At 38.4% G+C, this 230,686-nt stretch carries 184 protein-coding genes, 6 tRNA genes and 3 pseudogenes; 115 read left to right on the plus strand and 78 right to left on the minus strand.

Going from position 1 to position 230,686, the window contains the following annotated elements:
• Window positions 1-153 precede the first annotated feature (153 nt).
• From ABJD71_RS07435 to ABJD71_RS07475, 9 genes are all read left to right on the plus strand, one after another.
• On the plus strand, window positions 154-396 hold the full coding sequence (locus ABJD71_RS07435; RefSeq protein WP_348166846.1) for a hypothetical protein: 243 nt from the start codon (window positions 154-156) through the stop codon (window positions 394-396).
• 36 nt (window positions 397-432) lie between these two features.
• Complete coding sequence (locus ABJD71_RS07440; protein WP_348166849.1) at window positions 433-699, plus strand: hypothetical protein; 267 nt, start codon at window positions 433-435, stop codon at window positions 697-699.
• A gap of 61 nt (window positions 700-760) precedes the next feature.
• Complete coding sequence (locus tag ABJD71_RS07445) at window positions 761-1,054, plus strand: hypothetical protein (RefSeq protein ID WP_348166852.1); 294 nt, start codon at window positions 761-763, stop codon at window positions 1,052-1,054.
• 134 nt (window positions 1,055-1,188) lie between these two features.
• On the plus strand, window positions 1,189-1,440 hold the full coding sequence (locus tag ABJD71_RS07450; RefSeq protein ID WP_348166855.1) for a hypothetical protein: 252 nt from the start codon (window positions 1,189-1,191) through the stop codon (window positions 1,438-1,440).
• 120 nt (window positions 1,441-1,560) lie between these two features.
• Window positions 1,561-3,378, plus strand: a complete 1,818-nt coding sequence (locus ABJD71_RS07455; protein ID WP_348166858.1) for a serine hydrolase domain-containing protein — start codon at window positions 1,561-1,563, stop codon at window positions 3,376-3,378.
• 1,189 nt (window positions 3,379-4,567) lie between these two features.
• The gene (locus ABJD71_RS07460; RefSeq protein WP_348166861.1) at window positions 4,568-8,263 is read left to right on the plus strand and encodes an ATP-binding protein; all 3,696 of its coding nucleotides are present in this window, start codon (window positions 4,568-4,570) and stop codon (window positions 8,261-8,263) included.
• Window positions 8,260-8,880, plus strand: a complete 621-nt coding sequence (locus ABJD71_RS07465; RefSeq protein ID WP_348166864.1) for a hypothetical protein — start codon at window positions 8,260-8,262, stop codon at window positions 8,878-8,880. Before ABJD71_RS07460 ends, ABJD71_RS07465 begins: the two co-directional genes overlap by 4 nt.
• Window positions 8,877-10,151 (plus strand): hypothetical protein, encoded by a 1,275-nt coding sequence (locus ABJD71_RS07470; protein WP_348166867.1) that lies wholly within the window; start codon window positions 8,877-8,879, stop codon window positions 10,149-10,151. Before ABJD71_RS07465 ends, ABJD71_RS07470 begins: the two co-directional genes overlap by 4 nt.
• Window positions 10,152-10,156: 5 nt before the next feature.
• A complete protein-coding gene (locus ABJD71_RS07475; protein WP_348166870.1) occupies window positions 10,157-10,894 on the plus strand; it encodes a hypothetical protein in 738 nt (245 codons plus the stop codon).
• A gap of 155 nt (window positions 10,895-11,049) precedes the next feature.
• Here the strand turns inward: ABJD71_RS07475 and ABJD71_RS07480 are convergent, their stop codons facing one another.
• Genes ABJD71_RS07480 through ABJD71_RS07495 form a run of 4 tightly spaced genes read right to left on the minus strand, consistent with a single transcriptional unit; the run spans window position 11,050 to window position 15,788 of the window.
• On the minus strand, window positions 11,050-12,684 hold the full coding sequence (locus tag ABJD71_RS07480; protein ID WP_348166873.1) for a TIGR03016 family PEP-CTERM system-associated outer membrane protein: 1,635 nt from the start codon (window positions 12,682-12,684) through the stop codon (window positions 11,050-11,052).
• Entirely contained in the window at window positions 12,656-13,549 is an 894-nt protein-coding gene (locus ABJD71_RS07485) for an XrtA-associated tyrosine autokinase (RefSeq protein ID WP_348166876.1), read from the minus strand. Before ABJD71_RS07485 ends, ABJD71_RS07480 begins: the two co-directional genes overlap by 29 nt.
• A complete protein-coding gene (locus ABJD71_RS07490) occupies window positions 13,546-15,123 on the minus strand; it encodes an XrtA system polysaccharide chain length determinant (protein WP_348166879.1) in 1,578 nt (525 codons plus the stop codon). Before ABJD71_RS07490 ends, ABJD71_RS07485 begins: the two co-directional genes overlap by 4 nt.
• A 29-nt stretch (window positions 15,124-15,152) precedes the next feature.
• Window positions 15,153-15,788 carry an XrtA/PEP-CTERM system exopolysaccharide export protein gene (locus ABJD71_RS07495; protein WP_348166882.1) on the minus strand — a complete coding sequence of 212 codons (636 nt, stop codon included), beginning with the start codon at window positions 15,786-15,788 and terminating at the stop codon, window positions 15,153-15,155.
• A gap of 172 nt (window positions 15,789-15,960) precedes the next feature.
• Between ABJD71_RS07495 and ABJD71_RS07500 the strand changes: the two genes are divergently transcribed.
• From ABJD71_RS07500 to ABJD71_RS07520, 5 genes are read left to right on the plus strand one after another with little or no spacing between them, the layout of a single operon-like run.
• Window positions 15,961-17,379 carry a TIGR03013 family XrtA/PEP-CTERM system glycosyltransferase gene (locus ABJD71_RS07500; RefSeq protein ID WP_348166884.1) on the plus strand — a complete coding sequence of 473 codons (1,419 nt, stop codon included), beginning with the start codon at window positions 15,961-15,963 and terminating at the stop codon, window positions 17,377-17,379.
• 2 nt (window positions 17,380-17,381) lie between these two features.
• Window positions 17,382-18,224, plus strand: a complete 843-nt coding sequence (locus ABJD71_RS07505; RefSeq protein WP_348166887.1) for an XrtA system polysaccharide deacetylase — start codon at window positions 17,382-17,384, stop codon at window positions 18,222-18,224.
• A 12-nt stretch (window positions 18,225-18,236) separates the two neighbouring features.
• A complete protein-coding gene (gene xrtA, locus ABJD71_RS07510) occupies window positions 18,237-19,751 on the plus strand; it encodes an exosortase A (protein ID WP_348166889.1) in 1,515 nt (504 codons plus the stop codon).
• A gap of 16 nt (window positions 19,752-19,767) precedes the next feature.
• Window positions 19,768-20,649: an FkbM family methyltransferase gene (locus tag ABJD71_RS07515; protein ID WP_348166892.1), complete on the plus strand. Its 882-nt coding sequence runs from the start codon at window positions 19,768-19,770 to the stop codon at window positions 20,647-20,649.
• A complete protein-coding gene (locus tag ABJD71_RS07520) occupies window positions 20,646-22,076 on the plus strand; it encodes an oligosaccharide flippase family protein (protein ID WP_348166895.1) in 1,431 nt (476 codons plus the stop codon). Before ABJD71_RS07515 ends, ABJD71_RS07520 begins: the two co-directional genes overlap by 4 nt.
• Before the next feature lie 132 nt (window positions 22,077-22,208).
• Here the strand turns inward: ABJD71_RS07520 and ABJD71_RS07525 are convergent, their stop codons facing one another.
• Genes ABJD71_RS07525 through ABJD71_RS07535 form a run of 3 tightly spaced genes read right to left on the minus strand, consistent with a single transcriptional unit; the run spans window position 22,209 to window position 26,339 of the window.
• Window positions 22,209-22,793, minus strand: a complete 585-nt coding sequence (locus tag ABJD71_RS07525) for an acyltransferase (protein ID WP_348166898.1) — start codon at window positions 22,791-22,793, stop codon at window positions 22,209-22,211.
• Window positions 22,793-24,022, minus strand: coding sequence for a TIGR03087 family PEP-CTERM/XrtA system glycosyltransferase (locus ABJD71_RS07530; RefSeq protein WP_348166900.1), 1,230 nt, complete (start codon window positions 24,020-24,022; stop codon window positions 22,793-22,795). Before ABJD71_RS07530 ends, ABJD71_RS07525 begins: the two co-directional genes overlap by 1 nt.
• A 49-nt stretch (window positions 24,023-24,071) precedes the next feature.
• Window positions 24,072-26,339, minus strand: coding sequence for a hypothetical protein (locus ABJD71_RS07535; protein WP_348166903.1), 2,268 nt, complete (start codon window positions 26,337-26,339; stop codon window positions 24,072-24,074).
• A 655-nt stretch (window positions 26,340-26,994) separates the two neighbouring features.
• Between ABJD71_RS07535 and ABJD71_RS07540 the strand changes: the two genes are divergently transcribed.
• Window positions 26,995-28,311, plus strand: a complete 1,317-nt coding sequence (locus tag ABJD71_RS07540) for an O-antigen ligase family protein (protein ID WP_348166906.1) — start codon at window positions 26,995-26,997, stop codon at window positions 28,309-28,311.
• A gap of 63 nt (window positions 28,312-28,374) precedes the next feature.
• A complete protein-coding gene (locus ABJD71_RS07545) occupies window positions 28,375-29,223 on the plus strand; it encodes a hypothetical protein (RefSeq protein WP_348166909.1) in 849 nt (282 codons plus the stop codon).
• On the opposite strand, the gene ABJD71_RS07550 is transcribed toward ABJD71_RS07545, so the two are convergent.
• Entirely contained in the window at window positions 29,201-30,019 is an 819-nt protein-coding gene (locus ABJD71_RS07550; protein WP_348166912.1) for a sulfotransferase, read from the minus strand. The two genes, ABJD71_RS07545 and ABJD71_RS07550, sit on opposite strands and share 23 nt — an antisense overlap.
• A gap of 576 nt (window positions 30,020-30,595) precedes the next feature.
• On the opposite strand from ABJD71_RS07550, the gene ABJD71_RS07555 reads away from it, so the two are divergent.
• Both ABJD71_RS07555 and ABJD71_RS07560 read left to right on the plus strand, forming a co-directional pair.
• Window positions 30,596-32,263 carry an AMP-binding protein gene (locus tag ABJD71_RS07555; RefSeq protein ID WP_348166915.1) on the plus strand — a complete coding sequence of 556 codons (1,668 nt, stop codon included), beginning with the start codon at window positions 30,596-30,598 and terminating at the stop codon, window positions 32,261-32,263.
• Window positions 32,253-33,242, plus strand: a complete 990-nt coding sequence (locus tag ABJD71_RS07560) for an acyltransferase family protein (protein WP_348166917.1) — start codon at window positions 32,253-32,255, stop codon at window positions 33,240-33,242. Before ABJD71_RS07555 ends, ABJD71_RS07560 begins: the two co-directional genes overlap by 11 nt.
• Window positions 33,243-33,334: 92 nt before the next feature.
• Here the strand turns inward: ABJD71_RS07560 and ABJD71_RS07565 are convergent, their stop codons facing one another.
• From ABJD71_RS07565 to ABJD71_RS07670, 22 genes are all read right to left on the minus strand, one after another.
• Entirely contained in the window at window positions 33,335-34,219 is an 885-nt protein-coding gene (locus tag ABJD71_RS07565) for a glycosyltransferase (RefSeq protein WP_348166920.1), read from the minus strand.
• An 86-nt stretch (window positions 34,220-34,305) separates the two neighbouring features.
• On the minus strand, window positions 34,306-35,478 hold the full coding sequence (locus ABJD71_RS07570; RefSeq protein WP_348166923.1) for a hypothetical protein: 1,173 nt from the start codon (window positions 35,476-35,478) through the stop codon (window positions 34,306-34,308).
• A gap of 11 nt (window positions 35,479-35,489) precedes the next feature.
• Complete coding sequence (locus ABJD71_RS07575) at window positions 35,490-36,470, minus strand: polysaccharide pyruvyl transferase family protein (protein WP_348166926.1); 981 nt, start codon at window positions 36,468-36,470, stop codon at window positions 35,490-35,492.
• Window positions 36,471-36,583: 113 nt separating this feature from the next.
• A complete protein-coding gene (locus ABJD71_RS07580) occupies window positions 36,584-37,567 on the minus strand; it encodes a polysaccharide pyruvyl transferase family protein (protein WP_348166929.1) in 984 nt (327 codons plus the stop codon).
• Window positions 37,564-39,048 carry a lipopolysaccharide biosynthesis protein gene (locus tag ABJD71_RS07585; protein ID WP_348166932.1) on the minus strand — a complete coding sequence of 495 codons (1,485 nt, stop codon included), beginning with the start codon at window positions 39,046-39,048 and terminating at the stop codon, window positions 37,564-37,566. The genes ABJD71_RS07580 and ABJD71_RS07585 overlap by 4 nt, the downstream gene beginning before the upstream one ends.
• 26 nt (window positions 39,049-39,074) lie before the next feature.
• On the minus strand, window positions 39,075-40,151 hold the full coding sequence (locus ABJD71_RS07590) for a glycosyltransferase (RefSeq protein ID WP_348166935.1): 1,077 nt from the start codon (window positions 40,149-40,151) through the stop codon (window positions 39,075-39,077).
• The gene (locus ABJD71_RS07595) at window positions 40,148-41,164 is read right to left on the minus strand and encodes a glycosyltransferase (protein WP_348166938.1); all 1,017 of its coding nucleotides are present in this window, start codon (window positions 41,162-41,164) and stop codon (window positions 40,148-40,150) included. The genes ABJD71_RS07590 and ABJD71_RS07595 overlap by 4 nt, the downstream gene beginning before the upstream one ends.
• Window positions 41,157-42,314, minus strand: a complete 1,158-nt coding sequence (locus ABJD71_RS07600) for a glycosyltransferase family 4 protein (protein WP_348166941.1) — start codon at window positions 42,312-42,314, stop codon at window positions 41,157-41,159. Before ABJD71_RS07600 ends, ABJD71_RS07595 begins: the two co-directional genes overlap by 8 nt.
• Window positions 42,315-42,324: 10 nt before the next feature.
• A complete protein-coding gene (locus ABJD71_RS07605) occupies window positions 42,325-43,359 on the minus strand; it encodes a sulfotransferase (RefSeq protein ID WP_348166944.1) in 1,035 nt (344 codons plus the stop codon).
• A 3-nt stretch (window positions 43,360-43,362) separates the two neighbouring features.
• On the minus strand, window positions 43,363-44,508 hold the full coding sequence (locus ABJD71_RS07610; RefSeq protein WP_348166947.1) for a glycosyltransferase: 1,146 nt from the start codon (window positions 44,506-44,508) through the stop codon (window positions 43,363-43,365).
• Between the two features lie 65 nt (window positions 44,509-44,573).
• Complete coding sequence (asnB, locus tag ABJD71_RS07615) at window positions 44,574-46,478, minus strand: asparagine synthase (glutamine-hydrolyzing) (RefSeq protein WP_348166950.1); 1,905 nt, start codon at window positions 46,476-46,478, stop codon at window positions 44,574-44,576.
• A gap of 47 nt (window positions 46,479-46,525) precedes the next feature.
• Complete coding sequence (locus ABJD71_RS07620; RefSeq protein ID WP_348166953.1) at window positions 46,526-47,566, minus strand: FemAB family XrtA/PEP-CTERM system-associated protein; 1,041 nt, start codon at window positions 47,564-47,566, stop codon at window positions 46,526-46,528.
• Window positions 47,563-48,585 carry a polysaccharide deacetylase family protein gene (locus ABJD71_RS07625; RefSeq protein ID WP_348166956.1) on the minus strand — a complete coding sequence of 341 codons (1,023 nt, stop codon included), beginning with the start codon at window positions 48,583-48,585 and terminating at the stop codon, window positions 47,563-47,565. Before ABJD71_RS07625 ends, ABJD71_RS07620 begins: the two co-directional genes overlap by 4 nt.
• The gene (locus ABJD71_RS07630; RefSeq protein ID WP_348166959.1) at window positions 48,585-49,700 is read right to left on the minus strand and encodes a glycosyltransferase; all 1,116 of its coding nucleotides are present in this window, start codon (window positions 49,698-49,700) and stop codon (window positions 48,585-48,587) included. Before ABJD71_RS07630 ends, ABJD71_RS07625 begins: the two co-directional genes overlap by 1 nt.
• Window positions 49,701-49,712: 12 nt before the next feature.
• Complete coding sequence (locus tag ABJD71_RS07635; protein ID WP_348166962.1) at window positions 49,713-50,669, minus strand: glycosyltransferase family A protein; 957 nt, start codon at window positions 50,667-50,669, stop codon at window positions 49,713-49,715.
• 29 nt (window positions 50,670-50,698) lie between these two features.
• The gene (locus ABJD71_RS07640) at window positions 50,699-53,290 is read right to left on the minus strand and encodes a hypothetical protein (protein ID WP_348166965.1); all 2,592 of its coding nucleotides are present in this window, start codon (window positions 53,288-53,290) and stop codon (window positions 50,699-50,701) included.
• Between the two features lies 1 nt (window position 53,291).
• Window positions 53,292-54,419 (minus strand): GNAT family N-acetyltransferase, encoded by a 1,128-nt coding sequence (locus ABJD71_RS07645; RefSeq protein WP_348166968.1) that lies wholly within the window; start codon window positions 54,417-54,419, stop codon window positions 53,292-53,294.
• A 76-nt stretch (window positions 54,420-54,495) separates the two neighbouring features.
• Window positions 54,496-57,249 carry an XrtA/PEP-CTERM system TPR-repeat protein PrsT gene (prsT, locus tag ABJD71_RS07650; protein ID WP_348166971.1) on the minus strand — a complete coding sequence of 918 codons (2,754 nt, stop codon included), beginning with the start codon at window positions 57,247-57,249 and terminating at the stop codon, window positions 54,496-54,498.
• Between the two features lie 444 nt (window positions 57,250-57,693).
• The gene (locus tag ABJD71_RS07655; RefSeq protein ID WP_348166974.1) at window positions 57,694-58,653 is read right to left on the minus strand and encodes a THxN family PEP-CTERM protein; all 960 of its coding nucleotides are present in this window, start codon (window positions 58,651-58,653) and stop codon (window positions 57,694-57,696) included.
• Between the two features lie 157 nt (window positions 58,654-58,810).
• Complete coding sequence (locus tag ABJD71_RS07660; protein ID WP_348166977.1) at window positions 58,811-59,662, minus strand: ThiF family adenylyltransferase; 852 nt, start codon at window positions 59,660-59,662, stop codon at window positions 58,811-58,813.
• Window positions 59,663-59,725: 63 nt separating this feature from the next.
• Entirely contained in the window at window positions 59,726-60,541 is an 816-nt protein-coding gene (locus ABJD71_RS07665; RefSeq protein ID WP_348166980.1) for a PEP-CTERM/exosortase system-associated acyltransferase, read from the minus strand.
• A 125-nt stretch (window positions 60,542-60,666) separates the two neighbouring features.
• Complete coding sequence (locus ABJD71_RS07670) at window positions 60,667-61,416, minus strand: YdcF family protein (protein ID WP_348166983.1); 750 nt, start codon at window positions 61,414-61,416, stop codon at window positions 60,667-60,669.
• Window positions 61,417-62,063: 647 nt separating this feature from the next.
• Here ABJD71_RS07670 and ABJD71_RS07675 point away from each other — a divergent pair.
• The 4 genes from ABJD71_RS07675 to ABJD71_RS07690 all read left to right on the plus strand — a co-directional run bounded on the left by ABJD71_RS07675 (window position 62,064) and on the right by ABJD71_RS07690 (window position 65,888).
• Window positions 62,064-62,747, plus strand: a complete 684-nt coding sequence (locus ABJD71_RS07675) for a serine protease (RefSeq protein ID WP_348166986.1) — start codon at window positions 62,064-62,066, stop codon at window positions 62,745-62,747.
• A 305-nt stretch (window positions 62,748-63,052) separates the two neighbouring features.
• Window positions 63,053-63,679, plus strand: a complete 627-nt coding sequence (locus ABJD71_RS07680; protein ID WP_348166989.1) for a hypothetical protein — start codon at window positions 63,053-63,055, stop codon at window positions 63,677-63,679.
• Between the two features lie 257 nt (window positions 63,680-63,936).
• On the plus strand, window positions 63,937-64,791 hold the full coding sequence (locus ABJD71_RS07685) for an HprK-related kinase A (protein WP_348166992.1): 855 nt from the start codon (window positions 63,937-63,939) through the stop codon (window positions 64,789-64,791).
• Window positions 64,791-65,888: a nucleotidyltransferase family protein gene (locus ABJD71_RS07690; protein WP_348166995.1), complete on the plus strand. Its 1,098-nt coding sequence runs from the start codon at window positions 64,791-64,793 to the stop codon at window positions 65,886-65,888. Before ABJD71_RS07685 ends, ABJD71_RS07690 begins: the two co-directional genes overlap by 1 nt.
• A gap of 19 nt (window positions 65,889-65,907) precedes the next feature.
• On the opposite strand, the gene ABJD71_RS07695 is transcribed toward ABJD71_RS07690, so the two are convergent.
• Complete coding sequence (locus ABJD71_RS07695) at window positions 65,908-66,849, minus strand: LysR family transcriptional regulator (protein WP_348166998.1); 942 nt, start codon at window positions 66,847-66,849, stop codon at window positions 65,908-65,910.
• Between the two features lie 107 nt (window positions 66,850-66,956).
• Window positions 66,957-67,141, minus strand: a pseudogene (locus tag ABJD71_RS07700) (isocitrate lyase); the annotation flags it as partial.
• Between the two features lie 620 nt (window positions 67,142-67,761).
• On the opposite strand from ABJD71_RS07700, the gene ABJD71_RS07705 reads away from it, so the two are divergent.
• Window positions 67,762-68,709, plus strand: coding sequence for a chemotaxis protein CheV (locus tag ABJD71_RS07705; RefSeq protein WP_348167001.1), 948 nt, complete (start codon window positions 67,762-67,764; stop codon window positions 68,707-68,709).
• Window positions 68,710-68,819: 110 nt separating this feature from the next.
• Window positions 68,820-70,112 carry an alkaline phosphatase gene (locus ABJD71_RS07710; protein ID WP_348167004.1) on the plus strand — a complete coding sequence of 431 codons (1,293 nt, stop codon included), beginning with the start codon at window positions 68,820-68,822 and terminating at the stop codon, window positions 70,110-70,112.
• A gap of 84 nt (window positions 70,113-70,196) precedes the next feature.
• On the opposite strand, the gene ABJD71_RS07715 is transcribed toward ABJD71_RS07710, so the two are convergent.
• From ABJD71_RS07715 to ABJD71_RS07755, 9 genes are all read right to left on the minus strand, one after another.
• The gene (locus ABJD71_RS07715) at window positions 70,197-70,895 is read right to left on the minus strand and encodes a VC0807 family protein (RefSeq protein WP_348167007.1); all 699 of its coding nucleotides are present in this window, start codon (window positions 70,893-70,895) and stop codon (window positions 70,197-70,199) included.
• Window positions 70,896-70,996: 101 nt separating this feature from the next.
• Window positions 70,997-71,551, minus strand: a complete 555-nt coding sequence (locus tag ABJD71_RS07720) for a rhomboid family intramembrane serine protease (protein ID WP_348167010.1) — start codon at window positions 71,549-71,551, stop codon at window positions 70,997-70,999.
• Window positions 71,552-71,621: 70 nt separating this feature from the next.
• Complete coding sequence (locus ABJD71_RS07725) at window positions 71,622-72,785, minus strand: glutathionylspermidine synthase family protein (protein ID WP_348167013.1); 1,164 nt, start codon at window positions 72,783-72,785, stop codon at window positions 71,622-71,624.
• 47 nt (window positions 72,786-72,832) lie between these two features.
• Window positions 72,833-73,447 carry a DUF1190 family protein gene (locus tag ABJD71_RS07730; RefSeq protein WP_348167016.1) on the minus strand — a complete coding sequence of 205 codons (615 nt, stop codon included), beginning with the start codon at window positions 73,445-73,447 and terminating at the stop codon, window positions 72,833-72,835.
• A gap of 9 nt (window positions 73,448-73,456) precedes the next feature.
• The gene (locus ABJD71_RS07735) at window positions 73,457-73,873 is read right to left on the minus strand and encodes a DUF350 domain-containing protein (protein ID WP_348167019.1); all 417 of its coding nucleotides are present in this window, start codon (window positions 73,871-73,873) and stop codon (window positions 73,457-73,459) included.
• 68 nt (window positions 73,874-73,941) lie between these two features.
• Window positions 73,942-74,589, minus strand: coding sequence for a YjfK family protein (locus ABJD71_RS07740; RefSeq protein ID WP_348167022.1), 648 nt, complete (start codon window positions 74,587-74,589; stop codon window positions 73,942-73,944).
• Window positions 74,582-75,640: a potassium channel family protein gene (locus ABJD71_RS07745; protein ID WP_348167025.1), complete on the minus strand. Its 1,059-nt coding sequence runs from the start codon at window positions 75,638-75,640 to the stop codon at window positions 74,582-74,584. The genes ABJD71_RS07740 and ABJD71_RS07745 overlap by 8 nt, the downstream gene beginning before the upstream one ends.
• A gap of 33 nt (window positions 75,641-75,673) precedes the next feature.
• Window positions 75,674-76,354, minus strand: coding sequence for a PspA/IM30 family protein (locus ABJD71_RS07750; RefSeq protein WP_348167028.1), 681 nt, complete (start codon window positions 76,352-76,354; stop codon window positions 75,674-75,676).
• Window positions 76,355-76,380: 26 nt separating this feature from the next.
• On the minus strand, window positions 76,381-76,770 hold the full coding sequence (locus ABJD71_RS07755; RefSeq protein WP_348167031.1) for a YjfI family protein: 390 nt from the start codon (window positions 76,768-76,770) through the stop codon (window positions 76,381-76,383).
• 202 nt (window positions 76,771-76,972) lie between these two features.
• Between ABJD71_RS07755 and ABJD71_RS07760 the strand changes: the two genes are divergently transcribed.
• Entirely contained in the window at window positions 76,973-77,278 is a 306-nt protein-coding gene (locus tag ABJD71_RS07760) for a DUF6471 domain-containing protein (protein WP_348167034.1), read from the plus strand.
• Between the two features lie 788 nt (window positions 77,279-78,066).
• On the opposite strand, the gene ABJD71_RS07765 is transcribed toward ABJD71_RS07760, so the two are convergent.
• On the minus strand, window positions 78,067-79,236 hold the full coding sequence (locus ABJD71_RS07765; protein WP_348167037.1) for a DcaP family trimeric outer membrane transporter: 1,170 nt from the start codon (window positions 79,234-79,236) through the stop codon (window positions 78,067-78,069).
• 151 nt (window positions 79,237-79,387) lie between these two features.
• Here ABJD71_RS07765 and acs point away from each other — a divergent pair, with 151 nt between their 5' ends.
• Complete coding sequence (gene acs, locus ABJD71_RS07770; RefSeq protein WP_348167040.1) at window positions 79,388-81,328, plus strand: acetate--CoA ligase; 1,941 nt, start codon at window positions 79,388-79,390, stop codon at window positions 81,326-81,328.
• 124 nt (window positions 81,329-81,452) lie between these two features.
• Window positions 81,453-82,112: a response regulator transcription factor gene (locus ABJD71_RS07775; protein WP_348167043.1), complete on the plus strand. Its 660-nt coding sequence runs from the start codon at window positions 81,453-81,455 to the stop codon at window positions 82,110-82,112.
• 32 nt (window positions 82,113-82,144) lie between these two features.
• On the opposite strand, the gene ABJD71_RS07780 is transcribed toward ABJD71_RS07775, so the two are convergent.
• Window positions 82,145-85,585: a PAS domain-containing hybrid sensor histidine kinase/response regulator gene (locus tag ABJD71_RS07780; RefSeq protein WP_348167046.1), complete on the minus strand. Its 3,441-nt coding sequence runs from the start codon at window positions 85,583-85,585 to the stop codon at window positions 82,145-82,147.
• Window positions 85,586-85,861: 276 nt separating this feature from the next.
• Here ABJD71_RS07780 and queA point away from each other — a divergent pair, with 276 nt between their 5' ends.
• The 6 genes from queA to ABJD71_RS07810 all read left to right on the plus strand — a co-directional run bounded on the left by queA (window position 85,862) and on the right by ABJD71_RS07810 (window position 95,028).
• Window positions 85,862-86,914 carry a tRNA preQ1(34) S-adenosylmethionine ribosyltransferase-isomerase QueA gene (queA, locus tag ABJD71_RS07785; RefSeq protein ID WP_348167049.1) on the plus strand — a complete coding sequence of 351 codons (1,053 nt, stop codon included), beginning with the start codon at window positions 85,862-85,864 and terminating at the stop codon, window positions 86,912-86,914.
• 684 nt (window positions 86,915-87,598) lie between these two features.
• Complete coding sequence (tgt, locus tag ABJD71_RS07790; protein WP_348167052.1) at window positions 87,599-88,717, plus strand: tRNA guanosine(34) transglycosylase Tgt; 1,119 nt, start codon at window positions 87,599-87,601, stop codon at window positions 88,715-88,717.
• A gap of 44 nt (window positions 88,718-88,761) precedes the next feature.
• Complete coding sequence (gene yajC / locus ABJD71_RS07795; protein WP_348167055.1) at window positions 88,762-89,097, plus strand: preprotein translocase subunit YajC; 336 nt, start codon at window positions 88,762-88,764, stop codon at window positions 89,095-89,097.
• A gap of 55 nt (window positions 89,098-89,152) precedes the next feature.
• On the plus strand, window positions 89,153-90,997 hold the full coding sequence (gene secD / locus ABJD71_RS07800) for a protein translocase subunit SecD (RefSeq protein WP_348167058.1): 1,845 nt from the start codon (window positions 89,153-89,155) through the stop codon (window positions 90,995-90,997).
• A gap of 10 nt (window positions 90,998-91,007) precedes the next feature.
• Window positions 91,008-91,949 (plus strand): protein translocase subunit SecF, encoded by a 942-nt coding sequence (gene secF, locus ABJD71_RS07805; RefSeq protein ID WP_348167061.1) that lies wholly within the window; start codon window positions 91,008-91,010, stop codon window positions 91,947-91,949.
• Between the two features lie 163 nt (window positions 91,950-92,112).
• Window positions 92,113-95,028, plus strand: coding sequence for an insulinase family protein (locus ABJD71_RS07810; protein WP_348167064.1), 2,916 nt, complete (start codon window positions 92,113-92,115; stop codon window positions 95,026-95,028).
• Between the two features lie 70 nt (window positions 95,029-95,098).
• Here ABJD71_RS07810 and suhB read toward each other — a convergent pair whose 3' ends face one another.
• Window positions 95,099-95,872 carry an inositol-1-monophosphatase gene (gene suhB / locus ABJD71_RS07815; RefSeq protein ID WP_348167067.1) on the minus strand — a complete coding sequence of 258 codons (774 nt, stop codon included), beginning with the start codon at window positions 95,870-95,872 and terminating at the stop codon, window positions 95,099-95,101.
• Window positions 95,873-96,225: 353 nt separating this feature from the next.
• On the opposite strand from suhB, the gene ABJD71_RS07820 reads away from it, so the two are divergent.
• The 13 genes from ABJD71_RS07820 to ABJD71_RS07880 all read left to right on the plus strand — a co-directional run bounded on the left by ABJD71_RS07820 (window position 96,226) and on the right by ABJD71_RS07880 (window position 108,771).
• Window positions 96,226-97,467: a hypothetical protein gene (locus tag ABJD71_RS07820; protein ID WP_348167070.1), complete on the plus strand. Its 1,242-nt coding sequence runs from the start codon at window positions 96,226-96,228 to the stop codon at window positions 97,465-97,467.
• 3 nt (window positions 97,468-97,470) lie between these two features.
• Entirely contained in the window at window positions 97,471-97,902 is a 432-nt protein-coding gene (locus tag ABJD71_RS07825) for a hypothetical protein (RefSeq protein WP_348167073.1), read from the plus strand.
• Between the two features lie 4 nt (window positions 97,903-97,906).
• Window positions 97,907-100,999, plus strand: coding sequence for an EAL domain-containing protein (locus ABJD71_RS07830; RefSeq protein ID WP_348167076.1), 3,093 nt, complete (start codon window positions 97,907-97,909; stop codon window positions 100,997-100,999).
• Between the two features lie 315 nt (window positions 101,000-101,314).
• The gene (gene trmJ, locus ABJD71_RS07835; protein ID WP_348167079.1) at window positions 101,315-102,052 is read left to right on the plus strand and encodes a tRNA (cytosine(32)/uridine(32)-2'-O)-methyltransferase TrmJ; all 738 of its coding nucleotides are present in this window, start codon (window positions 101,315-101,317) and stop codon (window positions 102,050-102,052) included.
• A gap of 2 nt (window positions 102,053-102,054) precedes the next feature.
• On the plus strand, window positions 102,055-102,864 hold the full coding sequence (gene cysE, locus ABJD71_RS07840; protein ID WP_348167082.1) for a serine O-acetyltransferase: 810 nt from the start codon (window positions 102,055-102,057) through the stop codon (window positions 102,862-102,864).
• 106 nt (window positions 102,865-102,970) lie between these two features.
• On the plus strand, window positions 102,971-103,459 hold the full coding sequence (gene iscR, locus ABJD71_RS07845; protein ID WP_348167085.1) for a Fe-S cluster assembly transcriptional regulator IscR: 489 nt from the start codon (window positions 102,971-102,973) through the stop codon (window positions 103,457-103,459).
• A gap of 12 nt (window positions 103,460-103,471) precedes the next feature.
• Entirely contained in the window at window positions 103,472-104,695 is a 1,224-nt protein-coding gene (locus ABJD71_RS07850; RefSeq protein ID WP_348167088.1) for an IscS subfamily cysteine desulfurase, read from the plus strand.
• Window positions 104,696-104,763: 68 nt separating this feature from the next.
• Window positions 104,764-105,144, plus strand: coding sequence for a Fe-S cluster assembly scaffold IscU (gene iscU, locus ABJD71_RS07855; RefSeq protein WP_133470593.1), 381 nt, complete (start codon window positions 104,764-104,766; stop codon window positions 105,142-105,144).
• Between the two features lie 30 nt (window positions 105,145-105,174).
• Window positions 105,175-105,498: an iron-sulfur cluster assembly protein IscA gene (gene iscA / locus ABJD71_RS07860; protein WP_348167091.1), complete on the plus strand. Its 324-nt coding sequence runs from the start codon at window positions 105,175-105,177 to the stop codon at window positions 105,496-105,498.
• 47 nt (window positions 105,499-105,545) lie between these two features.
• Window positions 105,546-106,073 carry a co-chaperone HscB gene (gene hscB, locus ABJD71_RS07865; RefSeq protein ID WP_348167093.1) on the plus strand — a complete coding sequence of 176 codons (528 nt, stop codon included), beginning with the start codon at window positions 105,546-105,548 and terminating at the stop codon, window positions 106,071-106,073.
• A gap of 36 nt (window positions 106,074-106,109) precedes the next feature.
• Window positions 106,110-107,972, plus strand: a complete 1,863-nt coding sequence (gene hscA / locus ABJD71_RS07870) for a Fe-S protein assembly chaperone HscA (RefSeq protein WP_348167096.1) — start codon at window positions 106,110-106,112, stop codon at window positions 107,970-107,972.
• 30 nt (window positions 107,973-108,002) lie between these two features.
• Complete coding sequence (gene fdx / locus ABJD71_RS07875) at window positions 108,003-108,341, plus strand: ISC system 2Fe-2S type ferredoxin (protein WP_348111218.1); 339 nt, start codon at window positions 108,003-108,005, stop codon at window positions 108,339-108,341.
• Between the two features lie 139 nt (window positions 108,342-108,480).
• Complete coding sequence (locus ABJD71_RS07880) at window positions 108,481-108,771, plus strand: YebG family protein (protein WP_348111217.1); 291 nt, start codon at window positions 108,481-108,483, stop codon at window positions 108,769-108,771.
• A 40-nt stretch (window positions 108,772-108,811) separates the two neighbouring features.
• Here ABJD71_RS07880 and ABJD71_RS07885 read toward each other — a convergent pair whose 3' ends face one another.
• Window positions 108,812-109,657 carry a LytTR family DNA-binding domain-containing protein gene (locus ABJD71_RS07885; RefSeq protein ID WP_348167099.1) on the minus strand — a complete coding sequence of 282 codons (846 nt, stop codon included), beginning with the start codon at window positions 109,655-109,657 and terminating at the stop codon, window positions 108,812-108,814.
• Between the two features lie 120 nt (window positions 109,658-109,777).
• On the opposite strand from ABJD71_RS07885, the gene ABJD71_RS07890 reads away from it, so the two are divergent.
• A complete protein-coding gene (locus tag ABJD71_RS07890) occupies window positions 109,778-110,932 on the plus strand; it encodes an acyltransferase family protein (protein ID WP_348167102.1) in 1,155 nt (384 codons plus the stop codon).
• Window position 110,933: 1 nt separating this feature from the next.
• Here the strand turns inward: ABJD71_RS07890 and ABJD71_RS07895 are convergent, their stop codons facing one another.
• From ABJD71_RS07895 to map, 3 genes are all read right to left on the minus strand, one after another.
• Window positions 110,934-112,646, minus strand: a complete 1,713-nt coding sequence (locus tag ABJD71_RS07895; RefSeq protein WP_348167104.1) for a lysophospholipid acyltransferase family protein — start codon at window positions 112,644-112,646, stop codon at window positions 110,934-110,936.
• 141 nt (window positions 112,647-112,787) lie between these two features.
• Window positions 112,788-115,406, minus strand: coding sequence for a [protein-PII] uridylyltransferase (gene glnD / locus ABJD71_RS07900; protein ID WP_348167107.1), 2,619 nt, complete (start codon window positions 115,404-115,406; stop codon window positions 112,788-112,790).
• Window positions 115,407-115,459: 53 nt separating this feature from the next.
• The gene (map, locus tag ABJD71_RS07905; RefSeq protein ID WP_348167110.1) at window positions 115,460-116,251 is read right to left on the minus strand and encodes a type I methionyl aminopeptidase; all 792 of its coding nucleotides are present in this window, start codon (window positions 116,249-116,251) and stop codon (window positions 115,460-115,462) included.
• A 329-nt stretch (window positions 116,252-116,580) separates the two neighbouring features.
• Here map and rpsB point away from each other — a divergent pair, with 329 nt between their 5' ends.
• The 18 genes from rpsB (at window position 116,581) to tilS (ending at window position 137,152) form a co-directional block, all read left to right on the plus strand.
• Window positions 116,581-117,312, plus strand: coding sequence for a 30S ribosomal protein S2 (rpsB, locus tag ABJD71_RS07910; protein ID WP_348167113.1), 732 nt, complete (start codon window positions 116,581-116,583; stop codon window positions 117,310-117,312).
• Between the two features lie 127 nt (window positions 117,313-117,439).
• Window positions 117,440-118,312 carry a translation elongation factor Ts gene (gene tsf, locus ABJD71_RS07915; RefSeq protein WP_348167115.1) on the plus strand — a complete coding sequence of 291 codons (873 nt, stop codon included), beginning with the start codon at window positions 117,440-117,442 and terminating at the stop codon, window positions 118,310-118,312.
• A gap of 164 nt (window positions 118,313-118,476) precedes the next feature.
• Window positions 118,477-119,205, plus strand: a complete 729-nt coding sequence (gene pyrH, locus ABJD71_RS07920; protein WP_348167118.1) for a UMP kinase — start codon at window positions 118,477-118,479, stop codon at window positions 119,203-119,205.
• A 27-nt stretch (window positions 119,206-119,232) separates the two neighbouring features.
• Window positions 119,233-119,790 (plus strand): ribosome recycling factor, encoded by a 558-nt coding sequence (gene frr / locus ABJD71_RS07925; protein WP_348167121.1) that lies wholly within the window; start codon window positions 119,233-119,235, stop codon window positions 119,788-119,790.
• Between the two features lie 19 nt (window positions 119,791-119,809).
• Entirely contained in the window at window positions 119,810-120,553 is a 744-nt protein-coding gene (gene uppS, locus ABJD71_RS07930; RefSeq protein WP_348167124.1) for a polyprenyl diphosphate synthase, read from the plus strand.
• A 34-nt stretch (window positions 120,554-120,587) separates the two neighbouring features.
• The gene (locus ABJD71_RS07935) at window positions 120,588-121,451 is read left to right on the plus strand and encodes a phosphatidate cytidylyltransferase (RefSeq protein WP_348167127.1); all 864 of its coding nucleotides are present in this window, start codon (window positions 120,588-120,590) and stop codon (window positions 121,449-121,451) included.
• Between the two features lie 11 nt (window positions 121,452-121,462).
• Window positions 121,463-122,674 carry a 1-deoxy-D-xylulose-5-phosphate reductoisomerase gene (ispC, locus tag ABJD71_RS07940; RefSeq protein ID WP_348167568.1) on the plus strand — a complete coding sequence of 404 codons (1,212 nt, stop codon included), beginning with the start codon at window positions 121,463-121,465 and terminating at the stop codon, window positions 122,672-122,674.
• Window positions 122,667-124,019 (plus strand): sigma E protease regulator RseP, encoded by a 1,353-nt coding sequence (gene rseP / locus ABJD71_RS07945; protein WP_348167130.1) that lies wholly within the window; start codon window positions 122,667-122,669, stop codon window positions 124,017-124,019. The genes ispC and rseP overlap by 8 nt, the downstream gene beginning before the upstream one ends.
• A 63-nt stretch (window positions 124,020-124,082) precedes the next feature.
• On the plus strand, window positions 124,083-126,560 hold the full coding sequence (gene bamA / locus ABJD71_RS07950; protein ID WP_348167133.1) for an outer membrane protein assembly factor BamA: 2,478 nt from the start codon (window positions 124,083-124,085) through the stop codon (window positions 126,558-126,560).
• Window positions 126,561-126,603: 43 nt separating this feature from the next.
• Window positions 126,604-127,119 (plus strand): OmpH family outer membrane protein, encoded by a 516-nt coding sequence (locus tag ABJD71_RS07955; protein WP_348167136.1) that lies wholly within the window; start codon window positions 126,604-126,606, stop codon window positions 127,117-127,119.
• Window positions 127,120-127,161: 42 nt separating this feature from the next.
• Window positions 127,162-128,199 (plus strand): UDP-3-O-(3-hydroxymyristoyl)glucosamine N-acyltransferase, encoded by a 1,038-nt coding sequence (gene lpxD, locus ABJD71_RS07960; RefSeq protein WP_348167139.1) that lies wholly within the window; start codon window positions 127,162-127,164, stop codon window positions 128,197-128,199.
• A gap of 35 nt (window positions 128,200-128,234) precedes the next feature.
• Window positions 128,235-128,681: a 3-hydroxyacyl-ACP dehydratase FabZ gene (fabZ, locus tag ABJD71_RS07965; protein ID WP_133470616.1), complete on the plus strand. Its 447-nt coding sequence runs from the start codon at window positions 128,235-128,237 to the stop codon at window positions 128,679-128,681.
• A gap of 3 nt (window positions 128,682-128,684) precedes the next feature.
• Window positions 128,685-129,452, plus strand: coding sequence for an acyl-ACP--UDP-N-acetylglucosamine O-acyltransferase (gene lpxA, locus ABJD71_RS07970; protein ID WP_348167142.1), 768 nt, complete (start codon window positions 128,685-128,687; stop codon window positions 129,450-129,452).
• A gap of 3 nt (window positions 129,453-129,455) precedes the next feature.
• Window positions 129,456-130,616: a lipid-A-disaccharide synthase gene (gene lpxB / locus ABJD71_RS07975; protein WP_348167145.1), complete on the plus strand. Its 1,161-nt coding sequence runs from the start codon at window positions 129,456-129,458 to the stop codon at window positions 130,614-130,616.
• On the plus strand, window positions 130,613-131,206 hold the full coding sequence (gene rnhB / locus ABJD71_RS07980) for a ribonuclease HII (protein ID WP_348167148.1): 594 nt from the start codon (window positions 130,613-130,615) through the stop codon (window positions 131,204-131,206). Before lpxB ends, rnhB begins: the two co-directional genes overlap by 4 nt.
• Window positions 131,207-134,698, plus strand: coding sequence for a DNA polymerase III subunit alpha (gene dnaE, locus ABJD71_RS07985; RefSeq protein WP_348167150.1), 3,492 nt, complete (start codon window positions 131,207-131,209; stop codon window positions 134,696-134,698).
• 53 nt (window positions 134,699-134,751) lie between these two features.
• Window positions 134,752-135,708, plus strand: a complete 957-nt coding sequence (accA, locus tag ABJD71_RS07990; RefSeq protein ID WP_348167153.1) for an acetyl-CoA carboxylase carboxyl transferase subunit alpha — start codon at window positions 134,752-134,754, stop codon at window positions 135,706-135,708.
• Window positions 135,709-135,781: 73 nt separating this feature from the next.
• Window positions 135,782-137,152, plus strand: a complete 1,371-nt coding sequence (gene tilS, locus ABJD71_RS07995; protein WP_348167156.1) for a tRNA lysidine(34) synthetase TilS — start codon at window positions 135,782-135,784, stop codon at window positions 137,150-137,152.
• A gap of 1 nt (window position 137,153) precedes the next feature.
• Here tilS and ABJD71_RS08000 read toward each other — a convergent pair whose 3' ends face one another.
• Window positions 137,154-138,821, minus strand: a complete 1,668-nt coding sequence (locus ABJD71_RS08000) for a response regulator (protein ID WP_348167159.1) — start codon at window positions 138,819-138,821, stop codon at window positions 137,154-137,156.
• Window positions 138,822-139,218: 397 nt separating this feature from the next.
• A complete protein-coding gene (locus ABJD71_RS08005) occupies window positions 139,219-141,249 on the minus strand; it encodes a methyl-accepting chemotaxis protein (protein WP_348167162.1) in 2,031 nt (676 codons plus the stop codon).
• Window positions 141,250-141,852: 603 nt separating this feature from the next.
• On the opposite strand from ABJD71_RS08005, the gene ABJD71_RS08010 reads away from it, so the two are divergent.
• The 17 genes from ABJD71_RS08010 (at window position 141,853) to ABJD71_RS08090 (ending at window position 157,888) form a co-directional block, all read left to right on the plus strand.
• Window positions 141,853-143,169, plus strand: a complete 1,317-nt coding sequence (locus tag ABJD71_RS08010; protein WP_348167164.1) for a sugar ABC transporter substrate-binding protein — start codon at window positions 141,853-141,855, stop codon at window positions 143,167-143,169.
• A 339-nt stretch (window positions 143,170-143,508) separates the two neighbouring features.
• Window positions 143,509-144,534 carry a cytochrome c peroxidase gene (locus ABJD71_RS08015; RefSeq protein WP_348167167.1) on the plus strand — a complete coding sequence of 342 codons (1,026 nt, stop codon included), beginning with the start codon at window positions 143,509-143,511 and terminating at the stop codon, window positions 144,532-144,534.
• Window positions 144,521-146,851, plus strand: coding sequence for a response regulator (locus tag ABJD71_RS08020; protein ID WP_348167170.1), 2,331 nt, complete (start codon window positions 144,521-144,523; stop codon window positions 146,849-146,851). Before ABJD71_RS08015 ends, ABJD71_RS08020 begins: the two co-directional genes overlap by 14 nt.
• A 384-nt stretch (window positions 146,852-147,235) precedes the next feature.
• The gene (aspS, locus tag ABJD71_RS08025; RefSeq protein ID WP_348167173.1) at window positions 147,236-149,017 is read left to right on the plus strand and encodes an aspartate--tRNA ligase; all 1,782 of its coding nucleotides are present in this window, start codon (window positions 147,236-147,238) and stop codon (window positions 149,015-149,017) included.
• A 12-nt stretch (window positions 149,018-149,029) separates the two neighbouring features.
• Entirely contained in the window at window positions 149,030-149,476 is a 447-nt protein-coding gene (gene nudB / locus ABJD71_RS08030; RefSeq protein WP_348167176.1) for a dihydroneopterin triphosphate diphosphatase, read from the plus strand.
• A gap of 54 nt (window positions 149,477-149,530) precedes the next feature.
• Window positions 149,531-150,052: a crossover junction endodeoxyribonuclease RuvC gene (gene ruvC, locus ABJD71_RS08035; protein WP_348111189.1), complete on the plus strand. Its 522-nt coding sequence runs from the start codon at window positions 149,531-149,533 to the stop codon at window positions 150,050-150,052.
• Window positions 150,053-150,077: 25 nt separating this feature from the next.
• Window positions 150,078-150,704, plus strand: coding sequence for a Holliday junction branch migration protein RuvA (gene ruvA / locus ABJD71_RS08040; protein ID WP_348167179.1), 627 nt, complete (start codon window positions 150,078-150,080; stop codon window positions 150,702-150,704).
• A gap of 64 nt (window positions 150,705-150,768) precedes the next feature.
• Window positions 150,769-151,776, plus strand: coding sequence for a Holliday junction branch migration DNA helicase RuvB (gene ruvB, locus ABJD71_RS08045; protein WP_348167182.1), 1,008 nt, complete (start codon window positions 150,769-150,771; stop codon window positions 151,774-151,776).
• A gap of 601 nt (window positions 151,777-152,377) precedes the next feature.
• The gene (gene ybgC / locus ABJD71_RS08050) at window positions 152,378-152,779 is read left to right on the plus strand and encodes a tol-pal system-associated acyl-CoA thioesterase (protein WP_348167185.1); all 402 of its coding nucleotides are present in this window, start codon (window positions 152,378-152,380) and stop codon (window positions 152,777-152,779) included.
• The gene (gene tolQ / locus ABJD71_RS08055) at window positions 152,769-153,470 is read left to right on the plus strand and encodes a protein TolQ (RefSeq protein WP_348167188.1); all 702 of its coding nucleotides are present in this window, start codon (window positions 152,769-152,771) and stop codon (window positions 153,468-153,470) included. Before ybgC ends, tolQ begins: the two co-directional genes overlap by 11 nt.
• A gap of 7 nt (window positions 153,471-153,477) precedes the next feature.
• Complete coding sequence (gene tolR / locus ABJD71_RS08060; RefSeq protein WP_348167191.1) at window positions 153,478-153,900, plus strand: protein TolR; 423 nt, start codon at window positions 153,478-153,480, stop codon at window positions 153,898-153,900.
• Window positions 153,901-153,907: 7 nt separating this feature from the next.
• Entirely contained in the window at window positions 153,908-154,798 is an 891-nt protein-coding gene (gene tolA / locus ABJD71_RS08065; RefSeq protein ID WP_348167194.1) for a cell envelope integrity protein TolA, read from the plus strand.
• Window positions 154,798-156,156 carry a Tol-Pal system beta propeller repeat protein TolB gene (gene tolB, locus ABJD71_RS08070; protein WP_348167197.1) on the plus strand — a complete coding sequence of 453 codons (1,359 nt, stop codon included), beginning with the start codon at window positions 154,798-154,800 and terminating at the stop codon, window positions 156,154-156,156. Before tolA ends, tolB begins: the two co-directional genes overlap by 1 nt.
• Before the next feature lie 46 nt (window positions 156,157-156,202).
• On the plus strand, window positions 156,203-156,763 hold the full coding sequence (gene pal, locus ABJD71_RS08075; protein ID WP_348167200.1) for a peptidoglycan-associated lipoprotein Pal: 561 nt from the start codon (window positions 156,203-156,205) through the stop codon (window positions 156,761-156,763).
• Window positions 156,764-156,775: 12 nt separating this feature from the next.
• Window positions 156,776-157,525 (plus strand): tol-pal system protein YbgF, encoded by a 750-nt coding sequence (gene ybgF, locus ABJD71_RS08080; RefSeq protein WP_348167203.1) that lies wholly within the window; start codon window positions 156,776-156,778, stop codon window positions 157,523-157,525.
• A gap of 168 nt (window positions 157,526-157,693) precedes the next feature.
• Window positions 157,694-157,769: transfer RNA gene (locus tag ABJD71_RS08085), tRNA-Lys, on the plus strand.
• Window positions 157,770-157,812: 43 nt separating this feature from the next.
• Window positions 157,813-157,888: transfer RNA gene (locus tag ABJD71_RS08090), tRNA-Lys, on the plus strand.
• A 303-nt stretch (window positions 157,889-158,191) separates the two neighbouring features.
• Here ABJD71_RS08090 and ABJD71_RS08095 read toward each other — a convergent pair.
• A complete protein-coding gene (locus ABJD71_RS08095; protein WP_348167206.1) occupies window positions 158,192-158,782 on the minus strand; it encodes a glutathione S-transferase family protein in 591 nt (196 codons plus the stop codon).
• Window positions 158,783-158,877: 95 nt separating this feature from the next.
• Between ABJD71_RS08095 and ABJD71_RS08100 the strand changes: the two genes are divergently transcribed.
• Window positions 158,878-159,612, plus strand: a complete 735-nt coding sequence (locus ABJD71_RS08100; RefSeq protein ID WP_348167209.1) for a WYL domain-containing protein — start codon at window positions 158,878-158,880, stop codon at window positions 159,610-159,612.
• 228 nt (window positions 159,613-159,840) lie between these two features.
• On the opposite strand, the gene ABJD71_RS08105 is transcribed toward ABJD71_RS08100, so the two are convergent.
• Complete coding sequence (locus tag ABJD71_RS08105; RefSeq protein ID WP_348167212.1) at window positions 159,841-163,065, minus strand: S41 family peptidase; 3,225 nt, start codon at window positions 163,063-163,065, stop codon at window positions 159,841-159,843.
• Window positions 163,066-163,228: 163 nt separating this feature from the next.
• Window positions 163,229-164,125 (minus strand): aspartoacylase, encoded by an 897-nt coding sequence (locus ABJD71_RS08110; RefSeq protein WP_348167215.1) that lies wholly within the window; start codon window positions 164,123-164,125, stop codon window positions 163,229-163,231.
• Between the two features lie 479 nt (window positions 164,126-164,604).
• Here ABJD71_RS08110 and ABJD71_RS08115 point away from each other — a divergent pair, with 479 nt between their 5' ends.
• Complete coding sequence (locus tag ABJD71_RS08115) at window positions 164,605-165,447, plus strand: HDOD domain-containing protein (RefSeq protein WP_348167218.1); 843 nt, start codon at window positions 164,605-164,607, stop codon at window positions 165,445-165,447.
• 6 nt (window positions 165,448-165,453) lie between these two features.
• On the opposite strand, the gene ABJD71_RS08120 is transcribed toward ABJD71_RS08115, so the two are convergent.
• Entirely contained in the window at window positions 165,454-166,263 is an 810-nt protein-coding gene (locus tag ABJD71_RS08120; RefSeq protein ID WP_348167221.1) for a thioesterase family protein, read from the minus strand.
• A 306-nt stretch (window positions 166,264-166,569) separates the two neighbouring features.
• Between ABJD71_RS08120 and ABJD71_RS08125 the strand changes: the two genes are divergently transcribed.
• On the plus strand, window positions 166,570-167,397 hold the full coding sequence (locus tag ABJD71_RS08125) for an alpha/beta hydrolase (RefSeq protein ID WP_348167224.1): 828 nt from the start codon (window positions 166,570-166,572) through the stop codon (window positions 167,395-167,397).
• 25 nt (window positions 167,398-167,422) lie between these two features.
• Here ABJD71_RS08125 and glgC read toward each other — a convergent pair whose 3' ends face one another.
• Entirely contained in the window at window positions 167,423-168,685 is a 1,263-nt protein-coding gene (glgC, locus tag ABJD71_RS08130) for a glucose-1-phosphate adenylyltransferase (protein ID WP_348167227.1), read from the minus strand.
• 209 nt (window positions 168,686-168,894) lie between these two features.
• On the opposite strand from glgC, the gene ABJD71_RS08135 reads away from it, so the two are divergent.
• Entirely contained in the window at window positions 168,895-169,830 is a 936-nt protein-coding gene (locus tag ABJD71_RS08135; RefSeq protein WP_348167230.1) for a helix-turn-helix domain-containing protein, read from the plus strand.
• A gap of 145 nt (window positions 169,831-169,975) precedes the next feature.
• Here ABJD71_RS08135 and lgt read toward each other — a convergent pair whose 3' ends face one another.
• Window positions 169,976-170,770, minus strand: coding sequence for a prolipoprotein diacylglyceryl transferase (gene lgt / locus ABJD71_RS08140; protein WP_348167233.1), 795 nt, complete (start codon window positions 170,768-170,770; stop codon window positions 169,976-169,978).
• A 195-nt stretch (window positions 170,771-170,965) separates the two neighbouring features.
• Here lgt and ABJD71_RS08145 point away from each other — a divergent pair, with 195 nt between their 5' ends.
• On the plus strand, window positions 170,966-171,190 hold the full coding sequence (locus ABJD71_RS08145) for a hypothetical protein (protein WP_348167236.1): 225 nt from the start codon (window positions 170,966-170,968) through the stop codon (window positions 171,188-171,190).
• A gap of 4 nt (window positions 171,191-171,194) precedes the next feature.
• Here ABJD71_RS08145 and ABJD71_RS08150 read toward each other — a convergent pair.
• A pseudogene (locus ABJD71_RS08150) lies at window positions 171,195-171,618 on the minus strand (MerR family DNA-binding transcriptional regulator).
• A gap of 193 nt (window positions 171,619-171,811) precedes the next feature.
• Here ABJD71_RS08150 and ABJD71_RS08155 point away from each other — a divergent pair.
• On the plus strand, window positions 171,812-172,987 hold the full coding sequence (locus ABJD71_RS08155; protein ID WP_348167239.1) for an acetyl-CoA C-acyltransferase: 1,176 nt from the start codon (window positions 171,812-171,814) through the stop codon (window positions 172,985-172,987).
• A gap of 294 nt (window positions 172,988-173,281) precedes the next feature.
• Here ABJD71_RS08155 and ABJD71_RS08160 read toward each other — a convergent pair whose 3' ends face one another.
• Window positions 173,282-174,904 carry a response regulator gene (locus tag ABJD71_RS08160; RefSeq protein WP_348167242.1) on the minus strand — a complete coding sequence of 541 codons (1,623 nt, stop codon included), beginning with the start codon at window positions 174,902-174,904 and terminating at the stop codon, window positions 173,282-173,284.
• A 518-nt stretch (window positions 174,905-175,422) separates the two neighbouring features.
• Here ABJD71_RS08160 and ABJD71_RS08165 point away from each other — a divergent pair.
• Both ABJD71_RS08165 and ABJD71_RS08170 read left to right on the plus strand, forming a co-directional pair.
• A complete protein-coding gene (locus ABJD71_RS08165) occupies window positions 175,423-176,736 on the plus strand; it encodes a HAMP domain-containing sensor histidine kinase (RefSeq protein ID WP_348167245.1) in 1,314 nt (437 codons plus the stop codon).
• Window positions 176,737-176,842: 106 nt separating this feature from the next.
• Window positions 176,843-179,152 carry an EAL domain-containing protein gene (locus ABJD71_RS08170; protein WP_348167248.1) on the plus strand — a complete coding sequence of 770 codons (2,310 nt, stop codon included), beginning with the start codon at window positions 176,843-176,845 and terminating at the stop codon, window positions 179,150-179,152.
• A gap of 610 nt (window positions 179,153-179,762) precedes the next feature.
• Here ABJD71_RS08170 and ABJD71_RS08175 read toward each other — a convergent pair.
• Window positions 179,763-179,838 (minus strand) — tRNA-Val (locus ABJD71_RS08175).
• Between the two features lie 271 nt (window positions 179,839-180,109).
• On the opposite strand from ABJD71_RS08175, the gene gltX reads away from it, so the two are divergent.
• The 4 genes from gltX (at window position 180,110) to ABJD71_RS08195 (ending at window position 182,219) form a co-directional block, all read left to right on the plus strand.
• The gene (gltX, locus tag ABJD71_RS08180; protein ID WP_348167251.1) at window positions 180,110-181,519 is read left to right on the plus strand and encodes a glutamate--tRNA ligase; all 1,410 of its coding nucleotides are present in this window, start codon (window positions 180,110-180,112) and stop codon (window positions 181,517-181,519) included.
• Window positions 181,520-181,619: 100 nt separating this feature from the next.
• Window positions 181,620-181,695 (plus strand) — tRNA-Ala (locus tag ABJD71_RS08185).
• Between the two features lie 157 nt (window positions 181,696-181,852).
• A tRNA-Glu gene (locus ABJD71_RS08190) sits at window positions 181,853-181,928 on the plus strand.
• A 215-nt stretch (window positions 181,929-182,143) separates the two neighbouring features.
• Window positions 182,144-182,219 (plus strand) — tRNA-Glu (locus ABJD71_RS08195).
• A 506-nt stretch (window positions 182,220-182,725) separates the two neighbouring features.
• Here ABJD71_RS08195 and ABJD71_RS08200 read toward each other — a convergent pair.
• Both ABJD71_RS08200 and ABJD71_RS08205 read right to left on the minus strand, forming a co-directional pair.
• A complete protein-coding gene (locus ABJD71_RS08200) occupies window positions 182,726-183,400 on the minus strand; it encodes a hypothetical protein (RefSeq protein WP_348167254.1) in 675 nt (224 codons plus the stop codon).
• A gap of 449 nt (window positions 183,401-183,849) precedes the next feature.
• The gene (locus ABJD71_RS08205; RefSeq protein WP_348167257.1) at window positions 183,850-184,758 is read right to left on the minus strand and encodes a hydrogen peroxide-inducible genes activator; all 909 of its coding nucleotides are present in this window, start codon (window positions 184,756-184,758) and stop codon (window positions 183,850-183,852) included.
• 251 nt (window positions 184,759-185,009) lie between these two features.
• Here ABJD71_RS08205 and ahpC point away from each other — a divergent pair, with 251 nt between their 5' ends.
• The 5 genes from ahpC to ABJD71_RS08230 all read left to right on the plus strand — a co-directional run bounded on the left by ahpC (window position 185,010) and on the right by ABJD71_RS08230 (window position 190,522).
• Window positions 185,010-185,573, plus strand: a complete 564-nt coding sequence (ahpC, locus tag ABJD71_RS08210; protein WP_133468597.1) for an alkyl hydroperoxide reductase subunit C — start codon at window positions 185,010-185,012, stop codon at window positions 185,571-185,573.
• Window positions 185,574-185,846: 273 nt separating this feature from the next.
• Entirely contained in the window at window positions 185,847-187,412 is a 1,566-nt protein-coding gene (gene ahpF, locus ABJD71_RS08215) for an alkyl hydroperoxide reductase subunit F (protein ID WP_348167260.1), read from the plus strand.
• A 164-nt stretch (window positions 187,413-187,576) separates the two neighbouring features.
• Window positions 187,577-188,404, plus strand: coding sequence for a phytanoyl-CoA dioxygenase family protein (locus tag ABJD71_RS08220; RefSeq protein WP_348167263.1), 828 nt, complete (start codon window positions 187,577-187,579; stop codon window positions 188,402-188,404).
• 123 nt (window positions 188,405-188,527) lie between these two features.
• Window positions 188,528-189,295: a class II aldolase/adducin family protein gene (locus ABJD71_RS08225; protein WP_348167266.1), complete on the plus strand. Its 768-nt coding sequence runs from the start codon at window positions 188,528-188,530 to the stop codon at window positions 189,293-189,295.
• A gap of 51 nt (window positions 189,296-189,346) precedes the next feature.
• Window positions 189,347-190,522, plus strand: a complete 1,176-nt coding sequence (locus ABJD71_RS08230; RefSeq protein ID WP_348167269.1) for a mandelate racemase/muconate lactonizing enzyme family protein — start codon at window positions 189,347-189,349, stop codon at window positions 190,520-190,522.
• 44 nt (window positions 190,523-190,566) lie between these two features.
• Here the strand turns inward: ABJD71_RS08230 and ABJD71_RS08235 are convergent, their stop codons facing one another.
• The 3 genes and pseudogenes from ABJD71_RS08235 to ABJD71_RS08245 form a co-directional block, all read right to left on the minus strand.
• Window positions 190,567-191,622 carry an ABC transporter substrate-binding protein gene (locus ABJD71_RS08235; protein WP_348167272.1) on the minus strand — a complete coding sequence of 352 codons (1,056 nt, stop codon included), beginning with the start codon at window positions 191,620-191,622 and terminating at the stop codon, window positions 190,567-190,569.
• Window positions 191,623-191,721: 99 nt separating this feature from the next.
• Window positions 191,722-193,084, minus strand: a pseudogene (locus tag ABJD71_RS08240) (M28 family metallopeptidase).
• A gap of 134 nt (window positions 193,085-193,218) precedes the next feature.
• A complete protein-coding gene (locus ABJD71_RS08245; protein WP_348167275.1) occupies window positions 193,219-194,760 on the minus strand; it encodes a Na+/H+ antiporter NhaC family protein in 1,542 nt (513 codons plus the stop codon).
• 455 nt (window positions 194,761-195,215) lie between these two features.
• Between ABJD71_RS08245 and ABJD71_RS08250 the strand changes: the two genes are divergently transcribed.
• Together ABJD71_RS08250 and ABJD71_RS08255 are read left to right on the plus strand one after the other, a co-directional pair.
• The gene (locus ABJD71_RS08250) at window positions 195,216-195,779 is read left to right on the plus strand and encodes a DUF2239 family protein (protein WP_348167278.1); all 564 of its coding nucleotides are present in this window, start codon (window positions 195,216-195,218) and stop codon (window positions 195,777-195,779) included.
• Window positions 195,776-197,152 (plus strand): MATE family efflux transporter, encoded by a 1,377-nt coding sequence (locus ABJD71_RS08255; RefSeq protein WP_348167281.1) that lies wholly within the window; start codon window positions 195,776-195,778, stop codon window positions 197,150-197,152. The genes ABJD71_RS08250 and ABJD71_RS08255 overlap by 4 nt, the downstream gene beginning before the upstream one ends.
• Before the next feature lie 71 nt (window positions 197,153-197,223).
• Here the strand turns inward: ABJD71_RS08255 and ABJD71_RS08260 are convergent, their stop codons facing one another.
• Window positions 197,224-199,479, minus strand: coding sequence for an acyl-CoA dehydrogenase (locus ABJD71_RS08260; protein ID WP_348167284.1), 2,256 nt, complete (start codon window positions 199,477-199,479; stop codon window positions 197,224-197,226).
• Between the two features lie 316 nt (window positions 199,480-199,795).
• Between ABJD71_RS08260 and ABJD71_RS08265 the strand changes: the two genes are divergently transcribed.
• Genes ABJD71_RS08265 through ABJD71_RS08275 form a run of 3 tightly spaced genes read left to right on the plus strand, consistent with a single transcriptional unit; the run spans window position 199,796 to window position 204,131 of the window.
• Window positions 199,796-202,099, plus strand: a complete 2,304-nt coding sequence (locus tag ABJD71_RS08265) for an MMPL family transporter (protein WP_348167287.1) — start codon at window positions 199,796-199,798, stop codon at window positions 202,097-202,099.
• A 16-nt stretch (window positions 202,100-202,115) separates the two neighbouring features.
• The gene (locus tag ABJD71_RS08270; protein ID WP_348167571.1) at window positions 202,116-202,919 is read left to right on the plus strand and encodes an outer membrane lipoprotein-sorting protein; all 804 of its coding nucleotides are present in this window, start codon (window positions 202,116-202,118) and stop codon (window positions 202,917-202,919) included.
• A gap of 30 nt (window positions 202,920-202,949) precedes the next feature.
• Window positions 202,950-204,131, plus strand: a complete 1,182-nt coding sequence (locus tag ABJD71_RS08275; RefSeq protein WP_348167290.1) for a hypothetical protein — start codon at window positions 202,950-202,952, stop codon at window positions 204,129-204,131.
• A 250-nt stretch (window positions 204,132-204,381) separates the two neighbouring features.
• On the opposite strand, the gene fghA is transcribed toward ABJD71_RS08275, so the two are convergent.
• From fghA to ABJD71_RS08290, 3 genes are read right to left on the minus strand one after another with little or no spacing between them, the layout of a single operon-like run.
• Entirely contained in the window at window positions 204,382-205,251 is an 870-nt protein-coding gene (fghA, locus tag ABJD71_RS08280) for an S-formylglutathione hydrolase (protein ID WP_348167293.1), read from the minus strand.
• Complete coding sequence (locus ABJD71_RS08285; protein WP_348167296.1) at window positions 205,251-206,369, minus strand: S-(hydroxymethyl)glutathione dehydrogenase/class III alcohol dehydrogenase; 1,119 nt, start codon at window positions 206,367-206,369, stop codon at window positions 205,251-205,253. Before ABJD71_RS08285 ends, fghA begins: the two co-directional genes overlap by 1 nt.
• A 38-nt stretch (window positions 206,370-206,407) precedes the next feature.
• Window positions 206,408-206,740 carry a hypothetical protein gene (locus ABJD71_RS08290; RefSeq protein WP_348167299.1) on the minus strand — a complete coding sequence of 111 codons (333 nt, stop codon included), beginning with the start codon at window positions 206,738-206,740 and terminating at the stop codon, window positions 206,408-206,410.
• A gap of 292 nt (window positions 206,741-207,032) precedes the next feature.
• On the opposite strand from ABJD71_RS08290, the gene ABJD71_RS08295 reads away from it, so the two are divergent.
• Complete coding sequence (locus ABJD71_RS08295; RefSeq protein ID WP_348167302.1) at window positions 207,033-207,650, plus strand: hypothetical protein; 618 nt, start codon at window positions 207,033-207,035, stop codon at window positions 207,648-207,650.
• On the opposite strand, the gene ABJD71_RS08300 is transcribed toward ABJD71_RS08295, so the two are convergent.
• Together ABJD71_RS08300 and ABJD71_RS08305 are read right to left on the minus strand one after the other, a co-directional pair.
• On the minus strand, window positions 207,647-208,519 hold the full coding sequence (locus ABJD71_RS08300) for an amidohydrolase family protein (protein WP_348167305.1): 873 nt from the start codon (window positions 208,517-208,519) through the stop codon (window positions 207,647-207,649). The genes ABJD71_RS08295 and ABJD71_RS08300 overlap by 4 nt on opposite strands.
• An 11-nt stretch (window positions 208,520-208,530) precedes the next feature.
• A complete protein-coding gene (locus tag ABJD71_RS08305; protein WP_348167308.1) occupies window positions 208,531-209,286 on the minus strand; it encodes an SDR family oxidoreductase in 756 nt (251 codons plus the stop codon).
• 491 nt (window positions 209,287-209,777) lie between these two features.
• Between ABJD71_RS08305 and ABJD71_RS08310 the strand changes: the two genes are divergently transcribed.
• Window positions 209,778-210,713, plus strand: a complete 936-nt coding sequence (locus tag ABJD71_RS08310) for an AEC family transporter (protein ID WP_348167311.1) — start codon at window positions 209,778-209,780, stop codon at window positions 210,711-210,713.
• Window positions 210,714-210,733: 20 nt separating this feature from the next.
• Here ABJD71_RS08310 and ABJD71_RS08315 read toward each other — a convergent pair whose 3' ends face one another.
• Together ABJD71_RS08315 and rimO are read right to left on the minus strand one after the other, a co-directional pair.
• Complete coding sequence (locus ABJD71_RS08315; RefSeq protein ID WP_348167314.1) at window positions 210,734-211,183, minus strand: DUF2721 domain-containing protein; 450 nt, start codon at window positions 211,181-211,183, stop codon at window positions 210,734-210,736.
• Window positions 211,184-211,221: 38 nt separating this feature from the next.
• The gene (gene rimO / locus ABJD71_RS08320; protein WP_348167317.1) at window positions 211,222-212,634 is read right to left on the minus strand and encodes a 30S ribosomal protein S12 methylthiotransferase RimO; all 1,413 of its coding nucleotides are present in this window, start codon (window positions 212,632-212,634) and stop codon (window positions 211,222-211,224) included.
• 150 nt (window positions 212,635-212,784) lie between these two features.
• Between rimO and ABJD71_RS08325 the strand changes: the two genes are divergently transcribed.
• The gene (locus tag ABJD71_RS08325) at window positions 212,785-213,066 is read left to right on the plus strand and encodes a hypothetical protein (RefSeq protein WP_348167319.1); all 282 of its coding nucleotides are present in this window, start codon (window positions 212,785-212,787) and stop codon (window positions 213,064-213,066) included.
• Window positions 213,067-213,149: 83 nt separating this feature from the next.
• On the opposite strand, the gene ABJD71_RS08330 is transcribed toward ABJD71_RS08325, so the two are convergent.
• The 5 genes from ABJD71_RS08330 to ettA form a co-directional block, all read right to left on the minus strand.
• A complete protein-coding gene (locus ABJD71_RS08330; protein ID WP_348167322.1) occupies window positions 213,150-213,518 on the minus strand; it encodes a nuclear transport factor 2 family protein in 369 nt (122 codons plus the stop codon).
• Window positions 213,519-213,669: 151 nt separating this feature from the next.
• A complete protein-coding gene (locus ABJD71_RS08335; protein ID WP_348167325.1) occupies window positions 213,670-215,763 on the minus strand; it encodes an ATP-binding protein in 2,094 nt (697 codons plus the stop codon).
• 188 nt (window positions 215,764-215,951) lie between these two features.
• Window positions 215,952-218,480 (minus strand): TonB-dependent receptor plug domain-containing protein, encoded by a 2,529-nt coding sequence (locus tag ABJD71_RS08340; protein WP_348167328.1) that lies wholly within the window; start codon window positions 218,478-218,480, stop codon window positions 215,952-215,954.
• Window positions 218,481-218,835: 355 nt separating this feature from the next.
• Window positions 218,836-220,176: a Na+/H+ antiporter NhaC family protein gene (locus tag ABJD71_RS08345; RefSeq protein WP_348167331.1), complete on the minus strand. Its 1,341-nt coding sequence runs from the start codon at window positions 220,174-220,176 to the stop codon at window positions 218,836-218,838.
• 155 nt (window positions 220,177-220,331) lie between these two features.
• Window positions 220,332-221,999 (minus strand): energy-dependent translational throttle protein EttA, encoded by a 1,668-nt coding sequence (gene ettA / locus ABJD71_RS08350; protein WP_348111129.1) that lies wholly within the window; start codon window positions 221,997-221,999, stop codon window positions 220,332-220,334.
• A gap of 144 nt (window positions 222,000-222,143) precedes the next feature.
• Between ettA and ABJD71_RS08355 the strand changes: the two genes are divergently transcribed.
• Both ABJD71_RS08355 and glyA read left to right on the plus strand, forming a co-directional pair.
• Entirely contained in the window at window positions 222,144-223,148 is a 1,005-nt protein-coding gene (locus ABJD71_RS08355; protein ID WP_348167334.1) for a Gfo/Idh/MocA family oxidoreductase, read from the plus strand.
• Window positions 223,149-223,286: 138 nt separating this feature from the next.
• The gene (gene glyA, locus ABJD71_RS08360) at window positions 223,287-224,543 is read left to right on the plus strand and encodes a serine hydroxymethyltransferase (protein ID WP_348167337.1); all 1,257 of its coding nucleotides are present in this window, start codon (window positions 223,287-223,289) and stop codon (window positions 224,541-224,543) included.
• Between the two features lie 72 nt (window positions 224,544-224,615).
• Here the strand turns inward: glyA and ABJD71_RS08365 are convergent, their stop codons facing one another.
• Window positions 224,616-225,038 carry an Lrp/AsnC family transcriptional regulator gene (locus ABJD71_RS08365; RefSeq protein WP_348167574.1) on the minus strand — a complete coding sequence of 141 codons (423 nt, stop codon included), beginning with the start codon at window positions 225,036-225,038 and terminating at the stop codon, window positions 224,616-224,618.
• A 168-nt stretch (window positions 225,039-225,206) separates the two neighbouring features.
• On the opposite strand from ABJD71_RS08365, the gene lysA reads away from it, so the two are divergent.
• The 6 genes from lysA to ribBA all read left to right on the plus strand — a co-directional run bounded on the left by lysA (window position 225,207) and on the right by ribBA (window position 230,649).
• The gene (gene lysA / locus ABJD71_RS08370; protein WP_348167340.1) at window positions 225,207-226,466 is read left to right on the plus strand and encodes a diaminopimelate decarboxylase; all 1,260 of its coding nucleotides are present in this window, start codon (window positions 225,207-225,209) and stop codon (window positions 226,464-226,466) included.
• 135 nt (window positions 226,467-226,601) lie between these two features.
• Window positions 226,602-227,063, plus strand: a complete 462-nt coding sequence (locus ABJD71_RS08375) for a hypothetical protein (RefSeq protein ID WP_348167343.1) — start codon at window positions 226,602-226,604, stop codon at window positions 227,061-227,063.
• An 85-nt stretch (window positions 227,064-227,148) separates the two neighbouring features.
• Complete coding sequence (nrdR, locus tag ABJD71_RS08380) at window positions 227,149-227,598, plus strand: transcriptional regulator NrdR (RefSeq protein ID WP_133468634.1); 450 nt, start codon at window positions 227,149-227,151, stop codon at window positions 227,596-227,598.
• A gap of 46 nt (window positions 227,599-227,644) precedes the next feature.
• On the plus strand, window positions 227,645-228,784 hold the full coding sequence (gene ribD / locus ABJD71_RS08385) for a bifunctional diaminohydroxyphosphoribosylaminopyrimidine deaminase/5-amino-6-(5-phosphoribosylamino)uracil reductase RibD (protein WP_348167347.1): 1,140 nt from the start codon (window positions 227,645-227,647) through the stop codon (window positions 228,782-228,784).
• Window positions 228,785-228,820: 36 nt separating this feature from the next.
• Window positions 228,821-229,492 (plus strand): riboflavin synthase, encoded by a 672-nt coding sequence (locus tag ABJD71_RS08390; protein WP_348167350.1) that lies wholly within the window; start codon window positions 228,821-228,823, stop codon window positions 229,490-229,492.
• Between the two features lie 50 nt (window positions 229,493-229,542).
• A complete protein-coding gene (ribBA, locus tag ABJD71_RS08395; protein WP_348167353.1) occupies window positions 229,543-230,649 on the plus strand; it encodes a bifunctional 3,4-dihydroxy-2-butanone-4-phosphate synthase/GTP cyclohydrolase II in 1,107 nt (368 codons plus the stop codon).
• Window positions 230,650-230,686 lie beyond the last annotated feature (37 nt).

Raw genomic sequence — 230,686 nt, forward strand, 5'->3', positions numbered from 1 at the left:
CATCCTTCAAAACAATATTTAATCACCACTTCTTTATCTTGAAGGTAAACTGAGTAATAGATTGAATCAGAATATGAACTCAGATATCGTTTGTGGATGAATTAAATAAATTTAAAACGGGTTAATCTACAGCCTCGTTAGGTGTTTTCGTAAATGGGTGTCACTAGTTTTCTAATTAAAATCACCCTTACGCTAATTGGCGTTGGATTGGGAGGTTTGATAGGATTTTGGGGATTATTTGTAGTCTCATGGATGTTAGCCCAGTTTGTAGAGGATCAAACAAGTCTAGGATGGCTTTGGGTCTTCGCCTTAATAACGACTCCATTGGGCGCCATAGTTGGTGGGGGATATGGTTTTAGGCTATACCGTGGATCTACCAATCAAAAAAACACCTAACAAACAAAGTCAGCGGGACTTTTACTCGCTGCAACGTTGAAAAGTGTTCACTATAACTGGGATGATAGTACGGTCAGCTTAACGTTTTCTGTTTATACGCTCGAATTAAAAAGCACTACCTCTTACCAGTTGATATTTGAAGGTTGCTCGGATTTACATATTCCACATTTAAGTGAATGGGGTGAATCAAGCTCAGTTAATACACTTTCAATGGACAATGAGTTGTACAAAATAGAAATGCAAAGTGGTGATGTTATCGCTCTAAAATCAAAAGGCTTTAACTTTGTACCAATTGCCTTATAACAAACAAATTAGGGCCGACGCGCAAACAGCGCACGCCGCCTATTCGAAGCGTTAGGTGCTTATGCGTACAGTCATACTTTTATTCACGTTGTTGTTAGCAAGTTGCACCAATTCCGAGGTGAATGAGCTTTACGCAACATGTATGGACTTTAAAAAGCCATTGGACGTTAAAACCCTATATCAGACTTATCGGAACGGTGAATTATTGGAAGTTACGAATGAAGGAAATCAAATTCACTTTTTCTCTCCTCATCAAGATTACAACTTGATATATAGCTCTTTTATTGTTGCAGAGATAAATAAAGATAAACTAGTGCTAAGCTTGAAGTGTGCGGAAAATAAGTATGCGTTTTGACAATCAGCACCTAACAAATTGCCTAAGATCGCCGCAAAAAGCGCGGCTGGGACAAATACTCACTGGGCTCTGCCCAACAACGTTCGCATTTGCCCCTTGGCAAAGCGTTAGCTATACAGAGAAGGAATTTAGATATGCAACTAATCATAAATACTAAAAAAGTTGATAATCCGTTAGCTGTTGTAGCACTCTCACTTTTCGCAATGTGTGTCATAGCTGCAGTTCTATCCCTGATAATATTTGTTGTGCTACCGCTGATTGGTTTGTTTGTATCAGGTATGTTAGCGGTACTTTTTATTGTAATTACACCAATAATTTTCTGGCTCGTTTTACCTGCTCTTAAGATTTCAATAATTGCTTGGTGCTTTGGTAGATTTTCAAAGTAAATGCTAGTTTTGTATAGTAAAGCTAACAAACCAAATCAGCGGGAATTTTACTCGCTGAAAAACGCTCATAAAATCCCCATATGTTAAGCGTTAAAGCGCTAGTCGTATTCTGAGAAGTTGATGCACCCAAAGTTCTTATCATTATTTTTAGTTTTGTTTTCATTAAATATTGCTTATGCCGAAAGCGATACTCATATTGAAACCGAAATCCAAAATACTATCGACACTGAAGATATTGTAGGACTATCTTGGTCAACAATTTCAAAGGGGCATGTTGAGGTTGGTAGTGTTGGATATGCAAATATTTCAAAACTTGAACATATGATGCCTGCACAAAAAATGCATGTAGGCTCAGTTACCAAATCGGTTCTGGCAATGGGCGTTCTCCATTTAATATTTGAAGGAAGACTCTCATTAGATAGTAATATTGAAGCACTATTGCCAGGATTGAACTTCGACAATGTTTGGGATCATCGTTCACCTATTAAGGTCAAAAACTTACTCGATCATACTGCTGGATTAGACAATATCAGGATGTGGCAGTTACTAAGCACTAAACCTTTACCAAATACGCCACTTGGAAAAGCTTTTGAATCAAGCAGACAAAACTTATTAAAGATTAGAACTGAACCAGGAACGCAATACTCATATTCCAATATGGGATATACATTACTTGCAATGGTTATAGAAGCTGTAACCAACCAGCGTTATGAAGAGTTCCTCGATGACAACCTTTTAGCCCCTTTAGAAATGTATGACAGTAGCTTTGAGTTTATCAGCCAACAAGGACAGTACGCCGATCCTTTATTAGCGATGGGCTATCATGAAAATAATGTTACTCAAATTGCTGTGTCTAGCTATCTTAGACCTTCGGGACAATTCACAACTACCGCCATTGACATGGCTAAGTTTATGAATTTTATTTTGAATGAAGGCAAAGTAAATGGTCAAAATTTTGTAAAACCTGAGCATATGAAAATGCTTACTAATCCTTCAAACACTAAAGCACATATAGAAGGTCTGAATATTGGGCATGGCCTTGCGTTTGCTAATAGAGATCGGCATAACGTGCTTGGCATGTGTCATCCGGGTACAACATTCGGATTTAGAGCCTATATTTGCCTTTTTCCAGATGAAAAAAAGGGATTTTTTTACGCCGCTAACACGGATAACGAAACTGCCGACTATGAAAAGTTTAATGAATTATTTATCAATAAACTAAGCGTGGTGTCAGCGTCTATTGCAGAGAGCACGGGAAAGGGAATTGGGTTGTCAAAGTTGGAGGGCATTTATCTACCATCTCCAAATAACATGGCAGAATTTGAATTCATTGATATGCTTTTCAATTTTATTTGGTTAGAACAATCAAACGAGCACCTTCTAATGAAGTCATTGCAAAATGCCGATAGGCGCTTAATTCAAGTCGGCGATCACTTATTTAGAGATGTTAACAGGACACAAGCTTCTCATGTTTTCTATTGGGATAGTCAGAGAAGATTGTTTCTTAGTGATGGTCTTAAAACGTTTAAGCAAGCATCAATTATAGCATTGGTACTTTATTGGTTAAGCTTAATCTTTGGTCTAATAGGACTGTTTTATATATTTTTAGTCGGGTTAATTAGGGTCATTAAACGAGACAAAGAAAGTTTCGTTCGAATAAAATGGGGATTTATAAACCTACTATTGTTCAGCTTTCCTGTATACCTCTATGTTCAGCAATCCTTTCTACAATTTGGTGATATTACAGCGGCAAGTGTTTCCTTGGCTTTTCTTTCAGGAGTTTTGCCACTAACACTGTTATTTTCTTTATGGATTTCTCTAAGAGTAAAATTACAAAGTAAACTAATTAAATTGGATGTTGCGGCAATTTTGATATCGGTACAATTAGTTTTAGTAATGGTTTTCTGGGGGCAGCTCCCCGTTATATTTTGGCAATAAAGAGTAGCGCTTTAACAAGGCCATCAAACGGACACGTGCAGTTTGCTCGCGCTTTGCGCAGTTTAGCAAAGTGTACTTAGCCGCTTATAGCGGCGTTAGCCACTACACACTACAGAGGAGCCTTCCAAATTGTTTGGTTTATTAAAGAAAAGATATTCTAAATTCATCATAATAGAATTGAATGCACGACTTAATCCAGAGGACAGAGTAGATTTTTATGAACAGAATTTGAAAGCTGCGATATAGAATTAGAAGTAAGAGATACAAATCCTGAAGTCATTGAGCTGTTAAAACAAACACTAGACTATATCGGTACACCTAAGGGTTCTAAAATTACCATAGAAGATTCTCAAGAAACTATTTCGGTTGGCGACCTAGAAGGGCTAGCGGTTTATCTAGATGGCGTCAATCTGCACCAAGATGTTTACGAAGAATGCGACATTGAGTATGTATATGATGAACTAGAAAGGTTATCAGCAGGCGCTGGAAATCTAGCTAGTTATTGGGAAGGGGAGTCTGAGACCGCTTTTTACATATATGGCGAGTCATTTAACAAAATTAATGAGCAGATTGAGCCATTAATTAAATCTTACCCACTTTGCAAAAATTGTCGGATCGAGAGAATTGCTTGAACGTCGCTAACAAGTGCATATGGGGATTTTACTCGCTGCCTTCGGCAAAAACACTCGTAAAAGCCGCTGCTTTGAGGCGGTAGAAAAACCTATTTTTGTTCAAAAAAACACACATTAATTACTTGCCACAGAGCATGCTTACCCAGGCATTGCTTTAGAAACCTATCAGGTACTAGAAGCCAATAGGGAGGCTGCCTTTTACGAAGAGCTTGTAATAATCTGGATGGTTTTCTTTCCACAGCTTAATATTATGTTTTTAGTCCTAGAATGCATGGCGGTGTAATGGCTGCTGATATTGAGTCAGAGAACGGGCTAGCACAGATGAAAGAGCCGATGGTTTTAGCTCTTTTAAGTCAGCCGAAATAGCTCAAAACTGATCGATTCAACTTACCAGTTTAAATGTGAGCTACTCAGGTAAAGTGCCCATCAAATCTTGAATAATAGATTTTTAACAAAGTCTTAGTTAGCTATTGTTTAACTGTGTAATGCCCATATTAATATTGGTTATTCGTCATCCTATACAATCATTGTATTTTTACCCTTTATAAAGGAAGTCTATGCCAGGATTACACCGCATTATTCTTATTAATTGTCACCTTCCTGGTTTTGTTGAACTTGATGTGTCTGGCCACAGTAATATTTGTGGTACTAACGCGTCTGGGAAAACCACATTACAACGCCTTATTCCTGTGTTTTATGGTGAGTTGCCTAGTAAAGTGGTACCTAAAACTCGTAAGAAATTTGATGACTTCTATTTACCCCACGCCAACAGTTACCTGATTTACGAATATCAAAGAGAAGACGGGCAAGATTGCCAAGTGGTACTGACTCGAAAAGGCACCGATGGTGTGCAATATCGTCTGGTTGCTGCTCCATATCATCAAGAGCAATTATTGGTAGATACTGAACAGGGCAATGTACAAGCTATGTTACCAGAGCAGTGGATTAAGCAGCTGCGTCAGCTGAGTATTGAGTTTTCTCACAAAATACAATCCACTAGCGAGTTTCGTAGCATCATTCAAAATGATGCTAGTGTGGGTAGAGCTGTGGGGCGTGAAAACACTAAGCTTAGGCAGTTGGCTAGTCGTTATAGTTTGGTATCTAGTCAGCATCGTATTCGGCATATGGAAAAGCTAGTCAGTGCGGTTCATGCTAAAGAAGGTAAAATGGATACCTTACGTACTATGTTAGCTGCAATTTTTGAAGAAGATGGTTTGGTTCAACCCACAACTACTGTCAAAAATACTAAGGCCCGAGAATGGATCACGCAAATGCGTCAGACCATGCGGTTACAGTCTATGCAAAGTGAATATCAAAATATTCAAGTACAGACCGACAAACTGAATGCCATTGAAAGCCAGTTGTTGCAACTCAAACCTGTTTTAGACAAAGACTTACAAGCTCTTAGTACTCAAAAAGCAGATGGCCAAGAACAGCGCAATAAAATTAAAAGTCAGCAGAGTAGTGAAAAAAGTGCCTTTGAGTTAGCTGAAGGTGCACTAAATAGTCGTGTCAGCGAAACCGTTGAAAACCTCAAAGCAAAATCCTCACGGCTCGATCATATCCAACAGCAATATGAGAAATATCAAGATTCAGATATTGATCAACTGCAAAAAGATACTGACGCATTACCTCTCAAGCGAGAGGAGTACGAGCAAAAGTTAGAGCAATATAATTTACTGATTGAACAACATAAGGATTTACAGAGTCAACTTGAACAGCAGAAACTTAAACTGTCTGAGTCGTTAGAGCGGTTATCTCGTAAAAATCAGGCTCAAGTTAAAACTATTGGACAACAAAGAGAAGCTAAGCGTCAATCCCACAATGAGAAAGAGCTAGAGTTACGAGGCCAATTTGAGCTACGAAAAGAGCAGCAGTCCACAGAGTTTGATTCTGAACTATTAGAGCTTGAGCGCAGTATTGTGCGCCAAGAGCACCAAGCTAAGCTCGCCACACCCACAGAGTTAGAAATAGAAAATGGCACCTTAGCGGATAAACGTTTAGAACTAGCGCAGCGTGTTTGGCAGCAAACATCTAGCGCCAAACAGCAAGCAGAGAATGCTTATCAACAGCAAAGAGCTATACGTGATAATGCTGATAAAGCCCTGCAGCACGCCAGACAAACAACTAGGCAAGCCAAAGAGCGCTTAAGTCAAATAAATAAGCAAGTATCACCTGAACAAGATAGTTTAAGACAATATCTGCGAGACAATAAGCCAGGTTGGGAGCAAGATATTGGTCGCTTGATCAATGAGCCTTTGCTTGATCGTAAAGATCTGTCGCCCCAGCTTTTAGCATCAAGTAAGAGTAATGAAGCTGAACTAAATAGTTTATTAGGTGTGCAGTTAAATCTAAGTGTTATCGACGCGCCTGATTATGCTCAAGATGAAGCTGCATTGAGTTTAGCTTTAGAGCAAGCTCTAAAACAGTTGTTGGCTGCCGAAAAACAGCAAAAACAGAATGAGTCTGAATTAGACCAGTGTCATCAAGAAGCTGAACTTAAGCGAGAAGCAGTGGCTGAACAAAATCGCTTGTTTGAGCAAGCTGAGCAGGAAGTTGCTTATGCGCAAAGCGCCAAACAACGTTTTGCCGATGAATTAAAAGCAGCGTTAGCCAAACGTAAACAACACGCGCAACAAGCCTTGCAGAAGTTATTAGACGACAAACAACAAGTATTGGCGCAAAAACAACGTGCCATTGATGAATTAAAATCTGATTATGAAGAACAACTATTAGAATTTAAAAGTGGTTGGCAAGATGAGTTAGCTATTTTAGATGAGCAAATTGAAGAATTAGACTCTCAGGTTGAGACCAAAAGGCAGCAAAACCGTGAACAAATTAAACAGCTAGAACATGCATTTAATCAAGAGCTGGCAGACCAAGATATTGATCCCAATACATTGCGAGATCTTAAACAACAAATCGAAGCATTAAAAAATCATATTCAAGGCGTAGTGGTAAGGCGTGATGAGTTAAATGAATATAAAACCTTTGTGCAAACTGATTGGTTAAAGCAGCGACCAGAATTATTAGAGCAAGAAGCAGAATTAAAGTCTTTAAATCAACAATTACAACAGCAGCAATCAAGCTTAGTCAGTCAGTATCAAGCTAAACGAGCTGAGTTATCAACTGCTCTTGCTGCAACAGATAAAGCCTTAGCAAGTTGTAGTTCTTTGATAACCGAAATCGAGCCTATGGTGCGGCAGCTGAGTCATATTGTATTTTCTTTTGAGCCATCAGATCAGGTAAGCATTAACCTTGGTGATCAGGCTGAGCGAATAAGCCGTGCGAATGAAGCGTTGGAAAGCCGCAGTCGTGGTGAGAAAAAATTAAAAGAATCCTTAACTGAATTTGAGGCGGTACTTGGGAAAGATGCAGGTAAAGACTTTCTTGATACCATGCATCAAGCTTTTGCGGTTTTAGATGAAGACGCTAATGTTCGTGATCGTTTACCTATTTTACAACGACTATTGAGTATTTTAGAGTCTCGTCAGCGACAAATTGTGGAGCAGGGTGAAACCATAGGGGGGGACTTAAATCGCTTCTTTACTGTGTTTAGTGATATTAATCGAAAAATTGCTCAACAAAGTAAACGCATCACCGAAGAAGTGTCTGATGATTTAAGTTTAGACGGTATTGCCCGTTCAGAGGTGAAAATCATTTCTACTGTGGATGAGCTGAACTTCTGGGCTCCATTGAAACGCTTTGCACAGCAATATGAAAGTTGGAACAAATCTGATGATTACCTGCCAAGTGAAGCGTACTTAGATAATTTGGCAGATGTTGTTGAAGTGCTGCCCAATGATGCTAATTACAGTATTGAGTCTTTGCTACGTTTGGAATTACACCTTAATGAAGGTGGCTCAGATTTAGTGATTAAAAATGACAGACAATTACTCGAGTCTTCGAGTCATGGTATGGCGTATCTCATACTATGTAAGTTTTTATTAGCTTTTACCCGTTTACTACGTAACCAAGCTGATATTCATATTCATTGGCCCATTGATGAAATTGGTACCTTGGCATATCACAATGTGGAAAAACTGTTTAAGGCTTGCGACACCAATCATATCCATATTCTAGGGGCATTTCCGAACCCTGAATCAGATGTATTGATGTTATTTAAACATAGATATTTGATTGATAAACAAAAACAACAATTAGAAAAAATTGAGCCTAAACTCAGCCGTATTGCACAGCGTTTACAACAAAACAGTGCATCAACCACAGAGATAGAGCAGGTGAATGCATGATAGAACATGGCCCTTTATTAGAACGTTTACTTGAAGGCGAGTTTATTTGCGCAGTGACTGATGAGCATAGTTTTCACAAATTACAAAACGAAGCGCTGGTGGAAGAGTTTAATCACTTTTTACGACCCTTAAATAGGCGAGTGGCAAAAAGTGATGATGCCTCAGTTTATTTTTTGGCGTATTGTGATTTAAGTCAAAATGCACGGCACCACTTAAGCCAGCAGTTCTCAACTACAGTACAATCTTTGTTACCTATGCTTGAATGGATGCAGTTGGTTCAAGAGGCCTTAGGTCGAGATGGAGCCTTAAGTGCTGGTGATACCATTAAATTACAAGACTTTGAGTCTAAAGTGGTTGATAACCAATCTTTGATGCAGCGCCTAGCCCATCTTGCTGGAGACAAGGTATTTAAGTCCACTAGTGATAAAGTGGATATGCAAATTAAACAAGTGTTTAAACGTATAAAAGAACTGGGTTACTTACATCAACCTCACAAAGATAGGCTGTTCTATATTGTGACGGGGAAAATAGAGCACCTTATTGAGTTAGTGCGTTTTATCAAAGATGAAGAAAATCTGCCCATTGATGATGTGCCCGAGCAAGAGGCAATGTTTTGAATCAGCCCTCAAAGTCAAATAATGCCCTACAAAGTAATCCCCTTTTTGATTTAGGAAAAGAGCGCTTAGAGCTTATTGGCAAACATTCAGAAGCGTTAATGCAAGGATATTTACAAGGCCATGTGGACGAAACTGCCTTTACTGTACAGGCATTAGATAAGTTGATTAATGGTCGCATTTTATGGCGCCCTGATGAACAGCAGCCTTTAGCATTGCGGCCAAATGTAAATGATTTGATTGCTAGCTTGACCCAAGATGAGCGTAAGCGACAAATCAACTCCGATGTAGGTGAGCACCTAGATCAAATTCACACTCGAGTACAATCACTACAAGCGGCCCGTCAGAAAGGTGATTACGCTGCCACTGAGCATCATATGCAACTGTTAACTGAGCGTGTGTATGACATGACAGGGCAATTTGGTGATGCCATTGAAAGTTTGTGGCACAGGTTAAATACTGAGTTTGGTTTTGTCAGTAGTCTAGATGATAAAATTTTAGAAATTGAACTCGCCCAGCGCCAGTTAAGGCGCATACTTGATGGGTTTAGCATCATTAATTTTGATGATTTGATTCAGCTGGCGGGCAGTGACGGCGCCTTGCGAAAGTTACTGGTTAGTCAATTACAAGCTCGTATTTCAGAACACTCTGGCTCCTTACTAGAGGTTCAAAAGCGCCTAGTATTGCTAATGGCGCGTTTTCGTCATCAACAAGACAGAGCCTTGCTAATTAATCGAATGAGTGCTTTTTTGCGGCAACACCCGAATTTTCAAGTGGGGGACTATCCAAACCGTAGCGAGGTGCCCGCAGTCGTTAATCAAGCTCACGGTATAAAAGCTCACGCCTTTGTTGCTTTAGACAGGGCTCAAGATGGCTATGCTTTAGCAGAGCTCGCCAGAGCAGTACCCAGAGCGCCTGAACAAGGCTCACAATCAGAAACCCAAACCGAAGGGTTTGCTGTCGCTGTGCAAAATTTAGTAGCAACAGAGCAAAAGCAACTCGCTAAAGACGTAGAAGATTTCTTCATTCGAGTGATAGAAAGCCCAGAAGCGCTGAGTGGGGTTGATTATCTAGCGGAGCAGGAATTGCCTTGGGAGCCAGAAATTTGGCTGTTCCAAATTGTGGCTGAATACGAAGGCTTGCCGCAACAGAATAAACAGAGTTTTATGCTTGAAAAAGACGCCGCACCTCAAAGTCGTTTTAATCAGCTGCATATCATTAAAGATGTAAGGGTAGGGATGCGCTTTTTTGGTGATTTTCAGGCGGTTGGTTAACCTGTATGTCAGCCTCGATCTCCTCTAAAGCTAAGGCCTTGTTGTTAGAGCAAAGCACCAAGCTTATGGTTGATGATAGGGCTTCCACCACTGCTGTTGCAGCGATTAAAGAGATACTTAGATGGTGTGACAATGAAAATATTGTTCCTGGAAAATGGCTCGTTGATGGGAAAAAATATCGTTTTAATCGACAGGGCATAGATAAAATACAACAGGCTTACCAGAGTGCTATGTCTGAAGATATATTTACCGATTTTAGCCAAGATGATCATCAAACTGCATCAACAAAAAGTACTAATGAAAAACAAGGTAAGTTAAAGCCAACCGCGCACCTTATTCTTGCGGCAGTGACAAAAGGAGCCAGTTATGATGGCTTTCACAGTGAGTTTTACCCATGTCATCAAGTTAACGTTGAAATTAATATAAACGAGATTAAGTTATCTAGGTATGACGCTTTAATCATGGTTGAAAATCGCGATAGTTTTAATGATTGGTTTATGTTTCAGACACACATTTCCCATAACTTAGGCAAAGTATTCGTTATTTATCGTGGTGACAGTGATTACTCTGAAGCTGCCTCATCGTTCTTAAAATTATGGCGAGTTCATGACTCTAATAAACCAGTAGTATATTTTGGTGACTTTGACTTGTCGGGTTTGAGGTTAGCACTATCGGCGAAGTGTTCTCATCTTTTATTGCCCAGCTATGAGTTTTTAAGAAGTAATGTAATCTCTCAGCATTAACCTGATGAGCAGCAAAAATATTTAGTGGGTTTAGAGCGTGATTGCACTCAAGGTTGGCAAGCATTATTGAGTTTAATGTTTACAAAGGGGGCGGGCTTAAGGCAGCAACGAATGTACAATACTGCCTTACTTTTTTACCACTGCTGATAGCCTACTTAAAAGGTGTAAGTCAGGCCCAGCGTTATACGCTTGTCGGCAATATCGCGGTCTGCAGAGTCAGAACTCCTGTCTAATAATTGTGCACCTAAATTAAGCTTTAAGTGTTGAGCTACTATACGTGATACGTCTAAACTAGAAGTTAAAGTATTATCTGTATCATTTGAGCCTCTAGGTTTCGTTCTCGCGTAGCGAGTACTAAAGTTAACATCAGTTTTCTTACCGAGTTCATAAGCAATGACTACTCTTGCACTTCGCGTGCTCTGTAGTTGCCCTGACTCTAAGTATTCAGTTTCACCATAGGAAAGGGTTAATGCTGTTTTTAATCTGCGTTTGTCATAACCAATATTAAAACTGCCAGCTTTACGTAGAATTATTTCTTCACTAATATCGGTTTCGATATCCGTTGAAGCTCTAAATTCTTCACCTGCTTGTAATTCATAGCTGAGTGAATCAGGTTGAAAGCACTCTCCTAAGTCAACGCTGCCAATGGGGCACACAAATAAACTGGTTCCCCCCTCACCAAAGGATAAGCGAGAAAAGGAGGTAACTTGTTCAGAGTAATTTACTGAGCTTCTATAAAATTTTAAGTTATGGCTAAAATCCATTGTATAGGCATCACCATAGAATCTTTTACCATAGTTGAAATTCAATGCGGTTCTACTTGATAGTGCCCAAGCTATATCTAACCCGATGTAATTGGTGGTATTTTCACCTTCATCTAGTTGATTGTAGGTAACGGAGATGCTTCGTTCATTCATAGGTTGCCACATAACGCCAGCACCATAACTAGTGCTATCTAAATTGGTTCTAGTTGCAAAGCCAGTGGTATCTACATCATATTTGGAAGAGTACCCTTGAGCGAGAAAACTAACGTTCTGATTGAATGGTAGCCCTACTTCAGCACTGACCTCAGTAGAAGAGAAGTTCTGAAAACTAGCTCGAGTAGTGTCATTATAGCTAGCAGACAAGTTGAAACTTAAACTATCTACTTTTCTTCCTTCAGATATTGCTGCAGATAATCCAATGTTGGAGCCATCTACACCAAAATCACCTTCAATAGATTCTTCAGTTGTTGTTTCTGAATAGCTTGTTTGAATGGATAAGCCAACGTACTCCGGGTTGGGTGTTACAAAGTTTAAAGCAGCTGCCACATTGTTAAATTTCGTCAAATCTCCAGCTGCTAATATTTTATCGCTGACATAATCTTGCTCTTGATTAATTACTCGGTAGTTTTCTTTTCCGCTAATGGATAGTGTTAAAGCGTTATCTATTAATGTGGTTAGGCCATCAACTGCAAATTCTGTGTACGTTTTGTCGGCATCTACATTTCCGGAAATTTGCTCTACTTTGATATGTTCAGCATATGCAGACATATTCATACGTCTGCTTGAATATGTAGCTGTCACGGTTGGAGTAATTGTTGCAACTTTATTCGTTTCAGGCTCTTCAGAGCCTGTTTTAGTTTGGTATACATATCCAGTTGTTGTTACTTTACCTTCAACATCTAGATCGTTAGCCTTTAGCTGACTAGAGGTGGCCACTATTGTAATAAGGGACAATTTAAATACCTTATTAAATGAGTGTAAACGCCTAGTCGACACTTTAATTAGCTCCTGCGTAATAGTATCCATACCCAGAACCATCAGAGTTAGCTTTTTCGGCTTTATTGACAACAAAGCCTATAGCCATGTCTGGGTTAAGTTGCTTAACGGCATTAGATACATCCGCTAACTTAGTTTTTGTCTCTTCAACTACAACTAAAGCTTGCCCTGCCAAGTTCGCTAAGATTGCTGTTTCGTTAATGCCTAAAAGTGGGGGAGTATCAACAATAACGACACGATCTGGATATCTATTGGCAAACTCTTCAACGGCTTCTTGCATTTTTTCACTGGCAAGTAATTCTGTTGACAGGTGGTGTGATTTACCTGCTGGAATAATTCTTAAGTTATCTAAGTTAGTGGTACACATAACCTCCGATATATTATCTTTTTCACCTAATAAGAACTCCATTAAACCTACGGTATTGTTTAACTCTAAAGTTCTCATTACATTAGGTTTTAATACATCAGCATCAACTAGTAGCACCGTTTTATCTTGTTCGAGGGCGATGCTTAGCGCTAGGTTTACCGCTGTAAACGTCTTTCCTTCACCTGGCCTGGAGCTACTCACCATAATAATATTGCTATTGTTTAATGACTTAGATAACGGACCAAAGGCATTGTCCAAAAGCTTACGTTTTATAGCTCTATATTCTTCATTAATAATTTGACGTTGCGAATTGGTTGAAACAAACCCTTTTTTATCTAACGCTTCAAAATCAATTTCTATGTCAACCTTATTTGTTGTGCTTTTGCTAGGTTGAACCCTCGGTGATTGGGTACCAACTGCTTTTTCTATAGAGCTACTTGCAGGTTCTGCGTTAACTGTCGTGTCTCTATCAGGCTGTTCAGACGCTTTTTGATTCTGTTTCTGTAACGCTTTTTCAATTGAGTTCAAGAGAAAACCCTCCCGTAAATGTCAATTTGCATGACTTCTGCTGCTATTAGTGCACTGTACAAGCCAAAAATTATTAGAGAAGAGAGTAGGAATACTAACAACCTAGAACGATTGACTTTGTTAATATGTTTCTTATTCAGGTGGCTAACTGTTCCTAATACAGGGTAGGAAGTCATAGTGGTCAACTGACTTGCTCTGATCACTACAGGTGTAATCTGACTCACTAAAAAGGCTACTCCCAATCCAGCAGCAAAGCCTAAGAACAGAACAGCTGTATAATTTATTATTCTATTAGGGCCTGAAGCATTTTTAGGGGCTAAGGGAGGATCAATGACGCGAAATTGTACGTTCTCGTTTGATACGTCCGCCTTTTGCGCTAATTCTGCTGACTCTTTTCTTCCTAAAAGCTCTTCATATTTTCTTTTGGTAATTTCATAGTCTCTGTTCAATGCGGTTCTTTCAGCTTCTACTTGAGGAACCAAGTCAATTTTTTGTTTAAGAGTTTCAATCTTGTTGGAGTAATCTGACTCTCTGACCTTCATTGAGGCGATTTGGCTTTGTAATCTGCTCATCTCTAGCTTTAACTCACTAGCTATTGAGCCTATTTGATCTGAGTTGTCACCTTCACTACCGGATAAGTAATCTGCAATCTCTTTTTCGCGAGCTTTTCTAAGAGAATCTAATAAGTTATTCGCTTCAATTACATCGGGGTGAAGATCTGTATATCTAAGTGATAACTGATCTAGGTTTTCTTCAAGGTTTTTTATTCTGTCATCATATCTAGTGGTTAGCTGAGATTGCTCATCTGATGGGCGAACCGAAAACTCATCAGACTTATCGTTGTTACCATTAATTTGAGTCGATAAAGAAGCGATTTGTTGTTCGGTTTCTTTAATTTTTAATTGAATTTCTTCTAACTGAGACTCTAATTGTGCATAGTTTTGATAGAAGGTACCTTGATTTGGTAATAGGGCTGTATATTTTCGTTTGAAATTCGCAAGCCTCTGTTCTGCTGAAGCTAATCGGCTTTCGTATTCATCAATTTGTTCATCTATGAATTGGCTGGCAGAGTCTGAGTCTTTTCTGCTATTTCCTTTAGTACCCTCAACAAATAAATCTAAGGTTTCTTGTACCACTGTTCGTGCCATTTCTGGGTTTTTATGATTATAAGAAATGGAATAGAGGTTATCTCTACCCGTTGATTTTAGTTTTATGTTGTTAGATAAGGAGTTAATTAGGTTTTCATATTGAGTAGGGTTAGTAGTGGTTATGTCTAGGTCCGACTCCCTTGCAATGACTTCTAAGTTAGGTCTGCTTAGTAAGGTCTTTACCATCATGGCGATTTCTTGCTGAGGGTTAGTTTGTATTGCTAAACCTCTCAACAACGGTTGCAAAACCGAACGTGTATCTACATATACTCTAGCTTGTGACTCATAAACATCAGGCATTGATGCAACGTAAAAAAAGCCTATTGGGCAAATTAACCATGAACAAATAATTATGTAACGCTTTTTTACCCACACACCCTTAATATAGCCGATTAAGAGCTCGAGAGTTTTTTGAATATCCTGCATCTATTTATAAATCCATCTGTAATTAAGGTCTAAAACCAAGCTTCTGGAATAATGATGATATCGCCGGGAAGCATATCAATATTTTCTTCAATATCTCCATTTTTAATTAGATCATCAATACGTATTCCATAACTTTTTTGTTCTCCGGCTACCATTCTCACGAGCTTCGCATCATTACCGTCAGCAAACTCAGTTAAGCCTCCTACAGCAATCATTAAATCCAATAATGTCATTCTTTCAGTATAGCTGACTGCACTAGGGTTAGTTGCTTCACCAATTACTCTGACTTGCTCACTTAATGGGCCTGTGAAATTAGTTACACTCACCGTAACTCTTGGATTATTAATATATTTGCCTAATTGCTCTTCAATTTCTCTTGCGAGCATCGTAGCGGTTTTACCTGATACCTCTATATCTTCTACTAGTGAGGTAGTGACCTTACCATCGGGACGTACGATAAATGAGCCTGATATATCAGGATTTCGCCATACAAAAATAGATAAGTTATCGCCAGGGCCGATCAGATACTGATAATCATCAACCGAGGTGGTGATGGATGTGTACTTAGTCGCGCTTGGCAATTTACTTAGGTTACTTGCGCATCCAGTTGTTAATAAAATTAGAAAAAATATTAATTTTGACAATGCTATTTTGTTAGTCTTCATGTAGATTACTATCCCGTAAGTTTGAAGTCGCTCACTCTCAATGTAGCAAGTTTTGCTCTTGCTAGACAACCTTAATATGGTGATTATATTGAAAAAAGAATTTGATATAATTTTATTGGTTATCAATTGATATACAAGAGTTCGGATCCTAATACATGGTTGGAAAAGATAAATGAGTTTTGGAAGTAAAAAAGAAATTAGACGCTCAAATGTATTGATGGCGTTAGAAGTTTTAATGGTGGCTTATGTCGGGTATTTAGCTTCCTTGCTTGTAAAACATTATTTGAATGATTCTTATAACATTATTGCAACAATTGATTTTTTTGTGCAAATTGGCTTTTTTACTATTTTAGTCATTGTTTCAGCATTATCAGTGGGATTATATGAATCTAAGCTTCGTGAGACTTTCCGAGGGATCATAAGGCGTATTTTTGTTAGCGTGGCGATCGGATACTTTGTAACCGAAGTAATAAGTAGTAGTTTCTTTCAAAGCGTTGAGGTTAGCGAATATTACCTACCTATATACGCAGGTCTAACAATCGTTGCCATGGTTTTTCTTCGCTATTTTGTAAATAGACTCGGCATTCTTGGTCTTGGTCAAGCGAAAATTATAGTAATTGGTGCAGGTGAGAGAGCCTCAATTATTGAAAAAAGAATGCGGCGTGAAGTGGATAGATTTGGTTTTGAACTGGTTGGTTTTATTCCTATTCCGGGTGATAACAGGGAAGAAGGGATTCAAAACGAAAAGCTTATTCACGTAAGAATAGACGAAAACTTTAGAAATTTTATTACTGATAATGATATTGATGAAGTGATTATTGCCTGTGACCAAAGACGAGGTACCTTGCCGGTTGAGATTTTATTTGACTGTCGCTTGAGAGGAGTCGAAGTCACTGATCTGTTAGACTTTATGGAACGTGAAACGGGGCAAATTGTTGTGAATCTAATGTACCCAAGTTGGGTGATTTATTCCAATGGATTTAACTCTCAAAACTATTTAAGGGATGCCCTGGATTACTCTGTAAATTGTGTTTTAGCTACTATAGTCTTATTAATGACTTGGCCGTTTATGTTGATTACAGCTTTAATTATCTTTTTCGAAGATATAAGAGTAAAAGGTGCTTCTGTTTTTTATAAACAAGAAAGAGTGGGCCTCAATGGTCGTCTTTTCAAAATTATTAAGTTTAGAAGTATGCGACCGGATGCGGAAAAAGACGGTGCAAAGTGGGCTACAACCAATGATTCAAGAGTTACTAAAACTGGGGCGTTCATTCGCAAATATCGAATTGATGAGTTACCTCAATTATTAAATGTATATCGCGGTGAAATGTCTTTTATTGGCCCCAGACCAGAACGTCCTCAATTTGTAGAACAGTTGATAAGAGAAATACCTTACTATAATCAAAGGCATAATGTTAAACCGGGGTTAGCTGGTTGGGCACAACTTAATTACCCTTACGGAGCTAGTGTTGAAGACTCCATGGAAAAATTGAAATTTGATCTTTATTACGTCAAACATCAAAGTGTGATGTTAGATATTTTGATTTTGATCAGAACGGTTGAAGTCGTACTCTTTGGCAAAGGAAGATAACAGTGGCTACCCCGATTCTTAATGCTATGACGGTCGACGTAGAAGATTTTTTTCATGTCTCTGCCTTTGAATCAGTTATCGACCCTTCACAATGGAAAGAATACCAACCTAGGGTTGATGCTAATACTCGCAGATTATTAGATTTGTTCGCTAAGTATAATGTGAAGTCTACGTTTTTTGTTTTGGGGTGGGTGGCAGAGCGTTTTCCTGAACTTGTTACAGAAATTCATCGTCAGGGTCACGAAATCGCGAGTCATGGTTATGCTCATCGAAGAGCCACTTCCCAAGATCGTAAGGAATTCAAAGAGGATGTTACACGCTCCAAAGATCATCTCGAAGGGCTTATCGGAGAGAGAATAACAGGCTATCGAGCGCCTAGCTTTTCAATTGGATATGATAATGAATGGGCCTTTGAAGTTTTAACAGAACTAGACTTTGGCTACAGTTCTAGTACTTATCCAGTTAAACATGACCTTTACGGTACACCTGACTGGCCAAGGTTTACCTACAAACGTAAAGAGGGAATTGTTGAAATTCCCATCCCTACCTTAAAGCTCATGGGTAAACAAACTCCAATCGGCGGTGGTGGATATTTTAGACTCTACCCTTATGCATTATCTAAATTTTTAGTTTCTAGTTATTTGAAAAAAGAAAGACAACCTTACTCATTTTATTTTCACCCTTGGGAGATCGATAGTGAGCAACCACGGTTAAATAATGCGCCCCTTAAATCTAAATTTAGGCACTATGTTAATTTAGACAAAACATATGGCAAGTTGGAAAAGTTGTTGCAGGACTTCTCATGGGGAACCATGAAAGACGTGTATAACATACCATCAAAATAAGGAAGACGTATTTTGAAAGGAAGCTTAGTAGTAAATATGGAGCAACCTCAACTTAAACCTGTATTCCTTAGTTTAATAGCCATCTTAGTTAGTTGGGTCTTTGTTTTTTGGCAGGGACTATCAACTGCTATTGATATCTGGCTTATATCTGAAATATTTAATCATTGCTTATTTGTTTTACCCGGCAGCGCCTATCTGATTTATTTGAAAAAAGACGAGTTGAACGTCAATCAAATTAAGCCTAATTATTTTGTTTTAATTTTATGCCTTGGTAGCTTGTTACTTTATGCAGTCGGCATTGCAGGTGATGTTAAATTATTTATGCATGTGGCAACTTTTACTTTTTTACCATTGGCTTTGTGGGCTTACTTAGGTAATAAAGTCGCTTTTCAAATCATGTTCCCATTAGTCTTCATCTTATTTTGTATTCCTGTCGGTGAGGAGCTCATTCCAACACTCCAAGAAGTCACAGCTGATTTATCTATGATAATGTTGAACTGGACAGGTATTCCAATTTATAGAACTGGTTTATATATAGAGATACCTCAAGGGAAGTTCTTAGTTGCTGAAGCTTGTTCTGGGATTAGTTTTTTTATCGCTTCTGTCGTAATCGGTTCTTTGTATTCTTATTTAAACTTAATTAATACAAAACGACGAATTATTTTTATGTCGATATCTATTTTGTTTCCTATTGTTGCGAATGCAATTCGAGTTTTTGGAATAATTCTAACGGGTTATTTAACCGATATGGAGCATGCTGTAGGCGCTGATCATCTTATCTACGGGTGGATATTCTTTTCTTTAGTTATAGTCTGTTTATTGGGCCTTGGTGAATTAGTTCGAGAAAAGCATCGTAAACCCGTAATTAATACAGAAAAAACAGATCCTTCCTCCAAGATCAATGTGAAAGGGTGTTATCAAGTATCAGCCATTACCATAATTATTATGTTCTCTTTCTTTATTTGGTTTAATTCAATTAATACTCAATTAAGTTTACGTGAGACAAGTCAAAACCTGAAAGTCTTGTTAATGACAGAGCAATCTATACCTTCAACTGATTATGAAAGTACATGGAAGCCAGAATTTAACCAGCCTTATCAAGAGTTTCAGTTTTTGAAAAAATTGAATGGTATACCTGTAGAGATATATATAGTGTGGTATCCAAAAGGGCATGGAGAGTTAATTAGCTCTCTTAATAGGTTATACCCTCAAAAAGTATGGACGTTAGAAAGCAAAAGCTCTTATCAACTTGATGACAATCTCAATATCGATTTATCCATGATTGTTAACCCTCATGGAAAGCGATTATTAAGTTATTGGTATGTTGTCGATGGTAAGGTGTTTACCAATAACCGAATGGCTAAACTCTATGAAATTTATAAAATATTAATGGGTAGCTATACGGGAAGTGGTTTAATCGCAATCTCTCAAATTACTGATTCTGTATCTATAAAACAAGATAAGCTTTATTTCAAAGGTTTAACTCAAGATAATTTTGTAGAGTTAAGTCAATATTTTGATTTTTAAAAAGTCAGGTTTACCGATGCAACCATTTCAACTTTTCCCCTCTGGAGTCAATTATGTTTTGACTACTCTGCAAAAAACAGAGTGGCGAGGAAAGTATAAGGTGTTTGTTTGGTTATCTAAATTTTTTCCTAATAAAGTAATTATACATAACATAGATAATAGACGATTTTGTGTGCCCGTGAGTGAATGGTGTTTTTGGCTAGAAAAGGGGCCAGAAAATTACTATCTAGATGAATTTTTGCCTTTTTGTGATGTATTGAACAATCTAAAGACTCCTTTTACCTTTTTTGATTTAGGGGCTGACATAGGTGTAGTGTCATCGTTAATCGTTTCTCATTGCTCTAAAGTTAAGAATATAATTGCTATTGAACCAAACCCACATTCATTTCCAATATTGAAAGCCAACTTAAAAGAAATGGGTAAACCATATGAATGTAAACAGGCTGCAGTCTCTAATTTTGTTGGGAATGCTAAGTTCTACTTTAATGAGAATCGCTCGAATGATCATGAAGGTTATATCGATGAAACTAGAGAAGGTGCAACCGACGTTCTTACATTAGATGCATGGCATGCGGGAAATAACGCTGTTTTTTTGGAAAATACATTAGTATTCAAGGTCGACGTGGAAGGGCAAGAGCTAGCTGTATTCGAAGGAGCTAAACGTTTAATTTCACAGGCTAAATCTTGTATTGTTTTATTAGAGATACATCCTGATGTGCTAGAGAGAATTGGGCAGACTCCTGAAGATATTTTTATTGCGGCTGAAAATACTGCGTGCTTTAAATGGTTTGTACCTGAATTAGGAAATAAGCCAATAGCCCGAAATTCTAGCTTTTATGAACAATTTGAATTAAAGCAGTATGATGTAATTGGTGTATCTCAAAATGGTGATATTTGAAACATAAGTTGATAACAAGTGCGGCTTTTTCTAGTGGAGCTAAATTTTTAAGTCGCATCATCGGATTAATTAGCACGCTTATCCTAGCGCGTATTCTCACACCAACAGATTTTGCAATGATAGCTATTATTGCAATTGTCATACATCTCTTCGATATATTGTCCCATACAGGGGCTGAGCAATATATAGTCCAAAAATCTAACGTATATGATGAAGACTTAAATACCGCGTGGACCTTGGATCTTTTGTTAAAGGTGTTGGTATGTTTCTCATTAATTATTTTGGCTCCATTCATCACCACTTTCTTTGATAAACCTGAGCTTACCATTGTTATACAAGTCGCATCGACAACACTCATTTTTAATGCCTTAAAAACCCCCGGGTTGTTACTACTAAAGAGAGGGTTAGAGTATAAAAAAATATTTTACCTATCCTTAGTGCAAAGAGTTATCAGTTTTATCATTGTTATTTTTGTTGCTTTTTACTGGCGTAATTACTGGGCTTTTGTGGTAGCTGACATAGTTGGCGCAATTGTTTTTACTATAGGCAGTTATAGGATCCACTCTTATCGTCCTTCTTTTAGTTTAATTAAAGTGAGTGAACAGTGGCTGTTTTCTAAATGGCTTTTAGGTAAATATATTGTCGGTTATTTAGGCTCTCAGGTTGATACTGTGCTTGTTGCTAAGTTTTTTGGAAATATCCAATTAGGTAATTACCATATGGCAAGAGATGTCGCTATGTTGCCTGGACATAATATTATAGGACCTGCCATTGAGCCTCTTTTAGCCGACTTTAAAGATCATAAAAATACTCCCAATAAACTGGGTAGAAGAGTAAGTAAGGTATTGTGTTTGGTAGCTTTTATTGTCGTTCCTATCACTTCTTTTATGCTTTTTTACCCTAGATTGATTATAGATGTATTGCTAGGTAAGCAGTGGGTAATAGCAGGTGAATTGCTTGGTGTTATGTCATTATTATTCTTTTACTATTGTTTTCTGCTGGTTATTGAAAGTGCCTTGACGGCTATAGGTCGAGTGAGAGTTCTTTTTTACTTTGATATCTTTAGTTTAATTTTGGTTGTAGTTACCCTACTGACTTATTTACAAATGTTTAATGATTTAAATCAAACCGTGTGGTTGCGAGTGTTGATTGGTCTTACATTAACACTTTTGATTGCAATGATATTGCATTCTTTCGTACCGCTTAAATTTATACAAGTTGGCATCACGCTAGTAGTATCCGGTGGGATATCTGGTATCTCTTTAGCCTTAAGTCATTGGGTAACAATGCAGATAGAGATAGGTCAAGTGATGATGCTTTTAGTCTCGGGATCAATATTTTGCGCTACATATACAGTGGTAACTGTTATCTTTTTGCCCAGATTAATGGGGACTACTTTAGGTAGCCTTATAGAAGAGTATCGTTAAGCTGAATTGGATAATGTTTCTAAGGCTCTTTTCCAGAAATGCTTCCTTGCTTTTGGCATCTTAGTTTTGTGACGTCATTGCTTTGTAATAATGTCATATTCTCTTTAAAATCAGTCGCTTACGGACTATTTTTTAAACTTTTCTACTTTTGATTACTTTAGCTGGGTTACCAGCAACGATTGCATAGTCTGGCACTTCGTTCACCACTACAGAGCCGGCCGCTACCACACATTTTTTTCCGACACTAGCCATAATTATCGAGCCGTTTCCTAGCCAGCTATCTTCTCCAATAGTCACTTTTTCAAACTTGCCTCCTTGATCCTTTAATGGGATGTCAATATCGTCAAAGTTATGTTGGCCCTTTCCACTTAGTATGTGCACCCCGCTGCCTATTAAGCAGTTTCTGTTAATTTTCGATTTTCCGATGTTGCATTGAGGGCCAATATAAGTGCCTGAGTATATTTCGGTGTCTTGTTGAGAAAATAAAGTGCCAAATCCTATTACTACGTCGTTATCGCAATAGGTCATTGTATATCTATAAAATGCGGCTCTTAGATATACACCAAACATTCCAGGAAAAAGACTGAAGAATTGTACAAAACTGGAAAACAAACCATCTGCAGAGCCAATTAAAGATAATAGCCAAAACAAACAATATATAGGTAACGCTAACAATTTGAATAAGATATGGGCTGCGGATTTTAATATGTTTTTCATTAGCTATTTTTGACCTTAACGCTTGTAACTTCGCTTAAAACGCTATCAAAAGGAGCAAGCACTCCCTCCCAAGCGTAATGTTGTTGTATTATTGCTAATGCATTGCCTGCAATTTCTTGGCTTAGTGCTTTATCTAACGTTAGGGTTTCAATTTCATTTATGAAGTCTTCGGGCGTAGCTGCAAGTAATATGTTTTCTTTGTCTTTACACCTGATGCCTTCTGCTCCCATCTGGGTAGATATTACGGGTATGCCGCAAGCGAATGCCTGTAACACTTTATTTTGTACGCCACGTGCGATCCTAAAGGGCCCTATAAATATGGTAGCTTGGTGAAAATATGGCAAAATATCATCAACAAAACCAGTGACAATAATTCCCTTCTGTTTACTTAAATTATTAACCTTATCAGATGGCGACATTCCGACAATATAAAATTTTGCTTCAGGCCATTTCGCTAATACTTGAGACCAAGCGTTTTCAACAAACCATACAACAGCATCGACGTTTGGTGCGTAATTCATTACACCTGTAAAAAGTAATACCGGTTGTTCTGAATGGATAGGTAGGAGAGCCGGTTTAAAAGTCTGAGTATCCATCCCGTTTTCAACAGCAAAAATGTTATCTGCGTTAGGCGCCCCTTTGCTAAATAGCTCTTTCTCAGTATTTGTAATAAAAAAGCAGGCATCAAAACGTTCAGCAATGTTAATTTCGAACTTGCTGATTAGTCTAGTTTCACGTTGATAGACCCATTTCATTGGTAAGGTTGAACGTTCGGAGTATTGTCGCCATTTGTCTGAATCTAAATCCATAAAATCCATCAAAAGGGCGGGGCATGGGTTTTCTGCAAGCCAATGACTTTTAAATACGTATTCAGCCATACTAGAAGCAGTACATACTATGGCATCGAACTTTTTGTTTTTGACTAGTTTATCAAACGTCTGTTGTAAATTTTTGCTATAAAAATTAGCCACACTAAGGGCTTTGCCTTTTACTAAACCAGTACTTAGCCTAAGTAGTTTGTTAGATAGCTTAACACCATCGGCTACCTGGCAATATTGTTGCTCAAGTGTATAAAAAAAATCGAGTTCTTGTTCTTCTTCAAACGGAGCCAGTACATGAATATTATGCCCATTATCACCAAGAAATTTAAGTTGATTAAAGGTTCGTATTTTTTCCCCTTTATTAGGTGGAAAAGGCACTCTGTGAGATAAAAATAAGATATTCATCATCGTGGATTCACTTGTTTTGATTGGTTAAGAACGACTGAAGTCGTTAATGTTAAGTCTTGACCGTTTTATTGCTGACAAGAAAAAACAATAACATAAAAAACAGACTACTCACTCGGCTAGAATCCAGTGGGTCGCCAAACATCCCAAACGCTAGATAAGCTAATATTATACTTGCGATTGCCCCATTTAAAGGTTGGCTCTCTACGGGGCTAGCAATCACTTTTTTGGTTGCAATTCCTAACATAATTACAAACAGTAGACTACCTATTGCACCTAACTGATAGAATACGGATAAATATATGTTTTTTATGTGCCATGGTAAATGTTCAAAATCATGGTAGAAGAACCAATGATCCGTTCCTTTAGAAAAGTGACTATTAGTAACAGTTGAATCTAAGCTATTATCTAATAACTCAATACTCTTTATCGCTAGTGGGGCTGGCCCTTTCTTGTACCTTAGTAGCATGACTGTAGGTAGGCGCTTAATGCCGATATTGGAGCCAACTGTTTTACTGTTGATGATTGTTGAAATTGATAGTGTATCTTCGCTAGAGGGAATTTTAATTCTCTGAGCTTCGCAGTTGACCGCCCAATATTCGAAGATGATTAAATTTCGTTCGCATAAAGAGGCGACTAATTCAGTTTTAGTAGTAATGGAATGCGAATCGAGTTCAATGTTCAATCTGTATTGAGTGTTGGGTGTTAATTCAAGTCGTTGTCCAAAAGCTAAATCTTCGCCTGGGCCAAGTAGTAGAATGTTCTCTTTTCCATTTGTTGTTAAAGTGTAGCTTCCAATACGACGAACCAAGTCAGGTTGATTGGTGACATAATTTGACGGAAAACTGCCTAAGCCATTGCCCATAACTATATCTTTGAAAGACCACTGAGAAGAGTCAATAACAGTGTTCCAATGGGCAACCCTAGTATCTAAATCTCTTGATGTGGTATCCATTCTCATTTGAATTCGTGTGCCACCAATAGCAACAGTCAATATTGCTGAAATTATAATAATGGTTAAGTGATGGTAAAAAGGACTTTTACCTTTTTGTAATGAGGGATAATTAGCAATAAATATAGTGATAATGATGCCGCTTAAGGCAACAAATAACAAAAACATATTATCATTTGTTTTTTCTACCCATTTACTATCGTAAAAGCTATCAATGCATATATAAATAATTAGAATATTTATCATTAAAATTATAGGCCAATAGGCCTGGTTTAGTTTAGCTCTATATTGATTCACAAACATGGTTAGAATTAGGCCGAGGGCTGCAGCGCCAATGACGTAATAACCTGTTTGTGCATAAGCAAACCAAACACTGATGATATAAATTCCATAAGTGCATAACTTGAAAACAGGGAATGAGTTCATTTGATTTTTTTTTGCTTTTAATTCCCAAGCAAAATGCATAGTGGCAAAAGCTAGTAGACCAATTGTAGTGGCTACATATGTTGCGCGAGTGAAACCTACCAAAACACAATATAGAATACTAAGTAGTCCAACTAGAGCGAACACTTTGGCCTTATGAGACTTATACACATAAACGCCTAATAAATTAAGCGGGGCAAGTAGTAAGAATATACCATCTAAACTCTCGCCTCCTGTATGCATATCAGCCATGACTCCTGTCATGCGATAGGCACCAGAAAAATTTAGAAATGAATGAGCCACTTTCATCCAAGGGGTGTTATCAAGCAATACTCCAAAAGTCTTTCTTTCCCACAGTGCAATAATAAAAAGCAATATAGAGGTTAATACTGCGGCAAAAATCAGATAGGACACAACTAATTTTCTATCTTGTTGGCATTGCTTTATTAGTATCCAACAAAGGCTTAACCCATAGGCTATACCTTTTGTCACGGATAAGGGGTAAGCCTCTGAAAAATAAAAGTTTTGAGTTGTGGGGCCAAACAACGTAGCAAGTGGGACATGGGTGATGGATATCAAACAAAAAGCAGTAACAATAAAAGGGATTAACATATTATATGTTTGTCCCATGTTTGGTGATCTAAGTGTATTCAATAGTCCTACTGCAACGGTAATCAACACGAACATGTCGTGTTCGTTAAAGATAAACCTACCGCTCCACGGAGATAAGCTTAAACCAACTGTAATTAACGGTAGAACAATTATCCAGCTCAGTGGCTTGTAAAATAATAAACCCACATAAAGTATGATTGCAATTAGTAGAGATAGTTGAGCAATGGGAAAATACCATAGGGCGCACAATGACAAAGCTGCAAGAAGGATACTGGGTGTAATAACACAGATTTTCATGCTGGTAGATATCGAAGTAGGAGCACTGATAGTCAAACTTATTCCTTCTTTTTTAAATAAATTTCAATACTGATTAAACGACAATATGCGCGTTCTTCCAACTCTAGCCTGCACAATCTATCATTGATCGCATTATTGCATAAGGACATTATGCCAGACAGCGAAAAAGTTATTTTAATACCGTTCTTTGTTGCTAGTGTTCCCAGTGGCAATTCGGATGAGTTTATTTAAAGGGCGTATATTGTATATACATATTGTCGAGCTATGAGATGAAAGTCGTTTTATAAGCTTAGCGACTTTTAGGTCTATGCATACTCGAAAGTTGGCATAATGACTGACATTTTGGAGTAGAGTGAATGGAAGGGTAAGATAATTGTTTATTTTGAGTCATATTGAATGAATTAAACAGAATCTTATATTTTAAATTGTGGTGTTAAGTCTATTTAGGTTATTACCTTCTCATGGGGTATCGAGACTTTAGTATCGAATAATATAATGAAACTTTAAGTTACACTGCTATGATTTATCATGAGGTTTATGACAGTAGCAGCGAAGTTCATGTTGTCAATTTATTATGAATGAAAGCCATTTTTAGTTGAGTTATCGAATATTGACATCACTCAGAAGTATTTAAAATTAATTTTTAGACAATGCAAAGTGTTTAAGTTCACAAAAGTAAGATGATTACAAAATGATTAGTGTTTTAATGTTTTATGGAACGTTCATAGCATGCATTGCTCTAGCTTTCCGAAAGTCTGCCGTGTTTATTTTTGTATTGTATCAAGGCGTTTATTTTTTTAATCCTGCCACAAAGTGGTGGGGGAAAAGTATTCCAGATCTTAGTTATTCTTTCTATATCGTTCTTTTATTGATATTAATCGTAATGATGAATTTTTCTAAAATAATTGAAAATAACCCGTTGAAAGTCCCTCAGTTACGTTGGTTATATATAGTTGTATTGTTATATGTTGGCGCTTCAGTCTACGCGGTGTTGCCTGTACCACATTCAATTGCAGTAGAGGCTTTCGTCACCTTAGCAGTAATAGTTTCATTGGGGTACATTCTTTGTGACACTGAGAAAAAGTTAGATTATTTAATCTATGGCTATCTGTATGGAGCGTTTTATCTATCATTTTATGTATTTCAGTTTGGTCGCAATTCAGGCAGCCGGGTTGAAGGCGTGGGAATGGTTGATGCCCCAGATTCCAATGGTGTTTCTGCTGCATTAGCCCCCGCGGTGGTTTTGTGTCTTTATTATTTCTGGGTTAACTCTAACGTGAAAATAAAAGCCCTATTTGCGATTATCGGAGTGTTTGTAGCGAATGCGCTAATACTAATAAATAGTAGAGGCGCTTTCCTTGGTGTGTCAGTAGGGCTTAGTGTATTTATTTGGAGTATGTATTTCTCCTCTTTTCAGAGAAAAAATCAGAAACTTACCGTGATTGCTATCGTTATTTTAGGCCTAGCCGGTTCAACAGTTATTATTGATGATGGATTTATCAAACGAATGCAAACATTAATGGTCGAAACAGAAGTAGACGAAGAAAAAGAATCGGGTGCTACTCGAACTGCTTATTGGGTAGCCGCTATTGAAATGTCTAAAGATTATCCCTTTGGCGCAGGTCGAGCTGGTTTTAATTACTACGCACCAGTATATATTCCCGAAAATATCAATACTGGGGGCAGTAAACATCGTTCTGTTCATTCCACTTGGTTCGAAACATTGAGCGAAATTGGTTACCCTGGAATAATCGCATTTATGATGATGTTATGGGGGGCTTATAAAACGACACAGGCAGCTAAGAAAAAATTAAAGGGTGTTGGGAATGTTGATGCGTATTTTAAAATACTTGCGATACAGTGTGCTCTTATTACCTTTATTGTAACAATGACATTTCTAAATAGGTTAAGAGCAGAAGTTTTATATTGGATTATTTTGTACACAGCGTGTGTGTACAATGTGTATATTTTAAAACCTCAAGAAACAAAAAATGTGAATCCTGATTAGGTTGTGAGTAAGCATTGGTGTCGATAAATAACGGTTTTCGGTGTTAAAGGTGTAGTTGTTGTAATGAAGAATAAAAGTATGTATCTAACGTATAGGTTTATTAGCGTCTCCCTCATTATTGTTGGAGCAACTTTGCTGACAATTAATTTTATTGGCTTAACTAAAAATATCCGAAGCGAGTTTGTCCACAAGACAGATACAAGGTTTGATAATGAGAAGCTGATAACATTTGAAGAAGCAATGGAAACATTACCTAAAGGGGATAAAGAGCAGTCAGATGATTACTTATTAAGGCTAACAAAACTCATATCGGAAAGCCTTTTGCATATTAACTGGCATGCAGAAGAAGATACAGATAGGTTTCATCAACTCATCCCTATATGGGAAAATTATTTTCTTTATTTCATGGGTAAGTTCTCTAACATTCCTGAGTATCAAAAATATCACTATGCTGATTATGAGCGAAGTATTAGAAGAGGAGTAGGTATCTGTGGTGATGCATCTATGGTTATGTCCCAATTACTTACTCAGTCTAATATAAAAAATAAAATAATTTCATTTCCTGGTCATGTTGTAGTCATGGCTCAAACCAGTGACAATAGTGAAATAGTGTTGGATCCTGATTATGGCGTTGTATTGCCTTATACTCTCAGTGAAATAAACCAAAAGCCTGCCCTAATAGGAGATTTTTATACACAAGCAGGATATAAAGCTTCTGATGTAAGAGTATTGCAGCGCATTTATGGTAACTCTTATCAAAAATGGAGTGGAGTTGAACACTTTATTACTAATAAATATTACTTTGAAAAATTAGCTTACGCGTTGAAGTGGCCTTTCCCTATTTTACTCGTTGTATTTGGACTATTTTTAATGAGATGGAATATGCGGGTTACTTCCAATGTTCAAGGTTGACGTCTAACAAGCTTTCCAGGTTCTCGATATCTTGTGTGAAATCTTTTTTGTATTCAGCTAGATCATTTTTGTTATTGGTTTTTGTATTGCCTTGAAATTTTTTCTTTATCAACTCAGAAAAAGGAGACTTTTTCACAAGTTCGATGATAAAACTTAAGCCTAGGCGGTTAAGTTTGTCTTGTAAATCAGGCAGCACTATACGATTAATTCTCTGATTAATTTTCTCAGGAACGAAGTCAGCGTTAACATCAATAAATTTATAAACGCTAGAAACAAAGTTCTCAGGTTGCTTGCTGATATCGTCGTAAAACTTAACTAATACATGTTTGTTACCAAAAATTTCAAATACATTTTGTAAATGTTGTGATTGATTGCTTAGATATTTAATCACATTAAACTGCTGGTAAGCATCCTTGAAACTCAGACCTTGAAAAGGCCCCATAGAACTAAGTTGATAGTGAGAAAAGGCTCTAGAGACGGGTTCACGTAAAATAAAAATAATTTTCACGTTAGGGTAATGCTCTTTTATCCTTAATAATGCAGTTTTGTCGTGATAATAGTTTGGGGTAACTTCACCTACAACTAGGTTTTTATTGTTTTCATCGGCTTCTAAAAAATGAGATTGGTAGTACTCCAAACCTTTTTCATAATGGGTATTAAAAAAGTGTAATTCTTTTTGTTCAGGTACGAATACGTCGGGGTGTTCTGATAAACATTCATGTAGCCAAGTTGTTCCTGCTCTCTGTGAACCGATACAAATAAAATGGGGTTTTTCAATTGGCGAGTTCTTCTTCATAATTCAAAAATCTATCATTATTACACTTTTTATTAGTCTACTTCGTCGGCAAGAACAGTACAAATAGATATTTAAATGACGTAATTAGAGTGATTTTTTAAGATATTTTTCAAGTGATACATCACAAGTAATAGGGCTATGGTGGGACTTACAACAAAGTTTAGAATAGTTCTGTTACTGGTTCGGCTCTCAATTGATGATTAGGTTCTTTAATAGACTGCTGATCTAGTATTTTTTCACGTCTCTTTGTTATCTATCAGAACCAAGTGTGTAGACATAATTATACTGTAATAGCTTGACTATAAAGCGCTTTAAGTAAGCTTTTAATTTGCTGATACGGGTCGGTTCTAGTTTATCTTACATAACTGTAAGATATCAGGTTAGCTGGCAAAACAGTTTGTAGTTAATAATGAAGTGTTCATTTTGTGGATAAGTTTCATTTTAAATGTTTATTGTACATCGGGTTAAATAACCGAGTATGTTTCTATCGTGCTTTGATTGGCATGGTAAAAAAAGGAGAAACCTCTAGAATATAATAAGCTGATACACTTAATGACAACTGAGGCAATTCGCTCAATGCCGACATTATTTAGCCATATTTATACTTTTAGGCATAATACAGCCGTAATCAATGATAGCGGAGAGGATTATAGTTATGCGAAATTATATGCTGATGCAATAGTATGTACTGAACAGTTAGGGCAAGAGTCAAAGCTTGTTTTTATTAACGCTCGAAACAATTATTCGACAATTGTTGCCTATGTCGCCTGTATGTTAGGGGGGCATCCTGTTTTATTAGTCGCTGCAGATAATCATCAACAACTTGAAGAGCTCGCTTATTCATACCAGCCTAATTTTATTGTTAATACTCATACAGACACACCTGAATTTAAAGTTTATAACCCGAAAACAATTCAATTGCATGACGAGCTTTGTTTACTCTTGAGCACATCGGGATCGACAGGCTCCCCCAAATTAGTCAAGATATCGCATAGTAATATTATATCGAATAGTGACGCTATCATTCGTTACTTAAAGGTCACCAATACTGACCGTGCTATTACCTCACTGCCTATTCATTATTCTTATGGGTTATCAATCGTAAATATTCATCTTCGAGTAGGGGCTTCAATTGTCCTCACGGGTTTGTCTGTGACGAATGAAAATTTTTGGAATATTTACAAACAATTCAGCGTGACGAGTTTTTCTGGTGTGCCTTATAGTTTCCAAGCATTATTTTCGGTAAATTTTGATTTCTCATCAGCTCCATCTACTCGTTATGTGACTCAAGCAGGAGGGAAGTTATCTCAAAATGTAATATTGCATTTTGCTAATCAATTAAAACTCACCAACAAACTATTTTTTATAATGTACGGTCAAACTGAAGCATCTCCGCGGATTAGTTATTTACCTCCAGAACAGGTGTTTGAGCATTCAGATTGTATTGGTGTTGCAATCCATGGCGGTAATTTAACGTTACATGACGATAAGGAAAAAGAGATTACGGACTCAGGAGTTGCTGGTGAGCTAATTTATCGCGGCCCTAATATAATGATGGGGTACGCACTTAGTCAGAATGATTTCGCTTCAATGGAGTATATGGAAGCCTTGCATACTGGGGATATCGCATTAAGAAAAAGCAATGGGCTGTTTAAAATTATTGGTCGCGTGTCTCGTTTTGTTAAACCTTTTGGAATACGAGTAAACTTAGATGATATTCAAAATAAGTTATCAAATACCGACGCTATCGTTGCTGTAACCGGAAATGACGAGAAAATATTAGTTGTAATTCAAACAGAGGACAAAACTTTAATCTCATCAATTTCTCATCAAATATCATTAAGTTATACATTGCCCCCTGAGATTTTTCAAATCGAGATGGTAAGTACGATACCTAGGTTGTCAAACGACAAGTTTGACTATAAATATCTTCTAAAGCTTTTTGTAGAAGGTGTTAAGCAAAAATCAAGTACACGGTTATTTTTAGGTGAATTTAAAAAAGAAGTCCTTATTTTGTTAGGATTAGCTGAAAAGCCTTGGGACAGTGTTGCAGATATATACAGCTCTATTCTAAATAACCCTACATGCGATGATTTAAGTACGTTTAGGTCTCTCTCCGGTGATTCCTTGTCATACGTTGCTGTTTCAAGTGCACTTGAGCAATACCTTGGTAATTTACCTGACAACTGGCACAACATGAGTATTCAATCATTACAAGATTCTAGGTATGGCAATGAGTTTTAATTATTTTACTTCGTTTCGCACAATTGAAGTCACAGATTTCCTGAAAGCGTTAGGAATTTGTTTAGTGGTACTTAATCACTCTAGTTGGCATAATCTAGAAGGTGGCCTTAATATCCTGATACTCATATCTGGCCTAAATTTTGCGCGTTTTTCCCTAAAGAAAGATAACACTGAACTAGCTGTAGATATTGCAAGGTTACTTAAAAAGTTATTGATACCCAGTTTATTACTAATGGGGTTTTATAGTTTACTTTTCAATAAGTTTGATTGGAAAGAGATTCTGTTAATTAGTAACTTTTTCTATACTCAAAAAATAGCTGCTTTCCCTGTTTGGTATGTACAAGTGATTACTCAACTAATGTTAGTCATCGCCTTAATCGCATTTGTGTTCAATTTTGCTAAGTGGACTCGCATATCGCTTTTGGGTTTTAGTCTTGTAATGTTATTTTTTTCAATATTGATTCCACCATTTATAGATCAATATTTAAGTAGTGCAGAGCTTTTTTGGAAGTTACCTCACTATATTGCTTGGAATTTTATTTTGGGTTGGGTTGTGTGGGCAAGTATTGAGGACGAAAATCAATCACCACTAAAATTATGTATATGCTGGTTACTGATTGTTATTAGTGCATTTATTGTGTTTCAACTATACCAAGAAATCTCAATAAATCGATTTTTAATATTCTCTAGCTTCGCGACAGTGCTTTTATTGTTTAAAAAAATACAAGTACCAACAATTTTTTATCGACCAATTGTAATTTTAGCTAGTGCTGTGTTTTACATTTTCTTATTACACGGCGGTATCATGTATTTCATTCAAATTTTGATGATAGATCATTTTAGTTATGCCACAGTCGCTGTGTGTAAATTCTTTATATCAATATCATTATGCTGTGTGCTTTTTATACTAGTTACTGCGACTTTAAATGCTTTGAAGACCGTTAGAGAAAGTTCGAGTAAAGTGAGTAACAACAGCTAGCAAAATGGTTTAGTCAAGTTTGATGACATCAGGTATTATAGGGGCATATCGGAGTTTTAAATTTAGAGGATGATTATATCAATTCTATAATTTTACTTTTTTCGCCTTTTTAAATAATTATATCCGCCATATATACGTTTCTTCCACTTATAGAGACTCCCATCAGTCGGCGCTTTATTATTGCCTTTATTAAAATATGATTTAACATCATGTGATAAATCCCAATAAATCATTTTCATGGCATTAAACTCAAAAGATAGTAAGTATTTGACTAAAAATGCTCCTTGGCCAATTAAGTAGTTTCTTTTTAAAGTAATCCTAGCGTCATCTGTTCGACGGCCATGGTTATGGTAAACAAACCAATCAGGACAATAGATTATATCTTTTCCACTCAACCAAATGCGGTAATAATAATCTGTATCTTCCGCCGAGCCACATTTACTTCCTGCGCCAAGGTAGGTGTCAAATTTTCCTACTTTATCCATGACATCTTTTGAAAATAACATACAGCAACCATGCACGAATCCAAATAAATTCAAACCACCCGTATATTTTTCGTGCTGTTTACTTGTTTTGATTGTTATTGGTAAATCTTTATCGTTAAATAACTCAACTCGGCCACCAATCATCCCAGCATTTGGATATTGTTGAATACTTGTGAGTAGATTAATTAAAAAGCTCTCTGGTAAAACCAGATCATCGTCAATTGTGCAAATATAATCAGTGTTAACTTCAATTGCATCTATGGCCGCATTTCTGGCGTTACTCAGCCCTTTTTTCTTTTGATTTATATAAAATAATTCAAAAGGGCATTCAATCGTATCGACCAAGTTTTTGAGATTTCCATCTCCACTATTATCTACTAATAAAATACTGAAACTAATTTCGGTTGAAGGCGTTATTTGGGCTATTGAGTCGAAAAGGCGACGAATATCATTGTGCCTATTTAAGGTGGGGATGATGCCAACCAATTTCATTTATTGCCTACTCTTTTAATACTATGATGCTAACTTACCTAGTTTATCTGAATATTTAAATGGAATCTTATTACTAGAGAAATATTTTAATCTCTGCCAAGTAAGGTTCTCAGGTATCTTCTAACTCTATGATGTATAGGTGGGCTAGGAGGTTTTCTATTTAACGCATAGGTTAGTGCTTCACTTAATAGTATTTTTTCTGGAAATGGCTCTAGTGCTTTTAGGTTTTCTAACACAAACTCTCTGGCACTGTGGCTATTAATAGGTATCGCTCTAACTTTTTCTTGAGTGAGTTTATCGGGAAACGCTGGACTGTGCTCTAATGCATCATATATTTCTAAATTAATCATTGTGCGAATACATTTCTCACACTTGCAACAATTATATGCACTGTTAGGGTTACGCCAACACACTCTGAGGCTTTCAAGGGCTAAACTGTTTGTAGCAATTAGCTTAGCTTTATCTATACGTTTTGCTTCACAACCGTCATGAATAAACTTTAAGTTAGAGGAGCTCCATTGAGGATCTAGTAATGGATGGGTGCCCCAAGGAAACAGGTTACCATAGTGATAAGATGAAGGAATGGTAATAGATTCAAACTCGTGGCTTAACAAGTGACCTATGCTTATTAATGCGGCACCATGTCCTAATTCCCCCCAAGTCACATATTTATCTAAGTAATCTCGTAGATTAGTTTCGATTTCAATGAGGTTGACATTATTTTGTTCCGCAATCTTGTGGAGTTGAGCGGACGTTTTTGTTCTTAATTCATGATCTGAGAGTTTAATGTCATAACCATGTACAAATATCAGATCTGTAATTTTGTTTTGATGCTTTAGAAAACTGTAAAACGAGTCCATTCCACCAGAGAAAAACATGCCGTGTCTTTTAAAGTTATGAGGGTTAACCTTAGTTTCAGAGGAATTAAATACAGGGAGAGAGGTAGCCTGGTTGTGCTCAAAGTCTACTTGAGCAAAGTTTTCATGCCAGCTTTTGTAAATATTTTGAACGGTGTACTGACCAGCTTTAAAGTATGTATCCAATTCTGCTTCTAAAAATACTTTGGGTATTCCTTGTTGCATGGCTGGTAGTAATGTAATCGTAGCTTCCACTTCTGCAGACATAACTAATGGGTGTTTACTTTTAAAATATATTTCTTTGGGGGCAGATTTGTTCTGAATGTTCACAACAAAACCAGCTCCATCAGGCAGTAAGCTTGATGAAACATAGAGCTGAGAACTCTTAACGTTGTTAGACATACTCTGTTCCATTATAGGTGATCTTTTAAGTCATCAACTTCGTTAAGTAGGAAAGTTAAATCGGACTCTGTCATCCAGGTATGATGAAAGTTTGAAATCTTCCCTCCTAAAGAATCAAAGGTGCAATTTTTTATACCGAGCAGGGTACTCATTATAAAAGCATGCAGACGGTCGGTTACTACTTGTTCACCTTGACTAAGCAATGCTATTCCTCGGGTGAGATTGGTGTGAGCATAATGTAGGCGTAGTTTTTCATAAAATGGTTGTATTAACTTGGTTTGGCTAGGGTAGCGTTTGATTAAATAGCATAACCAAAGGTTTAGTTTGCTCTGTAATGGGGCTTTTTCGACAACCCAATCAGAATAAGAGTAGGTTAGCGCCTTGGCTTTTAATAATTGGTTAATTGCCTCAGTTTTATTCACTAAAAGTTCTTTGTCTTCACGAAGTAAGCAGAACACATCAGACTTTGCTGGCAGACGCACTATCGTTGGTAAATAGAAAGCCATATCGGGTATTAACTCAGTTGTACAACTGAAGTTATGTCGCGCAAACTCCAAACTTTTTTTATCTCTTACAAACAATGAATAGTGAGCACATTTTGCTATAGCATCTGCCGTTTCTTTGATTGAGTCTTGGGTTTCAAAGTGAATACTTTGTGGAAATTGTATTAACCTTTTATGTGAAAATTCATTCATTATAGCAAGTCGAAGTTTTTGGTGACGTTTCCAAAGATCACCAAAATTTCCTCCACCTTGAAAAAATATACAATCAGCTTGTTCTAAAAGATATTTTTGCCCTTTAGCGTAACTTCTATGGTCAATAAAGTGTACTTTAGCTTGTGGAAAATGAATGTTTAGAAAATTCAATTGTCCCAGGAAAATTGCACTATCACCTATGTTTGGATAATCTGGCGGATCAACTAATACAATACTTAAAATGTTCTCAGGTACGCATGGCATTAATGTCTGTTTAATGATGTTTTTTAAAAACATATTGCATTTCCAATTAACATTCTATGAGTTCCTTAAAGGGCTTTTACGCAAGTCTTGCTAGACATTACCCGTATCTGTTTTGCCTTAATGTTTTTAATTCACTTGTATTCGCATTATTTTAGAGTTTTTCTTAAGTCTTCCACATCGTCAATTAGATGGGTAATTGGTGCGTCACTTAACCAAGCCTGATAAAAAGACGCTACCTTGCTTCCTAGCGAATCAAAAGTGTAATTAGTGATGCCTAATAAATGACTCATTATCATGGCATGCAACCTGTCGGTTACAACTATTTTTCCTGAGCTTAACAGTTTAACGCCCCTTTTTACATTATCTCGCATATAAAGGATACGGATATATTCGTAAATAGGTTGGAGTATTGGCGTTATGCTAGGGTGTAATTTAAACCAGCAACATAATAAGTCATTCAGTTTGGCTTTTAGTGGCGCTTCTTCAATAACCCAGTCTTCATGCTTATGAGTAAGGGCAAGCTCGTCAAGAATCGAAACTATCGCTTCAGTTTTGTCTACTAATAGCTCTTTATCTTCTCTTAGTAGGCAAAATGTATCTAGGTGCGATTTCAAGCGCGTTAACTTAGGCATGTAAAATGCCATATCTGGACTTAAGTTAGTTTTACATGAGAAATGTTTTTCAGCGAAAGCTAGGCTATTTTTATCTCTGACAACAAGTGTGTAATCACTACAGACAGAAATAACTTCAGCCATTTCGACTATATTATCAGGCTCTTTAAAGTGAATACTTTGCGGAAATTGCAACATAGGCTTCTGAGGGAATTCGCGCATTATTTTGAGACGGGTATTTTGATGGCGCTTCCATAAATCCCCAAAATTGCCACCACCATGAAATAAAATGCAGTCTGCACGCTCTAATAAATATTTTTGACCATTTGCATAACTTTTGTAGTCAACGAAGTTTATTTTCGCATCTGGAAAGTGCACAGACAGAAACGTCATTTCACCGTATAATATGGCACTGTCCCCCACATTAGGGTGATCAGGTGGATCAACTAAAACAATATTCGCTGCGTTTGGTGGTATCGCTGATAAAACTTGTTGTCTTATAATTTCTTGTAAAATCATATTCTATCTCTTTTCAATTTTTTTTTGATTACGCCGCTGAGTTTTAGCTCTATACCTTGTGGCTTTCCTTGTATTATCCAAATTAGAAAATGACAACTGCAATAGGAAAGTGATCCTCCAATACAAAGTAAGGTTAGTTCTATTATCAGGCCTAATGTGGTGCTCTCAAAGGTAAACTGATTCTTTAATAACAGCATAGTGAAATACATAAAACAGACGCTTAAAATAGGGCGACATAACACCGTTAATTGCTGAACTATGCCTACATTAAGTAAGTAGCGTACCAAGAAAAAGTTGTATATTAGTAGAAATATTAAATTAACTAATTTGGAGTATAAAAGTCCCAAAAAACCGTATAAATAAAGGCCACTTAAACTTAGCACGACTTTGACAATAAAGAATAATACATCCCGTTTAAATATAATTTTAGTCTTGCCCGTAGCCATTGCTATGGCTTTGGTTACTGAAGTAATACACGCTACAGCATAAATACCCGCCAATATTTCAATGACGAGAATTGCCCCTTGCCATTTCTCACCTAGGGCCAAAAGTACCATTGGCTCTGCTACTATCACCAGACCAAACCCTATGGGTAATAGAATTGAGTAGAAAATGGAAATGCTGGTTAGGTAAGCTTTGATAAAACGCTCTGGTTTATGGATGAGTTGAGAAAATGCTGGGAACAGCGCTCTATTTAAAGGTGTTGTCGTTTCTCGCGTTGGCATACTTGCTAACTCATTGCCAATATTATAAACACCTAGAGTTACCGTACCAAAGAATTTACCAATCAATAGTTGATCAAGCTTCCAATTAATATTGTTAATAATATGGCTTAATGAAACCCAAACTGAAAAAGATAAAATTTCTTTATTTTTTTTCAAAGAAAACCTTGGAAGGTAAGGTAAGAAGTAATAGGTAAAAATAACATTGAGAAATTGGGTAATAACACTACCAATCACTAGTGCCCAATAAGACTGAGTGTAATATGCAATAGTTAAAGAGGCTCCTGTGGCCAGTAATTTTGATAAAACACTCGTAAAAAAGATGTAGGAAAAATTCAGGGACTTCTCAAAAATCACAAACTTTGGGTTGATAAAGCCATCAGCAAAAGCAGCTACTGAGAAAACAATCAGTATTTGTGTAACCTTAGGTTCATTGTAAAAATTAGCAATGGGTATTGCTGACACAAGTAACACTAAGCAAATTAATGTGGTTCGGATAATATTTATGGTAAATGCAGTATCGAAATGTGCTTTAGTGGGGGTCTTTATGGCAATTAGTGCCTGACTTACCGGAATCTGCACCATTGATTGCAATAAGGTGGCCACCACACTAGCAATGGCAACTAATCCAAAGTCTTCTGGCGTCAATAATCTTGCCAATATAAAAATGCTAGCCATGCTCAAAACAGTAATGACAACCCGAGTGAACATGAGCCAGCTGGACGCTTTAAATACTTGAGGTACGAGTGATTTAGGCACTGAAATCCTTAAATAATCTAATCATGTTATGAATAGCACTGTTTGGTAAGTCCGCCAACTTTTTCCCAAGTCAAGTTAAGAGCTGCTGCTCTATTAGTTTTTGCCATTGCCTGTAGTGGAAGTGTGTGAATATTTTGTAGTACTGATGTGAGTTCTGCTGTGTTTGCAAAATACTTTACCCCTTCTTCGGGGACACACCCAAATACTCTTGCTTTTTCTGGCAATATTAATGGCTTCCCTTGGGTCATGGCTAGGATGGTTGAACCTGAAGTTAAAGTGTCGGCAAAAGGGATTACAACAATATCTGCAGCAGATATTTGGTCAACTAATTGCTGCTCTGGTAAAAAATCGAAGACGGCCGTTATGTGTTTATTCAATTTTATCTTTTCTAAAAGCTGGTTTCTATAGTTTGGATCAGATACCCCTCCCGCTAATGTTAAGCGTGAGCTGTTAATAGTAAAATTGAGTTGATTAAAAGAGTCAATTAAGTTGTCCACACCTTTATATGGCCTGATAGAACCAAAATATAGAATATTGGTAACGTCAGGCTCAAAATTAAACTTTTTTCTTAAATTAATCTTACTGGCAGATGGTTTAGGGTAGCTATATTCATAGTTACCATGGGATATTACGTTTGCTTTTTCTGATAGCGGGTATTCATACAGCTTACTTACAAGATCAGTGGCTTGAGTGCTATGTAGGATTATTTCATCGACAAAACGGCAAAATTGGCGCCTTATCAATAGCTCTTTTTTCTTATTTAAACCTTGATGAGAAAGCTTGTTATGTACGGTCCAGATTACCTTAATACCACTTTTTTTTAGCCTCCATAAGTCATATAACATCAAGCCTAATTTGATATAAAAAAACAGTGATGACTTTGACCAACTTAAACGGTGAACAAGATCAGCAACCCAATGTAAGTGCAAAACTGTCATGGTGGGATTCTGTTTATGCAAACTCGTAAATGGTCTAAATCCCGCTGGATAATTTTGCATTTTCACTTCATATTTATCAGAAATACTATCAGCTAATAAATTTTGATAGGGATTATTCTTAGACCAGTTAGGCGCAAATATCACTAAGTCTTTCTTCTTGCTCATGGTTTTATGCCTAAACGAGCTAGGCACAACCTCAGTAAACTCACTAGATAAGATTTTGCAAACCTCCAATTGCTAGGGTCTAACTTCCATGCTTGCAACATGGCACTAGAGGATGCTTTAAGTTTTCCAAGGTCTTTTAATGCAATAGATAACTCCCAAGCGTTAACCTTTGCCAATTGTTTTTTTATGGTTAATTTTTCTTGTTTTGTATGGGCTAAATCTAATAATGAGGAATAACCCCGAAGCATGGTTTTTGCGCTGCGTTCAGCTTTTTCGGGAGATGCTCCAGCGACAAGTGAGATGTGGGCATCATGTATATGGTAAATTTGGTGTGTGGTATCTACAAAGGCAAACTTGTGTCCCCGTAGTACTGATTTTATTGCATAAAACCTGTCATAGGCTGTTCTATAACTTCCGTCAAAAACGTTTTTTTCAAATATACTTTTTCTAATAATCGCACATTGAGTACTTCCTGGTACACAGTGTTCAATGGCAACAGTTTTTATATTTTCGTCAACAATGACTGATATAGCGTTTCTTTTTTCAGTGAGTAGGCTTACGAAAGGGTGGCGACTGCCATCGGCCATAATGAAGTTACTTGATTCTTTAATTTCTCTAGTATCATGGTCAATTCTTTGTAAAGAGCCAAAAAGCCAATCAATATCTGGGTTTTCATTTAGTGCTTTTACGAAGTTGTTTAAATGGTAATTAGGCCATTCATCATCACTATCTTGAAAGGCTATATATTGACCTTTAGCTAAACTGAGTCCCAAGTTTCTAGCGATGTAGGGGCCTGCATTCTCTTGATATCTATATGTGACATATTGACCGTATGCTAATGAGTGTTCCTGCAACCATTGCTGGGTATTGTCGGTACTCCCATCATCAATTAAAATAACCTCAAAATCTTTGAAAGTTTGCGTGTTTAGGGTGTCAAACAACTGAGGTAAAAATTTCTCTCTGTTATATAAAGGAACGATAACACTTACTGTTGGGGGTATTTGCTCATTCATTAAATTTGCTTTCCAGTTGTTGAGACAATATTCCCCAATCATAATTTATTGAGTGCGCGCGGGCATTTAATTTCATCTCACGAAGTTCGTTGGGATTAGCAAGCATAAATTGGACTTTATTACTTAATGGTTTAGGTGTATTACAATCAACAATGTAGCCAGTTTTACCTTCGATTAGGGTTTCAGGAGTACCGCCCGAGTTTCCGCCAATGACAGGAACTCCACAAGCTTGAGCTTCTATCATAACTATCCCAAAGCCTTCTATGTTCCGTCCAATATCTCTGTTAGGTAGAACAAAAATATCGCTTTGTTGATAACACTCTATCATTTGTCTATCTGATAATTCGGACATAAACATTACATTATCTTCGAGGCTGAGTTCCGAAACCAATTTTTCAAGCTCTGGTTTTTGAGGTCCACCTCCGATTATGGCGTAGAGAACGTCAGGAATTTTGGCTTTTATATCGACTAAAGCTTCAATTAGAGTGGCATGACCTTTTCGTAACTCTAATCGCGATACAGTGAGTAAAACTGGGCGTTCATTCCAACCAAACTTAGCTCGTAATTCTAGGCTTTTTGGAGCTGGTTTGAATGTATTTGTATCAACCCCGGGAGTTATTACCGTTGTTAACTCAGGGTTTACATCCCAATGAGCCAGTAGTACTCGTTTAGAGTTTTGACTATTACAAATTAATAGGTCTGCACCTTTTAGGGCTCGACGAACTATCCAGCTAAATGCGCGACTGGTTGCTGCATTTTCAACATCTTCGCCGTGAATATAGCAGTAGTAAGGTATTTTTAAGGTTGCCTTAATAAGGTATGCAATAAAGCCCTCAGGAATACATCTACCACAGTGAATTACGTCAATTTCGTGTTTTTTTATCGCTTTCCATGTGTCGATAAACAAATTAATATAGAAAACTATTCCAGAGATTGACAGAAGTCCCCAGTCAGACCATTTTTTATATTTAAACGTGATTCGTTCTATTGTTAAATTTGCCTCATCGTCAAATTCCTTCTGCTCTGGTGTTGTGCCTGCCAGAATAACGTACTTATTAGGATCAAGTCGGCTGTATACTTCCCAAAACCACCGGCCGCTTCCACCATGTTTTGGAGGAAAAATTTCACTAAATAATAATGTTTTTTTCATTGCATAGTTCTTAAGTTGGAGTGCCGTTGAGCAGTAAGGTTAGATTGTTTTCGCAAATTTCTTCATGTTGCTCAAACCATTCATTGCTTGCATACTTTTGCCATTGATTCTTGGGGGGGGCTTGAATTACCCCACACAGTTCACTTATGCCGTTTTTAGAGATATTTAAAACATCATAGAGCTCTTTAATTTGCTTTTCGGGGTCTTCAGTTAATTGCTCAAAGCTTAAATTATGATTGCTGTGAGCTACGCCATGTAAGTATGAGAGTTTCCATAAATAATAGAATCTCTGATAGGGATGAGGTGTGTTAATTTTAGATAATATAGGATAATGCTGTGATAAATCTTTACACCAAACATCTAAATAAAATGCATCTTGATAGGTATGTTCTACATCATTTTTATTCATGATATTTTTATTTGTCAAAAAGGAACACCATTGGTCTCTTGGATGACGATATAAGTGAATGATTTTGGCATTTGGAAAATGCTTTTTGAGCCAAGGTAATCTGAAGTCAATTCTATTAAACTGTAATATGGGACGTCCAGTAGCAGCATCGATCAAGGATTCAATATAAGCTTTCATATTTGGATTCCAGCTACTTTCTGTCATCAACAATTGTTGTCTGATCCAATTTTCATTATAGAGTTTGGATAGGCCTGTTAAATTATTATATTCCGCTGAATAATCGGCTACTCCTCTATGGGTATTATCAACATTATTGCCTCTTAACTCAGGGTTAAACCATTGCCTTTCGTTGAAAGGCTCATAATATGAAGTGCAGTCTTGAGTTTGTCTGAACAAGTTCCAAAGTAGAGTCGAACCACTACGAAAACGACTTGTTATAAATACAATATCATCTCGCAATGAAGGATGCGAAAGTTCACTAATAGTATCAGGGGTGTAGGGGGACTGGGTGTTTTCTATTACCGGCAATATACAAGACGCTTGGTTTATTTGCTCTCGCAATTCATTTTGAATTTCTTCTCGGCCAAGAAATTTTAAGAAAATATCGATGACTTGTTGTTTTATTTTTGAAGTCATTTTTTATCCGTTCAGCTTAGCAGAGGGCTGTTTGTTTTTAGGTAAACATTTTAAATAAATGGCTTTGTAAGCATTTGCCATAATGGGGATACTAAACTCTGAATTAAATCGTTCTTTACCAGCTTTTCCAAAATCCTTCTGTAATTCTGAGTCAGTTAATAAACGTATAATTGCTTTTGCGTAAGCGGCTTCATCGTCATTTGGTGTGACTAAACCTGTGATGTCATTTAATACTATTTCTGGGTTGCCTCCCGCATGGGTAACTATGCAAGGTTTACCCATAGACATTGCTTCTAGTAAGGTCATAGACGTCCCTTCACTTAAGGAAGGTAATAAGTATATATCCATTAAAGCTAAATGGTTTTGTGGTTTAGATTCGTAGCCAGTTAAAACTACATCATCTTGAAGGTTTAGTTGCTCAACCAATTTGACAATGTTTGACATTTCTTCTCCGTCACCAACCAATATCAATTTACAACTTATTCCTTCATCTAAAACTCGCCTGAAAGCACTTAACATCATGCTGTGGTTTTTAATCGGATCTAACCTCGCGATAGTTCCTATACAAGGAATATGCTCAGAAAAAGCTAACTCTTGTGCTAATAAAGTAGTTTTGTTTTCATCTTTTTTTAATCCAAATATACCGTTATAGACAACTTGTATTTTACTGATTGGGATATTTTCAAACTCAGACAATGCTTGCTTCGTAGCCGCAGATATCGCCGTTGTAGCTGCTGTAAAAGTATTGAGTACTGGATTAAGTAATTTCCGTTTCCAGCTACTTGAGTCTGGGTAAAAGCGCCCGTGTTCTGTAAAAACGACCTTAGAGTCGGTGAAGAAACTTCCAAACAACCCATATACATAAGGTGTGTATTGATGACAATGTACGATATCAATTTTGTTTTCTTTTATATGATTGCGTATGTGCTTAATAAGCTTTGTGTCGAAGCCAGGCTGTCTAGATAAGGCTTGAATTACTATACCTTGTTCAAGTAATTCATTTGCAAAAGGGCCCAGTGGAGACTCTATACATAGAATCGACATCTCAAAAATGTTTTTGTCAGATCCTTGAATTAAGTTTTTTATGACTTGTTCGGTACCACCAATTCTCATGTCATACGTCACATGTAGAACTTTTATTTTAGCCATGAATATGTCTCACAATCGCTTGGTGGTAAATTAATATAATCAAGAGTTTAGACGTTAAGATTCTCTTAAGCTTCATCTGAGTGTTGCTCAACTTGTATATATTTAAACCACCACATCTGGAACATCAGCATGCTCCATAAAACATTGCTGTGGTCAGCTTTATTTTGTTGGTGCTGGCTCCATAAGTCTTTTACAGTCTCCATATTGAAAAATTGCTGTATACCTGAGGACTTAGTGAACAAATAATCTTCGGTTAAATCTTTAATTTCACCTCGTAACCAAGCAGCAAGTGGTACGGAAAAACCCATTTTTTTGCGATACAAAATGTCGTCTGATAAAACTGGTTTAAATGCTTCTTTTAGAATATGTTTTTTCTCTCCACTATTGAATTTTAATGAAGAGGGGAGGGTGGCTGCAAATTCTATGATGTCTTTGTCTAAAATTGGGGCTCTTACTTCTAAAGAGTTGGCCATACTCATCCTATCGACTTTGACTAAAATACCTCCTGGTAAATATGTTTTCATATCGGTATACAAAATCTTGGACACATGGTCTGGACCATCAGCTTTATTGTATGCGTCTATGGTAATTTTCGAAGGATGGTAACTACCTAGTCGTTGAAGTGTTTTATTTGATGCTAACTTTTTCCACAATCTATCTTCAATTTGAGAGTTTGTAACATAAAACCCCATTGCAGGTTCCAAGCTTAAACTATAAAAAAGTGACTTCGCTTTACGGCATATAGGAGATTCACTTTTAGCAAACATATTAGACAGCATAGGAAATAAGTTTTTGCGCAGTACTTTTGGGAATTTATTACGAAGACGGTTTTCGATGTCGTCAGTGGTGTATTTTTCATAACCTGCAAAGACTTCGTCTCCGCCATCACCCGCAATCGCAACTGTCACCTGAGAGCGAGCCAATTCAGAAACAAAGTAAGTAGGCACTAACGAAGGGTCCGCAAAGGGTTCATCAAAGTAGGCGACGATTTCTTCTAAGCTATCGGTTACATTTTGATGTACTGTAAATTCATGGTGTTCGGTTTGGTATTGCTCTGCTACTGCTTTAGCAAACTCAGTTTCGTTATATTTTTTATCATCAAAACCAATGGAGCATGTTTTAACAGGAGTCTCAGAGTTTTGAGCCATCATGGCTACTACGCCACTTGAATCAATACCTCCACTTAGAAATGCGCCAAGAGGGACATCACTCATCATTCTGTCTTTAGTGCGCTCAGTGGCTAATTCAAATAATTCTTTAGTGAGCTCTTGTTCGGTTTTTGTGGTGGTTTTGCTAAAGGTTACATCCCAATATTGTTCTATTTCTATCCCGTCATTAGATACTGTCATTAAGTGGCCTGGAGGTAACTTATGTATATCGTTGAATATGGTTTTAGGGTCAGGAATGTATTGATAGGCAAAAAAGTCGTGTACAGCATCTAAGCGGATTTCTTTAGAGATATTAGGTAAGGTTAATATCGCTTTAATTTCTGAAGCAAAGGCAAATTGAGTATCTGTTTTAAGGTAATAAAGTGGCTTTTTCCCGACTCTATCTCTAGCAATTAAGAGCTCTTTGGTTGTCGTGTCCCAAAGCGCAAAAGCAAACATACCGTTAAGTTTACTTAACATTTCCTTCCCCTCTAGAGCGTATAGGGCAAGTATTACTTCTGTGTCTGTGTGGGTTTTAAAAGGGTAACCTGCGGCACTCAGTTCATCTCTGATGGCAAGGTAATTATAGATTTCACCATTGAATACAATAATATATTGACCGTCATGTGAGGTCATGGGCTGTACACCCGCTTCTGACAAATCAATGATTGCTAAACGGCGGTGTGCAAGCCCTACATTGTCATTAATGTATTCACCGCCAGCGTCAGGTCCGCGATGATAGATACTATTCCCCATTTCTTTTAGGGTTTCTTTATCCCCCATGTTTCCAAAAAAATGGCTAAAACCTGCAATTCCACACATTAACTCAATTCCTGTGTTCTAATTTTTAAACCAATTATAGCTATGTTTTATAAGCTGATATGTCTACGTATTTTCGGGCCAATAACGGTTGTCATTTTTAAAGGCAATTTTGACCATATATTTTCTACTAACACTCTGGTTTTATTTGTCCTAGTTGCTACTTCATCATCGTTTTCTAAATTAGAAGCTAGGTTTGACCATTTTAAGGGGGTGGGTACTGCTCCCCATTGACGTTTAAATTTAAAAGTACCTTCGTTATAAGTAGAACGACCAAAATCGAACTCAGTAATTCCTGCATCTGATACGTGTTGTAATAGAGACCAGTACAACATCATGTTAGGTGCTAACTTATTGTATTCAGAAACAGTTGAGGCCCATGGTATGCAGGCTCTATTGCCATTAGTTAGCACTATGCCTGCACCTACTGGTGTATTCTCACTGTATACAACAGATAAAACGATATTATCTCCATAGTTTTTAAATAAGGTTTCAAACCATTTTTTGCTATGTACTGGTGAGCCTAGTTTTCGCATGTTAACTGAGAATATTTGATAAAAGTCGTCAATCTTTTTCTGATTAGAAGCAAGTTTATAGCTCAAACCATTTTTTTCTGATTTGCGAATTTGGCTACGTAATTTTGACTTGAAACCTGACATTAAAGCTTCAGAATTCTCTGGCAAAGAAAGTAGCATACGTACTTTTTTCCCTTCTAGCGTAGCTTCATCTGTTTCTTTTGAGCAGGTATCTCGATACTCAAATGTCTTTCCTCTAAGAGAGTTTAAGTACTCAATAGCTTTCGCAGTTAAGGCCTTTCGGATGGGTTCGTTATCAGCAATACAAAACCCTAAGTCGCAATAAGGGAGAGAGCAAAACATAGTATTCGTAAACGGCTTTTTCATGCTGATACAAGGAAAAATTCCAACGACAGAATCACCTTCTAAGGCAATAAAGCTGACATTTTTATGATGATATGCTTGTTCAATACTTTTAACCCAAGCGAAGCGGTGATAAGGCGTAGCATCTGGATGAATACTTACGTATTGGTCCCAAACCTGTTTGTCTGTTACTACACTCAGCCTGATATTCATTTAATAGCGCTACCTTTGTGAGAAGCACGTGCCTGCATTTTTTTTGCGGCTTCAGATATAGTACAAAACTCAATATTGTATTGAGATGATAACTCATTAATAACTGTTTTTATGGCGTTAGTTATAAAGGTAAACGCGTCTTTATTACCAAGTAAACTATTTTTATTATCCACTAAACTGGAGCTATGCATATACATATGTAGAATGGGATAACCTTTATTAATAACAGATTTACATAATGAAATCATATCACTAGGTGTAGATAATTCTGGACATAAGTAGTTTTTTCTTAAGATATTAGTATGCCAGGCTATACCATTAAACCTAGTCCACCTTAATGGCGGCTTAGTAAATGCTGTGTGGATCTTATTCGCTAATTCAAAATTGTTTCGATTAAAGCCAACGGTAACAGGAAGCTCATATATCTTATTCTGAGAAGATTTTTTAAGGGGGTTGTTTAAGTCAGGCCAGTAGGGCAAGGGCGGGGAGCCATTACAGTTAAAGTATTCATTTTCATAGAAAGGATAAACACTAGAGTCTACATTGAAGCCTTGCTCTACAAGCAAATTCATCACTTTTTTGTCAATTCCCCAACGCCCTGTTCTAAATGATTTTGGTTTAATGGAAAAGCTATGTTCTATTTTTTTTACTAAGGTATCTAACTTCTGTGAAACTTGGTCTTTTGGTAAATTGATTACATGCGATTCAAACTCACCTACCGGATCAAAGTATGGTGGATTACACCATGGATGAAGGTGTGCTCCTATTTCACAGTTTCCTTGATGTGCCAAAGGGAGAATCTTTTCAATGGCTTGTGCGTTGTCTGCTACCGCATAGTCTACAAAATAAGTGGGTCGTAGATTTAAGCCTTCACATATTTTTTGGAAGGCAGGAATACTATTAATATTGGAAACATTAGCATTCTGTTGTGGAAATGCCTCACCCCATTCCCACTCTTCTTCTGTATCAATAGACAATACAAATAGTATAGGCTCTGTGGTGTTTACCTTTGAGGTCATTAGTTTTCCTTAACCAGCTCATTAAACAATTTAGTATACTCTTTCGCCATTCGGTGTGCGGAGTAATGTTCATATACATACTCCTTGGCATTAGTAGATAGTTCATCAGCATATTCTTGATTAAATAATAGTTCTTCCCAATAACTTTGTAAGGTTTCTTTTTCTCCTAATGGTGCTAATAGACCTGTCTTTTGGTGTTCTATTAATTGATCAATGCCCGGAATATTATAGGCTGCCACAGGTATTCCAGCTGCAGTTGCTTCCATCAGGCACCTAGGTATACCTTCTAGTGTTGAGGTCATGACAAATAGATCAAAGGACTTTAATAGCAACAGACGGTCGTCCCTGAATCCTAAAAACTCAATTTTACTCTGGCAGGACAGTGTCTTTGAGTAACTTTCTAATTCGGAACGTGCGTCTCCGTCTCCTAATAACACTAATTTTGTGTTGGGGTACTTCTTATGCAGTTGTTCGAATATATCTAAGATATCGAAAATGTTTTTACGACTTATCATTTGGCCTACAAAACCGATACGTTTCTCTTCTGAATCATCTCGCTTTGGCGCGATAGTGGCTTCTACTTCAGATAAATCTACACCATTTTGGATATATAAACTTTTACTTCTGGCTACTCCCATTGACAACACATCGTCTAATAACTGTTGGGATAATGGAACTACCTTAGTTGCAAACTTCATTGCTTGGCAGCCTAACCAAATGAAGAGTCTTAGCTTAAAGTCTTTTGCATTTTCAAAACCATGGGGCGTAACAACACTGGGAATACCTGCTTTTTTTGCTGCCCAAACGCCAATAATGTCTGACTTATAACCGTGAGTATGCACAATATGAATATTTTCTTTTTTAATCAGTTCTACCATTTTGTCGACTGCAGATAAGTCAAACTTACTTTTCATATTTATGGTGTGACAAGGTAAGTTTAGTTTCTTGTATTCTTTTGCTAGCTCTAGTGGTTTTTGACCTGGCTCCATGGTCACTGCTAAGTCACTTCGAACAACGTTGGCATCTAAATGTTTTGATAATGCCAATACCCATCGTTCTGCACCATAAAAACCTGTTGGGCATATAAACTGCAACACATTTATAGTTTTTGTCATTTGTGTTAATCCTTAAAGTGTTTTTACGCCAATAGATTTAAACAAGCCTAAAAGTGTTCCTATTGCCCTAGCTGGGAAATAAAATACATAAAAGAGCACAATATACCAAAGATGAATTTTTTTGTTAGCTAAGGAGTAAAGTCGAATACTGTAGATAAAAATCGGAATTACAGCAAAAATAAAAACTGATATTGCAATTAGGGGCTGGCGACAAAGAATAAGTATTATTGAAGTAATTAACATCAAAACTATAGCTGGGGGGACCGCGAAACTCGGCCATTCTCGGATTGGAATACGACGGCCAGAGATTGATTGGAGGTTAGACTGTCCTCTCCAGATTTCTTTATCAAACATAGCTTTATATTCTTTATCTTCGCCTAGATGAATATAGTTGGAATTTGAGGTGTAAAATAAAGTTCCCAATTTGGCGGCTTGATCTGTGAAATAATAATCCTCGCATGTAATGAGATGCTCCGGAAAACCACCTATGTTTTCAAATGAGGTTTTTTTTAAGCACAAATTCCGTCCTGGAAGAAAAGCTACGTCAGTATCAAGTTCTGCATTACTTAGAGCCGTGCGGATTTTCTCTAATGGTGGGGCACTCTCTTCACAAATTTGCATGGCACTGCAGATTATTCGATTACTATCATGGTCGAGTGCCGTTAGCATTTGCTCAACCCAATTATGAGATAGGTAGACATCCGCATCTAGAAATGCCAAATATTCTCCACTAGCCTCTGTTACTCCGTAATTTCTCAATGCTGATATTGTGTCTGATGTGGGCCGAATATGTACACTCAGTGATAAGGTAGTATTTGTTGATAACACTTGTTGCTGAATTTCTGGTGTTTGACTAACCACAATGACTTCAATGTCATTCTGATTGCAAGTTTGTAGACTGATAGATTCTAAGGTCTGGATCAGCATTTCAAATCGCCCTTTATGGGGAATAATAAATGATACTTGCATATGAAATTATTTTTCCTGTAAGTGCTGGCTTAAGATAGCCGTTTTTTTAGCCATTCGAACTCTCGCTTTAATGAGAGCTTGAGTAATCGCCTAAAAACTGTTGTTATCACGGCTGTTGCCAATGAAAGTTTTTGATAACTAGCTTTCGGCCACTCCTCTTTTAGGTTATCAAACTCTACTTTTGGGGCATTTTGATAAAATGCTACAGCACCGTAATTTTGCATAGTTAACACTAAAATTCGAGTATAGGTTTTGGTTTCTGAATCGTTAAGTCTTTTGGCTACATAGTCTTCAAAGTATTTAGCTTTTGTTAAATACTCTTTATTTTTCTCAGGGGAAAAGTAATAAGCGCTCGCTAATACATGCGCTTTTCTTAAATCTTGAGCTGTCCATGTGTCATTGGGGTATTCCAATATATCGGGCTTTTCTAAGTAAGGATATTCATTAGCTAACATCCATTGAGCATAATTTAAAAGACTGTCCCTACAATAATAAAAGCAATCATCTAATTGGCCTTGATTCAGTTTTAAATGTAAGTAACGACTCATTGCCTGTAGTAGCACAGTATAGAACCAAGTGTTTTCAACATCATCTAGTGATCTTTGGCCGACTGATTCGGTTGGGTGCACTGTATGGGAAATGATATCTTCGACTTTAGTCAAAAATGTTTGATCTTGTGTTAATTCATAACTATCTAGCAAAGCAACTAGGTAATTTGCAGTACCTCTATCTAATGGGTATTGCCCTGTGAAATGATTTTTACTACCTGCAAGATGCCTATTCCTGAAGGCTAATAATAACTCTAGGATAGTCCCTGAGCCTTCATAAACATTTGTTATCCACTCGGTTAATGTGAGTACTACAGTCTTGGAACTTTCATTCGCGGTTAAAAAGTAATGTAGCATTAACCCTGTTGTGTAGCAGTGTTGTCCACCTGGACCACCGCCCCCCGCATGATCTTGATAGGCATTGCTAGCTTGGTGTTTTGAGTATGAACGATGGCTTGATGTATGTGCTTCAAGGTAATGATCCGTATGCCAAAATAAGCCACCGTTATATTCGTTTTTGTCTTCTTGGGTATTATAGATGTCTATGTCTTTAATATGTTTGGCTAGGTCATCAGCTAACTCAAACCATTTGGCGTTACCTGTCGCTAAAAATTGTTTTATAAAACCCATTAACGGATCATATTGATTGTTGTAATGTGACACAAAAATATGTTTACCTTCATACCCTGCTGTTTCATGATCTGCATAGATGTCTCCAAAGTTTCGCCATCCATACTCGTCTAATATTTCTCTTTTAATAAAGAAACTATTGTCTCCGTCAACGGCAGTTTTTATCAGTTTACTCAGTATTTCATTTTCGTGAAACGACGCTAATGGGTATAGTACTTTCGCTGATTGAAGCCAACTAAGCGGAACATTAACCTGGCGAGTGTGATGTACCCACTCTAAGTTATCTGATCTGTCCTCTAGACTTACCCACAAAATGTGGGATTTTTTTTCTCCTGCTTGTAGTTCATGTAACCTACCTTCTTGTTTAGGAAATATACTGACATCAATAGTGTTTGCGGATAATTCGATTGCTTTAGGGAAGTTTTGCCAAAATCGTTCGAGTGTAATTGTGAATTGTTGGCCAACTTGGATTTTTGGCGTCGCTCTTTGCCCATGGTATGAAATTTGGCCATTTTCAGTGGTGTGGTATCCACATATTGAGTATGGGATTTTGTTGGAGCTATTTAAATGCACTGGGCTGTCCCAGTTTTCGCCACCGCTGGTAAATTGTTCAATTTTTACTACTTTTTTATCAGTGGTATGCCACGTTGACATCAACTCTGTTTGGTAATTTGTTGTAGGCGTTTCAAAATTTTTAAACTTTAAAGCCAATGATTCAAAATGATATGAATTTGGATCACCTAGATCCCAACGCCCATTTGGATGAAGTGCGGCTTTGGGGTTATGTAAAACATACTCTAACTTTACATAAGAGGTATGTTTGAAAAAAGTGAGGTTAAATTCGAAATTTACACAGTTTTTGAGTGATGGTGACCCATAATAACCGCATATCTTTATTCTTATTGAGCTTGTTGAACCATCATTTAAGTTGAGTAGTTTTTCAAAATCGGTGCTAGTCACTTTATAGCCGATTGAAACGAGTTTATTATCTTTAAGGTTTATATTTGAAAGTTCAAGAATAGGATGAGTAGGTGTTCCATTAACCGAATGAATTAACAGTGAAAGTTCGTATGTATTGATAGTGAATTTATGTTTATAGTTAACTAACTCTAACCTATTAGCCTTTTCAATGACCTTGAAATCATCTACAACATCTAAAAGTAATTGTTGTGTTTGATAAATAACAATTGAGTAATCTCTTGACTCTTCTGGTTCAATAAAGAAGCTTACAAACAGCCATTTGACACTACCATCAGACCAATAAGCACATATTTTAACTGAGCTATCAATTGTATGTTCATTGGAAAATAACCGAACCTGTTTTATATTTTTGACTAAGGTGATGGGGAAGGGTACTGCAAGCTCATATAATCCATGTTCATTAACCGCGGTAGTGGTAATTTTGAGTGGAATGACATGTTTATCGGAATGTTCGAGCTTCATATTACTTGCTACTTTTTATTAAGTCTGAATAAAGAGTCAATATTTGATATTTTATAGTTCTTAGCTTTTCAATACATAGGATTAAGGTTGTAGGGCGATAGAAGCATACCAATTGTTGTAAAGATTCAGATGTATTACTCATTGAACGTTTGTACCTAGCATCTCCAGCTAAGAAACTATAACATTTAGCTCCATGAGTAATGGCTTCGTTAATTAGTAAGGTATGAATTACCAGTCCTATTTTGACTTTATTATCTTGGCTTTTTTTGATAGCGGACAAATAAAAGTACCATTTTTCGTTGTTTTTAATGATGTAAACATATGCGTTTGGTTTATTATCTAAATTCAAACTATAGAGCCTACAATGTTTTCCTTCTGTGTCAGCATGTAAGACATTACAGTGAAATTTTTTGAATATTGGGTTGTTAAAGCCACTGCCAAATGGAGTACTTTCCCATTTTTCAATATGAATTTTTGCGATCTCTGTTAAAAATAAGTTCTTTTCATGTGTTGTCCTAGCTTGTTTTAGTTCGATAGAGCCTCGCTGTGACAATAATTTGAGAGATCTGTTTATTTGTGAACGTGTATTTTTTGACAAATCCTTAAGATAGTCTTCCGAACTTTGTTTATTTATTAAGTTAACAACAAAATCTGGGGAGCATATATCTATCCGTTTAAAGTTGAATACTTCACTAAACTTACTGACAGTATTTTCAGTTGCCATACCTAAATAAAGCTCATCCCATAGAGTTTTATTATTTTTTAAATATATAAGCATAGCTTTTCGAATGAAATGTGTATTTTTACCAGCTAACAAAAAGTCATTGTGCTCAATCCAGACTTGGTCGTAATCCACTTCTCCAAACCTGTGTAACCAAAGTTGTTTGAGTTTTGTACCAAAAATAGTTCTTTTTTGTCTTTCACAAAATAGGGCTAGTCCTACAACTTGACCAGCCTCCCTAGCTTCCATTAAGTGAGGAATGACGGGTAAGGATTTTAACCAAGAGTTGATCCAGTAAATATTGTGGAAAGGTGATGCAGAAGAGATATCAAATAATGTTGACCACTTTTCTTGAATTTCTTCAAGGTTATCTGGTTGATAATATTTTATTTTAATATCTGAAAGCACAACCGAACTCAAATGCTGCGTGGTTTATTTTAATTGGCAAGTTGAGCTTGCTACTTGAAATAGAAGTAAACACTTTTTAGATTTTGCTTTGCTTGCGTAGAGCATCCATTTGGAGTTTTTGCTCGTCATTCTTAGGCGAAATATTTTCTAGTATCGCTAAGGCAGCCTCTTTATCTCCTATTTTAGTGAGTAGTTGCGAATAATGAATAGCAACACCTGAGTGCGTGTTATCGATTTTATATGCTTTTTCTAATAGACTTAAAGCACTTTCAGTATCATCTAGCGCTATTTTAACCGCAGCAACAGTATCTAAAATATCTGGCATGTTGGAAGCAATAGCTAGCGCCTTTTCAGCATACTCTTCTGCTTTGAATAGTTGATTTTTTTGTAATGCATGCCAAGCTAAGTTGTTTAAAGCTATAACATTTTCTGGGGCGTATTCGAGGATTTTAGCATACTGTTCGTACGCACGCTCATCATTGGCTTCTATCATAATATTAGCTAATTGGGTTCTAGCAATTACATCATTTTGGGATGACGCTAAGTGAACTTGCAAGAACTCAATTGCTTCTGCTCTTCCATCTATAGTTCTAATTTGCTCTGACAACCAAATTGCTGTTCTAGATTTAGGTAATATTTGATAACTTTTAAAAAGTAGTTCTTTCGCATCATTGTTAGCTTTTTTTGCGGCTGCAATGCGGCCCTGAGCATAGAGTCCTGTTGCAGTTTGAAGTAGGTTGTGGTTCGTGACTTTTTGTATCGAGCGCTCAGCTAATAATATATTGTTAACTTTTAATTGCAATAAAGCTTCAGCAATATACATTTGGTTATTCTGATTTTTACTATTCCACAAGCTTAACGCTTCTATTGCTTGAGTAGTTTTTCCTGACTTTTCTAAAGTAATGGCTTTAAAATATATGGCTGAAACACTATTTGGAAAGCTTTTTAACCAAGAGTCTAGTGTTTTTATAGTTGACTCAAAGTCAAGAAGGTTCATTTCTGCAAGGGCTAAAGTACGCCAATAAAACTCTGGAAGTTGATCTGGTTTTACATTTGTTTGCAATAGATCTGCGGCCTGTTTATACATGCGCTCTGAGTTATAGATTCTTGCTAGGGCAATTTTGAACTCTTTTGTTGAGTAAGTTTCAAATTGCTTTTTAAAGTAGCTTACGAATTCAGTTCCTTTGCCTTGCTCTTTATTGATTAAATATAAATGTAGGTATGGCCTTACATCATTTGGTTGTATTTCAATAAACTCTTCCATTAAGTTGGCTGCTAGCTCATATTTACCTTCAGATATCAGCTTACCTTTTAAAAAAAGATAAGCTCGAAAATTATTTTTGTTAAGTATCAACGACTCCCTGTATGCTTTCTCAGCAAGCTCCAATCTACCTTGTTTATAATAGATATAAGCTTCTAAGTTTTTAGCTTCAACATTTTGAGGCTCCTGAGCTTGCCAATCTAAAGCTAAAGTAATTGCCTTAGTGAACTCATTAATTTGTATATAAGCTGTTGCTAGCATGAGTTTTGCTTGAAGTTGATTTGAGTTTTTTTCTAATGACTCTTTTAAGTCATCAATTCCTGAAAAGTCATTAACAGATAATTTTAATTGTCCTAAACGGGTAAGCATTTCAAAGGAGCCATCTAGTGTTGATTCTGTTTTTGTTATCAAGTCCTTAGCTTTATCGAGTCGACCACTTTTCATTAATCCATAACTTATTGAAGTATAAAGTTCGAAATCTTCTTGAGTTGATGTGCTAACTTGCTCCAAGGTTGTAGCCGCCTCTTCAAAATTTCCAACTTTTAACTGAGCTATCGAAAAAAGTTTATGAATTGGGTGGTTGATTGGTGCTTTTTTTACTAATGACTCTAGATAACTATACGCTTGCTCATAGTTCTCTAATTGCATAGCACTAACTCCAGCAATAAATTTGGTAGTGTCTTGTTTATCACCCAATTGCAAAGCCTTCTCAGAATGTTCTTTTGCAAGTAAGAAGTGTTTTCTTTCAAATTCAACAACAGCCTTTAACTGGTTGATTAGGGGTTGATTAGGAAATAGAGTTAGCAACTTTTCTAATTCAATATCTGCCTCTTCATAGTTTTCAGCTCGAACTAAAGCTTGTGCAAAATAGATTCTGGACCAGTGAGCATTTGGGTAATAATGTAGGTAAATATCTAAGGTAGAAGCTGAATCGGTAAATTTTTGTTGTAAATAATGTATACGGCTTTTTAAAACCAAAGCTTCTGCGAAATCTGGTTCGGATAAGAGTACATTGTTTAGTAGGTTTATACTGCTATTGAAATCTTGGTCAAGAAAGGCAATGTATGCTTTGGCAAGGCTTTGAAATTTATTATATTTTGTATCGGCTTCTATTGCTGATGTAAACCATACCCTAGCTCTGATTATGTTATTTAGTTCTAAATAGGAAATACCTTTATAGGCATTGCTAGCTATTTTAAGGCTATCATTAGTTGTGGTCAGCGATTCTAAATAATTTAAAGTGTCTTCTACTTTATGTTGCATCACTAGAGATTTTAAGTATTTTAAGACTGTTTTGTCATCTTGAAAGCCGAGTTCTAAAGCTCGTCGAAGCTCTTTTTCAGATAAGGTAGCTAAACCTTGATTAAGGTACAGTGTACCTAATTGAGCCCGTAAATTTTTATCTTGAGGATATTTTTTTATGGCGGATTTTAATGTTACCTCCGCATCATTAAGTTTTTCCTCCAAAATATAAATATTTGCTTGTTGTATAAGTTCAACAGAACTTTTTTGTTCGCAGCTCGAAAGTATTAATAAAATAAATGCAATTTTAACAGCGCTTTTTATCATCCCGCTTTCCTTTAGTAGGCGTTCACTTTAGATGTATACCACAACATTACCAATATTAAGAGTGTATCGATTCATTAACATAATGACTACCAAAATAAGATTGTTACGCACAACAGTATAAAAAATAGTAAAAATCACTTGTTTTGCCTTAGCTTGCAGAGCATATAGAATCTGCGCTTATATCAGATGTGAATTTTTGGACCTGAATTTTGCATCTAATTTTATTAAGATATATAAGCTTAAGGCCTTCACACTAGTTTTGATTATCTGGAGTCAAGTAGGGCTTAAAAGGCTAATATGTGGTTAGGGTGTGGTCTAGCTGCTTTATTACACTCATTTCAATAATAAATACAAGCTGTTTTTGACGTGTCGAAGGAAAGGGAAAAGTATAGTAATTAGAAAGAAAAAAGGCTCGAAAGAGCCTTTTTTAGTAACCAATATGGGCTATTTTTTTCTTCTAGCTAATCCACCAAGACCTATTAAACCCAATCCCAGTAAAGCAATTGATGCAGGGGCTGATACTTCAACAGGAACTAGCTCTGAATCAATTCTAAACTCAGCAACTAATTGATTCGACATTTCTTCAGTTGTTAAGAAGCCAATGCAGCCTTCATCTAGACCAATTGTTACACAAGCGGTATCTGTAATTAATTGAAGACCCGACAACACAGTGGTTATTGTATACTCATACTCATCTAGGATGAAGCTTCCCGAAAATTCTACATTGCCACCAACGATGTCAAAGTCTGTGCTACCAGAAGTAATTGCAAAAATATCTGCACATCCATTTAGGTTTACACCTGTGCCGTTTAAAGTTCCATCTGGGCAGATTAACGTATCATCTAAAACCGCTTCATCAACAGTGAAGCCCCCACTTAGGTCATAATCCACACCGTTAACAGTCTCTAAAAAACTAATTTCAAATCCTAAAGTAGGTGCATCGATTACTAAGGCAGGCCCAACATAAGGAATACCATCCAATTCAGTAGCAGTAAGTTGCAATGCGTCTAAAAAGCTAGCACCAATTAACAAACCATCACCTGTTCCTACAACCCAGTTGTTATGGAATAAATCAGTACCTTGCTCTAGCCCTCCGTTTGTATCAACGGTACCTAAAACGGGACTTGCAGATTGAAAAGAACTTTGGATACCATCAACGCCACCGTTTATGACAACGTCTCCACTTGTAAGGCCTTCACCCCAAGTCAGGTCAGTTGACGCTGGAACACCAAGTAAACCATTCGGTGTCGCATCACCTGATGCTGTAACGCTTCCGCCAAGTGTTTGAGTGAAGTCAGTAAAGCCTGCTTCGTTTATATAATTCCAAGACGTAATTTGTGCTGCATTAGCAGTACCTACTACAGCTAACGTCATTGCTGCGAATACCGTATTTAACTTTTTCATTGTTAGTTCCTCATTTTAGCTAGTTAGCTGAAGTAAATATCAATGTCGATAAAGCATGTAGTGTGCCATAAAAATATAATCCTTTTAAAACAATGAAATACGGTTTTTTATGGCTATTTAATTTAGTGCTCTGTAAAAAAAACGGACATAAACATATTTAGTTTTTGATAAGGTTTGTGGCTAGTTTTATTTTTAATCTTTGTAATAATCCATTATTACCGAAGGGCAGGTAAGTCTTCTTCAGTTTGTTTTTATAGGCATCAAAGTGAAGCCCTTTTGGTGCGTATAAAACCTCTCCCCGTTTTAACAATATTTTTAAGGCATAAGTACCTGCGACGCCTGCGCACATTTTTACAGCCATTGGCATCGAAGGTCCTATTTCTTTTTGAAAATTCGCACTTTCGGGAATGACTAGATAATCTCTTTGTAGTAACGAAGGTGATAGGCCCACTAAAAAACGTATAAGTTGTTCATTTCTGCTGTGCTGCTCAAATCTGAAGTATTCTTCAAAGGACATTTTTCCAGGCATAAAGCATAGAAAAGCAACCCCCATCCCTATTGGAGCTGCAGTTAAATATGGAATCTTATATTCTTCACATTTTTTGAATACTAGTTTTCTAGCATCTAAAGCAAAGAAATCTAAACTATCGATATATAAATCTACATCAAATAGAAAATCATCCACATTATATTTGTTGATCCCTTCATTAAATGATTTAATTTTAGAGTCGGGGTTTATATCTTTAGCAATGCTCTCCATTACCGCAGATTTGGGTTGATTAACTGTAGATAGAAATGCACCAGCTTGGCGGTTAAAGTTATGAACTTCAAACTTGTCAAAATCTGAAATGTTAAAATTTTCAATACCCAGTCGGGCCATTGTGATTAGATGCTCTCCACCTACTCCTCCAGCCCCTGCTATTGCAATCCGTTTTGAACGTAATATTTGCTGTTCATCTGGTGTTATCCATCCAATGTTTCGAGAGAATGCACGGGTATAGTCAAACATCTTTTTAGTTCCTTGAGGGCTACTAGCAGTTCAAGTTTATAGTCGAGCTGCCATTACCTACCATTACTTAGTGTTAAATTGGTTACTGACTTCTTGTTCAATTACACTAAGTATACTTTTGAAGCCTGGAGTCAGGCCAGAAAGCAGTAATTCTCGATTGATATAGTAAGGTGCTCTTTTACCATGATACTCGACCACGGGCCCAACTTTTGTAAAAACTATACCAACAAACTTTAAACTTCTAGCAAGTCTTGGCTCCATCATTACGAAGCAATGTTTTATTCCTATGTTTAAACAAACTGAAGCAGCACAAAGATATAAGCCTATCGCTATAAGTGGAAAGCACCTAAGTTCTTTTTCGGAATAATTGTATTCATTAATTGAACCAGTGGCTGAGCCATTAAATTTATCCGTCGCTCTCTTTCTAAACTTTTTTGGGATCGCGAGTCGAGATATTTCACACACTTCCTCTCTTGGGAAGTCTGAAGGGTGGACACTTTTTTCGTGAATTACACCGAGGCAGAACTTCTCGATGGGGAGCATTTGTTTTGGATTTTGACTGGTTACAACTCTGACTGTTCCCGCAAAGTCCCCAGTTGGTTTATGCTTTATTAAGCAGTGAACTGCTCTTGTGTCAAATTCATCGAACTCTTCATTTGTGGGTTGAAGCTTTTCAAACTTTAGTTCTTCACAATAGACTTTGTGTCTTATTTTAAATGATTCAGATTTGTAGTTTTGGTTAGTCGCAACGGTTGCTGAAAGGTATTCGGTAAAATGTTTGGATATTTGATTCGCTTGCCTGTTTATCGCAATGTTTATGAATATTTTAACAAGCGGGCCAATTATTGGCTTCTCAGTGTATTTTCTTAATTTTTTCACTAGTTTTTGAATTCCTACCTAGGCTCTAGCCCAATCATCTGTTAACAGTGAAATTTGTATTAAGCCAAAGATAAATGTTAACTCAGTTCTAGATATTTATCATAAAACTTTTATCAGGCACCCGTTTAGCGCAGGTAACGTTGGTATATCAATCCTAGGTATTCATGTAAAGCTCTTTCACTTCGGTATAAGCTAGATGCATTGGGTAAGCCTAATAAAGGCTCGACGTTTTTGCGACTCAGATGCTCAACAGGTATGGGTAATACTTTAATATTATAGTCCTCGAAGTAAGATATGGCGCGGGTTAGGTGGCTTGCAGAGGTAACTAAAGATATATACTTACCATCAACCATTTCGGCTAGGGCTGCTACTTCAGTTTCAGTGTCATTTCCTTTAGAGTTGACGAAAATGTCATGAGAGTTTACACCCATAGTCATTAAGAATTCGCGATTATGTGCAGCTTGTGAATAGGCGTCTTTTGAACCTAAAATGCCACCGGCTAGGTAAATAGGTTTGTTTGTAGATTGGTACATTTGTGCTGCATAAAGATTTCTTTGCATAGAGCAATTTGGCCATCTAGAAATAAATGGTAAGTCATTATCTTCCACGTAGTTACAGGCTAAAACAACGATTGCATCGGTTTGTAGCCAAGTTTCAGACTCAACTTTTATTGTAGGGTAGGGATCTTCTAACTGCTTTATTAATAGAACACTTGGGTAAGTCATTGAGCAAAGTAATAACCAACCCAAAGGCAAAAATGAGAAGAAAGACAACAATTTACTGCTAGAGATTAAATAGGCAAGCCTAAGTAATACAAACATCAGTGCTGAATGAACCAGCGGAGAACTAAGTGCCGTTGCTATACCTGCTAACATGATATTTGCAATTTGTTTGATTTACTGTATTTCATAAAATGTTTTAGATCAGCTTACAAACTCTCCGATCTTTTTATCAACGTTACTTTTAGATGGGTAACTTATATCATAAATTATCCTTGATACATCCACATAATTATTAGCTACATCACCAGTTCGTTGAGGTGATGTACTTTTAAAAGCAATTTTGTTTAAAGCGTATTCTATAGTTTCAATAATAGCTTTTAGGTTACGTGCATCAACTTCATAGGTTTTCCGGGGTGCTGTACTGAGCTTGATGATATATTTTTTGTTAGTTGGTTTAGGCGCCCTTCATCGAAAGTAACGCCACAATTATCATTCATGTTAACTATTGCTACAATAGTATCACCGAGGCTTAGCAGAGATTTAATAACCTGAAATTTAATAAATCCAGCGCCCCGTAGCGAGAACTCTCATAAAAACACCTTCAAAACTTGTTTCAATGCTAGAACTACTTATAAAAATATAAATGGAATGAGAAGCCAATATTTGTGATTATAACGAGATGCTTGCGACTAACTGTATTGATCATGATGGTAAATAAAATAATTTTATTTAGTTTTAAAATTTTCCTTTCTGGATGGTTATTATCGAATCTGGCTTTTAGTTCTGGATTAAGTGATCTTGTGTCCGAAATTAAGCCATCAATTGTCGGTGTTGGTTTGTATGATCCCTTAGGTGTCCAAACCCATCAATTAATGGGGAGTGGCTTTGTGTTTGGGGATGGTTCTTTAGTTGCTACTAACCATCATGTTGTTTCTTTGGATTTAGATCCTGCAAAAGTGCAACACCTTATTATATTCTCTGGTGTAGGCCGAAGCCCAAAAATCCAAAAGGTTCAAGTGATAGCCATAGACCCTTCACACGATTTAGCAATTCTCAAATTAGAGAAAGCCTTACCTCCTATTACATTGGCTGATGATGAATACGCGCCAGATGGGACAGAAATTTTACTGACGGGATTCCCTATTGGGGCTGTTTTAGGCTTATTCCCAGCCACTCATAGAGGAATAATTGCGGCTACTTCACCTGATGTGATTCCAAGTGCCAATTCTAGGGGGTTATCTACTAAAATCCTTAGAAGGTTGGATGAGCAGTTTTTAATATATCAACTTGATATAACTGCTTATCCTGGCAACAGTGGTAGTCCAGTTTATGACTCAGAAACTGGGGATGTAATAGGCGTGTTAAATAAAGTATTTGTTAAAGAGTCAAAAGAGTCTGCACTAGAAAAACCTTCTGGCATTAGTTATGCCATACCAATAAAATATTTAAAAGCACTCGCTAAGAGTAAAGGTATTATGCTTTAGAAATGTGTGCTTCTGTGCAGTATAAAGGTCTATACATTATTATGAATGTAGCAGTTATGTAAAAGTGAATTTTAGGTAAACTATTAATGCAAAGTGAAATTTCACAAAAGTAAATATGATAAGCGGCATTGAAATTGTTTAAATATACATGAACATTGTCAAAGTATTTTACATTTTTCAATTGGAATAAGAAGATTTACCTATTAAATCAACTGCTTATTTTTATGGAATAGTTATTGCTAAGTTGTTAGTTACTATATTTAAAATTTGATAATGAATCACAACACATCGAGAGGAATACACCCTTGAATTCACAAATTGAAACAAAAAATCAACGTAGAAGCTTTATTAAAAAGTCAGCTGCTGGTGTTGTGGTTACGTCTTTACCAGCAAAATCTGTTTGGGGAGCGTGTAATGCGTCTGGAATTTCAGGGGGATCCGGTTCTACCGCTACATGTGAGTTACCTATTTTGTCGAATGGTCGTTCCCCTGGTTCTTGGAGTAAGTTTCTTTCTAATAACCCAACTAAGGTTGGACGTAATAAAATTAAGACAATGTTCAGTACTTATCAGCGTGGAAGCAATTCTGCTTTAGACAATGTTTATTGCCAGCTACACAGTTATATTATGAACACTACCATAACCTTATCTAATGGTGGGGCGATTCCCGCTGCCACATTAAATCTTGGGGCGGCGTTAGGAAGCCCCGGAGGTATTTGGAATTTGGCAGCATTTTATCTAAATGCAAAACTCGGATTTTATACAATACCAATGCAATTCTCTGATGCTGATGAGTTGATTGAACATGTTTGGAGTGTTCTTTATATTTCAAATAATGGTTATACGCCGACAAATTTTGACAGCTTAAATTCATCATTTACTGACGGGGTTAGTAGCATATCTTTATCTAATTTGGCCACTGCTTGTAGTTAACTGCTTATGTTGTGTAAGTATGGGTTATCAGGTAATCATATTCTTTATATACCTTCGGACATGACAGGGATAGTTGTTTTTAGTTGTATCGATTACTCTACATTTTTTTTACAGGTGGACATGACAAAATTTGCCGGTTTAATTACCTTAGAGGGATCGTTAAATTGTGACTTTATTTCAGAAACACATATTCTCAGTTCGGAATTTGAGATTTTGAAGCGTCAGTTACTTGATAATCAAATCATTATGGAAATAACTTGAACCCTGTCGTTGATGTAGGACAGTATCGGTTTTGTTTTGAAAACTGCCCTCCAAAAATCGTTAAGTATTTTGAACAAATGTATGACGAAAGTCTTTCTTTTGAGAAGAGAGACGATATAGATTATTTCCTTAGCGTTAATTATACCTCTGTTTTAAGGCGTTTTGTAAAGCCACAAGTTTGTTTGTATATTGATAACCAGCGGCCTTTCAATCCCGTTCACCCTGATTTGTTAATGCCATCTGTTGAATGGGGAATGAATTGGTGTATAGCGTCTTTAGACTATTCAAAGCTTTTGATTCACTCTTCTGTTTTAGTCAAAAATGGCAAAGCAATTATTTTTCCAGCAACCCCTGGCTCAGGTAAAAGTACACTCTCGGCGTATTTTGCATTACATGGTTGGCATTTGTATTCAGATGAAATGGCTATCATTAATTTAAATTCTAATACTGTCAAACCCATGCATAGGCCTGCTTCAATGAAAAATAAGTCAATAGAAGTAATTAAACGCTATTGTGATGAAGCTAGCTTGTCTGAAACCACATTTAATACTCACAAGGGAGATATTGCTCACGTTAAACTGAAAACAAGACAACAGTTTGATTTGTTGGAAGACGCTAAAATTGTCGCTGTTGTCTTTCCAAAGTTTAAAGTTGGTAGTGAGTTATTAATTCAGGAAATTACTAAAGTTGAAGGATTTGCCAAACTTGTTCATCACTCATTCAATTATAGTGTCTTGGGTGAAACGGGTTTTTCCACTTTGAAAGCAGTGGTAGAAAATTGTACATTCTTTACATCTCATTTTTCTTCATATGATGGTATGGGTATGTTTCTACAAGAACTAGTCGATTGATGTCTTCTGAAATTACAATTTATTCAGTCTACGAAGTATTTACCCGGCCCAGCTTAGTTAAATATTTCAACAACACTCAATGGCAAAGTTTTATTAGAGTAGTCAGAGGAGCAGATCTACTAGCATCGTTTTATTATTTGTTGGAACGTTCAAATCTAATTCAATATGTTCCTAACTTTTGGTTGAAACACTTAACATCAGCGAAAACGTATGCAGATAGACAAGCTCATCAAGTAGTAAACGAATGTAAATTATTAGAGTCAGTGTTATCTCAGATTCAAGTAAAGCCAATCTTTTTGAAAGGTGCAGCATATGTATTGCGACAGGATACCAATCATTATGGCAGAGTCATGTCAGATATTGATATTTTGGTCAATAAATCTGAACTTCAAATGGTTGAAGAGTGCTTAAAACGTAATGACTGGGTTGAGAAAGAGCTAGATATTTACGACCAACAATACTATCGTAAATGGGCACATGAATTGCCTCCTTTTATTCATAAATTCAAGGGGACGACCTTAGATATTCATTTTACGTTAATTCCGCCTATTACGGGAATTGTACTTGAAGAAAAGGCGTTGTTTGAAAACGCTCAACTGACTTCAAGTAATCTCTATGTTCTTCATCATAACTTGCTCGTTTTACACTGCATGATTCACTTATTTTATAATGAAGATTTTTCAAAAAGTTTTAGAGATATATTAGATATACATGTATTGGTTGAAGAACTAGATACTCAAAGTGGGCTGGAAGAACTTAGTTGCCTTGCTAAAACAATGGGGTTTTATAGAGAGTTCTTTTACGCGTTAAGTGTAAAGGATAAAATTTTTAACACAAATAAAGTATCTATGTATAACTTTAAGCCACCGTCATTTACCTATTCTAACCGCTATTTTGTTAATAATATTTTATATCGAGGGATGATGCCTTCCCATGAGTTAATTTTTAACCGATGGAATAGCTTTGCTCAATTTATTTTATTCATTCGTGGGCATATATTAAAAATGCCCTTAAAAGTTTTGATACCTCACTTATTTACAAAAGCGAAGCGTCGTTTAATTACTTCAATAATGGGCGCACATCATTATGAAAAATAAAGTGGTTAAATCGTTGAGGCTATTGAGTTAGTTCTGCTCCAACATTTACTATTAGCCTTCTAAGCCATATATGGCCTGCGTCATGATGTAGCAATGGGCTCCATGCTATTTTAAGTGCTATTGGAGGAATATCAAATGGTGGAGGTAAGATTTTTACTTCCGAATCATCGAGGTACAAACTAGCTGCTTTACTAGGCAATGTTGCAATTATATTTTGTGCTTTAGCTAACTGCAACGCAACATGATAATGCCTAGTGAATACTCTTATATTTCTTTTTTTACCTATCTTGGTTAATTCAGCGTCTACCCAACCTAACTTTTGTACTTCTTTCGGATCTATTCCTACGCCTACACCAAATCCTGTTTTGCTTACCCAAATATGTTTCGCTCCTAGATAGTTTTCTAAACTAAAATCTTCAATTAATGGGTTTCTTCTATTAGTCACACAAGAGAAAGTGTCATACCAGACGACTTTTTGGTGGAAGGATAAAGGTAGTTCTTCAAAACGATTAATTGCCATATCTACTTTGCCATGTTCGACATCATGAAAGGTAACATCACTTGGGGTAATTAAATCTAAACTTACGTTTGGAGCTTCTGTAGTTAGCCTTCTAATAACTTCCATCAGTAAAGTTGATTCGGCATAGTCACTTGCCATTATCCTGAAGGTCCTACTAGTGTTCAGAGGGCTAAACTCTATTTCCGGTTTAATAGTCGTTTCTAATTTAGAAAGTACATCCCGAATGATAGGTTGAAGTTCTATTGCGCGTTTTGTTGGCGTCATGCCTCTGCTCGTTCTTACAAGTAAAGGGTCTTTAAATAAATCCCTAAGCCTTCGAAGACCATTGCTCATAGCTGGTTGAGTAATGCTTAGTTGGTTTGCTGCTTTAGTTACGCTACCTTCTCTTAGTAGTACATCTAGATAAACTAGTAGGTTTAAATCTACTTTTGATATATTCATTGTTTTTATCTCGAGGATTAAATTCATTTATTATTTAAATTTTACTCAAATTGAAATCTATTTTCATGGATTAAATGAAAATATAGATAAAATGTTAAAGATGTACTGGCTATAATGTTTTGATGAGGAGCTGTAACTTTCTGACTTGGTGAGCACATTTTTTTGCATCTGACACTTGGTTTTCAATTTGAATACAGCATGTGCCAGCTTCTATCATTTTCTTGGCTAAAAGGTGAGTGGCCTCTTCTTTCGTAAAACCTGCATCAATATCGGCAATGATTGGAAATATATGGGGTTATAATAGTAGCCTAGACTTCTCATGCGTCTAACCCTACCTCTATGGCTTTGTGTAAGTGTAAAAAAAATGCCTCCTAACTCACGAAAACAAGGTATAAAGCTTTCCAATTATTAAGGAGAACAGTTGTTTTTTCATCCATTGATTAGTCGTGTAATGGTCCTAATTCAAACCTTCTTCATGACCTTGCATGTCTTTGCGCAAGAGACTGGCGTTATACTTGGCAGTATCAAGACCGGTTTGTAATCGGTTTTGGGCTTTCATACAAGTAACGTATTCAGATGATACTGCATTCCATATGGCATTTAGGGCTGACATTTAAGTATTGAATTTAGTTATATTTTGTTGATATATGAAACATGTGTCTGTTCCTTAGTTGATGATATTTTGCAACAAACTAGAATGATTTAAAGGAATTGCTCTAAACTTGTTACTAAGAACATCCTATATAGGCTTCATTAATAAATAAAGTCTATATAAAGGGGGCTTATTATTCATTGTATGAATTTTTTTGGTCCGTCATCAACGTTCTAAACGTGTTTAAGTAAAGTTTAAGGCTTTTTTTAGTTAGAGGTCTTGGTTATAGTTTGTTTTATAAAGTTAATTAGAGAGTACCTATGTCAGAGCTAATGTCATCAATTGACCAGCGCACACAATTAGTGGGTGAGAACAGGTTAGAGTTACTCATGTTTAAATTAGGTACCAGGCATACGTTTGCATTAAACGTATTTAAAGTTAGAGAGGTGATTACAATCCCTCCAATGAATCAAATACCTGGTGCGCATAAAAATTTGAAAGGAATCACAAATTATAGAGGAGCGTCTATTCCTGTCATAGATTTGCGCGCAGCTATTGGGATCAATCTAAACGAAGATAAATATGACCCAGAAAACGTGATAATAACTGAATATAATAGAAGCGTTCAAGGATTTTTGATTGGCAAGATAATGCATATTATCAATACTTCTTGGAGTACCATTCAACCCCCTCCTTCCAGTTCCGGTAAAAATAATTATCTAACTGCTATTACTCATGTTGATATAGATAAAGATACTGAATTAGTTGAAATTATTGATGTGGAGAAAGTACTTGCGGAAATTGTAGAATATGACACGTCTATCTCTGAGGATGTACTCGATACAAACGTTTCAGAACACCTTAAAGGTAAAAAAATATTAGTTGTGGACGACTCTGCTACTGCTCGATGGCAAATCAGAGAAACACTTGGTCAACTTGGCCTTGAAATTATTGAAGAAAAGGATGGGTTAAAGGCTTTAAATCGGCTCAAACATTGGGCTGATGATGGTAAAACAGTGACTGATGAAATTTTAATGATGTTTACGGATGCTGAAATGCCCGAAATGGATGGCTATCGATTAACCTCAGAAGTGCGCAAAGATCCTCGAATGAGTGATCTGTTTATTGCGTTAAATACATCTTTGAGTGGCAGTTTTAATGAAGCTATGGTCAAAAAAGTGGGTTGCAATCGATTCATTTCTAAGTTTCAACCTGATTTGTTAGTTGATGTAGTACAACAAAGAATGAGAGAGGCGCTAAATCTTTGACTACAACCACTAAGTTAATGGTTTGTCACTATAGTTTCATATAATTTTATCTAACTAATCTAGATGACTCACGTATAATCTTACGCTTTAATTTCATCGTTGGAGAGAAGATGATTCGAATATTGAGTGTTTTAGTTGCTGGCTTCTGTAGTTCTTTAGTGGCAACAGAAGCACCTAAAAATGTCATCATGGTAATTGGTGATGGAATGGGACCTGCTTATACAACTGCTTATCGTATGTATGCAGATGATCCTGTTACTGCTGAGGTCGAGGAAACTGTTTTTGATCGTTTGTTAGTTGGAATGGCAAGTACTCACCCTGATCTTAATACAGGGTATGTGACTGATTCTGCTGCAAGCGCTACAGCCTTGTCATCTGGTGTAAAAACATACAATGGAGCAATTGGAGTAGATGTAGATAAAAAGTCAGTTCAAACCGTTCTAGAGTTAGCCAAAAAACAGGGACGTAAAACAGGTGTGGCGGTTACTTCGCAAATAAACCATGCAACGCCAGCGGGGTTTAGTTCTCATAATGAAAGCCGCCAAAATTACGATGCTATAGCTGACAGTTATTTTGATGATAAAATTGACGACCACTTTGTTCTAGACGTTATGTTAGGTGGCGGGTGGAAGTATTTTATTCGTGAAGATCGTAACCTTGTAGAGCAGTTTCAAAAAGCAGGCTATCAATATGTAGATAACTATGAACAACTCAGTATTGTAAAACCAAATGTTCCGTTACTAGGTCTTTTTGCTGATGTTGGTTTGCCTTGGGCCTTAGATAGTGAAGGAAAACAGCGCTTACCTGCTTTAGCTAAAGCAGCGATTAAACAATTAGAGAATGAAAAAGGTTTCTTTTTATTAGTAGAGGGTAGCCAAGTAGATTGGGCTGGGCATGCAAATGACGTAGCGGCCGCTATGGCAGAAATGCATGATTTAGCCTTAACGTTAGAATGGCTAGAGGATTACGTCCAAAGCCATGATAATACTCTTATGGTGATTACAGCAGACCACAGTACCGGAGGACTCACTATTGGTGCTAATCGTATATACAATTGGGAGCCTTCAGTTCTTAAAGATTTAAAAGCTTCTCCCGAAGAAATAGCCAAAATGTTAGTGAGTGCGAAGGATAGAGCTAGATTAGCTTCTAGTTTTTTGGGTTTCGAGCTTACTAGTGAGGAGGAAAAACAACTCGCCAATCTAGAGTCAGATAATGCTAGGGTATTCCACCAAGCAATTACTAGAATACTTGATAATCATTCTATAACTGGCTGGACTACAGGGGGGCATACGGGAGTAGATGTTCCGGTAATGGCAATTGGTACTGGAAGTGAACGGTTCAGAGGGTATTTGGATAACACCCAAATTGCTGAAAATATTTTCGATCTATTAAAAGCGAAATGATGAGCATTAAAACATAGTTATCGTATTTTTATAAAAGAAGAATATGTAAGCCAGCACTAAGCTGGCTTTTTTCTATCTTAATTATTATTGCTCAACCAAAAAATGCTCTAAGTCTTCACCGGTTAGTTTTTTAATTTGAGCAAATATATACCACAAGGCGGCGATTAACATGATCATGCTGGGTATGACGATCACAGGATAACTTAAAGCCGTCATTCTCCCTAGCTCTTCGGTATATGCAGTTGTTCCGGGTGGGCTGACTAAAATTACTTTGGCCAATATATAGTTTAAAGCTGATGATAAGAAGAAAGAACCTGCTACGATAAAAGAGCTAGTGGCCATTTTTTTCTCGAAGGCTGCTGTCGTCCCGGTTCTCTCTAGAGATTCGGAAAGATTCTTCCAGTTTACAATTTGTTCATTTAGAACAAATACTTTTAATAAAGGTTTACTCGTTTTCTGAGTGATTAATACTGCAAGTCCAATAAGGGCTGGTATGCTAGCTTCTTTAATTGCGATATATTCTGCAGGTAACTCTAATAGGCTGATACCGCCAGTTAGAAAGACACTTACGATCCCTAGAATAGAAAAAGGGTTTATTTTCCCTGATTGTTTTAGATCCCAAACCCCAAAAGCAATTGGAAATACAAGTGCTACGACAATACTCCAAGCAGGCCCTAAGTACTCGTCTCCACTAAGTTTAGTTAAAATAAGAACAGGAAAAACGATATTGAAGGCTAAGTTCCCTAGCATTCCTGACTGTTTTTGGGGTTTTGATTCGGTCATAAGTTACCTAAATGATTCAGAAAATTGCTTTGTAGAGTATATTAAAGTTCATAACTTAGGGCTAGAATTTTGAAATTTAATCGTAGTTATTGTGATCGTTGTTAAGTCGCTTTTGAAGCCCATAACTTTGCTGCTACCAGTCCAGATATAAAGCCAAATAAGTGTGACTCCCAAGATATATAAGGGCTTGATGGTAAAATTCCCCAAATTAACCCTCCATAGAAAAATGCCACTATAACCGATATCAACATGAGTTTGGCTTTACCACTTAAAAAGCCAGCTAAAACTAAGTAACCAAAATACCCATAAATTATACCACTAGCCCCGATATGGCTTGAGGACCGACCAAACAACCAAACTAAAATCCCAGTTCCTAATACCACCAATAGGGTCACCATTAGATAACGTTTTAAACCGTATTGCAGTAATAAATAACTGAAGATACATATGGGAATAATGTTTGAAAAGTAATGTTGTAGACTGCCATGAATAAAGGGGCCAAGTAAGATCCCTTTCAAGCCAGGTATAAATCGAGGGAAGTTACCTAGCTGATTTAGCATGCGGCCTGTGAACAGGTTTATAACTTCAACAATTGTTAGTATTACAAAAATCCAAAATACAATTTTAACTTGTTGTGAGGTGTTACTAAGTTTCATTTGGCAATCAATTACAATAAATAGAACGGTTATTATTACTGATAAATCTGAGAAAATTCATGTCAAATTGTCACAAAATAATATGTGGTAAATAGCGGGACATATCTTGAGTGATGGTTGACTTATCTTCACGTACTGAAATTCCAGCGGCTTTATCATCCACTAACCAAGAACCAATTAAGGTGTGATTGTCTGAAAACTGTGGCAAGGCAGAGTATGCCTGATAAATATAGCCCTCCTCGCCATATGGGCCTGTCGCTTGTAACACAGTTTCACCATTTTCAATGATGCTAACATTGGCCCCTTCTCTTGAGTAGATAGGTTTTTTAACGAGTTTACTTTCTGTAGCTAAAGATAACTCGTCCTCAAAGTAGGAAGGTAAGAGGTTAGGGTGGTTGGGGAACATTTTCCATAACATAGGCATAAGTGCCTTATTAGATAACACTGTTTTCCAAATTGGCTCGAGCCAATTTACATTCGCTGTTTCAATGGCACTTCCAAACTCTTCTCTTTGAATAAATTCCCAGGGGTAAAGTTTGAAAAGTGTTTGAATTTTATTATCTGATAAATCGGTAAAGCTTCCACATTCACTTAATCCAATGTCTTCGATAAAAACGAAGTCATTATGTAGTCCTGATTCTCTAGCACAATCTTGTAAGTATTGGACTGTGCCTCTGTCTTCGTCGGTATCTTGGCAGCATGCAAAATGCATATGGGTTACATCATAATGTTTAGTGATAGCCGCTAATCTATGGACTAATTTTTCTTGTAAAGAATTAAATTGATCTGCCTGCTTAGCTATCTTGCCTGCATCAACTTGATCCTGTAGCCATAACCATTGCCAAAATCCAGACTCATAAAGTGAAGTTGGAGTATCTGCATTATTTTCGTATAACTTAGCTGGACCATTGCCGTGATAACTAAAATCTAAACGAGAATACAGAGAGGGTTTTTTTTGTTGCCAAGAGTCTCGGATTTGTTCCCAAAATGCCTCAGGAATTTGAAACTTTTCAAGGAGTGCTTGATCATTCACAACTTTATCTACGACATGTAAACACATCTGGTGAATGTCTTCGGTGGGCGTTTCTATATCTTGTTCTATCTGTTTGAGAGTAAATTGATAGTAAGCAGACTCATCCCAATAGGGTTTTCCGTGCATGGTGTGAAATTTAAATCCAAACTCTTCTGCTTTCCGTCGCCAATTCACACGTTCATTAATATTGATTCTTAACATTTCAAAACGAACGTTGTGTTAAAACGTTGAAATCGCATAAGTTGGAGTTATCCACCCCACCCCCCTTTTTTAGAGCTGCTGCCCCAGCTAGATTTTGCTCTGACGCTGCTACCAAACCCACCTCGCTTAATAGTTCTACTTACAGTTGGTTTGGGTTTTAAGGCACTCTCACTGACATTCATCGAGCGACGACGGTAGTCGCCAAAGTCATAACCGTCAGCACCTATCCATCTATTTCTATAAGGTGAATACCTAGAATAAGAGGTATACATGGGTTGAGAATAGTAACCTCTGGGTGACATTAGATTACTTAGCATGTATCCAGCCATAAATGGCATAAAAAATGACCCAGAACTGTTTTGGACTTGGTTACATTGGTTGTAGCCAAACTCTGCTTCACAATCACTTTGAGAGTTATATTTAGGACCTGTTCGTTGAGCTTCTTGCAAAGCTTGTTGATAGGCTGCTTCACATTGTGCACCAGCGTCGGGATTGTTATTAGTACAGTCATCAACATCGGTATAAACCGTTGCTTTTTCTTGATTTCCACAGGCGGTTAAGAAAATAGCTGCAATACCGAGTGCCAACGGCTTAACACTAAAGCTTTTGCGCATTCCTTTTAAGTTTATATTGTGTGTGCGTTTACTATTATTGGATGGCATTGGGCTCTCCTAATAACTCATACATGCGGCGTTTAATAGCCCCACAGAAATAGAAACCGCAGCTAAAATTGTTCCAGCAGAGACTTCATTTTTATCAATTCTGTCGGCTATTTTGGGCATAAAGGTAAAGCGCAGTAACGCAAAGGCTAAGGATTGCGCAATAATCGCCACTATGCCCCAAATTACAAAATCTACCAAAAACTCTGAATTGGCAACTGCGCCAGCCAAAGCAATACTAAAGCCAATCATTGCTCCACCAAACCCAATGGCTGCTGCCTGATTTTTGTGTATTTTAACTAACGCCCACTCATCATGAGGTGTGACAAATGCATAAATTATTTTAAATACAAATAACAATAAAATTGAAACTGCAAAATACAATGCAAAGTTGCTTAACCCTGCTAATGAGTTTAAAACTGCGTTCATTTTTCATCCTTTTTGATAGAGTGCGCTCCCAGTATATATGGGGCGATCTTAAATTTAAATAGTACTTGCTAACCGTTAATCGTAATGTCTGCTTGTCCGACATTAAAACCTGTACTGATGACTAAACAACGGTCTAAATTACTGTTTACTACTTTTTCTTCAGCACTAACTAATAAACTCTCAGTATCATCATCTGAAGCAGTTCTTTCATAGAGCATTACAAATTGATCGGTCTCGCTAGTATCGCCGTCTTCTTCATAGGTTTTTTCAGTCATTGCCACCGGGGGAGACTCTTCGCCTACAGCATCCCATACTCTACTAAAGCTTTCAGTTGCTAGCTTGTAAGATGATTTGGATACACCTGTGGCTAATGTCTCTTTCCACTGTCGTTCAGAACCAATGGTTTTCGTTTCGTAAAAGTACCAAAGCTTCACATCCGTTATGTGGTTTTCTGTGTCACCACCATCAAGTATCACTTGTAAGTATGCGTCATCATCTGTGTAAAATCGGAGAATTTTACCGCCTGTATCTAGGTTGACTTCACCTACCGCTTGAATGAAATGATATGTGGCAGCTTTCTCAATGGTTAGACTTGGCTCTAACAATTTTAACCTTAAGGGGTCTAATTCAAAAGAGCCCCCTAAATATAAGCCCATTATTTCAGGTGCCTTTGGCTTTACCTTTTTCTCTTTTTTACCAAATAATTTACTAAACATTATCTGCCTCAACAAATTGTTGCCATCTCACTTTATTAATACGTTGATGTGCTATGTAATATATTTTGTCACCCGAATAAAGCGTGGTATCCAAGTTAGGGTTGACTTGAACCTTCAATTTCTCTTCACTTCTGGCCATGCCAATCAAGGTTGCCTGATAGTTGCTCTTTAAGGATTGAAAAATATTAACAACTTTTAGAGGTGGGGCATCTTCAGGGATCTGCAGTGAATATTGGGCTTGTCCTAAGTTCACATCGAGCAAATCGTGATGCAATACACTGGATCCAGGATCAAAAGCAGATTTAGCTAACATCTCAACTGCGACACTAGGTGTGCATTCGACGTTTGGACAATGTTTTTGTAAGAGGCCAACTAAGCTTTCGTCGTTAAAATAAGCGATCATTTGAGCTTCTGAGTTACGTTGGCTACAGTACAATGCAGTTGTCATAGTTAAATCGTCTTCTGGATTGTCCATGATAACTACGCTCGCTTTAGCAATACATGCTTTGTCCATATCAGAATCGTTGCTAAAGGTTGTTACTTTCACAAACTCAACCTGTTCAGGTAGAGGGTTGGTTATATCAGCTCGAACGCACAATACAATGTCAGGATTTTCTTCTATTGAAGAACGTTCGCGAATTAAAAGTTCTAGTAGGCGAATTGTGCGAGGTCCGTTCCAACCTAAAACCAATATGTGATTTTCAACGTCAAGACTTTTCAATCCTCTTGCTCCTTTTTGCCATTGCTCTGATACCCAGGCGGCAATACGCCCTAATACCAAACCAAATATGCTTAACCCTAAAGGTATGATGTAAATCGAGACAATATATTTGCCAAAAGTAGTGGTTGGAGACATGTCTCCATACCCAACCGTAGAGCCGGTGACTACCAACCAATATACAAAATCAACAGGTTTAGTTAGGGCTTGCTCTCCAGCTAAAATTAGCAACAACCAGCTAGTTACACCATAAAAAACAAGCGCCAGTACAATTGTGTACCAGCGCATCTCAGCGAAGACTTTGACCAATAACTTACTTAACTTTGGAAACATATTCGCCTTTTAATATATCTAGTCAGTTAGCTATTACTTACCCAATATGCGGCTAAGTTCATCATCAGCTGAAGTTGTTCCGCCAGCTATGCCAGCCTCTGCTAACCGTTTCGATAAGTCATCGCTAGATTCTTCACTTGCCAACTCTTCAGCTGCTTGTAATTCAGCATTACGTAAGTTCTGCTTTTCCTGAATTCTAGATAAAGATTCAGTAGCGGTTTTCATTTTACTATTAGCACCTAAATGCCTAGATGATACTGCCACTTGTGCTTTTTGAACTGACTCAGTCGCCTTTACCATATCAACTTGTTGCTCCAACCTTTTGAGATTAGACTTTGCTTGGCTAATATTGGTCGCTAATTGTTTTTCAGATAATTTAAATTGATCTAAATACTTTTGTTCCCCATCTTGCTCTGTACGTAAATCACTAACTTTCTGTGCACAATCTAGTGCTAATTGACGGTCGCTGTCTATTGCTTTGCGAGCGTGTGCTTCATATTGCTCAATTGAGCCTTGCAGATTATCAACTTTTTGTTGAGCAAGCTTACATTTTGCTAGAATCTGGGTTCTTGCGTGGTCTGACTTACGTAATTCATCTTTAGCATCACGGATTTCTTGTTCAAGAATTCGAATAGCTTGACTATCAACGACCGATTGAGCTGCTTCAGTTGCACCGCCTTTTACTGCTGTGACTAATTTTCTCCAAACTGACATATTATTTCTCCTAATTTTTACAAGACTTATTGCAAATGGCCTTCATAAGCATCAATAAATGCTTCGACATTTTGAAATAATGTTGTTAACTCAATAATGACACTTTCTGCTTTTGACTGAGAGCTTAGTGAGCCAAAAGCGGTGTAATATTCATCACCTGCTACCTGTGAAATACCGACTGTAGTTAATGGAAATATCATGTGAGTCTTCAATATTTCTTCGTTTAAACTAGTAGTATCTTTGACCTCAGATTTTGCAAATAATAATGATTCTATTAATATTTGTTCGCCACTAATGGCTACCCAAGCGTCAATGCCATCACTGTTGGCAATCAATAAACAGTTTTCTTCTCTAGTAACAACCAAATCTTGATTGTCGGCTAAAAGGGTCTCAAGTTGGTTAAGATCCCAAGTCATGGATATTCTCCTATCAGGCTAATGACTGTTATGTGTTGATTTTTATACGCAGATGAAGTTTTTTCACTGATGCATCATTCCTCAACACGCACATAGTGTAGTCATTATAAAGTTAATTAGTCAAATTATATTTATCAACATTTGATATTTATTTGTTTTAAATGTAAATTATAACTCACGTTTGTTCTATTTGGTGTTTGGTATGTCTAGTCAAAACAATACAGGAAATTCTAATGTCACTGCATCTCACTCTGGAGACTGGAGGCAGCTTGTACAGCGTATCCTAAAAGCTGAAATGTCGAAACGTGGTACGAAGTACCAAGATCTCAGCGATAGATTGTCTACTATAGGGGTACATCAAAGCGCAGACAACCTTAGAAATAAAGTTAATAAGGGCATTATGGGAGCAGATTTGTTGTTACAAATCATGTACGTGCTTAATATGAGAAGGATAGAACGAGATGATATTTTGGATATTTTTGCAGATTTAGGCAGTCCTCTTGAATAAATTTAATGTTTGTAGTGTTTTGTAAACTTTACTTTTGAGGGGAATTTTTTAGCTCTGATGGAATGTGTGAAAGCTTACTTAAAAAAAAGTCCGAGCATGGCTCGGACAAGAACAGTTCAGGGAGAAACATATTTAAAAACTGTACGATAATAATAAGTCTTGTTGTTAAAACTGCAATTAAATTTGGGTATACTGGATTAACTATAGGTATATTAAAAAATACCTAATTATGCAGGTCAAACCTTTGATTTCTAAATTATACAATTGGGATTTGCTGACTTCACCTATCATTGATTAGAAGTTCAACATTTAGAATTTCACAGACTAGTAAAACAGCACGCAGTGACAATGATATCACTGCGTGCAAAAAGCAGTTTTAGAAGAAACGTTAATAAAACTGTGACTTAATAATAATTAAGGACGGTAAAAGTGCAATTTCATTTGGGTATACTATTTTAGTTATGGGTATACCATTGTATACAAGCTTATTAATTTTGATTTATGCAACTTAAATACTCTAATAATCCAAATTGATGGTTATTTTAGGTGTGTAAACAGAGTGTCTTATTGAATATTTTTTAATGCAAAAAAAAGCCCGAATAGATAAAAATTATCATTCGGGCGAAGAGCAGTTTTGGGAGAAACGTCAATAAAACTGTCTGCTAATAGTAAGTCAGATGAACCAAACTACAATCGGATTAGGGTATGTAAGTTAGGCTATAGGTATAAAAAATAATAAATATATTGAGTGTTCCGTATAGATGCTATCCTCTTTATTACTTATGATATTAAAAAGCGTATTTTGCTGTTAGCTGTAGTCGCCCCAATGTTCCGTCAGCCTCTGATTCAAGTTCTTTTTTAGCGTATGCGTATTCACCTCCTAATGTGAGCTCTTTCGTTGGAGAGTACATTAAGTTTACTCGAGCACTAGAGGTAGACTTTATTGGATTAATAGGGCCGTTTAAGCTCATGTCGTTATCTGCGTTAAATGCTGAATACATAAAATTACTTCGAAGTTTTTCATTCCAAACATGGCGATAAGCGATGGTGTAACCAATAGAGTCAATGATTTGTAACTCATTGTCTTCGTTAAGAATTGCGCCGTTGGCAACGTTGAGGCCTAGGTACCTTCCTAATCCCTTCCCTGTGTTTGCCATCAGCCTGATGTCATCTTGACCAAGTTTAAACTTTGCGGTGAGGCTTAAACCTATCGATGTTTCAGATGTGTCGATATTTGCTCCTCCTTGTTTGTTCTCATAAGATAGTTGGCGAACCAATCCTGCAACTGCAAAGTGGCCCCAATCGCCTTTAACTGTATACCTTGCAGTGATGTCAGGAAAAGCGGAGTCATCAGCAACAATCCTACCACCTGCTTGGTAGTTAGATATGGTGCTTTCTGGGTTTTCTGCCGCAATTTCAAAGTTACCAGATGTATACCTAACCATCATTTGGCGGACGAAGATAGTACCGTCGGTTACACCAATAAAGTCGACACTTTCGGGTAGGGCCCTAACGTCTTGAAAGGTTGACCATGTTTGGCCAATAAGCCAATTATCGTATTTTATAAATGCATGTCTTACTCTAGGCGTATATGAGTTACTTATACGTTCATCTCCGCCAGACGTTACGTGAAAATCAAACTCTAATACACCTGTTAGTTTTTTGCCGTTGGCAAGAGAAGTGTCAGTCGTAAACCTAAAGCGACTTTGCTTTATATGTGCGTCGAATTGCGTTGATTCTTCATTTCCTCCAGTTGGCGTTAGACTGGGGATGTAAAAGTCTCTGCCCACCGATCCTGAAGATAAAGTACCATCGCTATAAGAGCTAAACATAGCATCAGCTTTAAGGTAACCGCTAAACTTCACATTGGTTTCTTCAATTACATTAGCCAGTGCTGTATTGGCTAAACTTGATATCGCTACTATTGCTGGTAATACTAGTGTTCTTTTTATTTCCATTACGTTTTCCTCGTGACGTATCTTGAGTGAACTTTGGACGATTTAAAAAATTTTGCATATAAGCTGATGGTCTATAAGACCAAAGTCTCATGTTGTATTTGCTTGGTGGAGTTAAAGTATTGGCAACTCAAATTAATTACGGAAAAAAACTATGACTGAATCACGTTTCCCAGTGCCAGAAAAGGCAAAAGTTGGCGCTCTTCTTACGCCAGAAAGATATCAAGAAATGTATAAAGAATCAGTCGAGTCGCCAGATATCTTTTGGGGTAAGCAAGCGGCTACACTAGATTGGTTTAAAGTTCCAACGATAGTTAAGAATACTTCTTTTGACAAAAACAACCTAAGTATTAAGTGGTTCGAAGATGGTGAATTAAATCTTAGTTATAATTGTATAGATAGGCATTTGCAAACAAAGGCTAATACTACTGCCATCATATGGGAAGGTGACACGCCTGACCAAGATAAGCATATAAGTTATCAAATGCTGCATAATGAAGTGTGTAAATTAGCTAATGGTTTAAAAAAATTAGGGGTCGCTAAAGGTGATAGGGTGGCGATTTATATGCCTATGATCCCTGAAGCCAGTTATGCCATGTTAGCTTGCGCTCGCATAGGCGCTATCCACTCAATCATTTTTGGAGGGTTTTCACCTAACGCTATTGCTGACCGAATTAATGATTGTGATGCAAAAGTTGTGATTACTTCTGATGAGGGGCGACGAGGTGCTGGCGTTGTACCTTTAAAGGTGAACGTAGATGAAGCTTTGCAAGATGGTAAGTGTCCCAGTATCCAACATGTTGTTGTGTTTCAAAATACAGGTGGTGATGTTGAAAAACAGACTAGAGATATTGACTGGAAGACTCTAACTGATAGTTGTAGTTTCAATTGTGAACCCACTGTAATGAATGCTGAAGATCCACTATTTATTTTATATACATCGGGTTCAACAGGGACGCCCAAAGGTGTAGTACATACCACTGGAGGCTACTTAGTTTATGCTTCTATGACCCATAAATATGTATTCGATTACAGAGAAGGCGAAATCTACTGGTGTGCTGCTGACGTTGGCTGGATTACTGGGCATACTTATATGGTTTACGGACCGTTAGCTAATGGCGCAACGACTTTGTTATTTGAAGGAGTTCCAACTTATCCGGATGTTAGGCGTATTTGCCAAGTCGTTGATAAACATAAAGTTAATATTTTATACACCGCCCCAACCGCTATACGAGCATTAATGGCTCATGGTGACTTTCCGGCAGAAGGTACCCATTGTGATTCATTGCGGTTACTTGGCTCTGTAGGTGAGCCAATTAACCCAGAAGCTTGGCATTGGTATTATGAGACTATTGGAAAAAGCCGTTGCCCAATAGTAGATACGTGGTGGCAAACAGAAACCGGTGGCATAATGATGACACCATTACCCAGTGTCACTGACTTAAAACCTGGCGCTGCAAGTACTCCTTTTTTTGGTATTCAACCAGCACTAGTAGATAGTGAAGGTAGCGAACTTCACGGTGAAGCTGAAGGTAATTTAATTATTAAGGAAAGTTGGCCAGCGCAAGCTCGCACCGTTTATGGAGACCACGAACGTTTCATTCAAACCTATTTTAGTACGTTTGATAATGCGTACTTTACCGGTGATGGATCTCGCAGAGAAGAAGATGGCACATATTGGATAACAGGCAGAGTAGATGACGTACTAAATGTGTCTGGACACCGTTTAGGAACCGCTGAAATAGAAAGTGCTTTAGTATCACATCCTGCCGTTGCTGAAGCGGCCGTTGTAGGGTATCCCCATGATATTAAAGGGCAGGGAATTTACGTTTATGTGAGTCCTGTAGAAGGAGTTGAGCCCTCTCAAACGTTAACGAAAGAGTTGATAAAATGGGTTCGGAAAGAGCTAAGCCCAATAGCATCTCCAGACTTAGTACAGTGGACATCAGGTTTACCTAAAACTCGTTCAGGTAAAATTATGCGCCGTATTTTACGTAAAATAGCAGCGAATGAGTACGCGCAATTAGGTGACACTTCGACTTTAGCTGATCCAAGTGTGGTTGATAATTTAATAGAAAATAGGTTAGTGCGTTAATCACGCTATGATATTGATAGTTTTTACTAGTTAGGTCGATATAGGTCAATAATAGGTGATGTTATTGATTTGTATCGGTTATACTATTTAAATAACTAATTATTAACAAAATGCCCGCGATAACATGTATACATTGCTCATTGCAGATGACCACCCACTCTACAGAGATGCTCTAAAAGGAGCATTAAATGGCTCTTTACAATCATTGTCACTATTAGAGTCAGGCTCACTCGCAGATACACTGAAAATTATCGAAACCACCGAAATCGATTTATTACTTCTAGATTTGCATATGCCTGGAAGCCAAGACTTATTTGGTTTGATTCATGTGCGGAAGTTGTTCCCAGATTTGCCTGTTATGATCATTTCAGGTTTAGAAAATAAAGATATTGTGTCCAAAGTATTAAATACCGGGGCAATGGGATTTATACCTAAAACCACAAGTTCTGATAATATTGCTCTGGCTGTAAAGACCGTGCTTGAAGGCGATATTTGGGTGCCAGATAAATTAGTCAGTGAGCTTGATTCACCAGATGACGCTTTTGCTGAGCTAGCGGCTAAAATTTCCACGCTAACACCTGCTCAATACAAGGTCTTATGTTTGATGCGTGATGGCTTGTTAAATAAACAAATTGCTTATGAACTAGGGATTGCAGTTGCCACTGTAAAAGCCCATGTAACAGAGGTGTTCAAAAAGTTGTCCATTAATAATCGTACTCAAGGTGTGTTGATTGCCTCCCAATTGCAATTAGAGCCGCCAAGTACAGCGAACTGCCAACACTGAGTTTAGTTCGCCAAGAGCAAAAGAATGCTTTATCAAATTTTTGTCTTAAAGCTATTTAATAAAGCGCGTAATTTAGCTGGTTTAACAGGTTTACTAAGATACTCAACACCTTGCTTTTTGCATTGTTCTAATAAAATTTGTTCTCGATTTGCTGTAACTAAAATGGCTGGCAAAGGTTTACCCACTTTGTCCCTTAGGTTCTCGATTAGCTGCAAACCATTTTCTGAGTTTGATAAATGATAATCCACAAATAACGCATTAGGTGTAAATTCACTTGTGACAGCTAATGCTTGTTGCGTAGTCTGCACGCAATGATTTTGAATATTCCACTTATCAAATAGGGTGGAAATTGCATCTAAATTTTCTGCTATATCATCAACACAAAGTACTTTTAACTTAGCTAAGTCCGTTTTAATTGTTGGTAATGTGATTGGTGAAAAAGGTTGCGGTGTTGCAATGGGTAAAATTATTGAAAAACAGCTTCCTTTCCCTAATTTAGAACGAAGCGTAATTGGTATATTAAGTTTATCTTTTAACCTTGAGACCACACCTAATCCTAACCCTACACCTTGTACTAGATGCTCAGTAACGCGATAAAAGTCATCGAATACTTTTTGCTGTTCAGATTCAGCCATGCCTATTCCCGTATCCCATACTTGCAGTAACACCGAAGAGCCACCATTTTCAGATGTTCGAACTCTTGCAGTGATTAGTATTTTTCCTCTGTTAGTGTACTTAATCGCGTTAGACAGCAGGTTCTGTACAATTCGATATAATGATGTTTTGTCTGATGTGACCCAACAATCTGCAAGTCGAGTCCGAAAGTCTAATCCTCGCTCCTTTGCTTTCATTAGAAACTCATCGACTAATGGATTAAGTAACATACTTAAAGACAAGGGCTCTTTATTAATTAGCACCTCATCCTGATCTAGTCTGGCAATATCCAATAGAGTTGCGATTAAGGTCTCACTTGAAACTACACTGTCATTTAGTTTGTTCAATACTGCCCGCATATCTAGTGTCACATCTGCTTCATCTAAAACAGATAAATAGAGTTTTGCTGCATTCAAAGGTTGCAAAACATCGTGGCTAGCGAAGGCTAAGAACCGTGTTTTACTGGCATTGGCTTCCTCAGCGGCTTGTTTCGCTTTTAACAAGTCATATTCCAATTGAGCTCGGCGGTCAATTTCCAATCTAAGCTCTGCGTTAATCGCCTGTACTTCTTGGCCTCTTTTTTCAATTCTTTTTTCTAAGTTTATATTGGCTTCTTTTAGTGCTTTTTGAATTTCGATATGTGAAGTAATGTCAGCAAAACTAGTCACAAATCCGCCACCAGGGAGGGGGTTACCAACCATCTCAATCATTTTCCCATCACTACGCTGACGGACAAATTTATGGGGGTGGCCCGCTTTTAAATGGTCAATACGCTTTTTCACTAGAGTATCTACTTCGCCAATACCACATTCTCCTCTTAAGGCATTAAAATAAACCATTTTCTCTATAGGTGTCCCCACACTTATTAAGTCGTCAGGGTAGTCGAATAATTCTAAATAGCGTTTATTCCAAGCCACTAAATTAAGATTTTTATCAATTACACTTATCCCTTGCTCTAGACTTTCAATCGATGTGAAAAGTGCTGAAGCATTAAATTGAATGGCCTGAGTAGTATCATCAAAAAATGTCACCACTTCTTCAAAATTGAGCTTTTTACCAATTAGTACACTATCAATTAACCGTTTAGCGCTAGAGCTTCCTAAAACCCCTCCAAGGGCTTTTTCACAAAACATTAGAAAGTCAGGTTGAGGTGGCTTCTGCCAATCTAGTTTTGAATCACAGCGACGCTCAAAGTCAAGCAATAGACTTTGTGTTCTAGGTTCACCTAAAAAGGTAGAAAGCAATGTTGATAAATCACTAACTGTCGCTAACGTTTGTCTTTTTTTCGATTCGTCAACTTGCCCCTCTCTAGGAGAGACAAATGCTTGAGATTGTAAGCGGTCAATAAGTCTATCTTGAGCAAAATACGAGAATAAAATATAAGCAAAGGTATTTATGCCCAGGCTCAGTAACGCAACCATACTGATAGCATCGGAATGCAGAGTATCATTAGCTAACTCGTTACTTAAAGGTAGGATAATCCATAATACCCAAGTAAAGAGACCACTCATTAAGCCTGCGTACACACCATGCGCATGACCCTTTTTCCAATACAAGCCTCCTACAATAGCGGGAAGGAGTTGAATAACCAAAGAAAACGCGATTAATCCGATGGAAGCTAAAGAGCGACTTCCTGTCATTTGTTGTTGGTAGATATATGCCAGCAACAATAAGGACCCGATGACTAGGCGTCTTACCATTAGAATCACGCTGGCATAATTTTTATGGGTGTTAGTAGACGAGTTCTTACGATGTAATTTGGTTAATATTTTGGGCATTATGACGTCATTTGTAATCATAGTGCTCAAAGTGAGGGTTGCGATAATAATCATAGCCGTGGCAGCGGATAAACCTCCTAAAAATACCAATACTTGGATAAGTAAAGTGTCTGATGCCATTGCTAAGCTAAGTACATATGTATCAGGGTCTTGATGACCTAAAATGATTTTCCCAGAAACTGCAATAATAGGAATAACTGCCGCAGTAATTGCTAAATACAAAGGAAATAACCAACGGGCTGTTCTAACATGCTTCAGCTTTAGGTTATCGATAACGGCAATATGATACTGACGTGGCAAGCAAACCACTGCAGACGCTGCCATAATAGTTTGAGCTATAAATGAAAATGAGCCGAAGCTACTTACATCGTTGAAGGTTTTTAGTGTTTCTTTAAAGGCTTGTTGATCAACGGACATAGACCAACGATAGCCAATGAAACAAACCCCCAGTAAGGCGACTAACTTTAAAGATGATTCGAGCGCTATTGCTAAGATTAAACCATGCCTGTGCTCTGTGACATCTGTTCTTTGGGTACCAAAGTAAATAGAAAATAAAGCAATAAATCCAGTGGCTAACAGTACGATTAGCTCACTACTTTCTTGTTGGGTTACTATCTGGAAGGCCGCCCCAATTGCTTTTAATTGTAATGCGACATAGGGAATGGTTGCCAACAAAGCAATAATAGTCACAAGCAGAGCAACTAACTGTCTTTTGCCATACCTTGAGGAAATAAAGTCAGCAATAGTGGTAATATGTTGTTTTTTGCTCACTAAGGTAAGCTTGAATATAAACTGGTAACCAAATAGGTAAACTATTGTTGGTCCAAGGAGTATTGGCAGGTATTGCCAGGTATTGCGTGCAGCTTCACCCACCGCGCCGAAAAAAGTCCAAGCCGTGCAGTAAATCGCGAGTGCCAAAGAATAAATAACTGGGTGTGAAGTAAGTTTTATCGCTAGGGGCGATCCTTTTTCCCCCCATTTAGCCACAAAAAACAACCCAACCAAATAGGTTAACGCTAATAAAATCCAACCAAATGCCATTTAATTTTCTCTATGAAAACGATTGTTTACCAAGGGCTTAGGGAAACTTTATCATACCTTTATTGAGATTTTGGAAACTATACGACTATGGTCTTATTACTAAATAGTCAATGGCATGAACTGGCACTTTCTGTATTGAATCAGGAAACTTAACGTTTCTTACCCTAAATGAAAAAGAGCTTAAAATACTCAGCTTTTTTACACCTGTGCTAGAGACATCTTGAGCTAAACGACACATCACCGTAAGATGCACAGCGATTTAATGGCGAGAACCTTATGAAACTATCTGATTTTCAATTTGATTTACCTGAAGCACTTATAGCTCGGTACCCAACAAAGCAGCGTACTGCAAGTCGTTTGATGCACCTAGATGGTGATAATGGAGTGGTATCCCATAAAAAATTTAGCGACATAGTCAGCCTAGTTAACGAAGGGGACCTATTAATTTTTAATAATACTAGGGTGATACCTGCTCGTTTAATTGGTCAAAAGCAGTCTGGTGGAAAAGTTGAAGTATTAGTTGAAAGGGTGCTTGATGATCATCGAGTATTAGCACATGTAAGAGCGAGTAAATCCCCTAAAGCCGGAACTGTACTTATTCTTGAAAATTACGTAAAAGCTGAAATGTTGCAACGCCATGATGCATTATTTGAGTTGAAATTTCTTGGTGAGGAAACGGTTTTAACTTTGCTAGAAAGATACGGGCACATGCCACTTCCTCCTTATATCGACAGGCCTGATGAAGACTCTGATAAAGAACGATATCAAACTGTATACAACCAGGTGCCTGGTGCTGTTGCAGCGCCTACTGCAGGCTTACATTTTGATGATGAGATATTGCAAAAACTCAAAGAAAAAGGTGTAAATTCGGAATTTGTAACCTTGCATGTTGGAGCTGGAACTTTTCAGCCCGTGAGAGTCGAAAATATTTTAGAACATCAAATGCATTCAGAATACGCCGAAGTATCACAACAAGTTGTTGATGCCATACTCGCGACTAAAGCTTCGGGTAAGAGAGTGATCGCTGTAGGTACGACTTCAGTGCGCTCTTTAGAGTCTGCTGCCAAAGCATCCTTAAAATCAGGGGCATTACTACAACCTTTCTTTAGTGATACCGATATATTTATCTACCCTGGCTATGATTTTCAGATAGTTGACGCAATGTTAACTAACTTCCATTTATCTGAATCAACACTGCTCATGTTAGTGAGTGCATTTTGTGGTAAAGAAAATATTGATAATGCGTATCAACAAGCTATCGAGAATAAATACCGATTCTTTAGTTACGGTGATGCTATGTTTTTAAAACAAAACACTAAACAAAACTAAACTTTGGGGAACGTTTTTCTTTAAAAAAAGTTAAAACTTAAAATGAGCAACAATTTTGCCTAACTCAATTGTGTTCTAACTCAATTTGCTAGATGTTTTATTATTTTGCTCGATGATATTGGTTAAGCCTGACGTTTGAGCAGAGATTTTTACATCCTGTTTTCAAAGATAATTACCAACTTGGTATTGTTCTTCAGAAACGTTTGCTATCTCTTGTTGAATTTTTCTGAATTGCTTTTTGTTGCATGTCAATTAATCCCGATACTTTCAACATCAATACTTACACTTGCCACAATACCGAGTTTTATAAGTTGTAGTTATAAGTTGCTTTATCAAAGCCTGACCTGTTTCTATTCGGTTAGTTGAGATAGATAAGACTGCTATAGCGTTCCCTTAAGAGTATCGTATCTCGTATTATCTCAAATCTTTATGAAAGCAAGGTCAATTGCATAATATAAGTTAGAGTAGCTAGCTATTTTATTATCTATACCCGTCATTGCGTGTTTATTATTGGAGTTTTAGCTAAATCGAAAATGGATTAAAATTTAGTGGTGATATGTTTTCAAACCAGAGCTTGATTCGTATATAATCTCGCAAATTTTTTAGCCGGTCTGAATGCAAGTTATTGGATTCTGAAAAAGCTGGTCTTCGTGAGACTGTTTTACGGTAAACAGAGAGAGATAAATGAAATTCGAATTAGACAATACAGACGGTAAAGCACGCCGAGGCCGATTGGTATTTGATCGTGGTGTGGTAGAGACCCCTGCTTTCATGCCTGTAGGTACATACGGTACCGTTAAAGGGATGACACCTGAAGAATTAGATGAAACTGGGGCACATATATGTTTAGGAAATACCTTTCATTTGATGTTGCGCCCAGGAACAGAAATTATCAAGCAACACGGTGATTTACATGACTTTATGCATTGGGATAAGCCAATTTTGACTGACTCTGGTGGTTTCCAAGTTTTCAGTTTGGGTGACCTGCGCAAGATTACCGAAGAGGGGGTGACCTTTCGCTCTCCTATTAATGGTGAAAAAATATTACTAACGCCAGAAAAGTCTATGCAAGTTCAACGTGATCTTGGATCTGACATAGTCATGATTTTTGATGAATGCACTCCTTATCCTGCCACAGAAAGTGAAGCCAGAGTTTCAATGGAAATGTCATTGCGCTGGGCTAAACGAAGTAAAGCTGAACATGGTGATAGCTCTTCCGCTTTGTTTGGGATTATTCAAGGGGGAATGTATGAAGATTTGCGAGACGTCTCTTTACAAGGGTTAGAAGATATCGGTTTTGATGGCTATGCCATAGGTGGTTTATCCGTAGGCGAACCAAAAGACGAAATGATTAAAATTCTTGACCATACTACAGAGCAAATCCCTGCGGATAAACCTCGTTATTTGATGGGAGTTGGTAAGCCTGAAGATATAGTTGAAGCGGTGCGCCGTGGTATTGATATGTTTGATTGTGTAATGCCAACACGAAATGCTCGGAACGGGCACTTGTTTGTTACTGATGGAGTTGTAAAAATTCGCAACGCCGTTCACAAGACAGATACAGGACCTTTAGACGATAAATGTGACTGTTACACTTGTAAAAACTATTCTCGGTCATATCTACATCACTTGGATAAGTGTAACGAGATATTGGGCTCGCGCCTGAATACTATACACAATTTACGCTATTACCAACGAGTAATGCAGGGGTTACGAGATGCTATTGCAGCTAACGACTTAGATAGCTTTGTTAGTGAATTTTACGCGCAAAAAGGATTACCGGTACCCGAATTGAAAGAGTAACGGGTATCTATTATTTTAATAATTAACAAAGGTTAGGGGAATTTATGAGTTTATTTATATCAAATGCTTACGCACAAGATGCTGGCGGTGCTGCTGGTGGCGGTTTTGAAATGTTGATCATGCTTGGTGTGTTCGGGTTGATCTTTTACTTTATGTTATATCGTCCTCAAGCGAAGCGGGTAAAAGAGCATAAAAACTTAGTGGGCTCATTAAGTAAAGGTGACGAAGTGTTAACTCAAGGCGGGATGGTAGGTAAGATTACTAAGGTTTCAGAAGACAAAGATTTCATAGAGATTGGCTTGAACGATAGCACTAACATTGTTGTACAAAAATCAGCCATATCGGCTGTGCTACCTAAGGGTACTATGAAAGCTATATAAGCTTTAGTTATTGGGGCTTTTGCCCCTTTTTTTTGAAAAACGGAAGGAATGTCTTGTGTTAAATCAAACTCCGCTGTGGAAATACTTTGCGGTCTTCATAGTTGTTGGTATATGTGCCTTGTATGCATCCCCTAATTTATATGGTGAAGATCATGCGGTACAAATTTCTGCTAGTAGTAGTGCGGTAATTGACGGGTCTACTTTAGAAAAAGTTACAGCTGAACTAGCGTCAGCTAATATTCCAAGTAAAAGCATTGTGTTGCAAAACGAGCAAATTTTGGTTCGTGTCCCAGATTCAGATACTCAGTTAATCGCACGTGAGACAATTGAAAAAGCGTTAGGTGACGATTATTCCGTTGCCATGAATTTAGCTCCAGATACACCAAAATGGTTAGACTCATTAGGCGGTACGCCAATGAAGTTAGGGCTAGATTTGCGTGGTGGCGTACATTTTTTGATGGAGGTAGATATGAAATCTGCATTGTCAAAATCTTATGAAGATATGGTAGGTGACTTCAAATCTGCGTTGAGAGAAGAAGGTATTCGTTACCGTGCAGTGAAGCAGATTGATGATGGAGTTGAAATTTATTTTCGTGATGAAGAGAAATTAGATAAAGCGGAGTTTTTCTTAAAAAACCGTAATCGAGATTTTGTTTTCAGCAATAAAAATGACCTAGTCCTGTTAGTCAAAATGTCAGAGCAAAAATTACTAGAAACTCGTGACTACGCAGTCAAACAAAACATTACAATCATACGTAACAGGGTTAATCAACTCGGTGTCGCAGAGCCAACAGTTCAAAAGCAAGGCCCTGATAGAATTGTTGTGCAGTTACCAGGCATTCAAGACACCGCCAAAGCGAAAGAAATCTTAAATGCTACTGCAACGTTAGAATATAGAGAAGTTGACCTTGATCATGACGTCCGTGATGCCATTGATGGCCGGGTTCCCGCAGGTTCAGAATTGTTACCTTATGAAAAAGGTGGCCCTCAATTATTGAAGAAAAAGATCATAGTTAAAGGTAGCTCTATCATTGATGCCAACAGTGGTGTTGATCAAAATGGCATGCCAAAAGTATCTATTTCCCTTGATTCTAAAGGAGGGGCTCAAATGCTTAAGTTCACTAAGCGAGCAGTAGGTAAACCTATGGCTGTGGTATTTATTGAATATAAAGCTACTGATGAACGTGATGAAAATGACAAGCTTATTTTTGAAGAAAAGCGTCGTGTTATTAGTGTTGCTACTATTAATGGTGTGTTTAGTAATAAGTTTGAAACCACCGGATTAGACTCTCCCAGAGAGGCGCATGATTTAGCATTGTTACTAAGAGCTGGTGCGTTGATTGCGCCTATTCAGATTATTGAAGAACGTACAGTTGGCCCAAGTTTAGGTCAAGAAAATATCAACTTAGGTATGCAAGCTATTATATGGGGATTTGTAGCAGTACTTGTTTTCATGTTGGCTTATTATAAAAAATTCGGCATCGTTGCAAATGTTGCATTAACCCTCAACTTAGTCATGATAGTAGGAATTATGTCTATGATCCCGGGTGCTGCACTAAGCTTACCTGGAATGGCTGGTATTGTATTAACCGTAGGTATGGCGGTTGATGCTAACGTTCTCATATTTGAAAGAATACGAGAAGAAATTAAGGAAGGAAGAAGTCCCCAGCAAGCTATACATCATGGTTACGATAGTGCGTTTTCAACTATTCTTGACGCCAACATCACAACTTTCCTTGTTGGATTGATATTGTTTGCTGTTGGTACAGGCCCTATAAAAGGTTTCTCTATTACCCTAATGATTGGTATTGCTACTTCGATGTTCACTGCCATTATTGTAACTCGAGTTATTGTTAATGCATGGTGGGGCGGTAAACGTCTAACCAAGTTGTCAATCTAGGAGCAAAATTGTGCAATTATTAAATATGAAAGACACCGTTGCCTTTATGGCTTTGAAAAAGCCAGCGGCAGCATTGTCTATTTTACTTATACTGGGGTCGATTGCCTCTCTGGTTATCAATCAACTTAATTGGGGGCTTGATTTTACCGGGGGAACCCAGATAGAAGTTGGGTATAAAAATACCGCTAATTTGGAAGAAATTCGTCAAGTTTTAGAGAACTCAGATTTTAATGATGCGGTAGTTCAAAACTTTGGCAGTAGCACTGATGTATTGATTCGCTTAGCATCTCGTGAAGGAATTAAGCCAGCTGAGTTAGGGGATGCAGCGTTAAAAATATTAAAAGAAGCGGATGAAACGGCTGAAATGCGTGGTAGCTCTTATGTTAGCTCAAGTGTAGGAGAAGAGTTAACAGAGCAGGGTGGTTTAGCCATGTTGGTCGCTTTGATTTGTATTTTAATCTATGTCGCTATGCGCTTCGAGTGGCGTTTTGCGTTAGGTTCAGTGGCTGCTTTAACTCACGATGTCATTATCACGCTCGGCTTATTTTCTGTGTTTCAATTAGAGTTCGACCTCACTGTTTTAGCTGCTGTGTTAGCGGTTATTGGGTATTCGCTAAACGATACTATTGTGGTTTGTGACAGGATCCGTGAGAACTTCCGTAAAATGCGTAAGGGTGAGTCAGAAGACATTATTAATACATCTCTTACTCAAACCTTGAATCGAACTATCATTACCTCTCTAACCACAATCTTGGTTTTACTAGCTCTATTCTTTTTAGGAGGAGCGACCATTCATGGCTTCGCGACTGCATTATTGTTTGGCGTGTTAATTGGTACCTATTCATCTATTTATGTTGCCAGTTTAGTCGCATTAACACTAGGTATTAGCAAAGAAGACCTAATGCCAACCGAAGTAGAAAAAGAAGGAGCAGATCAAGACGCTGTGGTGTAATCTTTCTTTAGAAAGTACAAAACTAAAAACCAGCACTCTTTGCTGGTTTTTTAGTATTTATATAAGTGATAACCCATAGTTTTTAACTCTATAAATAACGCTTATTTTCATTAAATCAGGTATATTTTGATGCCGAAATTACCAATGCTCTGTTAGGAAAAATATGATAGTAACCGAAAAATACAAGTTTGGCTTGGTAATAGCTTTGAGTATAAATTTGTTGATTTCAGCTTGTGGCTCTACTCAAGAAAATGAAAGTCAACAGGTTTCAAGCGAGCCAGAGGTTCAACATCATATAGTCAAAAGTCCTAATGATAATCGTGAATATGACTCAATTGTTTTAGACAACGAATTGCAAATTCTATTGGTATCTGACCCTGATATTGAAAAGTCTGCAGTTGCTTTAAGTGTAGCAGTAGGTTCATTTCAAGAACCCAAAGAATTTGGCGGGTTGGCTCATTATTTAGAGCATATGTTGTTTATGGGAACAAAATCTTACCCTGAAGTGGGAGGGTATGGCGAATTTGTTACGTTAAATGGAGGCATTCAAAATGCCTACACAGAACTCGATCATACTAATTTTATGGTTGCGGTAAACAATGATGCTTACGAACAGGCTTTATCACGATTTAGTGGTTTTTTTTATGAGGCATTATTAAATGAAGAGTATGCAGATAAAGAGCGTAATGCGGTGCACTCTGAATGGAGCATGAAAAGCCCAAACGACTGGGTGATCCTAGCTCAGGTAGAAGGAAAGACACTAAATCCAGAGCATCCTATATCTCAGTTTAATTGGGGTAATTTAGAATCTTTGGCTGATAATGGTGACGAAAAACTTCAAGGTGCACTAGTAGACTTTTATCATCGCTATTACTCGGCAAACCTAATGAAAAGTGCCATGATTAGCCATTTGCCAATTGCTGAGATGAGGCTACTAGCAAAACGTTATTTTTCTAAAATTCCAAATAAACACACCCCTAAACCAACTATCAATGTAGCAGCAGCTACAGAGAAGCAGCTAAAAAAGATAGTTCATTATGTGCCTCAAGCTGATATGAAACAGTTAAGTCTCCATTTTGTAATTGAAAACAATGCACATGAATTTGCAGTAAAACCAAATGGATATGTCAATTACCTAATTGCGAATGAGATGCCAGGTACGTTAGCGTCGGAGTTACGTGACACTGGATTAGCTGAAGCTGTATATTCTACCTACGAGGCCGATGAATATGGTAATTCAGGTAGTTTTATTTTGTACATTGACCTTACAGAAACAGGAGTTCAAAACAGGGACAGGGTAATGGGGGCTGTAGTCAAATATTTAAGTTTACTGCGGGAGCATGGAGTGAACCCACTATATTTCAATGAAATAAAACAGTCGTTAAGTAACGATTTTCGTTTCAAAGAGAAAACTAACGACTATAACTACGCTATGCAGATTGCCGCTAACCTTCAGCATTTACCCACTGAGTATGTATTGAGCAGTGAATATGAATATCAACGTTTCAACGCCGCGGCAATCCAAAAGGTGTTAAATCAATTAACTATCGAGAACGCTCGTATCTTTTATATAGATAAAGCCCAACCTGCAGACATTAAAATGAAGTTTTTTGCAGGTAAGTATAGTGTGCAAGATATTACTGACGAAAATATTAAAACATGGAGAAAATATGGGACACAATTCAACTTAAGTTTACCTAGGGCAAACACCCTAATGCCTGAAAACTTTGATCTTGTTAAAACAGCCTATATAGAAAAACCTGAATTGTTAGTTAGCGAAAAGGGTTACACTGTTCATTTGGGACATTCTGCACTTTTTAAACAGCCTAAAGGGCGGATTTCTTTGGAACTTAATAGCGGCATTACCAAAGTAAGTGCAAGAGCTCATGTTTTAGCAAGTTTATTAAGTAGAGCCTTAAACCAACAGTTAATTGAGTTGCAGTCTGAAGCAGGAGCAGCTGGTATGGGGCTGAACACCAGCTTACATAATGGTTTATCACTTACTGTTAGTGGCTTTACTGATAGGCAAGGTGACCTGTTATCGCAAACACTGCAACAGATAGTTTCCTTTGATATTAGCGACGTCGATTTAAACAATATCAAAGGGAGTTTTGTATCAGATATTGAAAGTAGTAAAAAACAGATTTTACTCAACCAACTCTTCCCCAAATTCAGCGAAATGGTTAATTTAGATGGAGTCAGTGACCATGCATTATTGGCTCAAGTAGAAGGTATTCAGCCTTCCGATCTTAAACTCTTTCGAGACCAGCTGTTGAAAAGAGCCAATTTGCGTGTCTTCGCCTTTGGAAACTATACCGTCGAGCAAGTTAACACCCTTTCTGAATTAGTATTAGCCGAGTTACCCGCTGAACGTGAAGTGTCTAAAGTCTATCAAACGCCCACGTTACATCCTAGTCCCGGCAGCATCTATAGTTGGCAAGAAGATATTGATATATCAGACGTAGGCTTAATTGATGCTTATCTTACGTCGTTAAATCCTACTGATTTGGCTGCGGCACGCGTATTGTCTCAGCTAATAAGACCTGCATTGTTTAAACAAATCAGGACAGAAGAGCAGTTAGCTTATGCTGTGGGTTTCTTTGGTGAGACCTGGCGAGACCAAATACTATTTGGTTTTTATATTCAGTCTCCTGTAAAAGGCCTCGATGAGGTACATAAGCGCATCGAGTTATTCCGTCACAATTTTGTAAAAAAATTGGCTGCGGTAACAGCAGAGAGCTTTAATATCACTAAGAATGGTATTTTAACTAACCTGAATCAGCCCGCTAAAAACCTTTCGCAGGAAATGGGAGAATTCATCGAAGAATGGCGTGATCAAGAGTGGGCTTTTGACAGTAAGCCAAAGTTAATTGAAGCGCTTGAAAAACTCACTCTAGACGATGTAATTGCTTTTTACAAAGATCTACAAGAAGGCGCTAAGTTTGGTCGAGTGTTAATACAAATGCGTGGTAATAATTTTGCAGATAAGGATTTTATTGAATTGAAAGGAGCAGTAAAAATTACAGATGTTGACGTATTTCATCAAAGGTTAATCCAAAAACCTTTGATAAGTCACTGAACATATTTTTTATTGATGAACTAATATTCAAAGTGCGGAGAAAAGGCGAGTCTTACTCGCCTTTTGGTTTTTATTTTAAGTGCTTTACTAAGGTTTGTACGATTTTGGGGCTACCTGCTACTATTTCACCTTTATGCATTGGGTCATTACCCCCAGAGAAATCAGTAATTAAACCACCAGACTCTCGAACTAGTAACTCACCAGCAGCAATATCCCAAGGTTTAATACCACGCTCCCAGTATCCGTCATATCGCCCAGCAGCGACATAGGCTAAATCTAGTGCCGCAGAACCTGAACGACGGATATCGCCAGCTTGCATAAATATCTTATTAAAGCTTTGCTGGTAATTAGGTAAGGAGTCTTTAGCTTTGAATGGAAAAGCAGTAGCTAAAATAGTTTGGCTTAATTCTTTAGCTTTACTTGCTCTAATACGAAAGCCGTTCAGTTGTGCGCCTGCACCTTTGCTGGCAGTAAACAGTTCACCACGTAGTGGGTCAAACACTACCGCTTGATCAAGTCGTCCTTTGTGCATAAGGGCAATCGATACGGCAAAATGAGGAATGCCTTTTATAAAATTGGTGGTGCCATCTAACGGGTCAATAATCCATTTAAAGTCTTTGTCACCTTCAACTACACCACCTTCTTCACCCACAAAGCTGTGCTCGGGATAAGACTGCTTAATTTTATGAATAATTGCTTGTTCGGCTTCTTTGTCAATACGCGTAACATAATCGTTATCGCCTTTTGCTTCTGTCATTAAGTCTGTTTGATTCTCAAACCCTTTAACAATAATGTTGCCCGCCGTCCGCGCAGCACGGATCGCTATATTCAGCATAGGATGCATAGTTAACCACCAATTTTAAAAGAACAGTAAAAAGACAACCGTTAGGTAATAGATACATAAACAGCCGCACAAAAATCGCCGCGGAGTTTACCAGAGAGATAAGCCTTTTACTAGCAAGATTACAACTGATATTGTGGCGCGTTTATTGTAATATTTTAATTCGGTTTTTTGTGAAAAGGAGTTTAATTGGCGTTAAATAGGGCCTTCATTCTGATTAGATGAGTCAGTCATAAACCTAAAGTCTAATGGTAAGTAATATTTTATCGATTAACATAAGAACAGGTTTTTATTAGGAATTATATAGTTTTGGCGGTATGGTTTATATAAGCAAAATTTTTAAGCTAAGTTACGACATGATCAGATTAAAATCTGCTGTAAGTTCCTACCTATTTATATTATTAATTTTAAGTTCCTTTACAGTCAAAGCTGATACTGTGGTTGAGCTTGAAAAGCGTATACAACAACTTGAAGCTTTGGTCGAAAAGTTGATGTCTAACACCGCTAACGAAGCTTCCCTGGGTAAAGAGAAACATGAATCTGATGATAAGGCTAATACCAGCTCACTTAATGATTTGACTTTAGAGGTTGAAGAACAACAATATTTGATCGAGGAATTAAGCAAGAAAGACGAAAACCAAATGCAAGTTTCAGGTTATGCAGATGTTGAATACAAAGGGTCTGATAGTCCAGGAGCGAGTGAAGAGTTTAGAATGCATCATTTGTCTCTTTTTTTTACAAAGAAGTTTGATAATAAATTCAAATTTTTCTCTGAGATTGAATATGAAGATGCGCCCAAATTTGATGGCGTAAATGATGGTTCGGGAGATTTGGAAGAAGCGGCAGGAACTATTTTTGTTGAAGCTGTAAATTTTGATTGGAATTATAGTCAAGCCTTTAATATTAGAGCTGGGCGCTTTTTCTCACCAGCAGGAATTTGGTCGGAAGACCACTATCCGCCTTTTGTTGCGACCCAAGAACGACCAATGCATATATTCCGTATTTTTCCTCAGTTTGTTGACGGGGTTTCGGGATACGGACGACAATATTTAAGTGACTCAATTAGTGTTGATTATAATGTTTTCTTAGGAAACGGCGAGTCTTCGGTTTCAGGTAAAAAAGACCTAAATAGTAATAAGGCGACAGGTTTTAGAGGGCGAATACAATTGCCAATTTGGGACGAGTTTAGTTTTGGGTTTACCTTTTACAATGATAATGAAGACAGTGCAAATGGTAATGCTGATAAGTTTGCCCATGGATACCACTTAGAAGCTCGCTACCATAATTTTTCTCTTCAAGGAGAATATGCATTTGCTAATCTAACGTTCTCAGATGACTCTTTAGATTACGATAGAGAAGGGTTTTATGCTCAGGTTAAGTACCACTTAAACGACTGGGACATCGGCTATCGTTATGATTTTTATGATGCTAACAGCATTGGAGTGAACACAATAAAAAGAAACTCAGTGTTTGTTAATTTTCATGTTAACGAAGCAATGACACTGAAAGGGGAGTATCACAAAAACCAATATCAAGACTCTTTGGTTGATGATGTAGGTTTTTATACCTTTTCAATTTCCACGTATTTGGGGAATTAAACAATGAGAAAATCTCAATTAATCATGATTGTAATGTTTTTATTTTTGTTTTCTAGAAATGTTATGTCAGAGACTGTATACGTCGTAGTCAATGAAAAAAACACTGATATAATAAGCCCTGAATTGGTTAAATTGATTTACTTAGATAAAAGCTCTGTTTGGTCTGATGGCACTAATATTTTAGTATTTGAGTTACCTGTGAAGTCTGATGCTAGAGTAAAGTTTTGCCAAGAAGTGTTGAATATGTCGCCAGTATCAAGTCAAAGATATTGGTCTAACCGTTTTGTGAACAATACAATTCAAAATGAAGTTAAAATTAAGCCACACCGTCTAGTCACCCGATTTGTGAGTGCTAAGGAATCCGCTATTGGATATGTTCCAGAGTCAGAAATTCATAATATGAAAGGTGTTAGAATTGTAATGACAATCAATTAACACTATGTCCTTTGAATTGTTCAGAAAGTCTATAGCCACCAAATTAATTTTGTATGTTGGCAGTGCAATAACAGTTGTGCTGTTGCTTCAGGCCTATATAAATATTAAGAGGTTTGAACATTTAGTTACTCCATTAATTTTCCGTGATTTAGATAATGCTTTAGCTCGCAGCCACATGGTGTTTCAGAGTTTAGCTGAACAGATTACTGAAGATGCTCAGGTTATTACATCTCATAATGCACTCAGTAATTATATAGATTACGAACAACTCGATGACTCCAAGGGAATGAATGAAGAGTTAGTCAACTTAGAACAGTTCTTAATTTCTTTAAATGCATCTAAAAGTCACTATCTGAATATCGAAGTGTTTACTAAGCTCGGTTCTATAATAAGAATTGACAATGGTGAGGTAGTTGACTCCGTTTATAGATTATCGCCAAATTTTATTTTTAGTGAGCAAGCGAAACTAGACTCCTACTACACCATAGGCGTAAATAAAGAAGTCCTTTATACCCTGAAATACAAATTCTCAATGTCTGGAGCATTTACAGAAGATGAGGTAGCTGGGGCTATTTATATTGTTCGAGATGCAAGTTCAGTGTTGCAAGAATTAGTAGAAGAATTACAAGGCTTGAATATGCACCTTACTGTGATGGACGGTGAGGTGCTAATTGGAGGGGAGCCTATAGATAATAATTGGTTAAGTAGAGAGCTTTACTGTCCTGACTCGAATTTGACAATCTCTGTGGGTATTAGTGAAGATAATGCATTTTTGTTTGTCCATGAAATGCAACGAAGCATCATTATTCTAACTATTTCTCTTATTTTAGTGCTTGGGCTATCTCAATTTTTTACTATCACACAGGTTATAGCTAAACCTCTTAAGAGCTTAATTGACTTTATGAATAAGCAAGCAGTTGGTGATACGCCTGCTTCGATTCAATACCAATCTACTCGGACTGATGAAATTGGACTTTTTGCTCAAGGTCTAAATAACATGCTTGACCAAATAAATACTAGACAAACGGCCTTGTCTGCAAGTGAAGAGAGGTTGGCATTAGCATTATGGGGAAGTGGTGAAGGAATGTGGGAGTTTTCAGTTAGTGAATCCACAATACTGTTAGTGGAAGAAAGCTGTGAAATTTTATCAATAGAAACGAGTCCCATCAAGCTTTCACAAGAACAGTTCATTTCTAAGATCCATGAAGACGATCGAGAAGGTGTTAATGTCTATTTCAAATCCTTTAAGCAAGTGACATCTGACTTGTTTGAAATTGAGTTTAGAATCTTAGTTGGTGACAAGTTCAAATGGTTAAAAATGAAAGGAAGAGTCACTGAACAAGGGAGTGTTGCTAGCTCTGATGCCATGATTGTTGGTACTCTAATGGATGTTAGTGACCAAAGAGAGGCTGAAAAAGAAATAAGGCTATATGCAAAAGCTTTCGATAGCAGTGCTAGCGCAATTGTGATTCTAGATAAAACGTTAGTGGTGCTTGCCGTTAATGAGGCTTTTGAGGAGACGACTGGTTACAATTTGAGTGATGTGGTGGGGCGTGTACCTGACTTTATAATTCATCACACACATTCATCTTTTGATTTAAAAGAGTTCACCCATGAAATACAAAATAATGGGAAATGGCAAAATGAATTAATTGGAATGAAGAAAAATGGAGAGCGCTTTGTTAAAGACATAAGCATTAACGCTATCCTAGATAATAACGGTTCTCCTACTCATTATGTCTGTGCATTTAACGATATTACCCATAAGAAAAAATCCGAAAAAGATCTTTGGACTATGGCTAACCATGACATCTTAACTGGGTTACCTAATCGAGGTTATTTCAGGAAAAGCCTGGACTCAGCAATCAGTAAAGCTAAGAATGAAGGCGCATCTTTAGCGTTACTTTTTATAGATTTAGATAGATTTAAACAAGTGAATGATACGTTAGGGCATGAGTCCGGTGATCGTTTATTGAAGAAAGTCGGCGCAACACTCGTGAAGCTAGCACGAAAGACAGATTACGCAGCTCGGCTTGGAGGTGATGAATTCGCTATTATAATTGAAAACGTCACAAGTAAAGTCAATGTAGAGAGAATTGCAGTCGAGCTAGTTAAGCAATTTGATAAGGGTTTAATAGTTAATGAAAAGGACTCAGGGGTAGGCGTTAGTATCGGTATTAGTCTTTACCCTGACAATGCCAATAATGCTGATGAATTGGTGCATTATGCTGACACAGCAATGTATTTTTCAAAGACAACAGGAAGCAACTTGTTTCATTTTTTTGAACCAAGTATGAGTGACCATGTTAATCGCCGAAATTTAATTGAAAAAGAACTGAGAGAGGCCCTCCGAGAAGATAAGCTGTCGCTTTATTTTCAACCTCAAATTAACATCATAACAGGGGCTGTAGTATCTTTTGAGGCACTTTCAAGATGGTTTCATCCAACACTGGGAACGATTTCCCCTGAAGAATTTATTCCCATAGCTGAAGATGCAGGCTTAATTGTTGATTTAGGTAAGCAGGTATTGAAAAAAGCCTGTCAACAAGTAAAACGTTGGCATGAGCACGGTTTCAGTTCCATTAAAATTGCCATTAACGTATCTATAAAACAGTTTATGTTATCGGATGTTACGTATGATCTTTCTAATATTTTAAACCAAGTAGACCTCAGTGCACGGTATATTGAACTAGAGCTTACTGAGAGCCTTTTTGTAGATGAAGCTGAAAATGTTATTAATACTCTCAAGAAGCTAAAACAATTAGGGGTCAGTTTATCTATTGATGACTTTGGTACTGGATATTCTTCTTTGAGTTATTTGAATAAATTTCCTCTCGATGTGTTAAAAATTGATAAAAGTTTTGTAAGCCAGTTAAGTTCAGATAAAACAAGTATGGCGATAACTCAATCTATAGTAGCAATTGCACATGCATTAGATCTCGAAATTGTCGCTGAAGGAGTAGAGACAGATGAACAGTTGTCGTTATTAGGAAAAATGGGTTGTCAGTATGTTCAAGGGTATTTATATGGCCCTCCAATTTCTGCCGAAGAGTCCTTTAATTATCTAGAGAAAAGTAATTTATTTGAACATTGTTAATCGTTACCAAAAAATGCGTTACCGAGTAACGTTGGTTGAATATTTATCCTACGCTTTCCAACGTTAAGTATTGTTGCAGAATAGGATATATGTATTTATTACTGTTGGTAAGTCGCGTTATTTTTGCAAAAGTCAGCATCCTCGACTGACACCCATACTCACTTAATCTTCTTTTAATTATCAGCTTTTATCCACTGGAGCCTTTGCTTGCAAGGTACATAGCTTGTTTTAATTATTCGCATGCTTTTAGCTGTGGGTTGGCTATGATATTATCCGCGCCCAGAAATTTGCCAGCTCAGGAAGCATATACCCGCCATGTTAGAAAATATTCGCGTAGTACTAGTTAATACTTCTCATACAGGAAACATAGGCTCTGCTGCACGGGCTATGAAAACCATGGGGTTAAGTCAGCTAGTCTTGGTTGATCCTGTTTCTCCTCCAGATGGAAAGTCGAGTGCATTAGCCGCTGGAGCTGGTGATGTATTGGCAAACGCTCTAGTAGTAGATACATTGGCCGAAGCCGTAGCTGATTGTGGACTAGTTGTTGGTACAAGTGCGCGGTCACGCACATTGTCTTGGCCCATGCTTGAGCCTAGAGGGTGTGGTGAAAAACTCATTTCTGAAGTTCCACAATACCCAGTAGCTTTAGTGTTTGGGCGAGAAAATAACGGTTTAAGTAACGAAGAACTGCAGCAATGTCATTTTCATGTGTGTATTCCTGCAAATCCAGAGTATAGCTCTTTAAATCTAGCCGCCGCTGTACAAACATTATGTTACGAAGTCCGTATGGCCTATCTAAATCTTACCAGAAGCCAGCATCCGGAAAATCACCCTGATAACACCGAATACCCATTATCTGAGGATTTAGAGGGCTTTTATAGTCATTTGGAACAAACCCTAATTAAAACGAATTTCATCATTGCAAAACATCCCGGTATGGTGATGACTAAATTACGTAGGATGTTTAACCGTGCCCGCCCTGAATCACAAGAACTTAATATTTTACGTGGCATATTAGCATCAATTAGTAAAATTACTTCACACAAAGAATGACTATGTTTAGCAGAATGAAAGAAGATGTGCAGAGTGTTTTCCATCGGGACCCTGCAGCTCGAACAACTTTTGAAGTGTTAACTAATTACCCGGGATTGCATGCTATTTGGTTACATCGTTTGGGGCATAGACTTTGGAAAGCAAATTGGAAGTGGTTAGCGCGCTCTGTTTCTACATTTTCACGTTGGTTGACCGGGATTGAAATTCACCCAGGTGCCACTTTGGGCCGTCGATTCTTTATCGATCATGGAATGGGAGTTGTAATAGGCGAAACTGCAGAAATAGGCAACGATGTTACCCTTTACCATGGCGTTACTTTAGGGGGGACCAGCTGGAATGCCGGCAAGCGTCATCCAACACTAGAAGATAATGTAGTGGTAGGCGCAGGTGCGAAAGTATTAGGGCCCATTACCATGCATAAAGGTGCCAAAGTAGGATCTAATTCTGTTGTGGTTCGTGATGTACCTGAAAATGCCACTGTTATAGGTATTCCAGGCCGAGTTGTTGTCTCACAAAAAAAGCCAGCACCACCTAATCAAGATGAGAGGGAAAAAATTGCACAAAAGTATGGGTTCGATGCCTATGCTGTTGCTACCGACAACCCTGATCCTGTTGCTCAAGCAATTGGCGTGATGGTTGACCACGTTCACCTAATCGATACAAAAGTAGAAGAAATGTGTAAAGCCATAAATAAAATGGGAGGGGATGTGTGTGGGAAATCCTTACCTAGCCTAGAAATAGACAGCTTTTCTGATGATGAAATGGCAAAAGATATAAAAAAAGCATGTGATGCTTTCGACCCACAGATTTGATTTAGACGACACAGTAAATACTTGAGTAAAACACTAGGTTAAATACTTGACTAAAATAGTAGGGTATGTGAAGATCCTGCGCACATTTGTTGCTGGATAGAATTGTATGAAATTGACTTCTAAAGGACGTTATGCGGTAACCGCGATGCTTGATGTATCGTTACATTCTCAGCGTGGTCCAGTGTCTTTGGCTGAAATATCTGAACGCCAAGAAATTTCATTATCATATCTAGAGCAACTTTTTTCTCGTCTTCGTCGAGAAGAGCTTGTTGAAAGTGTACGCGGCCCAGGTGGCGGATATCGATTAGGGCGTAAGGCTAGCGATATATCTATCGGCGAAGTGATCAGTGCTGTAAATGAATCCGTAGACGCTACTAAGTGTCAAGGGCAGGGCGGTTGCCAAGGTGGTGAACGTTGTTTGACTCACAATTTGTGGGAAGGGTTGAGTGACCGCATTAGCGTATTTTTAAACGGCATTACTTTAGGCGAATTAATGGAGCAACATGAGGTCAAACAAGTTGCTCAGCGCCAAGACAAAAATAAACATCTTAATAATATAGCGTCAAACGACATTACGATCAGTTTGCAGCTTTAAGCGGAGTAAAAAATGAGCGAATTAAAGCTTCCAATCTACTTGGATTATTCTTCAACCACACCAGTAGACCCTCGCGTTGCCACAAAAATGGCTGAGTGTCTTACCACTGAAGGTGTGTTTGGTAACCCTGCTTCTCGTTCTCACAAATTTGGTTGGGTAGCGGAAGAGGCGGTAGATGTTGGCCGTAATCAAATTGCAGATTTAGTCAATGCCGACCCTAGAGAGATTGTCTTTACTTCGGGAGCAACCGAATCAAATAACCTGGGTATTAAGGGCGCAGCTAATTTCTATGGTAAAAAAGGTAAGCACCTTATTACCGTAAAAACAGAGCATAAAGCCGTTTTAGATACTATGCGTCAGTTAGAGCGTGAAGGTTTTGAAGTGACTTATTTAGATCCAGAGCCAAATGGTTTGCTTGATTTGGATAAATTAGTGGCAGCTATTCGCCCTGACACAATTTTAGTGAGTGTCATGCATGTAAATAACGAAATTGGTGTAATCCAAGATATTACAGCCATTGGCGAAATATGCCGAGAACGTAAGGTTTTGTTTCACGTAGATGCTGCGCAAAGTACAGGTAAGGTGCCCGTCGATTTACAAACAATGAAAGTTGATTTGATGTCATTCTCTGCCCACAAAACTTATGGTCCTAAAGGAATTGGTGCTTTGTACGTACGTCGTAAACCTCGTATTCGTTTAGAAGCCCAAATGCATGGTGGTGGGCACGAACGAGGTATGCGTTCTGGCACTATGGCTACGCACCAGATTGTGGGAATGGGTGAAGCATTCAGAATTGCTAAAGAAGAAATGGGGGCAGAGAACGATCGCTTAATCATGTTACGTAATAAATTATGGAATGGCATCAAAGATATGGAAGCCGTTTACCTAAACGGTGATATGGATAGCCGTATAGCAGGTAACCTTAATGTGAGTTTCGCTTACGTTGAAGGTGAGTCATTAATCATGGCTCTTAAAGACATGGCTGTTTCGTCAGGTTCAGCATGCACTTCTGCTAGTCTAGAGCCATCTTATGTGCTTCGTGCCCTAGGGTTAAATGATGAGTTAGCACACAGCTCTATTCGTTTCACTATGGGACGTTTCACCACAGAAGCTGAAATTGACTATGTGGTTGGCGTAATTCGTAACGCTATCGATAAGCTTCGTGAAATGTCACCGTTATGGGATATGTACAAAGAAGGAATCGATTTGGATTCTGTAGAGTGGGCTCACCACTAAGTTAACGTATTTTAAAATTAATGAGTTGTTACGACGTACGGAGCAACTCATAAACAAAGGTAAAAATAATGGCTTACAGCGAAAAAGTAATTGATCACTACGAAAACCCTCGTAACGTAGGTGGGTTTGATAAGAACGATCCAAAAATCGCAACGGGAATGGTGGGAGCACCAGCGTGCGGTGATGTAATGAAGTTACAATTGAAAATTGATGATAATGGTATTATTGAAGACGCAAAATTCAAAACATATGGTTGTGGTTCAGCTATCGCATCAAGTTCTTTAGTAACAGAATGGGTAAAAGGTAAATCTATTGATGAAGCAGTAGAAATTAAAAATACTGACATTGCAGAAGAGCTTGCTTTACCACCTGTTAAAATTCACTGCTCAATTTTAGCTGAAGATGCTATCAAAGCGGCAGTAGAAGATTATAAAAGTCGCCAAAACTAAGTCAAAAAATTAAAGTAATAGGAGTAACCAGTGGCAATTACCGTATCCGATAGCGCAGCACAACGTGCTAAAACATTTCTTGAAAATAGAGGGAAAGGTTTAGGGTTGCGTCTTGGAGTGAAGACAACTGGCTGCTCTGGTTTAGCTTATGTTCTTGAATTTGTTGACGATTTAAACTCGGATGATCAACTTTTTGAGGATAATGGCGTGAAAATTATCATTGATGGTAAAAGTCTTGTGTATCTAGATGGGACTCATTTAGACTTTGCCAAAGATGGTTTAAATGAAGGATTTGAGTTTACTAACCCTAACGCTAACGGCGAATGTGGTTGTGGCGAAAGCTTTAACGTTTAATTTTGTCCTTTTCCTGCCTTCTAAAACAGTAAGCCTATTTAAATCAGATGAACTACTTCGAACTTTTTAATATTCCAGTCTCTTTTGATGTGGATTTGTCTGCATTATCTCTAACCTATCAGCAACTTCAGCGTCTTACCCATCCGGATAAGTTCGCAAGTGGTAGTGAGCAAGATAAACTCATAGCCATTCAAAAAAATGCACAAGTTAACGACGCCTACACTACGCTTAAAGCACCTTTATCAAGGGCTGAACATATCCTCTTGTTGAGGGGAGTTGAGTTGCAACATGAACAGCAAACCATTAAAGATACTGCTTTTCTAATGCAGCAGATGGAATGGCGCGAAATATTGGCAGAACTCGATCAAAATAGTGATCCGTTAGATGCATTAGAATCACTCGAAGACGAAATTAAACAGAGTATAAAAAGTGATTTAAATAAGCTGCAAAGCTTGTTAGTTAGTGAGCAAGAAAACGCAGTGGAACAGGCTGCTGATGGTATCCGAAAACTTAAATTTTTATATAAAATGTTAGCGGAAATTGAGATTAAAGAAGAAGCGTTAAACGACTTCTAATTTCATTTAATTAAATCAAAAGAAACGAATTAAATCATGGCATTACTGCAAATATCTGAACCTGGACTAAGCGCCGCTCCCCATCAACGCAAACTTGCAGTTGGTATTGATTTAGGCACAACTAATTCATTAGTGGCTTCTGTTAGAAGTGGCGAAGCATTAACGCTACCCGATGAACAGGGCAGTCATTTAATGCCATCTGTAGTTAGATATCTACAGCAGGGTGTGACGGTAGGCTTAGACGCTAAATTACAGGCAAGTATAGACCCGTCAAACACTATAGTGTCAGTGAAACGTTTTTTAGGCCGTTCAGTCACTGACATTGAAAAAGCTTACCCTCATTTACCTTATCAATTTACCGATGCTCAATCTCCAGTAATCAACGTTGCGTCAGGTGATGTAAATCCAGTACAAGTTTCTTCAGAAATATTGTCAGTATTAAAACAGCGTGCTGAAAAAACGTTAGGTGATGAATTACAGGGTGCTGTTATAACTGTTCCAGCTTATTTTGATGATGCACAACGTCAAGGCACCAAAGACGCCGCCACATTATCAGGGTTAAAGGTATTACGATTACTGAACGAGCCTACCGCCGCTGCCATTGCTTATGGCCTAGACTCTGGCCAAGAAGGTGTAATTGCCGTTTATGACTTAGGGGGGGGAACCTTTGATATTTCAATATTGCGACTGAGTAAAGGCGTATTTGAAGTATTAGCCACAGGTGGCGACTCTACGTTAGGTGGTGATGACTTTGATGCAGTATTGGTTGAGTTTATCCGTGAACAAACAGGTTTGACAGGTGAGTTGTCAAAAGAGTTACACCGAACCTTATTAGACAAAGCTAAGCAGGCAAAAGAGTCCCTAAGCAAAAAGTCTACTGTAACCATAGAGTTAACTGATGATGAAAATAAAGCCCATGTGGTACAGGTAAATGTTAAACAATTCGAAAGTCTAATTTCATCTTTAATCAAAACTACGTTAAGAGCCTGTCGCCGAGCTTTAAAAGATGCTTCCCTTGAAAAAGAAGATGTCTTAGAAGTTGTGATGGTGGGTGGTTCAACCCGTGTGCCCGCCGTTTGTCAAAAAGTAGGGGAGTTCTTTGAGCGCACCCCATTAACATCTATTAATCCAGATAAAGTTGTAGCAGTGGGTGCAGCCATACAAGCTGACATTTTGGTTGGCAATAAGCCTGATAGTGACATGTTACTTCTGGATGTGTTGCCTTTATCTCTAGGGATAGAAACTATGGGCGGCTTAACTGAGAAAGTGATTAGCAGGAATACCACCATTCCCGTAGCAAAAGCTCAAGAGTTTACCACGTTTAAAGATGGTCAAACGGCTATGATGATCCATGTATTACAGGGTGAGCGAGAACTTGTTAGTGATTGTAGATCGCTGGCTAAATTTACGTTAAAAGGTATTCCTCCCATGGCTGCCGGTGCAGCACACATCCGCGTGACGTTTCAAGTTGATGCTGATGGATTGTTAAATGTGACAGCCATGGAAAAATCAAGTGGGGTCAAAGCTGATATTCAAGTTAAGCCATCTTATGGATTAGATGATACTGAAATAGCAGATATGCTTAAGGCATCAATGGAGCATGCCCAAGATGACATGCAAGCCAGAATGTTAAAAGAGCAGCAAGTTGAAGCTGCAAGAGTATACGAAACCTTAACGGCAGCATTACATGCTGACGGTGCAGCGTTACTCAATACCAGTGAAAAACAAGTTGTAGAGCAAGGCCTAGCAGAGCTACAGACATTGGCCGAAGGTTCCGATAAAGACGCTATTAAGGCCGGTATTGAACATGTTGATAAATTGAGTCAAGTTTTTGCTGAACGCAGAATGGACCAATCGATTAAAAATGCATTTTCTGGTCAGTCAGTCGACCAAATATAATTTAATTTACAGAATGTTAGGAAGCAAGTTATGCCACAAGTAATCTTTTTACCACATGATGAATTGTGCCCAGATGGCGCAGTATTAGAAGGCGAGAAAGGCACTTCTGTTTTAGATTTGGCCCTAAAAAACGGTATTGGTATTGAGCATGCGTGCGAAAAAGTATGTGCTTGTACTACTTGTCACGTGGTGATCCGTGAAGGCTTTGACTCTTTAGAAGAAGGTGATGAGCTAGAAGAAGACATGCTTGATAAAGCCTGGGGGTTAGAGCCTGAATCTAGATTAGGCTGCCAAGCTATTATTAAAGACGAAGATTTAGTCGTTGAGATCCCTAAATATACAGTGAATCAGGTGAGTGAAGGCCACTAAGGCTTTTAATCTTTTAAAAACTTGTATTAAATACAACCAGCATTTTGCTGGTTTTTTTATGGGTAATTTAAATTAAACTGTTTTTATATACAGTTGTTATGTTAAGCTTATTTCATTGATTGCATAGGAGATAAAAGTTATGGCCGTTATTACACGTTATGTAGTAGAACACAAAGGGGTGGAGAAGTTTGTGAGCACAGATAAAAAAGCAGCTGATCAATACGACAAGATGTTAGACGTTGCCGATAACTTAAGTGAGTACATTGAAGGCAAAGGTTTCAAAATTGAGGCCAAGGTATTAGAAGAATTATCTATTATGTTATCAAAAAATAAAGACTCTCTCGGCAAGCTGTTAAAAGGCACTGCTGCAGATACATTGTTGACTGAAGAAAAAGCTGAAGTAGTAGAGATTGATAAGAAGAAAGCCTAGTTTTTTAATTAAGTTTGAATATGAGTAGTAATATTGAGGGTTATTCAAATTGTTGTTTGAACTCGTCTTTGTAGCGCCTTGATAATGTGATGGTATGACCATTTTTTAATTGAATTTTTCCATCGCCACTTGGTTGGTAACTTATGTTGTCTATAGCATTTATGTTAACGGCATAGCTGCGGTGGGTTCGGTAAAAGCCTTTATCTTTGAGGCGTTTTGTTAGGTCTGCAAAGGTTGTGCGAATTGGGTAAATGCGTCCGGTGCTATGTAAGTTTACGTAGTTTCCCGCCGCCTCTAACCACTCTATGTCTGCTACTTTCACAAGAAATTCTCTGTCTAATTTTTTAACTAACAGGTGCGCAGGGGTCTCAACAGTTTGTTCAGATTCAGCACCGATTAAGTTGGCTTCACCCTTTAGACGGCTATAAACAAATCTATAAACTTGATACAAACCAAAGAAAAACACATACCCCCACACGTCTTTACGGTATTCATATAAAAACTCTCTAAATATAGGGCCAAAGTCATAGTTGCTATTCATTAGCCAATATGAGAATTCACGTAGCCAAACCATAATGCATACGTGGAGTGCCGAAAAGCTTGACGCTACCAATATATGTTTAACAAGTTGCGTTTTTAGATGGGTGAACAACAAGGGGGTTCGTTGCCAAAATATCACCACTAAAGGCAGTAACATCAGGGTACTAATGGCGCTAGAGTACTCCCAAATAAAGGGTTCAATAATGCTGAATTCTGGACTGCCGTCTCGGGTAGTTTCCATCCAGTCTGAGCTAGCATTTATGGTGTTGTTGATTAACTGATAAGTGGCAACGAATAAAAATAAATACTTATTTTTATGTTTATCAAAACGTTCAAATATTGTCACTAATGTTTACCCCAGTTATCCACCACTTGTCCCTAGTACCAGTCAGACAAGCATTTTGTGGTGTTTTACTTTTTATTGATGATCCAAGATGAGTAGGTTCATTTAACCTCAGAGATTATCATGACTCAAGAAATACATGTAAGACGATATGACATTGACTGGCTTCGGTGCTTAGTCTTTTTGCTTCTTATTTTTTATCACGTAGGCATGTACTACGTGTTTGATTGGGGCTGGCATATTAAAAGTGCTGAACAAAGTGTTTGGCTACAAGATGTGATGGTGTGGAGTAACCAGTGGCGAATGTCACTGTTGTTTTTTATATCGGGGCTAGTCACCTCTTTGGTTGCCAATAAACTAAGTCGTTGGGCGATATTTAAAGAGCGCAGTTCTCGACTGCTTCTACCGTTAATTTTTGGCATGTTTGTGATTGTTGCGCCTCAAGTTTACTACGAAGGGTTAACCCAAGATTTGTTAGAGCCAGGTTACTGGGATTTTTGGTTGCATTATATTAATCCAAATAGTGAGTTTCTGTCTGACCACCATGGCCCTATAGGTTTATTAACCTGGAATCATTTGTGGTTTCTACCCTACCTATGGTGTTACAGCCTGATTTTATTAGCCATATCTCCTTGGATAACTCAGGTGTTAAGTTATCGCTTGTTACAATCTATAAATGGTAAGTGTGCGTTGGCAGTTTTGATATTGGTGATGTTAGGGATTTGGTCTTATTTACGACCTAATTATCCGGTAACCCATGATTTATTTAACGACTGGTATAGCCATGGTAAGTACTTTTGGGTGTTTGTAGTGGGGTTTGCTTTAGATAAGTTCCCTGTATTGTGGCAGAGGCTTATTGAGTGTCGCAGAGGGTTACTAATTGTTGCCTTTATGTGTTACGTATTCATCATCATGGATAGGCATCAAATGTTTCAACCTTTGGCTGATTTATATACCAGTTCGAACTGGGTGAGATTATTTTATGGAAGTGTATTCGTGACAAACCATTGGTTATGGATTTTAGCCATTGTGGGCTATGCAGGGCGGTACTTACAATTTTCTAACCGCTTTCTGAAAAAAATAAACCGAGCCATTCTACCTTGTTACATTCTGCATCAAAGTGTGATCATCGTTTTTGCAGCAAACCTAGCGTTTTGGGCTATACCTGCGTGGGTTGAAGCACCATTACTTATTGTATCAACTGCCTTATGTTGTTATTTAGGTTATGAGTTGATAAATCGCAGCAAAGTATTAAAGCCTTTTTTTGGTTTGAAGTAATTTAATGATGTGATTGCTCGGGCATATATCTGGCCCGTTTTTTAGGTTTCAAAGTATCTAGATCGGCAATGACCAAACCATCTACACAGTGGTTAAAGTCTGGGTCTATATTGAAGTCGATAAAATGTACGCCACCGTTTTGATAGGTTTCAGTATATTGTTTGTAAAGGGTAGGGACGGCCATGCCCATGTTAGCCAGTAAATGTTTAAGTCGAGTAAAGTCTGCTTTGTAGTCTTCACCGCTAAAGCTATGTTGCAAGTCTTGTGGCAGTAGGTAGGGAATTTGGGCGTGGGCTACTTTTGTTTCTGAGCCAAAATATAAGCTGTAAAACTTTACCAATAAGTCCTTTGATGCTTTAGGATAATTATCACTTAAACTCACGGCTCCAAATAAATACCGAAACTCTGGGTGATGTTGTATGAAGGCCCCTAAGCCAAACCATAAATAGTCTAAGCTACGTTTTCCCCAATATTTGGGTTGTACAAAACTTCTACCTAGCTCCAATCCTTGCTCGAAGTATTGTCCCATTTCTGGGGTATAATTAAATAAACTAGCTGAGTACAAACCTTTAATACCTTGGTTATCTATAATTTTTTTGGCTGGTCCAAAACGATAAGCTCCTGCAATTTCTAAATCTTCTTGGTCCCAGAGTATTAGGTGATAATAGTGTGAGTCGAACATGTCTATGTCTCGACGCTTGTCTGTGCCTTCTCCTACTGCCCTAAAGGATACTTCCCGTAACCGGCCAATTTCTCGCATAATAGGAGAGCTACCTTTGTGCTGATACAAAAATATTATTTTGCCATCTTTGGTGACTCCCAAGCGCTGGCAATCTTGCTTTAAGCTAAGGTACAACTTGGCTCGGTTTTCAGCGGGAGCGATCGCCCTCTGTGTTTTAAAGACCCCTGTTTTACCCTGCCCAATTTTGTATAAGTGCTTTTTAAATAGAGATATATGTTGGTTACGGCTTATCTTACTGTTGTTATAAGATTCAAAGGGTATTAACTCACCAATACGCATGGGTAAATGATGGCGTTTATGTTTAAACATTTCTTTGACTAGCAACATGCTAGCTAACGGTTTGTAAATCATGGATAAACCGTAAAATAGACGTGAATTTTTAGCGTCTATAAACACGGGGAGTATATGAGATTTAGCTTGTTTAGCCATGCGTAAAAAGCCACTTTGCCAACGGGTATCGCGAATTCCTTGGGGCCTTAATCGTGATACTTCACCGGCGGGAAACACAATTACGACGCCTTCGGTTTGTAAGTGAGCTTGAATGTTTTGAATGTGCTCTCTCGCTGTGCCGCCACTCATATTATTTACAGGTAATAGCATGGAGTGCAGAGGCTCAAGTGCCATTAACATTTGGTTGGCCACAACTTTTATATCTTGTCTAATTTCACTCACTAATTTAATTAGAGCTAACGCATCTAATGAGCCTATGGGGTGATTGGCAATAATAACAAGTTTACCTTGGTTGGGAATGCGCTCTTTTTCTACGTCCCGCGTGGAGTAACTAATATTAAAATACTCCAACACCTGTTCAACGAAATCTAAACCTTGATAGTGGGGGTAGGCTTGCCCAAACTCCTGCATTTCACGTTCATGAAGTAAGCGTCTAAGCACAAACGTTAGGGTTTTTGATAGGATAGGTTTATTGGCTACTTGTGGGTAGTGCTTTTCAAGCACATCAGAAACAGAAAACATGGGTCACGTGTCAACTTAATTACTAACTTGAACAAAGGGTATTCATTAAATGTGACAGTTTAGCGCTAGAGTAATGGACATTTTGTGACATAAATTACTATTTTCGCCCTGATTCATTACTGGGCGAAGGTCAGTTTGTTGTTAGTCTAGAGCTTCTCTTAAGGCATTTTTCAGCTGAACTTGTTCAGCATGGGTTAATGGCTGGTTATGCTCATTGCTAATAATAAATAAGTCTTCAGCCCTTTCACCAATGGTGGTTATTTTAGCTTGATGCAATTTATACTTTAATTCTATAAATTGCTCTGTAATGGTAGCTAGAAGTCCGGGGGCATCAAGAGCTTCAAGCTCTACAATAGATGTATTCGTTTTACTCGTGTAAAAGCGAACTTTAGTCGGTACATCTAGTTGCTTCATTTGTCTAGACATTTTGCGTTTATTAGTATGCTGAACCCCAGGTTTGTTAAGCTGTGTTTCAACCGCTTCTTTAAGACTTGTTAGACGAGAAGTCGATGTGATGCGGTCACCATTTTGTTCTTGAATAATGAAACTATCAAATATGTACCCATCATGAGTACGCATAATTTGTGCGTCTCGAATAGAGCAATTTCTGCTGTCTAACACTGAAGCGATTTGTGCAAACATTCTTGCTCGGTCTTTTCCATATACTATTAACTCTGCTCCGGCTTTGGAGGTTCCTGCGCTGGTGCCTACTAATAAAAAGTCGTCTGTCATAGGATGGGACGCTAGAATAACATTAGCATGCCAAGCAATTTGCTCTGGTTTAAAGCGAGCAAAATAATCATCGCTTAATCTTTGCCAGAATTGGGATATTTGCGTGCTGTTCATGCCGTTTGATAGCAATGATTCGAGGGCTATAGCTTGGTGCTCGTTGATCCTGTCTTGCAACGCGACTTTACACTCAAGCCCATTGTCTAACGCTTTTTGAGTTAGTAAATAAAGCTCTCTTAGTAGTGATGCTTTCCAATCATTCCAGAGGTTATCATTTGTCGCTCTAATATCTGCTAAGGTTAAAACATATAAGTGATTCAAATTGTTATGGGTGCGTACTGCTTGTGCAAACTCATTAATCACTTGTGGGTCATATATATCTCTTCTTTGAGCAACAACAGACATAAGCAAGTGGCTTTCTACTAACCAACGAATTAACTCTGAATCTTTCTCACTTAAGCCATGAGTGCTACAGAATTTTTTAACATCTACCGCGCCTAGTTTCGAGTGATCACCATTACGGCCTTTACCTATATCATGAAAGATAGCAGCGATAAAAAGTAAATCTGGTTTACTGAGGTTCTTCACTATATTGCCACACCGAGGAAAGTCTTTATTTCCGGGTGCACTGTAATCATGAATGTTCTTTACTAATCTGTGGGTGTGTTCATCTACCGTATAAGCATGGAATAAATCAAACTGCATCATACCTACAATGTTATCCCACTCAGGAATATAGGCTTGCAGTATGCCGTGCTTATGCATGATATCCCAGCCAAGCCCAAAGAAATTAGGGTGTCTTACCAATTCTAAGAAGAGTGTCCTACATGTATCTTTTTCCACATAGTATTGTTTGCTAAAGGTTCTCCTTGCTTGCCTTATTTGCTGTAAACAACTTGAATGTAATCCTTTTATTTCAGGGGTACTGGCGACCAGTAACAAAAATCGTAGGATATCTTCTGGCGAGGCAAAAACATTCTCATGTTCAGGGGCAATTAAGCCATCTAGTAATTCAAAATCTCGATTTACGTTAACACCTTGCTTTACTTTTAAAGCGAGTACGTCTTGCCCAAACCGTTGAAGCAACATCTCGTTTAATTCACTAATGCGTCTGACAGTCCTAAAAAAAGACTTCATCATACGTTCTACAGAGGCTTTACCTTCGTTTCCATACCCTAAACGCGTAGCAACGTCGGTTTGGTAGTCAAATAATAACCGGTTTTCACTTCTCCCAGCTACAAGATGAAGGGCAAAGCGAATCCTCCATAAGTTTTCACGGCATTCAATTAATTCAGAAAATTCTTCAGGGGTAAAATAACCATGCTTGACTAACTCTTTACCATCAATGGCATTAAAGTGCTTTTTTGCTACCCACCCAATAGATTGAATATCTCGTAAGCAGCCAGGGCTTTCTTTAACATTAGGTTCAAGATTATAAGATGAATCTTTAAACTTGGCGTGTCGTTGTTTTTGCTCTTGGTACTTGGCTAAGAAAAAATCCTTGCTGCTCCAATAACTTCTACTCTGAAGTTTTTGTAGTAGAGCTTCAAAGGTTTCTCCACTGCCTGTTAATAAACGTGCCTCAACTAAATTAGTGGCAATGGTGACATCTTGTTTTGCTTGTAGAACCGTTTCTTTGATGGTTCGAACAGATTGACCTATATCTAAACCAATATCCCACAGAAAAGTAATAAACGAGCCGATTTTTTCTTGCTGACTTACTGACAGTGTTTTTTTACTTAATATGAGTAGGTCGATATCCGAATAGGGTTGCAACTGGCCACGACCATATCCCCCAACGGCCACAAGACTTATATGTTTTTGTGAGGATAGATCCATTAACTGCCAAATATGATCTAATAGAGCATCAATAAATGTTGCTCTACCCAGCACTAGACCGTTAACTTTAGCAGTGCTTATTTCCTCGCTGCTAAGCCACTCATAGCTCTTACTGATTAACCCTTTGCAGGAGGCAATATTATCAATGTTATTGATTGATTTTATTTCGTCTAACAAATTTTGTAGTGACAATTCCGACCCCTTGCAAAGGACTGTTTTTATTTAACTAATCTTTTTTTAAATTATTAATTACTAATGACTCGGTCTATTTCTTCGTCATCACGAAGAGTTAGTATTTCTACGCCATTTTCAGTCACTAACAAAGTGTGTTCCCACTGGGCGCTTAGGCTTCGGTCTTTTGTCACTACTGTCCATTGGTCAGGTAAAATTTTGGAGAAACGTTTGCCCGCATTTACCATTGGTTCAATGGTAAAGCACATGCCTGCTTCAAGGGTTTCCCCGGTATTAGGTTTACCGTAATGAACTACTTGAGGGTCTTCATGAAAGTTAGCACCAATTCCATGACCACAATATTCCCGTACAATCGAATAATCATGGCTTTCGGCATATTGTTGAATCGCATGGCCAATATCACCCAGGCGTGCGCCTGGTTTAACCATTTTAATACCAATATACAATGACTCTTGGGTCACCCTAATTAAGCGTTCTGTTAGTATCGACGGCTTACCTACAACAAACATCTTAGATGTATCACCATGGTAACCATCTTTTATAACGGTAACATCAATATTAACTGAATCACCTTCTTTGAGCTTTTTATCCGCTGGAATGCCATGGCAAATTACATGGTTAACAGAAGTACAAATAGATTTAGGAAACGGTGGCTGACCATAGTTCAAGGGCGCTGGAATACATTTTTGTTCGTTCACAATATAATCGTGGCAGATCTGATTTAACTCGTTTGTAGTCACGCCTTTTTTAACATGTGGCCCAATCATTTGCAGCACGTCAGCAGCAAGGCGACCTGCTACTCGCATTTTTTCAATTTCTTCAGCGGTTTTAATAGTACCTGACAAAACGTAGACCCTAATTCATTCAAATTATTCTGAGGGCTATTGTAACTTTTTGGATTGATTCTAGCTAGAGCATAATTTTAAGGTTTTTGCACTTAAATTGAGGCTTTTTAACCTAAAGCTTGAATCCATGAAAAAGTCATGATATAAAGCGCACCGCTGAAATTAATGAAGACAATTATATCTTCAAATTATCGCGAAGTAGCTAGGTTTTCTAGCGTAAATAACACACATACATCGACACATATTTCGGGGTGTCTTTCTAGGGTAAACCTAGGAGATCGAAATCTGGGATGTATGGAGGCCTAACCCCATATTGAGGAATCTATATAATGGCAAATGTATCTATGCGCGACATGCTTCAAGCAGGCGTACACTTCGGACACCAAACTCGTTACTGGAACCCAAAAATGAAGCCTTTCATCTTTGGTGCACGTAATAAAGTTCATATCATCAACTTAGAAAAAACAGTACCTTTATTCAATGAAGCTCTAAGCTTTGTTGGTGGCGTTGCAGCTAAGAAAGGTAAAATTCTTTTTGTTGGTACTAAACGTGCCGCAAGTGATGCAGTTAAAGAAGCTGCAGACAAATGCGATCAATTTTATGTTAACAAACGCTGGTTAGGCGGTATGTTAACTAACTGGAAGACAGTTCGTCAGTCAATCAAACGTTTAAAAGATCTTGAGCAACAAAGCCAAGACGGAACGTTCGAAAAATTGACTAAAAAAGAAGTATTAATGCTTCAACGTGAAATGACTAAGCTTGAAACAAGTCTTGGTGGAATTAAAAACATGGGTGGCTTACCTGATGTTTTATTCGTAGTTGATGCTGATCACGAGCATATCGCTATCACTGAAGCAAAAAACTTAGGTATTCCTGTTGTTTCAATCGTTGATACTAACTCAAATCCAGATGGTGTTGATTACATCGTTCCTGGTAATGATGATGCGATTCGTGCTGTTCAACTTTATTTGAACGCTGCTGCTGACGCTGTAATTGAAGGTCGTGAGCAAACAGTTGAAGCGCAAGCTGAAAAAGGTGAATTCGTAGAAGCGGCTGAGTAATTAGTCGATTAAATGAATGCACTGTGGTAACCATAAATGGTTGCCTAATGGAATAAAAACAAACGGGGGCGGACGCCCCTGTTTTCATAGATGTTTAAAGTTAAATTATATTGCTGAGGAAACAAAAATGGCAGTTACTGCAGCCCTAGTTAAAGAATTGCGTGAGCGTACAGCCGCTGGCATGCTTGATTGTAAAAAAGCATTGGTTGAAACCGATGGTGATATCGAGCTAGCAATCGAGAACATGCGTAAAAATGGTCAAGCTAAAGCAGCTAAAAAAGCAGGTCGTATTGCTGCTGAAGGTGTTATTTTGACTAAAGTTGCTCCTGGTGTAGCGACTATGATCGAATTAAATAGTGAAACTGATTTCGTTGCTCGTGATGATGGTTTTGTAGCCTTTGGACAAAAACTAATCGATGTCGCGTCAGCAAATAAGATTAGTGACATGGACACATTAAACAATGCTGAAATTGACGGCGTTAAAGTAAGCGAAGCCCGTGACACTCTAGTTGCTAAAATTGGTGAGAACATCAGCCCACGTCGTGTGATTACTGTTGAAGGCGACAACCTTGGTGCATACGTACACGGTGCACGTATTGGTGTTATAGCTATCTTACAAGGTGGTGATGAAGAATTGGCAAAAGATATTGCAATGCATGTTGCAGCATCTAACCCTCAATTTGTTAAGCCTGAAGATGTTGCAGCAGAAGTTGTTGCAAAAGAGAAAGAAATTCAGTTAGATATAGCCATGAAATCTGGTAAGCCTGCTGAAATTGCAGAAAAAATGGTTCTTGGCCGTATGAAGAAGTTCACTGGCGAAATCAGCTTAACAGGTCAACCGTTTGTTAAAGATCCTTCAACTTCTGTTGGTGATTTACTTAAATCTAAAGGTGCTGATGTAATCAACTTCGTACGTTTTGAAGTAGGTGAAGGTATCGAGAAGAAAGAAGAAGACTTCGCCGCTGAAGTAGCCGCACAAATGGCAGCAGCTAAAAAGTAAGCAGATAATCTTCAAAACAATTTTTATTTATGCTGAAACATGCATTTTAAAGTTGTTTGGGTATAATACTGGCACCTCACTTTGAGGTGCTTTTTTATATGTAGTAAAAAGGGTTCGCAACCCAAAGAGATCTCCGTCTTTTTCATATTAAGGAAATACCATCTATGAGTGTCGCACCTAAATCTACTTATCGCAGAATATTATTAAAATTGAGTGGTGAAGCCCTAATGGGGGACGAAGGCTTTGGTATTGACCCCAAAGTACTAGAGCGCATGGCGCTAGAAATTAAAGAAATTGTAGAGTTGGGAATTGAGGTTGGTTTAGTTATTGGTGGCGGAAACTTATTCCGTGGCGAAGGTTTGGCTAAAGCAGGAATGAATCGAGTTGTTGGCGACCATATGGGAATGCTTGCAACCGTTATGAATGGTTTAGCGATGCGTGATGCATTACATAGAGCATTCGTAAATGCTCGTTTGATGTCAGCATTTCCTTTAAATGGGGTATGTGACTCATATAACTGGGCAGAAGCTATTAGCTTGCTAAAGTCTGGCCGTGTTGTGATTTTCTCAGCAGGTACCGGTAACCCATTCTTTACCACTGACTCTGCTGCTTGTTTGCGAGGTATTGAAATTGAAGCCGACGCAGTTCTTAAAGGAACTAAAGTAGATGGTGTCTATGATTCTGATCCAGCCACTAATCCAGATGCGCAATTATATAAAACTCTTTCTTACGATGAGGTTTTAGATAAAGAATTGAAAGTAATGGATTTGGCTGCATTTACCCTTGCCAGAGACCACAATGTCCCTATTCGCGTATTTAATATGAATACCCCAGGCTGTTTGAAAGCCGTAGTGATGGGCGAAGATGTAGGCACAGTGATCTGTCATTCATAAAACAATAGCAACAATAGGAATACTACCGTGATTGATGAAATTAACGATGATGCGCGTCAGCGTATGGAAAAAAGTATTGTCTCTTTAAAAGGACAACTGTCTAAGATTAGAACTGGCCGTGCTCATCCTAGTCTACTTGATAGCATTATGGTGCCTTATTATGGCGCACCGACTCCGCTAAAACAGTTAGCTAATATTGTTGCAGAAGATGCTCGTACCTTAGCATTAACCGTGTTTGATCAAAGTGCAGCACAAGCTGTAGAAAAAGCGATTATGCAGTCAGATTTGGGACTTAACCCTATGAGTGCCGGAGCGGTTATGCGCATACCTATGCCTGCACTTACAGAGGAGCGTCGTAAAGACCTAATTCGAGTGGTTCGCGGTGAAGCTGAGCAAGGTAAAGTAGCGATCCGTAATATCCGCCGTGATGCTAACGGTGATATCAAAGAGCTATTAAAAGAGAAAGAAATCGGTGAAGATGACAGTCGTCGTGGTGAAGAGGCTATTCAAAAACTGACAGATATGTTTGTTAAACAAGTTGATGAAATCTTATCAGCTAAAGAAAAAGACCTAATGGAAGTTTAACTGGGCCTTTTTCTATTTCATGAATACATCTAATTTATCAAATTCAATTATTATCCCTAAGCATGTTGCCATTATTATGGACGGCAATGGTCGTTGGGCAAAAAGTAAAGGAAAAATCCGCACCTTTGGCCATAAAGCCGGCGTAAAAGCGGTAAGAGCATCGGTTTCTTATTCTCTTAAAAATGGCATTAATTTCCTTACTTTATTTGCGTTTAGTAGTGAAAACTGGAACCGACCTGAGGAAGAGGTTGGGGTGCTCATGGAACTTTTTAAAATGGTTCTCGGTAGCGAGGTTAAAAAACTACATAAGAATAACGTGAGATTAAGGGTAATTGGCGATACCAGTCGTTTCGATAGCAAACTTGTTGAAAAAATTCGACAGGCTGAAGAATTAACTGCCAAAAATGATGCCTTAACTTTAAATATTGCTGCAAATTATGGCGGTCGTTGGGATGTCGTTAATGCTGCCAAATGTCTTGTTCAAAGTGTCCAAGCAGGCGAGCTGAGTTTGGATGATATTAATGAAAGCGCTTTTAATCAATTTACTAGTACTAGTAGTATACCCGAAGTTGATTTATTGATCCGTACTGGCGGTGAGCAAAGAATAAGCAATTTTCTATTGTGGCAAATTGCTTATGCGGAATTATATTTTTCCGAGGATTTTTGGCCTGATTTTAATGAAGATGCTTTCCAATCTGCTGTTAATACGTTCAACGAACGTCAAAGACGCTTCGGTAAAACTGGCGAGCAGGTTAGTGAATGACAAGTCTTTCAATATTAAGGCTTAAGGCGGGGAAATGTTAAAACAACGAATTATTACTGCACTTATTTTAGCGCCCTTGGCACTGTGTGCCATTCTATTTTTGCCTGTATTTAGTTTCCAACTAGTTATTGCTGCAATTATAGGTCTTGGTGCGTGGGAATGGTCAAGTATGTCAGGCATTACCCGAACTATGTCTAAGTATGCATATGGAATATTAGTTGCGTCTGTATGTGTTGTATTGTCTATACTTTTGCCTGCGGATCTTATTTGGTATCAAGGGCAACTTAACGATTTATACATTTACATTTTGGGTGCTGCCGCAATTTGGTGGGCTATTTCATTTTTCATGATACTGGCCTATCCAAAGTTCAGTTCGCTATGGTATTGCAGTAAGGTTTTAAGAGGAATTTTTGGTTTCTTTACACTAATTCCAACTTGGGTTGCAGTGGTTTCTTTAAGAACTAGCTTATATGACGTTGATCCATTTTATGGTGCTTCTTTAATTTTTTACGTGTTAGGTATTGTATGGGCTGCTGATATTGGTGCTTTCTTTGTTGGCGTTAAATTTGGAAAGCATAAACTACGTCCAAGAGTCTCTCCTGGTAAAACCTACGAAGGTTTGATGGGGGGCGTTTTTGCATCAACTGCGATCATTGCCTTTGCAGCATTGCATTATCAAGTCGATCCTTCTCGTATTTGGTTACATGTGGTTATTGGTGCATTAACAGTCGGTGTTTCTGCATTAGGCGACTTAAATGAAAGTATGTTTAAACGGTGTGCTGGTATTAAAGACAGTGGCACTTTGTTGCCGGGGCACGGTGGAATAATGGATAGAATTGATAGCTTAACCGCTGCTTTTCCTATTTTTGCTTTTTGTTACGTAGTATGGATGGCTTAATGGCTCAAGCTATTCAAAAGGTTACTATTTTAGGTGCTACGGGCTCGATAGGACAAAGCACTATCGACGTTATTTTAAGACACCCTGACATGTTTAAAGTATTTGCGTTAACTGCAAATAGAAATATTGATCTTTTGTTACAACAAGCTCAACTATGTCAACCTGAATACGTTGTAGTTAGCGACCCTAAGTTATTGCTACATGTTAAAGACGTATTTTCAAAAAACGCATTAAATTGTGAAGTGCTCGCAGGTTGCGATGCCTTAGAGCAAGTATCCAGTGATGCTGAGGTCGATGTGGTCATGGCTGCTATTGTAGGCGCTGCAGGCTTATTGCCCACTCTAGCTGCTGCAAAGGCTGGAAAAAAGGTTCTACTAGCCAATAAAGAATCGTTAGTCATGTCTGGTGACTTATTCATTCAAACTGCAAACAAAAATAATGCCCAACTGTTACCGATTGATAGTGAGCATAATGCAATATTTCAATGCTTACCGACTGATTTTACTTATGGAGATCTAGAAGGCTCTGGTATTAGTAACATCATATTGACCGGCTCTGGCGGCCCTTTTTTATCTACACCTTTAGATGAACTTCAACATATGGGACCTGAGCAAGCTTGTGCTCACCCTAATTGGAACATGGGGCGTAAAATATCTGTTGACTCAGCGACTATGATGAATAAAGGGTTAGAGTTTATAGAGGCTCGTTGGTTGTTCGGGTTGCAGTCAAAAGATATTCAGGTGGTTTTACACCCTCAAAGTATTATCCATTCTATGGTGCAATATGTTGATGGTTCTGTACTGGCTCAGATGGGTAACCCAGATATGCGAACCCCTATTGCTCATGCTTTGGCATACCCTCAAAGAATTCAATCTGGTGTGGCAGCCCTAGACTTTAAGAAGCTTGCTGACTTCAGTTTTACCGAACCAAGCCAAGCACGTTATCCGAATTTGGAGCTTGCTATACAAGCTAGCAATGCTGGTCAGTATGCAACGACTAGCCTCAATGCCGCAAATGAAGTATCTGTCGCTAAGTTTCTTAACGGAGAAATAGGTTTTACGCAAATAGCCGAAGCAAATGACGAGTGTTTGCAACAAATTTCTTCACACAAACTTACAAGTGTCGATGATGTTATTGCATGCGATCAGCAGGCTAGGGCAGTGACCTGCAACATTATAAAAAGAATTAAAACTACTGGAATGGTAGGCGCTAAAAATGTTTGATTTTTTATGGACAGTAGCAAGCTTTGTTATTGCATTAGGTATTCTTGTCGCGGTACACGAGTGGGGACATTTTTGGGTCGCTCGGCGTTGTGGTGTTAAAGTTGAAAGGTTTTCTATTGGGTTTGGCAAAGCGCTTTGGAAAAGAACGGATAAGCTAGGTACAGAGTACGTTGTTGCTGCAATTCCCCTTGGTGGCTATGTTAAAATGCTGGATGAGAGAGTTGATGTAGTCGCAGAAGAAGACTTGCCTCATGCCTTTAATCAGAAGCATGTTTTAAAGCGAATTGCCATTGTTGCTGCAGGTCCAATAGTGAACTTTTTGTTTGCAATATTGGCTTTATTTATCATGTATCTGATCGGCTTAGAAACAGTTAAACCTGTGGTTGCAGATATTAAGACGGAAAGCATTTTCAGTCAAAGTAACATGTCTAAAAACGCAATTATTACTCAAGTCGGGGATCGTAAAGTAGCCGACTGGGAAGATGTGAATTATGAATTGATTTCACATATCGGTAAAGATGTAATGAATATCAAGTGGACAGAAGCTAATCATGTGATTGAACGCTCAGCAGTTATTAATATTCAAGCCTGGCAGTTTGATCCAGATAAAGGATCTCCGGTTGCGAGTTTAGGCCTAGTTCCATTTCGTCCTGAGGTGTCAAGAATAATAGGTTTAGTTCAGCCAGACTCTGCCGCCGATGCTATTGGTTTGCGTCCAAATGATAAAATTATACGTTTAGATGGAACTACTATGGATAATTGGGAACAAATAGTGGGATATGTTTCATCTAGAGCAAATCAATTTGTTAAGGTTGATGTTCTGAGAAACGAGAAAATTGTTCGGCTAGATGGCTCAATAGGTCAAATAAAAGTTGAAGGAACAGTCAAAGGGTATATGGGGCTTACCCCTACATTTGAAGCTTGGCCGGAAGGAATGTTGTTTACACATCAATATGGTGTTGTTGAGGCCTTAGCCAAAGCTATGGACAAAACTTGGCGTATGATGACTCTAAGTGTCGAAATGTTAGGTAAATTGCTTACGGGGGATGTTTCAGTAAAGAACTTAAGCGGTCCTATTGCTATTGCACAAGGTGCTGGGATGAGCGCAAGTTCCGGGTTGGTATACTTTTTAGGATTTTTAGCGCTAATTAGTGTGAATTTAGGCATAATTAACCTTTTGCCTTTACCTGTTCTAGACGGGGGACATCTACTGTATTTCGTTATCGAACTTTTTAGTGGTCGTCCTGTTCCGGAGTCAGTACAAGAAATAGGGTTTAAAGTGGGTGGCATATTGCTACTGCTATTAATGAGCATCGCAATCTTTAATGATATTGCGCGTTTATAATTTTTATCGGTCAGTTAGGCCAAGCACGTTTTGTTATTGTGCGTTTAGGAAGAATACTAATAAATGAAGTTTATACAGTTAGTTGTTGCCGGATTAATATTATCCATTACTAGCGTTGCAAAAGCTGCCCCTGGTAGTGAATTTGTAGTCGAAGACATTAAAATAGAAGGATTACAACGTGTTGCTTTAGGTGCTGCACTCACCTACTTACCCATTAATGTGGGCGATGAAATGAATAGCTTTAGGGTTTCACAGCTTATTCGGTCTATGTACTCTTCAACGCATTTCGAAAATATTGAAATTTTACGAGATGGTAATTCATTGATTGTACGCGTTAAAGAGCGCCCTACTATTAGCAATATTGTGTTTGAAGATAATGACGATATTAAAGATGAGCAACTTCAAGAAAGCTTAAATGATGCCAATATCTTAATTGGTGAGCCATTAGACAGAACAGTATTAACCTCTATAGAAAATGGCTTAAAGGACTTTTTCTATAGTATTGGTAAATATAATGCTGATGTAACGGCTATTATCACTCCTTTACCTCGAAATCGCGTTGACCTAAAACTGTTGTTTGAAGAAGGTGATTCGGCAAAAATTCAACAGATTAATGTTGTGGGTAATGAAACATTTACTGATAGTGAGCTACTTGAGCCGATAGAGCTAAAATTTGATACGGCTTGGTGGGACTTCTTATCCGAGACTCGTTACCAGAAACAAACCCTTACCGGTGATATGGAAACCATTACTAGTTACTATAAGGATAGGGGGTATATACGTTTTAATATTGATTCAACTCAAGTAACTATGACGCCAGATAAAACTGGTATTTATGTCACTCTAAATGTGGAAGAGGGTGAACAATACACTATTTCTGATATTGAATTAATTGGTGATTTACTGGGGCACGAAGATTATATAAACGCTGTTTTACCATTGAGAAAAGGTGAAATGTATAATCAAGCAGAAGTGACTTATACTGAAGAGTTTATTAGTAAGTATTTAGGGAGATATGGCTATGCTTACCCTACTGTTACCACTATCCCTGATATTAATGATGAAGACAAAACTGTAAAGTTGGTGTTATCTGTTGACCCGGGTAAACGTATTTACGTTCGCCGTATTAACTTTGCCGGTAATACCAGTACCGCAGATGAGGTGTTACGCCAATCTGTTTCTCAAATGGAAGGTGCATGGTTGTCAAACGCGACTTTAGAGTCATCAAAAAATAGTTTGTCACGTTTGACTTATATGGAAACCGTAGATTTTGAGACCGTGCGTTTACCAGGTGAAGAAGACAAAGTTGACGTAAACTTTGCTGTAAAAGAACAACCATCTGGCGCTTTCAATGCAGGCATAGGTTACGGCGACCGTACAAAATTGAGTTTAAATGCCGGCATTCAACAAGACAATTTTTTAGGCACAGGTAAGCGTATAGCGTTTAACATAAGTACAGTGTCTTACCAGAAAAGCATTCAGCTTTCATACACAGACCCTTTCTTTACTATTGATGGTATTAGTTTAGGAGGTTCAGTGTCTTATAGTGAATTTGATGGTAGTTCAGCAAACCTAATTCAATATAATAGTAAACAGTACTCTTTAGGTGCTAATGTCGGTTACCCAATTGATCAATTTAACCGTATAAATTTTGGACTGACCTATAGCAATGTAGAGTTATTTCAACGCCAATCTTATGTTCAGACCACGCGTTTTAATGACCAGTTTGTTGATGACGAAAATCCAGACTCTGCAATTAATTATGATAGCTTTTTAGCTTCCGTAGCGTGGTCACGTTCAACCTTAAACCGAGGTGTATTCCCAACTGCTGGTTCATCACAACGTGCATCTTTTGGTGTTACTACACCTAATTCAGATGTAAATTATTTTAAAACTGAGATTGATGGTAAGTGGTATTTCCCTCTTTCACGTAATCAACGTTGGTCTGTATTAGCAAGATTAAAAGCGGGCTATGGTAATGGTTATGGTGACGCTGGAGGTGTAGACCAAATATTACCTTTTACACAACATTTCACAGCGGGTGGTTCAGATTCTCTAAGAGGGTTTGAAAATAACACAGTTGGCCCTCGCGGGTTACAAGTTACACCATCAGTAGCGGTTGTGGATCCTAACGGTAATGACATATTAGGGGATAGCTCAAGTGATACCGTTGCTATTTCTTCTCGTTCTTTAGGTGGTAATGCCATGGTATTGGGGGGGATCGAACTAATTGTACCTACACCATTTGTTGAGGTTGACTTCGATAACTCCGTACGTACCAGTTTATTTGTTGATGTCGGTAACGTATGGGACACAGAATTTGATTACGATGCATACAGAGACTTAACGCTGGACACTCGCTTTAGTGATGACCCATTATTAGATTATAGTGACCCATTCCTTTATAGAGCTTCAAGCGGGATCTCTGTACAATGGTTATCACCTATGGGGCCTATGGTGTTTAGCTTTTCCAAAGCTATTAAAGAACGTGAAGGTGATGATTCAAAATTCTTTACCTTTAATATTGGTCAAACATTTTAATTTTTTGGTTGCTTAGTCAATCACTATAAGACAGGAGTTTCTTTTGAAAACATTTACTAAGAGTTTAATAGCGGGTGCTTTATTAACAACAGTCATGACAAGTTCAGCTGTTTTTGCAGAGCAAAAAATTGGAGCGGTTAATGTTCAAGGTATCTTTCAGAACATGCCTCAAGCTGCAAATATTCAAGAAGCTATTGCTGTTGAATTTAAAGATAAAACTGAAGAAGTAAGTCGTTTAGAAAAAGATATTAAATACTATCTTGAAAAAAATCAGCGTGATGCAGCTACTATGAGTGCGGCTGAGAAGAAAGAGCTCGAAGAAAAAATTATCGCACTTCGTGGCGAATATACGGCTAAAGCTCAACCTCTTCAGCAAGAAATTCAGCAACGTCTTCAAGAAGAACAAAACAAGTTACTTGGTCTTATTAAGCAAGGTGTTGATGCCGTTGCAGCAAAAGAAAAGTATGATGTTATCTTGAATGCTAACTCAGTTGCTTTTATTAATCCTGACCACGATATTTCTAAGTTAGTATTAGAACAGGTCAGTAAAGTTAACTAAGGTAATTAGTTAATTATTGTATTTAATGAAAAGGGAGGTGTTTTGAGCCATTCAGTTAGTTTAATAGAGTTAGCCAATCACATTGGTGCAGAACTGCATCTAGCGAATAACGATACTCAAAATACTCCAATTACCGGCCTGTCTACATTAGTCAGCGCAGGTAATGGTCAGATTTCATTTTTATCGAATAGCAAGTATCGTAGTCAGCTTCAGGATTCGATGGCTCAGGCTATTATATTGCATCCCGATGAACTTTCTCATTGTTCACGTTCAGCGCTTGTTATGAATAATCCTTACATAGGGTTTGCAAAAGCAGCGCAATTGTTAGATACCACACCCGCAGCAGCCCATGAAATATCACCTCATGCAGTTATTGCAGCTGATGTTGCACTTGGTGAAAATGTGAAAGTTGCGGCGAATGCTGTCATAGAAGCTGGGGCTGAACTAGGCGACAACGTTCAAGTTGGTCCTGGATGCTTTATTGGTAAAAACGCTCAATTAGGTGCGAACACAAAATTATGGGCTAACGTCAGTATTTATCATAATGTTGTGATTGGTACAGATTGCTTGGTTCAAGCAAATACAGTCATTGGCAGCGATGGGTTTGGTTATGCTAATGAAAATGGTAAGTGGATCAAAATCCCTCAATTAGGCAGTGTTATAATTGGTGATAGAGTTGAAATTGGTGCGAGCACTACTATTGACCGTGGCGCCATAGATAATACAATTTTAGCTGATGGAGTAATTATTGATAATCAATGTCAAATTGCCCATAACGTTGAAATAGGTGAAAACACGGCAATGGCAGCTTGTTCTGTTATTGCAGGTAGTACTGTAATAGGAAAAAATTGTAGCATGGCTGGATTAGTAGGAATAAACGGCCACATTAATATATGTGATGGCGTTGTTTTTACTGGCATGAGTATGGTCACTAAAAGTATTTCAGAACCTGGTGTTTATTCTTCAGGTATACCAGCCGCCGCAAATAAAGAATGGCGTAAAAATATGGTTGCACTTAGAAATATTACCACTCTCAATCAGCGTGTTAAAACGTTAGAAAAATCCCAACAAGGTAGTTAGAAAACTACCCAATAGTGAGTTTAGGAGAAACCCCTTTGGCTAATAGTTTAAACACTCTTGCAGTAGAAGAGATCATGGAGTTGTTACCCCACCGTTATCCTTTTCTATTAGTAGATAGAGTGACAGATTATACAATCAATGAATCCATTGATGCCTATAAAAACATTACGTTTAATGAACCTTGTTTTACTGGACACTTTCCAGGTAAACCTATTTTCCCCGGCGTGATGATACTTGAAGCCTTAGCGCAAGTTGCTGGTGTACTAGGGTTTAAAACTCAAGGTAACAGTGATGACCTATATTTATACGCAGGTGTGGATAAGGCCCGTTTTAAAACCCCCGTTGTTCCAGGTGACCGTTTAGATATGCGCGTTGAGCTAATTAAGGAACGTCGTGGTATTTGGAAATTCCGTGGTATTGCAAGTGTAGACGGAGTGGCAGCGTGTGAAGCTGAATTTATGTGTGCTATGAGGAAACTGTAAAAAGTGATTCATTCAACGGCTATTATTCATCCTTCTGTAGAACTGGGCAATAATGTCAGTATCGGACCTTATTGTTTTATCGATGAAAATGTCTGCATAGGTGACAATACTGTGCTTGAATCACATGTGGTGGTTAAGGGTAAGACGACTATCGGTAAAGGTAACCACTTTTATCAATTTTCCTCCATAGGTGAAGATTGCCAAGATAAAAAATATGCTGGTGAGCTAACTGAACTAATCATAGGTGACAACAACATTATACGTGAGTCGGTGACAATTCACCGGGGTACAGTACAAGACAATAGTGTGACTACAATAGGCTCTAATAATTTACTGATGTGCTACGTTCATGTAGCGCACGACTGCTCAATTGGTAGTAATAGTATTTTGGCAACTAGCGCTATTTTAGCAGGGCATGTGCATATTGGAGACTGGGTGATAATGGGAGGGGCTACGGCTTCTCATCAGTTTTGCAGAATTGGCGACCATAGCTTTGTAGGTGGTGGAGCCATAATACTAGCTGATGTACCACCTTTTGTAATGTTAGGTAATGACAGTACTCCAAGAACCATAAATGCAGAAGGGTTAAAGCGCAGGGGCTTCGATAGCAAAACTATCATGCAAATTAAACGTGCCTATAAAATTATATATCGCCAAGGGCATAGAGCTGAAGACGCGGTAAAGTTATTACAAGAAATGCCTGGAGAGTTACCTGAAATCAAGCAGATGGCTGACTTTGTTGCTAGCTCCACTCGAGGTATTGCGCGCTAAGCCATGAGCGACAATATACTTAGGATAGGCATAGTCGCGGGTGAAACATCTGGAGACATACTTGCAGCTGGTTTGGTTAAACAGTTAAAACTTCAATATCCAAATGCTACTTTTGAAGGTATTGCTGGGCCAAAAATGTTAGCCCAAGGCTGCCACTCATTATTTGAAATGGAAGAGTTATCAGTAATGGGGCTCATCGAAGTTATTCCTAAACTGCGCCGATTAATGTTCATACGTAAAGCATTATTACACCACTTCTTAGAAAACCCACCGGATGTATTTATTGGTGTTGATGCGCCTGATTTTAATTTGGGGCTTGAGACTAAATTGAAAGCGCAGAACATCAAAACTGTTCATTACGTTAGCCCAACCGTTTGGGCATGGCGAGAAAAGCGGATTTTTAAAATAGCGAAAGCTACCAACTTAGTGTTAAGTATTTTTCCCTTTGAGAAACAAGTTTACGATAAACACAATATTCCCTGTGAATATGTTGGGCATACCATGGCTGACGATATTGACTTAAAGCCTGATAAACTAAAGGCTAGACAATCGCTGCAGATTAAAGAAAAACAATTAGTTTTAGCTGTATTGCCAGGTAGCCGTAAACGAGAAGTTGACACTCTTTTAGATATATTTATTAAAGCGTCACTGTTGTTAGAGACTCAACTTGAAAGCTTTAAAGTGGTGATACCCGTTGTTAATAGGCAGCGTAAAGCACAAGTTGATGACTATATCCGCCAGCATCTTCCTGAATTAGATATCCAAATTGTAATAGGCCATGCCAGAGAAGTAATGATAGCGGCAGATGCCGTATTGTTAGCCTCTGGTACGGCAACGTTAGAGACTATGTTTTGTAAGAAGAATATGGTGGCAGCTTATAAGCTGAGTGGGCTAACCTATCAAATGATGAAGTGGCTTTACAAGGCTAAGTATTTTACCTTACCTAATGTATTAGCTGATGAACAGCTTATCCCAGAGTTATTGCAAGATGACGTGAATCCACAAACTATAGCGGATCTACTGCTACCCATGCTGAAAGAGAAAGACTCTGAATCACAGCTAGCGCTTATAGAAAAGTTCGAAATATTGCATCAATCCCTCAGAAAAGGAGCTGATCATCAAGCAGCGTTAGCTGTTTCTAACTTGGTTGAGGTAAAGGTATGAGTCGTTTATTAGCTGGGGTCGATGAAGTGGGGCGCGGTCCTTTGGTAGGAGACGTCGTTACCGCTGCGGTAATACTTGACCCTACTCGGCCCATAGTAGGTTTGGCTGATTCTAAAAAATTGTCAGAAAAGAAGCGCATGGTTCTAGCTGAAGAAATTAAACAAAAATCGTTAGTCTGGTCAATTGGCCGAGCCAGCCCTAAAGAGATAGATGAACTAAACATTCTTCATGCCACTATGCTAGCAATGACAAGGGCAGTTGAAGGCTTAACAATACAACCAGAGCACGTTATGGTTGACGGAAATCGTTGCCCCCCTTGGGGATACTCTAGCGAAGCCATTGTAAAAGGAGATGGACTTATAGCCGAAATCTCCGCAGCATCTATAATCGCTAAAGTAACTCGTGATCAAGAAATGCTCGACTTAGACGCCCAATATCCAGAATATGGCTTTGCTAAACATAAAGGGTATCCAACCGCTTTTCATCTCGCTAAACTATTGGAATTAGGTCCGTTACCCGAATATCGAATGAGTTTTAAGCCTGTGCAGCGGTCTCTTGCGGCGCGCCATGGCCAATTAGCAGGCGAATAAATGACAGAACAACTACCTTCCCCTTCCCCTTCCCCTAGCTTTGTGCACTTACGTGTGCATAGTGATTTTTCTATGGTAGACGGGCTGAACAAAGTGAAGCCTATAATGGCCCGGGTTAAAGAGTTAAACATGCCTGCGGTAGCCGTAACCGATCAAATGAATATGTGTGGCTTAGTCAAGTTTTACGGCCAAGCACATAGCAACGGTATTAAACCTATTATCGGCACCGACTTTTGGGTGCAAAGTGACGAAATGGAAGGGCGAATTTTTCGCCTCACGTTACTCGCCTTAGATAATCATGGTTATAAAAACATTACTTTACTTATTTCAAAAGCTTACTTACGAGGCAACCTTCAAGATAAATCAGTAATTGACAAACAATGGTTAGAAGAGCATAACCAAGGTGTGTTGATTATCTCTGGTGGGAAAGCTGGCGACTTAGGTATTGCCTTAACTAAAGGAAATCATACTACAGCATCGTCGATTACACAGTTTTACCAAGAGCATTTCGCAGACCGCTATTATGTCGAGTTAACGCGAACCGCAAGGCTGGGTGAAGAAGATTATATTCACCGAGCGGTCGAGTGGGCCGGACAACATGATTTACCTGTAGTGGCCACCAACGAAGTATGCTTTATTGATAAAGAAGGGTTTGAGGCTCACGAAATTCGAGTGGCTATTCATGATGGTTTTACCTTAGCTGACCCTCGCAGACCTAAAGAATACAGCGAACAACAATTTTTACGTTCTCCAGACGAAATGGCAGAGCTATTTTCAGATATCCCTGAGGCATTACAAAATACAGTAGAAATTGCTAAACGATGTAACGTTACCGTACAGCTAGGAACCTACTTTTTACCGGACTTTCCCACTGAAGGTATGGATATCAAAGACTTTTTAGTTAAGGTATCTAGAGAAGGCTTAGAAAGGCGTTTAGCTTTTTTGTTTCCAGATGAGCAAGAGCGAGTTGAAAAACGTCCAGAATACGATGAAAGGCTAGAAATTGAACTGGGCGTGATAAACCAAATGGGGTTCCCCGGTTATTTCTTGATAGTAATGGAGTTTATTCAATGGAGTAAAGATAACAATATTCCAGTTGGTCCCGGTCGAGGGTCTGGTGCTGGATCATTGGTTGCTTACGCCTTAGACATTACCGATCTTGATCCACTTGAATACGATTTGCTATTTGAACGCTTCTTGAATCCAGAGCGGGTATCTATGCCCGATTTTGATGTTGACTTTTGCATGGACAGGCGTGATGAAGTAATCGATCATGTTGCAGAAATGTATGGACGTGATGCGGTGTCACAAATCATTACGTTTGGAACTATGGCGGCAAAAGCCGTGGTACGTGATGTGGGAAGGGTACTTGGGCATCCTTATGGTTTTGTTGACCGTCTTTCTAAACTGATACCACCTACACCGGGTATGACCCTAGAGAAGGCCTTTGTAGAAGAGCCTAGATTACAAGAAGCTTACGACGAAGATGAAGACGTAAAAGAACTCATCGATATGTGCCGTATCTTAGAAGGCGTCACTCGTAATGCAGGTAAGCATGCGGGGGGGGTGGTTATCGCACCAACAGTCATTACCGACTTTGCCCCTTTGTATTGTGATGACGAAGGTAAAAACCCGGTCACACAATTTGATAAAAATGACGTAGAAACAGCTGGGCTAGTTAAATTCGATTTCCTCGGTTTACGTACTTTGACCATTATTCAATGGGCCATTGATATGATTAAGCTTGGTAAGAATATCGATGTTGATATCGCGTCTATCCCGTTAGAAGATCCCCGCTCATTTAAAATATTACAAAATGCTGAAACCACCGCAGTGTTTCAGCTTGAATCTCGAGGTATGAAGGAGCTAATCAAGCGCCTTAAACCTGATTCTTTTGAAGATATCATCGCACTGGTAGCTCTATTTAGACCCGGGCCTTTGCAGTCGGGCATGGTTGACAACTTTATTGATCGTAAACATGGCCGCGAAGAAGTCTCTTACCCTGATGCCGAATATCAGCATGAATGCTTGAAAGAAATCTTGCAACCTACCTACGGTATTATCTTGTACCAAGAACAAGTTATGCAGATAGCCCAAGAAATGTCGGGTTATAGCCTAGGTGGCGCCGATTTATTACGTCGGGCTATGGGGAAGAAAAAAGCCGAAGAAATGGAAAAGCAGCGAGGCTCCTTTGAAGCTGGTGCTGAAGACAATGGTATAGACCCAAATCTAGCTGGTAAAATTTTCGATTTGGTTGAAAAATTTGCTGGCTACGGTTTTAACAAATCTCATTCTGCTGCGTATGCCTTAGTTTCATATCAAACCTTGTGGCTTAAGACTCATTATCCTGCCGAGTTTATGGCGGCGGTAATGTCTGCTGATATGGATAACTCAGATAAAATTGTGACACTAGTAGATGAATGTGACCGTATGGGGTTAACCATATTACCCCCAGATGTGAACGCTGGGAGTCATAAGTTCACAGTGGATGAAGAAGGCCGCATTGTTTATGGCATAGGCGCCGTGAAAGGGGTCGGTGAAGGTCCAATTGAAGCCATTATCGAAGCGAGAGAAGAGCAAGGCAAGTTTAGCGACTTGTTTGACTTTTGTGCCAAAATTGATATCAAACGCATTAATAAACGCATATTAGAAAAATTGGTATTAGCCGGAGCATTAGATAATTTAGGGCCTCATCGTGCATCTTTAATGGCTTCTTTACCCGATGCCTTAGCCGCAGCAGGGCAACATGCTAAAGATCAAACATCAGGCCAGTCAGATATGTTTGGTTTACTCACCACAGAGCCTGAACAAGTACAACAAGCCTTTGCTAATGTTCCTGAGTGGCCAGAGAAGGTATGGTTAGAAGGTGAAAAAAACACCTTAGGTTTATACCTAACAGGCCACCCAATAAATCAATATGTGAATGAAATTAAGCATTATGCACCCACACGTTTAGTTGACTTAAAACCCACCCATAGAGACCAAACTGCCTACGCGGTTGGACTAGTACTAGGTGTGAGAGTCATGACTAACAAACGGGGTAGACGTTGGGCATTAGTGACCCTAGATGATAAAAGTGCCAGAATAGACGTTAGGTTTTTCCCCGATATGCTAGAGCAGTACGAAGAATTGCTGCAAGCTGATAAAATACTGGTCATAAGTGGACAGGTCAGCTTTGATGAATTCTCTGGTGGCAATACAATGTCGGCCCGCGATGCTATGGACTTAGTGCAGGCTCGAGAGAAAAATGCAAAATGTTTGCAGTTACAAATGCAATCTAGCTGGTGCAATGCATCAACGGTGGGTAAACTACAGACCATATTTAAACCATATCAAGGTGGAAGTTGCCCGGTTCAGGTACATTATGTACACCCGGATGCAAAAGTAGACCTAACCTTGGGTGCTCAGTGGTATGTTACGCCACAAGATGAGTTATTATATGACCTACAACAGTTATTAGGTAAGCCGCAGGTTAATTTAGAATTTCATTAATCTAAGCAGTACATGACAAATGAAATGCGCAACAAATTATTATTAGGTGTTCAATGAGTGTAAATTTTTTGGAATTCGAAAAGCCCATCGCCGATTTAGAAGCGAAGATTGAAGAATTAAGATTGGTCAATCAAGGGGGAGAGTTCGACGTTAGTCTCGAAGAAGAAATCACTAAACTTCGAGAGAAAAGTGCAGAATTAAGTCGTAAAATCTTTGCAGATTTAGGAGCGTGGCAGGTACAGCAAATAGCCCGCCACCCAATGCGTCCTTATACCTATGACTACATTGAGTTTATGTGTACAGACTTTGATGAGTTAGCTGGAGATCGTGCCTTCGCTGACGACAAAGCGATAGTGGGTGGTTTGGCTAAAATTGATGAGCAACCAGTCATGATCATTGGCCACCAAAAGGGCCGAGATACTAAAGAAAAAATTAAACGTAACTTTGGTATGCCTAAACCAGAAGGCTACCGGAAGGCCCTTCGCTTGATGGAAATGGCAGAACGTTTTAATTTACCTATCATTACCTTCATCGACACTCCTGGTGCGTACCCAGGTGTAGGTGCAGAAGAGCGTGGCCAAAGTGAAGCCATTGCCAAAAATTTAAAAGTCATGGCGGGTTTAAAAGTCCCTGTTATTTGTACCGTAATTGGTGAAGGTGGTTCTGGTGGCGCACTTGCTATTGGAGTGGGAGACAGAGTTAATATGCTGCAATACAGTACCTACTCAGTTATTTCTCCAGAAGGTTGTGCCTCTATCTTGTGGAAAAGTGCGGAAAAAGCCCCGCAAGCAGCTGAAGCCATGGGCGTAAGTGCCGGTCAAATTAAAGAGTTAGGTTTGATTAATCACATAGTTGACGAGCCATTAGGTGGTGCCCATCGTGACCACGAGAGCATGGCGGCAAACCTAAAAGCGACGATTAAACAGCAGTTAGCACAGTTAGGTAGTTTATCTACAGAAGAGTTGCTAGACGAGCGTTACAAACGTTTAATGTCTTTTGGCTACTGCTAAGCTATAAACTCACGTTATACTACAAAGCCATTTGCTGGTTTAAGGCAGATGGCTTTTTGGTTTTTGGGATCTAATGTCACCACTTAGCGCATTAAACATACATTTATCAGCCTCACCCCTATGTGAGGCGAATGACGTTGTGGTCGCCTATAGTGGTGGGGTTGACTCTCACGTGTTGCTACATGCTTTAAGCGAGCTTAGGCAAAGCCAAGAGTACACATTTAAGTTACACGCTATACATATTCACCATGGTCTCAGCCAAAATGCTGATATTTGGCAAGCTCACTGTCAACAAGTTTGCGCTGACCTTAATGTTGCTTTTCAAACTGCCAATGTAGCTGTTGAAGCACAAGCAAGGCAAAGCCTAGAAGCCCAAGCCCGAGATGCTCGCTATCAAAAACTTGTGGAGCTGGCCCCCGCTGATAGCCATATTTTACTGGGGCAACACCAAGACGATCAGCTAGAAACCTTTTTGCTACAGCTAAAAAGAGGGGCAGGCCCTAAAGGCTTAGGTGCCATGAATCCGCAATGGGCTGTCACAATTGCAGTGGGGAAAGAGTCTAAAACAGTCAACTTTTATCGCCCGCTTTTAAACGTTAGCCAAAAGCACATCTTAGAATATGCAGAGCAACAACATCTTAAGTGGGTTGAAGATGAATCAAATCAAGACGCCAAATTTGATAGAAATTTTTTACGACTAGATGTCTTACCCATTTTGCAAAGTAGGTGGCCAGAACTGGCAAGCTCGGTATCACGTAGCGCCCTGTTATGCGCTCAACAGCAAGATATGTTAGATGAAATCAGTGCTGAAAAATTAAACAATATGCGAACCTCTGAAAATAGCTTGCCTGTTAGTGAACTAAGTAAACTAAATGAAAATTGGTTACATCAAGTGGTGCGCTATTGGCTTTCACAGCAAGGTATTTCGAACCCATCATTAGCAGTGCTACAGCAACTATTACCACAAGTTTTGTTGGCAGCAGCAGATGCCAGCCCTATTTTGCAGTGGCAAAGTTGGCAATTTAGACGTTTTAATCAGCAACTTTACGTGATCCCCGAGCCCGTTGATTTACCTGAGTTTGAAACCCTATGGCAAGGTGAAAGCACTATGAACTTGCCAGGCGGCTTAAATGGCTTATGTTTTAGCCAAAGTAATAACGAATTAGATAGCTCCCAAGCATACCTAACCATTAACCCAAATTTAGGGCCAATAACCGTGAGGTTAGGTGGTTATTCAGCAAAGTTCAAACCCCAAGGCAGCCAATATAGTAAACCCATAAAACAATGGTTTAAACTATGGAAGGTACCACCATGGGTACGTGATAACACCTTGATTATTGTTCAGAACAAAGAAGTTGTAGGGTTAATAAATGAAGCCCAAAGCTACCAAGCCCCATTAACGCTCGACAACGTTCATCGCCTATTTATTTCTATGAAAAAGTAGTTTAAATACCTAAACTTGCTTTTGTTAGGGCTTTCGAAATACGACTTTTATATTCTTCAAAATCCGTTTGTTGAGTTTCTGTTAGTTGTGCGGACTCTAAGGATTCTATACATCCTTTTGCGTGCTCTGTTTCTTGCTCTGCCAGGCCATCTTCTTCAGCGATAATCGCCAGTACTTTTAAAATACTCACCATAATACTTTTGTTATTTGGCGATAGCTGTGTGGCTTGGCACAATAAATTATAGGCTGGTTGGTAACGCTGATTTTTGTAATAAGAGGAAGCCATTTCGGCAATTTCTCTTGGGTTGTAACGAATATCTTTACGCTCTTTAGACTCTTGCTCAATATAAGCGGTTAACACTTTACCTGTGAAAGAATCTTGTGACATAAACTCTTTCATTTGTTCAAGTAAAAGCATTGACTGTTCCCACATGCCTACTTCGTGATAAGCCTTAACTTTATCTAGGTTATCTTCAAAATACTTTTGGGCCTTAACCGGTAAGTTCTTTTGAAAATGTCTTTGTAAGGCTTTTTCTGCTTCCCTTTTATTTTGCCTAGAATTCATTATTCGAATTTCAATGATATTTATCTGTTCGCCTAATTCATTAGCAGCACCAAAATCTGACTTTAATTCTTTTATGTTTCTTTCTGTTCTGGCGATTAACTTATTGGCTTCTGCATAAGAAAGAGTTGGTGCAAGATCAATTGCTGAACGTATCACGTTGAGCTGCAGTAAAGGCGTATCATGAATTGAGTTTTTGGCATGCTTCAGCATGTTTCTAGTGGCAGCATATTGGCCTAATCTATCGTGATTTAACCTAGCTAAATTCCAAGAGTTTTTGTTACGTTCAATACTACGAGGGGCCAATTTAGTTGCTTCTTGAATAATTTGGTAACCCATCTGAAAGTTTTCTTTAGAAATATAATACTCAGCCAGTAAGTCGTAGGTGGCAAACTTAGTGTCTTCACGTTCAAGCAGTGCATCTGTTAAATCAGACGCTTCTGTAATCATATCTTGCTTTAAAAATGAATTGGCCAAACCTACATGAACCCATGCATAATCATAGGTTTCTGTTAATTTTTCATAAAAACGCTGTGCTTCTCTATACTCACGTAAATTGATTAAACTGCGCCCAATTATGCGGTTTATATGAGGATGATATAAAACTAAGGTTTCATCTTTTAATTGTCTTTCAGCGTAATAGATAGCCGTGGCATATTCTTCTTTTTCGAAGCAATAACGCAATGCATAGAGTTTTTTCTCTATCATTAACAGCTGTTGAATGCGGTGTTCAACCTTAGACTGATCTAATGGCTTTACCCAAAAATCTGTGGGCTCCATTTCTACAACACAATTAACTAAGCCTTCACTGGTATCGGCACTGAGAAAAATGACACAGGTGGTTTTTTTTATATACCCTTTAAACTTCATCTCTTCTAAAAGATTAAAACCGTCTTTATCACTTTTTACATCAAACGCAATTAATACCATGTCAAACTTAGTTGAACTACATAAACGCAAAGCTGTATAGGCGTTATGGGCACTTTGAATTTTTTTAATTCCAGCATCAATTAGAGCTGCTTTTACGACCGTGTGTACCAACGCTTGCCCATCAATAATCAGCACATTTAACTCATTCCAAGGCTTTTCATCAGGGATTTCTATCAAGCTTTCATTCCTTTACAAATCATATGTTTATACAGACTAACGGTAATCTATTATTACCCAAGCTAATTGTCTAGCATTTCAACATAATCAGGCATGTTATAGGGTATAAATTAATTTAAAGCTTAGTTTAAAAAACTAACATTATTGACAGTTCAGAGAATTAGTTGAATAGTAAGCTAACTTCTTAAGGCAAAAGAAGTAGATAAAAAGGAAGCAGGTAAACGGACATACATCATCACATCATAGAGTTACTAGCCTATTGGCAAGGTTATGTTAATAACTCTCACCTAACGCGCTACTTTGGTCGCAGTAGAACGCAAACTAATAAATATATAAAGTCTTACCAAAAGCTATATCCAAGCAACTTATATTATTTAGAGTGATGTAATTCAATTTCTTATCGTTCAAAAATAAACTTGGATACATTATTTTCCAAGTTCGCTGCAATCTCTACTTGGGAGGTTGCTACGTTTTTGGCTGACTCTGCTTTGGTGCTCGTTTCATCTGCTAATGTCATAATTCTATTAATGTTTCTATCAAGCTCAGTGACAGTAACTGCTTGTTCTTCAGCAGCAGTAGAAATAAGGTAACTTAAACTTTGGATAGCTGACATTTTGTCTTCAAAGTTAACAATAATTTCATCTGCACGTTTTGCCTGTAGTAAGCTTTCATTCACTAATGTTTCACTTTGAATAGTTACCTCTACCGCGAGTTTTGAGTCAACAATCATAGAGGATATTTTTTGATGGATCTCCAAAGTTGATTGTTGAGTTCTAGTGGCCAGTGTGCGTACTTCATCGGCTACAACGGCAAACCCTCGGCCTTGTTCTCCTGCCCGCGCAGCTTCGATAGCTGCGTTTAGAGCTAAAAGGTTTGTTTGGTCAGCAATATCAGTAATAGTATCTATTATGCTTTCTATACTTTTTACACCCGTATCTAAATTAGTGATGGCAGATAACGTTTTATCTATCTGAGAAGCTACTTGTTCTATTTTTTGATGGTTTTGCTGAACTTTTTGTCTACCGTTTTTAGCAAGTTCTACTGCACCAATTACGGCTTCGTGGGTTTTTTCGGTGTGTTGAGCTACACCATCTGAAGTTGTTCCCATTTGGACTAACGCGGTGGCAACCATATCTAATTCATCTTTTTGTTTTCGCACTATGGTAAGCGTATCTTTTGAGCCATTGACGACAGAATCTACTGAGTTTTCTACTTTCTTCGAAGAGTCTTCAATCTCTAATATTGTTTGTTTAAGGTTACTCACAACGTCAATTAGGTAGCCATTTAAACGTCCAAATTCATCATCAGACTTCATTGCAGGAATAGTGCGCAAAATACCCTTAGATAAATAGCTTAATTCATCCATAACTAGCTGCATTGCTTTGCGTATAAAACGCGTCATCCATATTGATAAAAGAACAATGCCGAGTAATATTGAAATACCAACGATAATACTTACGTTATTCTGGTGCTTAGTGTCATCACTTATACTTGTAGAAAGTTGCATGTTTTGTGCGAAGGCATTTGTAAGCAGTCGTTCTGTTAAGTTGGTTGTGTTGCTTATTTTTGAATAGAGCTCTGCAGAATCTATTTTTTGTTGGGAAATTAATTCTAACTTTCTTGTTTGAATAGCCAATAACCCTTGTTTTCCCTCAACCGCATCTAGTAAAGATAACGTTAGCTTCGATAGTTCACGAACAAAGTTTTGAAATTGAGGTTCTGTGGAAGCAAATATCAAAGAAGGTAGAAGGTTTGAGTGCTGATTTTGCCAGTTAACAAATTGGCTACTATTTTCGTAAAGTTTGTCTAGTGACGTTGTATTAGCGATTCTTTCAATAACTAACATACCAGAAACCACAGAAACGTTAATTTCATGCAATATTGAAATAACAGATTCATTTTCGATTTCAATTAGTGTGTCTGCAAGTAAAGGTGATATTTCTTCTCGTAAATTATCGAGGGTCGCTATAATTTGATTCGACTTCTGAATAGAGTCAATTATGTCTGACTGTTCGTTGATAAGTGAAAGAGAGTCTGATTCTACTTGCTGCATGTTTACTTTTAATTGTTTGAGTGACTCGTCAACTAGGGCCGAAAAATCACCACCTAATTCAAGTTTATCAAAATCACTTAGTGTTGATGCAATTAGCGTATTGTTTGCGTTAAGTTGATTTGCAGTGCCATTATATTCTAGCGCGTTGTTACTTGATAACAGCTTTAGAACCAAAGGCTCTTTAGCTTTCATTAGTTCATTGATTTTTGACGAAAAGACGATAACGGGAGATGATTCTTCATTGATTAAAGTTAGTCCTGAGATTACTTTCTTGCCGTTTATAAACCCCAACAGCATCATGACTATAAACAGCAAGCCGATAAAAGAAAAACTTACAGTAATTTTGGTAGACAAGTTAACGTTCGATATATGCATAAATTTCACTGAGCCCAAGGTTATGTCATTTAATTAAAATTAGGTGCCATTGATGGCCATCTATAACAGTCGAGTTTTAATTTTACCGCGTAGGGTAAGTTTAGGAGGGCTTGCTACCAGACATGCTATCCAGCTTTTGGTGCGTTGAGTACCTGTGAATTATTGCACTGCTATGGTGTTTTTAGTTTTTAAACTCAGCTTTTTTCAGCCGATTCACCCATATTTCAAAGATACGATACTTTTCTATCAGTATTGTCTAGTTAATCTATCTAGATTAAGCCCTTACAAACACATGTTTATATTGTCTAATAAAAATATTGTTTTGATTATGCAATCCAAATGTGTGAGCATTTGCCCTGCTCTTGGGTTTTTTCTCATGAGTTCGCTGTTAAGTCAATGATTTTCACTATTTTGTGTTTCTATTTGATAAATATTCTGAAGTATTTCAGTAACTAGTGAACTATTGCTCATTACGAAATGAATTTGGTTTATTTGAATATTAGTTAGATCATTGGAGGGGGGTGATGAATGACAGAGTGCTTTTTAAGTTCTGAAATAATCACGGTTTTGTATTAAATGTAAGACAATTAAGATGAAATACAGATGAAATTTTTTTCTATTTACATCCTTATGTTATGTTCGAGTACGCTCAGCGCTCGGGTCTTTTCTGTAGAGCTAAATATCGCGACAGTTAACAATGCGCATATGATAGAAATGCAAAAGTTAACTCCTGAATTCGAACGCGATTATCCCAGTATCACTTTAAAATGGCATGTTTATAACGAAGGTAGTCTGCGCATGCGCACTATCGCTGATATTGCATCTGGCGGCGGTCTCTATGATGTGGTGACAATTGGTTTATATGAGACTCCAATCTGGGCAAAGCGCAATTGGCTTATCCCTTTAGAACCTGATAATGAATACCAGATAAATGATGTCCTTCCAACTATTAGAAGTGGATTATCTTACCAAGGAGAGCTCTTTGCAGCACCATTCTATGGTGAAAGCTCCATACTCATGTACCGTAAAGATTTGTTGAAAAAAGCTGGTCTATCCTTCGAGAATAGACCTACTTGGGATGAGATACTGAATGCTGCGAAAAGCATTCATGATCCTAATAATGGTATTTATGGTATCTGTCTCCGCGGAAAACCGGGCTGGGGAGACAACATGGCTCTGATATCCACTATAGTGAATAGCTTTGGTGGCCGCTGGTTTGATATGGATTGGAAACCAGAAATTAATAGTGCCGTTTGGAATAAAGCAGTGAGTTTTTATGTCAACCTCCTTGTAAATTATGGTCCGCCTAATTCAGAGAATAATAGTTTCTCTGAGATACTGGCGCTATCTAGAGCAGGGAAGTGCGGCATGTGGGTTGACGCTTCAGTGGCAGCTTCTTTCCTTAACAACCCTGCAGAAAGTAATTTTTCAGAGCTCTGGTCGTATGCTGAATCCCCTTATCAAACTACCTCTCGAGGGGCTAGTTGGCTTTGGGCATGGTCTCTCGCCATTCCACAAAAAGCAGTCAATACCAAGGAAGCCCAATTATTTATTAATTGGGCCACATCAAAACGTTATATTCAGCGAGTAGCAGAAAAAAATGGATGGGAAAATGTACCTACTGGTACGCGATTTTCTACTTATAAAAATAGCTCCTTCGAGGCAGCAGTAGGAAATTTTGCTCAGGCAGAGCTTGCAGCACTAACTAATGCAGACCCTGATAATAATACGTTAGAGCCTTCCCCTTATTCAGGTATTCAGTTTGTTCCCATACCAGAATTTGTTTCTATTGGTGGCACTACTGGCCTTAAAATAGCAGATGCACTAAAAGGAGATACTAGTGTTAGAGAAGCATTAGAGCATGCCCAAAAAATTGCTGTACGTGAAATGAAACGAGCTGGCTATTACGATGAACTTTAATGTTCACTTGAAGATATCAAGGTATTAAATTAAGCAGCTTCGCATGCACTGGTTTTTAAGCCAGTGTAACGTTGAATTGCAACGCGAGTGCTTTTTATGCCACTAATGCAAACACGCTAAAGTAGTTAATTAGCTCAACACTTAACCCAGACATGATTGTCAGGGTTAAGTCAGTTTAACAGAATCGCCTTCCTAAGATTCCACCCTTCCATTGATGATACAACACGATTTGATATGGGCTTAAAACACACAAATAGGATGAAAAATAGACTTTTGGTTTGAATATTTCAAATATCGAATTAAGCTTAGTGATAATTTTTACCGATTAGGAATATTGGTTTGCCTATTGGATATTATAAAGGGTTGCTGTGGTCAGGGTTGTCTTGTTTGGGGCTACTTGTAGGGTATTATTATTATTGTTTACCGCCCGTTGAAATTGTCGAGTTGGCCAGCGAAACAGAGTATCACTTTGAGCAAGTGGACGGCCCTATTCAACCTATTCCTCGGTCAATGGTTTCGAATGTTAAGTGGGTGCAATTAGGCAAGGCCTTATTTAATAGCACGCTGTTGTCTAGTGATAATAGTATTTCGTGTGCGTCTTGCCATTTACTTGATTATGGCGGTGATGATGGGTTACCTCTTTCTTTGGGGGTGGGTAGCCTGTTAGGCGAGCGAAATTCTCCTAGTGTGTTTAATTCAGTATTCAATTTCAGGCAGTTTTGGGATGGTCGTAGTCATAATTTAGCCGAACAAATTGCCGAGCCTATCCATAACCCAAACGAAATGGCCACTAATTGGCAGGATGTCATTAGTAAGCTTAAACAAGATCCTGAATTTAATCAGGCGTTTTCGACGATTAGCTCAGAAGGTATAACACAGCAGGCTATTGTCAAAGCAATTCGCCTCTTTGAAGAATCCCTTATTACGCCTAATGCCCCTATTGATCTCTATTTATTAGGCAATAAAAGTGCGTTAACCCTTCAGCAGCAACGTGGCTATGCCAAGTTTTCTAATTTTGGGTGCAGCACGTGCCACCAAGGTATTAATATTGGCGGTAATCTGTACCAAAAATTAGGGCGGATTGACCGAATGCCCGCAAAATTGTTAGATGATTTAGGTCGCTATGAATTGACTAAAAACATAGAAGATAAGTATGTATTTAAGGTGCCTTCTTTGCGTAATGTGGCAGACACCGCGCCTTATTTTCATAATGGGTCGGTGGCTACCTTAGAAGAGGCTGTGATAATTATGGCACAAGGTCAACTGGGGTTGAGTTTGTCGCAAGAAGATGTGAATGATTTAGTAGCGGCATTGAAATCGTTTTCAGGCAGGCCATACACGGAGGTACCGCATGCATCGCGCTAGTTATATGATTGAAGGCGTTTGCTTTATTCTTGTGTTGCTAGCTGGTATGCAGTTAATTGATGATTTAAAGCAAGAGCAACAAATCGATAAGCAATTAGCTAACCTAAACACCTTACAAGCTACGGTGTCTAAAATTAGAGTTGAAACCTTAATGATAGGTTATGCTGATGTAGTACATTACGACAAAAGCGCTCAGTTGCAACTAAAGGCTGATTTATTAAGTCAGGCTTTGGCGCAAGAGCCAGAACTTCAGCAGCAATATAGTCATTTTAGCGCAAGTATTTCCCATTATATGCAGCTTGAAACTATGCTGAAAACTTCCCATCGTTTTTTGGCTAAAAGTTTGAGTGTATTCGCTGGTAGTGGCTTGTCGGTTCGCAGGGTGGGTGAACAGTTACTTGCTGGATTATTGTCTTTTAAAAGCCTTCCCAGTATCGATAAAGCAGATTATTTAAGGGAATTAATTCGGCTTAACGACGAACTGTTAATGAGGGTTGATCACCCAGGACTACGCTGGGGTATGCTTAAAAAGCATATTGAGTTTGTGCTTGAAAATACTACTCTGGCCCAGCAAAAAATAATGGCAATCCAATCATTGCCTTTTGTGAATACGTTAACTGAACAAGTCAGTATCACACATCATGAGCGTATAGTTTTAGAGCAAAATATGAAACTGAGCTGGGTGCAGTTGATGGTGGCAGTATTTGCAATTTTAACCTGTATGTTTTGGCGACAGTCTGTCCAACTTAAAATTAAAACCAAGCAAGCAGAAGATGCCGCTAAGGTTAAAGCTCAATTTTTGTCTAATATGTCCCATGAAATTCGCACTCCTATGAATGGTATCATAGGCTTAACCGATTTATGTTTAACCACTCAACTTGGCGAAATTCAGCGCAACTATTTAGACAATATTCGTTTTTCGGCTAAATCATTGATGACTATCATCAATGACATTTTAGACTTTTCAAAAATTGAATCTAAAAAATTACATATTGAAAAAGTAGATTTTAGTATGTTGGAGCTGGTGGCGAGCTTGAAAATGATGTTAGCTAAAAATGCATCAGACAAAGGACTTGAGCTGATTTTTGATATTCAAGAAGATTTACCTAATGTGTTACATGGTGACTCGGTCAGAATTGGCCAAATTTTATTAAATTTAAGTAGTAATGCCATTAAGTTTACTGAATCAGGGCATGTATTGATTTGTGTCAAATTGCTTATGTCGGCAGATGATGAGCCTGTGCTAGTGGTGTCTGTGAAGGATACGGGTATTGGGTTAAGTCATGAGCAACAACAGCATTTGTTTCAGCGCTTTACTCAAGCTGAACTGTCTACCACCCGCAGATACGGCGGCACGGGATTGGGTTTGTCTATTTGTAAATTGTTGGTGGAACTAATGGAAGGTGACATTAGCATAGACAGTGTCTTAGAAGAAGGGTCTACCTTTGTGGTGAGGCTACCTATTGGCATTGCCGATAAAAAAATACAACCAGAGTGCCATTTTGAAACCTTGGTTGGACAGTCTGTAATACTGGTGGAAGACCATCCCATCAGTACTATTGTTTTAGAGCGAATGTTGATGAACTTTGGAATGCAAGTTACAAGCTTTACCACCCCCGATGAAGCCATACAAAGTTGCCAGAACTATCAATATGACTTCGCTTTTATTGATTGGCAAATGCCGAAAATGAACGGGTTGGCTTTGTTTCAGAAGTTATCTGAAATGCCCCTTTGTCCCGAGCACATTATTTTTTGCAGTGCGTTTAATACCAACTATTTACAAGAGCAGTTACATGCATGCGAAGGCACACATTTTTTGAGTAAACCTGTTACGTTATTAGAATTAGAACAAGTGTTAAAAGGCATCTTAATTACAGATGATGAGTTGTCTCATAGCCACGAGTTAGAGGCTAAAGTTTTTACCGAGTTAGGATTTAGCGACAGTAAAGTTTTGTTGGTAGAAGACAACGAAATTAATCAAATGATAGCCATCGATATGCTTAATCATTTAGGCATAGAGGTAGAAACAGCATTAAACGGGGTTGAGGCTATCGAAAAAGTCGAACAAGGCCACTATGCATTGGTGTTAATGGATATCCAAATGCCTATAATGGATGGACTTAAAGCAACAGCAGAATTACGTAAGAAATTTAGTGCTAAGCAATTGCCTATTGTGGCATTAACCGCCAATGTGATGTTAACTGATATTGAGCATTATCATAATATAGGTATGAATGACCACTTGGGTAAACCTTTTGATAAAGCCCAATTAGAAAAGGTTGTCAGTACTTATTGCCTTCCTTACGTAGCTCAATAGTTGGGGGGGTAAGGCGAAATATTTAAGCGGCAATGCCTATCCAATAGAAAACACTACACGCTAAACTTTGACATGCACTACAGAAGCTTGCGGGCGATTTAAATCGTTAAATATCATATGGTTACCATAAAGTATTAAGTTCCTTATTTTTCGATAGTTCACAATGGCGAGGCTATTGTAAATGTTGTGCAAAATATTCTCGCTAAAAATTAGCAACCAATATTACTAAATTATGGATAGTTAGGTGTTTAAGTCTTCTACTTAAACGTTATGTTGCAAAAGCTTGTAATTACAACAAAGTAGGGTGGCTTGGTTACAAGGTTTAGGTATATACTACGCGGCCTTAAATTTTATCAATTTTACGCTTTTTAGAGGTCGTTTTTCATGCGCACAGACTATTGTGGCAACATCAATTCTTCTTATATCGGACAAACTGTCACCTTATGTGGTTGGGTTAACCGTAGCCGTGATTTAGGCGGTGTGATTTTTCTTGACTTACGTGACCGTGAAGGTGTGGTTCAAGTGGTATTTGATCCTGATTTAGCCGATGTATTTGACGTGGCAAACAGTCTACGTAATGAATTTTGTGTGCAGTTAACAGGGTTAGTACGAGCTCGTCCTGATGGCCAAGTGAATAAAGATATGTCTACCGGCGAGATCGAAATGCTAGGTAAGTCTTTAACTATCTTAAATAAAGCTGCGCCTTTGCCTTTAGATTGGAATCAAGAAAACTCTGAAGAGCAGCGTTTAAAGTACCGTTATTTAGATTTACGCCGTCCTTTGATGAGTGACCGTCTTAAATTTAGAGCAAAAGTCACCAGTAGTGTACGTAACTATCTAGAAAACGATGGCTTCTTGGATATAGAAACGCCTATTTTGACTAAGGCTACACCTGAAGGTGCCCGTGATTATTTAGTACCAAGTCGTACCCATAAAGGTCAGTTTTTTGCGTTACCACAATCACCGCAGTTGTTTAAGCAATTGTTGATGATGTCAGGCATGGATAAATATTATCAAATCGTAAAGTGTTTCCGTGACGAAGATTTACGTGCTGACCGTCAACCAGAATTTACCCAAATTGATATCGAAACCACCTTTTTAGATGCCGATGGTGTGATGTCTATTACTGAAGGGTTAGTGCGCGATTTATTCCAAAAAATGCTTAACGTTGACTTAGGTGATTTCCCTAGTATGACTTACGCCGATGCCATGCGTCGTTTTGGTAGCGATAAGCCAGATTTACGTAACCCATTAGAATTAACCGATGTTGCAGATTTACTCAAAGATGTTGAGTTTAAGGTGTTTTCTGGCCCAGCAAACGATGCAAAAGGTCGTGTTGCAGTAATACGTGTGCCTGGCGGGGCTAAATTGTCTCGTAAGCAAATTGATGACTACGGTAAGTTTGTGGGTATTTATGGTGCGAAAGGCCTAGCGTGGATGAAAATCAACAACCTTGATGCTGGTATGGAAGGTCTACAGTCGCCAATTCTTAAGTTCTTAAGCGAAGACGTAGCGAAAGGCATTGTTGAGCGTGCAGGCGCGCAAAGTGGCGATATTTTATTGTTTGGTGCCGACACCAATACAGTAGTAACCGAAGCATTAGGTGCACTTAGATTAAAACTAGGCGAAGATTTAGAGCTACTAGAAGGCGAATGGAAACCACTATGGGTGGTTGACTTCCCAATGTTTGAAGAAGTTGATGGCCAATTTTATGCGTTACATCACCCCTTTACAGCACCGAGAGATATGACACCAGAAGAGTTAGCCGCTAACCCAGCTGGCGCGTTATCAAATGCCTATGACATGGTCTTAAATGGCTGTGAGTTAGGTGGTGGTTCGGTTCGTATTCATAATCAAGAGATGCAAGCGTGTGTGTTTAAATTGCTAGGCATTAGTGATGAAGAAGCCGAAATGAAATTTGGCTTCTTACTCGAAGCACTCAAATTTGGTGCGCCTCCTCATGCTGGTTTAGCCTTTGGTTTAGACCGTATGGTGATGTTAATGACGGGGGCAACCTCTATTCGTGATGTGATGGCGTTCCCTAAAACGACTACTGCGGCTTGCCCATTAACCGATGCACCGGGTGAAGCAAACCCAGAGCAACTGAAAGAGTTGTCTATCCGCACAGTTATTGAAAAGAAAGAAACAGAACGTAAAGCTGATTAAGTTTTAGCTGAAATGACTTCAATGTACCGCATCCCAAAATCTGCCCTTACGGTTGTATACAACCAAGCAGGGCAGGTATTGGTGATGCAGCGTAACGATGACCCTGAATTTTGGCAATCGGTGACCGGAACTCTCGAACTTGGCGAAGAACCATTTGATACTTCTATGCGTGAAGTACAAGAAGAAACAGGGATTGATATCGCTAAAAACGGTTACCAATTACAAGACTGCCAAAAAGTTAATACCTATGAAATTCGCGATATGTGGAAACACCGCTATCCGCCAAATACCCCTTTTAACACTGAGTATGTATTTGCCGTTGAAGTGGCAAATGATGAGTCTGTTGTACTGACTGAGCATTCGGCTTATGTTTGGTTAGATAAACAGGCGGCCATGGAAAAAGTTTGGTCTGAGACTAATCGTGAGGCAATCTCATTGTATGTGCCAAATGCCAACTAATCATCTAACATACTGCTGTTTTTATGCTGGGTGCGTGTTCCGAGTGATTACTTTATGGCACTAATTTTAGGGATTGACCCAGGTTCACGTATTACGGGTTATGGGGTAATTAAAAAAGTTGGGCAAAAGTCTGAGTATGTGGCTAGTGGTTGTATTCGGGTACAAGGCGATGAACTTGCCGGTAGGTTGAAGCAAATTTTCGATGGCGTAAGTGAAATAATTCATCAGTTTCAGCCAACTGAGTTCGCAATAGAACAGGTGTTTATGGCAAAAAATCCTGACTCAGCTCTTAAGCTAGGGCAAGCCAGAGGAGCGGCTATTGTTGCCGCTACCACGTTTGATTTACCGGTGGCAGAATATTCTGCCAGACAAATTAAACAGTCGGTTGTGGGCAAGGGAAGTGCCGATAAATCACAAGTTCAGCACATGGTGACATACTTACTTAATTTAGCAGCCAAGCCCCAAGCTGATGCAGCAGACGCATTAGCGGTGGCTTTATGCCACAATCATACCCAACAGAGTTTAATTAAAATGTCTGGTCAAGCCTCAAAAACCGTACGCGGTCGCCTGCGTTAGTCATAAAAACAAATAAGGAAACACCATGATAGGTAACCTTCGCGGTATCTTACTTGAAAAACAGCCACCTGAAATACTTATCGAAGCCGGTGGTGTGGGCTACGAAGTTCATGTGCCTATGACCAGTTTTTACCAGTTACCAGAAATTGGTCAAGAAGCGAATATCTGTATTCACTTTGTGACCCGTGAAGATGCACAACTGCTGTTTGGATTTGCCAATAAGCAAGAGCGTGCGGTGTTTCGTGAATTAATTAAAGCCAGTGGTGTGGGGCCTAAACTAGCCTTGACGATCTTATCTGGTATGAATGCGCAGCAGTTTATGCAGTGCGTGAGTATGGAGGACGTGACCGGATTAACTAAATTACCTGGTGTCGGTAAGAAGACCGCAGAGCGTTTAGTGATTGAAATGCGAGATAGGTTAAGCAAACTAGCGAAAGATCAAGGGTATGCTGAAACCGTTCATTTGACCCCAGACTTACCTGTAGAAAATACGTTTGTACAGCGCACCGACGCTAAAGAAGAAGCCTTAAGTGCCTTAATTGCTTTAGGATATAAAGCACCTCAAGCCACTAAAGTGATTAATTCAGTGCATCAAGAAGATATGAGTAGCGAAGTACTTATTAGAGGAGCGTTACGAGCGATGGCAAATTAGAGACGGCTGGCAATAAATTTGATACTGTATAAAAAAACACTAAAGCTATTGGTAATAAGTCACAATGATTGAAGCCGACCGTATAATAAAACCCACCGCTAGTCATGAAGATGAAGTGGTTGACCGCGCCATTCGACCTAAAATGTTGGTTGATTACACTGGGCAAGATCATGTTTGCTCGCAAATGGAAATCTTTATTCAAGCAGCACGTAAGCGTAGTGATGCACTTGACCATTTATTAATTTTTGGTCCCCCCGGTTTAGGTAAAACTACTTTGGCTAACATAGTGGCTAATGAAATGGGGGTAAATATTAAAACCACCTCTGGCCCTGTTTTAGAAAAAGCCGGTGATTTAGCGGCGCTATTAACAAACCTTGAAGAAAATGATGTGTTGTTTATTGATGAAATACATCGTTTGAGTCCGGTAGTAGAAGAAATATTGTATCCTGCCATGGAAGATTACCAACTCGATATTATGATTGGTGAAGGGCCAGCCGCACGTTCAATAAAGTTAGAGTTACCTCCTTTTACCTTAATTGGTGCAACCACAAGAGCGGGCTCTTTGACGTCTCCACTTAGAGATCGTTTTGGCATAGTGCAGCGCCTAGAGTTTTATAATGTCAAAGACCTCACCCAAATCGTAAAACGTTCTGCCAGTTATTTAGATTTAACTATGGAAGAAGAAGGGGCCTTTGAAGTAGCCAAACGCTCTAGAGGTACACCGAGAATAAGCAACCGTTTGTTAAGACGGGTACGAGATTTTGCTGAAGTAAAAGCTGATGGCAAAATCACAGCTGATGTGGCCGCACAAGCGTTAGATATGTTAGATGTAGATAAAGAAGGTTTTGATTACATGGACCGGAAATTATTACTGGCCATAATTGAAAAGTTTATGGGGGGTCCTGTAGGTTTAGATAACTTAGCCGCTGCTATTGGTGAGGAACGCGATACTATAGAAGATGTCATAGAGCCATTTTTGATACAACAGGGTTTTTTACAACGTACCCCTAGAGGGCGCATAGCTTCAAAAAGAGCCTTCTTACATTTTGGAATAGATTACACCCCAGAATAATTATTTTAAGCAAAAAAAAGCCCACACAGATGTGTGGGCAAGCAACTAAAAATTAGTTGAAGGGAATAAATCCAAAGAACAAGTCAAAAAACTATTTTCACTTTTAGCGTTTTCGCTTCAAAGTTACTCTGTAGCTCTAGGGACAAGTACTATTGTAAGAGTTATAGTTACTTACACAACTGAATAAAATTGATATTAAAGATTAGAAAAACTAATGTATTTTTTTATGAAAAAAAGTAAATTTAATACTTTAGGTTAATATTATCTCTACCCTTATGATTTATAAGTGTTTTTTATTTGGGTTGTTTATTGTTCTATTATTTTTTCTGATTCTAAAGAGATTTCAATTTAAATAATGGGTATTAACTTAGCTTGAATGTTTATTCACTATAAAAATGTTAGTTAACAGAGGTTTTTACCTTAGGCGTCTTGTTTTTATGTGTAATCTTTTGATTTTTAAAGTTTTTTATGACAATGCAAGATAAATTCAAGGGGTTGTTTATTTACAACTTGGTAGCATAACTATTAAATATTGATACTCAACTCTCATTTGTTGAGTTTTTGAGTTGCTAAATTATTGACAGAAGAAATTAAAATTAATATGAGCTTTGACTATAAAATTCGTGTTTATTACGAAGATACTGATGCTGGTGGTATTGTTTATTACGCCAATTATTTGAAGTTTATGGAAAGGGCGAGAACAGAGTGGTTGAGAGCAATGGGCACAGAACAAGATATTCTTTTGGAACATTCTGTGGGTTTTGTCGTCAAACGGGTTGAAATGGATAATCACGCCCCTGCAAGGTTTAATGAGTTGTTGAGTATTCAAACCGAAATAGTAGAATTGAAGCGTGCCAGTTTAGTGTTTAAACAAGTCATCATAAGCCCAGCCAATAAACCTTTGGTTAGTGCTTTAATACGAGTCGCCTGTGTCAATATATTGAATATGAAACCACAAGCTATTCCAGAAAAAATATTAGGGGAATTTTCACGTGTCATCTGAGTTATCTTTTATCGATTTGATTTTAGAAGCTAGTTTACTAGTTCAACTGGTTATGTTGTTGTTAATTACTGCGTCTATCGCTTCTTGGGCTTTCATTATTGAGCGCAGCCGAGCGTTGAACGCTGCCCGCAGTGAGATGAAAAAATTTGAAGATAAATTTTGGTCTGGGGTTGATTTAAATCGTTTTTACCAAGAGTTGGCCGCTCGAGAGTCTATAGGCGGTATGGCTAGTATGTTTTGCGCTGGCTTTAAAGAGTTTGTGAAATTGCGTAAGAGTGCATCTACACCTGCAGATGCCATTATGGAGGGGGCATCTCGTGCCATGCGTGTGTCTTTATCTAGGGAAATTGATAGTTTAGAAAGCAGGTTACCGTTTTTAGCCACAACCGGATCAATTAGTCCCTATATTGGTTTGTTTGGGACTGTTTGGGGAATTATGAACTCATTTATTGCATTAGGTGGCCAGCAACAAGCAACTTTAGCTATGGTGGCTCCAGGGATTGCAGAGGCTTTGATTGCTACTGCAATGGGTTTATTTGCAGCCATTCCAGCCGTTATAGCTTACAACCGTTTTAGCCACCAGGTAGAAAAGTTAGAAAATAGCTACGGTAATTTTATGGAAGAGTTTTCGAGTATTTTACATAGACAAGCCTTCTCATCTAGTGTCGACACTAACCAAGCTGCTGGATAGATAAACTATGTATGTAAGAAAGCGTAGACGCCCTGTTTCTGAAATTAATGTGGTTCCTTATATCGATGTAATGTTGGTATTGTTGATTATTTTTATGGTTACAGCGCCTCTTATTACTCAAGGTGTGAAGGTAGATTTACCTAAGGCAGACTCGCAGCCTTTAGATGAGGAGGCTAAGCCACCAATCGTGGCGTCGGTAGATGCTGAAGGGCAGTACTTCTTGAATGTTGGTGATTCCCAAGATGAACCCATGTCTGCCGTCGAACTAGCCACATTAGTGGCTGCTCAATTACAAATTGATCCTGATTTACCTGTCGTGGTAAGAGGCGATGGTGCTGTGCCTTATAGTGAGGTAGTACAGTTGATGGTGTTGCTACAAAGAGCAGGGGCGCCATCAGTGGGGTTAATGACGACTCCACCGGAGAGTTAGGCTAGCAATGAACCTTTTTACTAGTTTTTCATTGTCCTTTTTGCTGCACTTAGTTGTGTTGGTCATGGTGTGGGTGAGTGCTGACTTTTCTTCATCTAAAGAGACCCCAGAGTATTCTGCCCCAGCACCAATTATTGAAGCAAAGGCTATAGATGAACAGCAATTACAACAAGAAGTCCAAAAAATAAAGGACAAGAAAAAGGCTCAGCAACAAAAAGAGGAGCAAAGAGTTAAGGATTTAGAGCGCCGAGCTGCTGCTGCAGAAAGAAAGCGAAAGCAACAAGAGTCACAAGTGTCTGAGTTAAAAAATCAAGCACGTAAACAAGAACAAAACAAAAAGAAAGCAGAACAAGCCGCTGCTGCCGCTCGTGAAAAACAGAAACAAGAAAAAGCCAAAATAGCAAAGCTAGAAGCAGCAAGAAAGCGTAAAGAATTAGAAAAGAAAAAAGCTGATGAACTTGCTCGAAAAGCAAAAGAAAAACGCCAAAAAGAAGAAGCTGCCCTAAAAGAATTAGAGAGAAAACGTCAACAAGAAAAAGAACAGGCGCTGCAGCAAAAGCTATTAGAAGAGCAACTGCAAGCAGAGCAAGCAGCAAGACAGCAAGTGCGAAATAAGCAGGTCTTGTCGGAAGTTCAAAAGTATCAAGCGCTTATTAAACAAACTATAGAACGAAATTTAATAGTAGATGACGCTATGAAAGGTAAGTCTTGTCGCCTAAATATCCGTTTGGCTTCTAATGGTCTAGTAACACAAGTTACTGAATTAAGTGGTAATGCTATTTTATGTCGAGCCGCTAAGGCGGCTGTTTATAAATCAGATACATTGCCTGTTTCGAAAGAAGCGGATGTCAACCAACAATTACGTAACATTAATTTAACTGTAGAGCCAACATTGTAATGCCGAAACTTAGAGTTCTTTTCTTTTCTTTTTTATTTTCTTTAATTAGTTTTAACTGTTTCTCCGCCCTAGAGATTGTGATTACTGAAGGTGTAGATACTTCAAGGCCTATCGGTATTGTACCGTTTAAGTGGGTGGGTGACGGCGTAATGCCCGCAGAAATTACAGAAGTAATAGGTGCTGATTTACGTCGTAGTGGTAAATTCAATCCAATTAAGAGCATTGATATGCCTCAATATCCTGCTACTGATACTGAGGTTGATTATAGTGCTTGGGCCGCAAAAGGTGTTGAAGCCGTTCTCGTAGGCACAGTCGAACTCGCTGGCATTGATAGATATACAGTAACTTATGAGTTGATTGATGTACTGCGTGGGCAAATCACTGGCGGTGATTCACAAATCTTAGTGGGTGGAAAATTAGTTAGTAGTAGTGAGCATATATTAGAAACCAGAAGATCAACTATTTCAGGGAATGAGTTTAGGCAGTATTCCCATAGAATTAGTGACGTTGTTTATGAAAAGCTAACGGGTGAAAAAGGCGCGTTTATGACACGTATTGCCTATGTATTAGTGCGTGATAGGCAATCTCATGAGTTTCCATATCAGTTGGTTGTATCTGATTATGACGGTGTTAACGAAACTGTGCTTTTACGTTCGAAAGAGCCTCTAATGTCACCTTCTTGGTCTCCTGATGGGACTAAGCTTGCGTATGTTAGCTTTGAGAATAAGCGTCCACAAATCTATATCCAAGATATCTACACCATGAGCCGTACGCAAATGACGAGCTTTCCAGGTATAAATGGCTCGCCCAAGTTTTCGCCTGATGGTAAAAAATTAGCTTTGGTATTGTCTAAAGATGGCAATCCCGAATTATATGTTATGGATATAGCGAGCAAACAAATTCGCAGACTCACAAATAATAGAGCGATAGATACTGAACCTAGTTGGATGCCTGACAGTAAAGGATTGATATTTAGTTCAGAACGGGGTGGTAAACCTCAGATATATCGAGTAAATTTAGCTACGAACAAGGTTCGGCGTCTTACGTTTGATGGCGAAATGAATTTAGGTGGTACGGTTACCCCTAATGGCGAGCAGATGGTGATGGTGAATCGGACCCGAGGTAACTATCATATTGCAAGGCAAGATCTTGATAGTGGTAATCTCATGGTTTTAACTAAGACCTATTTAGATGAATCACCAAGTATTGCTCCAAATGGAAGTATGATCATATACAGTACATTGCATCAAGGAAAGCAAGTTTTGTCTTTGGTCTCCCTTGATGGAAGGTTTAAGGCTCGTCTACCAGCAGCCGACGGACAAGTAAAGGCACCAAGTTGGTCGCCGTTTTTACTGTAGCCAAGAGATATATAATTTAAATTCGATAAAAATAGGAACAAAAAGAATGCAGCTTAACAAAATTTTTAAAGGTTTAATCATAGCTTTACCTGTTGTGACCTTAATGGCTTGTTCTTCAACAAGTGAAGATGAAGCTTTAGCGGCTGAGCAAGCGAGAATCGCACAAGAGCAAGCAGCAGCTGATGCCCAAGCTGCAGAAGATGCAAACGTTCAAACAGGAAATGTTGCACCGCTAATGTCTCCTGAAGAAGAGATGAAAAAGCAATTAGATGAGTTGCAAGAATCCCAAACCGTTTATTTTGACTTTGACCGTGCAAGTGTAAAGCCTGAGTTTTATTCAGTATTAGATTTACATGCTGCGTTTTTAGTTAAAAATAGCAGTCAATCTATTGTTATTGAAGGCCATACTGATAGCCGTGGTACACCAGAGTATAATATTGCTTTAGGTGAATCTCGAGCCAAATCAGTACAGACTTATTTATTGAATGCCGGTGTAAGTTCTTCGCAAGTTTCTGTTGTTTCTTATGGTGAAGAAAAACCAGTTAATTATTACAGTACTGCAGCGGCTTTCGCAGAAAACCGTCGCGGCGTATTAGTATATCAATAGTAGATATTAAACATGATAAAACGCACCTTAGCGCTAAGTTTGCTAGGGCTATATGGAGCCGCAGTTAATGCGGCTCCTGCGCCTGTGGCAGATGTGAATGACAGTAGTGACAAACAACGTCTTGTAGAACTAGAAAAGAAGTTTGCGTCTCGTACTCAAGCTCAACATCGTCAACAAGAACAATTGGACCTTTTACAAAGCGAAGTGAGTGAGCTTCGTGGTGCAATTGAAGTTCAGAGTTATCAACTAGAGAAGATCTTAGAACGTCAGCGTGAGTTGTACCTTGAGATTGATAAACGTATTGAAGAAGTAAAAACTCAACCAAGTACTCAGGTTGCTACTGTGCCTTCGCAATTGGCAACTCCTAGTGACACTACTCCGGTAGTAGGAAGTGATAATGAGGCTTACGATAAAGCGGTTAATCTAATATTAAAAGATAGACTGTATGATCAAGCTGTACTAGAGTTTGAAGCATTTCTACAAAATTATCCTACATCTGACTATGTTCCAAATGCACGATACTGGTTAGGTCAAGTGTTGTTTAATAAACAAGATTGGGTAGGTGCGGGTGAACAATTTCAGTCGTTAGTTAGTCATTACCCTGACTCTAATAAAAGAGCTGATGCGTTATTAAAACTTGGCATCACTGAAGTACAACGATCAAATGCGGCTAGAGCGAAACAATTATGGGAACAATTATTGAGCGAATTCCCAGACTCTTCTTCTGCAAAGTTGGCTAGCCAGAGATTAAGTAATTTATAAAAATTGTGCGCTAACTCATTATTTAGCGCCAATGTTTCATTCTTTATACAAGTATCGTTCGCTTTTTCAGCAAACAGTTTAAATTCTTAAAATAAATTAGTTTTAAGCTTGCACTGAAATTTGAATTGAGTATTATATGCCGCCTTCGCAGTGAGGCGAACGGAAAAAGGGTCGTTAGCTCAGTTGGTAGAGCAGTTGACTTTTAATCAATTGGTCGCTGGTTCGAATCCAGCACGACCCACCAATTTCCGAATCTCATCGCGTTTATGTAAAGTTTTCAATTAGATGGGTCGTTAGCTCAGTTGGTAGAGCAGTTGACTTTTAATCAATTGGTCGCTGGTTCGAATCCAGCACGACCCACCATCTATCTCTAATGTTTCAAGTACCCATTAAATTATTAACGTCCATATATAACTTATGTTGTAACGGATGATAACTTGCATGTTCAACTAATTTTCCAAGAAAAACTAGAGCCTACAAACTACATAAGACAGATGCCTGAAGTGATCTAGCATGACTTATCATTTTTCATCTAGCTTATTCAATGACATTGATTTTAATTAGATTGTTTTTATTCAGATGAAAAATTAAGAATTTGTAGACCGAAGCAAAGACTTTCTATTTCAATAAATATGTATTTTTACTTAGCGCCAACAAATTTAATCCTTAAATAAAAGCTCGGCACGCGTCTTGATAGGCAGGCCTTTGCTGAATCCGATCAATGTAAGCTGCTACTTTGGGTGAGGCTTCAAGTATGCCGAATACTACTGATGAAGCTAGTAACCCTCCAAACACTATATCGGCGGCCGTAAACTGGTTGCCAAGTGCCCAATTAGTTGTGGGGGTTAAAGCTTCTAACGTTGACATAACACGAGTCATATCTCCCCATCCAGCTGTTGCAGGTTTCGGGTGTGTAATTTGCGCCGCAGCAAGGGTAAGGGCTGGTTCAATGGTATTTCCTGTAACAAACAAGTAGCGATAATAGGTGCCTCTATCAATAGAGTGTATTTCTGGTGCCAACTTCTTCTCTGGATACTTGTCAGCTAAATATGCGCAGATGGCCGCCACTTCTGTAACAACGGTTTGAGCATCTTTAAGTATTGGCACTTTCCCCATGGGGTTAATTTGTTGTAAATGTAACAACTCCTCGCTTTTAACGGTAAGGTCAATTTGGATTTGCTCATGTTTGATATCAAGCTCTTTAAGCATCCAATCTGTTGTGACAGCTCTGCTCATTGAGTTGTAATAATGCTTCATGGTTATTTTCCTTTCTATAGTGTATTTCGAAATGAACGTTTTGTTTAAAAGTAGAGTGTATTGATAAATGTGCCATATAGTGGCACATTAAAGTTATGTTGAAGACAAACTTTAAAAGTCGTGCCGAAAGACGAAACCGGCTAATTGGCATGCTCCGTTCAGAGGTGTATTGGCAGACTGCTGATCTACGGGAGCACTTAAATATCAGTCAACGCACCTTAATGCGAGAACTCGCAGATCTCAAAGATGCAGGGTACCCAATAGAGTCAGATAGAGGGCGTGGAGGCGGTATTCGTTTAAACGGAAGATGGGGAATTGAACGCTTAGTATTGAATCACAAAGAGGTCGTAGATTTGATACTTTCACTTTCTATAATGGAGACGCTCAATTTACCCTTGCTGAGTGACAATCTAAACGCTATTAGGCAGAAACTATTTCAGGCCTTTCCTGAAAACCAACGGGGGGTTGTGAGTAACATTCGTAAGCGTATTTTGATTAGTAGACAGACAAAGCTTACTAGTGACTTTCTCCTATCGGACCTCAAACCGGAGATTTCAGACAATATCTTAGCGTCTTTTTTTGAGCAACGCTGTTTAGATATAAAATACTGCTCTGATGCTGGTGAACATACTATACGGACTATAGAGGCTCATTATATTATGTTGAGTTGGCCTGTATGGTACATAATAGCGTGGGATCACCTCAGAGCGGCTGCTAGAGTATTCCGTATAGATAGAATTGAAAGTGCTTGTGTTATGGGAGTATATTTCGAGCTTCGGCCCGAGCTGCTCCTTAACGATACTTACGCACCGTATTACAAAACAATTTAGTCTCGCTCTGGCTTTATTAGAATCACATTGTGTAATTAATGCTTGGATTTCTTATTAGACAGTAGATATCAGAGTAATATTCAACTATTCGTGAACATCATAAATTTGTGAGTATTTAGACTGAACGGTTTTTCTGTTTATTGGATTGTATTAGCGCCCTTTCGGGCGCTGTGATTATTCACATAGTCACCAAATCTTGATTGGTATTAGATTTCATTAAAGTCAGAGCTAAAAGTTTTTTGGTGGGGAAGGTGCTACAAGCTTACGCTTAGGGTTTTGTTTTAACTCTTGTAGTAGCTCTTTGACAGCACGCTCAATCGATGGGTCTTGTCCTTTATGTATCAGTTCTGGACGGTCTATTACTTTAATGTCTGGGGTAACCCCTTCGTTTTCAATGATCCAATTTCCTTCATTGTCTAGCACTCTAAAAGTTGCAGCAATTACCTGCCCCCCGTCCACAAGGCTAGGATTACCTGAAATGCCAATCAAGCCCCCCCACGTACGAGTGCCTATTAGTTTCCCTAAACCAGCTTGGCGGAAATAGTAGGGTAGGGCATCTCCACCTGAGCTAGAGTAACCATTGATTAGCATGGCTTTAGGGCCTTCATGGGCTAACTGAGGCGTTTTTGTGGGTTCTACGCCTCTACGCTTCCAGTAATTTAGAGGTTTACGAGCCAGCCAAGTCAGCATGTGTTCTGGAATAAAGCCGCCGCCATTGTAACGATCATCGATTATCATGGCTTCCTTAGTGGTTTGTGGCATAAACTTTTTAAATAGCTCCCTATGACCAGCAGAATGGGTGTTAGGTAAGTGAACATATCCAATTTTGCCTTTAGACAGTTTATCGACGTAATCCATGCGAGACTTCACCCACTTTAAGTAACGTAAACCGGTTTCACTGGCTACTGGTTTAACTGTCACTGTCCAGGTGTTTTCATGACTTGGTGAGTCACTCAACTCTAGTTCAATAGTTTGTTTTTGAGTATTCTCTAGTAGTTCATAAAAATTGCTAACCCCTTTGGTTGTCTGACCTTGTACTGTTATGATGTAATTTCCTACATTTGCGTTTACACCTGGTTCATCAAGTGGGGAACGGAAGTTTTCGTGCCAGCTCTCGCCTTTAAAAATTTCATCAATTTTTGCAAAACCTGACAAGTGGGTAGAAACTTCAGCTCCTAACAGTCCATGTTTTTTACGTTCTGCTTTAGGAGTATCGCCAGATTGTACGTAAATGTGGCCAGCGTTTAACTCTCCCGCAATTTCACTAAGTATGTAATCAAGATCGCTTCGGTGTGCCACAGCATTCACCAAAGGTTGATAACGCTTTCTTATTTCTATCCAGTCTTGCCCATGGTGATTCTCATCGTAGAACCAGTCTCTCAGTGTTCGCCAAGCCTCTACATACATTTGTTGCCATTCAACTTGTGGGGATATTTTTAACATTAGTTGAGATAAATTGAGCGTTGATTTAGATAGGACTTGCTTGGCTTTGGGTTCTACAATGCTGTAGTTATCGCCTGATTTTATAAGTAGATGTTTAGCATTTGCAGAAAGGGTATAAGCCGAGACTTTTTCAGCAACTGTTTCTACCTTTCCGCTGCGCCCGTTACCTATAACATTTAATGTTCCATCAGACATGGCAAGGACACCGCCTTTTACTCCGCCAAGTTGATTGTAGTCTCCAGCTTTAGCATTCAATACTTCAACTCTATCCATAAAGTTCTTTGGATCTATTGTAGAGGGAATGTCTGACTGCTCTGCTTCACTTTCTTCTTTATCATTGTCAACTTTTATAACTACTTCATCACTTTTGAAGTTATTGATGGCGATTACATCATTGTTAACTGCAGCAGCATATACTCTAGTTGAATTAGCATATAAATAATCAAACTCATAGCTTGAGAAGGTCATATTGAAATCACGCTGTGAGGTAAAATACAAATAGTGGCCATTTGGCGAAAACGTTGGGTTTTGTTCCGAGGTCATTTCGTTGGTTAAACGAGTTTTCTTTTTACTATTTAAATTGTAATGCCACAATGAACGATACCTGTTTTCGTTGTTTTTAAGGTAAACAATGTCTTCACTGTTGGGCGACCAAATATATGTGGTTAAACTGTCATCGTTAAAGCGAGCCACATCTATTTGGGTTTGCTTGCGACTCTTTATATCGACCACCCAAAGAATATGATTTTTATCTGCAAATAATAGTTTTGTGCTGTCTGGTGACCAAATTGGGTTGAAACGCCAAATAGTACCATTTGATGTTAACTGTTTAATTTTGTTATTAGATGCTCGGTCTTTTAAGTAGATTTCATACTCACCGGTTTTGTCGCTCATATAAGCGATATAACGTCCGCTAGGTGACCACGTAGCATCTATCTCTCGACTGCTAGATGTGTGCGATAGGTTGCGGGTAACACCGTCTTTTTTAGGTACTGAAAAAATCTCGCCTCTAGAGGTAAATAATGCACGTTTGCCACTGTTATCAATGCTCATTGAATCGATAAACTTGCTTACATTTTTACTATAGGGCAGGGCATGCTTACGCACGCCTAGAATGTCAATTATGAGCTTCTTTGATTGTTCTGTCTTTGGGTCAAAACGATATAAATATCCACCATTTTCATACACAATTGCATCAGGGCCAGCAGATGGCCACAGTACATCGTAGGTATTGTGATGGGTAAGCTTTTTTGGTTCTTTTCCTTTTCTGTATTGATATAAGTTTAATGTAAAGTCACGGTCAGACACGAAATAAATAGTGTCTTCAACTATGGTAGGTTGTTGATCTGTTGCACTGTGATTTGTCAGCTGTTCAGAGGTATTCTTTTCTAAGTCATATGCCCAAACATCTTGTGCACGGCCACCTCGACTCCGTTTCCATGTGCGGAATTCTCGGTCAATAGGCGTGTAAATGTACTTTTTACCATCCATTGAAAGCATGCCACCTCCTGTTTCAGGTACTGCTAATGGTTGTTCTTTACCTCCGTTGACAGATATTTTATATGGACGCCCCATGCGTTCGCCCCAAGGCAACCTATTTGCTCTAAATACAATATATTCACCATCAGGTGTCCAGTCTAAAACGCGGTAATCAAATCCGCCACGTGGAGGCATTGGACCTACATCATTGTAATATGTTAACTGTTTTAGCTCAGAACCATCGACATTCATGACGTAAACCTGTCGGCTGCCATTATATTCGGCAGAGAAAGCGATTTTTTTTCCGTTAGGTGAAAATTTGGGAAAGGCTTCATAACCGATATGATCGGTTAAACGTCGGCTCTCTTTGGTGTGGTGATTAGCAATATAGATATCACCCGCATAGACAAAGGTTACATGCTCTTTATAAATATCTGCAAATCGTAACAGGCGAGTATCGGATGTTTGGTAAGCGTATGTATTAAACGCACTTAATGCTGTAAAAATAACGAAAATTCTTATTAATTTCATATACTTTCTTATTGTTGTTATATTAATTAGCAAACATTAGTTGGATTATCTTCTTGATTCAATCATCGTTTTTAAATTGGCTTTAAATAATTGTAAGAATATCTTAAATATTAAAAATAAATTCCATGAAAATAGATACATGATCCCTTTGTTTTTATAAAATTCAGAACCCACCATCCAGAGTAACACTGATTTTTTTACCTAGTGACATTGCTAGATTGTTATCGTAATAGGCGGCTTCATTTATAAAGTGTGGGTAGGCTTCGTAATCACCTTGATAGGTAATTTCTCCCCCGTCAAATAAGGTAAAAATAGGGTCCCCTGGATTGAGCGGTTGAAAGTCATTATCTTGAATCTTTTTATGGACCATGCCAATGCGTTCACCATTTTCATCAGTTGGCAAAGCTATGGTTTCTACGTAGCTAAAAGCTGTATAGCTTTCTGCTAGGTCAGGTAACATATTACGATTATGTAATTCAATAAAATCAAGGATGGTATGTGTCATATTTTCCATCCATTCTAGTACGTCTTGTCTAATCACTGATTGTGGTTGTGGGCCTATTTCGACAATCACTCCTTGTGGCGCGATTGAGGCCAGAAAACAATGTTCTTCAATGCTAATTTGGTCTTCGAATACAATAACGGCTTTAGGCATTTTTGATAGTACATATGCGCCTAACTTTTTATTAAATTCGTCAGACTTTAGTAAGATGAGTGTTGGCCCCATGTTGCTAGTAGTGTTGTGCAAATCAATAATAAAATCAGTTTTAGCACGTCCTTTAGGGCCTAATTGCGAGTTAATGGTTTTTGCTAAAGTTTGCTCATATTTAGTCAAATCATTGTTTGCAAGGTTACTAAGTGTAAATTGACGATTTAAATCACAATCAAGATAACGTTTATTCTCTTCAAACCCTTTAGGGTTAGCGAGTAGTGTTTCAATACTGAGGCTATTTCTTTGGATGTGATGAGGCTGGCTTTGCCACTTTTTTAATAAATAAATGCCACTAAATTCATTGCCGTGTGTTCCCCCAACAATAGCGACCTTCTTAAGTTTATCCATTAAATATGTTTTCCCAGTATTAATTGTTAACAATATTATATCTTACAGAAGCATATTAAAAATAAAGAAAACGAATCAATTGTCAATTCAAACCCGCTGTTAATGGTGATTGTAAATATGTCGGCGGAAAATCCCAGGTCTTAATTATTAGGGGGCAATTAAGATAGACAAGGGGAAGCATTTTCACAATAAACTGTATGAATTTGATGTCGTTATGGTTGGCCTTTAGACCGCAAGAGCATAGCAATACCTTCTTCAAAAAGACTTGGATGCTTTCTGAGCATTCACATTGATAATGTGTAGTCAGATTACAGCATGATACTTACTCGTATTGAAAAATGGGCCTGAATTGCATTCCTAAAACTCAAGGCTCCCATACCGGTAGTGTAAATTAATATGCATGTTTTTATTGTTTAGGCATGAACTTAAAGCATTCTTCATTTACAATTAACGTGATACTTTTGCTATGAAGAAGATAGATGGATTTACAAAATTACGTAGACGATGCTGGTGATATCTTTGTTTTACCAGATGCAGTAATTAAAATTAAACAATTAATTGATGATGATGCAGCATCTTTAGATGATATTGCAGAAGTCATCAATTATGACCCTGCCATAATGACGCAAGTCTTGAAAATATCAAATAGTGCCCTTTATAATTTTCCCAACACCATAACGACAGTATCTAAAGCAATTCAGGTCATTGGAACACACTCTATTTATGATTTGGTGTTAGCTTATGGTGTTGCGAGTGCTTTTAAAGGTATTGCAATTGATGTCATTGATTTAGATAAATTTTGGGAAGAATCTGTTTCTTGTGGGTTGTTGTGTAAATACCTTGCGGATGAACTTGGCCTAAAAGAGTCGGAAAAACTGTTTGTGTGTGGTTTGTTACATAATCTAGGTGAGTTGGTAGTGGTGCAACTAAATTCGGCGATCGCTAGAAAATGCATGGACATATCTTCTAAAACGCCATTGGAACAACAAAATCATTACTTAGGGTTTTCTTATGTCGATATCTCTAGTCGTTTACTTAAACTATGGGGGATCCCCTTAGATATTGTTGAAATAATTGAGTCTACGCATTGCACTTCAAAGGAAGTGCTAACTAAAGAACAACAAATCATTCAACTTGGATACTTATTAGCGATAAATAATATTAATAATGAGTATTTCTCCAGGTTTGATGGCATAACTCCTGAAATGTATGCTGTTTTAGATTTGGATAAAGAGAGCATAGATGACGCTGTAGATTTTAGTAATTTACAGCTTATGAGTGCTTTAGCCTTGTTTAGTCCGTCGTCATTCGCATTATTTTAATTCAGGCTAGGCGAATACTGCTACCGTTTGTCTGCTTAACGCAACTAAAGCTCCGTTACTATCCCAAACTTCTGCTTCAGTGTTAGCATACCCGTCTTGAGCGTGTCTGGTTTTAGCTTTGTAAACAAACCAATCGGAAGGGCTAATTGAATTGTGTGGGTGAATAAATTCTAGATTCCAATTCATTGTACTGGCTGCTGCAGGCCATTTTAACTGCTGTAAAACTGTTGGGGGCCATACATCAATTAACCCTACTAGGTGTGCCTCTGTAAACGTTTTTGGTGCGACTTTAAAGCGCATCCGTCCAAAAGTATGGCTGTTTTTGTTGCCAGTAAAGGGCCAACCGCCATCAGTTTTAGCGAGTTCAAACTGACTAATAAATTTAGGTGTTACTTTAGGGATTACTGGCAGAAAGTTTGCCTTTGTTGGGCCCTCTAATCCATGTTCTAGATTATTGAGTACACGTATCTTTGATCGCCTTTTAACCCCAAAGCTGGCTTGACTGAGCACCGCTACATTTCCATTTTGGGTTACTTTGCCAATAGCTTGAGTGACATTTTTACCTTGTCTCAATATTTCTACTTGTATCGTAAATTCTTTATTTGCTTCTAGCGGACCAATAAATGCGGTATTGAATGATCTCATCTGGCTTTCTGATGTTAGAGTTTCTCGAATAGCTTTAAAAATTAAAGCTGCCGATACTCCACCATATATGGTCCTACCTTGAGCCCATGATTTATCTAGAGTGAGTTTTACTTCATTTATGTTGTGTTTTATCTGATTTCTAATTGAGTCAAATAGTGTATCTATATGCATTGTTCACCTGTATTTTTATAAAACCTACTTTGATACTACGTAGCAACGATTTTATGATACGTAAATAGGTAACTCATTATAGAGAGTTAATTCAACCTCTTTATAAATGAACATAAGTTATTGTTATAACTATATAAAAGTTATAAATCTCTTGATGTTAAGGATATCACGGCCTTACCATTGGATACGATAGAATATTCTTGTAGAACCTGTTTGGGTGAGTATTCGTGTGGATTTTGACTTGTATTACTATTTGTTAGTAATACTGATTTTAAACTATAGATAATTTCAAAAGGTACGTATAACTTGAGGGATCATCACTCTATTCCAATTCATTTTGCACATGCAAACGGGTTTCCTATGGGCAGTTACAGGCGTATGTTTGACGGTTTGGGCGATGGTATTGAAATTTTTGGTTTGCCTAAGTTTGCACACTCACCGTTATTTCCTGTCAATACTAACTTTGAAAATCTTAACTTAGAGTTAGTTCATTATTTAGAAAATCAGGTGCGTCAACCTGTGTATCTGGTGGGGCATTCTATGGGAGCTGTCATGTCATTTATGGTGGCGTGCGATAGACCTGATTTGGTTAAAGGACTTATTATGTTAGACCCTCCCATCGTTTCAGGCTTGTCTCGAATACTTTTTAAGACAGTGAAATTAGTGGGGCAAATAGATCGTATTACTCCTGCAAGCAAATCAAAATTTCGGTGCCAAAGTTGGGATAAGGATACTAACTTAGTTAATTATTTTAAAGATAAGGCATTATTTAAAAAATTTGAACTTGGATGTATTCAAGACTATGTATCATCTGCCATTGATGAAAAAAATGGTAGGCTTCATCTAAATTATGATGCCAAGATTGAAACAGAAGTCTATCGAAACGTTCCTCATAATATTCATCTATATAGTAAACGGTTATTGGTGCCGGCATGGATTATAAGCGGTGAAAAAAGCGAACTCAATACGCCATTTTTTTTATCTTCATTTCTGAAAAATACTAAGGTGAAGCAGCATGTGTTAAGTAATGGAGGGCATATGTTTCCTTTTGAGCAGCCCACAGAAGTTGCAGAGCTCATTAAAGCAAAAATTTTAGAGTGGGAGTTTGTGAATGAAAAAACCGCTTTAAATTAAAGCGGTTTTATTTAGACTATTATTGTTAAAAGCCTACTTTGAGGCCGAGCATCTCGCGAGTTACCAAAACCACTCCTTTATCAGAGACTCTAAAACCTCTGGCTAAATCATCATCACGATTATGGCCAATGATCGTACCTTCAGGTACTTCACACCCTCTATCAATGATCGCTTTACGGATTTTACAATTACGGTTAACTACCACTTCTGGCAAGATAACAGAATCCTCTATCTCACTATAAGAGTGTACTCTAACGTTTGAGAAACACAGAGTACGCCTCACTGTGGCCCCAGAAATTATACAGCCTCCAGATACCACTGAGTTTATGGCCGTACCTAACCTACTTTCTTCTTCCCAAACAAATTTAGCTGGAGGAAGTTGTTCCTGATAAGTCCATATAGGCCATTTTTTATCATAAAGGTTTAGTGCAGGTACGGGCGACACCATTTCCATATTGGCTTGCCAGAATGAGTCAATGGTGCCAACATCTCGCCAATATGCCTCGTTCTCTTCGTCACTTGTAAAAGGAAATGCATAGACATCATGTTCTTCGATTATAGAAGGAATAATATCTTTCCCAAAGTCTCGCTCTGAGCCTAAGTTGTCAGCATCTACTTTAAGTTGATCAAACAAAAATTCAGTATCAAAGACGTAGTTACCCATCGAAGCCAAGCATTTAGTTGGGTCATTGGGAAGTGGAGTCGGATTCTCGGGCTTTTCTTCAAACCCAATTATCTTGTAATTTTCATCGACTGACATGACGCCAAATTGACCAGCAGCTTCTTCTAAGGGGACAGGCATACAGCAAACTGTCATTTTTGCCCTAGACTCTGAGTGTTTAGCCAGTAAGTTACCGTAGTCCATTCTATAAATATGGTCTCCAGATAATACCATTACAAACTTTGGTAACTCGTCTCGAATAATATCGATATTTTGAAAAACAGCGTCTGCGGTGCCTTCATACCAGTTGTCTGAAAAGCGTTGTGATGCTGGTAGGATTTCAACAGATTCGCCAAGTTCTTTTTTAAAGTGACCCCAACCTCGCACAAGGTGCCGTATTAGAGAATGAGACTTGTATTGTGTGACTACTCCAACGTTTCGAATACCGGAGTTGATACAATTAGATAGAGGGAAGTCGATGATGCGAAATTTACCACCGAAATATAGTGCTGGCTTAGCTCGCCAATTCGTTAATTCATAGAGTCTTGAGCCTCGGCCTCCCGCTAAAATAAGTGCATATGTATCACGTGTTAAGTTACTAATATAGCGAGATGGTTGTTTTTCCATAAGTCATGCTCCATCAAAATTAAGGTTATTTGTAAAATATGTACTTAATCCGTTACTACCTGTGTTGAGTACCACAATCGAGTGTACACGACAGAAAACTATATTCAATCAATGATAAGCAGATGTGAATTAAAAGTTAAAAAAACACTTCATCAGATGGCTTTATCTATAACAATAGACAATAATAAGCCACCTTAGGAGGACTATTTATGTTGAACGTAGCTATCCTGGCGCATGAAAAAATAGCCATGTTTGAATTGGCATGTGCTATCGAAATTTTTGCCTTACCAAGAGAATATAAAACTTGGTACCAGACCGATGTGGTTTGTTTCGATCGGGCGCCCATTAGTGCTACTGGTGGTATAAAAATTACAGCAAAGCCCATTAGAAGTTTATATCGATATGACACGTTAGTTATTCCAAGCTGGACGACCAACAGTAAGCATGTTCGTTTAGATATGGCGGAGAAAATAAATGAATTTGCAGAGCAAGGAAAACGAATTATTTGTTTTTGTTCAGGTGCGTTTTTACTGGCGCAATTGGGATTATTACAACATAGAAAAGCTACAACACATTGGCGTTACGGGGAGCAGTTTAAGGAAAGATTTCCAAAAGTAAATTTTGTAAATGATGTGCTTTATACTCATGACCAAAATATTAGCTGTTCTGCAGGTAGTGCTGCAGCGCTAGACTTGGGTATTGATATTATTCGAAAAGATTTTGGCCATACTATCGCTAACCAAGTTGCGAGGCGGCTTGTTATATCCCCTCATAGAAGTGGTGGACAGACACAATATGTGGAGACACCTGTGGTTAAGAATTCAGGTTCTTTTAGTGCAACCTTAGACTGGACCATTGAGAATATAAGTGAAGCTATCAGTGTTGCTGAGATGGCTCAGCAGGCTTGTATGTCAAGAAGAACCTTTGATCGTCACTTTAAAAAAGCTTTAGGAACTAGCCCTAAGGCCTGGCTTAACCAGCAAAGAATTAATTTAGCGAAGCAAATACTAGAAGTTGAAACTCTTTCAATCGAGCAACTTGCTAGCAGAGTTGGCTACGATAACGGGATTACCTTAAGGTTCAATTTCAATAAATATGTAGGGGTAGCTCCTAGTCAGTATCAAGCACAATTTAAAACAAATTGATTCATTATTACTTACTCTGTAATACTTTATACACGACCTTATGATAATTGTAATGGTTGGCCTATTTTAGGCCAACTGTTGTCTTATGTAGAGTTTGTCAATATTTTTAATGAACCAATATTTTGTTCTAGGTTTAGTCATTCCATTATTTTTTTACTTGTTCACTACCATTCTTTAACGCTCGTATTAACAGACAAACGCCACAGATAAAGAAGGGAATACTCAAAGCTTGCCCAGTGTTTATCCAAATATCACTGTTATAAGCGGCTTGATTTACTTTAACGAATTCAATAAAGAATCTAGCGGTGAATACTAGAGATAGGAATACCCCCAGTAATGTACCTGTGTAGTGTTTGATCTTTGTAAACCGATGTAAGCAATATAAGGTGGCAAAAATAGCGAGGTATGAAAATGCCTCGTATAATTGAGCTGGATGCCTAGGAACTAAATCTATGCGTTCGAAAATAACGGCCCATTTGACATCAGTTTGGTGTCCAATAATTTCTGAATTGACAAAGTTTGCTACTCGAACAAAGAAACCAAACAGTGAAGTAGCAATGGCTAATCGGTCCAATAACCAAATGTAACCGACTTTAAATTTTCTTTGAAAAAGATACACGCTAATGATGACGCCTAGGCCTCCACCATGACTGGCTAGCCCTCCCTCCCAAATCGCTAATATTTTTAATGGATTACTTAAATAATATTCAGGGTCATAGAAAAGGCAGTGTGCTAGTCGTGCGCCAATGATAATTCCGAAGACACAGTACATTAACAAAGAGTCTAAAAGCTCTAAATTAACTTTTTCTCGTTTGAATATTCCTTTCATGACCTGTAGACCAGCTAAAATAGCTGTTGCAAACAAAGCGCCATACCAATGTATGGTTAAGCCTGCAAAAGAAACCAAGATTGGGTTCGCGTTCCAAGTGAAATACTCCATTTAATGTAGCCTTTTTATTCTTTAATTTACGATAACTATTTGACGATATTGTACCTGATTGACTTGCAGCAAACAGGCTATGTTTTGATAAAACTAGATTATTTATCGGTGGAAGATGTGCTGATAGAGCGTTTGAATTTAGGAAAGTTCCCGACAATAACGATGTAATAAGCCAAAACCGACAGTAGAGTAAAGATGATCATGCTTGTAGAAACCTCGCGCCAACCTTTGGTGAACAAAGTGAATACCAACATACCCACAACCAATAAAGTGGGACTTGCCACTAAAGCAATCATGACTCTGACATTGGCAGGAAGGGAAGTTTTAACACTCGTTTGCGGTTGCACCAGCAGTACTCAAATTGATGAATTTAGGATAAAAGATAATGCTGAAGTGCAGAGAGTGCAAGGGCAATTATAAATACTCATGAGTGACTTTTGGGGGCTAACGCTACTTTAGATTGGGAAGGTTTATTCAGAGCCTCAATTATTTCTCGGTCTGCTTGGGTAAGGGCATTTAATTCAGTCATCAACATTTCAATGTCTGCAACTGCTGCTGTATTTGAGTCTGTTTTTCGGTTGTCATTTTTAACATCTCTTGTAACTGTGCGAGAGAGTTATGGTGAGTATCATACAAGTTAAACAGAGCTGTTGTTTCTGACAACGAAAACCCAAGACGTTTGCCTCTGAGAATAAGCTTCAATCTGACTAAATCTTTATTTGTTTAAATGCGCTTTAGCTCAATTCTAAAGGGCTTAGTAACCCTTGTTCTTCATAAGACCATATCGACCTTGGTGTAACATCCATGGCTTTTGATAGGTCACTAATACTAAAGTTCTGTTCACTCATAATTGCTTGCCCTGTAATTTAAAGAAGTTATAACGAAAATTAAAGCTCTACGTTTACGTAAACTAGGTGCAAACGTAGAGCTTTAATTATTTAAAAGCAAATGCTCTAGTAGATAAATTCAATAAATGTCTACTTAGTTACAGGGTTAAATGTGCAGACATTTTTCCAAATATTGAAAATTTAAGGAGTTTTTATGTCTGATAACTCAATAGTTATTGTTGCGGCTAAGCGTACCCCTATGGGTGGCTTTATGGGGAGCTTGTCATCAGTAACCGGCACTGAGCTTGGATCTCATGCAATTAAGGCCTTGTTAGATGAAAATGTCTTACCCCATGTTGATGAAGTTATAATGGGGTGTGTCTTATCTGCAGGTTTGGGGCAGTCACCTACTAGGCAGGCATCTTTGGGGGCTGGCTTACCTCTCTCAAGTGGTGTGACAACCGTAAATAAAGTATGTGGTTCAGGAATGAAAGCTGTTGCTTTGGCGCATGATTTAATAAAGGCTGAGTCTGCAGAGGTGGTCATTGCCGGTGGCATGGAAAGCATGACTAACGCCCCCTATCTATTGCCAAAAGCACGCAGTGGTTATCGGATGGGGCATGGACAAATGATTGATCATATGATGTTTGACGGTTTGGAGAATGCTTATGATGGCCAAGCTATGGGGTGTTTTGCTCAGAAGACAGCTGACGCAGAAGGGGTGTCTCGAGATGAAATGGATGCGTTTGCGTTAGCAAGTTTACAGAAAGCCTGTGACGCGCAAGCATTAAGTACGTTTAGCGATGAAATTACCCCTATCACTATAAAAGGCCGAAAAGGCGAAGTAGTCATTAATAGTGATGATGGACCTAAGCAAGCCAAGCCTGAAAAAATTCCAAGTTTACGACCCGCGTTTATGAAAGACGGCACGTTAACCGCAGCTAACTCCAGCTCTATCTCTGATGGGGCTGCGGCACTTTTAGTAATGAGTCGTGAAAAATCAAAAGCATTAGGATTGGAGCCTTTAGCTAAAATAGTGGCTCATAGCTGCAATGGCTTAAAGCCAGAAGATTTTACTGTCGCACCGGTAGGAGCAATAGATAAACTATTGCGTAAAACTGGTTGGTCAATAAGTGATGTTGATTTGTTTGAAATTAATGAAGCATTCGCTATGGTGACTATATTGGCAATTAGAAAGCTTGGGCTAGATGCAAGCAAAGTGAATGTTAAAGGTGGCGCGTGTGCGTTAGGGCATCCTATTGGCGCGTCTGGTGCGCGAATTTTAGTCACATTAATACACACTTTAAGGCAGCGTGGTCTTAAAAAAGGCATTGCGTCTCTATGTATTGGTGGCGGTGAAGCTACTGCCATTGCTGTAGAAATTGTATAGTAATGCGTCTTAGCGCTTGGTTTTAAAGAGAATATAGGTCAGTGAGATATGGTGGTTGTCATATGATCTCATTAGCCTATTTCACATATTTACAATTCAAAAAGTTCATTAGGTTTTTTTCACTGCCTTTGAAGTGCTATCAAGTGTACTCTCTGCTATGACGAGATACGCCACTCTATATTTCTTTTGAAAGTGTGTGGTAGGCAACAGAGGTTTTATCGGAAGTTGTAAAAAACAAAACGTATAAGGAACCTCCGTTTTAAAATTTTTTAAAAGTTACTTAGTTGTAACTTATTACTCCATTGCGTCTAAATTGGTGCGTATCTTGTGGTAACGTTCTTGTTGCAAATGATTTAATTGACTATTTTCAATGGTAGTTATGCATTTCTTTAATTGTTTACTTGATACTGATGGTAGACCAAATTTTGCAGCTTTTGAGGAAATGGTTTGCATAAGATTTAGTGCAATAGAGGTGTTTTTAGGCATGATAGTAAAGGCTTGAGTAAATATTTCTATTGCCTTTTCTAAGTCCCCTTTCTGATAGTGATCTACTGCAGTGTTATTTAAGTCTTTTGAACTATGTTTAATGGTCGACTTTTCATGTTTTTCTTGGTTAATATAATGTAAGAATATTTCTCCTTTATCTGGTTCACTTTGACATAACACTTCTATTTGCTCAAGGATGGCCTGTGACCTTTCGTGTAAACCTAAGTCATGAAGAATTTTGGCTTTATCTAGCAATGCATCAGGCCCTTCGGTATCCCAGCTTTCCTCATCTAACTGATTCAATAATGCCAAGGCATTGTCTTTTTCATCCTCAAGATAAAATAGTCTAGCGTTGATGACTTTAATTTGTTCGTCCATTTCAGCTTTAGGGAAAGCCTGATTAAACTGTTTAACATACTCATTAGCTTGTTTAATTAAACGTTCAGTATCAGCAGCATCCGTTGTCATAGCATAGTCAATCCCAGCTCTAGCAACGTTTAAGTAATTTTCAGGTTTATCATGAATAGAGTTTTTGGCAAATCGAACAATCTTTTTTGCTGCTTCAAACTGGGTTTCATAGTCGTGTGTAATTCGAGACAAATCCATTGCTGTTTTATGTCTACGAATGCTTCTAGGAGAAACCTCGGTTGCCATAATCACGCACTCTAATGCAGTTTCAAAGTCATTCTGTTTTATTTGCAGCGCTGTTAACAAGTCGTATGCGGCTAATTGTGAATCTGGCTTAAAGGCTAAACGTAAAACTAGTTTTTCAGCTTGTTCATCTTCATCTAAATGTAAATGGCTATTAACTAAGCCCAATTGAGCCCAAGTAAACGTTTGTACCTTTAGTACAGCAAGATAAAACTCTTTAGCTTCTAGAAACTTACCTGAAGCAGTAAGCATTTCACCTTTGATTTTAAGGGCTAAAGGAAAAAATTCAGAATGTTTAGGATTCGCTAGAAATAACTCTACTTCAGATAGTGCTCGGATAAAATCTTGTTTTTCGATACATAAATACACTTTATGTAATACTTTTTTTCTAGTTAATACTCTACTCAACCGGCGGTCTAAATCTTTGACTGTGAAAGGTTTAGCTAAAAAATCATCTGGTTGCAACTCAATAATACTTTGCACTAGATCGGAATTGGTATCTGCGCTAATAAAGACGAAGGCAGTACTTAAAGGTAATTCCCCATTTGTTTTTATTTCATCATAAAAATAATAACCGTCTTGCTCACGCTTTAAATTATAAGAGCAGATAATCAGGTCAAAACGCTGACTACGAATGGTTGTCAGTGCAAGGTTTATTTTATCTACATAGCTAATATTGTTAAACCCTAACTCCTCCAAAGAGTATTTCATATACCCTTTGGCTAAAGCTTGGTCATCAACAATAAGAACTTTGGTATTTTGTGCGAGTTGTAAATTCATTAAAAACTAGTTTTCCTTGTATCTATAAAGGTTATCGTATTTTTCACCGAAATAATAAGGGCTAAAAACACAAAAAAGGAAATTAAAAGTGACTAACAAAGTTAATTGGAATAGTTCACATTAGTAAAGTGCTTTAGAAAATTTATGAGTTTTCTGATTAATTACATGCTGTGCTATTCACTATGGTTTGCCTTAAATACCAAGGTTATTGTTGTTAACTTTAAAAACTCATCTATATTAACTGAGCTACGTGTATAGGAAAAAATTTAAATAGACAATCTAATGGCCTAACAGAATTTAACGAGTAGGCGGAATCCACACCTAATTTATTCTTCAGATATATAGCTGCATTAACAAGTGAAAAGGAACACGTTTTGATAATTAGTATTTTAAAAAACTTGAAGTTTAAAAGGTCTTCTGTTGCCCCTATTAATAAGGGCGCTCACAACGGGCCTACCGTTTCATTTAGGTTAAATATTTTAAACATACTGGTTATAGTCTCAGGATTGTTGAGCATTGTGGGTGCATATGAAATTCAGCTTGGAGGAAAAATGCATGAGCTCAATTATCTTCACCAAAAATATATAACAAAAGCGATTAAATCAGTTGAGGGGTTTAAAGCAAACTCATTGCCTGTTAGTGATGTTGAAGAAGATATTTTACATATTCAAGAACAACCCATTAGGTGTATTAGGCTTGTTACTGGAGTTGAGCTATTTATTATGAAAGTGTTAGGTACACATTCTGCAATTGATGTTTGTAAAAATGACATAAGAGTGACCAATGACTTACTACAGAGAATACAAGCTTTCAAAGATAATGAGTTAGATAAAGCATCATTACTTAAATTTTTAAATGAAGGTATTGCAGATTTAGAGCAACACGGTACGTTATTCGAACCGTTGATAAGAAAAACTGTTCAAATAACATTTCTTATCGTTATCTCGCTTTTGATTACACAAGCGTTTGTTGTTCCTATAATTGGTATTGTGTTATCTCGAAGTGTCGCAAATGATTATATCTTGCTTCTAAAAACAAAGTTAAATTTAGAACAAGAAAAAAAGCGCAGTGCACTTATTCAGTCACAAAAAATGACATCACTTAATACGTTGGTTGCTGGGGTTGCACATGAAGTTAATACACCAGTGGGGGTCAGTATTTCAGCTACATCACTTTCTGTTTCTTTGGTTGATAAAGTTCAAAGAGCCTTTGAGCGCGAAGAATTAACAGAAGATGAGCTAAGGGACTTTTTTACACAAACTAAGAAGATAAATGATATCGTTAGTGGAAACCTTCTTCGAACGTCAACGTTGATTGAGAGCTTTAAACAGGTTTCAGTGGACCAGACTATGGATGATACGCAAACTGTTTTTCTAATACATTATATTGAAAAAGTATTGCTTACTTTAACTCCTTTAACAAAGAGCTCTGATATTAAAATTGAATTGATAGGTAGTAATGACATTAAAGCAGATATTCATGGAGGAGCATTAAGTCAAATCATTACTAACCTTGTCACTAATACAGTTAAGCATGCATTTAAAAATAGCAGAAACAATACTATTTTTATTTCATTGTCTAAAAGTAATGGAAGTGAAATACACTTAAGATTTGAAGACAATGGTTGTGGAATTCCTAAAAATGAACAAACTTATATTTTTGATCCATTTTTTACAACTAAAAGAGGAGCTGGAGGAACGGGGTTAGGGCTTCATATTGTATATAACCTCGTTGTTGAAAAACTTAAGGGTCGTATTCTGTGTTCAAGCACATTGGATGAAGGAGCTACATTCGATATTTATTTCCCTACGTCGTTAAGTAACAGCTGTTAAATCATAATTTATGTAAGCTTGTATTTAAGAATAAATGAAATTGAATTTTATACACATCTCATTTGATGTTTAAGTATAGATAAATGGTTTCAAAGGAGTTGTCAGGTTGGCCAAAAAATTATTGAAATTTGCAAAAACAAGTGAAAACCAGTCAAGAGCCGTCAACAAGGCACCAATTGAAGTTAATAGTAAGCCTTGGAATATATTAGTCGTTGATGATGACCAAAGTGTACATGATGTTACTGATTTGATTTTATCTAAATATACTTTTGATGGTAGGCCACTGAAATTAACTTATGCATACTCTGCCACTGAAGCTCGAGGTATTTTAGAAAAGCCCAATGATTTTTCAGTACTGTTACTTGATGTCGTTATGGAAACCGAACATGCCGGATTAGAGCTCGTTTCTTATATTCGTAATGTCCTGAAAAATCAATTTATTCGTATTATTCTGCGTACAGGCCAGCCAGGCCAAGCTCCTGAGTTAAGTGTTATTGTTGATTATGATATTAATGATTACCGAACAAAAACAGAATTAACGGCTGAAAAAATGTGTTCATGTGTTACTTCAGCACTTCGTGGTTACAAAGACATAAATACTATTAGAGAGCTGGCTTTATCTCGTGAACAGTTAAACCTACAGCTTAGAATTGAGATAGAGGAACGGTTTGCAGTAGAGAAGTTACTGGCCTCAACAAATGATAAGTTAGATTCTATCATTAATAACTCTACGTCATTAATCTCACTAAAACATGTGGATGGTTATTATGATTTAGTTAACGATACCTTCTTAAATGATTTAGAGGTGATGAATAACAATGTAATCGGAAAAACGGATTATGATATTTTTTCTGCGGCCATTGCTGATTCCATTCGTGCAAACGATAAAAAAGTCTTGGAAACTGGCGAGGCGATTCAATGCGAGGAATTTTTACCTTCAAAAGAGGGAGTGCACTGTTACCTTAGTGTTAAGTTTCCTTTGTTTGATAATGATGGAAATATTCATCTTATTTGTAGCATTTCTACAGATATCAACGAGAGAATGGAGGCTCAGAAAAAAATATTATACCTTGCTCAGTATGACGCGCTTACAAAGATCCCTAATCGTTCACTATTTATCGATAAATTAACTAGAGCCGTGTCTATATGTGAACGAAGTGAGCGATATTTGGCAGTCATGTTCATAGACTTAGATAGATTTAAACAAATAAATGATAGTTTAGGGCATGATTTTGGTGATGAGTTGCTAGTTAAAGTTGCTGGGCGTCTTACTTCAATTGTCAGAGATGGAGATTTGGTTTGCAGGTTAGGTGGTGATGAGTTTGCAGTGCTCTTAACGGAAGTCGCAACAGAGCAGGATATCGTTGAGATGGCAGACAAAATAATGAAGACTTTGACTAGGTCATACCTGATTCAAAGTAAAGAATTGATGGTCACTGCGAGCATGGGTATTAGTCGGTGCCCTATTGATAGTTTTGATGTTAAAACATTACTCAAAAAAGCAGATGTAGCGATGTACAAAGCTAAAAAAATTGGACGTAATGCTTATCGATTTTATCTACAAGAAGATGATTCAAAAGCGAATGAGCTTTTGTCGCTAGAGGTCGATATGCGTAAGATGTTGGCCGAAGAAAAGTCTCAATTTTTTTTGTTATATCAACCAAAGGTTTGCATAAATACAGGTAAGTATTTGAGTGTGGAAGCGCTTCTTCGCTGGAATCACCCTGAAAAAGGTATTATACCTCCTTTTCAATTCATCCCATTATTAGAAGAAACGGGCCTAATTATAAAGGTCGGGGAGTGGGTTTTAAAAGAAGCATGCTTTTTTGCCAAAAGAATGGCGGATGCTGGTAATGAAATAAAGGTAGCGGTGAATCTTTCTTCTCGACAGTTAAAACGTAAAGAAATGCTGGATACCATAAAAGTGATTCTTACAGAAACAGAGTGTGCCCCCCACCAATTAGAGCTAGAGGTAACCGAAAGCTCATTTATTGAAGATATCGAAGGTGCTAAATTATTATTAGAAAAAATTTCTGCACTGGGAATAAGCTTAGCAATTGATGATTTTGGTACAGGTTATTCTTCAATAAATTACCTTAAAATGCTTCCTTTTAATACGTTAAAGATAGACCGCTCGTTTATATCTGAAGCGCCTTCAATTAAACAGGATTTAGCAATAGTTACCACCATTACACAGCTAGCGACAAATTTAAATATGAAAATTGTTGCTGAAGGTGTTGAGACTGCTGAACAGTTTACAATGATAAAGAATTTATTAAGTGATTCAAAGGATCATTTAATTCAAGGGTACCTTTTTTCTAAACCAGTTGAAGAAGAGGCATTGTTAAAAGTATCTGCAAATATTTTAGAAATTTGGCGCACTATAAATCATGATAACGTCAGCTTGGAACACTAGATATTGGGAGTGTTAATTTAACTAATACGGTTAAGGTGGAGTGGGGTTTTTATCTAGTTCTAATCTGACTTTAGAGTAATGTATTTTTCCCTGAATAAATACAAAGTAAGCCAGTTGCACCTGATGAAAAAATTTTGAATCACTTGTTTGAGATACCAATATGGAAAATAAACTTAATGGCATAAATCTATCAAAGTGGGGATCTGAAAGGGGTTACATTGTCAGGCAAGCTTTTTTATTGCTTCGTCTATATTAGCTATGGCGTGTTTAATGGTAAAACTCTACCATTTCGTTTAATGAGTCTTTACTCAAATATAGGCTCTCGTCTGTTAACATTTATCACCTCTATAATAGTAGCCTAATCAATACCATTTATATTATTTCTAATAAAACCATTATTACTGACCAAAGCGACTACGGTAATAATGAGCTTTATACATAAATACTCACGAGTAATATCATCATTTTGGGTATCTACCTAGACTCATGCTTTGAATAAAACAGCGATGCATCGCTAATGTAAGTTTTAGAGTAATTGAAAATAATTAGATTTTACAGAGAAGTAGAAATAAAAAAGCCCAAAGTAATATGACTACTCTGGGCTTAAATGTGGTGGACGCTACTGGGCTTGAACCAGTGACCCTCGCCTTGTAAGGGCGATGCTCTCCCAACTGAGCTAAGCGTCCGATGTATTAACACTTAATGGCTGTTGCCTCTAAGTGGAGCGCTATTATAGGTGTGGACTTTTAACTGTCAACACTAAAATGAAATTTATTGTTCGGATGCGTAAAAAGTGTTCGTTTTTGATGATAAATAAGCAGTTTGATGAAAAAGCGGTCGTATTTTATTTGTTAATATTAGATTTTGGGAATGGGGCTTGATAAATGCTCTAAACAATATGTAAATTCAAAGCTTTGGCTGATAAAATACAAACAATTTTTTCAATAGGTTTTTTCAATGACAGTGGTAACACGATTTGCTCCTAGCCCCACAGGCTATTTACACGTTGGTGGCGCACGAACTGCGCTTTATTCTTGGCTATACGCAAAAAGTAAAGGTGGAAAGTTTGTACTTCGTATTGAAGATACAGATATCGAACGTTCAACCCAAGCTGCAATAGATGCCATTTTAGAAGGTATGCAGTGGTTAGGTTTAGATTGGGATGATGGTCCTTTTTATCAAACAGAACGGTTTGACCGTTATAATGAGTTAATTGATCTATTGTTAGCTGATGGAAAAGCTTATAAGTGCTTTATGCCTGCTGAAGAGTTAGATGCGATTCGCGAGCAGCAAATGGCTAACGGTGAAAAACCCCGTTACCCTGGCACGTGGAGAGATCGTACCGATCACCCTGTTGATCAGCCCTATGCTATACGCTTTAAAACACCTCAAGAGGGAAGTGTGGTTATCAAGGATCATATTAGAGGTGATATCGAAATAGCTAATAGTGAATTAGATGACTTGATAATACGCCGTACCGATGGCGCTCCAACTTATAACTTTTGTGTAGTTGTTGATGATTGGGATATGGGGATTAGTCATGTAGTACGAGGTGAAGACCACATTAATAATACCCCTAGGCAAATTAATATATTGTTAGCCTTAGGTGCTCCGATACCTGAATATGCTCATGTATCTATGATTTTAGGTGATGACGGTAAGAAATTATCAAAGCGTACCAATGCGGTAGGTGTAATGGAATTTAGAGATGATGGTTATTTACCAGAAGCTTTATTAAATTACCTAGTGCGTTTGGGGTGGTCTCATGGCGATCAAGAAGTTTTCACAAAAGAAGAAATGATAAAGCTTTTCTCTTTGGATGCTATTGGTCAGTCTGCTTCAGCATTTAACACAGATAAATTAATTTGGTTAAACCAGCATTACATTAAAACTTTGCCTGCTGCTGACGTAGCTGAACACGCAAAATGGCACTTTGAGCAACAAAATATCGATTTGAGTCAAGGTCCTGCTTTAGAAAAGGTAATTGAAATTCAAGCCGATAGAGTTAAAACTCTGAAAGAGCTGGCTGAGATAAGTGCTTATTTTTATCAAGAATACGAATCTTTTGATGCAAAAGCGGCTAAAAAACATTTGCGACCTGTGGCTAAAGAAGCATTAGTACTTGTCCAGGCTAAATTAGCAGCGTTAACTGAATGGAATACTGAATCTATTCATAATGCTATTAATGAAACAGCTGAAGAGTTGCAAGTAGGAATGGGAAAAGTGGGAATGCCGTTAAGGGTTGCTGCCACCGGTTCAGGAAATTCTCCGTCTTTAGATTTAACTTTAAACCTGTTAAAACCAGCTCAAATTGAACAACGTATAACCAAAGCGCTGGAATATATAGCAAACAGAGAAAATTCTTAAAAAAAGCGTTGACATGAAAAGAGCAGATGCCTAGAATGCGCCCCGCTGTCACGGAATGACACCTACTTATTAAGAAAGGCGAAAGCTGAAAAATAAGTTAGGGGCCATAGCTCAGCTGGGAGAGCGCTTGCATGGCATGCAAGAGGTCGGCGGTTCGATCCCGCCTGGCTCCACCAACATCAAGGAGTTGTTTACTACCACCTAGGCCAGTAAACAGAATGATAGACAAAAATTTAGTGTTTTTGTAAAGCATCAAAAGTTAGGTCGCGCAACTCGCAGGCTCATCTTGCCTTACAAAAAACATCGGAAACATGTTTCCGAAAACTGTTTTTTGTCCCCATCGTCTAGAGGCCTAGGACACCGCCCTTTCACGGCGGTAACAGGGGTTCGAATCCCCTTGGGGACGCCATATTGATTAAGTTAAATGATTTAACTTAAGTTTGAAAACAAGGATTATTAACTACCACCTAGGCCAGTTAATAAATAGTTTGATAGAAGTTTCGTTTTTGTAAGATGTATTGAGATGAAGATAACTTATTTTTTATTCTTAATGGTGTCGCTCCTCTCGCAGGCTCGACTCACCTTACAGAAACTTTCGAAGCATGCTTCGAGAGCAAAGTTTCTGTCCCCATCGTCTAGAGGCCTAGGACACCGCCCTTTCACGGCGGTAACAGGGGTTCGAATCCCCTTGGGGACGCCAAATATCAAAGCCGCTTAAGGAATTAAGCGGCTTTTTTATTGCCTGAAGATAATGACAACCCAAGGGGTGAGAACCCCTATGGTTCGACAAAAATGTCTGGAACATTTTTGAACGTGCTTTGCACGGCCGCGAAGCGGTAAAATACATGGATGTATTTTATAATCCCCTTGGGGACGCCAAATATCAAAGCCGCTTAAGTAATTAAGCGGCTTTTTTATTGCCTGAAGATAATGTTATCGTATTAAGTAAAACTTTTGGAAATCAACCTATAGGGCCTGAATTCACTTTTTTACAGTTACAAAAGAAGGCAATAGTTGAGAAAAGGTAAGCCTTAATCAGAAACTATTGGGGGCATTTGGGGGGCCCTGTTATAAGTAGAATAGCTGGTAAGTCCGGCTATTTGGTGTGTTATCTTTGTACGAAATAAAACAATCCGACTTAGTCGTTAAGCCGTATTAAATGGTCTTTTATTTAAGAGTCTGATGTACCTTTAAGTTCACTTTTCTCTAGAATCGCTCCTCTACTTTTTTTAGTAGGTTGGCATTTTCAATATTCAAGATAACTTTCCGCTTTAAAATGATTTTACCTTCTACCACAGATGAGCCATCAATTGTTAAAGTGGGAGGGGTACGATTATTATTATTGTCTTCCTTATCCCACCAACTGTTGTCATTTGTAGATTCAAATATTACATCTCCCGCAATTGTTGTGTTTAGTGTGAGTGTTATGTCGCCGTTGGTGGTTTCAATATCGCCACTTACCTGCGTGTCTAGTATTACAATGTCGCCATTAACAGTGGATAGGTCGCCACTCACTTTGCTGTTTTCTAGCAACTCAATACTGCCATTCACTGTGCTGATATCACCTAGGGCGTTTAAGTTTTCTTTTACTTTAATGCTGCCATTAACTGTGGATACATCTGATACCTGAACACTCTTTCCTAACTTTATCCCACCATTGACGGTACTGACGTCATTAGCAATGACTCCATTTTGTAGCTCTATTTCACCATTTACTGAGGATAAATCACCAACTTGACGGTCTTCAGCAATATCAAAACCACCAAAAACGCTACTTTTGTCTGGCTTGTCACCATGTCCATTGACGTGGATGATGCAACTCGATGTGGAAATCAATAAAGTGCTTAAAACAGCTGCTAGAGTTAAACCGGATATGTTCATGTTATTCCTTGTTGTTTAGCGATAAATTCAATATTTACTATGTTAAGCAGTGCTTGTGCCAATAATATAAGATACTGATAGTTATAGTTTTATTCGATTGATTGAATAGTTAGACGCAAAAAAATCCTAAAAGGTTGGCGAGTTCCACAATTAATTGGTCAGACTCTAGATCTTAAAAGCCGTCGGTACAGACGGCTTTTTATTGAATACGGTTATTAAGACACTCAAGGTGTTATTTTTTTTGGCAATATTGATCACCATAATAGTTGTTTAAATAGTTACAGTGTATCACTTCTTTTTTTGCTCTAGATAAACTAAAGCTAACACCTAATTTATTGAATATATTCTTCATGGTATTTACCTGGTTGAGTTAAGACAAGACCATTGTGCTTTCTATATTATGTTCAGTATATTTAATTGTGTTGATTATATTGTTCTGAAAAATAGAACTAATCCCCGTCACATTTCTGGCTTAGCTGTTTTGTAAATATACCCTTTAGTATGCTCAGTTCATTTGTTCGTACATAATTAGGCCTAATAACGAATGAAATTGTCCTATGAGGGCCTGGTTCGTTTAGATGGATTGCCGTTAACTCTGATTCATTGTGTGTGAGTTGGTCTAAAGCCATTTGAGGCACTAGAGTCGTTCCTAACTTGCCCGCCACCATCTGAATTAAGGTATGCAAGCTTGCTGAATCAAAATCAGTGTCCTGTTTTTTATTTTGTAGACTACAAGCCGCTAGTGCATGATCTTTTAAACAGTGACCATCTTTTAACAACATTAATTTATCAATTTCTAGCTCTTCACTAGTGATCTCATTTACCTTGGAGGGGCGTTCATCCTTATGGCACACCCAGTAGAAGTCTTCTTGCCAAAAATCGAAACTCATTAGACCTTCAATTGGGTAAGGTAGTGCGAGTATTGCAGCGTCAATTTCACCTACTCTGAGCTTATCTACTAATATGTGAGATTGATCTTCTTGAATTCTAAGTTTGAAGTTTGGGTATACCTTGCGAACTTCCGGTAAGACTTTAGGTAACAAGTAGGGGCCTATGGTAGGTATAACGCCAATCGTCATAGGTCTAGAAAAAGGTTCTTTGTTACTTTGTGACAACAGTAAAAGCTCATCAAATTCTAATTTAACTTTTTTAGCTTTATCAAGTATGGGTTGGCCGTCTCCGGTCACTAATACATGTTTGTTATTGCGCTCGAACACTGAGAAGCCAAGTTGTTTTTCAAACTCATTAATAGCGGTGCTGAGTGCTGACTGGGATACGTTGCACATTTCTGCCGCTTTTTTGAAGTGAAGGGTTTTTTCAACAGCTAGTGCGTAATGTAATTGCTTAAGTGAAATCATACTTCTAATCATTTGTTTTATCGAACGTAATGTTGATTTTAACCAGTATTTTAGAATTGACTAGTTTTTTATTTAGTTTGCTACTCTAATTAGGGGCGCTTCATTATTCTATTTAAGTGAACGTAATAATCAATTTAACCAAATTTACCAATTTATAATTTCCACCTAATATACCCCCATCGAAAGCAAACATGCTTTTGGAAACTGACTAACTTATAGAGTTAACAAACTAAATAAACGAGGAAATACAAATGGCTCAAATCGGCAAAACTATACCAGAATTCACTGCTCAAGCATTCCATAACGGCGAGTTTGTTGAAGTTACATCAGAAGGCGTGAAAGGTAAGTGGTCAATCTTCTTGTTCTACCCAGCAGATTTTACATTTGTTTGTCCTACTGAATTAGAAGATATGGCTAACCAGTACGAAGAACTTCAAAAGCTAGGTGTTGAAGTATATGCAGTATCGACTGATACACATTTCTCTCATAAAGCATGGCACGACTCTTCAGATGCAATTGGAAAAATTCAATTTCCAATGATTGGTGACCAAACAGGTACTATTACACGTGGTTTTGACGTAATGATAGAAGAAGATCACATGGCGCACCGTGGTACTTTCTTAGCTGACCCTGACGGCGTTATCCAAGTTGCACACATTCATGCGGGTGGTATTGGCCGAAGTGCTAAAGACATGGTACGTAATGTTAAAGCTGCACAATATGTTCGTGAAAACGACGGTGAAGTATGTCCAGCTGCTTGGGAACAAGGTGAAGCTACGTTAACACCAAGCCTAGATTTAGTTGGTAAAATCTAAGTGTAACTAGACAATTTTTAACCCCTTTAAAAGCGAGTTGATAACGCAAGTTATTAACTCGCTTTTTTGTGCCTGTAATAATTCAAAACAGTAACTTTGACATTTCAGTTTACTATTTCAAAGTCACTCATGTATCGTAACTTTTACAACAATGTTCAGTATTTTAGAATGTTAACTTAGATTTTATTAATTTTATTAATCAAAGTGTGTTCCTTAATATACCTTCATCGAAAGCACATAAGCTTTTATCAATTAAAATCAAAGGGTAGCACTATGTTAAGTAACGATATTTTAAATGCACTAAAATCTTACACTCAAAATATGACGAATAAGGTATCACTTGTTTTACAAACGGGTGAACAAGAAAAACGTTCAGAGCTTAAAGCGTTCTTAACTCAGTTATGTTCAGTATCAGATAATTTGTCTTTAGTTGAGCGTGATGAAAATTTACGTAGCCCTATTACTTTTTACTTAGAAGTAGAGGGTAAAAACAATGGTATTCATTTTTCTGGTATTCCGAGCGGCCATGAATTTAACTCGCTTATCTTGGCGATATTACAATCCTCAGGCACAGAGCTTAAGCTTGATAAGACCTTAAGAGGCATGATTGAAAAAATTCAAGAGAAACTACACTTTGAAGTATTTATCTCTTTGAGCTGTCATAACTGTCCTGATGTTGTGCAATCTTTAAATCAGTTTGCATTGTTAAGTGACCAAGTTAGTTCTGAGATGATAGACGGCGGTTTATTCCAAGATCTAATTGAAGAGCGCAACATTCAAGGTGTGCCAAGTGTTTACTTGAACGGTGAGCTATTTGCTAATGGAAAAATAGATACCGCCCAGTTGGTTGATAAATTAATCGAACGCTTTCCTTATATAGTTAACGGAGACAGTTCTGAGCAACTACCTTTACAAGATGTAACCGTTATTGGTGCTGGCCCTGCCGGTGTGGCATCAGCAATTTATGCGGCTCGTAAAGGTTTGAACGTTACTATGATTGCAGATCGTATCGGCGGCCAAGTTAAAGATACGGTAGGTATAGAAAACTTAATATCTGTGCCTAAAACAACTGGTACAGAGCTAACGGGTAACATGCAAGCTCACATGAGCGACTATGACATCAATATTAAAGAATTTTTACGTGTTGATAAAATCCAGCATGATGTAAATAACAGTAAAGCACCCAAGACTCTGTATTTGTCCAGTGGTGAAGTGATCGAGACTAAAACCGTAATCATCGCCACCGGTGCTAAATGGAGAGAGCTAGGCATACCTGGTGAGAAAGAAAACGTAGGATCTGGTGTAGCGTATTGCCCGCACTGTGACGGACCATTCTTTAAAGGTAAAGATGTTGCCGTAGTGGGTGGTGGGAACTCGGGTATTGAAGCTGCACTTGATTTAGCAGGAATGGTAAACCACGTTACTGTATTTGAGTTTTTACCTGACCTTAAAGCAGATAAAGTATTGGTTGATAAAGCAGAAGCTCACAACAAAATTACAATTATTAAAAATGTAGCGACTAAAGAAGTGATTGCTAATGATGGGAAAGTCGTCGCTCTTGCATACGAAGACAGAGTGACTGGTGAAGTAAAAGAGCAAGCTTTATCGGGGATTTTTGTTCAAATAGGTTTAGTACCAAATAGTGGGTTTTTAGACGGTGTAGTTGATAGAACTAAACATGGTGAAATCATTATTGATGAGAAATGTCACACTACCACGCCTGGAATATTTGCTGCCGGTGATGTATCTACGGTTCCATATAAGCAGATTGTTATTGCGATGGGCGAGGGGGCTAAAGCTTCGTTGTCAGCCTTTGATTACATCATTAGAGAAAGTTAATCTAGTTGATATAATAAACACCTGAGCTTGCTCAGGTGTTTTCTATTATTAATTTCATAGTTTCTAAGTAAATATGCGCTTTAATGCGCTACCTGCTTGAATTCTTCTTCTATATCATACATCTTGCTTGCACGTTTTTTATATCAGCCAATGAGTATTCAGGCATGTTAACAAATACCCAAAAGGTCACCTATCAAGAAAGTGGTTACCTCGTTTTAGAAGATTGTTTCACTGCAACACAAATGGACACGTTAAGACAAGCTGCGTTGCAGATAGTTGATGACTTTGACCCTAATTCGACCCGTTCTGTTTTCTCAACGCAAGATCAAAGTAAAACCAGAGATGACTATTTTTTATCTTCTGGTGACAAGATCAGATGCTTTTTTGAAGAAGACGCTTTTGATGGCAACGGAGAGCTAAAACAAGCTAAATCATTGAGTATCAATAAAATTGGTCATGGGTTGCATACGCTTTCACCAGAATTTAATACTTTTAGCCATTGCGAAACCATAAAAGCGATTGCAATGGATTTAGGACAGCAGCAACCGCAAATTCATCAATCTATGTATATTTTTAAACAACCTAAGATTGGTGGTGTCATTCGTTGGCATCAAGATGCGACTTATTTTTTAACGACACCTATCTCTGTGGTTACCTTTTGGTTTGCGGTTGAAGATGCCACTATCGAAAATGGGTGTTTACAGGTTCAGTCTGGAGGTGAGCCTATCCCTCTTAAAGAGCAGTTTTTGCGTTATCCCGATGATACAACTGAATTAAAGCAATTGCATGATATGCCATGGCCTGAAGATGATTGCGCCAAACCTTTAGAAGTTAAAAAGGGGGCTTTGGTGGTATTTAATGGCGAGTTACCACATTTTAGTGCTCCAAATATATCTGATAAATCTAGGCATGCTTATACCTTACATGTTACCTGTGGAAATACTGAATACGCCAAAGAAAACTGGTTACAAGCTACTCCTAGTAGACTGTAATTTATTGTTATGGGTAAATAACTTAAGGCTATATGAGGTTACTTTTTGGGCCAAAAACTACAGGTAAATTCTGTAGAATAGGGCTTAAACAAAAAAGTGAAAGTTGAGTCAGTAGGAGGCTTAGTGTTTCAGCTAGAAAAGTTTAGTTTAAAGGGCAAAGTGTCTGAGCAAGAGTGGCAAGTCAGAGTAGACCTCGCCGCTTGCTATCGTTTGGTTGCAGATCACCGCTGGGGTGATTTGATTTATACCCACCTTTCGGCTCGTATTCCTAATACCGACCATTATCTAGTCAACGCTTTCGGGTTAACCTTTGATGAAGTGACGGCCTCAAACTTGGTTAAGGTAGACTTAAATGGCAATATATTAGATGGCTCACCATACACTATTAACCCAGCAGGTTTTACTATTCATAGTGCTATCCATGAAGTACGTCATGATGCCCAATGCGTGATCCATTTGCATACTAAAGCCACTATTGGTGTGGCCACAGTAGAAGGGGGCTTAAAACCTTGGAGCCAGTATGCGATGTTCTCGTTGGCTTCACTTAGTTATCACGGTTACGAAGGATTAGCGGTAAACGATGAAGAAAAAGCTCGGCTTCAATCTGATTTGGGCATTACTAATCATATGTTATTGCATAACCATGGAGGCCTGACTTTAGGTCCTACTGTGGGAGATGCGTTTATGCGTTTTTATGATTTACAACGAGCATGCGAAATTCAAATGGATTTATTGCAAAGTGGCCAGCCTGTTATTGATATATCTCAAGATATTGTTGATGGCATTCAACAGCAAGCTAATATTGTACACAGTGGTGAAACAGGCGGTCAAAAAGCATGGCCAGCTATGCTTAGACGAGCTTACAAGCTTGACCCTACTTTTTGTGAATAATCATATTATTTGTTATTCAAGTTACTAGAGATTTAAAACAGGACATTATAAATGAAAATTACTCGTGTTGAAATTTTCGACATACATTGCCCTAAAAGGCCACCTTGGAACCCAGTTTTTATTCGTATTCATACTGATGAAGGAGTAACTGGAGTGGGTGAGGCTGGGCTTGCTTATGACTTAGGTCATAGCGCCGCTGCCCATATGATTAAAGAAATCGCTGAAGCTATGTTAATTGGCTTTGATCCCATGAACACAGAACTACTGTGGACACGTATGTTGCGTGAAAGTTTTTGGGGGCTCGGTGGAGGCCCAGTTTTATATTCTGCTATGAGTGCAATAGATACAGCACTTTGGGATATCAAAGGTAAAGCGTTTGGAGTGCCTGTGTATCAATTACTTGGTGGTAAAACAAACGGCAAGTTAAGAACCTATGCTAGCCAACTACAGTTTGATTGGGATAAAGAGTGCACTAAGCTAACTCAACCTGAACAGTATGCTGAAGCTGCGTTAAAAGCAGTAGCCGAAGGGTATGATGCTGTAAAAGTTGACCCTATTGTTTATGATAAAGACGGTAACTCCTCTTTTGATCGCACTAAGTTATTCACTAAACCTCAAATGAGACTATTTGGTGATAGGTTAAGGGCTATCCGCAGTGCAGTAGGAGCAGATGTCGATATTATTTTTGAATCGCACTCCCTAATGGGCGCAGCTTCTGCCATTCAAATGGGAGAAGTTATCGAAGAAGTAGGCTGTATGATGTACGAAGAGCCAGTAAACTATTTGAACTCTGCAGTACATAAAAAAGTAGCCGAAAATGTTCGAGTCCCTATTGCGGGTGGTGAAAGGCTTTATCATCGCTGGGATGTGCGTCCTTATTTTGAAGATCAAAGTATTGACGTACTACAACCTGATGTAGGCTTATGTGGTGGATTTACTGAAACCAAAAAAGTCTGCGATTATGCAGATGTGTACGACATTAGAGTACAAGCCCATGTATGTGGTGGTCCTGTGGCGACAGCCGCAAGCTTACATTTAGAAACCGCAATTCCTAACTTTTTAATACATGAACACCATACCTACGCCATTAAAGAGTGGAATAGGGAGTTATGTATTCAAGATCCACAACCTGTAAATGGCTTCTTTGAGGTATCTGAGACTCCGGGAATAGGTATAGAGTTGAATGATGACTTGGTGTATCGCTCACCTAATATGGAAGTGAAGTAATAATTTAACTTATGATAGTGAGAGTCACAGAAGCGTTGCTCTCACTACTCGGTCGTTGCTTTGAGTAGGTTTTTCATTGTTAATTTAATAGGCTCTTTTCCTGTTTTGTAAGCTGAGAATTGATTGTAATCAACATCATGCCATTGTTTTTTTTGCATGAAATCTAGATGATTTTCAACATTGCGCTTTGTTATTATCTCAAAATCATAAAGGGGGTGTTCAAATCTATCAATACCGTGGTGGTGGTCGAAAGCTTTGGTTATGGCTATGGCTCCCATTAAAAAATGGCCACCCATAGACGCAGTGAGTTGACCTTGTTTAATTTTTTGCAATGCTTCTGGTAGCCAATCAAATCCACCAATGATTCCTGATTTCCCAAATTGAATTTGATGCTGTTTAAGGACTTCAAGTGCTAATTTATCACTAGCACACCAAAAGATATTTGTTTTAGGGTAACGAGTCATCATGGCTTTAAAATTGACCGCTACATTTTGATGTACCCAATAGGTAGGAAAAATTTGATTTATACGATTATCATGCTTGCTTGCTAGATTAGTTAGCGCAAATTCTCTAGATGCAGATAAATTATCTAAGTTTCCTCCAATACCTATTAATGAGGGGGTTGCATTAGCGTCGTTCAATGTAAACTCATTGAATAGAGCATCAAGTAATTGCTGACCCGCTTTATTATTGTCGTAAACGACCTCTCCAACCCAGTGTTTATATTTTTGTTTTGGCTTTCTTAACTGTAGGACTTCATCCCCATAAACTGGTTGTTCTAAAGTTATAAAAGATATTTCACTTGCCTCAATTTTATTAAAGGTTGTTATGGCGTTACCATGAAAAGGGCGAAAAATAATATAGTCGGGTTTATCTTGCCGTGAGGTTATTTCATTAATCAATTCTAATGTAGAAAAGCGGTCGATCCCTCCTGGTACAACTTCTAATTCTACTTCTAAGCTTGCCGCCGCTGCAACACTGACTTGGTGTACGGTTTCCCAAAATACATCCTGCTTTTTGACTGGCACTACCATGACGATTTTCATCGCATAGCTATATTGAGATATGAATAATATAACTAAACTTAATACTATTTTCATTTGCTTTCACATTCCGCTTAGCTGGCCTTTTATTGTGATAAATTCCTCAAAAAAGCCGAGTTCGCTTATTATTAATCGTAATTTTGGGATTATATTCAATTACTCCCCAAATGCTCCCGCAGGACCAGGGAAGACCACAGGGCTTTCAAACCCGTCTTTACTGATACTTGCTACGCCGAAGAAGTAATTATCTATTACCACATTTTCTAAGGTGTATTGGTTTACGTTCCCCACATACTTACTAAATTGCCACTGGGGAGCGTCGGTATAACGCCAGTAAATTTTGTAACCTGCTAACTGGGAGTTTTGTACTTTATCTAATGCTTGCCAACCTAGCGTTGTACTGGGTTGTACTGCGCCTCCAATTTTCACCTGGGCCGGTGGGGACGGGGCCCAAGCCATACCAGCTAAAGATACGGCATTCAAAGAGGTGAGTTTGGCTGCATAATCAAAGTCTACCCCATCAATGGTATCCCCATAGGTTACCCCGTTCGCTATTTTCAAGTCTTGGTGTTGTCTGTCATAGTGTTCGTTGGTTTCCATAATACGAACACCTGGATAACCTAAGTCATTAAAAGGGCGATGATGGCCGCCGCGCCGAAATCTATCTAAACGATATATGACCATTGTATCTAAGTTAGGAATATAGCGGTCTGCCATCAAATCTATATAACGGGCTAGATTTCGACTTGGGGAGTCAACTTCCCCCCCCTGTGTACCTTCGAGTAACTTTTTCACCTTCAGTTTCTGTGTAACGTGTACCTTCTGCAAAAATACGGGCTGTGGTGTTATCCGTTACTCCGTTAATACCTGAAATGTTGCCAATCATGTCATTATTTAATACAGCTTTTAAGCGCCAACCATCTTTTTGAACGTTTTCTGCCAGTATTTTTCCTCCAAATAAGCCTTGTTCTTCACCCGATAAGGCGGCATAAACGATACTGCCGTTAAATTCATATTGGCTAAGTACGCGGGCTGTTTCGAGGACACCGGCGACACCCGACGCATTGTCGTTAGCCCCCGGTGAGTCATCAACGAAGTTCATAACATCTGACACCCTTGAGTCAATATCACCAGACATCATCACATAGCGATTAGGATCGGTTTTACCCGTTTGAACAGCAATCACACTAACTACTTCGGTTGCATTGGGAATACGTTTTTCACCTTCTATCACTCGAGATTGAAAATATACCCTTAAACAACCACCACAGGCCTTTGAAATATCATCAAATTCTGATTTTATCCAGCGTCTGGCCGCTCCGATACCACGTGTTTCAGATTTTGTTTCAGATAAGGTGTGGCGTGTACCAAAACCTACAAGTTTACGAATATCTTGCTCTATGTTTTCTGCTGAAATTTTAGCTTGAATATCATGGAGCTTAGCTTGATCTGTAAATTGAAGCTCAGCGCTTAAAGCCTGCTGTGAAAGTAGTAAACATAAGGGGGCGCTAAGCCGCATTAAAATACATAAAATGGGTTTCATTTAGTGACTCCTAAATTTTTATAGTTTTTAATCATAGAGATGAACGGAAATAGAGAGAAAATTATTCACCTATTGATAATTTTCTAATCATTCCCCACAGTTTAAGCCGATTAATTAGACTTAGCACTTCGTCTGCAGATGCAAATAACGAGTATTAACTGGGCCATTAAAGACATTACGATAATGGCATTGTGTTGATAAACCCCCGCCACAATAAAACTCAATAATGCCACACCTCCGTTTAACAGCGCATAAGGGTATTGGGTACGAAAATGTTCAAATTGATTACAGTTTGATCCTGTTGCCGATAATATGGTGGTTTCTGATATAGGTGAGCAATGGTCTCCAAACAGCCCCCCTGAAAGCACTGCCCCCATACTGACAAACAAAGGTGCGTCTATAGCGAAAGATGTAGGAATAACCAAAGGTAACATAATGGCAAATGTTCCCCAAGACGAGCCTGTAGCAAAAGATATGACTCCGGAAAATATAAAAGCCACGGCTGGTAGTAGCCAATAAGGAAAGCCTCTCTGAGCCTGTTCAGCGATATATTGAGCGGTACCTAACTCTTTGCCTAAAGAACTAAGGGTCCATGCGAGTATTAATATAATGGAAACTTGCATCATATTACTCATACCGTTTAAGTACATGGTAATACTGCCATTTAGGCTGCGCACTTTATACCAAGCCATTAAACTCATTAATGATAAGGCCGCTAAAAAATAAGCACTACTCAATGCAGCTCTAAAAGCTGAGCCAGGTACACTCTTAAAAGGGAAACCCATTGGCACCAACATCAGAGCTAATACAATAGCCATGATCGCTAAAGGAATAAATACAAAAGAAGCTCTGGCATTGGGATGCATAAAGGGCTGTATTGTGGTGGCTTCTTCATTGTCTATTTCATTTTTTATATCAGTCGAGTGCTCCTTTGACAATGTATTAGATAAAGAGCCTGATGATTCGATGCATGCTTTTTCTGCTTTGGCCATGGCGCCAAAGTCTGCTTTTCGCCACACTAATAAAGGTACAATGACGATGGCTAAAATGGCATAAAACTGAAATGGTATAGTATGAATAAAAGCGCTCCATGCTGTTATTGTCTGTCCAGAGCTATCAAACTCTTTTTGCATTAGGCCCATAATGTAAATTCCCCAACCGATAAAAGGGACTAAAATTGCTACAGGAGAAGCCGTGGAGTCGATAATAAAAGCCAATTTTTGACGAGATATTTTTAATTTATCAAACAAAGGTCGAAACACTGGGCCTACAATCAATGGTGTGCCTAAGTCAGAGTAGAATATAAAAATCCCTCCAAACCATGCCGCCATTTGTGCACGTGCGCGGCTATTTATTTTCTTCATCATTTTTAAGGCAAATGCGGGGCCCCCACCTGACTTTTCCATCAATGCAACAAAACCACCGATGAACACCATTAGCACTATGACCCCAGCGTTGTAGCTGTCGGTAATGGTACCAACTAAATGAGTTTTGACTAATTCAGATAGTACAGTCAAGGGATTAAACCCACTTAACATGGCCACGGCAGCTATCACGCCAGTGAATAATCCGATCACAACGTTTCGGGTATACAGAGACAAAATCAGTGTTAGTACTATGGGAAAAATTGAGCTGATATCTGGTGATGTCAAAATAGGAAGTCCTTAATTTAGATAAGAAATTTGCAACAACTAACATTAATTTAAGCCCGTAAGTTTATTACAAAGTAATCACTCAAATACTATTAATTTTTGTTTTTTTAGCTGTGGGTGAGATTTGCTTTAAAATTATTGAAAGGGACTTTACTTATTTCTCCTGAAACACAGCTCACGATTTCGTCATAAGAATTTCGAGATAAAAAGTTGAGGGTTAAGTATGTTTCAATGTGATATCAAGGGTAAACCTTTTTATAAATTCAACACGGTTCGTCTTAGGTTCCTTGTACAAGACTCTCTTTCGTTGCTCCAAAGAGTGATACGCCTTTTTGTGACTATTTGTTTCAGTATTGTTGACTCTATAACTTTTTATTTTATACGGGTAATATTGTATTTATGTTATTACCCGTATAAAATTGCGTTTTATTTAAACGCATTAAGGTTGGGTAATAATGGAATACATAGCCATTTACAATAAAACAGCAGTCGCTAAGGGCTCCTTACAAGACATAATTCAGCAGGTAAAAGCGTTTGATAACAACATTGAAGCTATAGTTTTTGAAGTTGAAACTTGCTGTAGAATTGATTTTAGTTGGTATGGTGACACCCAAACAGTTTTAGGTAATGCCAGTGTTTATACGGGTAGTAAAAACAAGCGTGGTAGGCCAAAGCTAGGTGTCAAGGCTAGAGAAGTCACCTTGTTACCTAGGCATTGGGAGTGGTTAGCTGGGCAGAAGGGAGGCGCATCAGCCACCTTAAGACGCTTAGTTGAAGATGCACAAATTAACACATCTACTGAAGACATCATTTGTACTAAGCAACAACAATTAGATAAATTTATGATGGCGTTCTTAGGTGATGAAGTTGGGTTTGAAGAAGCAAGCCGAGCTTTGTACCGTAATAGTAAAGTGAGTTTTGCAAGCGCCATTGAATCTTGGCCGGCTGAAATCAAAGACTTTGTTTTAACAAAGTTTAACACTATTGCTGCATTACATAACGGGGCCGCTTCACAATGACAAAAACAGGCGAGGAAAACTCTTTTATAAACGGAGCGTTGCCTTTAGTTTTCTTTAAAACCGCTTCGCCTATTATTTTAATTATGTTGGTGAATGGCTCATTCTCTTTAGTGGATGCTTATTTTCTTGGCATCTTTGTTGGGCCTGAGGCGTTAACGGCTGTAACGTCAATGTTTCCAGCATTTATCATGATAGTTGCCCTGTCTACCTTAGTTTCTAATGGCTTTGCTAGTTTAATGGCAAGGCAGCTAGGCGCTGGTGAGCAATCTCAGTCTGTCGAAACCTTTTCTCAAGCTATAACGTTATCGTTAGTGGTTTGCAGTGTACTTATTATCATGTTCATTTTAGGAGGAAACACGCTAACGGAAGCAGTGAGTAATGGCTCTGAAACCATTGCTAGTATGAGTTATGAGTACATTGCTATTTTGGTGTTTTGCTCCCCTCTGGTATTTATCCTAGGGATAAATGGTGACAGTTTACGCTGCGAAGGCCATGTTTCTTTTATGGCTATCATTTCACTGATTTCAGTGTTGCTCAACGCTGTATTTAACTACTTGTTGATCGTCGAATTTCAATGGGGGGTAGCTGGTTCTGCTTATGGTACCGTTCTAGCCCAAGCAGCTGCCTTGGTGGTGATTTTCTTATATCGAAAATACCAACCTCATGGCATCAAGCGACAGGTGATACAGTTTTCAATGTTACGTTGCCATTGGACTACATTTTTGTCGTTAGGCGCGCCATCAAGTTTGAATTACCTAGGTCTATCTCTATCGTCAGGGGCCATCTTGTATAATTTACAAATGTGGGATGCTGCGAACTATGAAACAACGGTTGGCGCTTATGGAATTATTACCCGTTTAATGACTTTTATATTTTTACCTTTGTTAGGCTTGAGCATGGCGTTTCAAGCTATTGTGGGTAATAACTATGGCGCGAATGAATTAAGTCGAGTGAATAGCAGTATTAAAATCGCTCTGCTGGTTTCCTTGATATATTGCGTTACCTTACAATTGCTCGGGGTGGTGTTTCACGAAAAATTAGGGGCTTTGTTTGTGACTGACCATCAAGTTGTAGCCGAAGTCGCAAGAATTTTTCCGTGGACTACTTTGGGGTTGTTTCTAATGGGGCCACAAATGATGATTAGTATGTTTTTTCAGGCGATAGGTGATGCTAAACGTGCAGGCATACTAGGCATTACTAAAACCTATGCTTTTTCATTACCTTTGATTTTTGTTCTACCGCTATTTTTTGCAGAGTGGGGCATTTGGTACGCTGCTCCTGTTACTGAGGTTCTAGCACTACTATTAACCACGGGTGTATTGATCTTAAGTCATTCAAGCGTTCGTTCTTTCGGACTATTCTTTAAACATTAGTCATATTTACAGGGGCATTAAAAAAGAGGCATTGAAATGAATCAATGCCCCTTCGTATTTATGGCTTAAGGTTAAGCCGCATCTGCTTTTTTATTACCAGACTCATTCACTAAGGTGAGGTCTTTGTCTAATAACTCTAGATCAAATGTAAACTCATCAACCCGTATTGCCACTTTACGTTTGTCATTGTAATCGATTACTAAAGCGACTTCTTCAGCTGAAAGTTCACCCGCAGCGTGTAATTTGCCAACTGCATGCTCAAACGATATAAAAGGAATAACTGGCGTATTACGAAGCGCCTTTTGTATTTTCTTTAGTTGAGGCATGACAGCATGCTTAGCTTTAAAGGCTTGTTCGTTAATGTCATTGCCATCACCAGGTATCACTTTAACTAAGTGGCTCAATTGTGCTTTGATGCTGGTGTCTTGCATAGCTGCAGCAGATAGTTCTCTTTTAAGATCATCAGAAATACCTTTTACAGACGAAGTGAAAGTGTTGGTTAGTAAACGCATTAAGCCTCTAACTGGCTTGTTAGAGAAGTTAGCAATAAAGTCATTTAATGCGGTTTCTCCTTTCTTTAAACACCACTGAATTGCGTACTCAAAATAAGGTAAGGCTTCGTCACGATTTTCAACTCGTTGCTCGTAAAAACGCACCACGGCCATTGCGGCATACAAATAGCTCATTACATCACCTAGACGTGCTGATAACATTTCTGCTTTCTTTAAATCGCCACCTAGCACTAAAAGAGATAAATCTGCCATCGGTGCTAATTTTGCCGCGAGTGTATTCATACGCTTTTCGTATTTACGAACTTCTGGTAGAGCTGAAGCCGCACCGCGGGTAAAGGGTAGGTAGCTTTTGGCTAAGCTACGAAATGCATTCTTAACACTAAAGCTAATGGTTTTACCTAATACTTTATTGAATTGTGTATCGGCTTGGCTGTCTTCACTGTGAATCAGGTCAACCATCTGTTTCAAGTGAGGGTGGCAACGCATTGTGCCTTGACCAAATATCATCAAGCTACGGGTGAGAATATTTGCGCCTTCAACAGTAATACCTATTGGTTGAGCTGCATATCCACCGGCTAAGGTATTTTGTGGCCCACGTTGAATGGCTTTACCAGCTTGAATATCCATAGCAGAGTTGAGCACTTCTCTTCCGAGCTCAGTCATATGATACTTCGCCATAGCGGTGACTACACCGGGCTTTAACCCTAAATTTAAGCCTTCGGTGGTTAGTACACGCATTGCTTCTAAGACAAAGGTTTTACCAGCAATATCAGCTAACTCTTCTTGTATGCCCTCAAAGCGTCCAATAGGTACACCAAATTGTTCACGTACAAAAGAATATTCGACAGTGGACTTAAATGCAGTTTGTGCTGAAGCTACGCCCATTGCAGGTAGCGATATACCACGACCAGCACCTAAACATGCAACCAGCATTTGCCAGCCACGACCAATATTTTTTTGACCGCCAATGATAAAGTCCATAGGAATGAACACGTCTTGTCCACGAGTCGTTCCATTATAAAAGGTCACCCCCATAGGGTCGTGACGATTACCTAACTCCACCCCTTGGTGAGACTTGGGAATAAGGGCGCAGGTAATACCCAGCTCGACTTGATCTCCTAATAAGCCTTCAGTATCAAATACTTTAAATGCTAGGCCTAACACCGTGGCTATCGGGGCAAGTGTTATATATCGCTTGTCCCATGAAACACGCAAGCCAACGACTTCTTCGCCTTCCCAGATACCTTTGGTCACAATTGCTGCGTCAGGTATTGCCCCTGCGTCTGAACCAGCTTCAGGACTTGTTAATGCAAAACAGGGGATATCTTGTCCTATTGCTAACCTTGGCAAATAATGGTTTTGCTGTTCTGGCGTACCATAATGCATGAGTAATTCGCCCGGGCCTAAGGAGTTAGGCACCATAACCGTTACGGCTAAGGCTCCACTTTTCGCCGCTAGGGTGGCAACTATGGTTGAGTTGGCATAAGGAGTAAATTCTAAGCCTCCAAACTTTTTAGGGATAATGAGTGCAAAAAATTTGTTAGCACTTAAAAAGTCTAAAATGGCTTGAGGGATGTGTTTGTCATTTTGCAATGCAAAGTCATCAACCATTTCAAGTACTTGTTGAACAGGGCCATTTAAAAAAGCTTGTTCATCTGAACTTAACTTAGCTGTAGGAATGTTTCTTAATGCTTGCATATCAGGTTTACCCTGATATATAGACGCTTCTAACCAAATATCACCTGCTTCTAATGCTTCTTGTTCGGTAATTGAAATTGGGGGTAATACTTTTTTAAGACTTGTTCTAATACTCATTGTGTCTCATCCGCTCATCTGACCAGTTAAGTGTATAATACTGAATTCAGAGAAAAGATCAAAATACTTTAGTATTTATATTCGTTACTAGATCTTAAAAATCATCTTAAATTAAACAAAAAATATTTTTTTAATGATATTTTGAGTCTATATCTGCATTTATCTAAACGTTTATTATTGCCTTTAATACAATTATTAGGCTTTAGGTGAGGAAATGCTTTAAATGTTATAAAAGAGATAATGAGAATCTTGATGCCTAGCTAGGTTGCCAAGACAGATCTTTTTAGTCTTCGAATTCAAAAAGGTGGCATGTTAAGTGAAAAATACTTGGTTAAATATCCCAGTTACTCATCCTAAGATTGTATTGATTATAGGTGTGATTCTAATTTTTGTTTCGGCGCTCGGCGCTAAAAATTTATATTTTAGAGGGGATTACAAGGTGTTTTTTGAGGAGGACAACCCTCAAAGAATGGCATTTGAACATATGCAGAACACGTTCAGCAAAAATGAAAATGTCAGCATTATTATAGCCCCAAAATCTGGCAATGTATTTACTAAAGAAACCGTAACTCTAATACAAAAAATGACAGAACAGGCTTGGCAAACGCCTATGTCCATTCGAGTAGACTCCCTAACAAACTTTCAACACACTTGGGCAGAAGATGATGATCTTGTGGTTGATGACCTAGTGCCACAAACTGTCAATATTTCTTCAGAAGAGCTAGAAAAAGTTAAGAAGATTGCTTTAGGTGAACCTAATTTAGTTGGTCGAATGGTCTCTGCAAAAGGGCATGTTTCAATAATTAATATTACAATTAATTTACCAGACGGCGATCAAACCGAAGAGGTGTTTGTCATTACTGAATTTGTAAAGGAAATGACAAACACCTTTAAACAAGAATTCCCCGAACATGACTTTTATCACACTGGTATGGTGGTAATGAACAACGCCTTTGCAGACTCTGCTAAACGAGACGCGTCAACACTTATTCCACTTATGTTTGTGGCTGTATTAGTGATTATGTGGTTGTTATTGCGTACATTTGTGGGCACGTTAGCGACATTGTTTGTAATAATTGCAAGTATTGTATCAACGATGGGGTTGGCGGGATGGTTTGGGCTGTTTTTAAGCACTGCAAGCGTAAATGTACCCACGATTGTGATGACGTTGGCGGTTGCAGACTGCATTCATGTCATTTCAAGTATGATGTTCTCGATGGGTCAAGGAAAAGACAAAGGGGATGCTCTTCTAGATAGCATTCATTTAAATAAAAAGCCGATTTTAATTACTAGTATAACGACGGCTATTGGATTTCTTACGTTAAATTTTTCAGAGGTACCTATTTTAGCGGATTTAGGAAATTTAACTGCTTTAGGCGTTGTGTTTGCATGTGTATTTTCTCTGAGTATTTTACCCGCCATAATAATGTTATTGCCTTTAAAAAATGTCGACAAACGAAATACACAAACGGGTGCTACTGAAAAGTTCGGTGAATGGGTGATTAGCCAACATAGAAATTTACTGCCTCTTAGCTTAATTGTAACTTTAGTAGCCATAGGGTTTTCATTTAAAAACCAGTTAAACGATGTTGCTACTGACTATTTTGATGATACTACCGAATTTAGACAATCAACTAATTTTCAAGAGCAAAACCTCAGTGGAATGACCAGCATTGATTTCGCTATCAATTCAAATATTGATTCAGGTATAAATATTCCAGAGGTCCTTATAATTGTCGAAAAGTTTAGTGAATGGTTACGAGCTCAACCGGAAGTGGATCATGTTTCCACTATTGCAGATACTTATAAGCGCTTGAACAAAAATATGAACAAGGATGACTTAGCATTTTATACTCTCCCAGATGACCGAGAGTTGGCTGCTCAGTACTTATTGATGTATGAGTTTTCGTTACCCTATGGATTAGACCTAACGAATCAACTCGATTTAAATAAATCTGCCACTCGTATTATGACCACGATAAAAAATTTAGGTAGTAAAGAGTTAACTGGCCTTGAACAGCGTGCTCACATTTGGTTTGATGAAAATGCTGATGAGTATACGTTAATTGTGGCAAGTCCTAATTTGATGTTCGCACATATTGGAGAAGCTAATATGGAGAGTATGTTGAAGGGGTCGATTGTTGCACTTATCTTAATTTCGATTTTATTGGTATTAGCTTTGAAATCATGGCGCATGGGGTTAGTGAGTTTGTTACCTAATCTATTACCTGCTTGTATAGGCTTTGGAATCTGGGGGCTTTATTCTGGTGAAGTTAACTTAGGTTTATCTATCGTGTTAAGTATGACGCTAGGCATTATTGTTGATGATACCGTGCACTTTTTAACTAAATATGATTACGCTCGTAAAAGTGGAGAGGATACCCAAGAGAGTGTTAGGTATGCATTTGCGAGTGTCGGAAAAGCGCTATGGGTAACAACCTTAGTTTTAGCGGTGGGGTTTTCTGTACTGACTTTTTCACCTTTTGCCGTTAATTCAGAGATGGGTTTATTAACTAGTATTATCATTGTGGTTGCTTTAGTCGTAGACTTCTTATTTTTACCTGCATTCTTAATTGCGTTTGACCGCAAAAAAAATGAGAATGCCCTCGTCTCATCTTAATTAGGAGTATTCCATGATGACTAATCTTAAATCTAGGTGCTACCAAATCCTTATAACTTTGTCCTTGGCATTCTTACTAAGTTTAAATGTTCATGCTCAATCGGCTGCAGAAAGGGGCTTAGAAATAGCTAAAGAGCGCAAAGCAAGAGACGCAGGGTGGGGGGATAGTTCCGCCAATGTGAGTATGATTTTGCGTAATGCTCAAGGTCAAGAAGTTGAACGTAAGATGCGTATAAAGTCATTGGAAATTGTTGGTGATGGTGATAAGGGATTGACGATTTTTGATCAGCCACTGGATGTAAAGGGGGCTGCATTTCTAAGCTTTTCCCATGCCAATGAACCAGATGACCAATGGATATATTTACCAAAACGTAAACGGGTAACGAGAATACGTTCTAAAAACAAGTCGGGCCCCTTTATGGGCAGTGAGTTTGCTTACGAAGACATGAGCTCTTTCGAAGTTGAAAAGTTTACATTTAAATTTTTAAGAGAAGAAAGTTTTGATGGTCAAGCTTGTTTTGTAGTAGAGCAGATCCCCTTGGATAAAAATTCTGGTTATACCAAACAAGTGGTTTGGCTTGATAAAAAGCATTACCGAGTTTTGAAAGTTGAATCTTATGATCGTAAAAAGAGCCTATTAAAAGAGCTAGTGATGGAAGAGTATGAGTTATATTTAAATAAATACTGGCGGCCAATGAGAATGGAAATGTTTAATGAGCAAAATGGAAAAAGTACCGAGTTAGTGACACATAATCTCGAGTTTGGTGTGGGGCTGGGCAAGGCAGATTTTGATGAAGCTAGACTTAAAAATGTTAAGTAAAAATCAAAATTTTGAATTAAAGGCCAAAAATTGAAACTGCTCGGTGCATTTCTTATTTCAATTTTCCCTATGATTACGCTTGCTGATATTGAGTACCATGGTGATGCAGGGGTAGAGCAACGTTATTTTTTTGAGGATGCAGCTTACCCACAACAACAAAGAAGTAATTTATCTGGATACTTTTCTCCTGAGTTGTACACATCATTCAATAATGGTGATGACAGTATCGTATTGAAAGGCTTTTTACGTGTTGATCAGCAAGACTCAGAAAGAACCCATGTGGATATTCGCGAATTAAAATGGACTCATTCCGGTGCTGAGTGGGAATTTCAAGCAGGCATAGGAATGGTATTTTGGGGACAAATCGAATCTTTACATTTAGTTGATATTATTAATCAAACTGATGCTGTTGAAGCGGTTGATGGCGAAGATAAGCTTGGTCAGCCGATGGTTACTTTTTCTCTATTTAAAGATTGGGGTAACACAACGGTGTACCTATTGCCTTATTTCAGAGAGCGCACATTTTCAGGTCTTGATGGTCACTTTCGTGCTCCGTTACCTGTGAATACTGATAATCCCCTGTATGAATCTGATGATGAAGAGCAACATTTAGATTGGGCTGCGCGCTGGGAACACTCTTTGGGCAATTTGGATATAGGTTTGTCTTATTTTGATGGCACCTCTAGAGAGCCCCTTTTTATGTTAGATACCAATGAGTCTTCTGAGTCGAGCATTCTGCCTTATTATCCTTTATTGCAGCAAGTTGGTTTAGATGCGTTGGCTTTAGTGGGTGACTGGACGCTTAAATTTGAAGGTGTTCATCGTAAAATTCTCGATCAGAGTACCAGTGCTTTTGTGGGGGGATTTGAGTATTCCTTTGTTCAAGTGTTCGATAGTTTTATTGATATAAATTTGCTCATGGAATATCAATATGACGAACGTGATAATCAAACCCAAGCACAAAATGATTTGATGTTAGGCAGTCGTATTGTGTTGAATAATATTGATGGCACTGAAATTTTAGTCGGTCTAGTGCAGGATTTAGATTATTCCAAAGTTAGGTCTGGTTTTATTGAAGCATCAAGTCGAATTAATGATAATTGGAAATGGCGTGTAGATGCTTGGTTTTTCTCGAGTGACGAACCCTTGGAACCTACCTATTTAATTCGCAGTGACGATTACCTACAAATGAGTTTAGAGTATTATTTTTAAGGTTTAGAAAATAGTAATGTTAGTCGAGTACTCAAGAGGTCTTTATCTCTAAAGTAGTCAAAAGTGTTCGTTTGAACAGAGCTTCTAATTCATGAGCCAAGTGTTTGTCAATTGGTCAGAATCCTTTATATAGGTGCTTGTTGGATAGGGCACCAAACGTATAGTTTAAGGCGATAATCCCAACCACTTACTGGAATTTATTCATCTACTAAAAACTAACTAGTAGATGAATAATCAAAAATAGAGTTTTTTAGAAAGCTTTATTGAGATGTTCGGCATGAAAATTCAGGTGCTCTTCAATGAAACTCGCTATAAAAAAGTAACTGTGATCATAACCAGGGTGATAGCGAAACTCTGCTTTATAATTTATATCTTCGGCAACTTGTTCTAATGGGCTGGTAAGCTTTTGAGTATGAAAAAAATTGTCATCTAGCCCTTGGTCAATCAGCATAGGTATATGCAAAAAGCTACCTTGTTGGCGCATCAATGCACAGCTGTCGTAAGCCTCCCAATCCTTGGTGTTTGCCCCCAAATAGTGTTTAAACGCTTTTTGTCCCCATTGGCAATCACTTGGGTTAACAATAGGAGCAAAAGCCGAGACTGAACAATATTGTTTCATATTAGACAGCGCGACGATTAAAGCACCATGTCCTCCCATTGAGTGCCCTGCAATTGCTGCTTTGGGTTTGACCTTAAACTCTTTTTGAATAAGGCTTGGTAGCTCATCAACTATATAGTCATACATTTGATAGTTATCTTGCCAAGGTTGCTCTGTAGCATTCACATAAAAACCTGCCCCTAACCCAAGATCATAAGCGCCATCTGCTGCATCAGGAACAGCATCCCCTCTAGGACTGGTATCTGGCATCACTAATATGATCCCTAATCTAGCTGCTGCTCTTTGTGCACCGGCTTTGGTGGCAAAGTTTTCATCGGTGCACGTTAATCCGCTTAACCAATACAACACTGGTAATCTTTGATTCGTGTCTTTAACTGGCGGAATAAATACACTAAATTTCATTTCGCAATTTAGTACCCTAGAACGATGGCTATAACGCTTTTGAGTGCCACCAAAACACTTATTGGCACTCAATTCAGCAAGTTCTGTTGCAATAGTCATTAAAAATGCACCACGCTACGAATTGATTTGCCTTCATGCATAAGATCGAATGCTGAATTAATATTCTCCAATGGCATGGTGTGGGTTATAAACGTATCTAATTCAAACTCTCCATCCATGTAGCGTTGTACATAATCAGGGAGTTGACTGCGGCCTTTGACCCCACCAAATGCAGTCCCGCGCCAAACACGACCGGTAACTAGTTGGAATGGACGGGTTGATATTTCTTGGCCTGCGCCTGCAACTCCGATAATCACAGATTCGCCCCAGCCTTTGTGACAGCACTCTAATGCTGAACGCATCACATTCACGTTACCTATACATTCGAAGGAATAGTCCACTCCACCTTCTGTCATATCAACAATAATTTCTTGGATAGATTTATCATAATTCTTAGGGTTTACAACATCCGTTGCACCTAACTTTTTCGCAATATCAAACTTATCTTCATTAACGTCAATCGCTATGATCCGACCGGCTTTGGCCATTTTTGCACCAATTAACACGGATAATCCAATTCCCCCTAAGCCAAAAACCGCAACTGTGTCACCTTCTTCAACTTTAGCTGCATTGGTAACTGCGCCCATGCCAGTTGTTACACCACAACCTAATAAACAAACTTTCTCTAACGGAGCATCTTTGGGGATTTTAGCCAGCGCTATTTCTGGCACCACAGTATGTTCAGCAAAGGTCGATGTACCCATATAATGGTAGATTGGTTCTCCATTTATTGAAAAACGACTAGTGCCGTCTGGCATAACCCCCTTACCTTGGGTGGTGCGTATTGCTTGGCATAAATTGGTTTTTCCTGATAAGCAAAATTTACATTTACCGCATTCTGGTGTGTACAGTGGAATGACATGATCACCCACTTCGACCATGGTGACACCTTCACCTATGGCTTGAACTATACCCGCTCCTTCGTGGCCTAGTATGGCCGGAAATAAGCCTTCTGGATCATCACCAGATAACGTATAAGCATCGGTATGACAGACTCCAGTGGCAACTATTTTAACTAAAACTTCCCCTTTCTTAGGTAGCTCTAAATCAACTTCTTCAATGGATAAAGGTTGATTTGCTGCCCAAGCGACAGCAGCACGTGTTTTTATACTTTGCATTAACTTTCCATTATTTGTTTGTTTTGTGTTGAGCGATATCAAAAACAATAACCTAGCAAGCGGATATTGTCTGCTTTCCATACTACATTACTAATTTCGTAACCTTTTAAGCAAACCTGTTCTTTTTCTAGTTTTAGTTTTAAGGCATTAGCTGCCGTATCTTCTAGGTCAAGTTTGGTTTGGTTGTTAGCTTGAATATCTAACCTTTGATTGTTTGAGGCAGGGCTAAACCTATCATTCTTGGGGCGTTCGATTTCTTGTCTGCCTTTGCGCAATAAAGAGGCCTGAGAAGTGTTTTTCCAAGATATCCCATATACAAATTCAGTTTGTCCTTTGTCGTTAATTCGGCTTTCAAATTTTTCTTCAGTCATAATTGGTGGAGCCGATCCGCTGGCACATGCAGTGCACAAAAACATTACCAGAATTACCATGCAAACTTTATTCATTAATCTTAACAACCCTTGTGCATTATAATATTTATGTTACCAATTCAGATACTAAACATTGAAAGCAAACTAAGCAATTTGTGATTTAGTTTTTAGCTGAGTTTAACTCGGTTTCTTTAACCAAAGAACTGCGTAAACAGTAGCGCTATCCATAATTGTTGCTACTTATGAAAATGTAGTATGGTAAAGGTAATAAGATTTTGAATTGGATTAAAACGTGGTTTTGAAAAGGTTTGGGGTAGCACTATTAGGGGGAATATTTTGTTGCCAAGGAATTGCAGCAGATAGATTATATAGCGTCTTTTCGTTGGGCGTAACCAATTTGGAAATAGCAAAAAATAGCAACCAAAATCTAGCCTATAAATTTGGATTTGGGTATCAATTTCATCCTCAGTGGTATGTTGAGGCTGGATATCAACAGTTAGGTTATGAAGAACTCTATATCTCAGCATTGCCAAGTGCAAATGATGTGATTAAGCAAAAAAGTGTGGCACAAGGTGATGGATTATTTCTAGCACTTATAGGGAAAGCGTCTAACAGGTATGGAGAGTTGTTCTATCGTTTGGGTATGCTAAAAACTGATGTTAGAGGTCAAAATATTTATGCTGGGGATCAAGAGTGCCAATTAGGACAAGGTACGATTGTAGACGTTGATAATTATGGCATTGTAACTTTGTGTGATTATGACGAGGCAGGCGCGGCGGCGGTAATTGGTTTAGGGTTTGATGCTTTTGTTGGGGCCAGAACCCTCGTCCGTACAGAAATTGAATATATTAAGGGACAAAATGATCTAGCAGCATCTGCACTGTTTATTGGTTTGCGATATAACTTTTAGTCATTAAATTTATACCAAATTAAGGCGTTTTTGTAGCTAATGGTGTTAAAATAAAGTTCAGATAGCCCTAGTGAATGATTATATTTTCTCCATAAATCACTATAAGAGTTGCTAAAAGTACAAAGTGGGAAGTTGCTTGCTAACATGACTCTTTGTTCGCCGAATATCTCTAAGCAACTGTTTAGTGCCTTCGAAGCCTGACTATGGTTCCAATGCCTGTCCGACATCTCCCATCCCGATAATTTTATAGCCACATTATTATAGTGTGATAAGTTTAAGAGGTTAGATTTCCATCTTTTCTCACCGTTAGAAGTGTTATCTAGAGGCCAACCCCCATGATTAATTATTATCTTCAACAAAGGGAGTGTTGCGGCAATTTTTGTTAGCTGTTCTGTACCTGAATCATCACTTAATGATAGTTGAGCATCAAAACTCAGGTTATGTTGTTGCAACAAAGTAAGGTGTTTATGAGTCATATCAGAGCTTAAGATCCTATCGGCCTCATTATCTAATATATAGCGAATACCCGTTACTGACGCTCGTTGTTTTAATTGCATAATATGCTCAGAGAAACTTGCAGAGCATAGATCTGCATACGCCACACTTTTAAACGGCAATGTACAATTTTGCTCTAACCAATCAATTTCTCGCCATGGGTGTTGGTTATCAAATCCTGCTTCGATATGTACAAAGCCTGCTAGCTGCTGCGGAGGGAACAGGGTTAAATCAGCTTGGTTGAAATTGCGGTTTATATTTATTTTATCGGGCCAATGGGGTGGGTTGTGCTCTTTAAGCCAATCATATTTACCTTCACTTAGATCAAATAAATGTAGGTGTGGGTCGATGATGTTTATAGGGGAGTCATTCATTCTTTATGCCGTTACTGCGCAGTGTAGCCCCCATCAATAGATTGCAGGCTCCCAGTAATAAATGCTGCATCATCTGAGGCTAAAAAATACGTTAGAGCAGCCACCTCATTTGCTTTACCTAGCCTTCCTAATGGCTGTAGGGCGGCCTCCTCTTGGTGAACAAGGTTGATATCTACTCCAGACTCGTTCACATAGTTTTGAATGGCAGTATGATACAAAGGGGTTTCAATGGTACCCGGACAAACAGCATTGGCTCTAATATTAAATTGAGCGTAATCGAGCGCTGTTGTTTTGGCCATAGAAGCCAAGGCTGATTTACTTAGGTTATAGGCAAAAGAGTTGGTTTTAGCCACGAGTGCTTGGTCAGACGCCATATACAAAATTACCCCCTGTTTCTGTTGCTTCATTATGGGTAAGACGGCCTTTGTAGCTGTGATAGCACCTTTTACATTAAGTGAAAACACACGCTCGAAATCTTTTTCACTAGTATCTTCAATATTGCCAGAAAAATGAATACCTGCATTGGAAATTAGTGCGTCAACTCTGCCATGATTGGTGATCGCTTTTTCAACATTCATTGTTATGTCAGCTGTGTTAGACATGTCGCATTTAAACCATTCAATAGCGGTAGATTGTTTTGGGTTGATTTTGATATCCAAATTAATTACATGATAGTTTTGTTCTAAAAACTTTTGACACACTGCTTCCCCAATGCCAAAACTGCCACCTGTTACTATACATATTTTTTTATTTGTGTTGTTTGCCATATGGGGTTCAATCATCTCTTTGAAGTGAGTTTGTTGGAGCACAAGCGCTAAGTGTAAAGGTGTGTTTTAAGCATTACAACGGTTTAGGTATCTTGTAGAATAGGGCACAGCTGGCATTTTAGACTCTTTTAAGAAAGCGAGATTTATTGTAGTGATTTTTACTTCACCATTTACTATCGTTATGTGTATTCTTTTTTATCACTTTACTATTCCTTTTTATGTCAACATGGCTACAGAAAGGTTAGGTGTAAAACCCTACTATTGCTAAGCATACCCAGCCCATATTGATTACTTGCTCCCCTCTACAAAACTAAGTGTTTGATTTTATTCAGGATACTCTGGATATAGATTGGAATTTCGCTATTAAACTAAGGCCGGTTACCAATCACAAGGATGTTGGCAACATTATGGATGGACAAGGTACTGAATGAGCTTGTACATGGGGGGCAGTTAATATGCTAAAATTGATTAATAAAAAAGGATGGATATAGATGTTCGCATCACTTGGCTTTGCCGTAGAAGTTACGTTACCTATAAGCTTAATTATTATCTTGGGGGTCTTTCTAAAGCGTATTCGTTGGATTACCGAAGAGTTTGTTGAAACAGGCTCTAAGCTGGTTTTTAACTTAACACTACCTTGTCTATTGTTTGTTAATATTGCCAATATTAATTTGTCTCAAGAATTTCCAACTTCATTAATTGCCTTCGGTGCTGCGGTGATGACCATCACGTTTTTGGTGTACCACTTTTTTGGATACTACATCGCAAACAAACAGGCGAGAGGGGCCTTTGTTCAAGGAGCGTGTCGCGGCAATATGGCCATTATTGGTTTGGCATTAGCGGTAAATGCGTTTGGTGATTCTGCTTTATCCTTGGCATCTATTTATTTAGCAGTACTTGTGGTGCCCCTGAATATTTTTTCAATTTTGACTCTGTATTACCATCAAGCTGAAAGCCCTTCAGTAAAAGCAGTTGCAAAGAGTGTATTAACTAACCCATTAGCCATTGCTATTGGCCTCGCTTTGTTTGTTGCCTTGTTGTCGATTCAGCTGCCTAAACTAATTACCGACACCGGCCAATACTTGGCCCGTATGACCTTACCATTAGCTCTGTTATGTGTGGGTGCCTCTATTCGTTTAAAAGAATTCCGTGCCTCGAATTTATTGTATTGGGCGATTGTTAGTAAAATTGCATTTCTACCTTTGGTGGCGACTACTGCTGGGTATATGTTTGGTTTGCGAGGAGTTGAGTTAGGCGTCCTTTACATGATGACATCGGCACCGACTGCTGCTGCAGCTTATCCTATGGTGCGAAGTATTGGCGGCGACTATCATCTTACTGCCGCCATTATTGCTGGTAGCACTATATTCTCTCTAATTAGCTCAACAATAGGTTTATTTTTACTACGTCATTTTCAATGGGTTTAGCAAAATCAGGTAAAGAAAAGTTATTCGAATAATTTTTCTTTTCCCATTTGTAACGTTCTAGTGGCTAACTGTACTTCTTTTAAAAACATTAATAATGCAAAAATAAGTAAAAATAAAGCTAAAACAAAGAGTGAAATTATTAACTCGCTAAGGTCTATCATCCAAAAATCGCCCAAAAATAAGCCTGCGACCATGGCACACACAAATAAGGCAGAAGCAGTACATAATCCAATGGAGCGGTTGATAATGGTAATACGACGCCACAGGTTTTTCAGCTCTTTTTCTGATTGTCTTAAATAGTCAGGGTTTTTAATCGTATGGACCCGTCTCTCCATTATGCGTGCTCGGTCGACTATGCGGCCTAGGCGTCCAGACATAACATTTAAAAATCCAGCGATACCGGTAAGCATAAATACAGGTGCCACAGCGAGTTGAATGATTTCTGCTATGTCGGGAATGTTTGCTTCCATTTTATATTTTGTTCCTTAATCTGCTGTTGCAAAGAGTGTTATTCAGAGTCTTCATCAACTTTCACCGCCCACAAATCATGCTCATCATTATGGATTATTTGTGCCCAGATAATATCACCTGGCTTAACGTCAAACTCGTCTGTTAAATGCACATTACCATCAATTTCTGGCGCGTCGGCATAACATCTACCAACTGCACCTTCAGGTGTAACTTCATCAATGATAACTTGGTATTCAAGGCCAATTTTTGCTTCTAGCTTCGCTGTACTTATTTGTGCTTGTTTATGCATAAAGCGTTCGAAGCGTTGTTGTTTGATTTCTTCACCTACTGGGTCTGGTAAGTCGTTAGCTTTCGCGCCATCCACGTCTGAGTACTTAAAGCAACCTACACGGTCTAACTGTGCTTCATCTAGAAAATCTAATAACATTTGGAAGTCATCTTCGGTTTCACCAGGGAAGCCCACAATAAAGGTTGAGCGAATGACTAGATTAGGACACTTTTCACGCCACGATTTGATGCGTTCCATGGTTTTCTCAGCAGCGGCTGGGCGCTTCATTAGCTTTAAAACTCTTGGACTGGCATGTTGAAACGGTATATCTAAATAAGGCAGTATTTTACCTTCAGCCATAAGAGGCATCACTTTATCAACTGATGGATAAGGGTATACATAATGAAGTCGAACCCATATACCCATTTCACCTAGTTTTTCGCATAGGGCTTTCATATCGGTTTTTACCGGCATGCCGTCCCAAAAATCAGTTTTATATTTTACGTCTACCCCATATGCACTAGTATCTTGAGAAATCACGAGAAGTTCTTTTACACCCGCATTCTTTAGGCGCTTTGCTTCATCTAAAATACTACCGATTGGACGGCTGACTAAATCACCACGCATTGATGGGATAATACAGAATGTACACCTGTGGTTACAGCCTTCAGATATCTTTAAATATGCGTAATGGCGAGGCGTTAACTTAACTCCAATATCAGGTACCAAGTTCATGTATGGGTTGTGTTCTGGCTGGGGTAAATGTTCGTGAACTTGATTGACGACTTCTTCATAGGCATGAGGGCCGGTTATGGCCAACACGTTTGGATGCACCTCACGGATTTCATCTTCTTTTATACCCAAACAACCTGTAACGATCACCTTGCCATTTTCGTTGAGGGCTTCACCTATGGTATCAAGTGACTCTTGTACAGCTGAATCAATAAAACCACATGTGTTCACAATGACCAAATCAGAGTCATTGTAGGTAGGTACTACGTCGTAACCTTCAGTACGCAATTGCGTAAGAATACGCTCAGAATCCACTAGATTTTTTGGGCAGCCTAAACTAACGAAGCCAATTTTGGTGCCATTTGTTTTTTGAATCGGACTATCTTCTAAAACTTTGACTGGCGTCTCTAAAGTTGTGGTTTTATTGGGTGTAAAGGTTTCAACTGTCATGGGCATATCTTAAATGTACGTAATTGAGGGCATTATACGTTAAGTGTTTGCGGGAAGTTAGAAGGAATATTGTTTTTGTGGTTTTTATATATCTGCTTTATTTAGATAGTCAGTTACTATCTACGGGTTACTCAATATTCAGGATAGAAGATGAACTTAGATAAATCGCAAAAACGTATTAATAAACGAGTGAAGCGAGGTTTTCATGGATATCCGCTTATTAGCATTCAATATTTTGGAAATGATGGCGGTATAGCAACAAAAGTAGAGGTAGGGTTTATTGAAGCTGAAAATGCTACGCCTATGATAGAAATCTTTGAAAGCAGCACTGACATGCGTCAAGACGAAACTGTGCAAACCACTATTATTAAAATTATCGATAGGGTTGATGCCAAAACGGTTACCTTGGAGTTAATGCCACCACTAAAGTAAAAAGTATGTAACACCATGCTTTAAGGCGACAAACCAGACATTAGTTTTACTCGCTAATGTCTGGACATTTATATTCTTGCTGTTTAGACAGTGCGCTCTAAATGCCAAACCTTAGACACTATACACCAGCCATCAGCGTCTTTCACAAAGCTTAAATGATCAACAAAAATACTGTTGTGGGCTCGCAGGCGTAATTTAACTGTTGCGCACTCTTTAGATAGCCAATCAATCATAATGACTTCTTGTTCTCTTGATTGTTTTACGCTGGCAGGGGAGGGGCGAGTTGCAACGTCTTGCCTAAAGCTTGCAATTGGATCTACTAGTAACTTTCCTTCATCAACATCAAACAAGCTAGCGCTCGGATGAAATACTGTATCTAATAAACTTATATCGCAATAATAAAGGGCGTCAAAGTAAGTATTAATTGCATCGTGTAAGTCTGTAGCTCTCATTTTATATCCTTAATTATTATATTACCTTTAAAAAGGTAAGTGTTTGTTAGTAATAAGAATAGTGTAGTCGCTTGATACTTTATATTGGCAAATTAGGCATTATTCGATAATAATAGGCCAATATGAAGTGTAATCATTAGTTACCGGTGAATTATGCTGAACTTTCTAAGGGGATAAATTTTCTTAGCGTATTCATTAATTTATCTATATCAATGGGTTTGCTAACATAATCTGTCATGCCAATAGCTAAACAATGCTGTTGATCGCCTTTCATTGCATTAGCGGTTAACGCGACTATTGGGATATCTTTAACGTGTTTCCCAGCATCGCCATTACGAATTTTGATTGTCGCTTCAAAGCCATCCATTATAGGCATTTGGCAATCCATTAATACCAACTCAAAGGCTTGATTTGTTGTGGTGTTGCTTAATATATCAAGGGCTTCTTGGCCATTAGAACAAGCTGTAGCGTTCAAGCCTATTTGGGTTAATAATTCTATAACAACAAGTTGATTTATTTCGTTATCTTCAACTACTAAAATAGTACCCGTGTGCTTTTTTATTTGGCCGATTTTTTGAAGGAGCGGTTGGCTTTCTGTTTCGTGTACTTTAAAATTTGAGTTGGTTTTAGGTAACCCTAACGGAATAGAGAACCTGAATATACTGCCTTTACCGGTTTCACTTATAACCTTAATCGACCCTTCCATTAATTCACACAAACGATACACAATAGATAAACCTAAACCAGTGCCTCCGTAGTTTCGTGTGGTACTTGAATCAGCTTGTGTAAAAGGTTGAAATAAATACTTCTGTGCTCTCTCACTTATCCCGATTCCTGTATCAGTAATTTGGCATCTGAATATTGTTCCGTTGTCGTTGGTTTCTAGATCCCAGTTTACAGTCACTTGTCCATGTGCGGTAAATTTAAGAGCGTTGCCAACCAAGTTATGTAGAATTTGCCTAATTCTTAATGGATCACCACAAACCACATCGCTTTTTAATTCTGGTTGCACAAGGACTAAGTCAACGTTTTTGTCTTCAAACGCTGGGCTCATCATGTTTATAAATTCATTTAAAAAGGTAGATATAGAAAAGTCTTCTTGCTCCAATATCAGTTTATTGGCGTCTATTTTAGACAGGTCAAGAATGTCATTAAGGATGATGAGTAAGTATTCAGCGCTAGACTGAGCTATGCTCACGTTAGACAATTGTTTCGCATCTAATTTACTGCGCTTTAACCATTGTAACATGCCCAATATGCCGTTCATCGGGGTGCGGATTTCATGGCTCATATTAGCTAAAAATTGACTTTTTGAGCGCGCTGCCGCTTCAGCATCCTCTTTGGCTTTTATCAGGGTATTGCGATTGTTAATTTGTTCGTCTATATCTTGAAACGACCCATACAAGGCTACGCATTTTTTATCCTCAATCACTGCTGAGCCTGTGGCTCTAACCCAAACCTCTTTATTTCTTGCGGTGACAATAATTAATTCTACGCACCATGGATCACCAGTCTCAATAGCGTTTTGAACTGCTGCTGAAATATTATCACGATGCTCTCCTTCCTTGTAAAATGAAATACCATTCTCTAATGTTGGAACAAAGTCATCTGCAACTTGATGAATTTTTCGAGTGACTGCTGACCAAAAGAGATTACCACTTTCAATATCTAGCTCCCAAGCTCCAACATTTGCTTGTTCACTCATCATCTCGAGCATATTTTTTTGCCGAGCCAGATGCTTTTCAAATTTAACTCTAGTTAGTTCATTACTGACCCATTGTGAGAACAGTACAATTAATTCAAGATCGTCCGAATTAAAACCTTCTGCTTTGATTTCTGGTCCTGAAAAGTTAATTGTGCCGAAAGGGTTACCATTAACGATTAAAGGCGTACCTATGTAGCTTTCTAGACCAAAGGCACTATAACAAGGGTGGGTTTTAATTTTGCTACCACCGGCATGAGAGAATGACAAAGGCGCTTCATTTTGTAAGGTATGAGTACAATATGTCGCCCCTAGATCAAACTTATCTCCAACCTTAACTTCACCATTGGGCGTATAAGCATATTTCACAGTATAGGTTGAATCAGAAATATGGCTGACTATGCCTAACGGTAAAGAAAACCTTTCACAGCCTAATACTAACAACCGCTGAATTTTACTGTCTACATCTAGCGAGCTATCAGATGTAATACGGTGTAACTCTTGTAGAGTGGTGATTGTTTGGCTTGCGTCGTTCTTGTTCATTTGTGCTTTGTCTAATGGCAGATGATTTAATTTATCACAATTATTCGTTTTAAGTCGTTATACATTCAATTACAAACTTTCAGACTCAGGTTACCGCCACACAATACAAAAAATGCCCAACTTTTAAAAGTTGAGCATTTAGTCTAAACATCTGCATTTAATAGGTTTAATGCAAACTCAATTTACTATTAGAACTTATAACTGAACATCACAGAGCCGGTTCTACCTTCAGATGGCTTGACAACAACTGAGTCAAATAAATCAGCGGAAGTGTAATACTCTTCATCAAATAAATTATTAATTGAGAATAAAACTTCATAATTTTCAGTTATATACCCTAGTGATGCAGTCCACACCATATAACTTGGTAGCAAAATGGTTTCAAGTACATCTGTGTAGGTTTCATCAGCCCAACCGAAACCGGTACTTCCAGTGATTTTGCCATCCCCCATAGGTTGAACGTAGTTTAGATACATACTAATTGTGTTGTCTGGCAGGCCGCCTCGATCTAACTCAACTCCAGTCCCAACAAATGTAGAACGGTTACCTCCAATACGACCGCCATAGACTTGGTAGGGTTCTAACCCATTTTGCGCTGCAAAATCAGCACCATTGATTATGGCTAAAGCATTATCACTAACTTCAGTAGTTTCTATATGAGTTGCTGTTGCCGTCATTGAGAAATTTTCGTTCAGTAAGGCGCGAGCTTCAAATTCAACCCCAGTACTAGAAACTGCCACTAAGGCTTGAGTTTGACCGATCCGATCCGTTTTTTCTTGGTCGAATATTGATAGGGCTGTATAGATGGTATCCTCTTCGTTACTGTATTTAAGCCCAAGCTCAATTAAGTCTGAATCTGCTAGGTACTCACCGTTATCAACACTACTGGCAATAATACCACCAAGTTGGTTGGTAGTTAATGAGTTGGCTTTTGCATACGTAACGTATGGAACCAATCCAGATTCAGTGGCATATGATATGCTCAAATTATAACTCAATGCAGATTCAGTATCTTTATGAACCTCGCCATCACCAAATGGAATACCCAGTAGTGAAACCGCTTCATCTTCTGCTTCTACATCGTAATAGTCGTAGCGGGCCCCCAACAATAAAGATAGTTTTTCAAAGCTAATATCTGCTAAATAAAATATTCCTAAATTGGTAACAGTAGATACTTGCTCTTCGTTAAAGTTACGACGCACTGTACCTTCAATTCCAGTTGGGTTTCCATCTACGTCGTATAATATAGTTGCATCTTCATAAGGGTCGGTGACAGCCCAATCAATTCTATCATTAGCTGTAGGCCCAACTGTGATATCCCTAAAATCGAAGGTTTCATCAAAAAATGCATGATTTAAGTCCAAGTCTTCATGCCTCAAACTAACTCCTGCTATATGTTGAATAGAAACGTTTTCACTTTGGGTATCAAACATTAAACTAGAACGAAATTCAGCGGCAGTCGCACCCGGGTAATCAGCAGTAAACCCCCAACTTTGATATTTGGTATGGTCCATGTAGTCATAATAAAACTGATTTTTCCAAACCATGTCATCAATGTAAGTAGTAAAGTCTAAGTAAGCAGTAAACGCCGTAGAGTCAGCAAAATCGATATCATCTATAAAGGTGGTTTTATGATCAATCTTAGTTTCACCTGGGTTGGTTAATGCGTAACCATCAATAAAGCCGGGAGCCCCAGGGCACGCTAACAGCATATCGTTGTATACAAAGTTGCTTGTGTCTGCATCTCCCGGGCTACAAAATGATCCTACTCCGGAGAATGAAGAGTTAATAAAATAAGGGGCTGCTGAACTAATAAATCCAGACTCTTGAGGTAATAAGCGGTCGGCACCAATTGTATTATCGCTATTTCTTATAGGCGCAGCACCGGTAATATAAGTTCCATTATCGATTAAGTCTTGGGTAACTCGGTTCCAGCCAGGTACTTGGATACTATCAGATGTCTGTGCTTGAAAACCAAATTCCATAGTGGTGCTGTCAGTGATATCGAGATCGATGGCAACTTGTAGCATCTCATTGGTGGGCTCGTAATTATTGTAAAACGACCCAGAATTTTCGGCTTCAGCAAATACATAAATACCACCTTGCTTATCACCTAATTTGAATGGAGTTCCTGCTTCTGCAGCTAATATTTTTTGAGAGTAGGTACCTAGTGTTAAATCAACTTTACCGGTAACCTCTTCTATATATTTAGTGGCGTCTGATTTTGCAGATTTAGGTGAGTAATTAAGCTGTCCACCAACACTTCCTGTTCCATATAATGGGCTGACAGGCCCGCGCATAACTTCTAATTGTTTCGCGCCACGAATGTTAGTTTTAAAGGCTCCAGGGTTGGCAATTCTACGAAAACCCCTGAAGTAGTTATCTGCAGTTTCTCCACGAATATCCATAGCCCCCTGGATCCCAAAGAAAGAACTGGTGAAAGCACCCGGTGTCATTCTTACTAAATCATCAACAGAGCGTAATCCATAAGCTTCAATCAAATCAGAGCTTACTTCTGTGACCGAACGTGGTGTTTCTACTAAAGACATATCAAAGCCATAGGTGCTGCTAGACTCTGGGGGCATGATCATGTTTTCATCTTTTACGCCTACAACGGATATTTTTTCAATCTCTTGTGCGTTAAGTGACAAGGCAAGTGATGTAGCAGTGATTGCTGCTATCGCAAGGGATAGTTTATTAAGTTTGTGCGTTCTCAAGATGTATCTCCGTATCCATGCAACTTTAAGTTGTCTTTTGGGCTGGTAGTAATTTTTATAGTGTGGTTGTCTTGTCGGGTATCATTCTTAATGATGATTTGTGCAACAATTAACCTCACAGAGCAATAGTTATGCCAGATAACTTTAAAACCTGACCAGCTGGTTTACATCGATTCAAGTGCTATTTTTTTAGAAGTAGCGCACACTTTTGGCACCAACATGCATTGTTTTTGGGAAAGTAATGGCTGGGTAGATTTAATAGAAGTATGGTTTGTTTGAATTGTGACCAGTTTTTGTGTTTGTTGAGTGTAAACAAACGGTATAGCAGACCTAGAGTAAAGGTGTAGTCAAACCTTTACTCTAAGTCTAAATTTTCAATATCAGAAAAGTCAGATTCAACTTTGTTTTTGAATTTAGGTAAACCCGTTGCAATAGCAAGGCAGCCAAATACTAAAATTAACATGGGGTACCAACCATAATAGGTGAGTGCTAAAGGGGATACGCCCGCAAGACTGGCTGCTGCTAGAAGTTGACCTCCATAGGGGATTAAACCTTGAAACCCACATGAAAAAATATCTAAAAGACTTGCGGTTCGTCTAGGATCTAAAGAGAATTTTTTTGCTAAGTCCTGCACTATGGGGCCAGTTGATACTATGGCTATTGTGTTGTTAGCCGTTGCGATATCGAGGGTACTCACTAAGGTGGCTACTCCAAATTCGGCTCCTTTTTTAGTAGATATACCTTTAGTCGTGTTAGTGACTAGCCATTGAATACCGCCATAGGCTTTCATTAGTGCAACCACACCGCCAATCAATAATGCAATAACCGCCATGTTTTGCATCCACTCTAGGCCTTTTTGAATACTTAACACCATTGAGGTAAAAGTGAATAAGCCCTTTGTCAAGCCTATTACACAAGCACTGACAATACCTACACCTAAAACACCTAACACGTTCATTCCAAACAGAGCACAACAAATTATGAGTAAGTAGGGCATTATCAACCACATGTCGTAGTCGTTACTTGTCACCACTGAGCTGCCGTCAATATCTACCATTAATAGGCATACAGCCGTTACAAAAGCTGCAGGTAATACAATGATCAAATTAGCTTTGAACTTATCTTTAAGTTGCACTCCTTGTGTCCGAGTAGCGGCGATTGTGGTATCGGAAATAAATGATAAATTGTCACCAAACATAGCGCCGCCTACCACTATGCTGACAGTTAATGGAATGGGCAAATTAAGGCTTTCTGCCAGTCCAATCCCTATGGGGGTAATGGCTGTGATGGTGCCCATAGATGTGCCCATGGCGAAAGCAATAAAACATGAAATAACAAATAGGCCAGGCAATAGATAGGCCGTAGGCACGTAATTTAGCGCCCAGTTTACAGTCGCATCTCGGGCTCCTATATCTATGGTGACAGCATAAAAAGCACCCGCCAATAAGAAGATAATTGCTAGTAAAATTATGGTCTTGTCACCACCACCTTTGCAGAATATATCGACCTTTTCAGTGAGAGATAGTGGGGCTGCTTTGCTATTAAGAAATAATGAATATCCAGCACAAATCATAAATGCCACTAAAATTGGCATACTAGAAAAATTTTGTGTCATTATCCCACTGCCAATAATAAGCAGCATAAACAGAATAATGGGACTTAACCCCATAAAATTTTCTTTAGTTGGTTTTTGCATTAAGCCTTACTTCTTTTGAAACGGTGTCGGTTTGATTTTTTACATTTATGTCATCACGTTAAGTATCATACAGCTAGAATTTAATATTTACAGTGTGCAAATAAAAACGCAGGCCTGAGCCTGCGGAATTATTCAATGTAAGCGAAGCATTAAAATTACTTACTAATTTTTTTGTATTTTAATCGATGTGGCTCCACTACATCAGTACCGTACGTGGCTTTCAGCCAAGCGGCATACTCTGTGTAATTACCGTCAAAGAAGTTAATTTTACCTTCGTCACGATAATCCATAATGTGAGTGGCTATTCTATCTAAGAACCACCTGTCATGTGATATCACCATGGCACAACCGGGGAATTCCAATAGAGCGTTTTCTAATGCCCTTAAGGTTTCTACGTCTAAGTCATTGGTGGGCTCATCCAGCAGCAATACATTACCACCGGCTTTTAATAACTTAGCCAAATGCACACGGTTTCGTTCACCACCGGACAGGTCTTTAATAAACTTCTGCTGGTCAGAACCCTTAAAGTTAAAACGGCCACAATAAGCACGGCTGTTCAACTCAAAGTTACCTATGCGGATTATGTCTGAATCATCAGATATTTCTTTATAAACGGTATTATTACCATCCATATGATCTCGGAATTGATCAACACTGGCTAGTTGCACTGTGTCACCAATATCTATGGTACCCGCGTCAGCTTGCTCTTGGCCTGTTAGCATCCTAAATAGGGTTGATTTACCCGCGCCGTTTGGACCAATGATACCGACTATGGCCCCTTTAGGCATTTTGAAATTTAAATCGTCAATGAGTAACCTGTCACCATAAGATTTTTGTAATCCAGAGACTTCAAATACTTTTTCACCTAAACGCTCTCCCGGTGGAATAAACAGCTCACTGGTTTCGTTACGTTTTTGGTAATCGCCAGTGTTCAGCTCTTCGAAGCGAGCCATACGGGCTTTACTTTTTGATTGGCGACCTTTGGCGTTTGAACGTACCCATTCTAATTCGGTTTTAATGGATTTTTGACGAGCACTTTCAGTTTTTTCTTCTTGCTCTAAACGGGCGTCTTTTTGCTCAAGCCATGAAGAGTAGTTACCTTCCCAAGGAATACCTTGACCACGGTCTAGCTCTAAAATCCAACCCGCGACATTGTCTAAGAAGTATCTATCATGGGTAATGGCAACCACGGTACCTTCGTAGTCATGTAAAAAGCGTTCTAACCAGGCAACAGATTCGGCATCCAAGTGGTTGGTAGGTTCGTCGAGTAATAACATTTCTGGTTTTTCGAGAAGCAATTTACACAGGGCGACACGGCGACGTTCACCACCAGATAGTTTACTTACGTCAGCATCCCATGGCGGAAGGCGCAATGCATCGGCGGCACGCTCTAGGGCATTGTCTAAATTATGTCCGTCTTTTGATTGAATAATGGCTTCAAGTTCACCTTGTTCTTTAGCAAGGGCATCAAAATCGGCACCTTCTTCGGCATATTCTGCGTACACTTCTTCAATACGTTTTAAAGCATGGACGACATCTTGTACGGCTTCTTCTATATTGCCACGCACATCTTTAGTTTCGTCAAGTTGTGGCTCTTGGGGTAGATAACCAATTTTAAGACCCGCTTGAGGAATTGCTTCACCTTCAATGTCTTTATCAAGGCCTGCCATAATTTTAAGTAGGGTCGATTTACCAGAACCGTTCAAACCTAATACGCCAATCTTGGCTCCCGGGAAAAAACTAAGAGAAATATTTTTTAAGATATGTTTGTTGGGGGGAACGACTTTTCCTACCCGTAACATGCTGTATACGTACTGCGCCATAATATTAAGTTACTTTTGTTGCTATGTATGAACAATATTGTAATTCACCAAGGGGCTAGGGTAAAAGGGATAGTGAATAAATCGTGCGCTTTAATTCTAAGTCCCGTAATATTTTGTGACCGATTGAGTCATTACAGGTACATCATGCAAACTTACAATTGGGGCGTTTTAGGCCCAGGTTCAATAGCGAATACTTTCGCTGAGGCAATGAAGCTTTCAGGTAGAGGCAAGATTACTGCCGTAGCAAGTAGAAGCCTTGAACGAGCTAGGGTATTTGCTGACAAGTACCAGATATCCACGGTTTATTCAGATTATAAAGCGTTATTAAATGACGCCAATGTTGATATTATTTATATCGCCACGCCCCACAGTTTTCATTTTGAACAAGCCAAGTTATGTCTAGAAGCAGGTAAACACGTTTTGGTTGAAAAACCTAGTACGGTTAGTGCCGAACAAATGCAGTATTTAGTCGAGTTAGCCGAGGCAAATAATGTGTTATTACAAGAAGGCGTGTGGAGCCGTTTCATGCCAGTGCTCAGCCAAGTGAAATCTTTAATTCAAGAGGGCGCTATCGGTGATATTCAATATATTCAATCCAATATTGGGTTTGCATTTCAAAATCGAGCAGAGCCAAAGCAGCGCTTAGCAAGGCCAGAGCTTGCTGGTGGCGCCTTATTAGATTTGGGCATTTACAGTATTACCTTAAGTCAGTTCTTTTTAGAACAGCACCCAAGTTCAATTACTAGCCAAGGTAAGTTGACTGATTTAGGTGTAGACGAATGTGAACTGGTGAACTTGAGTTATAGCACTGGCCAATACGCGCAATTTACGAGTTCGATGTCAGCCCATGCAAGTAACACTATGCATATTGTGGGTAGTCAAGGTTATGTTATTTTGCCCCATAACTTTTGGGATGTTGACACAGCTTATTTCTATGAACATGATAAATGTGTGCAAACCATAGCAATCCCCCATGCTGCCAATGGCTTTGAATATGAGATAGAAGAAGTGATGAATTGTATCGAACAAGGCAAGCTATGCAGTGATCTCATGTCTCATAAAGATAGTATAAGTGTATTGCAAGTGATGGATGAAATTCGAAGTCAATTAGGTGTGAAATACCCAGATAATATTATTCAAGCTGGGTGAATGTGCAGTGTGCAAAAATCGTTACAACTTTTGGTTGTTTCTCATGCCACAAAGCCACTATACAAATTGTATAAAATCACTAAACTATGCTCCAAATTGTTTACCGTATTAATCCCCCGTTTATGTTGAGGAAATGTAATGCTAACTCGTGATATGAATATTGCTGATTTCGACCCAGAATTGTACCAAGCAATTCAAGATGAAAACCAACGTCAGGAGCATCATATCGAATTGATCGCTTCTGAAAACTATTGCAGCCCACGTGTTCTTGAAGCGCAGGGATCACAGCTTACTAACAAATATGCTGAAGGGTATCCTCATAAGCGTTACTACGGCGGTTGTGAATATGTAGATATCGCAGAAGACTTAGCCATAGAACGCGCTAAACAGTTATTTGGTTGTGACTACGCTAACGTACAGCCCCATGCTGGCTCGCAAGCTAACTCAGCGGTATTTATGGCATTACTTGATGCTGGCGATACCGTATTAGGTATGAGCTTAGCCCACGGTGGCCACTTAACTCATGGTGCATCAGTGAGCTTTTCTGGTAAAACATACAACGCCGTGCAATACGGTTTACACCCAGAAACGGGCGAAATCGACATGGCACAAGTTGAAGCATTAGCCCTTGAGCACAAACCTAAAATGATTATCGGTGGCTTCTCAGCATACTCAGGTATTGTTGATTGGCAAAAATTCCGTGAAATTGCTGACAAAGTCGGCGCTTACTTGTTGGTCGATATGGCTCATGTAGCAGGTTTAGTCGCAGCGGGTGTGTACCCAAGCCCAATGGCTCATGCTCATGTTGTTACCACTACTACCCATAAAACCCTAGCTGGCCCACGTGGCGGTTTGATTTTATCTTCTTGTGGTGATGAAGCTATCTACAAAAAGCTAAATAGTGCGGTGTTCCCTGGTGGTCAAGGTGGTCCTTTGTGCCACGTGATTGCTGCTAAAGCGGTTGCCTTTAAAGAAGCACTACAACCAGAATTTAAAGTATACCAACAGCAAGTAGTAGCTAACGCAAAAGCTATGGTTGCGGTTATCCAAGAACGTGGTCACAAAGTAGTATCTGGCGGTACTGATAACCACTTGTTTTTGTTAGACCTAATCGATAAAGAATACACAGGTAAAGATGCTGACGCTGCCCTTGGTAACGCTAATATAACGGTAAACAAAAACTCAGTGCCTAACGACCCACGCTCACCCTTTGTTACTAGTGGTTTACGTATTGGCTCTCCAGCCATTACTCGCCGTGGTTTTAAAGAAGAGCAAGCTAAGCAAGTAGCTAATTGGATCTGTGAAGTGTTAGACAATATTAACGACGAAGCCGTCATCTCTAAAGTAAAAGGCGAAGTAGTGGCCTTATGTGAACAGTTCCCTGTTTACGGTTAAGTTAATCAGTTACTAAACAATTAAACAGTGGTTATTAGGTTTAACCACTGTTTACATCTTTAATTCAATAACTTAATAATTCGATAGCACTACGCAGGTTACGGTTTTCTCAACTCCTTTTGTTTCACGTATATCATCTACTAGTTCATCTAGCTGAGAGCTGGCTTCTACAGTTAACTCTAGAATTAAATCATATACACCACTCACTGACATTATCGAGGTTATTTGTGGACGCTGTTGTAATAGTTTAATGACGTGTCGTGATACCCCAGGTGTTAAATTGACCAACATCTGTGCTTTTAATAATTTACGTTCGTACTCTGCATCAAATTCAATGGTGAAGCTTTTAATGATACCGCGACGCTGCAAGGTTTCGATTCTGTTTTGAACGGTACTTCGGGACACGCCTAATTGTTTCGCTAGCTCAATGACAGGCGTTCGGCTGTTCGCTTTTAACAATGTAATTAACACTTGGTCTCTTTCATCCAAATTCATAATTGCCACTCAATTTTCATATTTGCTATTAAAATAAAGCATTTTGATAAGTTGTTGTAGCATATTGTTAGATATTAACTAGCGATATGTAAGTTTGTCTGGTGGATTGTCACACATATGGGGCCTATTCTTGTTTCCATTATTTACTTTGAACAATTAGGTGTGTAGATGTCATTTCTAGAATACAAAAATTCAGTACAACATATTGAATCTCTCTCTGTTTTAGCCTTGGCTGAGCAGTTTCCCACTCCTTTTTATTGCTACAGTTCAGCAAAGATACAAGCCCAGTACAGGATGTTTTCTGACGCTTTTTCTCATCTAAATACTTTGGTGTGTTTTGCTGTAAAAGTGAATTCCAATCAAGCTGTATTATCTTTGTTGGCGAAAGAGGGGGCGGGAGCTGATGTGGTTTCTGTGGGAGAGATTAAACGGGCATTAGCAGCTAATATTCCCGCTGAAAAAATTGTATTTTCAGGTGTCGCTAAAACCGAACAAGAAATGGAGTTTGCGTTAAAACAGCATATTTTATGTTTCAACATTGAGTCAGAGCCAGAGTTGTTTGCCCTTTCTCATGTAGCGCGACGCTTAAAAATTACTGCTAATATTTCGTTTCGAATCAATCCTAATGTGAATGCCAATACCCATAAAAAAATCTCTACGGGTAAAAAGGGCGATAAGTTTGGTGTGGATATCGAACATGCAATTTCACTTTATCAACAAGCTAACAATCTTGATTACATTAATGTGACGGGCATCAATATGCATATTGGCAGTCAAATATCTGATGTCACTCCTTTTGATTTAGCGATACAAAAAATCAAGGCTTTGTATTGTGAATTAAAAGCACTAAACATCAATATTACGCATGTTGATTTTGGTGGTGGCTTGGCAGTGAAATATCAAGATGACGAAACCCCAGAGCCTGAATTATTGGCACAATATGCTGCAGTGGTTAATCGCCATGCTGAAGATTTTAATTGCAGAATTCTGTTCGAACCCGGGCGTTTCATCACAGCTAATGCTGGTGTCTTAGTAAGCCAAGTTATTTATAAAAAAAACCAATCAGATAAGACTTTACTGATTGTAGACGCCGGTATGAACGACTTTATTCGACCGACACTTTACGATGCCTATCATAAAATTACAGCTGCAAAAAAAAGTCATGAGTATGAATGTGTTGATGTTGTAGGACCTGTTTGTGAAACAGGTGATTACTTTGCACTAGATCGCGTTATCGAGGTAGTTGAACAAGGTGAGCTAATAGTCATCAATTCAGTTGGCGCTTATTGTGCTGTTGCCTCCAATAGTTACAACTCTCGGCCTGTTATTGCAGAAATTTTGGTTCAAGGTGATCAAGCAGCCGTTATAAGAAAAGGCCAAAGCGTTGATGACCTTATCGCTTTAGATACTGTTCCAAATTGGGTCTAACCTTCATTTAGCTTTTCATAAATTAAGTATTTACAGTTTTTATTATGAATGTTCATACTCATAGATGAATTATCGATTATATATTTTCGCCTAGCTCAACTAGTCTATGGCTTCTATTATTTACGGAAGACCAAATTGAAAAAATTAATAATGACAGGTTTATTACTTACTGTTTCACATTCAACAATGGCAGTCGGTATGGTTAATGATATGCAGCTTTGCCAAGGTGTTATTGAGTTCGTTGATAAAAAATTAAAGGCTGCTCCAGCGTATTATGATAAAGCGGATGTTAAAACTGTTCGCAAAGGGCTTGAAGCTTATGACCAATATATTCAAGGTGAAATAGTTGCACCAAAATTATTGAAATTTAACGGCGGTGATATAGAAAAAGCCAGTGTGATGCAAAAGCAGGTTGACGCATATAAAATGACGGTGGTTAACCAGTTAAATACCCGTTACCCTCAACCTAACTTGTTTACTGATCACGCTATATCTATTAATGATTGTGCTAAAAAAGCGGTTCCCTCAGGGAAGGAGTTAGATAAGTTGAAAGATGCCCTAAATACCATGGTTAAATTAGCTCAATTGCATGGATAAAGGTTATCCTCATCAGGCTTTAGTATCCCTTGAGGTTAAATTTTGTTAATTTAGCTAACTTCATTTATTCAATATAGATAATCAGATGCATTGCCCATTTTGTTCTGTACAAGAAACCAAAGTAATCGACTCGCGTTTAGTGTCGGATGGCAGTCATGTGAGACGACGTCGGGAATGTACGGTTTGCAAAGAGCGTTTTACTACCTTCGAAATGGCAGAGTTAGTAATGCCACGTATTGTAAAGCGTGATGGCTCGCGTGAACCTTTCAACGAAGACAAACTCCGAGCTGGATTACAACGAGCTTTAGAAAAGCGCCCTGTCAGTACTGAAGAAGTAGAGCAATGCATTAGTCGCCTTAAGTCATCTTTACGGGCGACAGGTGAGCGAGAAGTTAGTAGCGAATTTTTAGGCAATTTAATTATGACCGCCTTAAAAGAGTTAGATAAAGTGGCTTATGTGCGTTTTGCCTCGGTTTATCGTTCTTTTGAAGATATTCGTGAATTCGGTGAAGAGATCGCCCGTCTTGGTGATTAACCTATCCATTACCCGAAATGCCTTTAACCTTTAAGGTGTAAATAACGTGTTTGAATTTTCTCTAATTGATCATCAGATGATGGCCCTAGCTATTAAGCTGGCTAAGCGTGGTCAATATACTACTTCTCCCAACCCTAATGTTGGCTGTGTTATCACTAAATCATGTGGGGAAATCGTTGGCCAGGGTTGGCATCAAAAAGCGGGCTCTCCCCATGCAGAAGTCCATGCCTTAAAACAAGCCGGTAGTTTGGCTAAAGGGGCGACGGCTTATGTTACCTTAGAGCCTTGTAGCCATTTTGGCCGCACGCCACCTTGTGCTAAAGCCTTAGTCGAGGCTGGGATATCTCGAGTGGTAGTGGCAATGCAAGATCCAAATCCACTGGTGTCTGGCAGAGGAATGCAAATACTGCAACGTGCAGGGGTTGTGGTTCAACACGGTTTATTGAAAAGCGCCGCAGCACAACTCAATTTAGGCTTTATTAAACGTATGTCCACAGGTTTACCCAGAGTCACTGTAAAACTGGCTGCAAGTTTAGATGGTAAAACAGCATTGCAAAATGGCTTAAGTCAATGGATTACTGGCCCTAAAGCTCGCCAAGATGTGCAACGTCATAGAGCAAAGAGTTGTGCTATTTTAAGTGGTTCCGGTACAGTAATGGCCGATAATCCGACATTGAACGTACGATTTAAAGAACTAGGGCTCACGCCTGAGGTATTAGCAGAAGAAAACCTGCGACAACCGATTAGGGTGATTTTAGATGGCAGAAACCAACTTCCACCTAACCTACGTTTATTGCAGCAATCTAGCAAGCAAGTTGCAGGTGATGTGTTACTCATTAATGGCACCCATAGCCAGCATCAATTTGCGAATCATGTGTCTCAATGGCAAGCGCCGTTTAATGGCAATAAATTAAATCTTGATGCTGTAATGCAAGAGTTAGCTAATAGGCAAATTAACGATATATGGGTTGAAGCTGGCGCAAAACTCGCGGGAGCGTTAATCCAAAATAACCTAACTGATGAATTGATTTTATATCAAGCGCCCAAACTTATAGGGAGCAGTGGGCAAAATTTATTTGATATTTTGCCGATTGAATCAATGGATGAAGTACATGATTTGTCTTGGAGTGATGTCAGGCAAGTGGGTAAAGATCTAAAGATGACCGCTCACTTTATTCGTAAATGAGTAACCGGTTATCCAAAAATGAGTAACTGATAGAGTATGTTTACTGGAATTATTGAAGATGTTGGGATCATCGAAAGTTTAACCCCTAATGGTGAAGACATTCGATTGTCGATCAAAATACAAAAGCTTGATATGAGTGATGTGAAGCTTGGAGATAGTATTGCTAATAATGGTGTGTGTTTAACAGTCGTTGCTCTATCAAACCATGGGTTTAGTGCGGATGTGTCTCACGAAACTATAAAACGTACTGGTTTTGCAGCCTATGAGGCAGGTAGCAAGGTTAACTTAGAAAAAGCGATGCAGGCCAATAGTCGCTTCGGTGGTCATATTGTGAGTGGTCATGTTGATGGTGTAGGCGAAGTTTTATCTATTTCTCAGGTCGGTCGTTATGTAGAAATATGGGTACAAGCTCCAGATGCATTAGCAAAGTATTTAGCCGAAAAAGGCTCTATAACCGTTGATGGTGTCAGTCTCACTGTAAACCAAGTCGATGGCGCTAAGTTTTTACTCACACTTATTCCTCACAGCCTACAAGAAACCATTATTGGTTCGTATCAAGTTGGTACAAAAGTAAATTTAGAGGTCGATGTGATAGCACGTTATTTGGAGCGTCTTATGCTTGGCGATAACGCTGCGCACTCAAGTGCAAATTCTCCCAAAAAAGATATTAGTATGGCGTTTTTAGCAGAAAATGGCTATTTGAAGTAGGTTAGGTTGATGAGCTTTTGGCTCAATGTCACGAAAGAAGATATAACATTATGTCATTAAATAGCAGTAGAGAAATTATTGAAGATATCCGCCAAGGTAAAATGGTTATTTTGATGGATGACGAAGACAGAGAAAACGAAGGCGACTTAATTATGGCTGCTGAACACGTTACTCCAGAAGCCATTAATTTTATGGTAACCCACGCCAGAGGTTTAGTGTGTTTACCTATGACAGCAGAACGCTGTAAAACCCTTAACTTACCGTTGATGGTAGATAATAACGAAGCGCAATTTTCGACTAACTTTACTGTATCGATAGAAGCGGCTGAAGGCGTGACCACTGGTATATCAGCAGCTGACCGCGCTAGAACCATACTCGCCGCTGTTGGTAAAGGCGCTGTTGCCGCAGATATTGTGCAACCTGGTCATATCTTTCCTCTAATTAGCAAAGAGGGCGGAGTCTTGAACCGAGCTGGACATACAGAGGCCGGTGTTGATTTAGCACGGTTGGCCGGATGTGAGCCTGCTTCTGTCATTGTTGAAATATTAAATGAAGACGGGACTATGGCAAGACGCCCAGAGCTTGAGGTATTTGCCAAAAGACATGATATGAAAATTGGTACTATTGCCGACCTCATTGAATATCGTAATTTACACGAAACCACGATAGAGCAAGTGGCTTCGTGTAAATTACCAACAGAGCATGGTGAGTTTGATTTGGTGACATATAAAGATGTCATCGATAATCAAGTACACTTTGCTATGTGTAAAGGACCGATTGACGGTGAAATACCTACGCTTGTTCGCGTGCATCTGTTAAATAGTTTGAGTGATTTATTAGGTTCAGAGCGTGCGATTAATCGCAGCATGGGCTTACCTGAAGCGATTAAAACCATTGCTGAAAACGGTGGGGTACTAGTGCTTCTTGGTAAAGATGAAGACTTGCTAAATCAGGTTAAACAATTTCAAGCTGAAGACAAAGGAGAGTCGCCCACTACCGCACCTTGGGCTGGCTCATCCAGAACGGTAGGTGTAGGCAGTCAAATTTTAGCAAGTTTAGGTGTTAGAAAAATGCGCCTACTCAGCAAGCCTAAAAAATATCATGCTCTTTCCGGTTACGGGCTAGAGGTGGTGGAGTATATTTCTGTTAAAGAATAATTAGTGAAAATCGTACAAAAATTATCAATATTTCCAA

The sequence above is a fragment of the Paraglaciecola sp. genome, from assembly GCF_039943935.1.
Taxonomy (GTDB): Bacteria; Pseudomonadota; Gammaproteobacteria; order Enterobacterales; family Alteromonadaceae; genus Paraglaciecola.

Coding starts and splice junctions, on each gene's coding strand:
- ABJD71_RS07435 (WP_348166846.1), top strand. CDS start 154: ATGGGTGTCACTAGTTTTCTAATTAAAATCACCCTTACGCTAATTGGC.
- ABJD71_RS07445 (WP_348166852.1), top strand. CDS start 761: ATGCGTACAGTCATACTTTTATTCACGTTGTTGTTAGCAAGTTGCACC.
- ABJD71_RS07450 (WP_348166855.1), top strand. CDS start 1,189: ATGCAACTAATCATAAATACTAAAAAAGTTGATAATCCGTTAGCTGTT.
- ABJD71_RS07455 (WP_348166858.1), top strand. CDS start 1,561: ATGCACCCAAAGTTCTTATCATTATTTTTAGTTTTGTTTTCATTAAAT.
- ABJD71_RS07460 (WP_348166861.1), top strand. CDS start 4,568: ATGCCAGGATTACACCGCATTATTCTTATTAATTGTCACCTTCCTGGT.
- ABJD71_RS07465 (WP_348166864.1), top strand. CDS start 8,260: ATGATAGAACATGGCCCTTTATTAGAACGTTTACTTGAAGGCGAGTTT.
- ABJD71_RS07475 (WP_348166870.1), top strand. CDS start 10,157: ATGTCAGCCTCGATCTCCTCTAAAGCTAAGGCCTTGTTGTTAGAGCAA.
- ABJD71_RS07480 (WP_348166873.1), bottom strand. CDS start 12,684: ATGGATACTATTACGCAGGAGCTAATTAAAGTGTCGACTAGGCGTTTA.
- ABJD71_RS07490 (WP_348166879.1), bottom strand. CDS start 15,123: ATGCAGGATATTCAAAAAACTCTCGAGCTCTTAATCGGCTATATTAAG.
- ABJD71_RS07495 (WP_348166882.1), bottom strand. CDS start 15,788: ATGAAGACTAACAAAATAGCATTGTCAAAATTAATATTTTTTCTAATT.
- ABJD71_RS07500 (WP_348166884.1), top strand. CDS start 15,961: ATGAGTTTTGGAAGTAAAAAAGAAATTAGACGCTCAAATGTATTGATG.
- ABJD71_RS07515 (WP_348166892.1), top strand. CDS start 19,768: ATGCAACCATTTCAACTTTTCCCCTCTGGAGTCAATTATGTTTTGACT.
- ABJD71_RS07525 (WP_348166898.1), bottom strand. CDS start 22,793: ATGAAAAACATATTAAAATCCGCAGCCCATATCTTATTCAAATTGTTA.
- ABJD71_RS07530 (WP_348166900.1), bottom strand. CDS start 24,022: ATGATGAATATCTTATTTTTATCTCACAGAGTGCCTTTTCCACCTAAT.
- ABJD71_RS07540 (WP_348166906.1), top strand. CDS start 26,995: ATGATTAGTGTTTTAATGTTTTATGGAACGTTCATAGCATGCATTGCT.
- ABJD71_RS07545 (WP_348166909.1), top strand. CDS start 28,375: ATGAAGAATAAAAGTATGTATCTAACGTATAGGTTTATTAGCGTCTCC.
- ABJD71_RS07550 (WP_348166912.1), bottom strand. CDS start 30,019: ATGAAGAAGAACTCGCCAATTGAAAAACCCCATTTTATTTGTATCGGT.
- ABJD71_RS07555 (WP_348166915.1), top strand. CDS start 30,596: ATGCCGACATTATTTAGCCATATTTATACTTTTAGGCATAATACAGCC.
- ABJD71_RS07560 (WP_348166917.1), top strand. CDS start 32,253: ATGAGTTTTAATTATTTTACTTCGTTTCGCACAATTGAAGTCACAGAT.
- ABJD71_RS07565 (WP_348166920.1), bottom strand. CDS start 34,219: ATGAAATTGGTTGGCATCATCCCCACCTTAAATAGGCACAATGATATT.
- ABJD71_RS07570 (WP_348166923.1), bottom strand. CDS start 35,478: ATGTCTAACAACGTTAAGAGTTCTCAGCTCTATGTTTCATCAAGCTTA.
- ABJD71_RS07575 (WP_348166926.1), bottom strand. CDS start 36,470: ATGTTTTTAAAAAACATCATTAAACAGACATTAATGCCATGCGTACCT.
- ABJD71_RS07580 (WP_348166929.1), bottom strand. CDS start 37,567: ATGATTTTACAAGAAATTATAAGACAACAAGTTTTATCAGCGATACCA.
- ABJD71_RS07590 (WP_348166935.1), bottom strand. CDS start 40,151: ATGAGCAAGAAGAAAGACTTAGTGATATTTGCGCCTAACTGGTCTAAG.
- ABJD71_RS07595 (WP_348166938.1), bottom strand. CDS start 41,164: ATGAATGAGCAAATACCCCCAACAGTAAGTGTTATCGTTCCTTTATAT.
- ABJD71_RS07600 (WP_348166941.1), bottom strand. CDS start 42,314: ATGAAAAAAACATTATTATTTAGTGAAATTTTTCCTCCAAAACATGGT.
- ABJD71_RS07605 (WP_348166944.1), bottom strand. CDS start 43,359: ATGACTTCAAAAATAAAACAACAAGTCATCGATATTTTCTTAAAATTT.
- ABJD71_RS07610 (WP_348166947.1), bottom strand. CDS start 44,508: ATGGCTAAAATAAAAGTTCTACATGTGACGTATGACATGAGAATTGGT.
- asnB (WP_348166950.1), bottom strand. CDS start 46,478: ATGTGTGGAATTGCAGGTTTTAGCCATTTTTTTGGAAACATGGGGGAT.
- ABJD71_RS07620 (WP_348166953.1), bottom strand. CDS start 47,566: ATGAATATCAGGCTGAGTGTAGTAACAGACAAACAGGTTTGGGACCAA.
- ABJD71_RS07625 (WP_348166956.1), bottom strand. CDS start 48,585: ATGACCTCAAAGGTAAACACCACAGAGCCTATACTATTTGTATTGTCT.
- ABJD71_RS07630 (WP_348166959.1), bottom strand. CDS start 49,700: ATGACAAAAACTATAAATGTGTTGCAGTTTATATGCCCAACAGGTTTT.
- ABJD71_RS07635 (WP_348166962.1), bottom strand. CDS start 50,669: ATGCAAGTATCATTTATTATTCCCCATAAAGGGCGATTTGAAATGCTG.
- ABJD71_RS07640 (WP_348166965.1), bottom strand. CDS start 53,290: ATGAAGCTCGAACATTCCGATAAACATGTCATTCCACTCAAAATTACC.
- prsT (WP_348166971.1), bottom strand. CDS start 57,249: ATGATAAAAAGCGCTGTTAAAATTGCATTTATTTTATTAATACTTTCG.
- ABJD71_RS07655 (WP_348166974.1), bottom strand. CDS start 58,653: ATGAAAAAGTTAAATACGGTATTCGCAGCAATGACGTTAGCTGTAGTA.
- ABJD71_RS07660 (WP_348166977.1), bottom strand. CDS start 59,662: ATGTTTGACTATACCCGTGCATTCTCTCGAAACATTGGATGGATAACA.
- ABJD71_RS07670 (WP_348166983.1), bottom strand. CDS start 61,416: ATGTTAGCAGGTATAGCAACGGCACTTAGTTCTCCGCTGGTTCATTCA.
- ABJD71_RS07690 (WP_348166995.1), top strand. CDS start 64,791: ATGTCTTCTGAAATTACAATTTATTCAGTCTACGAAGTATTTACCCGG.
- ABJD71_RS07695 (WP_348166998.1), bottom strand. CDS start 66,849: ATGAATATATCAAAAGTAGATTTAAACCTACTAGTTTATCTAGATGTA.
- ABJD71_RS07705 (WP_348167001.1), top strand. CDS start 67,762: ATGTCAGAGCTAATGTCATCAATTGACCAGCGCACACAATTAGTGGGT.
- ABJD71_RS07710 (WP_348167004.1), top strand. CDS start 68,820: ATGATTCGAATATTGAGTGTTTTAGTTGCTGGCTTCTGTAGTTCTTTA.
- ABJD71_RS07715 (WP_348167007.1), bottom strand. CDS start 70,895: ATGACCGAATCAAAACCCCAAAAACAGTCAGGAATGCTAGGGAACTTA.
- ABJD71_RS07720 (WP_348167010.1), bottom strand. CDS start 71,551: ATGAAACTTAGTAACACCTCACAACAAGTTAAAATTGTATTTTGGATT.
- ABJD71_RS07725 (WP_348167013.1), bottom strand. CDS start 72,785: ATGTTAAGAATCAATATTAATGAACGTGTGAATTGGCGACGGAAAGCA.
- ABJD71_RS07730 (WP_348167016.1), bottom strand. CDS start 73,447: ATGCCATCCAATAATAGTAAACGCACACACAATATAAACTTAAAAGGA.
- ABJD71_RS07735 (WP_348167019.1), bottom strand. CDS start 73,873: ATGAACGCAGTTTTAAACTCATTAGCAGGGTTAAGCAACTTTGCATTG.
- ABJD71_RS07740 (WP_348167022.1), bottom strand. CDS start 74,589: ATGTTTAGTAAATTATTTGGTAAAAAAGAGAAAAAGGTAAAGCCAAAG.
- ABJD71_RS07745 (WP_348167025.1), bottom strand. CDS start 75,640: ATGTTTCCAAAGTTAAGTAAGTTATTGGTCAAAGTCTTCGCTGAGATG.
- ABJD71_RS07750 (WP_348167028.1), bottom strand. CDS start 76,354: ATGTCAGTTTGGAGAAAATTAGTCACAGCAGTAAAAGGCGGTGCAACT.
- ABJD71_RS07755 (WP_348167031.1), bottom strand. CDS start 76,770: ATGACTTGGGATCTTAACCAACTTGAGACCCTTTTAGCCGACAATCAA.
- ABJD71_RS07760 (WP_348167034.1), top strand. CDS start 76,973: ATGTCTAGTCAAAACAATACAGGAAATTCTAATGTCACTGCATCTCAC.
- ABJD71_RS07765 (WP_348167037.1), bottom strand. CDS start 79,236: ATGGAAATAAAAAGAACACTAGTATTACCAGCAATAGTAGCGATATCA.
- acs (WP_348167040.1), top strand. CDS start 79,388: ATGACTGAATCACGTTTCCCAGTGCCAGAAAAGGCAAAAGTTGGCGCT.
- ABJD71_RS07775 (WP_348167043.1), top strand. CDS start 81,453: ATGTATACATTGCTCATTGCAGATGACCACCCACTCTACAGAGATGCT.
- ABJD71_RS07780 (WP_348167046.1), bottom strand. CDS start 85,585: ATGGCATTTGGTTGGATTTTATTAGCGTTAACCTATTTGGTTGGGTTG.
- queA (WP_348167049.1), top strand. CDS start 85,862: ATGAAACTATCTGATTTTCAATTTGATTTACCTGAAGCACTTATAGCT.
- tgt (WP_348167052.1), top strand. CDS start 87,599: ATGAAATTCGAATTAGACAATACAGACGGTAAAGCACGCCGAGGCCGA.
- yajC (WP_348167055.1), top strand. CDS start 88,762: ATGAGTTTATTTATATCAAATGCTTACGCACAAGATGCTGGCGGTGCT.
- ABJD71_RS07810 (WP_348167064.1), top strand. CDS start 92,113: ATGATAGTAACCGAAAAATACAAGTTTGGCTTGGTAATAGCTTTGAGT.
- suhB (WP_348167067.1), bottom strand. CDS start 95,872: ATGCATCCTATGCTGAATATAGCGATCCGTGCTGCGCGGACGGCGGGC.
- ABJD71_RS07820 (WP_348167070.1), top strand. CDS start 96,226: ATGATCAGATTAAAATCTGCTGTAAGTTCCTACCTATTTATATTATTA.
- ABJD71_RS07825 (WP_348167073.1), top strand. CDS start 97,471: ATGAGAAAATCTCAATTAATCATGATTGTAATGTTTTTATTTTTGTTT.
- ABJD71_RS07830 (WP_348167076.1), top strand. CDS start 97,907: ATGTCCTTTGAATTGTTCAGAAAGTCTATAGCCACCAAATTAATTTTG.
- trmJ (WP_348167079.1), top strand. CDS start 101,315: ATGTTAGAAAATATTCGCGTAGTACTAGTTAATACTTCTCATACAGGA.
- cysE (WP_348167082.1), top strand. CDS start 102,055: ATGTTTAGCAGAATGAAAGAAGATGTGCAGAGTGTTTTCCATCGGGAC.
- iscR (WP_348167085.1), top strand. CDS start 102,971: ATGAAATTGACTTCTAAAGGACGTTATGCGGTAACCGCGATGCTTGAT.
- ABJD71_RS07850 (WP_348167088.1), top strand. CDS start 103,472: ATGAGCGAATTAAAGCTTCCAATCTACTTGGATTATTCTTCAACCACA.
- iscU (WP_133470593.1), top strand. CDS start 104,764: ATGGCTTACAGCGAAAAAGTAATTGATCACTACGAAAACCCTCGTAAC.
- hscB (WP_348167093.1), top strand. CDS start 105,546: ATGAACTACTTCGAACTTTTTAATATTCCAGTCTCTTTTGATGTGGAT.
- hscA (WP_348167096.1), top strand. CDS start 106,110: ATGGCATTACTGCAAATATCTGAACCTGGACTAAGCGCCGCTCCCCAT.
- fdx (WP_348111218.1), top strand. CDS start 108,003: ATGCCACAAGTAATCTTTTTACCACATGATGAATTGTGCCCAGATGGC.
- ABJD71_RS07880 (WP_348111217.1), top strand. CDS start 108,481: ATGGCCGTTATTACACGTTATGTAGTAGAACACAAAGGGGTGGAGAAG.
- ABJD71_RS07890 (WP_348167102.1), top strand. CDS start 109,778: ATGACTCAAGAAATACATGTAAGACGATATGACATTGACTGGCTTCGG.
- ABJD71_RS07895 (WP_348167104.1), bottom strand. CDS start 112,646: ATGTTTTCTGTTTCTGATGTGCTTGAAAAGCACTACCCACAAGTAGCC.
- rpsB (WP_348167113.1), top strand. CDS start 116,581: ATGGCAAATGTATCTATGCGCGACATGCTTCAAGCAGGCGTACACTTC.
- tsf (WP_348167115.1), top strand. CDS start 117,440: ATGGCAGTTACTGCAGCCCTAGTTAAAGAATTGCGTGAGCGTACAGCC.
- pyrH (WP_348167118.1), top strand. CDS start 118,477: ATGAGTGTCGCACCTAAATCTACTTATCGCAGAATATTATTAAAATTG.
- uppS (WP_348167124.1), top strand. CDS start 119,810: ATGAATACATCTAATTTATCAAATTCAATTATTATCCCTAAGCATGTT.
- ABJD71_RS07935 (WP_348167127.1), top strand. CDS start 120,588: ATGTTAAAACAACGAATTATTACTGCACTTATTTTAGCGCCCTTGGCA.
- rseP (WP_348167130.1), top strand. CDS start 122,667: ATGTTTGATTTTTTATGGACAGTAGCAAGCTTTGTTATTGCATTAGGT.
- bamA (WP_348167133.1), top strand. CDS start 124,083: ATGAAGTTTATACAGTTAGTTGTTGCCGGATTAATATTATCCATTACT.
- lpxB (WP_348167145.1), top strand. CDS start 129,456: ATGAGCGACAATATACTTAGGATAGGCATAGTCGCGGGTGAAACATCT.
- rnhB (WP_348167148.1), top strand. CDS start 130,613: ATGAGTCGTTTATTAGCTGGGGTCGATGAAGTGGGGCGCGGTCCTTTG.
- dnaE (WP_348167150.1), top strand. CDS start 131,207: ATGACAGAACAACTACCTTCCCCTTCCCCTTCCCCTAGCTTTGTGCAC.
- accA (WP_348167153.1), top strand. CDS start 134,752: ATGAGTGTAAATTTTTTGGAATTCGAAAAGCCCATCGCCGATTTAGAA.
- tilS (WP_348167156.1), top strand. CDS start 135,782: ATGTCACCACTTAGCGCATTAAACATACATTTATCAGCCTCACCCCTA.
- ABJD71_RS08005 (WP_348167162.1), bottom strand. CDS start 141,249: ATGCATATATCGAACGTTAACTTGTCTACCAAAATTACTGTAAGTTTT.
- ABJD71_RS08010 (WP_348167164.1), top strand. CDS start 141,853: ATGAAATTTTTTTCTATTTACATCCTTATGTTATGTTCGAGTACGCTC.
- ABJD71_RS08020 (WP_348167170.1), top strand. CDS start 144,521: ATGCATCGCGCTAGTTATATGATTGAAGGCGTTTGCTTTATTCTTGTG.
- aspS (WP_348167173.1), top strand. CDS start 147,236: ATGCGCACAGACTATTGTGGCAACATCAATTCTTCTTATATCGGACAA.
- nudB (WP_348167176.1), top strand. CDS start 149,030: ATGACTTCAATGTACCGCATCCCAAAATCTGCCCTTACGGTTGTATAC.
- ruvC (WP_348111189.1), top strand. CDS start 149,531: ATGGCACTAATTTTAGGGATTGACCCAGGTTCACGTATTACGGGTTAT.
- ruvA (WP_348167179.1), top strand. CDS start 150,078: ATGATAGGTAACCTTCGCGGTATCTTACTTGAAAAACAGCCACCTGAA.
- ruvB (WP_348167182.1), top strand. CDS start 150,769: ATGATTGAAGCCGACCGTATAATAAAACCCACCGCTAGTCATGAAGAT.
- ybgC (WP_348167185.1), top strand. CDS start 152,378: ATGAGCTTTGACTATAAAATTCGTGTTTATTACGAAGATACTGATGCT.
- tolR (WP_348167191.1), top strand. CDS start 153,478: ATGTATGTAAGAAAGCGTAGACGCCCTGTTTCTGAAATTAATGTGGTT.
- tolA (WP_348167194.1), top strand. CDS start 153,908: ATGAACCTTTTTACTAGTTTTTCATTGTCCTTTTTGCTGCACTTAGTT.
- tolB (WP_348167197.1), top strand. CDS start 154,798: ATGCCGAAACTTAGAGTTCTTTTCTTTTCTTTTTTATTTTCTTTAATT.
- pal (WP_348167200.1), top strand. CDS start 156,203: ATGCAGCTTAACAAAATTTTTAAAGGTTTAATCATAGCTTTACCTGTT.
- ybgF (WP_348167203.1), top strand. CDS start 156,776: ATGATAAAACGCACCTTAGCGCTAAGTTTGCTAGGGCTATATGGAGCC.
- ABJD71_RS08095 (WP_348167206.1), bottom strand. CDS start 158,782: ATGAAGCATTATTACAACTCAATGAGCAGAGCTGTCACAACAGATTGG.
- ABJD71_RS08100 (WP_348167209.1), top strand. CDS start 158,878: ATGTTGAAGACAAACTTTAAAAGTCGTGCCGAAAGACGAAACCGGCTA.
- ABJD71_RS08105 (WP_348167212.1), bottom strand. CDS start 163,065: ATGAAATTAATAAGAATTTTCGTTATTTTTACAGCATTAAGTGCGTTT.
- ABJD71_RS08110 (WP_348167215.1), bottom strand. CDS start 164,125: ATGGATAAACTTAAGAAGGTCGCTATTGTTGGGGGAACACACGGCAAT.
- ABJD71_RS08115 (WP_348167218.1), top strand. CDS start 164,605: ATGGATTTACAAAATTACGTAGACGATGCTGGTGATATCTTTGTTTTA.
- ABJD71_RS08120 (WP_348167221.1), bottom strand. CDS start 166,263: ATGCATATAGATACACTATTTGACTCAATTAGAAATCAGATAAAACAC.
- glgC (WP_348167227.1), bottom strand. CDS start 168,685: ATGGAAAAACAACCATCTCGCTATATTAGTAACTTAACACGTGATACA.
- ABJD71_RS08135 (WP_348167230.1), top strand. CDS start 168,895: ATGTTGAACGTAGCTATCCTGGCGCATGAAAAAATAGCCATGTTTGAA.
- lgt (WP_348167233.1), bottom strand. CDS start 170,770: ATGGAGTATTTCACTTGGAACGCGAACCCAATCTTGGTTTCTTTTGCA.
- ABJD71_RS08145 (WP_348167236.1), top strand. CDS start 170,966: ATGATCATGCTTGTAGAAACCTCGCGCCAACCTTTGGTGAACAAAGTG.
- ABJD71_RS08155 (WP_348167239.1), top strand. CDS start 171,812: ATGTCTGATAACTCAATAGTTATTGTTGCGGCTAAGCGTACCCCTATG.
- ABJD71_RS08160 (WP_348167242.1), bottom strand. CDS start 174,904: ATGAATTTACAACTCGCACAAAATACCAAAGTTCTTATTGTTGATGAC.
- gltX (WP_348167251.1), top strand. CDS start 180,110: ATGACAGTGGTAACACGATTTGCTCCTAGCCCCACAGGCTATTTACAC.
- ABJD71_RS08200 (WP_348167254.1), bottom strand. CDS start 183,400: ATGAACATATCCGGTTTAACTCTAGCAGCTGTTTTAAGCACTTTATTG.
- ABJD71_RS08205 (WP_348167257.1), bottom strand. CDS start 184,758: ATGATTTCACTTAAGCAATTACATTACGCACTAGCTGTTGAAAAAACC.
- ahpC (WP_133468597.1), top strand. CDS start 185,010: ATGGCTCAAATCGGCAAAACTATACCAGAATTCACTGCTCAAGCATTC.
- ahpF (WP_348167260.1), top strand. CDS start 185,847: ATGTTAAGTAACGATATTTTAAATGCACTAAAATCTTACACTCAAAAT.
- ABJD71_RS08220 (WP_348167263.1), top strand. CDS start 187,577: ATGTTAACAAATACCCAAAAGGTCACCTATCAAGAAAGTGGTTACCTC.
- ABJD71_RS08230 (WP_348167269.1), top strand. CDS start 189,347: ATGAAAATTACTCGTGTTGAAATTTTCGACATACATTGCCCTAAAAGG.
- ABJD71_RS08235 (WP_348167272.1), bottom strand. CDS start 191,622: ATGAAAATAGTATTAAGTTTAGTTATATTATTCATATCTCAATATAGC.
- ABJD71_RS08250 (WP_348167278.1), top strand. CDS start 195,216: ATGGAATACATAGCCATTTACAATAAAACAGCAGTCGCTAAGGGCTCC.
- ABJD71_RS08255 (WP_348167281.1), top strand. CDS start 195,776: ATGACAAAAACAGGCGAGGAAAACTCTTTTATAAACGGAGCGTTGCCT.
- ABJD71_RS08260 (WP_348167284.1), bottom strand. CDS start 199,479: ATGAGTATTAGAACAAGTCTTAAAAAAGTATTACCCCCAATTTCAATT.
- ABJD71_RS08270 (WP_348167571.1), top strand. CDS start 202,116: ATGACTAATCTTAAATCTAGGTGCTACCAAATCCTTATAACTTTGTCC.
- fghA (WP_348167293.1), bottom strand. CDS start 205,251: ATGACTATTGCAACAGAACTTGCTGAATTGAGTGCCAATAAGTGTTTT.
- ABJD71_RS08285 (WP_348167296.1), bottom strand. CDS start 206,369: ATGCAAAGTATAAAAACACGTGCTGCTGTCGCTTGGGCAGCAAATCAA.
- ABJD71_RS08290 (WP_348167299.1), bottom strand. CDS start 206,740: ATGACTGAAGAAAAATTTGAAAGCCGAATTAACGACAAAGGACAAACT.
- ABJD71_RS08300 (WP_348167305.1), bottom strand. CDS start 208,519: ATGAATGACTCCCCTATAAACATCATCGACCCACACCTACATTTATTT.
- ABJD71_RS08305 (WP_348167308.1), bottom strand. CDS start 209,286: ATGGCAAACAACACAAATAAAAAAATATGTATAGTAACAGGTGGCAGT.
- ABJD71_RS08310 (WP_348167311.1), top strand. CDS start 209,778: ATGTTCGCATCACTTGGCTTTGCCGTAGAAGTTACGTTACCTATAAGC.
- ABJD71_RS08315 (WP_348167314.1), bottom strand. CDS start 211,183: ATGGAAGCAAACATTCCCGACATAGCAGAAATCATTCAACTCGCTGTG.
- rimO (WP_348167317.1), bottom strand. CDS start 212,634: ATGACAGTTGAAACCTTTACACCCAATAAAACCACAACTTTAGAGACG.
- ABJD71_RS08325 (WP_348167319.1), top strand. CDS start 212,785: ATGAACTTAGATAAATCGCAAAAACGTATTAATAAACGAGTGAAGCGA.
- ABJD71_RS08330 (WP_348167322.1), bottom strand. CDS start 213,518: ATGAGAGCTACAGACTTACACGATGCAATTAATACTTACTTTGACGCC.
- ABJD71_RS08335 (WP_348167325.1), bottom strand. CDS start 215,763: ATGAACAAGAACGACGCAAGCCAAACAATCACCACTCTACAAGAGTTA.
- ABJD71_RS08345 (WP_348167331.1), bottom strand. CDS start 220,176: ATGCAAAAACCAACTAAAGAAAATTTTATGGGGTTAAGTCCCATTATT.
- ettA (WP_348111129.1), bottom strand. CDS start 221,999: ATGGCGCAGTACGTATACAGCATGTTACGGGTAGGAAAAGTCGTTCCC.
- ABJD71_RS08355 (WP_348167334.1), top strand. CDS start 222,144: ATGCAAACTTACAATTGGGGCGTTTTAGGCCCAGGTTCAATAGCGAAT.
- glyA (WP_348167337.1), top strand. CDS start 223,287: ATGCTAACTCGTGATATGAATATTGCTGATTTCGACCCAGAATTGTAC.
- ABJD71_RS08365 (WP_348167574.1), bottom strand. CDS start 225,038: ATGAATTTGGATGAAAGAGACCAAGTGTTAATTACATTGTTAAAAGCG.
- lysA (WP_348167340.1), top strand. CDS start 225,207: ATGTCATTTCTAGAATACAAAAATTCAGTACAACATATTGAATCTCTC.
- nrdR (WP_133468634.1), top strand. CDS start 227,149: ATGCATTGCCCATTTTGTTCTGTACAAGAAACCAAAGTAATCGACTCG.
- ABJD71_RS08390 (WP_348167350.1), top strand. CDS start 228,821: ATGTTTACTGGAATTATTGAAGATGTTGGGATCATCGAAAGTTTAACC.
- ribBA (WP_348167353.1), top strand. CDS start 229,543: ATGTCATTAAATAGCAGTAGAGAAATTATTGAAGATATCCGCCAAGGT.